This window comes from Lentilactobacillus sp. SPB1-3 (genome assembly GCF_026913205.2).
GTDB lineage: Bacteria > Bacillota > Bacilli > Lactobacillales > Lactobacillaceae > Lentilactobacillus > Lentilactobacillus terminaliae.
Window position 1 is genome coordinate 1,326,000 of the sequence record NZ_CP168151.1, and the last position, 227,688, is coordinate 1,553,687.

Here is a 227,688-nt window from a genome sequence, read left to right on the forward strand (position 1 = left end):
GATATTTACTATACAAATACCAGCTACCAGATTGATTATATTGAACGCCAAGTTCATGAAGTTTCTTGTTTAATTGATTTGGTGTCATACCATAATTCTTAGCGATTGCAGTAACTGAAACTAATCCTTTATTTGCCAAAATACGGTCATAATAATTTGCTTTAGGCTGCAATTCTTTTATCTGTTGTTCTGCAATCAAACGACCAGAACGTTCTGTTTTTAATTGCATTGCCAACTCGATAATCGTATCTGGGTTTAGTAGAGCTTCTTCAATCTTTTGATCTGTCATATAAGCGCCATGCTTACGGATAGATGGTAGGACTTCGTTTGTGACCCAATCTTGAAAACGTTCTGCCGTTTTGTTATTTGCTTTAATTGCTAAACGATACATTTGTGGTTCAGTGATGAAATCACCAGCGCCAAAAGTGGCGCCATTACCTAAATATTTATTAACTCGATTCCAACGGACTTTATTAGTTCCTTTTGAGTTATCTACCAACCCTACGCTCTTTGCCACTGTTTCTGCATCAAACATTAATTTGTCATTAACTAGCTTGACTGGAACTTCTTGCCCCTCAAACTTAAATGTTTCTGTCTTATCTAAAGTAGAAACTGTGTTCATAATTAATACCTTCCTTTCAAATAATTTACGTTTGTTGTAAACTTGTACTATAAAATATTTTTCTTAAGCCAATTTCTGACCAAATTGGCTGTTTTATTACTTACTTCTACAGAAGAGTCTGCATCTAAAACCTTGCGCAAGGTAAATTCTGAAATTCCCACTTCTTTTGATAATTGAAGTCTGGATTTCTTTTGCAAAGCGCTATTTACGATTAGTGTTTTTCGCTCCTCTTCAGTTATTGATTCCATAAATTCTCCTTCTTTAAATTTACACATCTCGTAAATTATTTATATTATAATTTACATTTTGCGTAAATTCAAGCTTTTTATTTTATTTGAGGTGCATAATGACAAACAATATTAAAAATGAGCGTAAACAACTCGGTTTAACTCAAAAGGAATTGGCAAATGAATTTAACCAATACTTAGCTGAAAATCGCCCCAAAGCAAACCCTGTTTCCTATGCTGCAATTTCAAGATGGGAAAATGGTGAAAATGATCCTAATTCCGATACATGGTTTTCGCTTGCATCATTTTTCAAAGTATCTGTTACATATTTGCAAGGATATTCTTCCGAAAGAGTCACTGATGAAATGACCATAATGAATGAATTGGACGAAATTACGTTTTCTGAAGATGCAAATATAAACGAATCAATTCATGAAGGACTTGGAAATATTTTTTTAGCTCTTATCGATAAGGTCGAATACTTAGAACGACAATTAGACGAACATAAGAACCCGGAAAAATATGAAGACTATGATTAACTTTTTTATTTTAGAAAGGTCGGATTTCATTGACTTCAAAGTTACCAATGTTTGGACTAAGAATCCCTAGAGAACTCTTAGACAAGATTAAATATGTTGCTTCTTACAACGGTCGGTCTGCTAACAAAGAAATTGAACAATTAATTCAACATCATGTTGAAAATTTTGAAAAAGAACACGGTGAAATTAAATAGTTATCAAGTCGCCTGCCGGGGTGGTATTTTTATTGACAAATGTTTATTTCGTATTACAATGTATTACGTAAGGAGATGATTATTTTGGCAATGATTACAGTTCGTGTTTCAGAATCTGAAAAAGAATGGTTACAATATATGGCTGACTTTTACGGTGTAACTTTATCCGACCTAATGAAGAACTATTCTATGGAACAACTCGAGGATGAGTACGATAAGCAAACAGCTGAAATAGCACATAAACGATTCATTGAAGATGGTAAGCAAACCGTGTCTATGAAGGATATCCTTGATGAATTTGGTGATTTAGATTGAGTTATTCACTAGAATTTACCAGGGAAGCTCAACGATCATTACGTAAAATGGATAAACACCAAGCAACGTTAATAACTCGCTGGTTGTATCAGCATGTAGATGGTATTGATGATCCGCGATCTATTGGCAAAGGATTAACTGCCAATCGTTCGGGTCAATGGCGATATCGAGTCGGTAACTATCGAGTCATCTGTGAAATTGAGGATGACGAATTAATTGTCACGGCCATAAATATTGGCCATCGCAGAAACATCTACGATTAAGTCCACAGTAATGTGGGCTTTTTATTTATCTTCTTTTTCAGTAACTTCTAAAATCACAACTTCACGCTTGCCCTCCATGAATGAAGGATCTTCAACCAGTCGATACTCTTGGCCACCAATCGTGATAATGTGGTTTTTGCGATACTTAGCTAAACTATTCATTCGTCCGCCTCCATTAGTCGTTGCAGAACGTGTACAGTAGCAGTATCGATTCCGTCCTGCTCAGATACGCTGGCGATACTGCCATACTTCGCTTCTAGCGGTATCAGTAACTCATACATAACTCTTGTACTTTTCCGCATCGTAATCACTTCCTAGCGTATCGTGCGTCCCAGTAATCCATTTGTTTTTTCGTCATGATGCGCAAATTAATCAAATCGTCTTCGCCTAACGTGATTGGTTTAACGTGGAAATAATCTAGAAACGATTGCCCACCCATGCTGTGGATCAACTCGTGATGTTTCCGACAGAGGCATATAAACGATAATTTTCGATGATCGACTTGCTTTCGGCTCCGATTGCCCACTGCTTGATAGTGGTGGATGTCCGCATGCTCTTGCCCACAGATACAACACACACGGTGGCGCAAACATTCATACAAGTAATATTGTTCGTCCTTAGGCAATAGCTCATAACCCTTCTTGAACGGCACATGCCACTCGAACATGAAGTCGATAACTAGATCTAGTAACTGATTAACATCGCTCACGGAAGATTCTGAATCGTTTGACAGGCTGATCTCTTTTCCAGCTGTGTAAAAGTAAAACTGGTTGTAGAACATGGCCTTTAGAAAGTCCGCTCCTACCCACCAAAAGTGTCTCGTGATGTCATTTAATAATGCAAAGAACAACCGCCGTTGTTGTGGCCTGCTCCGTCTCGGGTCAGCAATCTCAAAGTCAACAAACAACTGGCCATTACCTCTAGTTACTGTCTCGATATGATCGGCGTTCAATTCGTGTGGCAAATCGATAATCAACTTGCCGTCTTCAATTTTGGCGGGGGCTCTTTGCATTTAATCACTTCCCAACAAGTAATATAATTATGAAAAAAAGGAGAATTATCATGTACTTAAATCTAAATGAAATTACCGTACTTAAATTCATCGCCCAAAGCTTTAACAACAATCCAACTAGCCACCCAGAGACAGCTATTAGCATGCAAACATCAATTTCTGAAAATAATGCTAGAGAGATTTTAGAAAATCTAATTGATCAAAAGTTAGTTAGACAGTTATTTAAAAACGATGATAATAACAGCAGGTATGAGATTACTAATCGTGGCACAAATTTATTAAATGACATCGAAACCTCTGACAGAAAAGAAAAGATTAGAGAATTCCGTGATTGGGTTTGGCCGATTGTTACAGCAACGATTGCTGGAATTATTTCAGTTTTAGTTAAATAAAACATGGAATAACCAGATAATTACTGCACTAACGATTACTGGATATAACCACCTCATGATTGGACCTTGTTTCATTTGTCATGCCTCCTCGTGTGATCTGATTTGCTTTTAAACTCTTCGATTTCGACGGGTTTAGGATGGCTAACCTAAATCTTTGGCTTGCTTCCAAAATCCTTTATTACCCATGTTTTCCTGTTTACGATGATCCATAGCATGTTGGTAGCCGTATAAACCTAACTCCAGCAATCGTTGTGACCTTATTTGCAGAATCCTGATACATAAATTATTTAAATCATCTGGTTTTAAATCGTAAAATTCACGTCTCCAGCTATATTCTGTCGCCACGTATTTTGGCCCTTCGTAATGCATAATTACATTAAATCTGTAATTCAGATGTTCTTTTCCTTGGTGATCACTTAACCGAATACTGTAGAGCAAGCCATAATCCAGCTTCAAATAGATGCTATTTGTTGAATAAGCGTCATATCTCATGACTTTAATTCCTTGGCTTTGAAAGAAGTTGATTAAAGTTTGAGTCACCTTTCGTAATTTCATAAAATTCACATCTTCTCATGTTTCTTAATCTCGACTTCAACTCTTGGGTTGTCTTTATCCACCGAGAATTCGTCATAATAATTGCCAATCTCTTTCCAGCCATCATTTTTAATCAAACCAGCCTGCTTCATGCCATCTTGGATAAACTTAATGGCAAACCGGATATTATCTTTGTCTTTACGTTTGTCCTTCATGTACCAGTGACAATAGATATCAATCTTGCCAGTCACTTTAAGTCCCTCGTGCATGGCTTTTTTGGTGTACATCGAACAGATAGTGGTGTAGTAGCGTTTTAAATTGCTACCGTGATACCGATTGCCCCGTTCGGCGTCGGAGTATTGGTTCAAAGCTAGGAGTTCACCTGGAATAACTATTTTGACCATTAGCGCCAGTCACCTTCGCTTTGTCGCTTTTCCATAGTTTCCAGTAGTTCAGCTAACTCCAGGCGTTTGCTTTCTTCGGGTAGCGCTTGGCTTAAATCGCCTTGGTATTTAGCAATCAGCGATTCTACATAGGCATCACCATCTTCTAATAATCGCCACCCCTGCCGTTTCTCCAGTCTGGCAGTTTCGATAGCTGACCACACCATTTCAGCTCGCTTGGTATCTTCTTGCTTAACTAACTTATACAGAGTGTCGTTCATGCCCATTCTCGCAAATGATTTTTTCATCAGCTTAACGTGATTGGCAAACCGTTTGGCACGTGATAGATAAGCATTCACTGCTCGGCTTTCCTCTAGTAATTCATCTTGCATGATTGCTTGATAATCTCGATAATTTAATTTTTCCGCCACTGCATTCGTCATCTAATTGCCTCCTTAGGGATTTCTTTGAAGCGCATTTTTTCTCGGTTGAAGTTCAGGTCAATATCTGCTAACCCACCCTCACGGTTCTTTTGAATTGAAAGACACTCGATGTTGCGAATCTCTTCATCTGGGCAGTACAGAAAGCCCACAGCTGAACTGTCTTGCTCAATGGACCCTGACTCTCTTAGGTCAGATAGTGTTGGACGTTTATCCTGCCGATTTTCAATTTGGCGACTAAGCTGGGCTAAAGCAATGATTGGGATATCAAATTCATTAGCAGTTTGCTTAAGTTGGCGAGTAACTTCCCCAACCTGCAAGTAGCGCTCTTGATTGCCCGGCACATTAACTAAACCGATGTAATCAATAATAGCAACATATTCGTTAGGCTTAGACTTAGCAGCATTTTTACGAATGATTCGTAGAATATCTGGCAAGTTAAATTCGGTATCATACACTCGAATGAACTTTTTGCGGTAATTATCAAGGCTTAATCGAATAAATTCCTTTTGCTTATCGTTTAGAAAATATGGATTTTTTAATGCTCCGGAATTAATCCCTGTCTCGATACTGACCATACGGTTAACCATTTCTCGCTTCGTCATTTCTAGCGTGAAAAAGTCCACATGAACATTAGGTTTTTGACTAGTAATTTCATAAGCAAGATTAGCTGAAAAGGCTGTCTTACCAACCGAAGGTCTAGCACCAATCGTAAACAGCATGCCTCCGTATAAGCCTCCGTTAAACACCTTGTCTAACTGCGATAAGGTTTTAATGCCAGTTGGCCGCTCGTGGTCAATATCTTGCTCCAGTTGCTCAATGGTTTGCTGTAAATCGCCGTCATCATTGATTTGCTTCACGTTTTCTAGCAAGCCAATCACGTTTTTCAGCTCTTCTAGATTTGCTGATACTGGGGCATTGATGTACTGGTTAGACTTATTTTGTAAGTCCTTAACCAAGTACCGATAACGCATCTGCATCACATACATCTCTAGCTGGCTGTCAGTGATGAACTGGTTTTTAAGCTCATTGAGCTTGCTTGAAGATACGTCAGCGTTTGGGTGATTGTACTTAACCTGACCCATAATCGTCAGCGAGTTAACCTGCTCTGGGTCTAGCTGCATAATGGCTTCGTAAACAAAGCGCAAAGTGGGTTGTTCAAACCACTCGGCATTTATCTTGGTCACCAGTCGGTTAGCTGGGCGGTTAAGCAAGATGCTGATTACTCGCTCTTCGTTATTCATTTAGGCTCACCTCATGACTATTAACTAATTCATTTAATTTTCTAGCCCGTTCACGTTCAGCTGAAACGGTTTCGGTTGAGCGCTCGTTGCTATATTTAGGCTTGGATTCTTTGTCGTTCTCTAAAGCTTGCATCTTCATTTGGTCATAGTGTTTTCTAAGCTTGGTTGGTGACAGGATCACCTTATGCCAGAACTCATCTTGCTGTGACCAATCGATCATATTTCTTATCTGATTAGGCTTATGCTCATCACGTTCAGCCATTAGTCGAATGGTATTAGCCCACTTTTGTTCTTGGCTATCGGTCAGCGATTTGCGCTTCTCGTCATTGGTTTTGATTTGCTCAAACAGATACTTAGCCAATTTCAGGTAAGGGGAATCAGCACCGTATTGGGGTGCATTCTTTTTATCTTTTTCTTTTTTAGTTTTGTTTAGTTTATTTAATGTGCTACCATTCCGACTCTTTTGCGACTCTTTTACGACTCTAACTTGTGCACTATCTTGTACACTATCTTGTGTACTATCTGACGTGTAGAGCTGGCAAACGCTGTAGGCAGTGGCTTTTGATCCGTGGCTTTTAAAGTCGATTAATCCGTATTGTTTTAACGCATTTCTCGCTTTATTAACTCCTGATCGGGATAATCCGCTCATCGATTCAAGGGTAAGATTTGCTGCTGTAAACCACTTAGCCCAACCGGTTTTGTTATTGATCCACATAAGTGCGTACCATAAACTAATTTGACCGCTTGAGAGCTTTTGATTATACGTGAGAAAATCATTAAACCCTCGAATCTGTTGTAGATAATTCATGTTGAACCCCCTAAGAATTCCGACCTACCTCCACTTGTTTAATAATTAGAAGGGTAATTCGTCATCACTAATTTCAAGCTCATCATCTGCTTGATTCACCACCGGCTTAGCATCAGGTAAATCAAAGTCATTAACGTTGATGTTTAACTGTGGCTTGCCCTCATACTCGGTTAACTCGAAAGTACCAGTAACTGTTACGTGACTGCCTTTCTTGTAAAACTGCTCAATGGTATTTGCTCGCTTGCCCCAAACGGAACATCTGAACCAATCGGTACCATAGTTGTTTGTGCCTTTATCAGGACGGTTCTTGCGAACAGCTACGCTAAAGTTTGCTACTGGGGTGCCACTAGTGGTATTAAGTAAGGGATCACTCCCTAAGTTTCCTGAAATTGTTATCTGTCGCATTATTTGACCTCCTCTAAATCTAGTGCGTTACTGGTATCCATTAACTTTGTGGATTCTGCTTTGATTAAGTTCTTCATATCTACGGCTTGACTAGCACTCATCTTTTCCCAATTTTTAATTTTCAGGTTATCCATTAGTCGTTTTAGATTAGTTTTGTTATCTTGGTTGTTTAGCAACGATAGTGATTTAATCTCACTGATTAATTCATTCCTGTCTTTATCACTTGCTAAAGTTGGCTGTGGCTTTGGTTTAGCTTGGTTATGTTCTCGTTCAGGCAAATCTTCACCGGCGTAAACATAAAGTCCTAATCCATGTAAGGCAGCAGCTTTAACGAAGCAACGTTGCTTAGCCTTGTTAATTTGGTCTTGAGTTGGTTCAAGAACTGCTTTGTTTTTGAAATCCATTACATACAGCGTTTCAGTTTCAGACTGACCCTTAATTGTCAGCGTGCATTCTACATATGTTCCAGTATCAGTCTTGCAGTAATCAACATCACGACCAGTTAATTGACCAGTTTTAAAGTCATATTCTTTGAATTTGGTATACTCACGTTTAGCATCTGGATCTATTTCTTTAATTTTCTGCCATGCCCAGACCCATGATAGATACTTCAGATTCATGTTGCCTTTATTTTCTAGATGGTCTGACACGTTGATTTTACTTAATTGTTCAAACAAGCTTTCTTTCTTTTTTGCTTCGGTCATAACTACACCTCCTATAGGATTTTCAGTTTGCGGTTGCCTTCTAGGCTTGCACCAGTGATTTCTTTACCCGCTTTAATGTCAGCTTGTATCTTGGCTTTATTGGCCGTGTATACGGTCTTTGAGTTGATATAATCGACTGGTAGTTTAGTCAAATCAGGTACTTCAACGTGGTAGGATAAACGCCCGAACCCTAACTTGTGATTATCGGTCTGTAGGTTGCTAATACCTGCGTCAGTCATCACATCAGATACATAACGTTTGAGACTATCAATCTTGTTTTGCTTATGTTTTTTATCATCTTGGTATTCTTTGGCTTTCTTGATATCCCAGTCGACATCCTTTTGTAGGTCATCTATCCAGTTGCTAATGTTATCTAGCTTCTGGTCTCTGGTATCTTGCAGACTGTCGAGAGTATCCTTAATTATTTCAAGTTCTAGATCGTCTCTACTTTTCAAATCGTTAATCGCTTGAGTTAAATCATATAAACTGGTTTGCATATTAATTCCTCCAGATAATTAGTTGTCCCATGAATCTTCACAATCTTTTGTGTACTTTTCTTCACGCTCATCAGCTGTCATGCTTGGCTCTTCATACTCATCAGCTAAGCGGTCATAGAATCTATCTTCGTCCATGGATTAAGCCTCCTAACCATTGAAAACTGCGTTTTTTGGGAATATAATCAAAGGCATAAGATGTTTTGATAAGTTTTTTACTCGTTGAGTTGGACAGTGGCGGCTGTTCAGCTCTTTTTTTATGCTTATTTTGTTCCGAAAAAGTCATTAGTTAGTTCCTCCCATACGTCTTTGAACTTTGGAAAATCAAACAATTCTTTACGATGCTCAATGACTAGTGTGATGCCACCGAAGATTGCTAAATAGATGATGAATGTAATGCCTTTACTAATTAACTCTTGTAAGATGTCTAACATGCGATAGCTCCCTTTCATTGTGTTTAATGATTTCTTGATTTCTTAGTTGCAGTAAGCCAGCGATTTGTTTTTCGTCACCATTTTGTTTAGCTTGGTAAATTCGACGATTTAAGACGCTGATTCTTTGATCGAAGTTATTAATCATACATATGCCTCCTAATCCCAATTAATTTCTGACCAATGCTTATCGATAAACTTGTTAAACTCTCTAGCTTTAAACCACCATGGATTACCGTTACCAGTTGATCTATGCAAATATTTATCAAGTTCCATTTGGTCAAGTTCTTTTTTAAACTTTGGATTGAACAAGATATTTCGCTTAATCCAACTAATACTCTTGTTTCCTAAATGCTTGCGTAAGTCATTCATTGTCCATCGCAATCCGGCTAATGAGTCAGCTTGCATCTCTTGATACTCTGATTTATTAACTAGTACATATTGATCAGGTATTTGAATTGTTACCTTTGCACTTAAAGCTTGTGGCATAAGTTAACCTCCAATCTTGTCGTTAACCTTTTCAAAAATCTTCATTGGGTCTCGCCGGTTGTAATCGCACTCGATAAAAAAGTTAGTAAGTTCTGCTGACATCTCTTCGGCGTATTCGTCAAAGTAGTTATCAATGATTTGTTCATCTTTAGATGTTCGATATCCATCCGACTTAATCATGCTTTGATAAGCTATTTGTTGCTTTGCAATTCGTTCACTTTCTTGTTGCTGTTGATCAATAACACTGGCAAACAAATCCGCTTTATGTCGTTTGTCATCTTTAAAAGATAACGTTCCGTAATCAGCTCTTGAGGCCGAGTAAGTGAAGAATGCGTCTTTTAATAATTTAGCGATAGGATGCATTACATCATGGCTCATTTTGCGATCGCCTTTTGACCACCTTGATAAGGCTCCTCTAGTAGCTGGTACACTCTCAGCAACATCGCCTTTATTCACCCCCTTAGGTAATCTTCCTAATGCCAAACTTAATTGTTTGGCTTCTTTTCTTTCCCGCATTTAAATCACGCTTTCGTCAAAATATTTAGTTCTATTTGTCGAGCTATAATCGCATAATTAATTTATGCAAAGGTTAGTTCCGTTAATTCTTGCTCGATTTGTTGATTAATAATTTGAACAGCTCTGCTTAACCCTTCGTCACTTAGCAAGTTCAAATCATCTGTCGTATTACTTGTGTGACGAATTAAATAGTTAATCATTTCTTTACGTGTCATGCGATCACCTCCTTTAGTTCTTTGACAACTAAATAACACCTTTTAACTCTTCAAATACTTTGCGAGCATCATCAATGTTGCTTTGGTTAATTGATGAAACATTAGAAATTCCTAAACTGAATCTGATAATGGTATAAATTGCTGTTTGTAGGCTGTAAGCTTTGACATTATTTATGTCTGAATCATCTTTGGATAAGCAATAAATCCTGATTTCATCTTTAAGGCCTGGCCAAACTGAAACGTTTTTTGTCCGTTCAATTTGAGCCTTAAGTTCCTTGTTTTCTTGCTCCAACTTATCTAGCCGCTCTTCGTTAGTCATTACTTAGTCACCTCTTTAACTGCTCCATTAAGTATTATGTTAAATGCGCTTCTTCCTTCGGGAGTTATAAGCGTTTGCGGATAGCCTTGCTTATTATCCTTAATAGTGAAATAAGTGTTTGCATAAGCTGCTCTAGGCTTAATCACATGATGAGAGTTTCGGTAAATGTACTTATGGTCCAAAAGCCAATTAATAAATTCTTTTTGTCGTTTCCCAAGCATTTTGGCAGTGTCTCTAAAGTTAGTTAATGTACTTCTTTCCACCAAATCATCGAAATACGCTGCTTTAGGAGACATGAGTTCATTTTTTGCAGTTAACTTACGGTTTTCTGCTTTTAAATCATAATTTTCATCTTTTAAATACTCATACCCTCGCTTAATCACTTCGGCAGGATCATTCCACTTACGCTCAACTTCAATAAAGTAAGCTCTATATTTAGCTCCCATCTTAGTTTTACTCATGAGTGCTAAGTTTTTAGCCATATCAATGGTAATAGCGTAGTCTTGAATATTCTGTTGCTGTCCGCTTGGATGGTTAGGATTGTAGGGCGTAGTTACAACTACACCCTCAAAATCATTGCCTTCAATAAAGGAAGAGAAGTTTTGTGTTACCCACTGGCTAAATCTAGTTTTTACTTTCAACCCTTTGTATAAATCTCGAGCAGATACGACCTGTTCATAATTTTCATTAACATCAACTTTGATTAATTCCATTACTTAGTCACCTCTTCTGCTAATAGGTCATCTGTTTTAATTCCCAAAGCTTTAGCCAACTTGTGAGCCGTCGTTAGTGTTGGAACAGTACCTCTTTCGATTGAACTAATCGTGGTCTGCTTGACGTCACTCTTTAGCGATAAATCCGTTTGGGACATCTTTTGTTTTTCTCTGTAAAAACGTAATCGGTTAGACATTACATCACCTCCTTTGTTAGCAAAGTTTTGCTAACTGAATGATTTAATTATAACAAAGTTTTGCTGAATGTCAACAAAGTTTTGCTATAAATTAAATTTCATCATGTCTTGTTGTTACAATTGGTGTTAGCAATAAAATGTTAGGAGTGAACACTGGTGAAAACTGATTCTGAATTAATTGCGAGCCGTTTAATGGATATCATTAATGAACGAAACTTAACCATTAACAGGGTTGCAACTTTATCTGGCATGCAACAATCCTCAGTAAACGCAATTTTTCGAGGGGCTAGTGCAAGCCCAAAAGTTAAAACGCTCAGGAAAATTGCCGCTGGGTTGGACATGTCTTTCATTGAATTAATGAACTTCCCGCCCTACAACGAGGTGGAAAAGTAATGGCTGCTTGGATTGTTCCTACAGTTACCATTATTTCTACCTATGTGATTGGACGTCTCCAAGCTTCTCAAAGGCAAAGTGTAGCTGCTGCTAAAGAGAGATATGAGAAGCTGTACCTGCCATTTATGATGGTTCTTATTAACGGAAGATATTTTTGGAAAGATGAATACACGCGACTTTATTTGAAAAATAAAGAAAAGCTGTTACCTATCTTGGATAAAAACGTTTCTATGATGGGTATTAACATGATGAATTCCTACTTGGATTTTCAAAGATATAATTTTAATTTTGAATATTCCCAAAAGTACGGAAAAAATAGTAGCGAATATGTTGAAGCGGAATTTGTATATAATGCAAGTTTTGAAAAACTTGTTGATGTCCTTCTCAAAGAAGCGGAAGAATTATCAAAAAAATTAAAATATCCAAACCTGCCAGGAGAACTTTTGCATAAGTTTTCGGCACGTAAGCATGTATTAGAATCAATATGAAAGCAAAATACCAACCATATAAACCGGGATCTGCAAAAGAACTTAGCTGATTTATAATATCCTTCACTGGCTATCTCCTTTCGTTCTTTGAAACCTTAATATTCGTTCCTCCTTATGAGATAATTAATCTCGAAGGAGGTGATAACAATGGTTGATGATTTTGATCGGTTGTCTGGTATGATCGACAAGATGAAAGATATGGAAAGAAACGGAAAGCAAGACGTTCCATTTGAAGTTATTTTTCCTTCCGAATTTATGCTTGAACACACAAACAATAAGTTCGATAACGTCTATGAATTCCTCGATTCTGGTAAATTTAACACAGACGATTTTGACTCAATTAACGAAGATCAGTTAAATGTGTTTATCAGTGAAAATACTGATTTCGAAAACTGGGAAGACTTTAAAGGTACTGGAACTGAAGAATATGTTTTCCGTCAATTAGGATTTGATAACTAATTCAAATTCTTTAATTTCATCAAGATATTTTTGCAGTTGTTTGGCTTGCTTGTCGGCTTGTTCAAGCAACTGTATTAATTTACTTAAATTAGGAACTTCTATCTCTATGCCTTTATTCTTCATTTCCTCACCTCCCTTCTAGCTGGGTTGTTTCTCTTTACCCACATTTTCAATAACGGAATCCGTTAGTTTGTCATCGAAAAAAATATTAATATCTACTCCTAAAAATAAGGCAATATTATTTAAATCATCAGTAGATATTGTCTTATTTATTTTCTCAATACGATAATATTTTTGACTATTGTAACCAAGAAAAGAAGCAACTGCACTTTGTTTAACGCCTTTAGCTTCTCTAATCTTGGCGATATTTCTTTGAACTTGCAACCGATCACCTCCTACTTGATTACAAATATAAGTATACTAACGGATTACGTTATTGTCAATAAAAAATTCCATAATTCCGTTATTTTTATCACGAAATCCGTTGTTTAGTTTATAATACAGATACATAAGGGGTACTAAACATGAATAATTTAGGAAACAAAATAAAACAATTAAGAAAAAATAAACACCTTACTCAAAAACAATTAGGTGATTTAGTTCATTTAACGCCTCAAGTGATTTCTAACATCGAACGAGGATACACATCTGCAAGTGCAGAAGATTTAGCCAACTTTAGTAGAGTATTTAACGTAAGTATTGATGAATTAAGTAAAAATGATATTAATTCATATGACCCATCCACACCTAGTTGGGCAACAGATAAAGATATTAATGATCTACATAACTTCTTAGCCGAAAACGGGAAAATGACTTATAAAGGTATGGATTTGACCAAAGAACAGCGTGAACGTGTGGATCAAATCATCACCCAAGTGTTTTGGGAAGAACTGGAAAAGGATAAACGAAAGAATGAACGATAGACAACTTAAAAAATTAATTAGTTTTCTCGGTCAACGTTACGGTACTTTCGACCCGTTCACTATTGCTGAGAAGTTGAATATTGATGTTCAATACCGTCCTTTTTCAAAAAAGCCATTAGGCGATACCATTAACTTCTTTGGGCGCCCTATTATTTTATTGGCAGAAAGTTTAAAGGAGTCTAATCAACGCTACTTTGTATGCGCTCATGAATTGGGTCATGCAATCGAGCATGCCAATATGCAGGCCTACTATGTATCAAATGACTTCGCTAAAACACACTATGAAGTACAGGCTGATAAATTTGCAGTTAGTCTACTAGGACAACTATATGTAGAAGAAAATGGTCATATTCCCGATAATTGGATGGATCTAGTTCATGAATATGGATATCCAAGTTTATAAACATCAATAACACAGACCGTTAATTCGGTTTTTTATTTAATTAAACATGTGAATTAATATACTATATCCGATTAATTATATTTACGAGCAATATTACTGATCCTCGTTAAAAGCTGTATATTGGGAGGAATTTATTTTGAAATTAAAATTGAATATGTGGACCGCTATTGATGACATCATCAATGTAATCCTATTTTTCTTTTCATGGTTTTTAATTATCGGAGCTGCTTTCAGTGATGGCGGTGGTAACCAGGCCGACAATATGGCTAACTTTTTACTTATTATGGCTTTAATTGGTTTAGCACTAAATATTATTTCATTGATTCGTAGCCATAAAGTAAACATTTCTATCGTTGGCCCTATTCTAGGAATTATCGGTAATGTAGTTTATCTGTTTGGAGCTTGGGCAGCATTTCCAGCTATCGTTTTGCTTATCATCGCTAGTGTATTTAGTTTCATGCAACATCCTGTAAAAAATAACAACGAATCAAATAATCCAGTAGTACATTAACATAATTATTACCCGCGTCTGGCGACTAAAACATGGTTCAATTCCACGTGCGGGATTAACGTCCAAATACTGAAGACTATAAAAGCTGTACATATCTGGGGAGATAAATTATGAAAATATTTAAATCAATAATCGTTGGCGCTATTGCACTTGTTAGTGGTCTTACTATTGCTAATAACAAGCCTGCAGAAGCAAAAACATATACAACTGTACCTACTTCATTAAGAGGACACTGGTATTCATACAATGGTGGATATAGTTCGATAACTGCCAATAAATATACTTTTAGGACGTATTCAACGGGATATGGAAGTATTACCTTACATGGTAACAAATTCCCCCGATATGCTCGGGGACATAGTCAAATGTTCGTAGATAGAAATTCAAAAGGATACTATAACATTGGAAAGTACGCGTCAGATGAATGGCCATATTATAAACGTGTTAAACATTTGGGACATACCGCTATTAGAATATTGTCATACGCCGGATATGGTGATTACAACGTTGGATACTATTACAAAACTAAATCAATTGCTAAACATCCTAAGTTAGGTAAGGCATACAAGTTTAGAACAGCCGACTCTACAGACTTTTTCTATAATACTTGGCGTAGTGCATATCTGGATCAAAGCTCTGAAAGTGCCGATTTATATAACTCTAAAGATGCTGCTGCAGATGGAACCGATGAGCCAGATTACACATTAAAAAATCACACTACTAAGGTATACGTAAAGTGGCCAGCAAAATATGTAAAAGATGACGTAGTCCAAGTAAAGTTTAACGGCAAGATGTTCTATATGGACAATGAATTACATGACTTAAGACCATATAATGCTAGTAAAGATAGCACTGGATTTAGTTCTAACTTCAGTCCTAATAGTAAAAATATAATTTTGCAACATGGTACTCATGTTTACAAAGGAACATATTGGTTTTGGTTTAAATCATTTTCATCTAACGACTCTATTATGTACATTTTCAACGGTAAGCACTGGGTGAAACAATAATTTTTAACTCTCTATGGTTCTTGCAGCGATTCGACTCCGCTGGGAAGTATTAAAAATTTTGCAAGGAGATATTAAATGAGTAAATTAAAAGATAACGGTAAAAGTCCAAGGGAATACATCTATTTGGATACAGTAGAGATGAATTCATTATTAGCTCAGTTTGAAGATGGAATTCCTCAACTAATAAAGAACGTTCAACAAACCACAACATCTACATTGGAATCAAGTACTAAGCAAAAACATCACGAAGAAAGTGCTGGATTAAATTCAAATAAGGCATCAATGGGCAGATCTGCTATGGAAACAGGATCAGAAACTAATGGGAAAATGAATCAATTAGCAATTGATACAGTATACAACGATTTCGCTGTTGATTTAGTAGAGAAAGAGCTTGAAGACGCTGAATTGTTAAAAGTAACTTCCAAACAGTCAGAAGGTTCTATTGTTAAGTTAAAGCAGCCTTTCTCGTTGTTAGATTTCAAATCATTGTCAGAAATAACTAGAAATAAATCTGCGATCCATTTAATGAAATTGGCTGACGATTTTGATGATTCCTGGGTTGAAGGATTTGACAGCTTTAAAAAATCAACAGACTTTTTAAACTCATTATTTCCAGATACAGTTATGTTCAAATTAAAAAGCTCTTTAGTGTTCGCTGAAACGTCAAATTTAAGAATGAACCTGACACAATTGCAAATGTTGGCTCTTAGTACTAGAAAAATAACTGTTCTCGGAGAAGTCGAGTCTATAATTGAGTCCGATGATTCTGCCGCTTATCAGCATTCCGATGAAAATAATATAACTGATGCCATGCAATATTTATTACCAGGACTTTCAGTGAATATACTATCAACTTTTACAGGTATAAAAAAAGACGATCGGCTAATAAAGCCAATCGCTATCTATTTTGAATAAATTTTATTCTTTTACTAACAGCACTCTCTAGTCGTTCATTTTCCATTTGTAATTGTTGACTCTTCTTATGGACCCGATGTATGTTATCAGATACTTTTCTTTCGAAGTAATCATATTCCTTTAGAGTGTTTTTTCTTCGCTTAGGTCTCATAAACATCACCATCTTCTTCAAAATAAATTATTGAACAATATGGACTTTTTGTCAATAAATAATGAGTATTGTCCAAAAACTGACGACATTTCTGGGGAGATAAAAATGAAGATAAGTAAATATGTATTAACGGGTGTTGCTGCTATGTTATTAGGAATCACCGCAATAGCAAATACTCCCACAAACACACAGGCTAGCAGTGCTGTACCTGCTAGAATGCAACACAGATGGAAAGCAAATAAATGGGGAATCAATTATCACCTCAATTGCTATAAGTACCATGCAAATTTTTATGATGGCCGTTGGCATAAACTTTATTACACTAGGATTAATACCAATACATTTACTGCTAATCCTAAAGGAAACGCATATAACGGGATCACAATCAAATACAAAGGACATCACAATATGACCGTTCTTTATGATGTAGCCCACTTGCACTTTTACAGATAATTTTCTAGATTCGTCCAAATACTGATGACGCTAAAAGCTGGACATTTTAAGCGGAGGAAGTCGATGAAAAAACATTGGAAAAGTATTTTAATTTTATTGTCATTTACCTTAATTATCACACCTTTATTAACAGCGTGTGGAACTTATAGCACCAAAAACGCCCAGGGGTACGAAATAGCAACGGTTAATTCTATAAATGGACAAATTTTTGCCGATGATAATCTCCATGACCCAAATGGACATAAATTCGCATACTACTATGACCAGAATATAGATAAAAACAACGTCTATATAACTAGGGACGGACAATGGTATCGGTATAATTTACACTCTAATAAAAAGATAACTAAACCATTCCAAGGAAATATCCCTAATAAACAAGAATTACTTAAAAATCGTATATTGCTATCCGACAACTCTAGAAATGATTTTATTATCCAAGGCAATGTTAAAAAGCTAATGAACATGTTAAAACAAAAATAATATTAATAGAATGGTATTCACGATGGTTCGATTCCATCGATGAGTATTGACCCCTATTTGGGGTTTTATTTTTAAGTTCAAAAGAACATACGTGCCCCATAAAAGTAAAATGCAATACTTGAATTTGACAAAAGGAGATATAACTATGGCATCCATAACCAAACGCGGTAAAAAATGGCAAGTACGGATTGCTTATAAAGATGCTGCGGGTAATAAGAAATTTAAATCCAAAGGCGGATTCAACACAAAACGAGAAGCTGAATTATATGGTAATCAACTAGAGATTGATGTTAATAACGGTAACTTAATTAATGGCAAGACAGATTTTCCGGAGTATTTTTGGCACTGGTTTAAACTATATAAAGAACCATCAGTCGGTCCAAGAACCTATCAGACTTATAGCCACTTTCATAAAGTGTTACAACGGTATTTTTCAAATATTTTTATAAGTGATATGACTCGTAAAAGATACCAAGAATTTATTAATGATTTCGGGAATAGTCATGCTAAGTCAACTATTTTTAAGATGAATAGTTTAATCAAAGCCTGTGTCCAAAGTGCTGTTTATGAAAATGATTTAAAGAAAGATTTTACAGTCGGTGTTAAGTTAGTCTTTGATAAAACTCGCACGCAAAAAATTGAATACTTGAATATTAATGAAATGACTGACTTAGTTTCATATATCATCACGCATCCTGACTATAAGTACACATCTAATTATATGATTCTAACTGCTGTATACACAGGTATGCGATTAGGTGAAATCCAAGCATTACAATGGGGTGCTATCAATTGGAATTTTAAGACAATCTCTGTTAAACAATCATGGAATAGCGAATCTGGCAAGTTTATTAGCACCAAGAATGAATCATCAGTGAGAGTTATTCGTGTAAACAATACACTGCTAAATGAACTAAAACAGTTGAAAGAAGCACACAACCCTAGCGACAATCAACAAGTGTTTGCCAATAATACCGGTAATATACCCAGTTCTGGCGCTGTGAATAAAGCATTGCGTAATTTAATGAAGAAAAATGATATTCAAAGAACTGGTTTTCACTTTCATTCGTTGCGGCATACTCATGTTGCCTACCTACTTGCTAATCACGTTGATTTGTATGTGATCGCAAAACGATTAGGTCATGCTGACGTGTCCACCACCAGCCGAATTTATTCTTATTTGATCGATGAGTATAAAACTCAAGCTGATAATCAAATTGAATCAATCCTTGATAACATAAAAGGCGACAATTTATCAGTGAGAGAAATGTGACACAATTTATCGAGTTGCACAAAAAAGTTGCACAAATCGAAAATGTGCAACTTTTGTGCAACTCGATATTACTTTCTTATACTTTCTAGTCCCTTTTAAAAACAACAAAAAAGCTCAAAACCTTGGTTTGATAGGCTTTGAGCTTTTTCTTATTGGTTCTAGTATATTCAAAACTGGAGTCGGCGGGAGTCGAACCCGCGTCCGAGCATATCGGCACCTAGATATCTACGCTCATAGATCTACTATTTAAAATTCGCCATTGAAAACGCCGCAAATCAAGGCACCCATCAATGACTAACCTGATTAATCTCTTCTATCTACTTCAGGTGGGAGCGAATAGCGTGAGTCCACTAAATTTAGGACCCAGATCTAACCCGTGGACGAAGTTAGGAGGATCTACGTTAAGCGCTTATTAGGCAGCTAAAGCGTAAGAATTGTTATTATTTTTTGCAGTTATAATTTAAACTGGACGGATTAACGTGACGCCGCACGAAGCGCAATCCAGGCTCGACCTATACCCGTCGAATCCTTAACGACCCCGAAAAATACTGCACTAATACTTTATCATATTAGCCAACTTTAGGAAAGCACAACGTTTTTTAGGAACGGCATCAATAAGTTTCCTCAATCAACTCCAACACGTGACTTAGAATCTCAGCTGGAGCTTGTTCAATTAACTCAATATTCCTATTCTCTGGATCAATTGCCCGCTCTTGATCCGTAAGAATAAATCCCTTAGTTTTAGTCCCTGTTAAAGGAACATTTAACGGAAAACTAGCTTGCCGTTCTGAAGAAGAAATGGCGACGATCTTAACCATTTTAGTGTACTTATAATATTCAGCATTTGATACGACTAACACCGGCCGTCTGCCATGCTGTTCATGACCCAAAGTTGGATTTAAGTCAGACCAACAGATTGATCCCTGCTTAATTTCATCCCATCCCTGAGCATGATGAATATCTCCTTTAGACTCAGCCATTTAAAATCCCCCATTCAGAATAACTATTGCAATAGAATTGCTTAAAGCTCTTCTCTGCCAATTGCATCACCTAAATCAATTTCTCTAGTTTCTTGGCCATTGAAGTATTGTTCAACATCAAAACCGTCAAATCTCTTATCCAAAGGTGAGCGATTATCAGCTTTCCTAATAACAATTTCATTATTTCTAACATCAATTTCAATTTCTTCGCCAACTGGATCGTCCAAACCAATTTGTTGTAACAAATTTTTTGGCAATCTAACACCCTGAGAATTACCCCATCTATCAACGGTTTTTCTAACCATGTTAACCCCTCCAATCACCTAATTTCGTTTTACGCCGAAAGTATACACCATGTATATCCGCCATACAATTAACTTGTCTTGTAAATGTGCTTACATAATTAGCCAAAGAATCTAAAAAATAAAACTGATCTGTTAAACAAACAGACCAGTTCTTTTTTCATATTAAATTACTTTTTTGCTATCTTCTTAACATTCTTTTTGAACCCTTTCATACCACCAACTGATTTAAACATTCGCTCAGTCTTAGCCTGTTCAATTTGCCGACCAGACATTCCAGAATATTGCAGTTCATGTTGAAGCTTCTGATAACTTGCTAACCTATCAGCTGACAATTCACCAGTTGCGACTGCTCGTTTAACGGCACAACCAGGTTCTGACTCATGCTGACAATCACTAAATTTACATTCTTTAGCTAACTCAACAATATCACTAAAAGTTTGTTCAGCAGCGGACTGACTGACACCAACTATTCCAACGGTTCTGATTCCGGGAGTATCTATAAGGCGAGCTCCATTAATCAGTAAATGCATCCTACTAGTAGTCGTAGTATGACGACCTTTGCCATCGTCCTCACGAATATCTTTAGTCTTTTCGACGACTTGATTCATCAGCCGATTAATCAAAGTTGACTTACCTACACCTGAAGATCCGATGAATGCCACGTTGATTCCAGGAGTGAGATACTGACCAAACTGTTCAAGAGATGAAAGTTCATCCTTATTAGTAGTAACGATTGGAATCCCATAAGCATTGACTTCAATCTCAGCTTTATAATCTGCAAGTTGTTCATCACTAATTAAATCTGTTTTAGTTAATACTATGACTGGATTTGCCCCGCTATCCCAAACCAACGTTGTATAGCGGTCAAGTCTAGCCAAGTTAAAATCTTGGTTGACAGACATAGTAATAAATACATAATCCAAATTTGCTGCGATGATTTGCTCGCGTTGATGTGAGCCTTCATTTTGGCGTTTCAACACACTTTTTCTCGGTAAAACATCCTTGATTATGACAAAATCGGTCTGAGATTCACCAATTATTTCATCGCCGACTACTGGACGTTTACCGTCATTCATAAGTTGCCCAGTGAGTTTAGCCACAAATTCATTATTTTGATCATCAATTACTTTATAATTGTCCTGAGCCTGTAAACTTACTTGATATTTATTTTCTGTACGCATTGTGTTCCTCCTAAATTTTTTTAAATTGGGAGGCTGCCTGCTAGCCTCTAAGCTAGCACAATGCCCTTATTATTTAATTTATTCATACAAATCTCCTTTATCTAATCTACGGTAATTGTAACAAATCAATGGTTACAATTACTACTTATTCGCATCAACAGATAAAAAACACCTCATCTCTGAGGTGTTTTCATTATTTATAAATTAAAACTTAGATTCGCCTAAAGCATGTTGAGCAGCTAAGTTCATCAAACTCCATTGACGGTCAAAACCAGGTTGGAAGAAGAAGTCAGCTTCAGCAAGATCTTCAACCTTCATTTCATTTTGAATAGCTAAGGCCAAAACGTTTCCTTCAGCTGTAATATCATAAGTCGATAGCACGCCGCCACCTAAAAGTCGGTGAGTTTGTGGATCGAACAAAATTTTAACATAAACTTTTGGATTATCTTCGCCTTCAGGAACATAACTTGGGCGCAATGTGTCTTCATAGAAGCTAGAAGCAACTGTCACGCCATTACGCTTAGCAGAAGCTTCGTTCAAACCACTAGTTGCAAAATGGTAATCAAAGACGCTAAGTGCACTAGAACCAACTAATCCCTTGAATGGAACAGATGGTTGTTTTTCAAATAAGTGTTGAGTGACATAACGAGCTTGACGACGAGCAACAGTAGCCAAAGCTATTGGCATCTTAGCTTGAGCAGCAATTGAGTAGGTCAATGTTGCATCCCCAACAGCATATACATCTGGTAAGTTAGTTTGTAAGTATTCGTTAGTTTCAATAAAACCACGATCAGTTAGATTAACGATTCCCTTCAACCAATCAGTATTAGGTTTAACCCCAGCAGCTTGGATGACGAAGTCTGAATCAAATGTACCTTTATCAGTAGTAACAGCCTTAACTGCACCATCTCCATCAAATGACTTGATAGTAGCACCCATAACGACGTTGATACCTTTATCTTCCAAGTGTTTATTCAAGATATCAGTCATTTCAGAATCAAGATAAGCACCTAGTGGACGATCTAGCATGTCTAGCAATGTCACATTTTTGCCTGCTTTACGGCTAGCTTCAGCAGCTTCGATACCAATGTATCCAGCCCCGATAATTGTGATATTTTTAACGCTGCTATCTTCCAACTTGCTCTTAATTGTGGTTGCCCAATCATAACCACGCATCAATGCAACGTTTTCTAAATCAGTTCCTGGAATTGGTAAATTATTAGGTGTAACACCTGAACTTAAGATCAATTTGTCGTAATCGTAGTCGGCAAGTTCCCCACTCTTAGCGTCCTTAACTGTGACAGTCTTTTTATCAGCATTAATCTTGGTAACTTCGTGATTGTTTAAGACATGAACACCTTGATCAGTAAATTGCTTAGGTTCAAAGTTACGAACATCATTAACGTCCGTAACACTGTTTTCTAAGTATAGTTCCATTCCACAAGACATGAATGAAACAAAGTCACCTGCTTCAAACATTGTAATATCAAGATTATCGTATCGGTGAAGTAATTCTAGTATCGCCTGATGACCTCCGTGTGAAGCACCTACTACAACAACTTTAGTTTTTGGCATATGAAACTCCTCCTAAATATTAATAAATGTAAAGAGCAAACTCTATAACAATTACTATCTTAGAATTGTTCTAAGCAAGAGTCAAGGCGGACAGAAATTTTTTGCTTCAAATTCGTCCAGACCCCTTCAATTCCATTATAGAAGTTTGTTACGAATTTTCATGTTTTATTATCTAAAAAAATCTTTGAGATTGGTAAAAGGCAGTTTAAAATGGTATATGGCCGTTAACACTGGTTTCACATTAGAAAAAACAAATAATAATTTGATGGAGGAAAATAATTTGTACATAAAAGACAATAAGCATCATTTAAAATTGACCAGAATGACGACGTTACTGGTTACCATCCTGATGATTGGTGGTTTATTGACTGCTTGTGGATCGAGCAGTGATGCCACAAGCACTTCTGACTCAACAACAAGAACTGAGTCAGTTTCCAAAGAGAACACTAGCAATTCACATAAAAAGGCTAAAGTAACCAAATCAGTTAAGCAAAGACATACACCTGCTAGCACTAAAATTAATTCGCAGCGAAAAATAATTTTAACTAAACTTGTTAATTATACGAATAGTGAATCTGCGGGTCCCACTGGTAATTATTATTGGCAAAACGGTAAAGCCAGATTAAGTGGATTTAGTAACTTACACGCTGGTGGTTATCGTTTCACTAGTGATAGTCAAGGCCGATCTGCTACCGCTCGCGCAGTCTTAACATATTCAGAATATCAATCTTCTGAAGGATCCCGCCAAGGTAGTCCACTTGATCCGCCCGCATGGCCCACTCCTAATCCTAAAGTCGCCATTTACTTTCATCTAACAGGTCGAACTTATCATGGGTACCTTTATAATCGTAGTCACTCCATCGCTGACAGCTTATTAGGAAGCAAGTCATACACTTCTGAATACAACTTCACCACTGGAACCAGACCGCAAAACACCGGGGCTAATCAAAATGGTGGTATGAGATTTGCAGAAGAAACAGCCGAGAATTATTGGAAGAGTCATCCCCAGACGAACAACACTATTGATTATGAAACGACACCTGTATATGTAGGCAACGAAACCATTCCTAGAGGCTCTATCGTAGACATCCATTCTTCTGATAATAAAATCAATACAGAAGTCGTAGTAATAAATTCAGTTGAAGGTATTAAGATCAATTACAATACTGGTAGCAACAATGCCAAACCAATTGTCAGCTCATCAAACAATTACAGAACACAAACACACAGATCAACCAGTCCAACTCATACTACTGCCCCGTCATCCATTAACCAATCGAACTCATCAATCACAAAACAAGGTCAATGGTCAGTGGCAGCCACCAACATGGTATTTTTATCTGATTCAAACAAATTTTATTCTCGCGTAACTAATCCGAACAATTACCGTTATCTGAGCATTTCTCAAGCTCAAGCTGCCGGCGGTCAGCGTGCAGCTCGCGGAAATGAATATGCTCGACCATAGCAAAAAAGCTTACTCCGTTTTTGTCGAAGTAAGCTTTTTTATTGTTAGCAGATCATTTGACTCATTTTAACCATTTCTTGCTTACTCAATGGTTTTTGTTCATTAGCAATCGAGAATCGAACTGCGCTATCAAGGATTCCAGTATCATCTTTTAAAACAAAATTGCTTCCCTTGTAGTCTAAAGTTAAGCCGTTTTTCCAAAAAGTCAGCTCATCTTTAGAACTAAAGAAAATGAAATCTGTGTTGCTTTCAAGTAAATTACTGAAATCTTCATCAGTCTCAGAAGATGCGACAATTTGAAAACTATCTCCAATGGCGCAACTTCCTCCAAGATTAGAATACTTATTTGAGCCGTCATCCAAAATCAAATTAAGGATTGGATATCCAGCAGCTCTTTCAGATAAAACTTTAGCGGCAGCGTCTTTTACAAATAACTTCATAAAAAATGATCCCCTTTCTCTCTCGTTCGGCACATATCAATTGTGCACAATTTAGTTTACATCAGCTCAGTTTGGAATGCAAACCACGGATCGATTAGCTTCAAGGTCAATTGGTTGCATCAGTGATGATAACAGGGTTTAATATACTAAAACATAAAAAGAAATGGGTTGATTATAATGACTGAAAATACTAAGTCGACATTATCGTTTACCGATATTAATGAGGTTCGCCCATTGATAGTTGATTTATTTGAATCGCTGTGGGGATCAGATGAAATGATTCTTTCTTCAGGTGTTTATAACATTAATAAACTTGATGGATTGGTTGCTCATGAAGGCGACGACATCGTAGGCATCGTAACTTATGAAATTAAACCAGATTTAGTGGAAATCGTTTCGTTGAACAGTTTTAGTGATGAAACAGGTATCGGAACCAGTTTGTTAGATCAAGTCAAATTGATTGCTAAAGATCATCATCTAGACACGATTAACATCATCACAACTAATGACAACGTTCAAGCACAGCAGCTTTATGAATATCTTGGCTTTTCAGCAATTGATGTTATCGAAGGTGCGGTAGATGAAGCTCGAAAAATCAAACCAGATATTCCCATAATTGCCGATAACGCTTTAGAAATCCATGACGAAATTCTGTATGAATTAAAACTAAATCGGTAAACAAAAATGGAATTAATTTCATACTGAAATTAATTCCATTTTTTATTTAATAACAATCTTCGTACCATAAGGAATGGTTTGATACATCCACTTTGCATCTGCAACTGATAAGCGGATACAACCGTGAGAATGAGGCTTCTTACCAAGCAATTTGGCTTCAGAAGGTATGTATTTACCATTTCTATCTACTGGTACTGAATGGAATAAATAGACGCCATGGCCCTTCCATGATACCCAGTAGTTAGCCCCTTCTTTTGAAAATGGATTATAAAATGATAATCCCCTTTCGCGTTGAATGTGGTAAGTTCCCTTAGGGGTTGGTGATGATTTGGTTCCCGTTGAGCAGTACATAGTGTACATCACCTTGTTATTACCATGAATGTAGACTTTTTGATTTTTAGTGCTGACGTACACCCATGGATTAGTCATGTTTGACCATTTAGGATAAGCAATTTTTTGAGATGGTTGCATCCATGTGGGTGTCGTAGTCTGAGCACTTGCTGCTTGAGCATCTTTCATACCGGATAATCCCATAAAAGAAAATACAGTCATTGAAAGTAATGCCAGTTTAATTATATTTCGTTTCAAAATTCTCTCCTCCTACTCATTTAATTCTACAACGTCTGGAAATGAAAGCAACTTGATAAATATTTATCATTTTCAATGCCAGTTTTCGACAATTCTGAAAACGTTTACAATATTGTGTTGATAGCTTTTGCTTAAAATTGTACACTAGGATTGAAAACAATTTATCACATAGTTTTAAATTTAGGGGGAGTTTTACATGAAAACTAAGCATCGTTTTAAATTACGAATGCCAGGGGCATTCGTAATCTTATTTATTTTAACCATTGTTGCCGTCGCTGCTACCTGGGTAATTCCAGCCGGTAGTTACTCCAAATTAGCTTATAGTAATTCGCAATTACAAATTACTAATCCATCTGGGAAAGTGGAACACGTTTCTGCAACTCAAAAAGAATTGGATAAATTAGGCGTTAAGATCGATATTAAACAATTTACTTCTGGTGGCATTAATCAAGCCGTTTCGATTCCTAATACATACCAACGATTGAAGCAACATCCAGCCGGTCCAGGAGCCATCACTAACGATATGGTTCGTGGAACGATCGAAGCAGTTGACATTATGGTCTTTATCTTAGTTCTTGGAGGTTTGATTGGGGTCGTCAAAGCCAGTGGTGCATTTGAATCTGGTTTAATGGCGCTGACTAAAAAGACCAAGGGTCATGAATTTATGCTAATTTTCTTTGTCGCAATTTTAATGGTTTTGGGTGGAACTCTTTGTGGAATTGAAGAGGAAGCCGTCGCCTTTTACCCAATTTTAGTTCCGGTATTTATTGCGATGGGCTATGATTCAATTGTCTCTGTCGGAGCGATATTCTTGGCCAGTTCGGTCGGAACCTGTTTTTCGACCATTAATCCTTTCTCTGTTGTGATTGCTTCCAACTCTGCCGGAATCGATTTCACCCAAGGAATTGGTTTTCGGATTTTCGGTTGTGCAGTAGCAGCCGTCTTCGTTATCGGTTATCTTTACTGGTACAGCAAGAAAGTTAAGGCTGATCCTGCTTTTTCCTACTCATATGATGATCATGAAGCCTTTGATAAGATGTGGTCAGTTAGTTCAGGCAGTTCCAAAAACAACAACAGTTTTACCATTCGTAAAAAATTAATTCTAGTCCTCTTCGTCATTACATTTCCTATCATGGTTTGGGGAGTTATGACCCAAGGATGGTGGTTCCCTACCATGGCATCCTCATTCTTGACCTTTGCAATTATTATTATGATCATCACAGCTACTGGTCAAAATGGACTTGGTGAAAAAGGAGTCGTTGATGCATTCGTTAATGGAGCTTCAAGTTTAGTCGGTGTATCCTTAATCATTGGCTTGGCTAGAGGAATCAACATTGTCTTGAACGAAGGAATGATTTCAGACACGATTTTAAATTATTCTTCAAATCTGGTATCGCAAATGAGCGGTCCAGTGTTTATCTTAGTGATGTTAATTATTTTCTTCTTTCTTGGATTCATCGTTCCGTCTTCATCTGGATTGGCCGTACTTTCGATGCCAATCATGGCACCCTTGGCAGATACGGTGCACATTCCTCGTTTCGCAGTTGTGACTGCCTATCAATTTGGCCAATATGCGATGTTATTCTTAGCCCCAACAGGATTGGTAATGGCCACCCTGCAGATGCTTAACATGCGCTACTCCCACTGGCTTAGATTCGTCTGGCCAGTTGTGGCTTTCGTTTTAATTTTTGGAGGTGGCCTGTTAGTTGCTGAAGTATTGATTTATTAATTTTCTAAATAATAAAGGGATACAAACCATATGGTTTGTATCCCTTTTAATTACTGACTTTCCAATACTTGACGTCGTTCCTCAATGAAGATTATTAAAGCTAAAAATACGTTAATAATCGTCAAAATAGATATTTCTGATAAATACCTGCCAATGATAAATACCGTAATACCCATTATAAAAGCCAACATCAATGAGACTTTGCCCTCTCTGCGAGCATAGATTTTTATACAAAAAATAACCACGATCGATGCCAGCAAACTCAATATATACAGGATTAAAGTTAACTCACTTGGATCTTCTAAAACTTCATATAGAAACAATGCCATCAGTGCCAAAACTGTGATTAGTAACTCATGAAAAGAGTGAAGAATTTCTACCCAGATATAATGGCTAGGTCGAAGAACGATACTATCCATGAACGCATAGTATATCCACCAAATTCCAATCACATTTAAGACCACCAATATAAAAACGACGATGTGAGTTAAATCAGATTTACCAGTCAAATATTCGGTAGCAATTGCCGTAGCTTCACCCAGAACAATCATCGCAAATTCACCGTAACGTTCCTCAATGGCTTCCGACTCTTCGATTTCTATTTTGCGCCGTTTCATTTCATTATTCATGAACGGACTATTAAACAACATCACAGAGTATTTAATAATTGTCACTAATACTAGCAATGTAATTTGCGCTTGATGACCAAAAAACAAGCATCCTATCAACATGAAGAGAGCCAACCAAGCACAAATCAGGTAAAGTCTGGCGGACTCCCAATGCTCTGGATCAATTCTTAACACTAATGTCCAAAGATAGATCATTACAACCTGAACAAAAATATATATATAAATAAATGACCTCAGTTGTCCAGCAAAGATTAACGGAAATCTGGTAGAAATTGCTAAAACACTGATCATTTGAATTAACGTAATAATCGTCGTTCTTGCACTATGACTTCCGTGAAGATCAAAGAATAATGTAAAATCAGTCCAAATATAAAATGTTAACAGAAAGAACAAAATGAAATACCACACACTGTAATGGTGTTCTGCCCTTAAAAAACTGGTGATCAAAGTATGTAGCATCACAACATAAGCCAAATCTGAAAACAATTCCAACCACGATATTTTTCGATTAACTACTCTATTAACTAATTTAAGTGGTGTCCCCCACCATTGTTGGAAACGATTCAAGAATATCAGTCCCTCAATTAATTTAATTACCTTGATTATATAATAAACTTTCCCAAAGTAGACAATTCTCCATGCTTCAAACACAATTAAACCATCAAAAAAATACTGTTGATAAATATTAATTAATTTATCAACAGTATTTTTTAATTAGTGTTTTGAGAAACACCATTCAATTTAAACAACATTCTACTTATTCTTTTTGCGAGATCTAAACAAATACATCATCGCAGGCAATATGGTTAAGGCACAGATTAATGAGTAGGCAGTATCTAACACAGTAATTAAACCAAATGAACGTAATACTGGGAAAGAAATGAACATTAATGTGGAGAAGCCACCAATAACAGTTAATCCAGAAACCGTTATGGCTTGGCCAACCGAACCGATAGCAGTTTGAATGGCTGTTAATGTATCACCATTCTTCTTTTCTTCTTCCATAAATCGCTCAAGAATTAGAATTGTGAACTCAGTTCCGATTCCTAACACTAATGAACTTAGTGCAATAGTAACTGGATTATAACTAGTGTTCATTAGTTTAAGGGTCAATGGTGACAGACCAAGCACGATAACAATTGGCATCAATGGATAGAATGCATCCCGAATATTTCGATAAACCAATAGCAAGACGATAAAGATAATTGCTAATCCAGCAATTATGATCAGTCCATGGTTAGCCGTCATATTTTTAACACCTTGTAATGCCATTGATTGGTCTCCAGCTGTGACAATTTTGATTCCTTTAGGTTCATTTTTAATGTCGTGATTAATATCTTTCATCAAATCATATGACTCATTAGAACCTAAACCAGGATCAATCTTGAATGCAATGGAAGTGTACTTTTGGTCATTAGTGATTAATGTGTCCTTCATTACTTTTGGCATATTCTTAATACCGGTATTAACCGCTGCATTATTGGTTGGTAATGTTGAATTACCACTAGTATCTTTTAAGGTTGTCGCTAAACTAGTAACTGATTGAATATGGTGATACTTATTGGCTTCTTTGCGACCAAAGCTATCAAGATATTTAACATCAGCGGTAGTTAATTTATGATCACTTTTAACCAAATAAGTTAAGTTAGTGGTTGATCCAGCAACCTTTTGAACTGCATCTGTATCTTTTACGGCTGGCATGCTTTGTGGAATCATCTTCATCATGTTGGTTTCAACAGGAATCGAACTCTCATAGAAGAAACCGATGCCACCTAAAACAATACCAACAAGTAAAACGATAACTGCATGATGAGCAACCCAAGTTGCATATTTTGAAAGTGCTTTTGATAACCATGAGTTTTCAGTTTTAATTTTGCTTAACTTACTTACGTCAGCCTTGCGATCACGAAGTGCTAATACACTAAACATGAAGACAAGCTCCACGATATAACAAGCAGCAACACCAATAGCTAAAGTTAATCCAAAGTAGTGCATCATTGGAGCCTTAGCAATATACATAGTTAAGAAACTAAAGATCATAACTGTAACTGCGGTTCCGACTGCTGGACCAGTATGGGTAATCGTTTCAGTCGTGGCCCACATGACATCATGATCTCTACGGAATTCTTCTTCATAACGATTTAAGAATTGAACTCCAAAGTCCGTTCCAAGACCAATGATAATCGGTAAGGTAGCCATGGTGGCCATGGTTAAACTAATATGAGCCCATCCCATGATACCAAATGTCCAAATTAATCCTGGTAACACGAAGATCAATGGAAGCAAACGACGGCGAACTGGGAAAATCAACGCTAGAATAACAATCATTAAGACAACTGCCAACACGAGCATAATCATCATACTGTGAGTCATTTCATCACCGACAGTTCCACTAACGGCTGGCATACCACCAATTCTGGTCTTAATACCGTCAGATTTGAGATGATTGTCTTTTAAAGCAGTGTTGATTTTCTTATACATCGCTTTTTGTGAATTCATTGAACCACCAGCAGCCATAGTGACAGTTACCAGTGCATATTTACCATTCTTAGGTAAAATCTGATTCATGCTTTTAGAAACTTTACCATCGTTACTGTAAATAAATTGATGGATCAAGTTGTTGTCCATATTCTGAACTTTAGGCAACATCTTCAATGTTTCGGCTGCCATCATAGTTTTCTGCTTTTGGGTTAAAATGCTCATTGAATAAGCTTGAATTTGAGCAGTTTGACGCTTACTCATTTTAATAGCTTGCATCATTGTGTCAGGATTTGCCTGAAGTTGCGCAGGATTGGCGCCCTTAGCAACTGCAGCCTGCATTGCTTGTTGAGCGGCCATCTTTTGCTGAGTGGTCAAAATACCTTGAGTGTATTGTTGAATCTTTTGTTTTTGTGAACTGGTAAATGACTTTTGAATATCAGCTTGTAATTGTTTTTGCTGCTTAGCAGTCATTTGTTCATTAATTGCTTTTTGCAATTTTGGATTATTAGTCCCAAAACCACTTCCAGAACCTTTTGTAGTTTTGGCCTTATCCAACTGTTCATTCAAAATGTTCACAATACTTGTGGTTGAATGAATCGAGTTGTTCTTATCAATTTGTTCGGTGAAACCATTAAGTTTCTTAAATGTATCAGAATTAACTACATCACCGGATTTGTTTTTAACGGAAATGACAAATGTTTGTCCGCCAAAATGTTTTTGGTACTCATTAGTATTTTTATATAATGACGAATTCTTATTGACGAACATAGCATTACTCATGTCCATTTTAATTTGTGGCAAGCCTAATCCAATCAACACCGTTAGTATCAATGTGACGATGATACTTAACAATGCGTGGTCGTGAATGGCCTGCCCGATCTTACTGAAAAATTTCTGCAAAAAAATCACTCCCTTACTGTATTTACGAATTGTAAGTATATAACAGTAAAAAAGTGATTATAAGAATTAAAATGAACTGTTTATATCATTTTGCGACAAATGTCTGAATTTGTCTCATTTTTAATTATGCCACTTGGAAATCGCATATTAAATCGTCAATCATTTCATTCAAAGTTTCTTCTGATGCATCCGGAGTCTTCAACCATTCTATGAAAACCGTTAATAATGCGCCACTGAATATCCGGACAGATAAAGAAACATTCTTAGACTTGGCAATATTATTAAACATAGGAAAATTGCTCAAATCACGATTATTTGGACCGCTAGTGGGTGCTAATAACCCCTCGACGATAATATCACTGACAATCTTGACCAATTGACTGTAGGAATCAAAAAATTCATTGTTAATGGTTATGTTTCTAAATAATTGTGCATCAGATGCCACAATCTTGATTAGGTATTTAATCACTTGAACATCTGATGTCGGTTCGCCATTTTCGTGAAAGTAGAGACCAACAATGTATTCAAGAGCATTTTGCAGAAGTTCATACTTATTGTGATAATATCGATAAAAAGTGCTTCTATGAACCATGGCATCTTCACAGATATCATCAATGGTAATTTTTTCAAATGACATTTTTTTCAATAAATGACTCAAACTATCAATTAAATCGCGTTGAGTTCGTTTAACCTCATATAAACTACCCATCATATAAATACTCCTCGGAATAATAAATAATACCGATTATAGTCTATTGTTTAAAAAATGCCACTAATACTCATAACAAGCGTTCATATTTTACATGTGCTTAATCTTTAATTACCAAACCAGTATCCGTTTTCGATAACGTCCAACATCTTCACCAATTGAACCGTCTCATCAATATCGTGGACCCGCAGAATTCTACCACCATGAAGATACATATATGATTCTGCAACCAAGGTAACCGGCAAGCGATCATCTTTGTTTAAACCAAATAGTTTGGCACCGAATCCCTTTCTAGAAATGGCAACCATCATGGGTCTTCTTAAGTAATTAAATTGATCTATATTATGCATCATTGCATAATCTTGATAACCATCAGCAACTTTTGCATAACCAATTCCTTGGTCTAAAGCAATTCGTTCCCGATCAATACCGGCACTCATCAACGCTTGTAGATTATCTTCAAAGAAGTGCTTCATTTCCATTGTCAGATTATCATAATCCTTTGCCCTTGCACTATGCATCGTCAATAGACCAACGTTAGTATCCTTAAGTAAGGCTAGTTTACGCTCGTCATCAGTAAAAGCATTAACATCATTAATAATATCAATCTGATCAATAATTTTTCGCAGAACATCGAACTTATAAGTATCCACTGCAATAGCCACATCATCGCTAAGAGACTTGATCATCTGAATCACTGGTAAAATTCGCTCCAACTCTTCAGCAGCAGAAATTTCCTTAAAACCTGGTCGAGTAGTCTGCCCACCAACTTCGATCACATCAACCCCACTGTTGATCATTTCCTGAATACGATTTTTAATCGCGGATTCGTCTTGATACCGGCCACCATCATAAAATGAATCTGGAGTGATGTTTAAAATACCATAAATCAATGGTTTTTCAGATAAATTGAATCGATGTCTACCAGCCTGCCAGTAGATAGTTTGTTCAGCAACAATTTCACTCATTTGCTGGTTGATCTCATCATTAGGAAATGTTTTTTGTAGCTGATCCTGCAATGTCCGCAGACTAACCACTTTAATTTTAAACAATAATTCATTTTGGTTAACCTGCTGAACCAGGTCCATTTGTTCAATCAATTGTTGAACTTGTGCTAGTTGCTGTGAATCATTGGAGATGATTTTTAAAAATAAGTTCTGACTCTTGGATTGCACATCGGCTAAGACATCATTTACAAATAAATTTTCGGTATTAATTTGTTGTTCACTAATTTGCATCATTCTGACTCCTTAGTTGTTGTAACAAATTTTCGATTGCTTTTGTTCGGTGCAGTAATGGCATTTTTTCACTGTCGGATAATTCAGCTAGGGTTTTTACATAGCCATCTGGTTCAAGAATTTTGTCGAAGCCACCACCATTATCACCTGTTGGAACTTCACTGATGTGACCATTAAATTCTCCCTCAGCGAATACTTTAGTCCGGCCATGAATTGCCACCAAATAAGAACGCATCTGCACTTTTCTAGTCTTGTTAGCCACCAGATCAATAATCAGGTTGTTCAAATCATCGTCAGTCTTATATCTGCCGTTAAGTTGTCTAGCCGTGACGACTCCAAGTTGATTAGGATATGCCTGTAAAATCATCCCTGAATCATCACCAACTACCCACTCGCCTGGCAATTGATTAGCGACGAACTGAGCCTTACCCGTGGCATTATCTACATAGCTTGTCGTTCCCTCGTCTGGAAAATTAAGTTTACCTAATAGTTGCTGATAAGAAATAGCTTCCTGCCCTAACCACTGGAAACACTTAATTAATTCTTGTGTCTTGGCCTGATTATTTGACGCAATTACAAATCTACTTGGAATTTTCATGCCATCCATTCTCCAATTCCTTCACTAAGTAAAATGACCCGGTAACTACAATGATCGTTTTCTCATCCGCTAGCTGTCTTGCCTGTCTGAGCGCCACTTGCGCATTAACAGCTTGCTGAGTTGGTTTGGTAAATAATTTTTCTATTTCATTTGTCGTTAATGCTCGTTGATGATTATCAGGAGATACAGCGATAATCTCAGTAGCCATTTGATCGTATATACGAGCCATCTTTTGATATTCTTTATCTTTTAGAAATCCCAAAATAAAAATAAACTTGCCATTTGGTCTTAGGTTAATTAACGTTTCGGTCAGTCTGCTAGCACCATCAACGTTGTGGGCCCCATCTAAAATTACTAATGGTTGACGTTCTAAAATTTGAAATCTTCCTGGAATTTGGATATCTCTCATCATTTTGATCAGCGAATCATTGCCAACAACCATTTCATGTTTTAACAACCAATTATAAACAGCGACGACTGTGGCTAGATTATCTAACTGAGCATCCCCAATCAAGTTAAAGTATACGTCTCGGACAACTGTCTCGCCCAACTTAATGTCAACACGGGTGCCATTGAATAATGTTTCCTGATTGGCTGCCAATTTGGATGTCAGTATCAGTTCACTACCATGGTGTTTTTGATAAGTATCATCAATCCTCTTTATGGCCTCATCATGTTGATTAGGGGCTACAAACACAGTGGTGTCGGACTTGATGATCTGTGCTTTGTTAGTGGCGATCTCTGCGATGGTTTTTCCAAGGATGTTCATATGATCATAATCGATATGGGTAAAAATGGTAATCAAAGGTGCACTTATCGCGTTAGTTGCATCATTTAAGCCACCTAGACCTGCCTCAATAATTGCCCAATCAACCTGTTGGTCAGCAAAATATTGCAACATTATCAGAACAAACCACTCAAAAACAGAAATATCATTAGGGGTAATATCTGATGGTAATTGCGAAACGATTCTTTTATATGTATCAACAAATTCATCACCATTAATCATTTTATTGTTGATGACAATTTGTTCTTTAGCATCATTTAATGCGGGACTGGCAAAATGTCCAATTTGGTAACCAGCATTGATTAAAGTTTGTGCTAGCATCGTTCCAGTTGATCCTTTACCATTCGTACCGGCCAAGTGCATAACTCGATAGTGTTGCTCCGGATGCCCAAGATTATCTAGAACGCGGCGCAGCAATGCTACGCGATCCGTATTAGCTGCCAACATTTGTTGATTAAGTTGTTCGATTAACTTTTCGTACGTTAATTTAGCCACGCTGATTCTCCGTTTGCCGTAAAAATTCATTTTTTAAATCACGATCGTCTTTAAATACACCTGTGAATTTGGAAGTATAAGTTGACAATCCATCACGATTGATGCCACGCATTTCCATACACATGTGTCGGGCAGACAAGGAAACAGCGATTCCTTGGGGATGCAAAATTTCCTCTAATTCATCAACGATTTGGGTAGTCACCTTTTCCTGCATGCCAGGACGCTTAGATACAAATTCCACTAAACGAGGAATTTTACTGATGCCGATCACCTTGCCGTCTTCTGGAACGTAAGCCACATTGGCCACGCCAAAAAAAGGTAGTAAATGATGTTCACACATCGAATAAAATGGAATTTGTTGTACCAAAATCATTTCTGGGTCTTCATCCACATGAAAGATTTTGTAGTCAGTAAATTCTTCTGGTCGATGATTTAAGCCGGCAAAGATTTCTGCATATGCTTTAGCAACTCGTTTGGGAGTCTCTATTAATCCTTCACGATTCGGATCTTCTCCTATCGCTTCTAATAAGCTAGTTATTGATTCTTCAATTTTTTCTTCATTCAAATTATTCACTCCCGGATTTATATACTCGAACGTTCATTTTGTCAGTAGTTTCTTTAAGTAATCTATCATTGATCGCATATAATTTAGAATCCGGTGATAGGACTTCTAGTAATGGCACTAAAACAAACTTGCGGTTAGGAATTTCTGGATGAGGAATCTTCAAGCTATCAGTATTGATGTGATCATCATTGAAGTACAAAATATCCAAATCGATTGTTCTGGGACCCCAATGAATCAATCGCTTACGATGCAGGTCAGTCTCAATCGAGTGAATCACTTGCAACAACTCTTCGGGATTGAGATCAGTATCAACTGCAACCGCAATGTTCAAAAAATCGTCCTGGGGTACACCACCAACTGGTTCTGTTTCATAAATTTTAGAAACCCTTTGGACATCGACATCAGCATTCCGCAATAATTCCAAAGCATCTTTGAGATTTTGTTCCCGGTCACCCAAGTTAGTACCAATACTCAAATATGCTTTATTTTTCATCTTGTCCGCCACTCACTTCAATTTCCACGTTATCAAAGATACCAGCAATTGGCACACTATATTTTCTAATTCTTAATTTAACCCCTTCCAAACTAGGAAATTGGGTCAAAATTTGGTGGAGCAAGTTATTTGCCAAGCTCTCGATTAAATCATAATTATGATTTAATACAAATGCTTCGATTGCTTTGTAGACATCAGAGTAACTAACAGTTTCCTCTAAGCGATCATTTTGAACTTTGGTTTCAATTGGATATGTTAATTCAGCATCAATTTCTAACCGTTGGCCTAATTTCTTTTCTTCAGCATGCACACCGTTATAGGTATGAAAACTCATATTATTAATTCGAATTTTTCCCATTGGTGAATTCTCCTAACACAATTTTAATAATTACAATGATAGCATTAAACTACCACATAAAAAACGATATTACCGGTTTGAATTTTCTAAAATTAGCACTAGCAGTATTGATATTTGAAGATGATGATTGGTACGAATTCAAATTATTAAAGCGATAATCCTTCAAGGTAAAGGATTACCGCTTTAATTTACTTAACATACATCTCAAACATACGATTTTCGAAATCTTTATCAAGTTGTAAAGTCGTATGAAGATAATCTTCGAAGCTTCCAGCATGATTATTAACTGTTTCAAAAAAATGTGCTAAATAATCTGTATTGACCTTTAGGGCTTGGCTTACGGCCAGCAATTCTTCATCCGTTGCCTGGTTCTTGATTGAATCTAGAATTTGCTGATTTGCTGTCTTTCTTAACTCATTAGTTTTTAAATAATCATCAAAAATTTCACTATCATCTACTCCCAGAGTTTTTAAAATCAGTGCTGCTCCAACCCCAGTCCTATCCTTACCAGCAAAACAATGAAAAATCAGTGGCTCATCGTTAGTTGAAACATCTTTTAAAAATTTTTGATAGCCAGTAATTGCGGAGTTACTATCTGCCAATTGCTCATATGTCATCATCATATTGTCATACACATTACCGCCATTAGTAATCATCCGACTAAGGCTAGCATTATTTTTAGTCGCATCTTTTAATATATCAATAGCTTGATAGTTGACATCTGCCCATGTGGAATCTGGAAATTGTTCTCGTTCCTCGGCACCACGCATATCAACAATTCGGGAAATCTTCAATTGATTAGCCAAATAGTCAATTTGCTGTGAAGAGAGTCCGTTCAACTGCCCACTTCTAAAAAGTTTGTCTTCTCTTACCGTTCCAGATTGGGCTTGGTAGCCGCCTAACGACCGAAAATTAGTAATTTCTTGTGTCATCCTTGTCACCTATCCTTAGTCAGTTTCCGTATGGTGTAATTTTAACATGACTTATTTAACATAACAGTTTGTTTAACACTAGTTTTTAAAAGAAAGGCTTTGTCTTTTCCAAAATCTATAAAATGCGGTATTATTTTTGTGATCAAATTAATTAAAGAGGTGTGCCAAATGAAAGTAATTAACGTTGAATTATCAGTTATTCCTGGTAAGCAATCTGAGTACGAAGCTTTTATTAATGAATTAGTATCTAAATCTCGTCAAGAGGAAGGAAATATCAGTTATGATCATTTTAAGGCTACTGACTCCGATGTAAATTACGAGATTATTGAACATTGGCAGGACGAAGCCGCCATTGCTTCGCATAATGATACCGAACATTTCCAAAAATTTTTAAATGGTATTGGAGATTTTTTGACATCTGATCCAGTAATCATTCGCATGGATGCTGAGTAAAAAATATCTATGAATTTAATCACGAAAGAGAAATAAAATGTCATTTTCAATTGTTCACCTAAATAGTCTAACAATTTCAGGAACACAATCACACCTATCTGATCCTGTTGATACTGATCTTAGCGTAATCAGCCAAGAGAAACAGACAGCATTAAACAATTTCGATTATTCAGATATTGATCAACCTTTGTTCGCAGTTAATTACAGTGAAGCCGGTGACTCGGTTTATATATTGGGAACATCTAACAACGATAGTAATATCACCTTTGATGTGCCCGAAGGTGATTATGCAGAATTCACTATCACGACTTCAAATCGGGAGGCAGCTGATCAAGAAATCAGCGTCATGTACAGCGAAGTTGGCATGTCCAAACAATACGCCATCAGTGATAATTTTTCATTAGAACAACTTTCCCCACAAGGAATTATAGAAAAATTCTTCATTCCCATTGTAAGTAAAGAAGCTTAGCCGATATTATCCGGCTAAGCTCTTTTTAGTTTAATGTATCTGATAATGATGTGATCTTTGCTCCGTACATATTTTGAACATAGTTAAGCGCATATTCATAATCGTCATCATTTAAAGCTTCAGTAGTTTCTTTGGGAATTGTTATTTCATACCCTCTAAAGCACGCATCGGCAGCCGAATGTTGAATACAAATGTTAGTTACCACTCCTGTCAAAATTACATTATCAACTTGTAAATCTCTAAGAAGTGAATCTAATCCCGTCTGAAAAAAGGCGCTATAAGTCCGTTTTTCAAATGTATAGTCGTCCGCTTTAGGAGCTAGCTCTTCTGTAATTTGGCCGCCCCACGTCCCTTTCATACTGTGTTGACCCCAAATTTCGAATTCATGATCTTCTTTGTAATGGGCATCTGAAACATAAATTACCGGTACCGCCTGTTGATGAGCTCTGCCTAACAATTCTTTAATTGGTTGAATCGTTTTCAATGCCCGATCATTTTTCAGTGAGCCAGTTAAAAAATCATTTGTCACATCAATTACTAATACAGCTGATTTCATTAGAATCTCCTCAATTATCAGAAAATAATTTTTATTTTCAATAAAGATATCATAGAACCATCGTTAAAAATAATATATGGCACTGAGTATTAGAAAATTAAGTTAATTTCACAATCTTCATGTATGATAAACCGCTATCGATTCAGAAATTTGAAATAATTTTCACAAGTTTGTGAAATAAGGATTGCATTTTCAATTCGATCGTAGTACATTTACATACGGACTTACAAAAAGTAAGCCAATCCGAATTTAGGAGTGAATCATTATGACAAAAATGACAGCTGGTCAAGCCTTAGCAAAAGTATTAGAGAGCTGGGATGTTGATCATATTTATGGTATTACAGCCGATTCAATTAATAATACAGTTGATGGTCTATATCAAGAAAGAGACCATATCAAATATATTCAAGTTCGTCATGAAGAAGTCGGTGCTCTTGCGGCTACTGCTGATGCCAAATTAACAGGTAAAGTTGGTGTTAGTTTTGGTTCTGCCGGCCCTGGCGCCACCCACCTATTCAATGGTTTGTACGATGCCAAGATGGATCACGCTCCAGTGGTTGCCATCATTGGTCAGTCAGCCACTCCAATCATGAACACCTATTTCTTCCAGGAAATGGATCAAGATCCAATGTTTGCTGACCTAACTGATTTTCATAAACAAGCTACCAACCCAGAGCAAATTCCTTACATAATGGATCAAGCGATTCGTTATGCTTATCAGCATAAGGCACCTGCAGTGGTAATTATTCCGGACAATCTGTCTGCTGAAGAAATTGAGTATGTTCCATATAAATCTGCTAATGTGATTAATGGCGTTGCCAAGCAAGTGATCGATTCACAGGCTGTTAACGACGTTTACAGTATGATTAAAGAAGCCAAACACCCAGTACTTTGGGCAGGACTAGGTATGAAAGACGCTCAAGAAGAGGTCGTTACCTTTTCTGAAAAGTTCAGCATTCCTGTTTTGACTACTGCTCCAGCAACTGGTGTCATCCCTACTGATCACCCTAACTTCATGGGTTCAAGAGGACGACTAGGCACTAAACCAGCTTTTGAAGTTTCACAAGCCGCTGATTTGATTATCCTCGCTGGAACCAATTATCCATTTAGTCGATTCTTACCTCAAGGAATCAAATTCGTTCAAATCAATAATTCACTGGAAGACCTGGGCAAGCAAAGAGATGTTGATCTAGCTATTCTGGCGGATGGCAAACAATTTTTCCAAGCTCTTAATAAAATTGGCGAACCAATTCCAACTACCCCATTCCTAAAAGCCGCCCAAGCTGATAAACGAAACTGGGACAAGTGGTTAGATAAAATTGCTGATGATGAAAGTGAAGGCTTAGCACCCGAAGCTGTTATCCGAGCTATCAAAGATAATTCTGCAGACGATGCAGTCTTTGGCCTAGACGTTGGTAACAACCTCATGTGGGCTATTCGCCAATTACCATTCAATAAGCAACAAAAAATGACTATGTCATCTTGGTTTGGAACAATGGGTTATGGTCTCCCAGCAGCGATTGCTGGCAAACTAAGCTATCCTGATCGCCAAGTATTCAACATTGCCGGTGATGGTGGTTTTTCAATGGTGATGCAAGATCTATTAACCCAAGTTCAATATGAAATGCCAATCATTAATGTGGTCTTAGAAAACAAGGCTTTTGGTTTTATTCAACACGAAAAGATCTCGGCAAATCAAGATCCTTATGGTATTAACTTTATTGGTGCTGATTGGGCTGGATTTGCTGATAGCATGGGCGCAATCGGCTTAAAAGTCACTGATATTGCGTCATTAAATAATGCTTTCACGGAAATCGATCAGTTGCAAAAGTCAGGTAATACCAAACCAATCGTGATTGATGCCAAGATCAAGAATGTGGACCCAGCTGATACTAGTTTTATGCCAATAGATCCAACTCAATTTGACCAAGAAACTATCGATAACTTTAATCGGACAGCTAATCTATTTGATCAGCCTGCCCTCCAAGATTTACTAGAAGAATAACTGTTAAATAAAATCTGTTCTAAAACATAACAAACAATAAGCAATGTCTTCGGTTAAATCGATCTCATTGCTTATTTTATATAAAAGAACGTTAATTTCTATGGAATCAATATTCTTGTAATCATTTATTCCTTACCATACAATTTATTAAGTAACTTAGACAGGGGGATTTTTAATATGCAAGCTTTTGGATACGATCATAACGGTGGCCCAGACGTATTTACCGAATACGACGTGCCCACCCCAACTTTAAAAGATACCGATATTTTAATTCAAACTGAAGTTTTTGGTTTAAATAATTTTGAGCGTTCTCAACGTGCCGGTGTGTTTGGTGAAACCAATAAACAAATCATCCCAGGTCGCGATGTAGCTGGTGTGGTGAAATCAGTTGGTTCTGAAGTTTCTAAATTCAAACCTGGTGACCGCGTTGTTGCGCATGGCCATCATGCCTATGCTGAATTTGCTACAAGTAGCGAAGCAAACACTGTTAGACTTCCTGAAAACGTCTCATTTGAAGATGCTGCAGCAGTCGTTACGGCTGGGATAACAGCTTACAAAACTCTTCACTTCTTTGGTAATGTTCAATCAGGTCAAACAGTTATTGTCAAAGGAGCTTCTGGTGGTGTTGGATCAGTTGCTGCTCAACTTGCGGAAGGCCTTGGCGCCCACGTCATCGGTATTGGCTCAAGTAAAAATGCCGATTACGTAAAATCACTGGGGGTTAGCGAATATGTTGCTTACGATCAAGATTCTCCAGCTGAAGTACTAAAGGATAAAGCTGATGTAGTCATCAATTCAGCAATGAATGGTGCTGGTGGCGACGAAGACGTTGCCATGGTTAAACCTAATGGTGTCATCGCAAGTGTCGCGATGGATGAGCCAGAAACAACCAAACCTATAACCTTCAAACACGTCTCTCCTACCAGCGAAATATCAGATGCAACCGCATTGCAAGATATTGTGGACTTAATGGCTGATAATAAACTATCTATTAAAATCGGCAATGTATTACCATTTAGCTTAAGTGGCGTCCAAAAGGGACATCAAATTCTTGAAGAACCACATGATGGTCGTGTGATTATTTCCAAGAATGCCTAGTTAAAACAAAAAAAGGATTAACTCTCATTAAATTGAAAGTTAATCCTTTTTCTATTAAAACGTAACTCTTTTCTTTATTTTATCCGTTGGAGAAGCAATTACTAATCCAAAATCGCGCATTGAAACCTTTTGCTCAACCCTAACACCGTTTTGAACCAGAATTGTAAATTGATAATTTTCGGCAATCGCCAGTTTCATGTATTGGTTAATCATCGAATCAGCCATCTTACCATTAAGATACATCCGATACTCTGGATAACCTCTGAGAATGCCAACGACCATTTCAGGTGTTTTAGAATTATTTAGCTCAGCAATTGTTAATGCTAAAGCAACTCGTTCTCGAAAATTGCCTAAAAATGCCCGTTTTTCATCAGGCTTTAATTGAGGGTTACCAAATGCATGCTGGCGAATAAAATCTTCAGTATTTTCAGCCATTTTTTACCTTCCTAACCTTTTGTTAATTCAACTTACCAAGTTCTTGACGAATATTTGGTGCATCGTCTTTAGAGCTAGTAAAGATGATTCTATCATTTTTCTTCAAAGATGTCCCACCAGTTGGCCGAATAAATCTTTTATCCCGAAAAATTTGAGTAATTGTAACCCGATCAATAAATGGTAAGTTTCTGACTTGAATATCGGTATATTTGCGGTTTCGTAATGTAACTTCATAAACACTGGTATCAGTTGAATTCAGTAGTTGCATTGTCGCTGGGGTTTCAATTAGCGAACGCAGCACGCTGATATTAACATCTGGCGTGTTGTAAAGTTCAATCCCCAACGAAGCCAAATTATCCTGTCGCTGATTTAAAATATCACGATCCTCAAATCTAACAATCACTCGACGAACACCGTAAGCTTTTGCGGCCTTAGCGATTTCGTAATTTTTATTCGAGTTTATTTTGCTAATAACTAACACATCAGTATCAAATACACCGCTCTTCATTAAATAACCAGTCTCTAAATTATCCAATAATTTCACCGAAACTTCACTGTTAAAAGCTCGATAATTCAGTGGCGTTTCCGTAAACATCATCACATCATACCATCCCTTAGAAAGTTGCTGAGCGACTGGGACAGTGGTTAAATTAGTGCCAATAATGTGAACCCTAGTTTTACGCAAATCTTCTTGCTCTGCAGAATAAAGTTTATTAAAAATAAAAGGTCCCAGTACACAAGTGATTATGGCAGCCAGCAAAAAAGCGCCCGACTGTTGCGCCGTAATTCTTCTAAGATGAGTTGCCACCTGCAAAACTGCCAAAACCACAGTAATTGTGGTAACTGACATCGAAGTACCAGCGACTGCATTGGCTGTCTTGAATCTTAGCTTAAGCACCAGCACTAGTAGACTTTTACTCAATACATACCCGATGAACAAGACAGGAATCATCATTAATATTTGGGGATTTTGTAGTAACGACCGCAAATTTAATCCGACGCCACTCATAATGAAGAAAATCGGAATAAAGAAACCGTAGCCAATTGAATCAAGTCTGACCTTGGTCTCCTCATGGGGATCCAATAATTTGATTACGATTCCAGCTAAAAAAGCGCCTAAAATTCCTTCTGCGCCAACAGATTCAGCAACCGTGACTAAGGTAACAATCATGAAGAAAGCAAGCCTAACGTCCAATTGAGTGGTTGACTTATTGATTCGATCAAACATTCTAAAGAAACTTTTGAACCGCCAAAACAATCCTGCCGCTACCAACAAAATTAATAACAACAACCACAATGATTTTGTATTATCGCCATATGTTGCAGCGTAAAATGTCAAACCGACCATCGGCACAACTTCACCAAGTGCGGCAATCAGCAAAATAGTTTGTCCAAATGGCTTGCTTAATAATTCATTTTCTTTGAGGGCAGCGATAACAATTCCTAACGAAACCGTCATAAAGAGAATCGAGGTTAAATAAACATCTTTAAACAATCCCAACTGACTAATGATTATCGCTAGAATAACGGACATTAAAACAATCGATGCATAACTAAGAACTGCCAAAAACACTACAGAGTACTTAGATTCTGATTGCTTATCTCGTTGTTCCAATACTGATAAATTATTCCGGCGTTTTTTAAATAGACTAAAATCGATTTCCATCCCACTTAAGAATAACAGAACGATGACTCCAACGTTTTGCAGCAAGTTCAACGTTGAATTACTGTGAATTAAGTTAAGTAAGCTGGGGCCTAAAATAATTCCAACAATAATTTCCACTACCGCTGTAGGTAAAAATGTCACCCGATACTTGGCCATTACCAAAGGAATGATCAAAGCAGCCAACAATATTAACACTAATGATAACTGATTCATAACGAACCCCCGCGACACACTGATTATAGTAAACTAATTATTTTCAATTTGGCTCGTAGCTAATTCCTGGTCTTCAGTATTGATCGTACTCAATTCCTCTAATTGATGTAATTGAAGTGCTTGAGCTTGATTGATCTCACTATATAAAGCACTAATTAATGTTCTAGGTAATCTGCCAGTTGAACTAGCTTGTTGGACAAAGTTGTATTCAAATTGAAAAGCCTGAATGTAAAGGTCACTATCAACATTCACAGACTTTTGCTTATATTCGTGACTAATTCGGTTAAGGTATTCATTGACCGCCTGACGAACATCATACACATAGGTATTGTCACTTTGAAATGCTTCTAATCGAGACTTCAAAATACCATCTAAGTACGTATCCGTTTGCTCCAACACTTCATTATTCAAGGCAATCACAGCACCACGAATATTTTTCCACTTCGCCCATTCTTCTGGCGATTTGGTAGCCTTAAATTGTTCACGTGAACGCTGACGTTGTTTAGGAGTCACTACTCCATTAACAATATGCCATTTAGCATGTTTGTATTGCTTTTTCAAAACATGCAATTCATGTTTAAAGGTGCGCTTATTTTTCAAACCTGAGTTCCAATGATTAATCGCATTATCATAGATATTGATCACTTCTGTACCATACTTATCACCCACAGCGTCGCTGTGAATATAATTACGAATATAGTCTTTAGTATCATCTAAAAGCGTCTGAAATTTATCATCCGTGACAGAACTAATAGTCCAGCCCTTTTGTGTCTGTAATTGAGACGTTAGCTCCTCACGGACCGCATGATCACTAATCTGTGATCTGATTTGCAAGGTTGCATAATCGACCATCTTACTTCTGACGTGAGCAATATCATCTGCAGAATAAGCAGCCGTCCCTTTTGGCATAACTCGAGGTAGCATAATGGCACTAGATAACATACTGATTAAAATGACTAGTGTTGCAACCAAAATTAATTCTTCACGAAATGGGAAAACTTTACCATCGATTAAATGAGGCAATGAAAAAGCCATTGCTAAGGTCATAGTTCCATGAACACCACCTAATGCAAATATTCTTGCATTCTGTCGATGAGGTGCGTTTCCAGCAGTGCCAAATAATGATCTGATGTCCCCTTGACCCTCTCGAATTGCCCAGATAAATCGAATCGCTAGCATTGCTAGGTAAATCAAAATGGATAATCCCAACAACTGCATAGATCCAGGAACACCGATCTTCACAAAATCTTTCCACACTTCGGGCAAAGATAAACCTAAAATGACAAACACCAGACTATTCAATACGTTTGAAATCGTTGTCCAAATTGTACTAGAAGTCAGTTGAACCCTAGTAGATGTCAGTCGTAATCGTGATGCTTCCCAATTATGCACAATTCCCGTCGCCACTACGGCTAAAATTCCAGAAGTGCCTAACTGTTCTGCAACAATATATACCAAGAATGGAGTCATGATACTAATGGGGATAATTGAAGTTTCTGCATTGTTAATATGCACATTCAACCATACTCGAACTCCAACTATGATGAGCCCCAAAACGATTCCTAGTACCACACCACCTATAGAAACGAAAAGGAAATGGCTTAGTCCGGTAAATAGCGAAAACGAGCCTTTTTGTAAAACCGATAGCGCTAAATCTAACATTACCAAACCAGTGGCATCATTAAATAATGATTCTAATTCCAATACGTCACCGACGCCACCAGGCATTTCACGACCATTATCACTTGTCAATGATTTAACAGCCACGGCATCCGTTGGCGTTACAACGGCAACCAAGGCAATTGCTAAAGGTAATGTCCATTGCGTTTCAACTAAATTTGTCAAAATTCCGACGATTAATATTGTACCTATGATTAAAACAACAGATAACAGAAAAATCGTACTAAACTTTTGTCTGATTTTTCTAAATGACTGCCTTTGTCCATCCACAAACATTAATGGTGCGATAATAACTAACATGAAAAATTCGGGTTCCAATTCAAAACCATTAAAAGCTGGTGTAAAGGACAACAATAATCCCATGGTAATAAAAATAAATGCGTCCGGAACTCTAGGAATAAATTGCTTAACCACGTTAGCAGCAATCACACCTAGAAGTAACAATCCTATTAAGTATAACGATTCCATAATATTCCCTCTCAATCACCGATTAATTACTATGAAGTTGCTAATACATAATTCATCGATATTTTATTGCGAACTCTTTTTTAAATTCATTGAATACTCTCAATTTGATTCTATAACAAATTGAAGATGGCAATCCAAATCAAGACTTAAATTCTATGCTTTGCTAGCTATTATTTCAACTATTTCATGATAATTATTGCGATAAAAATAGCTTAACTTGTAAATCACAAATACCACTGGTACGATTATGTTGGTTCACATATCAATTAGGAGGTGTTTAAATGTCAGCAGTTAACAGAATTACCATTAAGGAATGGGCAAAAAAGGAATTAAATCAACATTTCAGATTTTATGTGATTTTGATTATTTGTGCTTTGTTAGCCTTAATCCTAAGTCAAGGAATCAGCAGTTGGTACCAATTCAGTAATGTAGGTGATCCGGATCCGGTAGTATCAACTTGGTTGGGCATTGCATTTTTAATTTCAGTAATTGCTTCCATGTTTAAGACCAGTGCCATGTTCACCATGATAGATATTACCCGTGGTGAAACTGATCAAACAGAACCAATGCAAAAAACTTTTTCTATCTTTGATAATGGCCAATATTTCATTGGCTGGGTCGTAATTAATATTTTAATTGCCATTTTTGTTTTTCTTTGGAGTTTATTGCTAATCTTCCCTGGTATCATTAAAGGATATTCTTATTCTCAAGCTGTGTTCATTTATCGTGATGCTATCAAACGTGGTGAAAAAATGGGTTACTTGGAAGCCATCACTGAAAGTCGTCACAGAATGAATGGTAAAAAATGGTTCTTATTCGTTTTTGATTTCAGCTTTTTTGGATGGATCATCTTAACCAGTATCACGGCTGGAATTCTAGGTATCTGGGTTTATCCTTACTACTGGCTTGCAAAAGCTAAGTTTTACTCAGAATTTATCGATAATCCTGCTCAAGCTCAAGAAGAGCCAGTAACACCAATTGATCCACCAATCGAATAATCAACAAAAAAGAGCTTAGTTATTTCAAGTTAGAAATAACTAAGCTCTTTTATTATGCAAAGTATTTTGTCGCAATAGTTTTATACGTCTTAATCGTTTCAAAAAAACTAGTCAACGTTGTGTATTCATCAATTTGGTGAGCTTCACTCCATGCATCTGGTCCTAAAATTGCCACTGGCATATCAGAATTAGATTGAATGAACACACTGGCATCAGTGGCACCATTAATAATTGATAGCTTAGGTTGACGATCAAGATAATTTGATTTGGCAGAATCCATAACTAATCTGATGAAATCATTATCCGGATCAGTTTCAACCGGATAAAAATTATGAATTATTGAAAACTCTAATTGATACTGGGTGTCTTTATTAATTCGTTCAACGACCTGATTGATTCGATCAATGACATGAGCATTATCGAATTTCAGCGTGGGGCGAATGTTTCCGTAGATTTCCGCGTAATCAGGAATAATGTTCACTTGATCTCCACCCTTGATCAAGGTCACACTGTGCTTGACTGGTCCCAAATATTTATCTTCTTCGACTTCATCAAATAACGAGTTTTCCCGGTTGATATATTGAACAATACCGTTAATTGCATTAATTCCCTTTTCTGGGGCAGAACTATGCACAGCCTTACCATAACTTTTGACCTGATAATTCAAACTCCCCGAATGAGCAAAGATCACTTCACCGCCAGTTGGCTCCCCAACCAACATGGCCGAAACGTCTTTAGCAATTCCCTGTTCGTTTAAACGATTTGCCCCAGGAGTACCATATTCTTCTCCTGCTGTAGCAATTAGACGAACTTTGCCACTGATGGGCACATTCTCTTCAACAAGTTCAATAATGGCAATCACTTGAGCAGCCAAACCACTTTTCATATCAGCAGTCCCGCGGCCAAATGCCTTATCACCATCTACAGTGAATTTTAAAGGTTCGTGCGTCCATTTATCTTCATCACCTAAAGCCACTGTATCTTGATGACCCTCAAATGCCAAAACTCGCGTGTCTTGAGCATCCCCAATTTCAGCCACCAAGTTAGCTCGATGTTCTCCAAAAGCATCGATCGTACTATCAATATGATGTTCGGCTAATTTATCAGCAATGAATTTGGACACTGTGAGTTCATTACCATTAACCGAATTAATTTCGACTAACTGTTTTAAAATATCAATTTTTTCTGCCTGTTTCAAATAAACTATCTCCCATCAAAATATCTTAGCGACTTTGATGATCCAACTTTTTGGCAAGAAAATCGCCAACTAGTTGAACTACTAAAACAAATAGTAAAACTAGTAAGGTCGCGATCCAGGTCACATCATTTGAAAATCGGTTGTAACCATATGCAATCGCTGTATTTCCTAGTCCACCGGCACCGATAGCTCCTGCCATGGCGGTCAAGCCAATCAAACTGATTAGAGTTACAGTAGTTACTCGAACTAGTTCTGAACGAGCCTCTTGTAAATAAACGTCAAATACAAGATCCCAAAAACTAGCACCTACTGATTGAGCAGCCTCAATCTTACCATGGTCAACTCCAGACAAGGCAACTTGCACCTGACGAGCATAGAAAGGAAATACCCCAAGCGAAAGTGGCACTAATGCGGCTGTAGTCCCAATTTGAGTACCCACGATTTCTTGTGTAACTGGGGCAATAAATGCCAACAGAATAATGAAAGGAATAGCTCTAAAAATTGAAACAATTTTATCAAAAATATTAAACCAGACGCGGTTAGCTTTAATACCGTGTTCGTCAGTTAATACTAGGCCAATCCCAAATATCAAACCTAAGATACCGCCAAAAATAGCGGACCAAAATGTCATAAATAGCGTCTGACCAATTGAAGTTAACCAACCGTCATCTCCTGACCATCCCAAACTAACAACGTTTGGTAAAACGTGTGCGATCCAATCCATTATTTGTCACTTCCTTCAGATAACGATATTTCTGTTGCTTGAACTCCAGCAGTGTGTAAGTAATCGATAGCTTTTCTTCTACTATCATCATCCCCTGAAACCACCACATACAACGTGCCGACAGGAGTATCTCTTAATAACTCCACATTGCCATAGATAATACTAGCTTGAACACCAAATTCTGAATATAACTTAGTAACGATTGGATCACTAGTTGAATTACCCTCGTAAGTTAGTTTCAAGATCGTTGTGTTTTTAGCATCGGTGTTTTGAGACTTTCTTAAAATAGATAGAGCATCCTGTGAATTTTGTTCTGTTCCGACTAGTTCCTTAGTTAACTCAGATTGAGAATTTGTGAAGATATCCAACAAACTGCCTCGTTCGATAATTTGGCCAGCACTCATCACAGCAACTTTGTTGGCCACTTTCTTCACTGCGTCCATCTCATGGGTAATCAGGACAATAGTTAATCCTAATTCTTTATTAAGACGAGCAAGTAATTCCAAAATTTGTGTAGTGTTCTTTGGATCCAAAGCAGAAGTAGCCTCATCAGAAATTAGAATATCAGGCTTATTAGCAAGTGCCCGAGCAATTGCGACTCTTTGCTGTTGGCCACCTGATAATTGTGCAGGATATGCGTCTCCACGATCACCAAGATCCACTAAGTCTAATAGCTCTTGCGCTCGCTCATCAATTTCTTTTTCTTTTAAATGGCTGTGACGTAAAGCGAACTTAACGTTTTCAATGACGGTTCTTTCCTCTAATAAATTAAAGTGTTGAAAAATCATTCCAATTCCGCGACGTTCTTCTCGTAATTCTTTGGCACTCAACATTGTTTGTTTGCCAGCCTGATTGGAGAAGATAACTTTACCATTTATCGTGATGGTTCCATTGGTTGGAATCTGCAGTAAATTGATTACTCGAACCAATGTCGACTTTCCGGCTCCAGAATAACCAACAACTCCGTAAATATCGCCCTTTTCTACTTCTAAAGAAACATTTTGAACTGCTTTGATTTGATCAGCCTCTTTGCCTTTATCAAAGAAGACATCAATATTATCTAACTTAATTACTGTCTCACTCATTAACTCACCTCAAGCTACTTTCTAACCAGTATTATTTGTTAACGTTCAAGTCCCAAGCAGGAATTTCAGATGTTCCATATTGCTTTTCAATTTCTTTTTTAACTTCTGGAGTTTGGTATGATTTCACAACATCTTTATATGCTTGCTTGTCTTTATCAGATTTTCTAGCAGCAATAATGTTGATCCATCTCTTAGAATCTTTGTTGATTGGTTCAACATAAATGGCGCTCTTGTAATTTAAACCAGCTGATTGTGCAAAGTTAGTGTTAATAACAGCAGCATCAACATCAGCAAGTGAACGAGCAACTTGACTAGCATCTAACTCTTTGATCTTAATTTGTTTAGGATTTTTTGCAATAGAACTCAATGTTGCTTGTTTAGTCCCTGGTTTAAATGTAATCAATCCAGCATTTTTCAATACAAATAATGAACGTGATTCATTAGTAGCATCATTAGGAACTGCGATAGTTGCACCCTTCTTAAGGTCTTTAATGTTCTTAACTTTTTGTGAATATACTCGAATTGGTGTAATGAAGGTTTTTCCAATTGAAACTACCTTGTTACCGTTACTCTTATTCCAGTTATTCAAGAAATCGTAATGTTGGAATGAGTTCAAATCAATATTGTCGTTTACCAATGCTTTGTTGGGTTGGTTATAATCTGTAAACTTCTTGAACTGCAATGTGATCTTATACTTATCCTTTGCAACCTTAGCAACTTTGTTCCAGATTGCGTCATCTTGCTTAGTACCAGACATAACCCCAATGGTAACTGTCTTGGCATTGTTACTTGCACTACGACCAAAACTTAAATAACCAATTCCTAAAATAACGATAACTACGATTGCCCAAATAGTAATATTTCTTCCTCTACGACTCATCTTGAATTCCTCATTTCTATTTTTTAAATAAATTTAGTTTAGCGATGCGCTGACACGCTTCAGTGTATCTTGGTTCATCAATCAATAATCCGATCCGAACATATCCTTCGCCATTTTCACCAAATCCCGTTCCTGGAGCCACTGCAACGGCGGCTTTCTCCAGTAGCAAATCAGCAAATTTTTCACTGGTATAACCTTCTGGAACCGGCATCCAAGCATAAAAGGTTCCTTCAGATTTGTATGGCTCCCATCCAATTGATCTAGCGGCATTGAAAAACTGATCCCGTCGCTGTTCATATCGCGATACCAACTTAGTGACACTTTCCTGACTTTCATTTAATGCGGCTGTGGCGGCATCCTGGATGGCTGGAAAAACACTAACGAATAAATGATCCTGAATTAAATTAATTGCTTCTATAATATCTGAATTTCCAACTGCGAATCCAACCCGCCAGCCTGCCATATTATAAGTCTTTGAGAATGTGTACGTCTCTATACCAACGTCTTTAGCACCAGGAGTTTGGAGAAAACTGACTGGTCGATTACCATCAAAACCAATTGCTCCATATGCAAAATCTTGAACGATACTAACATTATTTTGTTTAGCAAAGTCCACAACATCTTGATAAAATTCTGGAGTTGCAATCGCCCCAGTAGGATTATTGGGATAATTTAGGTAAATCAGATTCCGCTTATCATGATCCACATCAATTTCCGTCAAATCTGGTAAATAATCATTTTCTGCATTGATTGCATAGAGATTTAACTTGGCGTTAGCCAAAGGTACTCCGGATAAATAATCTGGATAGCCTGGATCGGGTAAAAAGACATTATCTCCGGGATTTAATAACGCTAATGGTAATTCGACCAAAGCTGTTTTTGAACCACCAATAATTGCTACTTCAGTCTGAGGGTCTAATTGCACTCCGTATTCACGTTGATAAAAATCAGCAGCGGCTTGCTTTAATTCTTCTTTACCACGAAAAGGAGAATACTTGTGACTATTAGGATCAGCCGTCGCCTTTTGCATTGCTTCAACAATGTTTTTTGGGGTTGGCTGATCCGGATTTCCTTGACCCAGATTTATAACGTCAGCTCCAGAAGCAATCTTTTGATTGACCTTTTGTACCAAGCTAGCAAAAAATTGTTTCGGTAAATTATCTAACACTTGCGATTTTTGAATCTTCATCTAATTCCCCCTTTCTCTAATTCAAATCATAAAAAAAGTCCCTTTAGTTGCATAACAACTAAAGGGACGACGAAATCGTGGTACCACCCTGATTCACAGCTTGATTAAGTCAACCTGCCTCAACAGCACAATAATGCTAGGGATGGTAACGGATCCTGCCGTGACTACCGCGTTAACAATAATCCATTTATCAGAGCTCATCTTCATTTCACAGTGAACATTGGTTTGCACCTAATCCCAACTCTCTACAGAACACCATCGAAATTACTCTTCTCTTCATGACTTGTTTATTGAATTACTATAAATAATAACATTGTTTTCTAATAAATCAAGCGATTTTTTAATATTCATCCCACAATTGGTCGTGAACCGTTCGTGGAAGAAAAAAATTCATTAAATAATGTTCAAAACTTGAAAGACCCTCCCTATGAGTTTCTTTGCTATAATGAAGTTATTAAAGCTAAAGGAGAGTGACATTATGACAAAAACAATCACATTGAGAAACTTGCCGAAGACACTGACTCCAGATAAAGATGTTATCACCCTAAGCATCAACCTAAATAAATTGAAATATCAACAAGATGAGCGATTACACCTGAAGAGTGCTTTGACTGAAGTTAAGAAGTATGCTGAAGATAATTCAGATTTGAATTATTCAGATCTAGAAAAACAAATTTTTGATTTAATTGATGAAGATCTTCCTTATCAAGGCGTAACTTTATTTATTCAAGACACAAACTCTGAAATCTTGCTTCTACCAAGAACCACCGTTGATGATATTCACATTACTATCAGTAAATCGCCTGATTTACTTTCAATCCTACGGGAACAACCAAACAAGGTATATTATCTATTAGCTTTAGAGGGTTCTACATTCAGATTATTTAATGTTATCGACCAAACCATTTCACCAATCAAACTAAGCAAAGACGCCCCTACTGACTTAGTTGCAACGCTAGGATCAGAAAAACGTGGTGGTGAAATTAACTTTAGTGGCCAAGGTGGCTCAACTACTTATCATGGTCACAACGAAACCAGTAAAGAAAAACAAATTGATTTGGAACGTTACTATCGTGAAATCAATAAATACCTTAACCGAATCGTTGATTTAAAGACTCCTGTTATCTTGATGGGACTACCAAAGAACATCGCTTTGTTTAAGAAAATTGCAGACAAGTTATCAATTTCTGACATCAAAATCAGTAAAGCTCCAACTGACTTAACTGATACTCAAGTAGAAAAAGCCGCTCAAGGAGACATTGCTTCTCAAGAAATTGAATTAGTAAACAATAGTATTGCAGAATTAAGCAACAAACGTGTATTAACTGACACTGCTGAAATTAATGACGCAATCGATACTAATCAATTGAACCGCTTAATCATTAACGTCGGTAACTTGTCAGACTCAGTCGATACCAAGTTGTACAACGAGATCAATCAGATCATTATTCGTGCTTTGAAGATTGACAGTCAAGTTATGGTTCTTAAACAAGATGAACCTCAATCACCATCATTGATTGAAGGAACTACGTACTAGTTAATTAATCAAATAAAAACCATCTCTCATGTAAATTCTAACAACATGAAAGATGGTTTTTATTTATCTTTGTAAATCAGAATTGGTCAGAACCTTAACTGATGGTCGTTGATAATAGTAAAATTGCTTCATTGTTGAATCATATAGACACTGTTGTCCATAAACATCAAAAGCCCTTTTAATCGTAATGGTTTTTCCGGATTTAACCACAACCGCTTTATGTGGTAAAGCAACTGGTGCCATGCTTTTGGGATAGTGTGGACGATAATACTTGATTTTAGAAAAAGTGAACTTGATTGTTTTATTCGTTCCATTCTTAATTTTCATATTACGATACACGCGAACATAAACACTGGGCGAATTTTTTGCATCATAATGCCAATTACCAGAGAATTTTACCTTCCGCCTATCTTTACTTGATAGTTGATCATAATTAACTTGTGATACCTTTTTAGTGGCATAAATCGGTTGGATGGTCGTTAACGTTAAAGCTACTGTCATAACTGACATAGCAATGGCCTTTAAAATTTTCATGATATTATATTAACAAGTGAAACATTGGCATTCAATAGATTTAACTAAATTGTAAGGATGGTGTTACCATTTCTTAAGTTTAGTATTTGGAATAAAAAGGATATAATTATATTGAGGTGATTTAAATGAGAATCAAACAAATCCTAGTATCTGCTGGGGTAATTGTCGGCACACTAATGGCCGGTTCAACTTTTGCATCAGCTGCATCAAATTCTGTCTCAGCAAGCAAATCAAGTACTGTAGACACCACTCCTGCAGCCACGGTGACAAATCCCTATGCCTATTTCAAGGCACAAAAAACAGTTAAAGTTCCACTATCTGGAACTGATCAAACTGTTAAGATTAAGAAAAATACCATCGTCCCTGGTTACGTTTTTCAAGATGCTTTCAGAACACAACTTAGCATCAGGCTCAATCTAAGTTCATTGAGCTATCAAACTAGAAAATCATGGGGTAAAATTAGCAATAACACTAACTGGCAGCAAAGTGGAGCTACGGAACAAGCATCGTCATTTGTCGCTGTTGCTGCTCCTCAACAGATGCTTTTTACAAAAGTTAATGACTTACCGTTGACTGGGATGTTTTACGTTGGAACAAAAGCCAATGCGAACGGAACTACTAAATTAAAAAGCCGCTTAGTAATAACGACCGATGGTTATATTGAGCGTTACTATGACGCTTACCCACGAATGAGCTTTAAGCCGATGGCGACTGCAAAAATTAATAAAGTTGTCAGCAAAGGTTCAGTCGAATATCTTTATTATGCAAAACATATTAAGGGCGTAAAAGATAAGCATGTAGCAAAAAGTGGTAAGACGCAATATCAGTTAACAATTAAAAATCTAAATAAATCAACAAGTACAAAAGTGACGATTGATAACGATACATTTAATCAAACCTACTCAGTATTCACATTTGGTACTCAAAAATACTTTACTTTAGCTAATCAAGTAATTCTGTAAGACAACATAAATTGACTATTACGTGATTATCAGTTATATTCTAAAGACAAATTAAACACACAGTGCGCCACCGGGTGCAATCAACACAAACACATTACTAAACTTCGTTAGGTCAAAGAAGAAGTTTAGCGATGTGTTTTTTATTGGAGGAATTCATAATGGCATGGATTGATTTATTAATTGCAGGATTATTTGAAGTACTTTGGGCAACTACTCTGAAACTAAGTCACGGATTTACAAAATTAGGATTTTCAGTTGCAACCATCATCGGCCTAATACTGAGCTTTTACTTTTTAGCCAAGGCAACTAAAACATTGCCAATCAGTTTATCCTATCCAATCTGGACTGGAATTGGAGCTGTTGGTTCAATCTTGGCGGGTGTTTTCTTGTTTAAAGATAATCTGTCAATCACCACATGGTTATTCGTTGGCATGTTAATTATTGGAATCATCGGAATTAAAGTCACAAGTGGCCATTAATGATATAATGACAATATCATTTTTTAAAGGAGCGACAAAATGTCACTAAGCATCAAAAAATGTAACCTGAATGACCTCGATCAATTAACCGAGATTGCGATTGAAACATTCATCGATACGTTTTTACCAAATAATCGCCAAAGAGATATTGATCAATATGTGATGAACGCCTTTAATAGTTCTAAAATTACAGACGAAATGCATAATCCTAATTCGGCATTTTACTTTGTCTTTAAGGATAATGAACTCGCTGGATACTTAAAGATTAATTTTGATAACGCGCAAACAGAATCAATGGGATCCGAATATATGGAAGTTCAAAGAATTTATGTTCGTGAGAAATTCAAAGGTATGGGAGTCGGCACAGCAATGATGGAACGTGCCATTAAATTAGCTCGCCATAATAAAAAAGAAATGATCTGGCTTGGTGTTTGGGAGAAGAACATCAACGCCCAAAAATTTTATACTAAATGGGGATTTAAGAAAACTGGCACTCATGTTTTCTTAATGGGATCCACTCCTAATAATGACTGGATCATGACAAAAGTATTGGTCTAGTTAACATTAAACTAGCATTTACAGTATTAAAAAAGTTCCTTGAAATCAGTTGATTTCAAGGAACTTTTTGTTTTATTAATAATAAATAATTACTTGTTCATTGACATAAGTATTGGCAAATACTTTTCCCATAATCGATGGTGGATTATTCAAGCATCCGTGTGAATGATATTGGCTTCGATAATTTGGCTTACCATAAACATATGCTGGTTGCCAAGGTGAATCATGCAGCCCAACACCATCAGAAGTGATTGGCACCCAGTAATTTACTGGTGACGCGTACTTAGAGCCATCGTTGTTATTGCCTCGCAATGTGGCATGACGTTGCTTATAAAGCACGTAAAATGTCCCTTGTGGCGTCTTATTGCCACCAGTCACTGTCCCGGACATCACTGGTGTTTTTACCTTAAGCTTGCCATTAACATAGACATATTCCATCAAGTTCTTTAAATCTACTTCAACATGAGTTCGATTTACCTTCGATCGACCATACCCCATACCACTAACATAATTCTTTAAGTTGATAGTAGAATCAGACTTATGCTCAAGATTATCAAGAATGACTTTAGTCAATTTGGCACGGTTGATTTGCCAACCATATGTTCCTCCCTGGACGGTCATCACTGCACCAGAATGAACTTTCATTTTGTAAGGTTTACCTAGAGTGTCAACTTTGTTAGCGAGTTGATTAATCTTAGTGGTTAATTTATTTGAATCAAAATAATATTTTCCACGTTTAACCTGTGTAATCGTGTCAAGATAATTATTGGCTTTGAAATTTAAAGTTTTGTTATAAGTTTTTAAAGTAACTTCGTGATTAAGAATGCTTTGAAGCTTCTGCTTTTGTCCACGAATAAATTTACCATTGGGATTATCTATTTTTAAAACCTTTTTAGGCACCGCGATAACCAGATTGTGGCTAGCTTGATACTTAAATTGCTTAATCATCCATTTAGTATCTAATTTAGTTCCTTGAACTCCCCTATTCACAGTGACTTTGCCGTTAACCACGTTAACCTTCGTGTTTCTGGTGGGCTTGCGATTAAGGTTGATTTGAGCGATTTTTGCCTTAAATTCTGGTAACAAAGTTTGCCGACGCTTCTTTTCTTGATTAGAAATTGCAACTTTTGTAGTTAACTGTGGTTTAGAAAACATACTCATTGAACTTCGCTTGTTAAATAAACCGACCACTTCAGATTTATTGACATTAACAGAAGAGCCTTTGACCACCAAATCGTTCTTTCGATCTAATCCTGTGGTATTTAATTTTTTCGTTGCTTGAGCAACCGTCATTCCTGAAACATCAATTCCGTTGATGCTAGTCATCTTAAAATGATTGCGATAGTATCCCCAGATTCCTACGCCACCAATAATTGCAATGATCAATAAGCCAATATAAAAAACTTTAAATGAACGGCGCTTATTTGTCTTGCTATACTTATGTTGTCGCTTTTCCAATTTATCTACCTGCCTTATCTCTCCAAAGTGCACTGTTATATTCTAAACACAAATCCCATCATATGCTACTCATATAGACACTTTTACACATCTTTAATTAAATCTTCATGTTTACTGTAGTAAAATAAAGCTAAACTAATGGAGGATATTATGAAAGTCGAAATTAATCATGGTAAAGTAATTCGTGCTGCAGCTAGTTATGTCAGAATGAGTGTTTTTGTTATTGAAAGAAACATTGATATTCAAGATGAATTCGACGACAAAGATAACGATTCACTGACTTATGCAGTTATCTTTGATGGCAACCTTCCTGTCGCGACGGGCCGTTTTGAAAAAAATGATGACCACACTCTTCGTGTTGGCAGAGTTGCTACCCTTAAAAAATACCGTGGCCAACATTTAGGTGCGCAGATATTAACTGCTTTGGAAGACCATGCCAGAGATCTTGGAATGACCGGTTCGATTATTCATAGTGAACTCACCGCACAAAAATTCTATGAGCGAAATGGATATTCGGTAGCATCTGATATTTTCATTGAAGATGGCGTCGAGTGTGTAATTGTAAAAAAAGAATTATAAATTACTAGATAATATAATATATGCGAACCGCTAGTATCCTATATTGGATTATTAGCGGTTTTTTTAATAATCAACTTGTCGTATCACTTCGTTTTGAATTTACCGGTTTCAAAAGAAAAATGAGAATTTTTCAAATAATATGTACATATTTTTAAAACTTTGTTATGCTAACCTATGTTATATTTTATCACATGACATAGGAGGCGCACCATGAAACATAAAATCATCACTTTGCTTAGTATATTAACCCTTTTCACAACTTTTAGTATATTGTCATCGCAGAAAGATATTGATGCACATGCTGAAAGAACGTATCAAATTGGAACTGATGTTACATTTCCTCCCTTTGAATTTGCAAACAATCAAAATAAATATGTCGGAATCGATATGCACTTGATGAAAGCAATCGCAAAAGACCAAGGATTTAATGTTAAGATTAAGCCACTAGGATTCAATGCTGCTGTACAGGCATTGGAGTCAAATCAAATTGATGGTGTAATCGCTGGTATGTCTATTACTCCAGAACGACAAGCCAAATTCGATTTTTCTCATCCTTATTTTAAATCTGGTGTTGTTATGGCAACTAAACCAGGTAGAAACATCAAAAATTTGAAAGATCTAAGGGGACAAAAGGTTGCGGTAAAAACCGGAACGGCAGGAGCTGACTATGCCAATGGTCTTAAGAACAGATACGGTTTCAAAATCGTCACGTTTGATGATTCAAATAATATGTATGAAGATGTTTTAACAGGTAATTCTGCGGCTTGTTTTGAAGATTCTCCAGTTATGAAATACGCTATAAAGCAAGGAACTAACTTAGCAATCGTCACTAAACCAGCATTATCAGGAAGCTACGGTTTTGCCGTAGACCATGGTAAAAATAAAGCATTGTTAACCGCTTTTAATAAGGGATTAAATGATCTGAAGAAAAATGGTAAATATGATGATATCGTGAATAAGTATCTAGGAACCAAAGATCATCCTGTTAAAGCGCAAACGAACTCTTCTAGTAGAACATTTTTGGGATTATTAAAACAAAATCGTGGTGCCCTATTTAGCGGACTGATGGAGACACTTTGGTTAACGGTCGTCTCAATATTCTTCGCTACTATCTTTGGGATTATAATTGGATTGCTAGGAGTTGTTCCAAGCAAATTTAGCACTGGCTTCTCAACCACCATGATTTATATTTTTAGAGGATTACCATTATTAGTACTCGCCCTATTTATATATACAGGAATTCCTAGTTTGACCGGGACTAAAATACCAGCTTTTGTTGCTGGAGTTATCACTCTAACGTTTAATGAAGGTGCCTACATCGCTGCATTTGTTAAAGGTGGTATTCTGGCAGTTGATTCTGGACAGATGGAAGCCTCCCGTAGTTTAGGATTACCTTTTGGTAAATCAATGCGAAAAATTATTCTTCCACAAGGAATTCGGATCATGATTCCTTCCTTCATTAATCAATTTATCATCACACTGAAAGATACCTCAATCTTATCGATCATTGGATTACTAGAACTTACCCAAACCGGAAAAATTATTATCGCGCGAAACTTAGAAGGATTCAAAGTTTGGACAATTATCGCATTAATTTATCTAATTATAATCACTTTACTAACGTGGTTATCTAATTGGGTTCAAAGGAGAACAAATCTATGAAGAATTTAGATGAAGATATTAAATTACAAGTCACTAACTTAACTAAGGACTACGGTAGTAACCACGTATTAAAGGGTATTAATTTAACTGTAAAGAACAATGAAGTCGTCGTGATTATCGGGCCATCTGGTTCGGGTAAAAGTACATTTTTAAGGACACTGAACAAACTTGAAAGCCCCACTTCTGGATCTATAATCATCGACAAGGTTGATATTGCAAAAAAAGATACGGACATTAATGCTGTTAGAGAAAATATCGGTATGGTATTTCAGCATTTTAACCTTTTCAATAATCTGACAGTCGGCGAAAATATCATGTTAGCTCCTGTTGAGTTAAAAAAGGAAAACGCCAAAGAGGCTACTGAGCACGCCACCAAGTTATTAAAAATGGTTGGTCTTGAAGAAAAATTTGATGCTAAGATTCAATCACTATCAGGTGGTCAACAACAACGTGTAGCCATTGCAAGAGCCTTAGCGATGAACCCTAATATTATGTTATTCGATGAGCCAACCTCTGCTCTAGATCCTGAAATGGTTGGAGATGTTTTGGGTGTAATGAAAAATTTAGCTAAACAAGGTATGACAATGGTCGTCGTTACTCATGAGATGGGCTTTGCTAAGGAAGTTGCTGATCGCGTCGTTTTCGTTGATGATGGTCAGATTCTTGAAGAAGGAACCCCGGAACAAATATTCAATCATCCACAAAATGGTCGTTTGCAAAGTTTCTTAGATAAAATCATAAACGTTTAATGCCACTTTAATCACTAAATCTGTTATTCAGTAAAGGTTCCCCCTTTTGCTGGTAACGGATTTTTTATTCTATGAGCTTAAGTGAATCAAGAGCCAGAGACAATAACGTCTAGGAACCAGCAGCCTTCACTCAATAATCACCACAATCAAAGGACAACAAAACCATTGATACACTTATTAAGCTAATTGATTAATAAGAATCATAGGCAGTGTATTTACCATATTTATAGACAAGTGGGACGGAGAATTAATAGCCAAATAACCAAACAAGCTATGTATTGTATCTCCTTTTAAAAGCATAAGAAAAGGAACGTTGATATATATCAACGTTCCTTATTTCATAACAAACTCTGTATTGTAGCTGTATACCGGAGGTGGGTACTCTTGTTTGTTTATATAACTGGGATACAGACCAAAAGTGTCAAAAAAGTGTCAACAAAACTTTTGTTTTATATTTTTTCGCAGTTTTTTCAATGAATTTCACAAACTTTCACGTAATTAATAATGTACCTAAAACAGAAGGAGAATTTAATTTATGGATAATAATCAACAGTATTTAGAAAACATGGCAAATATGATTAATTCACTCTTAACCTCAGATTATAAATTTGAAGATTCAAAAGTGTCTATTTGGTTATCAAGAACAAACGAATTACATTTTATGAGCGCTGGATATCATAAGTGGATCGACAATCAAAATGAAGATGATTTTAAGTCTGCCGTTAACAATTATTTAACTGTCTAAATGTTATGTAATAAAAGTAAGGTTTTAACGTTGATATGACGGCGTTAATCCCTTGCTTTTTTAGTTTAAAACCAAACTTTTTGAACAAAAAGCTTCTATTATATATGTCTGTTACGTACATTGGAAGATTTCACATCTCATCCTTAGCTTTTTCCTTTTGGATTGGCTCGCCATTGGATGGCCACAAGTCTCCTACGAATCCACGATAAACCCGGGTGAAGTGATAATACTTGTCGAAAGCGTTAAGCATATCTTCGAGTTCTTTTAAGTTTGAGTCAAGCATATGGAGTACGGGACTGATCAATTGACTGCCAACTTTAAAAAAACGGCATTTTTTCAAATCCTGATTTAAGTTAGAACCATATACTTGAAAATTACTTTAATATTAAAAAAGATAAAAAAAGCGCCCACCTCCGAAGAGATGAGCGCCTTTAAGTCTTTTTTCCTGTTTTACATCTTTTGATCGTTTTTGTAAACTTTGTGATTTATGCACATAATATAAAAAGGCGCCCACCTCGTAATGAGATGAGTGCCTTTAGCAATTACTATAAGATATTATTTGTTAAAAAGAGTACCACCAATGATACCTGTTTGTTTTCCTATAAGGCCATAATCAGGTTTATTAACTGCTTCTTGAATCATTTCAAGCGACTTCTTTCCTGATTTTGAAAGTTTGACCGGTTTTTGTAAATCTCCATTTTTCCAAGCGATGTAAGGACCGTAACTCACATTTTTGTTGGCAGTGAAATACCAAGGACCATTTTCTGAACGTTGATCAAGATATCCACCAAAGAAACCGCCAATAATTACTTCAATATGTTTCATTCCACTATGGCTGTCATAATCGCCTAATTTAACTGTCATATCTAAGTCCATTATTGTGCACCACCCTTTCGATTTATAACCTACTCCAGCGTAACACATAATCACGTTAAGCGTTTACATTCCTATAATTAAAAATGCGCCCACCTCCGAAGAAGTGAGCGCATTTTTGTGTAGAACAGAAATTATTCCTGATATTTATTTTGTTATTGTACTACTATTTCACTGCTTTAATAAACTTTACGTATGATTTGTTTGCCGTGATGTAACCCACTGCAGTTTTGAAGCGATAAATCTTACCATACTTCTTAGGCTTAGCATAGAAACGACTTCCTTTAGTAAGCCGAACAGAACGTTTTTGTTGGGCCTTGATATCTTTGTACGCATTGACTTGCTTAACGGTTACTTCGTACAAACCTTTTGTCTTATAGTACTCAGGCTTATTAGAAGTTGTTGGTGTGCTAACACCATCTAAACCATTCTTTAAGTCTTTAGCAAATTGAGCTTTAGAGATACCCCATTTTGATAGGTATCCATACGGGTCAACGTGATCACCACCAAAATTCTTAGTAACCCATTTATGCGACTTAATCCCTGGTGTACCTTGACCGCCAGCATCTAGCGTCAAAGGAATATTATATTTGTTCGCATAATATCTCAATAGCCAGATATATCTCTTATAAGATTCGTTGAACCGTGCTTGTGAGTCAACATGCGCTAGTTCGACCTGCATTGGTGCGTAAGGGTTAGCATCAAGTGCACCCCAGGCAACGTAACCAGGTTCACCAACTTGGTAGATGGCTTGGTCATCAACGATGAAATGCGTATAAGCAGCTTCGAAGTGTGACTTCATATAACTCGCCTCGTTATGAGCCGAACCCTTACCTTTGTTATTGTCGTTACCGGTATCATGAGCAATAATAAATCGCTTAACAGCAGTTCTTCCGTCACCTTCATTACCTGAGAGAGCAAACGTCTTGTTAATTGAGTATCCCATTACTTAGTACCTCCAATTTGCTTGAAACCCTTGAAACCGTCAAATAATCCACAGGTGAAACCACCGACTAGTAAGCCCATAACTCCACTGGCTACGTAGTTACTATCACCAGTAGCAGCAACTGCAACGATACCTGCAATCACGCCGACAAACATGGCAATCCAAGGCAGGTAATGATTGCCTAATGAAGTCGTCTTAAATGCCTGCGTGATACAAAAAACGACCAAAACTGTAATCATCAGTTCGGCCGTTGATCCTAAGTTTAATTCTTGGATTAAATCCATTATCGTTCCTTCTTTCTTAATTCATCTAATTCTTTCTGTAATTTGTCCGCTCTCTTGTCAGCATGCTCAGCACGATCCTTCATCTCAAAATATAAAGTCATCCAAGAGTTAACATCATCTTGTTCGATTTGATGGATGGATTTTTTACGGGATAAATAAAATGTATATGCTCCTGCTAATATGGTTGGAATGATTGTCAAAAGCTGTTTGATAAGATCATTGCTCACTGGAATCACTCCGATCTGCCGTAGTGAAAATCATTGCAGTTAGAGCTAAATTTGAAATCCATGGCATATAATCGCTTCCCGCAAAAATAAAATTCAGGAATTGATAAACTGACAAGAATGCCATGAGCAAAGTAGCAATTGTGAGTAGAACAGAATTTAAATGTGGCGAGTGATGCTTTGACATAACCCACCAGGCAATTGCTAACCCACAGATTAAATATAGTCCGCCAAATAAATCATCATTAGCTAACGGTGTAGCCATTGGTGGCCACTGAAAGTAATGATCATGAGCAATCAAGTAGATACCGATGCCAATCAGTGCGGTACCAATTATGAGGTGGTCAGCGTATTTTTTTAGTCTACAAAGCAACGTCATTCCACCCCCTTTCTATTATTTTTGTGTAAAAATAAATTCACTTAATTCTGTTTCTTAATAAATGAAATATTTTAAGATTTATATAGTTCAATGATGAACAATTAAAATAGGTTGTACTAAATGCCAGCAATTCAATAGAAATTCATATAAATAAGCACTTATCATTCATCAGGCGTTAAATTTGAACGTTATAAAAGTGAATGATAAATTTATATTGTTCCAAATTACACAAGGAGGCTTCACTTATGAAAAAATCATTTAATATTGTATTAGGTACAGCTGCTATTTTAGGTGGTCTTGCATTTGGAAGCGCAATCCCAGTAAATGCTGCGACTACAGATATATCATCCGTGGTTAAGCATGAGATAAAAACATCAACCGTTAATGAATCAGAAGATAATTTGATGCAAAATGGTGATTTTAGTCAAGGCCTTGATTCATGGATATCAGGAGGCTTTGGTGGTGGTGCCGTTTCAGTAAAAACTGATGAAAACGGTAATTACGCGGAACTTACCAATCCTGTACCTGATTCTGGAGCCGCTCTAGGACAAGATATATCAACTGCTCCATTAAAAAAATATCAAATGAGTTTCGAATATAAAGGTACTAGCTCAAGCCAATTATTATTTGAACCAATTGTTCATACTCCAATTGGGGACATACCAGGTGAAGGCACTTTTATTAAACTTACAAACCAATCCGGCAAATGGGTTAAACACACTCAATCATATTCTGTTCCTGCAAATGGTGCCATCGGTAGCTGGAATGTTTTAGAGACAGGATTTGTTACAGGTAGCAAAGGAACTCCCGCAAGTGAAACTCCTATGGCAGTTAGAAACGTTAAATTAACCGAAGTAAAATAATCAAGCCAAAAATAGTTTATGTAAAAAGCCGCTTTGTTTTATCTAGGCGGCTTTTTATTATTCTATTCAACTGGCTTGTAATCTTGTCCGGTAATTTCTTTATATTGTTCTGGTGTAATTGACCAAGGCACCATGAATGAAATATCCATACCCCATGATGCATAAATTTTAGCGTCATCAATGTTTGGCGAAGTGAATAATGTGTTTTCCATAATTATGCACCTTCCTTTTCTGTAGTATCAGTAGTAGCAGTTGTTTGAGAAGCTCCAGTGATAGCCTTTTGTAATTCTAGAATTTGTTTCTGCAGTGATAAAAATTGTACTTGGAATTGCTTATTAGTATTTGTGAACTGAGTTTTTGCATCATTTTGGGCGTCAATAGCATATTTCAATGATGATTGTAGGCCATTAATATTGCTCGTTTGTTGAGTAATTTGATCTTGTTGCTGATTAATTGTATTAACCAACGTGTCTATTGAGATATCTGGCAAGTTTCCTGGTGCTTGTAGTCTGCCGTCATCATCTACCCGATACTTGTCGTAGTAGCGTAAGAAATATTCCTTATCCGTTTCTGCTACTTCGACCTTTGTATACCCGTCTTTGGGTTCCAGTTCTGGTAAAACATCGACGAAACCTTTGTCGTCTTTTGTAATGTAATAATCCATTGTGTTTCCTCCTTGTTTATAGCCTAGTAGGCTGTAATTGAATCAATAACAAATCCTGCATATTCACCTGCATATCCACCAGCTGCAATTGAGTTGGTGTATGTACCATTACTTTGCCCACCTTTGAAAGTAAAAATAAGGTTTCCACTAGACAATTTAACCGACAGATTGACATCTGCATAAGAAGCACCAATCATTTGGCCACTAAATATTTCGATGTCCATACCGGATTGCAATTGTTCTTTAGTTAGGTAGAAAGGCGAATACTTGTTCAAAGTGAAATTACTAGAGTTAAGTGGTGTTTCAGTATAATTGTAAAATGCCGTTGATGATCCCTGTACTGCCCAAATCCATTTGCTAATTTCAATACAAATGCCATTTTTTAACTTTTTAATATCAACTATCGGAATACCATTGTTAGTTTTCCAGTTGTAAATACCTACACCTGTCCAACCGGTGCCGTAACCATTAATAACAAACGGATAATGTTCAACTACCATTTTGCCCACTGGTAACTTGCCGTCCCAAATTGACGTTTGATGAAATCTTGCTCCCATGACTACACCTCCACAATCTTGTCAACGATTGGATAAGCGTTGTACTTATCTGTACTGTTAGCATAATCGGTGTGCAACATGGTTTTATCAGCATTGATTCCATTTATGACTGTTCTAAATTTAATGGTTGTATCATTTACATAGTCAACGAAAACTTGGTAAATATCTTTAGTGGTCGAAGTTTTAGCTGGTAAAAATTGTACTGATTTGTTGGAGATTAATAACGCAGCATTGATAGTAACTTCTAGGGGATAATCAGTATCGATAACGTTTTTATCACTTGTTACTTGCGTATAATCTGTTGAAGAAGCCATATAGTTTTTATTGGGTAAATAAACGGCCTTAACCCCACCATCATCTCCCCGTGAACTAACAAATTTCAGACCTGTTTTCAAAGTTGAAATAGGTTTAGTTAGTGGAATTGTTACGGAGTTCAGTGCTAATGGCACATTGGTCTCGACATTGATAAATGCATTCGGTCCCTGCCATAGTGGTATTGGTTGATTATCATAGATCATCGTGCCACCTTGCTTAACTCCAGTAACAAGTTGTTTTTCAATATGAGCTCCCATTATGATTCACCCCATTCATGTTGTGTGTTAGGATGAGTTGCTTCACGACTTGTTGCAGTAGCTTCATCAGCAACCTTAACGATAGGCACAACCGGGTCAGTATCGACTGTTAAATCGCCGTAGTTAAAGTTCATCTTAATCTTGGCCTGACCGGTGTTAGGGTCGACAATCTTAGCCATGATTGAATCAGTAATTGTTTTAGCAAATGTTGCTAAACGATTTTCAAGGTCGACTCCAGAAATACGTTTAGCCCAATCACTCCAAACGCCATTGCGACAAGTGCGTTCCCAGAACATATCAAAGTTGTCTCCGTGGGCACTTTGATGGATTACAATTGTACCAGCATCTGGGCTAACTTTAACGTCAACGAACCACCAAGCACCAGAGTCAGGCACGTGAGATGGATTTTTAACGAAATATTGACCCGCTGTCTTTAGATCATTAACATCTCCGGTATAGTTAATAGCTTTTCCATCATCAGAAGTTAGCTTATATTTCTGCCAATTTTTAGTATCTTCAGTAGTCACAAGGTCGTCAGGTAAAGTCACTTTGTTGTTTTTAATTGCATCGTCAACATATGTCTGTGTAGCAAAACCACTATTAGAAAGTAGTCCTGCTAAATCAGCTTGTGTAATGTAAACATCATCATTCACTTGCATATGAACATCTTGTGATGCTGAATAACCCACGGAAATAGTGGCCACAAATCTAAAAGGCACACCGCTTTCTGGTGGCAAAATAAATGGATCATTACCAATCATTACAGCCACCAAATGTTGTTCAGTAGTGTTAGCTAAATGAGCTATTAAACCAACTAACGAGATACTAAAATTAGCAGTTAAACCATCGTTAGCCATAACTGATGTCGCACTAAACGTACTACTAGATTGAGTAACGTTATTCACGTCGAATTGTTTACTATTAGTAAAATCTGCAACCGTCAATGCTGAAATATCAGTACCTTCGGTAATAACTTTGTCAGAAACAATCATTTTATCGAAGATAATTGCTTGTTTTTGTTGGTCGGCCTGAGCAAAGAGTGTTGCTCCATCTCGAGTCAAACTTTTTGAATTATATTCCAATGGTTACGTCCCTCCTTAATTTTGGGTATAAAAAATACGCAACCCATAGATTGCGTAACTAAATTTGTACATAATAATCAAATTTTATTCCAACACCTATATAAGTGTTGGCTTTAATATTTTTCTTAACTTCAACGTACGGTGGAATGTCAAAAGTAGCTTCTGCATGTCCTGACATGCCAACACCAACATAAGTTTGTACGCTAGCACTAGCAGCAAAGCCAAGCTGTTTGATTGTATATCCAGCCGTCATTGATTTCTGCAATTCGTCAGCAATCTTAGTTAGTAAATTGCCGTGAGTGATTTTAGTTACATCAATATCAACAATTTCAATCGTATTCGGGTCGCCTTGTAAGACACCGTCTTTTAATTGGCGACTTCGGACAATATCGACATCTTCTGGATCACATCCCAGTAAAGCAGCCGCATTTTGTTTAATAGTTCGCCAAGTACCGTCCGAATTAACGCTTAAACTGTGCGATTTTAGTAAAAAACGATAGTTCTCATCATCTAATCCATTACGTTCAATATCAAAGTCATCGCCGATGTCATCTAGTTCTAAACCACTAGCATAGTCGATATCGTAAGCCCTATCTCGTTCATCTAAGTTTTGATGTTCTGTGAATACTAGACTATCAATAAATTTATGGAATTTATCAAATTCGGTACCTTGAATATTTGAACGAAAACCAACAAATTTAGTGATATTTTCACGATGAAAGTCATTAAAAGTTTGACCATTTTGTAAATCGTCATTACTCATTGACTATCACCTCAATCGCATCGTCTGAAGTAGAACCAAGTTGATTTTGTTTCAGCTGGATGTTGCTAGTTGAATAGTTAACACCATCGGTACTAGCCTCAATATCCGTAATCTCTTCAACCCCGATTAAATCATAAATGTATTGATAAAGGCGGTTTAGAATAATCGTCTTACCCATATCAAAATCATCTAAAAAGTCTCCGACAGCTTGTTTAATAGCATCTTCGTTATATCCACCTGATGCAGTTAAAGTAATTTTGAATTTAATCGGTACTGTCTCGGCTGAATCAAAGTGAATTTCCACATCAGATCCTAAAATATCATAGTGATATTCTTGTGAACCAACCGTCATCGCCCCACCAGCTAAGTTATCAGCAATCGCCTGACCTACTTCTTGTGGATTTCCTCCGGAAACAAAAAAATGCATACTAAAAGCTGGATTACCATATTGATCAACTTGGTTAGTGCGATTGTCTTGCAAGCTAACTCCGGTAACTCCAGGAACATTTAAAATGGCCGTCTGTAATCCTTCATCAGTTGGGCCTGGCCTTGACTTGTTATTGGCTTTAATTCTTTGTCTAAAATCAAAGTCAGTCTCCAGATCTACACCACCATACGCAGCTTCCGGATTATTAATGCTAGTAATTTCATCTACAGGATTAGATTGATTGACAATCGTATTCGCATCAACATTTGTGTAACTAGCTGCATCATCACTATAAGCAATTACATCAACAGTACCGTCATCACCAATTTGGACATCTTCGCTGGTTTTAAAACTGTCACCATTATCGGTTAAGAATTCAGTGCCCTCATCAACTAAATACCCTGATTGTCCGATAATATGCATATTTACTTGCGCTGGTTGCGCTAAGTTTCTTTGTATACCAACGTTACTACCCTTTCGATCTAATGAAATCCCTGTAGCCAAATCAGTAAAAGCTGAATCATATACATCTTGTGCGTGTAATTCCACGTCATAAAGCATACTGGCCCAAGCAGTGATCATTTGGCCTAAGGGGCTACCAGCCGATGTATCGATATCAGTGCCCATGTTTCCTTGAGCAACTTTTACAATTGAGGCTCTAACATCAGCTTCATCTGGTACAAAATAACCATCATCACTAGTTAATGGCATCAATATTCACCTCCTTTGTAAAATCAAGTTCACCTAATGTGCTTTGGCATTTGATTGCAAAGATCACTGTTCGTTGATTAGCTTGATACTCTGGTTCCACGTAAGTGACTTCGGTGACACGTTTATCCTGTAATAGCGTATCTTCAACAGCTTTTTTGGCTCCAGCTTCATCATAACCATTTAAAATCCACTCGAAATCCATGCCAACATCTTCATCGATCCAGTAACCTTTAGGTGTTTGTAAAATGAAGGATAACGCTTGCTTTAATTCTTCTAAACCAGAAATAAACATTGGTGAACCATTGTTCATTAACAAGTCCCCATTTTGATCGTATGCGAAATCTACGGCCACAACATCACCTCCTTTAAGTAATTTAAACTATTTAAAATCATCAGCGTCAGCGACTTTACCAACTACGATTGAAAAATCCGAAGCATGCATTCTGTCAGAATCTACTTTAAAAGTACCTTTGTTAGTGAAGTACATATCATCTTTATCTAAAACAACTACCAAAACATTATCGCCATCTTTGTAGTTTAGATGCGCATTCTGAGATTTATCGCCACGATCATCGGTATACTCTAACGGCAGTGTGATAAAACGGGCCTTAGGAACAATATTCTGCTTCTTGCCACTGATGACAGCCAATGGCTGGATACTTGCTGTAGGTGGTGTTAATTTAGTTATTTTGCCAATGTAGGCTACTTGAATACTCTTGTTAGCCATTGATAAGATATTTTTTACAACTAACGTAATCCAATCTGGTTCCTTTTTGGCCACAATTGTCACTTGCCTTTCTTTTTATTCTTATCGGAATTCTTATCCTTATTTTTATCCTTTTCCTTGTCTTTTTCTTTTTGAGCATCTTGTTGATCTAACTTATGAGAATTACGACGAATAGCCCGCTTAGATTTAGCGTCTTTCGTTTTTTCTTTGTCTTTTTTTGCTTTCTCTTTCTTTTTCTGTTCGGCGATTTTTTTAGCAGTGCTGGCATCTTTATTCTTCGCATTTTTAACTTTTTTGGCTTGTTGCGCTTTGTAATCGTCGTATAGCATCACCGTCACATCGCTAGTTGGGGTGCTTCCGGAACTGATTGTATTAGTGCCAGTTAAAACAATGACCCAGCCCTTTAAGTCTGATAATGGATGTTTAACTTTAAAAACTACCCCAGTTGTCATATCTGGGTTATACAACAAAGATAACTCCCAAGACTGTCCGTTCTCACTATCCTCTTGATATTCAGGTGGTTGCAATAATCCAGTTTCCGGAGTGGCCACATAGCTTAGTTTGGTTTGCTTAGCAAAGTCCTTAATCATCAAATATCCATGTTGCCAATAACAATTAGTATTACAATCACCGGCGACCTCTCGGATCACATTCATTGGTTTCTTCTTGGCAACATAACCTTTTAAGTAAACATGATCGTAAACTACATCGACTTTACCAATTGAAATACCGGCTTCTTTAGCAACCTTTTTTATGATTGCCGAACCCTTAGTACCAGCTTTAAAAGAAAGTGCCTGATAAATAGTTTTTTTCTGATACTTTTTATGAGCGTTCAAATATTTGCGCTTCTTATTCCAACTTGAGGAAAGCTCTGTTCGAGCCGCTTTCTTTAAATTAGTGTAGTGTCGACGCTTATCTTTAACCTGCTTATCAGTTGCGTGCGGATTTTTGTCACGCCATAAATTAAATTGTTTATTATAGCTAGAATTAAATTCTCTGATTTTAGACTCTAAACTTTTTTGTGAGGCCACTAATCTCACGTTTTTACTCTGTTTAACTTTGATTGGCTTTAAATTGTCATACTTCTCTCCATCTTGCATTGTAAAAGTTAATTGCCAATCACCAGAATCGTTTTTACGAGGTTGTATTGTGGTAATTGTTCCGTGTACTTGATGCTTGATGAGATGCACGGTTTTATCTGAATTAAAAAAGCCGGCATAAATGTCGACTTGACTACCTTTTATGAATTTATCGGAATTGCTTTTGATCAATCCGTGTAGCGTTACATCAGTGGTTGACGGTGTATCATCATTGGAATAATTAATCGTGACATCAACAGCTGCATTGTATGGCTTCGCCTGCATCGATTTTAAGGTGTACACTAGCTTGCCCTTATTGCGTAATTCAATTCGTGTATAAAAGTGAACCAATTGCATTATTCCTCACCGCTTCCAATATATGGATCATTACCATATGGGTTAACATCTACATCAATGTCATCTTCAGTATCGGCATCGTCTGCCAATTCATCGTCATCAATTAGCGATTGTGATTCATCGTTTAATGCAATGTCATCAGTCGCTTCTTCTCCAACGAAGCTTAGTTTAACTTTCTTTGGAAAATTCAAAGCACTAATTGTATCTTCAACCCCATCTGGATCAATTGGCACGATTAGCTTTACAGGCAATCGTTGATCATTAATATCTCCCCAAAGGGGCATGCCATACACTAACTTTTCACCACGGACTAGTTCGACATCATTTTCATCAAACAGATCAACATAAAACGAGTCACTATAACGATTGTAGTAAATCCGCATATTATACACAGTGTTGTCTAATGTGACTGTGAATTTCTGCGGTAGGTCATTAAAGGCAAACTCTAAATCGTCAAATGAATTCATGATATTCCTCCTTATGAGTAGTAAACTTTAGCGCCAATGGGAATTTCTCGATCCGGATATTTATTAAGCTTTTGAACAACGCTTAACTTAACACCCGTTTTTTGAGATACATACCAGTACGTATAACCACGTTTAGCAACGATATACTTATGCGTATTATTGCCATTGCCTTTGCTGTTATTATTCTTGTCGTCTTTATTGGTACCTTTACCATTATTATTACCTTTGTTAACCGGCTTAGTACCTACATCGCTAGTAGTACCCTTTTTCTTTTTGACAGTAGATTCGAAATAATTACCAATTTGTAGCGAAAATGTGACGTTTGAAGAATTAATCCCTGTTCCAGCACCTTCAAAATTAAAATCAGAGGTAAAATCTGATAGTTGAACATGAGCAAATATTCTTCTGCCATGCCATTTCATATCAATACCGTTATCGGCCCATTTCTCAATCTTTTCTAAGTCTTTCTCAATAGACGAAATAGTATCTTTCTGACGACCTCCAATAATTCCCGTGATGCTTACAGTTGCCGGATTCATTTGAGAAGTTGTGGACATATTCATCCCTTTTTCTACTGCCTGAGAAGCAATTGAGCTACCATGATCAGTTGATTGATCCTGCACGAAAATAAATACATACGAGCTATTAGTTCCAGGATTATTCGGCATGATATACGCATGTGTTTTAAATCTTGGATCTTTTTTTATCTTTGCTGAAATTGTATCTCGAGTCTTTTGAATCTTACTTTGTTCCTTAGCAATAGCATAATTATTTTTGGCACTGTTGTATTGCTTGTTCAACTTGCTTAGCTGTTTAGTAAAGGCTGCCTTTCTTTTCTTAGCATCTTTACTTTTAGGATTAACGTTTTTAATTTGCTTCTTTTTACTAGTGATTTGTTTTTTTAAATCATTCATCAAATCTTTGTATTTAGTCGTTGCCGGAACATTCTTTTTGGTAGCTGGTTTAGTCTTTGGCTTTGCTTTGGTAGTTGTCTTAGTTGTTTTAGTCGTCGTCGCCATAATAATCTACCTTTCTAAATAATTTTATGTATGAAAAAAGAGCTGATAATTCAGCCCTTTTAATTTGTGCTATATGTTAAGCGTCTCCCATTTCCATTTTGTCGTAAACCTGTCTGAATAATTTATTCATGACATTCTCAATAGACTTCTCATTACGAGTACTGATTGCATCTAAAGCATCATCATCAACCTTGCCTTGAATGTTAAAGGTATTGTGTACCTCAACTTTAGGCATGAATGATGATAATTGACTAGACTTATCACTCGACAGTTTTGACAACTTAGATCTAAGAGATTTACGTTGCTTTTTAGCTTTTAATGAATCCATGACACCAGCAAATGGCGATGAACTAGATTCTTTTGCTCTCGCTTGGATAGTTTCGGCGATCAAGTGATCAGCGGAAGGCTTTTTAGGGTTAATAGCTACCTCTGGTTGTCCTGGAACTTCACCAAAGACATTAACCTTACCTTTTTCTGCCCAACCTCCGTTAGCATGCAATGCAGCAATGATACTTCTTGCTCCATTAACATGTTGTTGTGTGTATCCACCACGTTCCCAATCGGTTGAGAATTTAGCTGCCAAAGAAGCAACTGAACCCTTACCACGTAAAACGCTTCGTAATACGTTACTATCGCTACCGTCATGAGACAAAGCAAATTCTAGTTGAACGCCAGCATTACGCCAGCTCTTGCCTTGTTTTTGAGCAAAACGAATCAAGTTAGCTTTACGACCACCTAGCCATTGTCCTAACCCAGAAGCTCCACCGCCTGAATTAACCGCACCTGGATTCAATTGTGATTCAAATTTCCAGTTACCAAGAACCGCAGCGATACCAGCATTAGTTGCAGAGGGATAAGCCTTTTTAATTGCAGCGGCTAATTGACGAGCTCTAGTTCCAATGTCACCAGCTAAGTTCATACTTCCTAAATCGCCTATGCTGTCATCACTAAATTTAGACTCAAGTTTTCCTAAAGCTTTCTTTCCAAATTGATGTTTAAACAACTTTTCAAGACGTTTAGACGGTTTAGACCCGTTTGATTTTTTCTTAGCTGCATCATGCAATCCTTTGACTCTAAAGTATTCATATCCCATGCCTTTATCAGCAGCAATTGAAGTAACTCTAGCTCTTGGTGGAGTTTCGTTGAACATAGAACCTGTTTTAGGATTCTTAATGATACCAACGTGCCCTGCGGCGCCTCCACCATGACCAAAGACAACAATATCTCCTGGGACAGTATTCTTTAAATCATGTCCACGTGATTGGACACCAGCACTAGTTTGCATATCAACGGTTGTTCGACCTATGTCTACACCAAAATGTTTCAAAGCTGATGCTACCATGGCAGAACAATCATAATATGTGGGTCCCATTGATCCCATGTTATAAGGTTTTCCCGTGTAATGCTCTTCAGCATACTTTAGAAATGCTTCACGAGTTCCACCTGCTCCACCAGAGCCTTGACTGACAATATCATTAATAACATTCCACGCAGCCAAATAGTATGGTTTCCCAGACTTGCCACCGCCGGCTTTAACACCCTTAGCAACGTTATTAGCAAACTTAGTTCCAATAGAACCAATTTTACCGGCAAAGTCATTTCCCCATGCCTTCGCAGGGTCAGCGGCTTTACTTGCAGCAATCTTTTCAAGTGCACTCTTAGAAACGCCGGAACCCTTTGCGTAGTGCTGAATAACACCCCTGTCAGCTAACTCTTTGGTTTGATAACCGTTAAGAACGGCATCCCCTCTTTGTAGCATTTGGACAGTGTTATCGCCTTGCGGCAATTCAATTTGACCGTTATTTCTAACAATCGCCTCTTGCCTAGGTCCGACCGGCGAATCATTCAGCATGGCAATTTGGTTATTTGGAATCTTACCATTAGATCCCTTAGCGTACTTGATAGGTGTAAGCACTGAACCATTTCCGAATTGACCAAATGCCGAATTAATACCTCTAAAACCAGCATTAATTTGCTTTATAGCATTGGCCATACCAGCATGAGCGTAGTTATCTAACTTACCAAATATTTTAGCAAAATCACTAACTATATCACTGGCACCATTGTGCATATCTTTCTGCATCTGATCCATTTGTTTTTTGGCACCTTTTTGCATATCATCATAATCGCCAACCGTATTGGTTTGAGTTTTTTGAGAATACTTTTTGGTACCATTCATAATGGACTTCATCGTGCTATTACTATTTTTCTGCATCGACTTCATCTGTTTAGATGAACCCTTGTTACTAGTAGTATAGCCACCAACAATGGACTTACTAATTTGTTTCATCGACTTTTTAGTCATCTTAGAAGCATTAGTAATACCTTTATTGCTGATGTTATAGGTATAAGTCTCAGCTTTGCCTTTAGATTGACGTTGAGTTTGCTTCTTAAGTGAAGCAGTCCCTTTAGCATAGCCAGGTAACGTCATGCCTTTACCTAAACCACCAGATTTAACTTTGGCAGTGTCTCTTGCATTGAGAATGTGTTCTCCTGCTTTAACAACTGCCATCATTGGTCCATTAGCACCAAGCAAACGGAACTTACCGGTACGCTTATCAATAGCTAACTCTTCGCCACCTTCACCAACCATGGCAACATGGGTCTTACGAATTGCTCCACCAGAAGCATGACCAAAACCACCAGCAACTTTTAAGCTACCGTTATAAGGGCCAACAGATGATGGCTTAGATTTAGGTTTGGATTTACCACCCTTACCATTTCCAAAGTTATTCAAAAACTTAGCATTATCAGTTGCGCCTTTAGTTGTTGTACCAACTATATGATCCATCTGCTTTTTGCTAGGTGTTTTTAAATGACTCATCATGACATCCCAAGCATGGCCAATACCTGAGAAGACACCGCTAATTGCGTTGCCCATCTTTTCGAATGCGCTGATAGATTCGCCAGTTTCTTTATTGACTTGCTTTAAATGCCCTTTAGTTTGCTTAGTAGCTTCACTAACAACTTGTTGATGTTCAGTTTTGGCTTTATCAATGGTTTTGTTCTTACGGTCATTAGCTGCTGAAACGGCTTTATCACGAGTCTTTTCGGCTTTACTCTTAATACTATTGTATTGTTTCTTAGAAATCGTACCCGTTACATAGTATTCATGATCCGCCGCATTCATCGTTGCCTTATATTTCTTATCAGCACTGCTTTTGGCACTCTTATAAGTCTTATTGGCATAGCTAATTTGTTTGTTCATCGTCTTGTAAGAGTCTTGAACAACAGCTTGGCCTTGCTTAGCAGACAACTTTTTGGTGGAATCGTTAAGCTTGCCAAGAATAATCTTCTGTTTAGCAGCGTATTTAGAAGTTCCGTTGTTATTGTGAGATAACAATTTAGCAATCTTCTGATTAGCAGTGGCAATAGCTTTTTCTCGGCCTTCACCACCATTTTTTTCAGCTTTAACAATTGCTTTAACTGCTTTTTGGGCATCTTCTAAGCGACCTTTATCACCTATCTTCTGCGTTGCTAATGCTGTTTTAGCTTGCTTCCTAGTCAAATCGCCATTTTTAACTAACAAATTAAGATTATTCTTCGAAGTTTTACTTCTATTGCTAGTATATGAGGCCAGTTGCTTATTTAATGTGGCAAAAGTGCCAGCATCTTGTTTAGCAACTTTACGGTTAGCTGTATACAAATCTGTACTAGAATTAGCAACAATGCGCTTGTTACTTGCTGAAAATACCGACTCAACTTGTGACATGGCCTGTTTAGCATCTTTAGGCAACTTGTCAAAAGGCTTAGCTTTTTTACCTGACTTAGAAGTATTAGTTGCTTGAGAATCAGGTGTAACTAAACCAGTTGAATAAACGTCAGCGGTACCACGTTTAGATTTAGTGTGTGTAACTGTTCCAGTCGTAACAGGATTGTTAACTTTACCATTCTTAGCAATATTAGCCTTTTCACTAGCGTTAATATCTCTAACCAGTTTGCTACCAGCAACTACATCAGCAATCTTTCCACCGATAGCAGTACCAGCGGCGGCACCAACTGGCCCACCTAAAGCTAAACCGATTGAACCGCCGACGGCTTTACCACCAGCATCCCAGATTTCGGCGCCACCTTTTTTACTGTCAAGACCATCTCTAAAAGCTTTAAAAGCTGAGAAACCAGCATCGGCAAAGATAGCACCCTTAGCAACCTTACTCATTACAGAAGTGGTTCGACTTGCAGTTAAACTGGTTCGAGTGGCTTCGCCACCTGATGTATTAGCGACATCTTCTGTAAGTGCTGTGGTACCTTTGCTAGCACCAGCGAGTCCACCCATTGCACCTTTTATCGTACTGATCGCTGAAAGCAATTTACCAGCACCAATCAGTGCAGGGCCAAACAAACCAGCCAAAATAGATCCATACGCTACTGTTTTCTTTAACGGAGCCGGCATTGAATTAAACTTAACTAGAATCCCAGCGACTTTATCTAAAATTTTAGTTGCAGCCGGAAGAATTGTTTTAGCTAGTTCAGTACCAACCGCCACACTAGAAGTCTTTAAACGTTCTAATTGCGACTTGAAATCTTTCATGTTCTTTTGAGCTAATTGCTCAACATATCCATGGCCATGTGCTTGGTCTTGTGCATGTTGAACTTCACCATCAAGCTGTTTTAATTGCTTGTAAGAACTACCTAAAGCTTGAGCAGCACTAGATGCATTCGCACCGAATAAGGCAGCATAAATACCACCTTTATCAGTGTGTGACATACCTTTCATGTGCGCATCAAGTTTAGCAAAGATATCTTGAATTGGTAACAATTCGTTTTTTGCATCACGGAAATCTTTGTAATCCAATCCCATTGATTTCATCGCATTTGGCGCTTTACCTTTTGAAGGTGGATTAATCAATCTTTGATAGATTTGACGTAACGAAGTACCGGCTTGCGATCCATCAATACCAAAGTTTGATAATTGACCGATTGCAGCAACGGTTTCATGGAATGATTGATGAGCCGCATGAGCATCAGGTCCAGCGAACTTCATTGCTTCCCCTAAATCACTAAAAGAAGTAGCTGTTTTATCAGCTGAGTAAGCCATTTGGTTAACCGCAAGCTTAGTAGCTTTAGCCATACCGGTAACTGATTTGCTCTTCATGTTGAATTGTTCAAGGGCACTAGCGGCGTTATTAACAACGTCGGTATAACTATCTCCAGAAGCTTTCGCACCTTCTAGATAAGTCTTTTGTGACCCTAATGCTTGGTTAGTTGTATAACCACGACGAACAAGTTCTTCATAACCTTTAGCAATCTCAGTTTGTGAGACACCATACTTTTCAGACAACTTAACGCCGTCTCGTTGCATGGCATTCACATTCTTTTGTGCCTCAGCTTGTTTTTCACCAGATGTAACCGCTAAGTTCTTGATAACATTGAATTCATGTTGAAGCCTGCTAGCTTCTTTAGCTGAATATAAAAAACCGGCTCCGATGCCTAAAGAGACAACGGAGGCGGCTTTACCAACACTGGCCATCTTATCGCCAATACTTTTCATTGCTGAACCAGAAGCTTTGACGTGACGAGTAGACTGTTGAACACGGCGACCTAAACGACTTTGAGAAGCTTCAACTTCATTCGTACTGCGTTTGACAACTTCGTTGTTCTTTTCAACTGATGAGCTACGATCATCAACCGCTTTACTTGTCTTAGCAACCGACTTATTTAAGTCTTTAGTAGCGGTAGTAGCTTGCTTGATGTCACGTTGATACTTTTCCGAGAATTCTTTTGAGTTCTTGGACAAAGAATCAAACTGTTTGGACACATTTTCAAGTGGCTTGATCAGCTTATCTGCGTTACTGTTGATCTTTTGAATCAGCTTGTTAGCTGCACGTAAATCTCTTAGGTTAACCCTAACAGGTAGCTTAATTGTATTTTGAAGAGTGCCTTCTAGTGCCAATTGACTAACCTCCTAAGATTGCTTCAAAGATTGACGATTTACTCTTATTACGTTCGTTCATCGCATATCTCAAAACTGATAATTCTGGAGCCGTCATTTCTGAAATCTCTGTAGTCGAGAGTGTGGCAGCTCCTTCAATAAAAGCTCCCCATTTGAAACTAGCATCCGGAAAGTCTTTTAAGTACTGCTTTACTGCCCGATCGCTTAATGGTTTAAGACTTTGACGCAAGAAACGTGTCTGCCTGATCCATTAACCAGTCATACGTCTCTCTTTCTAAAGTGTCTGCCAAATCCCAGTCAAGATTTCCTTTAGGCTTGTTATCAATCAATACAGCACTAAACAATGAGAATAGCGCTTCGTGGAACCGAGCAGTAGTAGTACGTAATACTCCAGTATCCCCACTAATTGGCCGAATTTCTGTTCGGCAATCATCGATCGATTCGGCGGTTCTCAAATTTGGTTGAGTAATATTAACTTCTAAAACGGAACCATCTTTTTGAGTAATCGTTAATTGACGGTTTTTGTCGTCAAGATCCTTAACTTGTACTCGCTCGTTCAATGGGAGCAAAGAGAAGTCTTTATTTTTGGAACTAGTTTCTGTAACTGCCTCTGTATCTGTGTTAGTTAAAGTTTCATCATTAGTTAAATTTTGTTCTTCTTCATTCATATTAAAACTCCTCTAATTAATTATTTTTGGTCTTCGTTAGGATCTACACTGGCACGAACACAGTGGAATTGAAGTCCAACAGTAGGCGCTTCGTTATTCCCGTTCAAGTCAGGAATCTTAGCGATTGATGCAGATGAAGTTGAGATAATTTCTACTGGAGTGTAGATAACGATCTTATGTGCTTCTTCCTTGAATGCTTGTTCTTCCAGAACCTTTTTCCAAATTGGATCGAGTCGTGAAAGGTTAATAGTTAAATCAGCTTGTCCATTGTGGTTGATAACAGTAATACCATTACCATAAACATCAGAACTGATAGTAATGTTGTCTTCGTTAAATGAAAGAGTGAAAACGTCACCGGAAGTATAAATTTTAGGCTTGATACCGTCGATAGAAACGACCATATCGGCAACGTCCCAGCGACCATCGGTAAATTCATTAATTGATTGCATAAATATTGGTCTCCTTTTCTATTCCTAAACTGGTTGTGGAAGTGTAATTGATTGAGCGAACTTAGTGTCGTCAATGCTGAATACTGGTTGATACTTCCAGCCCATGCCGGTAAGCTTTCCACTAGCTTTTTTGTTATCACTAATGTCATCAGAATTAATCGTATTGATGTCATAGCCTGGTTCGATTAGTCCAAGGTTCTTGTATTTATCCAGAACCAACTTGATTTGGCCTTTGAATAAGTCGATTCCAATTTGGTTGTAAGGAATACGATCGTTTTGAACGAACAAGTTAGTGATGTTAGCTACAATTTCATTAGTAATAGCGTCACGAATGAGCATCACAGAGAATTGGTCACCAGATTGCGATTTGTTCGATGTGAACATTGGAATGCCGTTTCGATATGCGTAAGTCAAGGCATGATAAGGTGTGTAGAATGCATCTAATGCTTGTTTAGTAAAATCGTATTGGTCTTGAGGAGTTACACCACCCAGTTGATTGATGAACTCTGGATCAGTTCCAACAGAACTGTTAGCGTATGAAGCTAAGAATGTTGAAGCTAATTGATAGTCAGCATCAGTAGCACCATACTTAGGTAATGAAAGAACCAAAGTAGCTTTGTTACCTTTCAACACGGATAAGAATGACAAGTCAGGTTCGGCATTGTCAGTCGGAACATCAACGATAAGGACTTTGTTGTCTTGAGCTTCAACAAAGTTGGATACCGCTTTAACAACGTCGATGTTGTCTTTTGAACCTTTGATAACAAAGTATTCAGCACCTGCGTTGTAGTACTTAGTAAGTGCTGCAATCATATTGTCAGCATCAGTTGGTGTAACAGCTGGAGTTGATGAACCTGAACCGTCGCCAGTTGAAGCTGGTTGAGTCACAGCAGTTTCTGGGCCCGATGTGATTACTTGGAACAAAGGACTTTCGTCGTTTGCAAAGTAATTATCAGCGGCGTTATAAATTTCAGTGCCTAAGTCGTAATCCTTTTCAACTTCTGCAAGGAAGTGATAAGACTGCAAAGCAATCTTGGTACCTTTAACAAGGTATGCGACGCCTGCTAAACCGGCCGCTTTGACTGGTCGGTCGTAAGTAGTAATGATGTTAATTGGAGATAGAGTTTCAATCTTTTCTACGTCTGCCAAATTAATGACCTCCTATATTCGTGTCTGTAATGTTTGGAAAATCTGCAATATATCCACGCATGAGCCGTAACTTGAGTACGACAACTTGGGTGGATATTTGAAACATTTGGGCAAAGTCAGCCGAGCTTTCGCCTTCTGGGTCAGCACTGACCACGACGATGCCACTTCTTTTAAGTTGTTCGTGATAATTTGGGTCAAATAAAAACGTCACAATGTCATCAGCGATCATCACTGATTCTTGTGGCGTTTCGGCATAGCAATTTAAGACAACATTCACGGTGAACATCTCTTCTTCATGAGTGTTGCCCCATGTTTCGGCTTTATATGCATCAGGCGGTGTGTAAGTAATGTATGGATAAGGCGGTAGATTCTTATTGGTCGTAGGAACTACCTGCAATCCAGTAATGGAAGTGATAATGCCTCGTAAAGCACCAATCATCTTGCCAAAATCAAAAGTTCTACTTTTGTACATGTTTGTCACCTCGCCCTCTCAAGAAGTAAATAAAGATACCGGTTTGGTCTTGATAAGGGCCAATCTTGATAATCTCTAGTTCTTGTTCGTGATACATAACCTTAGTAGTAGTTGGTAAGTCCAATTTAGACAGCCACTCATACGCATAGGTATCAGTTTGGCCACCTGGCAGTTGAACTACTTGGTTAGCAATATTGGCTTGAGCTGAATTACCAACAGCAATCAACGGCTCATACACGTCTTGCCACTCGGGTTGTTCTGATTGGGAATCATCGCCCCACTCGTCGTCTTGAATGGACTTTGTTGGTAAAGCGTATTGAAATGAAACTGAAAACATTCGGAATATCTGATTGATTTCTCGAATAAATATCCTTTTAGCTTTAGCATCCATTAAACAACCCTCCAATATATCGACCGTTGCATTGCCCCCGTATCAACTAACGGATTATTGAATCCTTTGTTAACCGATGTGATAGTGGCATTCTTCGGTCGAGATTTAGTAGCAATCGTCCGTTTGACTTCACGAGCCACATACTGACCAATTGCGTTATAAACTTCCTTCCACGTTCCATGTCCGTGCAGTAATTGAGTTACTCCAGCAACTGCTAAACGTCTAACTCTCTGTCTAGTCTTTACTTCAGTAGTTCTAAGAAATGAACGGGCAGGAATTCTAACTTCTTTAGCCAATAAAAAATAAACCACTAGTTGTCCGCCTTCATTGCGAGCAAGTGATGGTTTACCGTTTTTGGTCATGTAAAAAAATAAGCCGTCAATTTGACCGGCTTTTCTTTTGCCTGCAATCGGCATCGGAATAGTTAGATATTGGCTAGTAGTTGGATGAATAGTTGCTCCATATTCGTTCACATGAACGATCATTTGCATGTATTCAACCGTTCTATCGCCAACTTGTTTTAGCGCACCAACATAAACGCTGTGCTGATTAAGTTTTCTGATCTCGTTAATTGCTTTCGGCAAAAAGTTGTAATCAGGGCCAGTGACTTCCACGGTCATAGGAACTGCACACCCCAGTCATTTGCACCTAAGATTTGTAGCACATCCATGAACTGTGGAAGATAAATATCTCCATTGGCCGTATTGTCAGACATATTGATTTGGAACACATCCGCCTTGATGCTAGTAGCTGTGCCACCAGCAGACTGATTGGTATACAACAAATGAGCGGTGTATAAACGCACTAGAGTGCTGAGTTCATCGTCATTGTCCGTATACTGTTGGCAAACCATGTATGCTTGCGTGATTAAACTATCAACGATTGCCGAAGCATTAGGATCATCGAACAACTCTGGATACATAATTGGCAATTGCTTGGCAACTGCTTCTCGCATCTCATCATTCATAAAATGCCCTCCTTACCGAGGGATAAAGATTTTTCGTCCCACTTTAAAATATGGTGCTGGAAATTTAACGTTAGCCTTACGCAACGCGCCAACAGATAGTCCGAATTTTTGAGCTACTGTATATTCGTTGTCCGTTGGCTTCACTTCATAACGATTAGTATCTGTACGTTTTACTTCGTTATGCTTATTTTTTGTTGCCATTGTTTACCTCCTACTGTAGATAAGCTAATAGTTGAGCCTTTGTATCAGTCGTCTTATAAGCGATGTTATTAGCATCTAAATAAGATTTAATCTGATCATTAGTCCAACTCTCGTCAGGAACGTCAGCCTTTTCAGCTGACGAATCTATTTTTTTACTGAACTGTCTGAAGTAGTTGAACTTGCAGTTTGTCCGCTTGGTTGAGTAGTTTTAGCACCAACGTGCATAACTAACACGTTACGAACCTTGTCGAACGTAGGTAGAATGTTTTGAGAAACATGTACCAAGGTAGCCACAGGGTCTTTAATGCGGTCAGTGTAAACAGTGATACCGTCCGTAGTGCGTGATAGTTGAACACTTGGTTCGCCAATCAATCCTAAATCCTCGTTAGTATCAGTCCAAACCATACGACCTAATGGGCCTTGAGGTGCAAGCACAACAGTGTCATCAGGGATAAATCTATCTGAACCAATACCTTTGTTGTAGATAACTACTTGTACGCCAAGAGTTTCTTGAACAAGTGCAGTTACAGCTGATTGAGCTAAAGCAACACCTGCTGAGGTACGACCATCAGTTAAAGTAGTTACAACTTCACCAGAAGCAGCTAATTTACGGAAAGTACGACCGTTCATTAAAACAACTCCAATTGAAGTACCATTGTCATCGGCAATTTGATCCATTTGCTTTTGGATATCTTCCAAAGGTTTTGAATCAGGAGTGCCCCATTCAGTAGCAACATCAACTTGATGTTCTTCTGGCATATGGAAGTCAACTTGGTAAGGTAAGTTATTGCTTCCACTACCATCGGAGCCAACAACAGCGATTTTACCGGTAGTCAAAGCTTGCATTGCCATAATCTCACGAGTTCCATAAGAGACAGTCATCAATTCATCTAATTCTTTGTATTGAGTTCTAGTAATGGCAGTAACACCGGCAGGATCATTGTTATTTGCCAAGGCACGATTGATACCACGACGGCGCTTTTCATTCATCGCTTTGTAGTTTTTGAATGGAATAAGTGAATATGTTTCACTTTCAAAGCCATGATTATCGAGCTTAACTGATGAAACATCATCCGTTGTGGCTGTCATCATACGAAGCTTTGATTCTTCACCAAAGTAAAGTTTTGTTGTATCTGTTGGACTGTATGACAAGTCAAACAAGCTACTGTACAAGTATGGTTGGCGTTCATTGTCACGTTCGTTCCAGTAACCAATGATTGAAGCTGGGTTTTCAATGTCGCTCATTGTTAACATATGTGTTCCTCCTAATTACGATTTACGATCACTAATTTAGGTAGTGATGTTTTAAGTGCAGTAATTACGTCATCTGTGTAGATAGCTTTAGTTTTGTCGTCCATACGAGCTAAGTTAATAGTTCCTGATACGATTACTGAGGCTGGTACAGCACCTTCGGCGATGTTGTAGTCTTGGCGTAAGATACCTTGAGCTTTAGTAGCGTCAGTTGTGGGTTTAAGTACCACTGAACCATCGTTACTTGTCAAAAAGTTCTTGTCAGCAGTTAATAAAGTGCCACCAAGTAGATATTTTTGACCGTCAGCATCAGCTGTGGCGGTTGTATCATCTACCATGTTGGCAATTGCAGTAGCGTTGTAGTCATCTAACAAGATGTCACGGCTACCAAAATACTTCTTCTTCATGTGTGAATCCTCCTAATTAATTTGAGTAATTGGACTGCAATGGAATACGATCATTACCTGATTTAGCAACTTGAGTACCAAAGTTACCGGCATTATTGATGTGTTTAGTAGACTTGGGAACTTTACCACCGGCATATTCGCTTCTTACGCTAGCTTCGGTATCTTTTTTGATAGAAGTAACGTAATTAAGCAATTTTCCGGCGTTATCAATGGTCTGGTCACGATCATCGCTGATAAATAGCTCAACAATGTCCTTAGGCACATCGATTTTGCTTTCTTTGAAAACATCTAGAGTTGAATCTAAGATGTCACGACGCTCTAATTGCATGCGTAACTTCTCAACTTCAATCTGTTCAGGCGTTTTATCAGGTTCCTTAGCGTCCTTACCACCACGCAACTTCTTCAACTCGGCTTGTGCTTTGTCTAATTGTTGCTGTAACTCATTTTTTTTGCCTTGTTCTTTGCCAATACGTCCCTGAAGCTTTTCAATAACCTTGCTTGGGTCATCATCGTTTTCTTCATGGTCGTCATCGTCCTTGGCATCATCTGAATTGTTTTCAGAACCAGCATTATCTAATGGTTCATTAACGTTGTCGTTAGCATCATCTGTGCCTTGGTCATTTTCAGCAAAGTACTGCAATTGCATTGGCATTAAGTTGTCAAATCTTTTCATAATCAAACTCCTTTCACGCATTTAAAGTCATGGGAGACTATTAGCACAGATTGTTCTTTAAGCTCTGCAACACACGGAAAAAGAGCATAATAAAAAGCCCTCTGAAAACAGATAGGCTTAGTTTTAATACATATTATTGATTTAATGTGGGCGTCTTATGACACCGGCAATTAGGATGGCTATCATCTGGAATCATCGGCGCTTCTTCAATTGGATAAGGTCCACCTAAGGCGATACCAATACATTTGATACATGCACTTGGTTCAGTTACCCAAGCCACGTATTTAACACCTTCCATGCGATAAGTAGCCATATTAACTTCGTCAACTAATCGAGCTGATTCAGTTCTAACCAAACGTTGAGCATTGTATTCCATTTGTCTAACTCTATCGGCAACTGATTGATTAGGCTTGAACTGTTTTAAATTAGCATGGTCGGCTAAGATGTCATCCATATCTTGTAACGACATCCCATGTTTGAGATGTTTGTTAACTAGATTTTCAACATCATTAGCTAAACTATCGCTATCAATCCAAAGATTAGATGACCAAGTACTTCTGGTCTCAGCTTTAGTGATCACACTTGATACTTGTTTAACTTTATTCTGTGATAAATCAAAGGCATCAGCCATGCGTTTGGCTTCTGTTTGAGCATCCAAAACTAATCGATGAGCAACGTTTTGTTGATTCTTAACGGTCATTTGGATAATTCCTAAAGCCAGCACAGCCATCATCACATGTTTCTTATCAATGTGAATCTGAGCATTATAAGCTTTAACTCTAGCAAAGGCTTCATCAGGCCAATCACTCATATCCATTTGCTTCACAGCGTTTTCCCACTGCTGTAAATCCCAGCGACTAACCTTACGACTAACCTCAGAGACGGTTAAACCATTCTCAGTAGCATACTGTGAATAGAATTGTGACAAATGGTTGCGAATAAACATCAAGCAATCGTTGTAATACTGCCTACTCTGAATATCTGTTTGATTGTCTAAATCAACTAATTGTTGAATCCTTTGGCGTTCCTGCTGGATCGTCAGAGATACCATGAGTTACACCGGCTTTCTTTTGTTGGTCTGTCATGTACTCATCAACTTGGTTCTTAGCTTCCTTAGCATCTTCTTCGTTCTGTTCTTTCAATCGTTCAACTTCGGCAGCTGGATCATCAATCCGTGATAAGTAACCTAACTTAGTTACATCACTAACTTGTCCATTTAACGTTGAAATAGTCTGAGCTTCTTCGAGAACGTTATGCGGAATACTTTGCTTATGGTCAAATGCTAAGTTACTGGGATCAGCGTTAATACCATCCCATTGCTTAAACAGAATTGCAAACAATTGACGCAACGCTTTATCCATCTTTTGTGACTTAACCTTAGCTCTAGCTTGCATTGGTTGATAGCGTTGCAACAGTGCAACACCGCTAATTGCTGTGGCTGACATCCCGAAACTAGAATCGTTTAAGTTAACAACCTGTGATGCTTGATAAACCATATCAATAGCACGATTCAATGAGTTCTCTTTGGCTTCATCATGTGGGTCAGGACTTAAGAAGAATGCAGTAGGCTTTTCTTGGTTGTCATTGCCACCTAATGGATTGTTTTTCTTTGGATATAAGTTAATTAGATGACTGTTTTGCAGTGCTTCATATTGCTTTTCATCTAACTTATTACCAGTAATAACTAGATAAGACTCACTAAACGCATCGTTATCGTTTCCTTTACTAGACATCATGTTATCAATGGAATCAATCAGGTTAATCGAGTCATCAAACAGTCCTGAACGGTCATCATCTTCCAACAATTCAATAACTGGTAGCATTGGAAAGTTAAGGATATCTGACTTAACCACTTGATTAGGATTATCTGGATCAGTATTCATAATCGTTAACGGTTGGCCATCCCCTTGGCTATCAAATGAATAGATAGCATCTTTAGTAATTAAGTCACCATACTTTCTTGAAGCGCCCGTTGAATAACGAATAGCAAATAAAGGATTGTTTTCAACTGAATCATCGTAAACAACGATTGTGTCACGTGGTGAACAGACAGTCATCTTTAATTCAGTTTTATCTGAATCAGTGGCAGGTGTTTCATACAAGTAAATGTATGACCGGCCATAGATATCGGCTTGCTTGGACCACTCAGTAAACACATCTTCATAATTATTATTGTTTAACCAAGTCTGAATCTGGTCATCGATTGCTGTATCATCTGTATTGCCATCATTCGATTTATGTTTAATCGATACTGGTTCACCACTAAAGTAACCGTTAAACGTACTAACAAGCTTCTTAGGTAAGTTAAATATCAATCGATTATCTGGCTTGCTCAATGGCTTTTCAGGTCGTCCAATAATCTTATGATGTCGACCAACATAATAATCATGCTTGATTTCATATTTTGGTGCTAAATATCGTTCATGATAATTCATGATTTGATAGACATCATCAAGATGTTCTGTGATATCAGCATTAACATCGTATAAGAATACATCTTCATCAGTAATTGTTATCCGACTAGATAATGCTGATTGGCCGTTATTACTGTAATTGCTTTTAAGTAACGGCTTACCACTTAGAATGGCATCTTGAATATTATTTGGTTCATGTTCTAACAATTCAGCTACCTCCTAATCTACTAATGTAATTATCTCCTAAACCACTAAAACACTAATCTACTAGTGCACTGGTGTATTAAGAGATTAATAATTGCTAAACATTTGAATACCTGAGTCATCGTCTTGTTCAGGTGGTAAGACAGTCATGCAGAAATATCGCATGGCATCAGCACAATTGTGTACAATAAAACCACCATTAACTGAAAAGTTATGGTGGTTTTCTACTTCCATGTTGTATACATCTTCATGGCCTATATATTTAATGCTTTTTACTTTTACCCCAACGGGTTCTGTATTGTAACTCGATTGAGCAATCGTGGCTGCATGTCTTTTTGGTGGAATACTTATTGGCTTTAAACTCTTTTCCACAAATTACGCACTTCCTATCTACATCATCTAAGTGTTGATCTCTTCTCCATTGAGACTTGCACTTGTTTGAACAGAACTTATTATTTCCATGATCAATAGTAGAGTATTCTTTACCACATTGTTGACATATACGGATTGAATCTTTGTAAAGCGCATCTTTCATCTGTTCATAATGCTTTTTATGCCACTCACGCCCTTTTTCAGAAGCGTGCCAAACTTTAGCTTGTTCAATCCCTTCATGTTGAAATCGTTCAAACCACTCCGGATTGCTTTTGACATGCTCTTCTGAATGAAAATGTTCATGTTGGAATGGTGTAAGTAGCGCAAGATTATCAATATCGTTATTGTCTTTGTTCTCATCAATGTGATGAATGTGCATACCTTTTGGTATTGGGCCTCTTTCATTTTCCCAAACGTAACGATGTAATCTAATACGCTTTCCATTTACATTTTTGGAGCTTAGATAATAACCAGTCTTACTATCTTTATTAAATTTTATACCGTTATATATAATAGTTTTCATACCCTAATTATATCATACGCAAGTATCTTACTGCATTACCCAATGTAAATAACTTCATCCTTAGAAGTTAACTCTCCCAACGGTTTCCAACCTGCTTTGGTTAAAACAGGATGATCAATGGTCGCCTTGATTGTTGACCCATCTTCTAATTCAAGTTCATATATTTCGGCATCAGTTCTGGTTTTTCTGACTTGATCAAAATGTCCTGTGGTTGGCTGACTTTCATAGTCAACACAATAAACTTCTCCAGACTTTCCGACTAAATCTTTAATCATCTTTTGACCATCAACAGTATCAACTAAAGTATCTCCAGTTAAACAATGATCATGGTCTTTGACGACTCTATCTTCGCCACGTTGTGATGCTTTGTCATCCCATACATAACTGCCAAGTTCTTTAAAAAGGTTTGATAGAAATGGTGTGAATTTAATCTCACCCGAATTCATTAAGTTTTGAGTTAATCGAATGCCATTGATAACATCGTTGTTACCAGGCAACACATTGAAGCCATGCTCTTGAAGCACAACCGCAAAGTGAACGGCTGACGGGTCTAAGATAACGGTTGGCTTTAGATTACCTAAGAATGCAACTAAATCATTGGCATACTCTTCATCTGATTTCTGGCGTCCTGAACTATCGTGTCGGCCATCGTAGTAATATTCCTTAAGACAGTACCAAACGCCACTAGAAAAACCCCACAGCAAGAATACTGTCGGGTTCATGGCACCGTAATCACACGATACAAAGTATTTAGTTATATGGCTCAACGCTGGCGCATCAACGACCATTGTTTCTCGATCAAAGTTATCGTAAACAACTCCGTCAGATAACACCCATTGGCCTAATATGTAACGCTGATAGAACACGCCACTATACTGCGTCTCGTAACGTCTCTTAACTGAATCAGACAATGATGGGTTATCAGTCATCATGAAATGAATATGCATAGCACGATGCTCTGATAGCTTATCCAGCCATTCAGTTTTGAACCAATGATAAGGACTAGCAGGGTTACAGTTAAACCAGAACTTACTACCATCAACAGATGCACGAGCCGTTGCTTGGTTAACAAATGACTGCGGCATCAACGCAACTTCATCAAAAAAGAACCCAGCCACAGTGATACCTTGGACTAAGTCCTGACTAGATTCATCTTTACCACCAAACAGGTAATAATAGTTAGTATTTGAGCCGTATGAGATTTCTAATAGGTTGTCTGCCCGTTTATCCTTAACGACATAATGACGTGATTCTAGCATCCTTTTAAGCGGTTTAATGACGTTCCGTCTTAATGAACCAATCGTCTTACCAGCGATACCAAATGTTTCTTCCTGATAGTTTGTCATTGACCATAAAATGTAACTCATCGACATAATCAATGTCTTACCAGCACGAACAGAACCATCACAAATCAAAGCGTCGTAATCAGTACGATTCAACCATTCAGGATGTTCAGCAATGTTTTTATCGAAGTCGCCTTCATATGCTCGTGGGTCAATCCACCAGCTCAATACCTGCAATTGCTTAGGGCTAAATGGCGTATATTCGAATTGTACGGTCATTTATCTTTGTCCCCTTCCAATTGCTTGGCAGCTTCTTTAATTGCCTGAATAAAGCCGTCATTTGCTTCATTCTCGTTTGTAGGTTCAGGCAAGCGCTCAAGCAACTCTTTCATTGCCTTTTGCTTGTCATATGATTTAACAACTAAACCATCACGGCCAACGTGAATATCTTGAATAACGCTCCAATCAATCTCGTCACTTGGATTCAAATAAACGTCCGTTAGATGCTTAGTCATTGGTTTACCATGCACATCAACAGCTACATCGCCCTCTTGGTCAATCATTGGAACCTCAACGCTCTTATAATTGATAACTTGATCTAGAGATGTGAAAGCTTGCTTAACATATTCTTTTAGAATGTCATTGGCATCTAAAAACAAATCCTGTTGTTGCTGTTTTTTAAGAGATTCAATTTCTTCTCGGACCTTAACATTCCTTAACATCTTGCTACCTAGAGCTTCGGCTGCTTTTCGTTTAACGTCATAAGCTTTTTGATATGCCCACGTAGCGTTAAACCTTTGTAGATAGTACAAACAGAACAACTTTTGTTTGTCGTTTAAGTCTGAATCATGTAATTGTGCAACAGCATTTTGTGTTGCAACAGTGTTGCGTTGCGTTGCAACATCGTTGCTTTTTAATTCATTGGAAGTGCCTCGTTGCCACTTATCACGGTTTTTACGTGAACGCAACGTGCCTGGCTTTATGTCATATTTCTTAGCAAGATCAGACAAGGTAATATCGGTTACCTCGTATTCAGCTCGTACCTTGTCCCAGTCCATATCACATAACTCACCTCCCTAATCAATTATTGTTTATGCCATACAGGCACTTCATCATGTTTCGCACCGTTATCGAAATGAACATCTGGTTCAGCTTGTTCAATTGGTTCATTAATCAGCGGTTGTAAATCAAACCACTCATTAACGTTCTTCTTAAAATCTTTGCCTTTATCGCTTAATAGTTCGTCCGGCATGTTTTGGATAAACTCTTGAAATTCCATATATTTCTCCCTAGTTTTTATACTTATTCAATTGTTATAATGTATCTATATTTTGCCAAGAAAAGAGATAAACAATGATTATTAGTGATGATAATTTTAAAGACATATTAAACACACGTTCATCCTATTGGCCAAAGAAAGCAGATTTTGAAGAAAGCCAATTCACTTGTCCAATATGTAAAGCAAATCATGCGGCCAACACTATTAAACTACTACCAGAAATTCAAGAATCAGACAAATCAAGTGAGCTAATTAGAAAAGACCTACTATTCGCTGTAGAATGTCACTCTTGCCATAAGGAATCTATAGTGATGCTTACTTATTCAACTGATTTATCTATAGACGATTTATTATCACTAGACGATGTTTCGTCTATAGACAATTATTCCATCAAAGAACAAGTGATTTTCCCTAAAGTTTATAATTCGACTATTCCTTCACCTAGCAATGACATGCCTGAAGATGCTAAAGATACTTATAACGAAGCAGTGTCAATAATTGACCTATCGCCTAGAGCGTCTGCAGCTCTTGCTAGGTTAGCTACTCAACAATTAATAGATAACATCGTTCCTGGAAACGGCAACTTAAACGATAAAATTGGTAAATTAGTACAAAATGGTTTACCAGAAGAGGTTCAAAGAATGCTCGATTCATTAAGGGTCATCGGTAATAATTCTGTTCATCCTGGACAAATTGATTTCACTGATAAAGAAGATGCCTTAAACATAGCTAAAAGCTTACTAATTATGTTGAACACAATAACTAGCAGACTAATAACCGAGCAAAAAGAATTAGATAAAATCTACGATATGATTCCTGATGGAGCCAAGAAATCCATTGTACACAGAGATAACAAGTAAATAATCGTAATTAACTATCTTGATTGGCCGATGGCAAATGCTTACGGCTTTTTTCTTTACGCTTTTTTTCTAATTCTTTATCTATCTTCTCTAACAGTCTTAATTCGGCACGGCAACTGACTAATCCATAATCAGATTTAAACATCAATCCCACCAGCCTTCATGGCGACCTAGCCACCGAATAGCTGGTTCACTCAAAATAATAATTATTACTGCAATTACGGTCTGCATAGGCCACCTCCTTTAAATATGTCGTTTAAATTACTTAGAATTTTTTATTCTGGCGTTCATAGTGCTTTTGATCAGTTTGCTAAAAGCCCGTTGTCTTAGTTTCATTTCATATTCAGCGGTTGGACGAAAATGAGACTTCTGCAAATAATGATTCAAATCTTCAATTATAAGTAAAGTTTGCGACATGCTATTACTCCTTTGCTAGATATCCATTGGATCGTCGTATAGACTTTCGTAATGGTAACTTTCCATAAGCGGGTCTTCTTGTCGATTTAACTTTTTAGGGTTAAGAGGGATTTTCTTAATACTTAAATCCATTTCAGATTCATCAACGAATGCTTGAGCTAATTTCAAGTCCGTAAATGAACCATAAACAGTAACCCAGTCAGTCCACTGTTCTTCCCATCCATCAGCATCTGAACCGTTGATATAAACTAAATAAATATGATCATCCATTGATAATCCCTCCTTATATGAAATGGCAGGGAATTGCACCCTACATAATCCTCTTGGCATTCCACCTAGCAGTGTCTATTGATGGTTTCCGAGATAGACTTCTAGCCGACAGCGTTACATGTCAGTCCTCTTTCGTTGCCACCTTTTCGCGCAACTGCTAATCACGTAATGGCAACACCCAATTTTGGACACAAAAAAAGACCTACGCTGAAACTGTGCGTAAGTCTTATTAAGATGCCCGCTAAAACGTTAATTAATGTAAATTCAACAAATGAGAGGCGTTTCACATCCTCTATATTGTATTTTTTGTTGGGCAAAGGCTAAGTACGGAGTTGCACCATCATCATCTGCTCTTAGCCGGACCAGTTAGCTGTAATAAAATCAATCTGACTGTATTTGATTGGGGAATCAATCGTTAAGGTAAAGAACATAGTTTCGTGAGAGATAAATCATGAATTATATTGGATTGGTACGAAGGAGTTGCTAACTGGTAATGTTGTCAGTCGGAATCGAACCAACCCAAGGCTCCAAGCGACAACGAACGCTACATCGAATTACAGTACTCCTATAAATCATCCACAATAACATAATAAGACGTTTTTTAATGCTGTAACTCCGATATAAAACGGATTTAGCCGAAATCAGCCGGATTTACTCCGAACTTTTTTGGACAAGTAATTTCCCGCCATTGTAGATGTTAGCAAAGACTAATAATGCTTCGTTTTTATGGTCATGGAACGTTGACTCTGGTAAGAATCCATTGCTAGCGTATTCAGGAAATTTTTCAGCCAACTTATCGCAACACTTTGGTACTGACCACTCTTTTAAGTAACGATATGTAAGAATGTGGGCGTAATAATTTTGTCGATCTGTGATATTCATGGACTCAATCGTTTTTTCAATCATTACTAACTTATAGTGTAATTGGATACTGTCCTTAAGCTCTTTGACCATCTTACTTTCTTCGTGGTTAGCATTATCCTGGCTGGATGGCATACCATCATACTGCTGTGCAGAAATCGACGTAAAGCTTTCCTTAGCTGTAATTCCCATTTGGTCCATTAACTTATCCATGGGATACCTTTTTAATAAAGCCCGTGCCTGTTTAATAGTTTCTTTGTGATCGATATTACTAAAAATACTGTTAATCATTGATATAGCGCCTCTTTCCCCTTCTAATCAATTTTCGTGAATGATATAATTAGATAGACATCTTGTATAAGAAACGCTAAAGCTACCTGTCGGGGTAGCTTTTTTATTGACATACACTCGCTTAGTATTACAATGTATTACGTAAGGAGATGATCATTTTGGCAATGATTACAGTTCGTGTTTCAGAATCTGAAAAAGAATGGTTACAATACATGGCTGACTTTTACGGTGTAACTTTATCCGACCTAATGAAGAACTATTCTATGGAACAACTCGAGGATGAGTACGATAAGCAAACAGCTGAAATAGCACATAAACGATTCATTGAAGATGGTAAGCAAACCGTGTCTATGAAGGATATCCTTGATGAATTTGGTGATTTAGATTGAGTTATTCACTAGAATTTACCAGGGAAGCTCAACGATCATTACGTAAAATGGATAAACACCAAGCAACGTTAATAACTCGCTGGTTGTATCAGCATGTAGATGGTATTGATGATCCGCGATCTATTGGCAAAGGATTAACTGCCAATCGTTCGGGTCAATGGCGATATCGAGTCGGTAACTATCGAATCATCTGTGAAATTGAAGATGACGAATTAATTGTCACAGCTATAAATATTGGCCACCGCAGAAACATCTATGATTAAGTCCACAGTAATGTGGGCTTTTTTTACTGAAGAATATTTAACCCTAATTTAGGTTTTTCCTTCCTGTAAATATCGAGTTCATACGTATTCACGTACAATGTACCTAACCTTTCTAAATCCCAATGTTGAAAACGAATCCATAACGAGATCACAATCACCACATTGTGGACAAATTTCTTCAATGCTCTCAATTTGTTCTTCTGTTCCATCTGATTCAACAAAATAATCGTCATACAAATGGCCCTCAACGTATAGATATATCAACAACATATAGTCCCCCAAACAAAGTTCCTATTGCTATGCCAGTTGCATCAAGCCAATCTCCATGACTTATATCGACTAACATTTGATAAATGTATACTATCAACACAAGAATGACTAAAATAATTATTATAATTTTATCCATTCCTATTCCTCTAGCAATTCTGGGTTTTCGTGAATGTTGCCAATAACTTTCATTGATCCCTCTAGGTTACACAGGGGAACGAACAAGGGGTCATCCTTTGTCTCAAGCCCAAAACAGCCTTCCCTAAATACCACCGTATTAAGAGATCCTCGAAAAACTTCCACAATATCGCCTGCATAGACATCCACGAGATTTACGTCTTTCACCCCGGTGTATTGCTCAACAATGTAATCATCTGGAGACATTTCTGAAAAAGCTAAAATTTTGCTAGCCTTACCGTGTACCATCTCTTGCATGGGGCCACCAGAACCAAATGGCATATACCACGCCCTGAATTTAATTTCTCTCATCGTTTTTCTCCTCAGATTTTTCGTATTGTTTAATGAACTCCTCGATCATTTTCGATATCCTCCTTCTCGGCAACTTCCAAAATGATGACTTCTCGTTTACCCTCGATAAATGACGGGTCTTCTATGAGGAGATATTCTTTATTTCCGATAGCAATAATATTGTTCTTACGATACTTAGCTAAACTAGTCATCATCTTCCTCCTAACTGGAATCTCTTTCTCGACTCGCGTGTGCTTTTTTCAACTTCACTCCTATAACCACATTTATCTACAAAGAATTAGTGGCAGTATTTGTTATTAGTAAATTAGGTCGTCTAAAGAAACATGCAACTTTTTAGCGATTTTTGCTATTAAAAATACACTGGGGTTTTTACTACTTCCATTTTTTATGTTAAATAAACTCACTGTTGGAACCCCGATGCTTTTAGCTAACGCATAAACTGATATATTTTGTTCATTCAGAAGTTCCGATATTTTCTTCCACAATTGAATATTATTCATACTTATTTTCCTTTCTTGATACTATATATAGACACGATAAAAATTTTGGCATACTATATATAGATGCAATAGACGTTTAAGCCCTTTGCATTAATATTAAAGAAGGTGAATATATGGCAAAAAATGGTGTACCTGGTAAAGGACGTGTTGGTGCGGTTAAAAGTCGTTCTCAATCTTTCAATCCTAAAACTGGGTTATGGACCAAAAGCAACTCTAAAACGGGCCGCTTTATGGATACGAAAACATCCGGCGGTAAGTTCAAGGGAGTTTCGCACAAAAAATAGTATTTAAATACTAAACAAGAAATTAACTACCATTTAATTTCTTGTTATACATATTTGATTCCATCCTCAACTTAACAATGTGGTAAAACTGCGACTTCAACTCGTGGATTATCCTTGTCCACTGAGAATTCATCGTAGTAGTTACCAATCTCACTCCAACCGTCATTCTTGATCAGGCCAGCTTGCATCATGCCATCTTGGATAAACTTAATTGTAGGTTCAAATTCAATCCATTCATATTCATCCAGATAGATACTGGCTACATATTTTCCGTCCTGTAGCTTAAAACCTTTGGCGGTGTGAATTGCCGTGTCATAGTTCTCCTCAATCCATGCCGTAGTGTTGGATTTGAGAGGTGGATTATCATCACCCCAGACAACTCGTCCCAGCTACTCAGCATATTCTTTTGGCACTTTTACTTTTTCAGTCATTAGTTTTCTCCTTTGCTTCTAACTCTTATCCTAAATCCTGCGCTAATTCCCAAAAACCCTTAGCGTGCAAATTTTGGTGCCGATATTCTTCCATCTTTTGCTGATAACCGTAGACACCCAGGCTATCAATCCTACCAGCACGTAACTTTATGATTGAAACGCAAAGTTGATTCAGCTCATCTGGCTTCAATGAATAAAACTCCCTTGACCAACCCCAATCAGTCTTAACGTATTTTGGACCACGATACCTATCAATGGCGTTGAAACGATATGTTAAATGTTGTTTTCCAGCATGGTCACTAATCCGAACTGAATAGCACAATCCATAATCTAGTTTTAAGTAAATGCTGTTGGTCGAAAACGCATCGTACCGCATCACTTTGATACCTTGAGCTTGCAAGAAATTAATCATGATCTTGGCAACTTTGCGAATCCGTCTGGATTTCCTGGGATTATTCTTAACTTTATGTTTCATCTTGAACATCCCTTGCTTCCAACTCAATAATCGTCCGCTCTTTCTTGTCTTCCATGATGATTGGATCCTCAATCAATACATAATCCTGACCATCAACAGTAACGGTGTCTCCCTTACGCTTCTTAACCGTTTTCCAAGCCATTAATCCTTGATTCATTTAGATTCCCCCTATTCGTCTAAATCCATTAATCTTTGCAATACATGAACTGTTGAAGTATCAATCTCATCTGAAGCAGGCACATTAACCACGCTGCCATATTTAGCTTCAATCGGAATCAGCAGTTGATACATAACTCTTGTACTTTTCTGCATCGTAATCACTTCCTGAAAAATAATTACCACTTCTGAACTTTGATATCAGTACATACATCAGCCTTTAAGGGCACATTTGTATATATGTTTGCCATGCTTAATATCATATCGATTGTTTCTTCCGGTATCTCGTGTTCTTCACTTAACTCGTATCTTTCTTCGTCAGATATATCCACCATGCAGTACTTACGAACGTTGTTACCAGATAAAAATAAGTTATAAATTGGAATTCTGACAACATCGTCATTTTCTGGTTCAATTAACATATTCTTTCCTCCTAATCACTAATTAGCATTATCTTTATTCTGTTCTGCGTTGCTTTGATTAAATATTTCTTTTCTAATCTCGTTAGTTTCGATACCATCACTTTGTAAAATGTCTAAAACTAAGATGATTAATCTTCCAATAGCTTCCTCGTCTGTTGAATAATCGTTTCTGAAAAGTTCAGCCTGGTAACTATCGTCTTGCTCCTTAAAATCAAGGTATATTCGTTTAATGCCTGGTTTTCTTTGATTTGACTTCCAAAGTACTTTTGCATTTAAACGATTTTGTTGACGATTGCTAAAAATGGTGTAAATCAGTACAAATACACTTGATACTAATGCGAAAATGGATATCCACATATTCATTTCTCCTCAATTTTTATCTATTTCAATCTCACGAACTATTACTTCAATTCTTGGTGTGTCTGAGTAAAACTTGTAAGCGTCGATATGACAGATGATGTTGTCATCAGCCCAGATAACTCCTGTCAGCGCATCTAGTACGCTTTTAACATAATTATCCGTATCGGGTTTCCTTAGCGGTAAAGACTGCTTACGCTCACGTCTAGTACGCTCGATTTTACTGATCTGCTTTTGGTTCTCTCGGTAAGCAGCGATATAAACTTCTATCGGTTTATCTTTAAGCAATGGGCCGCGATATTGCTTCTTAGCCTCGATAGCGACCAACTGTTTGTACGCTCGACTTTTCGGTGGATCATACGCATGCCCGTTCCTGGTAAATCGAGGACGACCAGCGGGGACAGGATTTCCGTGAATTGTTAAGCTAATCATCTATGTTTACCGCCAACAATACTTTTTAAGCCGTTTAAGCGCATTAAATCATTACGATATAAGTTTTCATGTACAAACGTGAGAGGTTCTGGATATAAATCGTTAGTAAATCCTGATCCGGGTTGGTACGGGTAATCCCTGTTTAGTTGTGCCATGCACTCCGCTTTAGTTGGAGCTTGTGCATACACGGTTTGGGTTCTAATTCCTACTGCTTTCACTGGTCATGCTCCTTATGTTATTTAATTTTATTTGGGTGCTAAACCGCACCTTTGATTCGATAATCAGCAAGTTCATCAAACTTCATCACATATCCTTGGCTATGAGCCATCATCCGACTAACAATTCGTTCGCCGTATATATTGATCAGGTCATTACTAGTCAAATTAGTACTAATAACTGTCGATTTATTCATACGAGCTTGAAGCAGTTCAGTGACGATTTCTAGGTTAAATCGACTAGCTTCATCACCTGAATTAGTTCCAGTAGTTTCGGATCCTAAATCATCAATGATAACTAAGTCAGCTTGTTTAGCCTTGTCCAAAACTCGGTCATAATGCCGGGCAATGTTTTGGTCTTTGAATCCTCGTTTGATTTGTGTGATTAACTCTCGAATATCGATAAACGCAATCTTTTGCTTGTAGTGCGTTGCTTCTAAGACTTGATACACGATTGCCATCGATAAATGACTTTTACCAGTCCCAGTTGCTCCAGAAAAGATACCGTGAACAACATCTCCGCTGGCTGCTTTATCGGCAATTCGTTCAGCTAATGCTTTAGCTTGTGCTTGCTTGTCGTTAACTACTTGGTAATTACTGAATTTCTTGTTGAGCACATCAGTATCCCCAATGGCACTAGAATTGACCAAGTAGTTATAAGCATCGTTCTTAAGGGCATTAACGCTCAAGTCCTCATGATGTTGTTTAGTGCCGTTAGATTCTTTGTAACCGCAACTTGGACAAGCTGGCAAACTACGATCATCACCAGTCTGAGTGTTAACAAACACCATCATGGGTTGCTGACACATCGGACACGGGCCACAGTCGCGCATGAGTCCTTTAGCTTTATAATTAACAAATAAATCGTTAATCGCCTCAGCAATTGTTTGAGTCATTTTTTCATCTCCTACCTAGAACGGAAGATCATAAGTATCAAAGCTCGGTGTATGAGCATCTAGCGTCACTCGACCACCTTTAGCATTTGAACTACGTTGCTCATGTTTTTTGTTAGCTTCTTGAGCTTGCTTAAGAGTTTTAATGCCTTGTTCTTCCCACTGGGTAAGTACTCGCTCAATGAATTTAAAGGCGTTTCGAGGTGGCACATTGCCTTTACCTGCAAGCTGTAAAGCGTAATAAACAACGTCAGCATTACTAGCATCAATCCAGTTAGGAATCTCTTGCTGAGCAATCGAATTAGGGAATCCCCAAAGCTCTTGCCACAAATCAACAATGTTTTCCTGAGTGTGCGTGCTAGCTAGCTTGCTAGCTTTACTTTCCTTTACTTCTCTTTTCTTTTCTTTACTTTCCTTAGCATCGTTTTGCAATGCATTTGCATTGCTTTTGCTATGCAAATGCATTGCATTTGCATCAGAATCCTTTTCCCATCTAGTCTTTGCAGCTTTTCGACGCTTATCGGATAATGTTTTACTTCGTTCGTCTTTCAACGCCATTCGTTTCTTGAATCCTTCGGAGTAGAAGTACTTACCGTCATCGGTAAAGACAAATAACCCAAAATCTTCAATCACGGACTTAATAACAGAAGCATCTACACGAAGGTCAAAGGCTATCATGTTGTAATCTTTGACACTCATGTAATCTTCTTCGTCCCTAAGGCGTTCTAAGATCATAAAGTAAACTCCATAACCTTCTGCACCGTATTTCATGCGTACTCGTAATAACTCTTCTGAGTTACGAGCATTACTATCGTGGGAGAAATAACCGTTCATCTCGTCACTCCCTTAGAATGGTAAGTCGTTATCATCAACCTCGATTGAGCTGCCATTGTTGGCAAATGGGTCAGCTTTACCAGTCGATACATTACCTTGATAATTATTTGAACCTGCACCAGATTGCGTTTGAGAGGCGTTATTATCTGGTAAATCAAAGTCATTGACGAATACATTGAACTGAGTGCTACCGTTGTACTCGCTGAACTCAAGTGAACCAGATACGACTACGTGACTACCCTTGTGGTAATAGGTTTGAATCGTTGAAGCGCGATTGCCCCATACAGAACAACGGAACCAATCAGCCCCGTATTGACCATTTTCATCTGGTCTAGTTTGTCGAACGGCAACACTAAAGTTAGCGACGGTTGAACCGTTTTGTGTTGTGCGAACCTCTGGATCACTTCCAAGGTTTCCTGAAATTGTAATTTGTCTCATAATTAAGCCTCCTGTTTAACTTTGTCTTGTTGCTTGATTAGCTGTGAGCTAACGATTTCAATTAACTTATTAGCTACGTGGTTATTTAATACATCAACGCTATCAGCACCGACTAGACTTAAATATCCTTGTTTAACTTCGATAATTGGTTTACTCGTAATTTGTGCCATTGAATCAAAGAGTTCATCTAAACTAGCTTTTTGATTAGCATTGATTGGTGCAGGTGTGCTTTGTGTTCTTGGTTTTGATTGTTTAACGAACGTGGTATCTGAGTTATCAGCATCGGGGTCTTCTTCTTTATCAGTGATGTTGAACAGTTGCTTGTAGAAATACTTCTGAGCACTGGTGCAGGCCTTAGCCATTGCTTTCTCACCAGTATCTTGACCACTTCCAGGCATAGTTCCTTTTAACTGGTCAACGCCGTCAGTAATAGTGAATGTTCCCATGACATCAACGTAGTGATTAAGATTGTTCTTACCTGGCTTGTCGTATTGATTAATGACTTCATAGTCAGGAATGATTCTGATACCTACTGTTTCAATTGCTGCTTCCACAGCTGACTTGATAGCTGTTTCTGATTGAAAACGATACTTCTGAAAACTGTTGTTACCATCTTTTTTAACTGCGCCAATGTTCTTAGCAGCTTCGTTTAATTTCTCAACGATGTTTTTTGATTCATCCATGATCATTACCTCCTAATGAGCTAAGACTTTTACATTTACTTTTTCTGGTTTAAGTTCTCCAAAGACTCCAGGAATAATCTCGCCATTCTCATCAACGACTTTGCCATTGTCAGCAATCTGGAACGAACCGTCGGCCAGTAGTTCCCTGATTGGCTTGTTGTTGACCTTCTCTTGCTCTTCAATGAGTTGTGGGTGGTTCGCTTTCAACCAAGCAATTTGACGTTCCTGTTCTTCCTTACGGACAGCACTTGATACCTTATAAGCACTTTGCTTACTTGGATTAGGAATACTTCTTTTGAAGTGATAATTATCAGTATCGGCTTCAGTGGCGTGCCCCATCTCAACGACTAACTCACGATTTAACGTGTTTAAGTGTTCCTTGCGATTATCTAATGCTCGTTGTAAGTCACCAATCTCTAATTCAGCTTTGGTAATTTCACCTGCAATTTCTTCTAAACGTTCCATGATTCAACCTCCCAATATTCTGGTGCGACCGTCTCAATGCGGTCATCGTTGTAATAAGTTACTAATCGTGCTTTTGGAAACTCTTTGATCAAGTCCTGTACAGCTTCTTTGTAAGTGTGATGATCATATCCACCTAAGCGGTCATTCAGATAATCATCAATATCAACTATGCCAGCCGGTACATAATCGGGTTCTGTGAACCATAATTCGTTGGGTGCGGGTATCTCAAAGTAATCTGAGTCATATTCCAATGGATCATTGTTAACATCAGTCAGGTATTGATCGGTATACATGTTTCTTACCTCCTAACTTGTGTTGCAACCTGCTTAGATTCGGGATAGAATAAAAGCAGTTAGAGTTTTTTATTAAATTCGCAATCACTGAGTTGGACAGTTGCAGCTGTTCAGCTCTTTTTTTGTGCTCATTTGGTTCCAAAGAAGTCATCAGTTAATTCCTCCCAGATATCTTTAAATTTTGGAAAATCAAACAATTCCTTACGATGTTCAACTACTAGTGCAAGTCCACCAAAAATCATGAAGCAGACAAAGAATATAAATCCTCTATAAAGTAATTCGCTTAAAATTTCTAACATGGTTGTTCCTCTCTTCCCTATGGTTAATAAGTTCTCGATTTCTGAGTGTTAATAATCCGCCTAACATCTTGTCATCACCGTCTTGCTTTGCTCGTTCGATACGACGATTGATAACTGTCATACGTTGATTGAAATCTGTGATCATATAAGTGCACCTCTTTTTTGTGCTCGAATGATTGAACTAGGTAAGCGTCTAGAAGCATCTAATCCGTGGTGATTGATATAAGCATTCCATGCATCAGCCACTTTATCGGCTTGCCACAATCTTTTAGAACCTAAATCAACTTCAATACTGATAAATTCAGGCGTGTCGATTGCTTGCTGTCTTAGCCAGCTCTCACTCATGCCAGTCATTTTGACTAATCCTTTAACGGAAACGGTAACTGGTTCTAAATTTGATAACCGTTTATCAACGACTTCTTTTATATAATCAGTAACCAATGCATCAGTTATCCGACTCAATTCATTTGATAATTCGCTCATTTTTTAACCTCCTATTTCTTCATTAACTTTGTTAAAGATATCCATTGCATCCCTGCCGGTGTAATCACATTCAATGAAAAAGTTAGTCAGCTCAGATGACATTTCCTCAGCATATTCATTCAGGTAGTTATCAATGATTCGTTCATCCTTAGATGTTCGATATTGGTCTGACTTGATCATGCTTTGATATGCAATTTGCTGTTTCTCAATTCGCTCATGCTCTTGCTGTTGTTGGTCAACTATGCTGGCGAACAAATCCGGCTTCAATCGTTTATCATCCTTGAAAGATAACGTCCCGTAATCAGCTCTTGAAGCTGAATAAGTGAAGAATGTATCTCTTAAGAACTTCGCTATTGGCTTCATCACATCGTGATTCATTCTTCGCTGGCCTTTCGACCATCGTGAAATCGCCGCACGGTCAGCTGGTATGCTATTCGCAACATCACCTCTTTTGATACCCTTAGGTAATCTACCTAAAGCCAAATCTAATTGTTTGGCTTCTTTTCTTTCCTGCATTGCAATCACTCTTTCGTCAAAATATTCAATTTTATTTGCCACGCTACAATCACATAATTAAGTTATGCAAAGGTTAGTTCAGTTAATTCCTGTTCGATTTGTTGATTGATAATTTGAACAGCCTTGTTTAATCCTTCATCACTGAGCAAAACCAAATCATCTTTCGTATTACTCGTGTGACGGACTAAATAGTTAATCATTTCTGAACGAGTCATGTGATTACCCCCTTTCGTTCTTTGAAAACTAAACATCAAAATCGCTCTTAAATTGTTCAAAAGCTCGTTGTGCTTCAGGAAGTAAATCATCAGTTAATGAATTCATTGATTTAATTCCAATCTTTAAACGAATGGCACCGTACAGTCCGTTTTGAATTGCTGTCTTTGAAACCGCTGACGTTTCCTTAAGTCCAGTCCAGTTAGTAACATCCTGTCTAAACTGTTTAATAGCACCACTGTCACGTGATTTTCGTACATTTTGACAAATACTTTCAATTTCCAGCCGTATTGATTCATCCTTCAGTGATTCAATAATCATTTGATTAAAATCTTTTTGATCCATTACTTAGTCACCTCCTTATCTCTTAAAAGATCTTCAACAGTAGTTCCTAAGGCATTTGCAACTTGCTGTAATATCTGTGCATTAGGATGTTTCGTTCGAATCTCCAGAGTACTGATTGTGGATTGAGCTAAATCAGATCTTTGAGCTAACGTTCCTTGAGACCAGCCTTTACTCTCACGTAAGCTTTTAATATTCTTACCAAAATTCATAATTTCATCTCCTTTATATACGCATCTGCGTAACTATGATTTTAGTATAACGCACACGCGTAGATTGTCAATGCATGTGCGTAACTTTTTTGAATTTGTTTACCTTACGATTAACGCAGTAACGTTTGGAGGTGCTTCCATGACAGAAGCAGAATTAATAATTGATCGCCTTTACTATTTAATGAGAGAGCGAAATTTAACCGTTAATCGTCTAGCAACGCTCGCTAATATCACACCATCTAGCTTGAGTTCATTAATTTATCGAAAAAGTGTCCCGCGAGTCGACATGCTTCATGCACTTTGTTCTGCCCTTGGCATCACCGTACACGACTTCTTCGACTTTCCGCCATACAACGAGGTGGAGGAATGATTAAGCTAATTGTTCAAGTCGAATACCTAAAACTCTTGCAATCTTCACGTAGACGCTAAACATTGTGTCTTTACCGCTCTCAATCCGCTGATATTGCCTCAAGGAGATTCCAGCTCGCTTGGCAACTTCTGATTGGGTAAGCTTTAACTCGATACGACGAGTCCTTAAATTCAAATTATCACCTTCCTTAGAGACATATATGTCATATCAATGATTTCACTATACAAGACATATATGTCATAGTCAATACTTTTAGGAGCATTCTATGAAAAATATTTCTGAACAAATATCCGCAACCTTGCCACATGAATTATTAGACGCTCGTAAACGTGCTGGGTTATCGCAAAAGGCAGTTGCCAAATCAATCGGTAAAACTTTACGCCAATACCAACGGTATGAACGTGGCGAAATCATTCCACCAATAGATGTTGCATATATGTTGGCCGATGCCTTACAGACACCGCTGAGCACTCTCACGGGCATTGAAGACTTTCCGCCATACAACGAGGTGGAAAAGTAATGGCTGCTTGGATTGTTCCTACAGTTACCATTATTTCTACCTATGTGATTGGACGTCTCCAAGCTTCTCAAAGGCAAAGTGTAGCTGCTGCTAAAGAGAGATATGAGAAGCTGTACCTGCCATTTATGATGGTTCTTATTAACGGAAGATATTTTTGGAAAGATGAATACACGCGACTTTATTTGAAAAATAAAGAAAAGCTGTTACCTATCTTGGATAAAAACGTTTCTATGATGGGTATTAACATGATGAATTCCTACTTGGATTTTCAAAGATATAATTTTAATTTTGAATATTCCCAAAAGTACGGAAAAAATAGTAGCGAATATGTTGAAGCGGAATTTGTATATAATGCAAGTTTTGAAAAACTTGTTGATGTCCTTCTCAAAGAAGCGGAAGAATTATCAAAAAAATTAAAATATCCAAACCTGCCAGGAGAACTTTTGCATAAGTTTTCGGCACGTAAGCATGTATTAGAATCAATATGAAAGCAAAATACCAACCATATAAACCGGGATCTGCAAAAGAACTTAGCTGATTTATAATATCCTTCACTGGCTATCTCCTTTCGTTCTTTGAAACCTTAATATTCGTTCCTCCTTATGAGATAATTAATCTCGAAGGAGGTGATAACTATGACGAATACTTTTGTGATTACATTTGCTGATTTATCTGATCCAAATGACACATTAGCTGTGAAGATTAGATCAAAACTGGAACGGTTAGCCAATGGCAGTAATTGGACGCAAGTTTTCCCATTTCAAGTTGTACTTCAATCAAGTTTTTCAATTGAAGATATCATGAAGGCCCTAGAACCAGAAATTTTTAAAACTCGCATATCAATCTTTAAAGCCACTGATTGGGCTTCTAATGAAGCTCGCTCTCAGGAACTGCTTCAAAATCTTTTCTAGTATTGCTGCATCTTTGTACGTATTCTTCGTAATGATCTAAATATTCTTTCTTACTAACGGCTGGACCGTTAAAAGTAAGGCCCGGAAAAATGTATTGTTTAGTGCCGTCAGCATTGAATGATACATTTTTAATTTCTTCATTCATTTCCTCACCTCCTTTCAAGCTGGGTTGTTTCTCTTGCTACCTTTTGTATCAAAATCGAGCAAAAAAATATCAGGAAACAAATATTCAAGTGGCTTTTTAAAGAAATTAGCCATTTTGACAGCTAATTCATTGCTTAATCCTGAACCATTCTCAATTTTTCTTAAAGTAACAGTCGCAATATCTAACTTAGTAGACAACTGATCTTGTGTTAAGTGCATTTCTTTTCTTTCATTGACCAAATTACTTCTTTTTGCCAATATTATTTCACCTCGCGTTCCGATACCTTTTGTATCAATAACTATACTATACACGATACTTTTTGTATCGTCAATACCTTTTTGATACATTTTTTATCATTCGTTGTTTGCGATACTTTTTATATCTATAATGATACATATAATATCTTTTAATTATTTGAAGGAAGGTGTTCAGATTGTCTGAAAAAACAGATTTTGGATATCGATTGAAGAGTTTGAGGAACAGAACTGGTAAAACTCAAGAAAGTGTTGCTGCTGATTTGAAGATTACTAGGGCTTCTTATTCTCATTTAGAAAATGGAAGAAATGAGCCGGATAATGAAATGCTCAAGAAATTAGCAACGTATTATGAAGTCACTACTGATTATCTTTTAGGCCACAAAACAGACTTAGGAGATATTCCAGTCGCCGCTCATTTAACAACTGACTGGGACGAGTTAACTGAAGAGCAACAAAAAGATATCCAGGAATATATTGAGTTTAAAAAAGCTCAGTACAAAAAAGAGCATGAAAAGGGTTGATAATTTTGGACAGTATTGAAACAGTAATGTCTCAATACCCTGAGTTATCATTTGAATTTGAGCCTATGCCTTATGGCATGGGAGGCCTTGACCAAGGAGACAAAGTTACTATTAATTCTAATTTGTCTAAAGAAGAACAAGTTCAATGGATTTATGAAGAAATTGGTCATTCTAAGACCTCCACCGGAGATATTAGCGACTATAAATTATCATCAAATATGGTCCAAGAATATCGGGCTCGAACTTGGGGTATGACACACCACGTTCCTCTGGGCAGACTAAAAGAGCTGGCTACAGAACGCGTTGATGACGACTACGAGATAGCTGATGAACTTGGTGTCAGAGTCGATTACCTGCATGACGTTGGTACTATGTATGGATTTAAATTTAAAAGTATTTAAGTATATGTCCAAAAACTGACGACACTAAAAGCTGTACATATCTGGGGAGATAAAAATGAAAAAACGAACGATAAGTATCGCTACTGCATTGTTGATTGGTACAAATATTCTTAGTGGGTGTTCTACAAAGCAATCCAAGACGAACAAACCAACAGCTCAAATCAATACTACACAAAATAGATATGAGCCAACGGGATTCAATACTAAAATCAAAGGAACTGCAACTAAAGGTTCTGTCCTTAAATACTCAGTTAATGATGGTGCTACTAAAAAAATTACGCAAAAAAATAAGCAGCACTTCTCGTTGAGCATCCCAAATGATTCAGTTACTCAAAATGTCCGCTTTTCTGTCAGCAAATCTGGTTACAAAAGCAACACCAAGGAAGTCGTTATCGCTAAGTCACCAAGAATTGCCAGTTATAATACGTTCCAACAACGTTATAATAGTGTGATCAAAAAAGTTGGTGGTAACCAGAAAATACCAACGACTTACAATGCGGGCAATAAGGTGTTATTAAACGGCAAAGTACGGATGGTTGCGAATATCAATTCAGCTGGTGACTTGATCGGACTATCATTATCGCGAAACGGTGATTCTAAAGCTAGTTTTAACCAAACTAGTAGTGCTGCTGTAGCGTCAACGTATGCTTTAAATATTAGTTCTAAAAACACTGAGAATGCCATTATCAATACATTAAAAAATAAAGACAAAGTGGAGCCGGCAACCTTCTCACAAAAAGGTGTAAAGGTACAGGCAATCTATCTTGATCCAGTATTGTCAATTTCCTTTGTTTCGACTTCAGATAAATTGCTATAACATGTAGACATTATATTCTAGGGGGGAAGTAATCATGAAGATATCCACATTACTAGTAGCCGGGTCTTCTGTCTTTTTACTATCCGGAGCTAAACATAGATCCTGAAGAAATTACGGAAGGTTTTGCAAAATTGTCTGATAGAACAATTAGAGTTGGTGATACAGTAGAACAAGATTTAGGCTAAACAAGTTTTGAATGGATAGACTTGTCCAAAAGATCAATCATTTTATTTCGATCTAAAACAATAGTTAACGCTTCACTATAAGCATCTTCTGCATTCTTATGATTAGGAATTAGTAAAACTGTTGCTAAATTTAATGATTCCCAATAATCAAGGGAGTTTAAGAATTTTATCTGATTTTTCTTGTTATTTTTAGTTTTAAACATAATACTGACCTTTCTTTTTTTATTATATTACTACTATATTAAGGAACATGTCCAAACACTGATGACGCTAAAAGCTGTACACATCTGGGGAGAGATAATCATGAAACTTAAAAATTATGTATTAACGGGTGTAGCCGCTATGTTATTAGGAATCACAGCAATAGCAAATACTCCCATAAACACACAGGCTAGCAGTGCTGTACCCGCTAGAATACAACACAGATGGAAAGCAAATAAATGGGGAATCAATTACCACCTCAATTGCTATAAGTACCATGCAAATTTTTATGATGGCCGTTGGCATAAACTTTATTACACTAGGATTAATACCAATACATTTGCTGCTAATCCTAAAGGAAACGCATATAACGGGATCACAATCAAATACAAAGGACATCACAATATGACCGTTCTTTATGATGTAGCCCACTTGCACTTTTACAGATAATTTTCTAGATTCGTCCAAATACTGATGACGTTAAAAGCTGTACATAACTCTGGGGAGATAATCATGAAAAAAATTAACTCAATAATCGTTGGAGCTCTTGCCATTTTCGGCGGTATCACAATCGCTAATAGCAATCATGCAGAAGCGAAAACATATACTACAGTACCTACTTCATTAAGAGGACATTGGTATTCAGTAGACAGCAGTTACTACGCTTACGACAGAATGACCAATAGCAAATATCATTTTAGAACTTATTATCCAGGTAACGGCTGGGAAACAATCTATGGCAACAAATTTCCAAGTTATGGTCGTGGACATTCTCAACTTTCAGTCAATCGAAATAGTAAAGGATATTATTTGATTGGTAAGTATGCTACAGATGATTATGCTTACTATAAACACGTTACTCACAAAGGGCATTCAGCTGTTCGTGTATTAGTACCACGGCTAGACTATGGTGGCGGATATATTGTTTCGTATTATTACAGATCAAAAAGCATTGCTAAACATCCTTCTGAAAAAGCAGTCAAAAAGTCAATTTCGAAAACAAAACCATACTATGGATATAGAGTAGCTACTAATTCCTTAGTCAGTGATAATACTTTTTATGATACAGAAGAACATGACATTCTTTCAGACTATTTACCTACCCAATATTCAAAGGTGATTTTTCAATATAAATCCACAGTAGTTCCTACTAAACACACATGGGTATGGTTTCATGGATCAAAACAGCATTTATTAACAGATTATAAGTATAAAAATGGTAGTTGGGTAAAAGTACAGGAATATAACGCAAATACTGACAAACATAAATACTATTAAAATTAGCTCACTATGGTATTCGCAGCGGTTCGATTCCGCTGGTGAGTATTCCCCGATTGGGGTTTTATTTTTAAGGCAAAAAGAACATACGTTCAAAGGAGATGGATAACATGAAGAGAGAAATATTTATTGCCGATGTATACAAGGATACAGAATACATGACTTTGAAAGAGTTTTATACATCATTACGGCATGACTTAGGTCTAGATAACGACTTTTTTATGTATGACTACCCTGTTCCAGAAAACAAGGAAGAATATGATAAAGCGATTGAAGTTGCCAAACTCTTCACTTCGAAAGCGGAAGAACGCAAAAAGCATCCAGTTGATAGAGAAACAGAGATTAACAATCTTCTGAATGCTTTGCACGAGAACAACAATAAATGATTGGAGGTTATTTAAATGGCAAGCTTTAACAAACAGCCAAATGGTAAATGGCGAACAAGAATTTTGTACACCAATAATCAAGGCGAAAAAAAATGGTTAACAAAATCTGGGTTTGCGACAAAAAAATCCGCCCAAGAATATGCTAACCAAATGGAGTATGAATATAACCGTGGTGGTGATTTAGACAATAAGAATATAAGCTTCGTAGATTACGTTGTCAAATGGTATCAGACTTTTAGAGAACCAAAAATAATGGAAGCAACTAAATCAAAGTATATGTATACCATCAAAGTCACACAAAGCTATTTTGGCACAACCCCTATTTCCGACATTAGTACGTCAATGTATCAAGATTTTTTGAATTTTTTTGGAAAAGGTGACAGCACACGTGCTAATCCTCCTCACGCCAAAGCAACGGTAGAGAAAATAAATGGTCATCTTGTAGCAGCCGTTCAGAATGCAATCAATGATGGAATCATCACGAAAGACTTTACTTTGAACACACACATCGTCTATGACAAGTCCCACACTCGTGAACATAAGTATCTATCATATACAGACACACAGAAATTGGTTACTTATATCAAAACAAAATTGCGAAGCACAAATACTGATAATGTAATCTATTATATGATCCTAACTGCGTTAATGACTGGTATGCGTATTTCTGAAATTGAAGGATTAGCATGGGATAATGTTGATTTAAAAAATGATGATCTCCGAGTTGTACAAACTTGGAACGTTAAATACCGTGGCATAGGCCCGACTAAAAATGAATCTTCAAATCGTTTGATCAGAACTAACAAAGAATTTAGTGCCCTACTTGCACGACGTAAATTTGAGCAAAATACTGAATTTACATTGGCAAAACAAACTAATCAGTTCAATTTGGTATTTGTTAATCATCGGAATAAGTTACCTGATTATGGAGCAATTAACCGTGCTTTGGATAGAACCGTTAAAGAAGCTGGCATCGATCAGCCAATTAATTTTCATGGTTTACGACATACCCATGCATCAATTTTATTATATAAAGGTATCTCAATCGCATATATCTCAAAAAGATTAGGTCACCAGAATATTGATACCACAACTAAGGTTTATTTGCACATTATTCAAGAATTGCAATCTGAGGAAGAGGTCAAAACCGCTGATGCGCTTGACGCCCTACTATCTTAAAAAGTGTCAACTGAGTGTCAACAAAGTGTCAATAAAGTGTCAACTTTGAAGTGTCAACTTTTGACACTTTTTAGGCTTAATTTTTAGGCGATTGTCAACAAAGTGTCAACAAAAATAAAGAACCTATGTGAATTTATACTATGTAATTTAGGGCAAAAGAAAAGGAACGTTGATATATCAACGTTCCTACATTCACAAACATGCTTATATTATGCTCAACTACCGGAGGTGGGGTTCGAACCCACACGTCCTAACGGACACTAGATTTTGAGTCTAGCGCGTCTGCCAGTTCCGCCACTCCGGCATAATGTCTTAAAAATAAAAGATTGGAAAAGGCGGTAATCGGATTCGAACCGACGATAAAGGTTTTGCAGACCTCTGCCTTACCACTTGGCTATACCGCCAGGACAACTTCGTTAATCACTTATAAACTAACAAAGTAGAATCTGTTGCCTTACCACTTGGCTACAACCAATCTAAAGGGCGGTATGTGGGAATCGAACCCACGCGTGTCGGATCCACAAACCGATGTGTTAACCACTTCACCAATACCGCCATAACATTATTAACAGGGATAGTAGGAGTTGAACCCACACCGACGGTTTTGGAGACCGTAGTTCTACCATTAAACTATATCCCTAAGATGGAGGGGAGTGGATTCGAACCACCGAACCCGAAGGAGCGGATTTACAGTCCGCCGCGTTTAGCCAGACTTCGCTACCCCTCCATAAATGGCGCGGGACAGAATCGAACTGCCGACACATGGAGCTTCAATCCATTGCTCTACCAACTGAGCTACCGAGCCAAATACCAGAGTATAATGTTATATAATGTTGTGTATTCAATTGTAATACATAACAACGGTCCGTACGAGACTCGAACTCGTGATCTCCTGCGTGACAGGCAGGCGTCCTAAACCAACTAGACCAACGGACCAACTGCTGCTATGAATAATGGAGGATACAGGGATCGAACCTGTGACCTCCTGCTTGTAAGGCAGATGCTCTCCCAGCTGAGCTAATCCTCCATGAAAGTGACCCGTACGGGATTCGAACCCATGTTACCGCCGTGAAAGGGCGGTGTCTTAACCACTTGACCAACGGGTCATATCTTTATTATTAACGGAGAGTAAGGGATTCGAACCCTTGAAACAGGCGTTTACCCGTTTACATCATTTCCAATGATGCTCCTTCGGCCAACTCGGACAACTCTCCATTTAAATAATAACTCCGGCAGGCGGGCTCGAACCGTCGACAACCTGATTAACAGTCAGGTGCTCTACCAACTGAGCTATGCCGGAATAATCGTGTGGCAACGTCCTACCCTCGCAGGGGGCGATCCCCCAACTACTCTCGGCGTGCTGAAGCTTAACTTCTGTGTTCGGCATGGGAACAGGTGTATCCTTCAGGCTATCGCCACCACACTATGTTACTTAGAGAACTTTGTTCTCTCAAAACTAGCTAATATTAATTTTCTGTACCGGTACTTACCACCATTTTTTGGTTAAGTCCTCGACCGATTAGTATTGGTCCGCTCCGTACATCACTGCACTTCCACTTCCAACCTATCTACCTCATCATCTCTGAGGGGTCTTACTTCCATATAGGAATGGGAAATCTCATCTTGAGGCGAGTTTCACACTTAGATGCTTTCAGCGTTTATCTCATCCATACATAGCTACCCAGCGATGCGCCTGGCGGCACAACTGGTACACCAGCGGTATGTCCATCCCGGTCCTCTCGTACTAAGGACAGCTCCTCTCAAATTTCCTACGCCCGCGACGGATAGGGACCGAACTGTCTCACGACGTTCTGAACCCAGCTCGCGTACCGCTTTAATGGGCGAACAGCCCAACCCTTGGGACCGACTACAGCCCCAGGATGCGATGAGCCGACATCGAGGTGCCAAACCTCCCCGTCGATGTGGACTCTTGGGGGAGATAAGCCTGTTATCCCCAGGGTAGCTTTTATCCGTTGAGCGATGGCCCTTCCATACGGTACCACCGGATCACTAAGCCCGACTTTCGTCCCTGCTCGACCTGTCTGTCTCGCAGTCAAGCTCCCTTCTGCCTTTACACTCTATGAATGATTTCCAACCATTCTGAGGGAACCTTTGGGCGCCTCCGTTACTGTTTGGGAGGCGACCGCCCCAGTCAAACTGCCCACCTGACACTGTCTCCCGCCACGCTAAGTGGCGCGGGTTAGAGTGTTCACACAGCGAGGGTAGTATCCCACCAACGCCTCTGTCGAAACTAGCGTTCCGACTTCATCGGCTCCTACCTATCCTGTACAAGCTGTGTCAACACCCAATATCAAGCTACAGTAAAGCTCCATGGGGTCTTTCCGTCCTGTCGCGGGTAACCTGCTTCTTCACAGGTATCTTAATTTCACCGAGTCTCTCGTTGAGACAGTGCCCAGATCGTTACGCCTTTCGTGCGGGTCGGAACTTACCCGACAAGGAATTTCGCTACCTTAGGACCGTTATAGTTACGGCCGCCGTTTACTGGGGCTTCATTTCTGGGCTTCGCCGAAGCTAACTCATCCACTTAACCTTCCAGCACCGGGCAGGCGTCAGCCCCTATACGTCATCTTACGATTTTGCAGAAACCTGTGTTTTTGATAAACAGTCGCCTGGGCCTTTTCACTGCGGCTGACCTTGCGGTCAGCACCCCTTCTCCCGAAGTTACGGGGTCATTTTGCCGAGTTCCTTAACGAGAGTTCACTCGCTCACCTTAGGATTCTCTCCTCGACTACCTGTGTCGGTTTGCGGTACGGGTAGTTGATTACTCACTAGAAGCTTTTCTCGGCAGTGTGACGTCAGTTGCTTCCCTACTTAAATTTCGGTCCTCATCACTACTTGTCAACCCGCTGAGAAGCATTTGACTCCTCAACTGACTCATAGCTTGAACGCACATTTCCAATCGTGCGCACAACTTAGCCTCCTGCGTCCCTCCATCGCTCAAACATAATCAACTAGTACAGGAATCTCAACCTGTTATCCATCGCCTACGCCTCTCGGCCTCGGCTTAGGTCCCGACTAACCCTGGGAGGACGAGCCTTCCCCAGGAAACCTTAGTCATTCGGTGGATCAGATTCTCACTGATCTTTCGCTACTCATACCGGCATTCTCACTTCTAAGCGCTCCACCAGTCCTTACGGTCTGACTTCATTGCCCTTAGAACGCTCTCCTATCACATGACCGAATGGTCATGTCCACAGTCTCGGTAGTATGCTTAGCCCCGGTAAATTTTCGGCGCGGAATCACTCGACTAGTGAGCTATTACGCACTCTTTAAATGAGTGGCTGCTTCTAAGCCAACATCCTAGTTGTCTATGCAACTCCACATCCTTTTCCACTTAGCATACATTTAGGGACCTTAACTGGTGGTCTGGGCTGTTCCCCTTTCGACGATGGATCTTATCACTCACCGTCTGACTCCCGGATATAAATCAATGGTATTCGGAGTTTATCTGAACTCAGTAACCCATGACGGGCCCCTCGTCCAAACAGTGCTCTACCTCCATGATTCTAAGTCCGAGGCTAGCCCTAAAGCTATTTCGGAGAGAACCAGCTATCTCCAAGTTCGTTTGGAATTTCACCGCTACCCACACCTCATCCCAGCACTTTTCAACGTACACGGGTTCGGCCCTCCAGTAAGTTTTACCTCACCTTCAGCCTGGACATGGGTAGATCACCTGGTTTCGGGTCTACAGCAACATACTTAAACGCCCATTTCAGACTCGCTTTCGCTGCGGCTCCGGCTTTTCACCTTAACCTTGCATGTTACCGTAACTCGCCGGTTCATTCTACAAAAGGCACGCTATCACCCATTAACGGGCTCTAACTGCTTGTAGGCACATGGTTTCAGGAACTATTTCACTCCCCTTCCGGGGTGCTTTTCACCTTTCCCTCACGGTACTGGTTCACTATCGGTCACTAGGGAGTATTTAGCCTTGGGAGATGGTCCTCCCGGATTCCGACGACGTTTCACGTGTGTCGCCGTACTCAGGATCCTGAACTGAGGGTCATTGATTTCATCTACGGGGCTATCACCCTGTTTCGCCAATCTTCCCAGATTGTTCGATTATCAACAACTTTGGTAACTCAAATGTTCAGTCCTACAACCCCAAAGAGCAAGCTCTTTGGTTTGGGCTGTTCCCCGTTCGCTCGCCGCTACTTAGGGAATCGATTTTTCTTTCTCTTCCTGTGGGTAATTAGATGTTTCAGTTCCCCACGTCTACCTCTGATCAGCTATGTATTCACTGACCAGTAACAGTCGATTAAAACTGCTGGGTTTCCCCATTCGGAAATCTCCGGATCAAAGCTTACGTACAGCTCCCCGAAGCATATCGGTGTTAGTCCCGTCCTTCATCGGCTCCTAGTGCCAAGGCATTCACCATGCGCCCTTAATAACTTAACCTAGTATCACTTCGTGATACTGATTAATTGAGTTTATGCGATTAAACTTATTCGTTAATTTTATTGACTCAATACGCGGTGTTCTCGGTTGAAATTATATTCTAAATATAATTCACTACAGAAAATTAATATTATCTAGTTTTCAAAGAACAAAATTCCAGACACTCTCGTGTCAATGGAGAATAGCGGGATCGAACCGCTGACCCCCTGCTTGCAAAGCAGGTGCTCTCCCATCTGAGCTAATTCCCCATACTTCTCCGGTCATAAGGCCGGTGGATGGGCCTAAATGGACTCGAACCATCGACCTCACGCTTATCAGGCGTGCGCTCTAACCAGCTGAGCTATAGGCCCAAAAAAGCGTTAACCAAATATGAGAGTAGACCTCTCAAAACTAAACAAAACTTTCGACGATGTGTAGGTTTCCGTATTATTCCTTAGAAAGGAGGTGATCCAGCCGCAGGTTCTCCTACGGCTACCTTGTTACGACTTCACCCTAATCATCTGTCCCACCTTAGGCGGCTGGCTCCAAAAGGTTACCTCACCGACTTTGGGTGTTACAAACTCTCATGGTGTGACGGGCGGTGTGTACAAGGCCCGGGAACGTATTCACCGTGGCATGCTGATCCACGATTACTAGCGATTCCAACTTCATGCAGGCGAGTTGCAGCCTGCAATCCGAACTGAGAACGGCTTTAAGAGATTAGCTTGACCTCGCGGTTTCGCGACTCGTTGTACCGTCCATTGTAGCACGTGTGTAGCCCAGGTCATAAGGGGCATGATGATTTGACGTCGTCCCCACCTTCCTCCGGTTTGTCACCGGCAGTCTTGCTAGAGTGCCCAACTAAATGCTGGCAACTAACAATAAGGGTTGCGCTCGTTGCGGGACTTAACCCAACATCTCACGACACGAGCTGACGACAACCATGCACCACCTGTCATTCCGTCCCCGAAGGGAACGCCCAATCTCTTGGGTTAGCAGAAGATGTCAAGACCTGGTAAGGTTCTTCGCGTAGCATCGAATTAAACCACATGCTCCACCGCTTGTGCGGGCCCCCGTCAATTCCTTTGAGTTTCAACCTTGCGGTCGTACTCCCCAGGCGGAGTGCTTAATGCGTTAGCTGCAGCACTGAAGGGCGGAAACCCTCCAACACTTAGCACTCATCGTTTACGGCATGGACTACCAGGGTATCTAATCCTGTTCGCTACCCATGCTTTCGAGCCTCAGCGTCAGTTACAGACCAGACAGCCGCCTTCGCCACTGGTGTTCTTCCATATATCTACGCATTTCACCGCTACACATGGAGTTCCACTGTCCTCTTCTGCACTCAAGTCTCCCAGTTTCCGATGCACTTCTCCGGTTAAGCCGAAGGCTTTCACATCAGACTTAAAAGACCGCCTGCGCTCGCTTTACGCCCAATAAATCCGGACAACGCTTGCCACCTACGTATTACCGCGGCTGCTGGCACGTAGTTAGCCGTGGCTTTCTGGTTAAATACCGTCACGGTGTAAACAGTTACTCTTACACCTGTTCTTCTTTAACAACAGAGTTTTACGAGCCGAAACCCTTCTTCACTCACGCGGCGTTGCTCCATCAGACTTTCGTCCATTGTGGAAGATTCCCTACTGCTGCCTCCCGTAGGAGTTTGGGCCGTGTCTCAGTCCCAATGTGGCCGATTACCCTCTCAGGTCGGCTACGTATCATTGCCTTGGTGAGCCATTACCTCACCAACTAGCTAATACGCCGCGGGTCCATCCTCAAGTGATAGCCGAAACCATCTTTCAAACAAAAACCATGCGGTTTTTGTTGTTATACGGTATTAGCACCTGTTTCCAAGTGTTATCCCCTGCTTGAGGGCAGGTTACCCACGTGTTACTCACCAGTTCGCCACTCGTCTAATGTTAAATCCATCGCCGTGCAAGCACATTGATTTCATTAACGTAGACGCGTTCGACTTGCATGTATTAGGCACGCCGCCAGCGTTCGTCCTGAGCCAGGATCAAACTCTCATTTTAAAATGATAAGCTTGTAAGCTCATGATTATTTTTTGTTACTAGCGAATTGACTTCGCAAATTGTTTGTCTTTGATCTAACGATCAAAGAACCCTACACATTTGTTTGTCGAAAATTTTGTTCAGTTTTCAAAGGTCTACTTTTGTTAAATAATGTCGTCCAATGACTGATGTCATCGCTTTTGACAACTATTATAATATATCAGGTTTTGAATTTAAAATCAAGAAGAATTTCTAATTAATTTGAAACTCAAACTGAAATGTTTTGCGTTACTAATTAAGCAACAAAAATAAGTTTACCAAGTATCAGCGCGTCGGTCAAGACTATTTTGAAAAATTATTCAAATTTCTTTCTAGCTTCTTTCAACCACGATTCACGGTTAGCATCTAAAGGTGAAAATCCCGAGTTGATATGATAGTTCGTCCAATAGTGTTGTAACTGTCGATTTGGATGTAGATGTTGGTTTAGCACGCTTAGATCTACACTTTTAGTCCTTGTCGATAGACTTATTCTACCAGTATATTCATCTATATCTATGATAATAGCGTCGACCACATCGCCAACCGAAAAATAATCACTAATGTTAGCTACATACCCTTCTTTACATTCGGAGATGTGAATCAGGCCTCGATATTCACCCATAATGTCAACAAAAACACCATAACTTTGGATACCAGTAACTTTAACTTTTAACTTCATTCCGACTTTTGGTTTCATTAACAAACCTCCCAACTTAAAACATTCTACTTGCTTTAACTAACAGTGTCCAATCTCAAAAGTTTGCTTTTTTCTAAACACTATCGAATTTTGAATTAATTCATATATTTTTTGTTATCATAATAATTAAACATTAAAAGGACTGATTTTTTGAGTACAATCATCGATTTTATTCTCCATATTGATAATCACCTCGTAAACATAGTAGGAACCTTTGGAAATTGGACGTATTTAATTCTGTTTGCTGTGATCTTCATTGAAACTGGAGCGGTAATCTTACCCTTCCTACCTGGAGATTCATTGTTGTTTGCAGCTTCTGCTTTAGCTGCCAACCCTAGTTACGGACTTCATCCCTGGCTATTTGTAATACTATTTCTAGTTGCTTCGATAAGTGGAGATTCACTTAACTTCTATTTAGGTAGAAAATTTGGTGAATTGATTCCTAAGCATAGAGTCCTCGGAAGGTTCATAAAAGAAAAAGATCTTAACAGTGCCAAAAGCTTCTTCGATAAATACGGTGCATGGGCAATCTTTCTTGCAAGGTTCATGCCAATCATCAGAACACTAGTGCCATTCGTAGCTGCGACATCTGATTTTAGCTATCGACGTTTTGCTAAATACAATATCTCAGCCTGTATCACATGGGTAATTCTTTGCTGTGGCGGTGGCCATTTCTTCGGTAACATTCCATTTGTTAAAGAACACTTCTCCATGGTAGTGATCGGAATAATCCTAATTTCCTTACTTCCAGCAGTATTTGGCTTTGCAAAAAGTAAGCTATCCAAATCATAAAATTAACATATAACGATTTACAACCATATTACCAATTGATATAATTATGGTTGTTGTGGTGAGTTGGCAGAGTGGTAATGCACCGGACTCGAAATCCGGCGAACCCGTGTTGAGCGGGCGCGCAGGTTCAATTCCTGTACTCACCTTAAATTAAAAATGGACTAGTCACTGACTAGTCCATTTTTTTGTCTACTACTTTATTTACTATGATTTTTTTCATAATCTAAAATGGCCTGTGTACCCTTATCCGTTAGACCATTTATAAATCGATCGGCGTTGATGTAGCCTTCTGTAATCAGTGGCCGAGGATCACCACCGATTTCATTATCACAATAATCAACGAAGTGACTTGGACTAGTACCCGACTCCACTCGACCAGATTGAATTGCTTTTAAAATATTGTAATCCGTTTCCGTAAGCTCCACGATTTACGCCTCCCTAATATTTATAACCAAATAATACCACATCACTTAATTTTAAATAATAAAAAAGCACTCAAATGAGTGCTCGTGATTTTTAGTATTTAACTAAGCTTAAAATGTCGTAATCAGCGATTTTGTCGCGACCATTTAGCTCTTCTAATTCAATAATGAATGCCGTTCCAACAACGATTCCACCGAGTTCTTCCACCATTCTGATGGTAGCGTCTATAGTTCCTCCAGTGGCTAGTAAATCATCAGTAACCAACACCCGTTGGCCTTTTTTAATAGCATCTTTGCGTAAGCATAGACTTGCTTTGCCATATTCGAGATCATAACTTGCAGAAATAATCTCACCAGGAAGCTTATCCTGCTTACGAGCAGGTGAAAAGCCAACCCCTAGTTCATTAGCAACAGGACAACCTACAATAAATCCCCGTGCTTCTGGTCCAACAACCATGTCTACGTCACGTTCACGTGCAAACTTGACGATTTCATTAGTAGCAGCTTTATAAGCATCCCCATTTTCAAGTAATGGAGAAATATCTCTAAAGAGTACTCCAGGTTCAGGATAGTTTTCATAAGAAGCTATATACTGTGTAAAATCAATTGCCATTTAATTTCTTCCTTTCATCAGTCTCAAAATAATTCGATACGAAACTGACTAATTCACTTGTGTTTGCTAACAATAGGTGTTGTTCTGCATCAATCTGTTTTTCTCGAAGTTGATAACTAGGTGCCGTTTGCAACTGTTTGCTTTCAGGTGCCGGATTTAATCTGATGACATTTCCCGACCTTGAAACAAATCCGAGTTCTAAGAACACCTTAATCATAAAGGCCAATGAACGTTGATCGATTTTTAATCCATCAGCGGCTTGGCTCAATTGGTTTACGATATCAAAATCTTGATGATTTGAAACGAACTTAAATAGTTTAGCATAAGATTGTCTTTCTGGCATCCCTATTTTTGAAACCAATTGTTTTTTATACAAATAAAAAATTGTTTTATTAGGAGTGGTATTTTTTAGAACAGCCTTTAAGTCTTCAATATCATCAGGACAATCAACAATAAATACTGTATCCAAATGCACTTGTCTTTCAACTAAATCGGTAAATAAATAAGCATGTCCATCCTCTGGAATGACAGAAGCTAGTTGTTGCTTAATAGATTGGTGAAAAAATACATACGTTCCAGAATTATTAAACATCTTAGTATGCAATCTATTAGTGCGCATATCGATAACAGGCTGTTCCACCTGGCGCATATCTTCGACCATGATCTGCAGATTCGTTTGATTGCGCCACGTATTGGTGCCAATAACACCAATTATCTTTGTAGTGCTGCTTTTATCAACTAGGTCATCAGCACAATATCCCAGTTTGAATGCAATGACACCGATCTGGTTCTTACGTCCTTTGATTGAAAACTTAAGATGAGATGAATCTTGACCAATTCTTTTAACATCAGCTATCTCACTGAATTTAAACTCAAAAACTGGTTCCGGATTATCCTCACCAAATGGAGCTAATTTTCGTAGGTCTTCATAAAAATCATAGTTCACATCATCAATATTTATATCGCTGGTAATCATCTTGGTTGATTTAGTTGTTAAATCTAATCCTTGCTCTTGAGCAGATTTGGCCAATTGGGACTTTAATGTATCCAACTGGTCAGCAGGCATCGTTAATCCAACCGCAGAATGATGTCCACCAAAGCCGACCATCTTATCACGAATTGGATCGATTGCGTTAAATAAATCAAAACTGGGAATACTTCTACCAGACCCTTTTATTTCATCAGAGTCGGCTAGCGTTGTTAACACTATCGCTGGTCGTTGAAATTGATCCACCAAACGACTAGCAACAATCCCTAAAACTCCTTGATGCCATTCTTTACCGACCACCACTGTCACAGGGGCATCCTTTGACTTATCGTCTGCAGCAATGATTTTCAGTGATTCAGCAAAAAAATTATCAACATATTCTTTTCGCTCATCATTCTGCTTATCCGCAAACTTAGCGATTTCTTGGGCTTCTTCTTCATCAAAAGTATGCAAAAGATCTACACCAACTTTGGCATCCCCCATTCGACCAAGTGAATTAAGCCGAGGAGCCAACGCAAAACCAATATCTTGTTCATTAAACGTACCCAAGTTGACCTTGGCTTGCTTTAACAGTGCTAATAATCCAGGACGTTGGGTGTTTTGAATCGCCTGAATACCAAATGATACGATCACCCGGTTTTCACCAGTTAATGAAACTACGTCGGCAACCGTTCCGATTGAAGCAATATCTAACAAATCATAAGGAACCTCATCTAACAACGCAGTGGCTACCTTGAAAGCTACGCCGGCGCCAGAAAGCATTCCAAAAGGATATAAATTACCATCACTCGTCTTGACACGCGGATGCACGATCGCGTATGCATTTGGCAAGACATCTGGTAAATCATGGTGATCAGTAACAATAACGTCGCATCCAAGCTTATTGGCTTCTTCAATCGCCTTGTTACCAGCAACACCATTATCGACCGTAATAATTAAAGTGGTACCGTCATTAATGATATTTTTAAATGCTTTAACATTTGGACCATATCCATCAGAAAAACGGTTAGGAACATAAATATCGACATTACCGCCCAAATCTTCAATAGCTTCAAACATGATGGTTGTACTGGTAATTCCATCTGCGTCGTAATCACCATAAACAGTAATTTGTTCACCACTAGCAATTGCCGTTTGAATTCTTTCGACTGTTTTCTGCATATCTGGCAATAAAAATGGATCATTCAAATCAGTAATATCAGGGGTCAAAAAATGCTTAGCATCATCTAAATTATCGATACCTCTGTTTATTAAAATATTGGCAATAAACTCACTGATTCCAAGCTGGCTAGTAAACTGTTCAGCAAGTTCAGGGTTAGATGGTACATCCATCTTTTTCCAATCGTACTTAGACTTAATCATTAATTACCTACCCTAACTTATCATTACAAATTCTTGTTTAATTTTTCGATTTGTTTTTCAAGTTCAACAATCTGCTGATCCTTCTCACCAAGAACTTGTTTACCAGCAGAATTTTTCAATCGATTTTCCATCTTCGTCAAATTATCTTTTAAATCTTGGATCTGAGTCGATAATTCTAATTGTTTGGCATTACTTAATTTTTCAAATCGTTTCATTTCTCGATTTTTCTTGAGATTCTGCGTTGATGAGAACATAAAGATTATTAGCGCCCCTAACAATAGTGAAACCAAAATCAAGATTATTAATGGGGCTTGAATTCTGGTAAATCCAAAATTGATTTCGACGGCATTTAGATTCATCAATGAAAAGGATGCCACCAAAATAATCAAAATGATTCCAATAATTGTTCCAACTTGTTTTTTCATTTATATCCCCTCAATATAATTTAGTAATGTTATTTATTAAACGGCACATCAATCACATCGAAATCACGAACGACTTTTGTATCAGGAAATATTGATTGGGCTTGTTTTTCGAGCTCATGGGCCATCTTGCCGGTATAACGAGCAGAAATATGGTTCAATAATAGTTTTTTTGCACCGGCACTTTTAGCAACTTTAGCAGCCTGGATATTAGTAGAATGATAATAGTTTCTTGCTAATTTGTTTTCACCTTTACCAAAAGTACTTTCGTGAACTAACACATCAGCAGATTCGGCTAGTTTGACTGCGTTATCTGTCTGACGGGTATCTCCCAGTATGGCAACTACTCTTCCTGGTTGGGCTGGGCCAATCATCTTGCTACCATCAATAACTCGACCATCATTTAAAGTAACTGTCTCACCATTCTTGATTCGACCATAAACAGGGCCTGAAGGTATATCTAATTCCTTAAGCTTATCAACCATTAGCTCACCTGGGTGATCATGCTCTACGATTCTATAACCAAAACTTTCAATTCTATGATCTAGAGGAGCCACATATACTGAGAATTTGTCATCCTCAAATATTAGTCCTTCCGCCTTGCTTTCTAATTCATGATACTTCAATTTGTATGAAAGTCGGGTTCCAGACACTCGTAAACTCACATCAACGAACTGTTTGATTCCCTTTGGGCCATATATTTCAAGGTCGCTTTCGCCGCCCTGATTCGAACGACTGCTCAACAAGCCGGGCAATCCGAAGATATGGTCACCATGTAAATGAGTTAGAAATATCTTGTCAATTTTACGAGGCCTGATGGTTGATCTTAAGATTTGGTGCTGGGTGCCTTCACCCACATCAAATAACCACACTGAATTGATTTCATCCAACAATCTGAGTGCTAAACTTGAAACATTTCGAAACTTACCTGGAGAACCTGCTCCAGTCCCTAAAAATTCAATTTGCATAATTTATTTCCCTTGTTTAAGTCGATTTATTAATCTAATTTTAAAAAAACACTATATAATTGTATCATAATTTGAGGTTAAGTATTCACAAACGGAGGTGTGACTTTGAACCTAAATGAATTCATAAGAGCAAGCAACATGCTTAACACTAACTTAGTCTTACTAATGGTTAAAAACCAACATTTTGAACCAATTACTCAGGTTATCTGGGAAGATTCAACTATTTTTCTCCAAACTAAAACTGATAGTCAAAGCTCAAATTCAACCTTGAGTTTAAGCCAATTCATGACGATAGTTAAGAAAATACCAAATTCTTATGATATTCGGTTCTTTAATACTAAAAAATTGACATTTGGGTTTAGAATTATTGATAAGACATTAGTTTTTTATTAAGGGGAGAGAGATATGAAAAGAATCGGTTACTTATTAGGAATTTCCGGCCTAATTCTAGGTTTGGCTGCTTGTGGAAACAATGCTTCCGACAAAGACACTTCTAATAATCAAAATCGCGATGCGTCATCCGCTAAAATGCAGAATAGTTCATCTACTAAATCAACTTCTTCGTCATCAAAAGATCCACAAAAGAAGCCTCACAAAGATTTAACAAACTATCGCTATCGGGTGCCTGCAGCTGATAGGCACTCAAGTAACTACACTAAAAATGGAAACTTAACTAAGACAAGTCAATATACATTTGATAACTTTGGTACCAAACAACAACTATCAAAAATCAATGAGCAACCTACAACACTGACAGATGACAATGTTGTTTACAAAATCGTTAAAGCTAAAGTAATTAAGAACACACCTAAAACTGCCGAAGCCAAGCAAGCTGTCGCCCAAACTTTAAATTTACAAAGTGTGCCGAACCAGTACTATACTTTCGTCATCAACTACACCGTAACAAATAAACAAAACGCAACGATCGCACTCAATGGAATCAACAGCGTTCAAACTGATCAAGGAAACACACTTGCAGTTAACAACCAGTTAACAGATTCCTCTGCAGGTCATCACCTTACAGCTAATGAAACTGAAACATTCACCACCGTCGGCTATCTTCAAGATTACAGGACTAAGCCAACCAATAAAGTAACTATCAATTTCGGCGCGATTTATGATTTACAAGGCACTCAAATTAGTCCTGCTCCCGCTCAAGGATTAAATGTTAGTTTGCAATAATAAAAAAGTTTGATCTCGTGAGAGGTCAAACTTTTTTATTTTATCTTCAATACTTTACTCATGTCAGTAGCAACTAACTGAACGAATTTGGTATTTCCAGTTGGATTAGGATGAACATTGTCCTGCCAGAACCAATTAGAATTGCCTTGGCTATAACTGTGCCAATCAATCATATAAACGTTCGAATACTTCTTAGCTGCTAGTGCAATAGTTCTGTTAACTTCAGTCTCCCAATTCCTCGTAGGAACATGACAATTAATCCAAAAAACCTTTCTTTTAGGACCAATTTCCTTGATAACTGAATCGATTTGAGAGGCAGTCATTGGCGAATTGGTGCCGAGATTAATAACCACATTATTGGCCAGTTCACCCTTATTCTTCAATTGCTTAATAACGGATGAAGCCTGCCAAATTTGTCTACCCACGGCAGCTGAAACATATGCCTGTTGGAAGACAGTCTGCAAATCATGACTAGTATCAGCCATAATCGAATCTCCAATTGCAGTGACTGGTTGCTGGTGCACTGTTAAATACTGAAGCTTAGTCAATCCATAATTATTTGCGATACGCTTTTGTGACGGTGTAAGTTTTTTCTTTAAAAGCTCACGTTGTCGCTTCACACTTTTAGCAGCGGCCTCAGCCTGCTTTTGCTTGGCCAAAGCTAATTTATTCTTACGGGCTGATTTAGCTTGATTCTTTACAATATCCTTTTGCAAAGCAGTTTTAGCTTCTTTGCTAGGAGCAATCGCACTTCCATAAGCGCAAATTCCTACTAACAATACGACTGGAATTACCCACAATCTCTTTAGTCCAAACGTTGATTGTTGACTGAAAAAATTTTTTACTGCGCTAGGAAGTTCAGAATAATGATATCTTCTAAGTGGATTTTCAATATATCTATATGACAACTCACTGATAACACAAATAATAGCAATTTCAATCAATGCATTCCAAAGCGGATGTGCCGCGATGTTTGTAACGCGCATTTCATAAAAAATCATTACTGGGAATTGATAAAGATATATACCGTAGCTTCTTGTACCAACCCAAGCAAACACTGGGTTAGTTAACCAGCGATTAACATCTGATCCCGGATGGGCACACGCAGCAATCAGCGCAACAGATGCCAAGGACATCAAGAACATACCACCACGGTAAGCTAATACACTTTGACCAGAAAGGACAAAATACAACCATCCCATGATTACAAATGCGCCGATTCCCATCCAATTCAAAGTCCAACGACCCCGATTGGAAATCGAAGCTTTTAAATGAGTGGCCGGCCAAATTATTGCCAACGTAACTCCAAGAACAATTGAAAACATTCTGGTATCTGTTCCGTAGTAAACTCGATTCAAATTATCCGGTCCAGTGTACAAGAGACCCATCAAGACCGCAGAAAGAACTGCAAAAGCTAGCATGATCCAAGCAATAATCTGCTTTCGTTTAATCAAAATGATCATTGCTGTTAATAGCAGAGGCCAAATCAGATAATATTGACCTTCTATCGACAATGACCACAAATGAGTAAAGGGTGATTCGCCGTTGAAACGATCGAAATAACTTTGTCCATGCCCAACTTCCCACCAATTATATAAGTAGACTAAGTTGGTACCGATGATTGATCTCAAATTAGCTAATAAAGATCGTTGAAATAACGTTATGTATGCCCCAGTTCCGATAAGCATCGCAACTAAGGCAGGATATAGTCGTTTCAGTCTGCGAACATAAAAACCAATAAAATCAATTCGGCCGTTTTGTTCCCATTCCTGTAATAGCAGATCCGTGATCAAATAACCAGAAACAGCAAAGAATATGGGTACCCCCATGTAACCGCCTTGCAGATTGTACGGCAACAAATGATAAATAATCACTCCAGCCACTGCCAAGGCTCTAATTCCATCAAAGCCAGTAATATAACGACTTTTCTTTAATCGTTTACCCCTACTTTTATTACTTTTTTGTGCTTGTTGCATGCCGAATTCCTACCTTGTTTTACTTTTTAATTAATCAACATAAGTAAAGGAGAAATCAAGGATTGTCACGGTGTCCCCATCTTTAGCTCCAGCATCTCTAAGAGCTTTGTCAATCCCCATTCCCCTCATTTGACGAGCAAATCGTAACATGCTTTGTTCATGCATGGTGTCAGTCATTTTGAATAATCGTTCAATTTCAGCACCCTTAATGACCCATGAATCGATCTCATCGTCAAAGCTAATGTTAAGATCATCACTTGTCTTATGATACTCGTATTCAGCGGTTTCTTCTAGAGGCTTTGTAGGAATTATAGTTGTTTGTTCCAATAAGTCAGCAGTTTTTTGAACTAACTCTTGAAGTCCATCATGAGTAACTGAAGAAATTGGTAAAACTTCGAAATCTTTGCCACGATCATCTTCAGCAATTTGTTGCTTAAATTCAGCTAAATTATCATTAGATTCTGGAAGATCCATCTTGGTAGCCACAATAATTTGTGGTCGATCTAAAATAGATTCATCATAGGCTTCTAACTCTTTGTTGATAGCTAAATAATCTTCAAACGGGTTACGGCCTTCTTCACCTGACATATCAACTAAATGAAGGATTACTCGAGTTCTTTCGACGTGTCGTAAGAATTGAATACCTAAACCAACCCCTTCAGAGGCACCCTCAACAAGTCCAGGCAAATCGGCTACAGCAAAATCACGGCCATCATTTAATCTGACCATACCAAGGTTAGGTACCAACGTGGTGAAATGATAGCCTGCAATCTTAGGTTTGGCACTAGTAATAACAGATAGCAAAGTACTTTTACCAGCGGAAGGAAAACCAACTAGCCCGACATCAGCCAGAACCTTAAGCTCTAATTTTAGAGAAACTTCCTCACCTGGCTCACCGTTTTCAGCAATTTCTGGAGCAGGATTTTTCGCACTGGCAAAATGAATATTACCACGACCACCGCGACCACCTCTTGCCACTACTAATTCTTGGTCAGGTTCAGTTAAATCACCAACTACTTCACCCGTTAATTCATTAATAACAGTTGTTCCCTCTGGTACAGGAACAATTAAATTTTCAGCGCTGCGTCCAGTCATAGATTTGTTGGCACCATTTCCACCAGCGGGCGCTTTGAACTTACGATGATATCTAAAGTCCATCAACGTATTCATTCCGGAATCTACTTTAAAGATAATGTCGGCTCCGTGACCGCCATCACCACCAGCAGGACCGCCGTTAGGAACATACTTTTCGCGACGAAAAGCAACCATTCCGTTACCGCCATTTCCTGCCTTGACATCAATTTTTACTTGATCAACGAACATATATTTTCACCATTTTTACCTTAATCTATTAAGTTCAGTACAGATGTACCCAAGATGCAGTATACAGACAATGCAAATCAACGTCAAAGTAATTCTTATTATTACCAAAAACAAATGGACTATTCCTTAGCTTCATCTGGTTTAGTGATTTTACCCAGGGAAAATTTAATTGTTTTGGCAACAGTTTCGCTAATTCCCAAATCCCGTATATCTTGTTCTGATGCATCTGAAATTTTTTTCAATGATCCAAATTTTCTTAATAATTTATTTCTAGTTTTGGGGCCAACACCAGAAATTGCATCCAAACGTGAAGTCAGTGTATTTTTTGTATGCACCTTGCGATGGAAAGTTATCGCAAACCTATGAACTTCATCTTGAATTCGCTGAAGCAGATAAAATCCCTGACTCTTAGGGTCAAGATGTAGTGGAGTATCCGCATTACCAAACAACAAATCAGCAGTTTGGTGATGGTCATTCTTTACCATTCCGCCTACCGGAATATTCAATCCTAACTCGTTAACTAAAACATCTTTGGCCGCATTCATCTGAATCTCGCCACCATCCATCAAAATCAAATCAGGCATGTCACCATGCTCCTTCAATACTCTAGTATATCTTCGTCGGATTACTTCCCTTGTGCTGGCAGCTTCATCAGCATGATCAACCGTCTTAGACTTATATTTTCTGTATAAATTTTTGTTTGGCTGACCATCATCAAAGACAACCATTGCTGAAACAATATCTGCACCTTGAATGTGAGAATGATCGAATGCTTCGATACGATGGCCTGGGGCGATGCCCATTGCATCTGTAAGTTCATTCATGGCACCAGTGGTTTTTGATTCATCCAATTCCAACAAACGGAATTTTTCCTCCAAAACTAACTTGGCATTGGTTCCAGCCATATCTAACAAGTCACGTTTCTGACCTCTTTGAGGCGTGCGGACAGGAACATTTTCCACAACGTTACTGATCACATCAGTCGGCAAACTTGAAGGAACTAAGATTTCCTTAGGCAAAATCTGGTTCTTTTGTTGATAAAATTGGGCAATAAAACTAACCATTTCTTCATCAGGATCATTGATAATTGGAAATAGCCGTTTTTCACGCTTCATTAATCGTGATTGACGGATGAAGAATACTTGAATCGATAACCATCCCTTGTCCATGTAATAGTTGAAAATATCACGAGGGGTATTATCGTTACTAATAATTTTTTGCTTTTCTACAGTGATTTCGATGTACTTAATTTGGTCTCTAATTTCAGCTGCCCGTTCATATTCCATTTGTTCCGCAGCAGTTTGCATGCGTTGAGTTAACAATTTCTTTGCGCTATCAACATTTCCACTCAAGAATGACTTAATCTTTTTGATTTGCTTGTCATATTCTTCTTTAGGAACATCCCTAAAACACGGGCCTAGACACTGACCCATATGGTAATACAAACATGGTCGTCCTTGATATCCATTACAACGTCTTAATGGATAAACCTTTTGTAAAAAGTTCACTGTTTCATCAGCTGCGTAAACATTTGGATAAGGCCCATAATAATACGCACCATCTTTTGATAATGAATTTACTATTTTGATTTGTGGATCACGTTCATTAGTAATTTTAATGTACGGATAGCCACCGTTTCCCTGCTTTAATTTGATATTGAAGTATGGTCGGTGCTTTTGAATCAACGTAATTTCTAATAGGAAGGCTTCCTTATCGGTAGAAGTGACAATGGTTTCAAAGTCAACGATTTCCGACACCAGCTTAGCCGTCTTACCTTCATGGCTACTTTTGAAATAAGAACGAACTCGGTTCTTGAGGTTTTTAGCTTTTCCGACATAAATAATCTTACCGTTGATGTTTTTCATTAGGTAACATCCCGGCATGTCAGGTAATAAAGCTAATTTATGTTCTAAATATTCACTCGCCAAGTTGTTCACTTCCCTTTAAAAGTCTAGTCAAAATTATAACGCGAATACATGTTTGCTTCAATCAATCTGAATTATCTACTAATAAAAAGAGAGCCCGTGAGATTTGCTCAGCGAACTCTCTTTTTATTATTTAATGTGTGATTAATCACCAATGATTTTTGAAATAAAATCTTTGGTCCGTGCATTCTGTGGATTATTAAACAGCTTATTTGGTTGATTCTTTTCCAAAATATAACCGTCTGCCATGAACCATACTTCATCGGCAACTTCCTTAGCAAATCCCATCTCATGAGTCACTACAACCATCGTCATCCCGTCTTGGGCCAATTCTTTCATAACTGAAAGAACTTCACCGACCATCTCTGGGTCAAGCGCTGAGGTTGGTTCATCAAACAACATAACTTCTGGATTCATCGCTAATGCTCTAGCAATCGCTACCCGTTGCTTTTGACCACCGGACAAACTCTCAGGGTATGCATCAGCCTTTTCGGCAAGTCCGACACGATCAAGAAGCTTCATTGAAATATTGGTGGCTTCCTGATCACTGATGTTTTTCACTCGTTTAGGAGCTAATTTCAAGTTTTCAAGGACAGACATATTAGGGAATAGATTGAAATTTTGAAAAACCATTCCCATTTTTTCACGAACAGCTACCAAATCTCGTTCTGGTAAATCGATGAGATTCTGATTATCGAAAATCACCGTTCCTTCAGATGGTCGCTCAAGTAAATTTAAGCAACGAAGAAAAGTACTCTTACCTGCACCAGACGGTCCAATAATACAGATCACCTCACCAGATTTCACCGTTCCTTCAATATCTTTTAAGATTACATTATCGCTGAACTTCTTTTGTAACCCGTTCACTTCAATCATCGATTTATCCAGCATGTTTCATCTTCCCTTCGTAGTAATTCAATATTCTAGTTAATGCAAAAGTAATGACAAAGTAAATTATCATAGCTACAAATATCGGCATGACACCACGATATGTGTCCGCCCTAACGATATTTGCTTGATAAATCAGGTCAGTCACACCAATGATAGAAACAATCGAGCTTTCTTTGATCAAAGAAATAAATTCGTTTCCTAATGCTGGCCAAATGTTTTTAAATGCTTGGGGTAAGACCATGAATCTCATCAGGTCTGCTTTTGATAATCCTAAACTAGAAGCAGCTTCAGATTGTCCTTTGGCTACCGAATTAATTCCCCCACGAATAATTTCTGCCACATAGGCACCACTGTTTAACGAAACGGCGATAATTCCTGATAATAAAGCTGGAATGTTAACCACCATCCCGATACCAAAGTATACAAACATGACTTGTACCATCAAAGGTGTGCCACGAACAAACTCTGTGTAACTAATTGATAAGCCTCTAAGAAGTTTGATTTTGCTGAACCTCATCAAAGCTAATGAAACCCCAATAATTACCCCGAACAACGATGCAACTACTGAGATCAAAGCTGTGTACTCGACCCCTTTAATGAAGTATGGGAAGTAGTGAACCATTGATGTATTAACAGTATTAACTTTCATATACTTACCAGCATCTGCCAGATATTTATCAGTTAACTTTTGCTTCTTGATTTGATCAATGCTCTTATTGGCGGCATTCACTAAACTAGTTGATCCTTTTTTCATAGCAATAGCTGCGCCAACCTCATTTACATTTAAGTTATATCCAGAAGGTATCATGGCCAAAGACTTATCATTTTTAACATAGGCCTCGGCTGATGGTGTTTCGATCCCTAATGCATCGACCTTATGAGTTTTTAAGGCAAGAATCAAATCAGTTGTCTTATCCATCCCCTTAACGCTGACTCCAGGGATTTTTTGCTTTGCTAAATCATATTGTAGCGTTCCCGTCTGGGCACCAATATTAGTATGGCTTAGGTTCTTACGACTCCGATACTTACCGGCGTCCACTTTGTTAATTAAAAAGCTCTGGCCACCATTGTAATAAATTTTAGAAAAAGCCACGCTTTGACGTCTTTCTTGGGTAGGATTAATGCCCCCGATTGCCATATCCGCTTTACCAGTTTCAATCGCAACTAATAGTGAATCAAAGCTCATACTCTTAACCACTAACTTAACATGCAGATCCTTAGCTATTTTTTGAGCTACGTCCATATCCATTCCCTTGATCTGTTCCTTGCCATTTTGATTCACTTGAAATTCATAAGGAGGATAATCGGGGCTGGTAACAACAATTAATTCTTTTCGTTGTTCAACTCTCTTTAACGAATTGTCGGCTGCGTATGTATTGATGGTAAATAAAGCGATAATGCTAATTGCTGCCACTAGAAGTAAAATTCCAGTTTTTATGCATTTTTTGATAATATCATTCATAAATATGCCCTCTTTTAAATTTAATATTAACAAGGTTACACTATTATCTTTTTTTATGCAATATTATTTTGAAAACAATTGATTTTATTCATTAATTATCCATCCAGATGCATAATATTTAACTTTATCTGTACCTTCAGTGACAACTTATAAAATTTCTGCTATGATTCAAACTAAAGGAGTGATACTGACCTATGGGATTAAAAGTAAACCGTCAAGATAACTTAGATGCAATGTTTGGTAAGTTTGCTGAACTTGACCTTGATGATGAAAAACGAGACAAGTTTTTAAAGCATGATCGTAAAGACGATAAAAAGCATAAAAATGAAAAGCGTCCAGAAAACAAGCATCATGGCGAGGATTACGATAAAAAGTAAACACAACAAAAGGTCTGACAAAGATTAATTTATCTTTGTCAGGCCTTTTTAATTTGTTGATAATTCTGTCTTAGCAGTTTTAATTTGCAATCTAACTTGATCAAACCCCGTACCACCTAAAGAATGCCGCCTTTCAACCGCTACCTCGGACTGTAAGTCCTTATATACATCATCTTCAATTTTACTAGATGATGCTTTTAATTCTTCTATCGACATATCCTGCAGGTTTTTACCTTCTTCAATACCTTGCAGTACAAGTTTACCAACAATGGCGTGTGCTTCCCTAAAAGGCACTCCCTTAGCAGCTAAGTAATCAGCGAGTTCAGTTGCATTTGAAAAATCATTTTCAGTAGCTGATTTCATCCTATCCACATTAGGTGTTGCTGTTTTAATCATCCCATTAAACACTTTTAGACATGGCAAGATAGTTTTAACTGTGTCAAAGACACCTTCTTTATCTTCTTGGAGGTCTTTATTATATGCAAGTGGTAATGACTTCATAGTGGTTAGTAAACCCATCAAATGACCATAAACTCGGCCACTTTTACCCCGAATCAATTCAGCCATATCCGGATTCTTTTTTTGTGGCATGATTGAGCTTCCAGTCGTGTAGGCATCACTCAATTCTAAATAATTGAACTCATGTGAAACCCACAAACTGATTTCCTCGCAAAATCTGCTTAAATGCAGCATTAATATCGATGCATTACTTAAAAACTCTAAGGCAAAGTCTCGGTCAGAAACCGCATCTAGTGAATTTAAATAGATTTGAGAAAATCCTAATTCATTAGCAGTATATTCTCTGTCCGTGGGAAAAGTGGTTCCAGCAAGTGCTGCGGCACCAATTGGTGAAATATCCGTATGCACCTGGTTAAACTCGAAACGCTCTTTATCTCTTTTAAACATCTGATAATACGCCATCAAATAGTGACCATACGAAATAGGTTGGGCATGTTGCAAATGAGTATACCCCGGCATGATCGTTTCAACATTTTCTTCGGCTAATTCCACCAGTGTTTTTTGCAACGTAGTAATTGCATCAATAACTTGTGGCAAACGATTACGAACATACAAATGAAAATCCAAAGCAACCTGATCATTCCTCGAACGAGCAGTGTGCAATTTCCCTGCGACTGGGCCTATTTTCTCAGTTAAGAGTGCTTCGATGTTCATATGAATATCTTCATTTTCGGTGGTAAATTCCAATTTTCCAGCATGCAGTTCATTTCTGAGTGCTTCTAACCCTTCTATGATTTTGTCACAATCGCCTGCTGGCAAAATTTTAGTGTGTTTCAGCATTTTAATATGTGCTAGCGACCCCTCAATATCTTCGTCAGCCATTAGTTGATCAAATGAAATTGATGCGCCAAAGTCATCAACCCAAGACTCAGCTTGATCAGTAAACCGACCACCCCATAATTTATTTGTACTCATTAATGCAACGCTCCCTTGGAATTATTATCCACAGCGACTTTTTCTTTATTTTCAGCGTGAGTTACTGCATCCACAAATTGGGCTTGCTTATTCTTTAATTGAACTTGTGAGTATACCTGAGTTGGTAGGCCCCATAACTTAATGAAACCTTTAGCAGCTTCTTGATCAAATGAATCAGATGAGGTATAAGTTGCTAAATCTTTGTCATACAACGATGAATCAGATTTACGACCCAATATCATCACGTTACCTTTGAATAGTTGGAGCTTAATTACCCCATTTACGACTTCTTGTGTCTGATCAATAAAGGCCTGCATAGCATTCATTAGTGGTGAAAACCATAGGGCATTATAAATCATTTCGCTTAGTTGTTTTTCAATAACTGGTTTAAAGTGTGCCAGATCACGTTCAAATGTTAAGTCTTCCAGCTCTTTATGTGCCTTAAGTAAGACAGTTGCAGCGGGCGCTTCGTAAACTTCCCGAGATTTAATACCAACGAGTCGATTTTCAATATGGTCAATTCTGCCAACGCCGTGTTCGCCAGCGACTTCATTTAGTTGGGTAATAATTTCTGCAAAGCTCATTTTTTGATTATTTAATGCAACGGGAATCCCCTTTGAAAACGTAATTTCAATTTGGACTAGTTTGTCAGGAGTAGCTTCAATTGGATTTGTAATTGCGAAAGCATCTTCAGGAGCACTTTCCCAAGGATCTTCTAGAATGCCAGCCTCATTTGCACGCCCCCAAATATTGGCATCGATAGAATATGGTGAATCCAAATCAATTGGAATTGGAATGTTATGTTCCTTAGCATATTCGATTTCTTGTTCACGAGACCAGTGCCAGTCACGAACTGGACTTAACACGTTCAATTGTGGATCAAGTCCATGGATAGCCACTTCAAATCTAACTTGATCGTTTCCTTTACCTGTACAGCCATGTGCAACAGCTTCTGCATGTTCTTGGTGAGCAACTTCGACTAGTTTTTTTGAAATAAGAGGGCGAGATAATGCGGAAATCAAAGGGTAACTACCTTCGTAGAATGCGTTTGCCTTAAGTGCCACTGCAGCATAGTCATCTGCAAATTCGTCAAGTGAATCCAAGACATACGCTTTAACGGCGCCGACTTTAAGAGCTTTAGATTTCACGAAATCCAAATCCTTACCTTCACCAACATTGATACAGCAAGCAATCACGTCATATCCTTTATCTTTTAACCATGCGATGGCTACGGACGTATCGAGTCCTCCTGAATATGCTAAAACTACTTTTTTCTCTGACATAAACATCCCTCTTTCATGAATTTGTTATACAAGAGATTAACACTAATATTCATTCATGGCAACGAAAATCTGTATTTATTCATAAATTGCTTAAAAATGGTTAAAATTATACATTTACTCACAAAAAAGCACTCAACGATATACTCGTTGAGTGCTTTAATAAAACGGTTAATTTAGTTGTTTAATGCAGATGGATAGCGTTGTTTTAATCGATTGATGTTGTCACTAGCAACTTCATCGAATGGAATATCTGCCCATTCAGCAATTTGAGATAGATACCATAATACATCGCCCATTTCTTTAACGATTTCATCATGGTCCAACTTTTCACTATTAAATGTGTATTTCCGAATCAAATCGGCAACTTCGCCAGATTCTCCAGTCAAACCTAATGCACAATTGGTTAATACTTGTTCCTTGCCCATTAAAGTTCGATTAGCAGCTTTTTGATATTCATTAAAATCCATCTTACATTCTCTCCTCTATCCAGTTCCAGACTTCGTCTTTTCCTTTTTTACTGACCGCAGAAAACAGTACTAAATCATCTGACTGTGACATTGATAGGGTTTTTCTAATCAAGGATTCTTGCTTGTTCCATTTTCCTGGAACGATTTTATCCATTTTAGTGGCAACTGTCAAAACGTCAATATTATAATAATTCAACCATTCACGCATTGAAACATCGTCAACACTGGGTTCATGACGACCATCAACTAAAGTAATTACTCCCTTAAGTTGATCACGCTGACTCAAATAAGTTTCAATCATACGTCCCCATTTTTCCCTGCTAGACTTTGAAGCCTTAGCGTAGCCATATCCAGGCACATCCACGAAAAATAACTTATCTTCAACATTATAAAAATTCAATGTTTGAGTTTTTCCCGGTTGACCAGATGTATGCGCTAAACTTTTACGATTGATCAAAGTATTAGTTAATGATGACTTACCAACATTTGAGCGCCCAACCAGCGCAATTTCTGGATAATTCGTCTTGGGATATTGTTTTTCTTCTACAGCACTAATCGTCAATTCGACATTATGAACGTCCAAAAGTAACCCTCCAATTTTATGTAAAAAACTGATGTAAACCATTTGTAGTTTACACCAGTTTACTCAAAATTACGATGCTTGTTTTAATACTAATTCCGGATCCTTATGATCAGTAACGGTTTCTGGCGTAATAATTACTTTTTCAATATCAGTCCGACTAGGAATATCAAACATGATATCTCTCATTACACCTTCAATGATTGACCTTAATCCACGGGCACCGGTGTTCCGTGAAATGGCTAGTTGTGCCATACTTCTAAGTGCTTCAGGTTGGAATTCTAATTGAACACCATCCAATGAAATCAACTTAGTATATTGCTTAACTAAAGCATTTCTTGGCTCAGTCAAAATTCTAACTAAGTCAGCTTCAGTTAATTTATCAAGTGCAGTTAAAATTGGTAAACGACCAATAAATTCAGGAATCAATCCGAATTTAAGCAGATCTTCAGGAATAACTGATTGCATGATATTGTTATCATCCAAATCAGGAGCTGAGTCGGAATCAGTTCCAAAACCAATTGTCTTGTCACCTAAACGACTCTTGACAATTCCTTCGATTCCATCAAAAGCACCACCAACGATGAACAAAATGTTCGTCGTATCAACCTGAATAAACTCTTGTTGTGGATGCTTACGACCGCCCTGAGGCGGAACATTGGCAATGGTTCCTTCCAAAATCTTCAATAATGCTTGTTGTACACCTTCACCAGAAACATCACGAGTAATCGAAACATTTTCTGACTTCTTTGCAATCTTGTCGATTTCATCAATGTAAATAATTCCCTTTTGTGCTCTTTCAACGTCGTAATCAGCGCTTTGAAGCAATTTAAGAAGAATATTTTCCACATCTTCACCAACATATCCTGCTTCAGTTAATGTGGTTGCATCAGCAATAGCAAATGGTACATTAAGAGTTTTGGCAAGAGTTTGAGCAAGATAAGTTTTACCTGAACCAGTAGGTCCAATTATACAAATATTACTCTTTTGTAGTTCTAAGTCTTCATCAGGATGTTCGATCATGTCATTGACCCGCTTGTAATGGTTGTACACAGCAACGGATAATGTCCGTTTAGCATTATTTTGGCCAATAACAAAATCATTTAATTTATCAAGGATTTGTTGTGGAGTAAGCACCTTTAATAAATCATCTGGAGTACTTTCTGGAGCAAGTTCTTCATCAATAATTTGTTTACACAAATCAATACATTCATTACAGATATATACTCCAGGACCTGCAACAATCTTTTTTACTTGGTCTTGTGACTTGCCACAAAATGAACAGGTCACAGTACCACTAGTTTCAGTATCATCAAACAATATATTCACTCCTCCTACATATCGGAAGCTTTATTACTTATAAACAACAAGGGTAACTTTATCACATCACTACTAAAAATCAAACAATATTGACTAACTCCCTAATAAGGGAAAAAAAGACCCGTCATTGAATAACGGATCTTTTTTCGACACAACAGCTAAGTAGTTAATTAGTCGTTTTCTTTAGTATCTTTTGCTTTGGCATCTTGCTTAGATGAATCAACAATTAAGTCGATTGCTTTCTTAATAGCAATATCATGCTTCAACATGTCATCAGTCAATGCATTACGAACTGCATCTTCCTTCATGCCGTATTGGTCAGCCAAGTTTTTAACTTCAGCATCAACGTCTTTAGCATCTGGTTCGATGTTTTCAGCACTTACGATTGCTTCAAGAACTAAGTTAGTTTTAACTCGTTTTTCAGCACCGTCAGCAAATTGTTTCTTCAAATCATCTTCAGTAGTTCCAGTTAATTGGAAGTACATTTGGGCGTTAATACCTTGTTGTTGCATTCCTGCAAGGTATTGGTCCATTTGACGTTGAATGTCGTCATCCATCATTGCTTGAGGAATGTCTTTAACTTCAGCGTTATCAACAGCTTCGCTAATTGCAGCGTCTTCGATAGCGTCACGAGCTTCGCTCTTCTTTTGTTCCTTAAGTTCTTCTTTGATCTTATCCTTCAATTCGTCAAGGCTGTCAACATCTTCGTCAACATCCTTAGCAAAATCGTCATCAAGCGCAGGTAATTCCTTAGCCTTCACTTCATGGATAGTGGTCTTGAAGATTGCTTCTTTACCAGCAAGATCTTGTGCTTGGTAATCTTCTGGGAAAGTAACCTTAACATCAACATCGTCGCCAGCTTTGTGACCAACTAATTGGTCTTCAAAACCAGGGATGAATGAGTTTGATCCCAATTCAAGTGAGTAGTTGTCAGCTTTGCCACCGTCAAATGCTTCACCATCAACTGAACCGTCAAAGTCAATAACAACAGTGTCGCCGTTTTCAGCAGTCTTGCCTTCTTTAAGAACAAGTTCAGCTTGGCTTTCACGACGCTTTTCAAGTTCTGCATCGATATCCTTTTGGTATACACGAGTGTTTTGCTTAGGAACACTAAGTCCTTCATATTCACCAAGTTTAACCTCAGGCTTAACTGAAACAGTTGCCTTGATTACCCATGGTTTACCTTTTTCCATTGATTCAACACTGATTTGTGGTTGATCAACTGGTTCGATATCAGAATCTTTAACCGCATTTTCGTATGATTCAGGTAAGAGGATGTTCAAGGCATCTTCATAAAGTGCTTCTTCACCATACATTTGGTTAAATACTTGGCGTGGAACCTTTCCTTTACGGAAGCCAGGTACACTGATACTATTTTTGTTTTTTTTGAATGCTCGTTCCAAACCATCTTGGATTGAGTCAGTACTAATTTCAAAAGTTAATTCTCCATCATTAGTACCCTTTTTTTCCCATTTTGCAGACATCTTGTTTCCTCCGAGACAAAAGATTATTTGTACAATTTCTCATTGCATAACATTGTTATTTTAACGTATTAGCCGGTAAAAGTAAAATACATTTGAAATTTAAACAAAAAAAGCCATGGGAAAAATCCCATGACTTTTTGGTAATGCTAGATAAGAAAAGGAAATTAGTCCTTAACTTCACCAACAACACCGGCACCAACAGTATGTCCACCTTCACGAATAGTGAACTTAGTACCTTTTTCAATGGCAACTGGCTTAGTTAATTCAACGTTGAATGTAACGTTATCACCAGGCATAACCATTTCAACACCGTCATCTAATTCGATAACACCGGTAACATCGGTAGTATGGAAGTAGAATTGTGGACGATAGTTTGAGAAGAATGGAGTATGACGTCCACCTTCTTCTTTGCTCAAGATATAAACTTGACCAGAGAATTTTTCGTGGGTTTGAATTGAGCCAGGGGCTGCAAGTACTTGTCCACGAACAACTTGTTCACGATCAACACCACGAAGAAGTACACCAACGTTATCGCCGGCTTGACCTTCGTCAAGTGTCTTACGGAACATTTCAAGACCAGTAACAGTTGATTTCATTACATCTTCATGAAGACCAACGATTTCAACTTCGTCACCGACTTTAACGATACCACGATCGATACGACCTGATGCAACAGTACCACGACCTGTGATAGTGAAGACATCTTCAACTGGCATCAAGAATGGTTTGCTATCATCACGTTCTGGAGTTGGGATGTATTCATCAACAACGTCCATTAAGTGTAAGATAACTTCTTCTTGTTCCTTATCGCCTTCAAGGGCTTTAAGAGCTGAACCACGGATAACAGGAATGTCATCTCCAGGGTAATCGTATTCTGAAAGTAATTCACGGACTTCCATCTCAACCAAGTCAACTAATTCGTCATCATCAACTAAATCAGTCTTGTTTAAGAATACTACGATGTAGTCAACACCAACTTGGTGAGCAAGCAAGATATGTTCACGAGTTTGTGGCATAGGACCATCAGTAGCAGCAACAACCAAGATAGCACCGTCCATTTGGGCAGCACCAGTGATCATGTTCTTGATGTAATCAGCATGTCCTGGGGCGTCAATATGAGCATAGTGACGCTTTTCAGTTTCGTATTCAACGTGGGCAGTGTTGATCGTTATACCACGTTCACGTTCTTCTGGAGCTGCATCGATATCAGCGTAATCTTCAGCCTTTGCAAGACCTTTAGATGCCAATACCTTTGTGATTGCAGCAGTTAAAGTAGTTTTCCCATGGTCAATATGGCCGATAGTACCGATATTAACATGGGGCTTTGTTCTTTCATAATGTTCTTTAGCCATTAATGAAACCTCCTGTTGTTTTCAAGAATTACATTGATTTTTTCTCAATGCATTTCTGATAGATATTATACTACATCTTCTCTAAAAGACAAAGCCGTCAATTTTTCGAAGAATCCTTAAGTATTATATCCATTGTTAATTTGTTTGTAAACAGATTAATATTATTTTTTTACTTTTTATTTGTATTACATATATTTTATCCGTTGTTCTTGCTTCAAAATAACCTTTAACCAACTGATTATTTTATCATCTACATCACTGCTAGGCACCAATTGTTGTTCTAAAACATATCGACTTATTATTTTTACCCATGCAGTCGCATCTGCAATGACTTCATCCGTGTAAGGAAATAAATAATTTCCAAATTGAAAAACTTGTGCACTCAGTAACTGTGCAGTGATCGGGTCATCATTTCCATATTCAGTTGTAATTATTTTCTCAGACTCAACTAAGGGTCGCATAGTTTTGTTTAAATTAATTTGACTTGGAATCAATTTATGAATTTGATCATCCAGCCATAAGAAGTTTACTTCATCGTCAATTTGCAAATTAATTAATTCAAATAAAAATTGTGTTTTGATAACTTGCCAACCCGCTTTATCTACTAAAACTGCAGCTACGCCTTCTAAATATTCAGTCAGTGGTAAATGCGTAGCATCCCTGACAATTTTTGCTTGTACATCCGCACTATGGTTTCCGATATAAAACAACTTTCGTTGCAGTTTAACTAATTCATGTCTATGGTTTTTTCGGTAATTGTTTTCAGCCAGAACAATGCTATCAAATAATTTCTCACTATGAGGACCGCTTAGTTGCAAACTAACTTTTCGAGCAGAAATAAATTGGGTATCACTTAAATACATATTTATTATAAATGTAATATCGCCTGACTTAGTTTCACTATCATCTAGCTCGTTAATGATATTAATAGCCATTTCTTGATTGCCTAATTTTGAGTATGCTCTAGCCTGCAGAATCAATAACTCATAATTATCGCCAACAATCGGGCGTAAGTTATCCATTTTTCTGATAGTTTGTTGATAGTTACCATTTAAAAAATCTTCTTCCGCGCTTTTAATAATGACTCTATCATTATCAGTCAATGCCATTAAAGCCCCTCCCTTCTGAAAATTATTTTCTCTTACATATAAATAAGGTACAAATATATCTTTAAAGATAGATATTTGCACCTTATTTGGTTTATGCGTCTATGTTTTCTTTAGAATCAGCCTTGGCTGGTTTTTCAGATTTGTTTTTTGAGCGTTTTTTGTTTGTCCGCTTATGGTGTTGGTTAACTTCCATAATAACTGGCAAGATGACCGGATGACGCTTAGTTTGATGATATAAATAATCACTAAGGTCATCACGAACATCTTGTTTTAGATTACTCCAGTCGAACTCTTTGTTCTCCAAGTTGTTTTGAACGGTTTTTTTAATTATCTCTGCAGCTTCGTTCATTAAATCTTTATTAGCTTTAACGTATACGAATCCTCTAGAAGTTAACTTAGGTGATGAAATTACTCGTTTCTTCTTTCGATCAATTGTGATAACTGCAACAAATATTCCATCCTCTGATAATACCTTACGATCTCTAAGAACAATATTCCCGATATCACCAATGCCGCTACCATCAATCATAGTATCAGCAATATCTAAATCACCTGATACCCAAATTTCGTCTTCAGTGATTGAAATGATATCACCCTTGCTAGGAATAATGATTTTATCATCAGTATATCCAAGCTGTTTAGCTAAGCGTGCATGTGCTGATAATAAACGGTATTCTCCTTGAACCGGAATGAAAAATTTAGGCTTAAGGATATTCAAAATTAATTGTAGATCATTTTGACTAGCATCCCCGGCTGAATTCATTTCATCTGAAATCATTTTAACTTCAGCATCCGCACGGTAAATCATATCCCTAGTCTTCGCAACAGTAGTTTCCATTGCAGTTGAAGGGGTCGTGGTGATGAATACCAAGTCTCCTGGCTCAATATTGATATCTTTTTCTTCTTTATTGGCCATTCGTTGTAATGCCTTAATTGGTTCACCCATCTTACCAGTTTGAACAATAACTGTTTGAGCAGCATCGATTTTTTCTAAATCACTTACATTGTCAATTAACAAATCAGGAGCTGGTAGTTTTAACATTGAAAGCTTCAAAGCGGTTCTAACAATTTTATCTAAGTCCTTACCGCTTAAGAATACTTTTCTACCAGATTGAGCGGCTGCATCAAAAACTTGTTGCATTCTAATAATATTTGATGCAACACTAGCAACGATGATTCGGCCTTGATGGTCATTAAAGACTCCTTTGATATAATCGCTGATTTGGTTTTCAGATGCAGAAGGCGCAGGATTTTCAGCATTACTTGAATCACTCAACAGTGCTAACACACCTTGGTCTCCAAGTTTAGTCAGTTGTGAATAATCTGTACGATACAAATGTGTAGCAGTTTGATCGAACTTAAAGTCACCTGTATAAACGATGGCCCCTGCTTCAGTATGAACTGCAATTCCTAGGGAACCTGGAATTGAGTGAGTTGTTCTGAAGAATGTAATTCTAACATCTTCAAAATCAATTTCACTGCGATCACTGACAACGTGGAAATCGTCGAATTCTGAAGCTTCACTAGATTCATTAACACTAATTTTAGCTAATTCAATTGTCATCTTTGATCCAAATACTGGCACATTAAACTCACTTAGAAAGTATGGTAAGGCGCCAATTGCGTCTGCATGACCGTGGGTTAAGAAAACTCCAACGATACGTTCGCGATTTTCTTTTAAATATGAAAAATCAGGAATCACAACATCGATTCCGAGCAATTCATTTTCAGGGTACTTAAGCCCACAGTCTAAAATATATATTCCATCATTAATTTCAACGGCATACATATTTTTGCCGTTTTCACGTACCCCACCAAGTGGGATAACTTTAATCTTACTATCCATGTTTCACCTCAAAAATTTTTCTTTTTTTACGTCCATAATTCAGCTTCCTTTAGTTTACCATATTTAAGCGAGTTAAGAAATTTTGTACAAAAAAAGGAGTCGAATATTTCGACTCCCAAATTATTTTTAAATTTAATATTAACGACGAAGACCTAAGCTTTGGATAAGGTCACGGTAACGAGCAACATCGTTGTTACGTAAGTATGCAAGAAGATTACGACGGTGACCAATCTTCTTCATAAGACCACGTTGTGAATGGAAATCTTTACGGTGATCTCTCATGTGAGCATTGATTTCGTCAATGTCAGCAGTTAAAACAGCGATTTGTACTTCAGCTGAACCAGTGTCGCCTTCGTGACGAGCATATTTCTTGATAATTTCGTTCTTTGCAGTTTGTGTTAAAGCCATGATATATTTACCACCTTAGTATTTTAGTCCAACAACTGAGTACCCGGTAAGTGGCCCCGCAGCACTAAGTTGAAGGTTGTGTTTAAGACACAAAGAATATTATAAGTGATTTATCTTGATTAAACAAGTGTTTTCTGACTTTTCACTTTCAGCTACCCTTGCAAACACATTCTGGATTCTGTATAATGATGCTTGTTGAAAATTTACTTATAATAGTTATCGACTCGGAGGTGAAACCAATGCCAATTATTAAATCAGCCATCGAACGTGTGAAGACTAATGAAAAAGCACAAGAAAGAAATGCTTCACAACTCAGTAAAATGAGAACAGCAGTTAAGAAGTTTGAAAAAGCTCAAGCTGCTGGTTCAGATGATGCCAAAGATCTTTACATCAACGCCATCAGCGCCGTTGATCACGCAAAGTCAAAGGGATTAATCAAAGCAAACAAAGCTGCTCGTGACAAGTCACGTTTAACTAAGTTAGCTAAATAATTCAAAAAGCCCGGTCATGCATTTACATGACTGGGCTTTTTTTATGCTGTTTTTTTCATAAAATTAACTATAAACAGTTCAAAAAGTAGTTCAGCTGACCGTGAAGATGACTTCATCTCTCTCTCGATATCGACTAATCCTAAATATGCGAGCCGCAATTCATCATATGAAAACTTGCGAATAGATTGCAGTGCCAACTTGATTCGATATGGATGGACTTTTAATGATGATGCAATGTTTCCTTGTGAAAATCCGTGTTGTTTGAGAATCATCACCTGAATCAGCAACCTAAACTGTTGGATCAAAACCGCATTGATTTGGATTGGATTACCACTTTCCAAAACTAGCTGATGATAAATTTCTAAAGACTTGGTGGGTTGCTTATCAAGAACTGTATTAACTAGGTCAAACACATTTTGCTCCATTGACTTTGGCACCAAATCAACAACTGATTGTGATTCAATTCTTTTGGTATTGTAATTATATGTCGTTAACTTAGGAATTTCATTCATCATTTTGGTCAAATCCCCTGACGTTAACTCGACTAATTTATCAATCGCTGCATCGTCAATCATACAACCTGACTTAGCGACCTCATTTTTAATGATGGCCTTGGTTTCTCTTTCAGATGGCTGACCGATGCTCACAGTTGTAGCCAGCTTCTTTAATTGTTTAGTAATCTTTTTCCTAGAATCTAGCTTGTCATAGGCGGCAAATATCACCATGATTGTGGATTCTTGCGGATGTTGAAGGTATTCAATTAACTCATCGACGTCGTGATCAATTTTACTTTTCTTCTTAGAACCAGTTAAAAAGTACGGATGATTAATCATCACTAACCGTTTATCACCAAAAAAAGGCATTGAAACAGCATCTTCGATAGCGTTGCTTAAGGATGTCTCTTCCATGTCAAAAACCGACAAATTCATCGATCGTTCATCTTCTGGAATTAACTTTATAAAAGAATTCTTGACCTTATCTGAAAGGTAATCTTGAAAACCGTCAATCAGGTACACACCTGCTGGCGAATTATTTTTAATTTGGCGCATAAACTCTGAATAATTCATTGATTTCACAATTTCCCTTCATTTTTTTAGAACGCTATTGATTTATTACCAATTCAAACGACTATTTATTCTATCATTAAAATAAACATCACAAAAGTATATAAATTTTGGTGTAAAAAACACATTATTTCGAAGAAATACTATTTATCAAATTGACAGTGTGCATGAATTTACCAGAATTATGGCGGTATTGGTATCTCACCATCCCTAAATTTTGCGAATTAAGAATTAATACTCGTTCTGCTTTTAAAATTTGCATCGTCTCGTCATTTGGATGATGATAACGATTTTGACGACCAGCAGAAATCAAGGCCACTTTAGGCTGGATTGATCTAATGAATTCTGAATTAGATGACGTTTTGCTTCCATGATGTCCTACCTTCAAAATATCGGCTTTTAAGGATGGGTATCTATGAATAACATCTAATTCCCCTTGCTGATCTAAATCGCCCGTAAACAGCCAACGCTGGCCACCAAATGTACCGAGGATAACCATCGAATCATGATTTTCACCGTTTCCTGACACGAACGGATGTAATACATGCAAATCATCAAAGATCTCATTATCTTGATGATCAGAAACTGCTACTAATCTACTCAATGGATAATTTGCTTCAGCCAAACGTTTAATAAAACTAGGATTATTATTCATCCCTAACGGAACGATCACTCTGCCAACACCAAGTTGATTCAGGTACGCTGTTAAGTCCCCGCAATGATCGGCATCCTGATGACTAACGCATATTTCATCGATTTTATTAATGCCAATGCTTTTTAAATAATTTATTCCTAATCGATCAGCCTGATACTTTTTACAGCCTCGTTGCCAACTTTGCTGATTAAAATGAATTTTTCCACCAGTGTCAATTAAGGTAATATGCCGATTAAATGGCTGACGAATCAAAAAGCTGTCACCTTGACCGACATCAATCATCGTTACTTCACCGCTCACAGGGAAATGAATCAATCAAAAAATTCCTATATACATACTCGCAAGTAAAACCACATTTCTTTTTAAGTGAGGCAGCCCATTAATTGCAATGTAATATGTCAAAGTCAAAGCAAAAATAGTAAACCATAGCGGTGGCTTACCAACGTTAATCATACCAGGCATTTCACCCACATAATTTATCAAGTGATTAAATGAAGAAACAAACCATTCAAAAAGCGAAGTAATAATTTTCACATTACCAACAATACATATAATTACTACTAACGGAAAAATAACGCTAGTGAATACAGGCAAAAATACTAGTGAAGCTACAATAGATAACCAATGCCATTCATAAAAGTTATAAAGAATAATCGGCAATGATATTGCATTAAGTATGATGGTTTGAAACATTAAACCACGCTTAGCGGTAATGATAATGCCTAGTGATAAAGAATAACTAAGTTGAACGCTTAACAAGAATATTGCTTCAGGTAACATTAGTAATTGCATAATCAGAGTTAAGCTCCAACAGTCAATACCAGAAATTTCAATGTCGAGCAATTGACTCAGCAACCTAATGATCGCCATAACAATCGCTCTAAGTAATCCAGGACTGCCACCAGCAAATTGAAAATACACCAACAGGCAACAGACCTCTAACATCATCTTAAGTCTATTAGGTAATTTAATGATCGTTAATAGTTTGTCGATCAATGCTAAAAAATAGTAAACGTGCATCCCCGAAACTGAAAAGACATGCAAAAGCCCTAATTTTGAGCTACCTGACATCTGTTGATAAAAATCATTATCTCGAAAACCGATTACTAAGGCCTGACAATACCGCTTTAATTCCACAGGTAAGTTATCAGTATGTCGCAATAATCCCGTTCTGAGTATATGAGGGACGTCAGTAACTTTACTTGAACTATGGTCATGCATAATTTCCAGCTTAGAAATATTGATTAATTGCTTAATACCTTGATGGTGATAATATTTTTCTACATCAAATTCATTTATGTTAGTTGGTGGCTTAAATTTATCGGTTTTAGCAGTGATAGAAAGACTAAGAGCCTCAGATGATTTTAAAATCATCTCTTTTTGACTGCTATTGGCTAATCTGCCAAAGTATATGGACTTACGATTATTAACACTTGCTTCACTAACAAAGCTAATCAAATCGCCATCTACTTTGATCCCATCTGGATATATTCGAATCCGCTCAGTATATTCTTCATCCCTGCAATGATTCGGTACGGTTCGATTATTAAGTATTATCAATCCAAATAAGAATGCCGTGATAACCGCTACGATCATTAACTTCTTAGACCTACAAAACCAAACTCTAATTACCCACACGCAAAAAATAAACAAACCTATGAACGGATGTGTGCTCATTAACACAATAATCACTAATAATAGGGCAATGAAAAACCATAAATCTTTAATCGTTAATCTGACAGATAGGAATCAAAAGGAACCTTATCAAGATCATCATGAGTGAGTTGAATTTTATTTAATTCAATGTTTTTTAATCGGATTAGTTTTTGGGCATATTCATCATTATGGTAATTACGCAAATAGTTGATTTTGGTAATCCCTGCTTGAAGTAGCATCTTGGTGCATTGTAGACATGGAAAGTCAGTTACATAAACTTCGGCCCCATCGGTCCGTTCTCCAAACTTAGCACACTGTAAAATTGCATTCATTTCAGCATGAATCGTTCGAACACAATGACCATCAACGACATAACATCCTTCATCAATACAATGAGTATCGCCTGCAACGGAACCATTATATCCACCAGCAATTATGCGCTTGTCCCTTACCAAAACAGCGCCAACTGACAATCGCTCGCATGTGCTTCTTGATGCTAACAACACTGCCTGAGTCATGAAATATTGATCCCATTTAATCCGATTATCCATTATCCTAACCTCCAAGAAATTTATATCGCTTCAAATTATCTCACGTTATACACAGATTGACGACTTTAAATTAACAAATGTTTTATCGCCAAATCCAGGCACATTTTTTATTTCATCAATACTTTTGAATTTACCATGAGATTGGCGATATGCGAGGATTTGGTCAGCTTTTTTCTCACCAATACCGTTGAGATCTTGCAGTTTACTTTTATCAGCTGTATTGAGGTTAACCTGATTGCTGTCAGAATTATCGTTTTCAGCGACATCACTCTGTTCATCCTCATCTGAATTATCCGTTGTAACTGTTTTGCCATCACCAATTTTAAACTGATTACCCTTAATCTCACCACGAATGGGGATGTATACTACTTGTTGATCGACCAATCTTTTTGCTAAATTAACCTGTTTACGATCAGCAGAACTATTAAATCCACCCGCTAAGTCAACAGCGTCACACATCCTCATATTTGACTTGACCTGATACACTCCAGGATTTTTAACGGCTCCTTTGACATCCACATAAATCTGTTTATGATCTCCATGGTTAACATTGGTGGTCTGATCAGATTCTGAACTGGTTTCAACAATCTGATTTTGATCAGGCTCTGAAGGCGTTGAACTTGATTGACTATTAAGATCTGTAGTTAGTGAATTATGTTCTGCACTTTGATGATTATCCGAATGCAAAGCTAAGAAAAGTCCAATCATTAATCCAACACAAACGATTATCATACCGCCAATCACTTGATATAAGTATTCTTCAATCAATTCCTTGATCCTATCCATCATTCTCACCCCTTTCAATAATTAAATACGAAAAAAAGAGTTGGATTTCTCCAACTCTAATTATTTTTCAAATATGAAATGGCCTGTTTAAAAGTTGAAATTGGAACAACTTTCATATCAGGTGCATATTTTTTTGCGGTCTCTTTAGCAAGTTCGTAGTTTGTTTTATGGTCTGGCTCTAACTTCAGAATTTCTTTATTCGGTTTAATATAAGGAGCTAAGAAGATTTTAGCTCCTGCACGCTTAGCAGTAATCACTTTTTTATCAATACCACCAATTTCACCAACATAGCCGCCATTATTAATGGTTCCGGTACCAGCTACCTTTTGGCCATGCCGTAAGTCCTGATTAGTCAACTGTGAATAAATTTGCAACGAAAACATTAATCCACCTGATGGACCACCAACATCCCCAGGGTTAACTTTGATTGGAATTTGACTTTTAACGGTAATATCGTCCGTTAGCGTAATTCCAATCCCTGGATGGTTCTTAGCAATCTTGATCAATGGTTCCGTTACATTTTGCTGCTTACCATTTCGAATGTATGTGACCGTAACTTTTTGTCCAACTCGCTGATGTTTGACGTAATTAACAAATCCATTCGAAGTTTTAAACTGCCGATTATTAATCTTAGAAATAACATCACCAACTCTTAGAACATGGCGGAATTGGGATTTTTTGGAAATATTTAACACATAAATGCCTTTGTATTTCCTTGTGACTTGTTTATCGGCAGCTTTGTAAGCTGTATAGATGGCTTCATTAATCGAGCTCTGCATATAAAAATTCTGGACTTTATTGTATTCAGCCGTATTTTGGCCATCAGTGACATTCGTATCCGATTCAATCGAATAATGTGGATTCAATTTAGCATACAAATAAGTAAATGGTCTGGCTTGAGCTATGCCAACTGATGTTAGCAAAAACTCACCCGAGTGTTTATCCGGATGGTTTTTAATGGCCACTACTTTACCAAGATCAAACGCTGCCCCTGGTCCTTCTATGTACTGAGGTAGTGGTGCTAAAAAGCCTAAAACCACTACTACCATTACCAATAGACCAATTAAGAATCGCTTTGTAGATGGTTTTTTCATAAAAGAAGAAATCTCCCTAATTGAATTTAGTGCTTAAAGCTTTCGCAACGTTACTAGGCACCATTTTAGTGACATCACCATGAAACTTAGCAATCTCTTTAATCATGGATGATGACAGTGATCGATACTGTGAACTGGTTGGCAAAAATACAGTTTGTACACCTTCTGCCAATTGTTGATTCAAATCAGCAATTGCCATCTCACTTTCGATATCTCCGCTTCCCCGAACTCCCCGCACCAGAAAACTGGCGTCATGATTTTGAGCAAATCTAACCGTCAGCTCGTCAGACTGTAAAACTTCGACATTTGGAATAGTCTCCAAGGCTTCTTCAATCATGGCTCTACGGTCATCAGATGAAAACATCGCTTGCTTACTAGTATTAATGCCAACTACCACTAAAACCTTATCAAATAATTTAGCTGCTCTTTCAATTACATCCACATGTCCTAAAGTAATTGGGTCAAAACTGCCAGCATACACCGCTGTCTTCATGTTAGGATTCCTCCTCAAACTTATATATCACTAAATTTGTCAAACCATAATTTTTCTGTTTAATCGCTTCAAACGGTCCATACTCCCCGGGTAGTTCTACGGTATTATCCGTTTCAGAAATCACTGTTGCACCAGTATTTAGTAACTGTAAAGAATTCAGTTTATCCAAAACTGTCAAAATTTTCTGCTGCTTATATGGTGGGTCGATGAATACCATATCAAATTTATTATTATCTGCAGCCAATTCAGATAATATGGTAAATGAGTTACCCTTGATTACTTTAACAGAATCATCATGTAATTTAGCTAAATTTTCATTAATAGTATCAATAGCCTGACGGGAACGATCAATCAAAACCGCACTATCCATTCCCCTTGAAACTGCCTCTAAACCAACTGCTCCTGAGCCTGCAAATAAATCCAAAAAGGTACCACCATCAAAATATGGTCCAGTCATGCTGAAGATTGCTTCCTTTAATTTATCCGTAGTTGGCCGGGTCTTGTCGCCCTTAACTGGGTTTAGTCTGATTCCCCCATATTTACCAGCAATAATTCTCATTCTTCTGTATCATCCTTTACTTCGGTTTCGCCGGAAAGTGAACGCAATGCACTATCTCTTAATTTATATTGTCTAGATTCAATGACCTCTTTAACATAATGTTTAGCTTCCAGTTTAGCGATTATTTCATCCTTAGCCTCTGCATCAACATACATTAAGGCATATCTCAGGCGCTTTGAAAAATAGATAACTTTACCAAATGTGTTCAAACTTCTCACTTGGCGTGGTGAATGAAGATACACAATCAATTCGACTCTATTCGTTAGTGAAAAGTTCATAATAGTCCTCCTACTCACGACCAGCTTGTAGTCGTTCTTCTTTTTGTCGCCCACTGATGTTCAAAATTAAGCCTATACATAACGATAGGGTCAAAATACTAGAACCACCATAACTAATGAATGGGAAGGTAACCCCGGTGATTGGTAGTAAGCCAATCACACCACCAATATTAAACAACGTTTGGATGGTTAAATAGGTGGCAACACCATAGCAAATCAAACTATTAAAAGTATTGGTACTCCGAATACCGATAAGTACTGTTCTGGCAACGATTAGAGTTAATAACCCCATAATTATTAATGCAGTACTTACCCCAAGTTCCTCAGTTAAAACTGACATTATAAAGTCCGTATTTGGCTCCGGAAGATAACCTGTTTTTTGAATACTGTTTCCTAAACCTACCCCAAACAATCCGCCATTACTAATGGCATAATATGAATTAACCAGTTGTTGGCCTGTTCCCTGAGCATGCCCAAAAGGATCTGTGAAGGCAACGATTCGTTGAATTTGATATGAATGTGTCGCAAAACTTGTATGAGAAAGTGGAATTAAAACAAAATTAACGCCCACAAAAACTAAGGCGATAAATCCTCCCAATACTTCCGTGGCCCGCTTAAAGGAAATTCCACTTGTCAGCATCAAGACAAAGAAAATCATGAAGTTGATTGCGGCACCCCCAGAATCCGGCTGAGCTAATATCAAAAGGATACTGAGCATAACTCTGATGATTGTTCCACGCATTGCGACCCACCAATCACTGGCTGACAAAATTATTTGATCTTCAAGTGTGTCAACACTATTAGCAACACGTATAATCAGAAAGAACTTAAAAAATTCAGCAGGCTGAATATTGATAAATCCTAAATTGATCCACCCTGCAGCACCATTGACCTTGCTACCGAAGAACAGCAGGCAAACAAATACAACCCAAAAACCGATTTCAATAATTGACAAAGCTCTCTTATTTTTAAATTTGTTTAAGTTCATGGCCGTTACGACAGCAACAAGTACCAGACTGATCACTACGAACAAACTTTGCTTAATTAAATAACTCATTGGTGAACCACCATTTTGTGAGCCAATATTTGCACTGGCCGAATACACCATGATGACTCCAATTGTACACATGATTATGTAAGGTAAAAATATATAATAGTCTAAGTTCCTTAACCTTTTCATACCTGTTCCCACACTTTACTTATTTATTAAACCTCAATACCGCTAATTATATCACAACCATATAATCATAATTTCTAAACTTATATTAATCCGTGAAGATAGTTTATACAGAAAAAAGGCTTTGAGAATTATCATTCTCAAAGCCTTTTTAAACACCGAAAATCAGTGATTTTTGTTTAAATATTAGTTATGCTTACGACGCTTAGCATCCTTTTCACGTTCGCTAGTGTTCAATAAACGTTTACGAAGACGAACGAAGTTAGGAGTGATTTCACACAATTCATCCTCATTGATGAATTCCAATGATTCTTCAAGTGAGAAGTGAGTAGGTGTCTTGATACGAGCCATGTCATCAGAACCAGCGGCACGAACGTTAGTCAAGTTCTTACCCTTAGTGATGTTAACCGTAATATCATTTTCACGGTTGTTTTCACCAACGATCATTCCTTCGTATACTTCAGTACCTGGATCGATAACTAAAGTACCACGACTTTCAATTCCCATCATTGCGTAAGTAGTAGCCTTACCAGCATTCATAGAAACTAAGGTACCCTTTTGACGTCCAGGGTTCCAGTTCTTAATAACTGGCATGTACTTTTCGAATGTATGGTTCATGATACCGTAACCACGAGTCATTGAAAGGAATTCAGTTGAATAACCAATCAAACCTCTAGAAGGTGCAAGGAATGTCAAACGAGTTTGGCCATTACCAACACTTTCCATGTTTTGCATTTCAGCCTTACGTTTTGAAAGACTGTCAATGATTGATCCAGTATATTCATCAGGAGTATCGATTTGAACAGATTCGAATGGTTCGCTCAATACACCTTCAACATCCTTATAAATAACTTGTGGACGTGAAGCTTGTAATTCAAATCCTTCACGACGTAAGTTTTCAATTAAGATAGAAAGATGAAGTTCACCACGTCCTGAAACAGTCCATGCACCAGGATTATCAGTGTCATCAACACGAAGAGAAACATCGGTATGCAACTCACGTTTCAAACGATCTTCAAGTTGACGAGCAGTAACGAACTTACCGTCTTGTCCGGCAAATGGTGAAGTGTTAGTACCAAATGTCATTTGAAGAGTTGGTTCATCAATTCGTAACACCGGAAGTGCTTCTTGATGGGCTGCATCAACGACTGTTTCACCAACACTGATTTCATCCATACCAGAGATGGCAATCAAATCACCGGCTTTGGCTTCATCGATATCAAGTCTCTTAAGACCAAAGAATCCCATAAGTTTAGTAACACGGAAGTTTTGAGTTGAGCCATCAAGCTTCATAACAGTAACACTGTCACCAACTTTGATAGTTCCACGGAATACTCTACCAATACCAACACGACCAACGAAATCGTTGTAATCCAATAAGGCAACTTGGAATTGTAATGGTTCGTCTGAGTTGTCGATTGGAGCAGGAATGTCTTTAACGATGGTGTCAAAGATTGGCTTCATAGTATGTTCTTGAGTGCTTAGATCAGAATCAAAACTTGAAGTACCGTTCATAGCTGAAGCGTAAACAACTGGGAAGTCCAATTGTTCTTCGTCGGCACCAAGTTCGATAAATAGATCAAGAACTTCGTCAACAACTTCTTCAGGACGAGCACCGTCACGGTCGATCTTGTTGATAACAACGATTGGAGTTAAATGTTGATCGAGGGCTTTCTTAAGCACAAAACGAGTTTGTGGCATAGTTCCTTCGTAAGCATCCACAACAAGTAAAACACCATCAACCATTCGCATGATACGTTCTACTTCACCACCGAAATCGGCATGTCCTGGGGTATCCAAGATATTGATTTGCTTACCGTCATAACGAACAGCAGTGTTCTTTGAAAGAATCGTGATACCACGTTCCTTTTCAATATCATTAGTATCCATGGCACGGTCTTCGATTTGAACGTGTTCATCAAGTGTATCTGATTGTTTAAGTAATTCGTTAACTAAAGTGGTCTTACCGTGGTCAACGTGGGCAATAATGGCAATGTTACGAATGTCGTCTCTTGTTTTCAAATTCAGTTGCTCCCCTTCATCTTTTAAATCATAAAGTTAGTTTCTACAAATATTAGCATAAAAAAACTGTGACGCGTGTCACAGTATGACTACTTCTTCACTATAGTAAGAATGTCGTGATGTGCATTTTCTGTCGCTAATAATACCGGTTCTGATGATAACACACCTAATTGACGTCCGTCAATAGTAGTAATCTTTAATCCGATAGTTTCAGCAAGAATTCTGCCGGCGCCAAAATCCCAAGGCTTTAGATATGAAATATAGCCAACTAATTCGCCCTTTAGAACGGCGATCATATCGATACCGGCACTCCCATATACTCTCATACCTAAAGAGGTATTAGCAATTTCTTGCATGTTGAAATCATCATGGACGACCATCGGACCACTCAAGCCGATCAATCCGTCTTGCAGCTTTGAATCATTCACAGTAACCATCTGACGAGTATTTATAAATACGCCAAGGTCAGGACCACCGTACACTAATTCATTGTTCATGACATCCATTATAAATCCCAAAACGCCTTGACCATTAATGTATAAACTAAGCATCATGGCGAAATGGTTTCGTTGTTTAACAAAATTCATTGTTCCGTCGATTGGGTCAACAATCCAAATTCGTCCTTTTGTATCTGTAACTTTATCACCAAAACCTTCTTCGCCCAAAATTTTGGCGTCAGGATCAAATTCGCGAATCTTATTAACAATAAACTTCTCGTTTGATCGATCAATATTAGTCACTAAGTCACTTCGACTACTTTTAGTATCGACCTTTAATCTAGAATCGATCTGTCTTAGCACATCATCCCTAGCCTCTAAAAGCCAACCTTTAACAGCCTTGACAGTTTTACTCTGTTCATCATTATCCATTACCATCACCAACTTTAATAAGGCTTGCATCAGTCTGTTCAAGTTGCTTAATAGCTTGATATGAATCAAAACCAGATTCGTCAGCAAACCGTTTTTCTAATTGTTTTTGTTCCGATTTAGCCGGAATCACTGAGCGAAATTTATCGTATGCCATTTTGAATTGGCTACGGTCAATTCCCCGCGGATTTTCGTAAGCCTGCTCAACCGCATTGTAAAAACCGATTAAATCAGAGATTTCTGTCACACTTAAGCCTTCAACCAAAGGATACTCATAATTTTCTGCCATTAATATTCTCCATTACTTTATTAATTTAATTATAATCTAAGCGCATATCAGTGAAAAGGCATTTACCAAAGTTTTGAAAATATCAATATGAAATTTTAATCACAAAAAAAACTCGTACTACGAATACTAATACGAGTTTTTTTACTATTAAACTGTATAACAAGTCTAGATGTGGGTTGGGAAACCAAGTGCAATATCTGCAGCTTCTTGAACTGGTTCACTCAACGTTGGATGTGGATGAATGGTCAAAGCGATATCTTCGACGTTCATTCTGCCATTAACAGCTAAACTCAATTCAGCGATCAAATCGCTGGCCCCAGGTCCAACGACTTCTCCACCAAGAACTGTTCCTTCATCTTTTGTGAAGATCAAACGAACAAATCCGTCAGCTTCGTAAAGAGAAACAGCTCGTGCATTTCCAGCGAATGGGAATTTAGCAGTTTTGACATCAAGTCCTTGATCCTTAGCTTGAGCTTCAGTCAGACCAACAACGGCTAACTCAGGATCAGCGAAACATACGGCAGGGACACCGATGTAGTCGTTTGCAGTATTCTTACCTGAGATTGCACCAGCAGCTACTTTTCCTTGGAAGAATGCTTTATGGGCCAATGCAGGACCAGAAGCAATATCACCAATGGCAAAGATGTGTTCAGAAGCAGTACGACCCTGGGCATCAGTCTTTACCAAACCATGATCATCAAGTTCAACTTTAGTGTATTCCAAACCTAATTCATCAGTATTTGGTCTACGTCCAACTGTAACCATGCAGTAATCTGCAGTAACAGTTGATTCTTTACCGTCAACTTCGTATGTCACAGTGACACTCTTATCATCTTGAGTAGATGATTTAGCCTTAGCACCTGTGATAACATCAACGCCCTTAGCCTTAAGTTGTTTCAAGACAACTGCAACCATGTCTTTAGTGAAACCAGCCAAAATTGAATCAGTACCTTCAATAATAGTTACATGAGAACCTAAATTAGCATATGCTCCTGCTAGTTCAGTACCGACATAACCACCACCGATAACAACGAATTCTTTTGGAATCTCAGGTAAGTTAAGTCCACCGGTTGAATCGATTACTCGACCATCAAACTTAAATCCTGGAATTTCAATTGGGTGAGAACCGCTAGCAATAATCAAGTTATCAAAATCAAGTACTTGACCATTGTTGTTATCCATAAATTGACGTGGGCCAACAGGCATTACACGTAGTCTGGTATCACTGTCTAAGACAGCTTCGCCTTGGATAACTTCAACTTTATGCTTCTTTAAAAGCATTGAGACACCATTAGTCATTCGATCAACGACATCATGCTGTTTCCAGTCTTGAGTCTTTGAAAAATCAATTGTTGCGCCTTTACTAGTAACACCATATTCATCAGAGTTATTAGCCTCTTGTAAACGGTGACCAGCTGCAATTAGTGCCTTTGATGGCACACAGCCAACGTTTAAACAAACTCCACCAAGGGTATCTGATTTTTCAATCAAAGTAACCTTTTGGCCAAGTTCGGAAGCACGAATGGCAGCCACATAGCCACCAGGGCCTGCTCCGATAATTACTGTTTCTTTCTTTTCAGCATCAGCCATTATTCAATCATCCTTCCATCAAAAGCATATCTGGATCATGTAACAATTTGTTTAACATATTAAGCGCGTTTTGAGCTAAGGCACCATCAATCAAACGGTGATCATAACTTAATGATAACTTCAACATGTTACCAACTTTAATTTCACCATTTTCATCAACGTATGGTTCTTTGGCAATTTTACCTACCCCAAGAATGGCAACTTCAGGGTAATTGATAACTGGTGTGAACCAGCCACCACCGATAGAACCAACATTACTGATTGTGATTGAACCACCACTCATCTTGTCAGCAGATAATTTGTTATCGTATGCTGCCTGACTGTTTTCGGTGATTTCCTTAGCAATTTCAAACATACCTTTAGAATCAGCATTCTTAACATTTGGCACGTAAAGTCCGTGTTCAGTGTTAGTAGCAATTCCAATGTTGTAGTAATGCTTGTAAACAATTTCTTGAGTTGTGTCGTCAATTGATGCATTTAATTCAGGGTATGCCTTCATAACTGCAACTAATGCCTTCACAATGTATGGCAAGAATGTCAAATGAATATCGCGATCCTTGGCAAGTTCCTTGTAACGCTTACGGTTTTCCATCAAAGCGGTAACTTCAACGTCATCAAATGAGGTAACATGTGGAGCGATGTCTTTAGACAAACGCATTTGCTTAGCAATTGCTTTACGAGTTAATGACATCTTTTCACGTGTTTCCAACTCTGGTGTTGCTGATGTGTATGCTTGGATTGGAGTTGCAGCTGGCTTATCAGCGGTTGCTGTTGTAGCAGCTTCTGAAGAACTTGCAGCAGGAGCAGCTTGAGTAGCACTCCCACCATTGAATGCATCTACATCAGCCTTTGTAACTTGGCCATGATTTCCAGTTGCTGTAACAACTGAAATATCGATACCTTTGTCACGTGCATATTGACGAACAGATGGCATTGCTAATACCAATTTATTTGGATCAGCAGCTACCGGAATAGTACTGCTTTGTTCAGGAGCAGCTGGCTCAGCAGGAGCTGAACTAGTAGCTGGCTCTTCAGCAGGTTTTTCTTCGGCAGGAGCTGCTGGAGCATCATCGTCTGCAGAATCGGCTGAACCGTCATCGATGACAACTAACACGTCACCAATTTCAGCAGTCTCTCCTTCTTGTTTTTGAATTTCTTTGATAGTACCAGCAACAGGTGAAGGTAATTCAGAAACTGATTTATCATTTTGAATTTCAACTAATGGATCGTCTTCTTTGACTTCATCGCCAGGTTTGACTAGCCAAGTGGCAACTTCACCTTCGGCCATTCCTTCTCCTAGCTCTGGGAGTTTAAACTTGTAAGCCATAGGGTCAAACTTCCTTTCTTAATTAGAATTAGTAATTCAAGATTTCCCGTACTTTTTCTTCGATATCATCGGCGTTTGGAAGCCAGTCGTTTTCAGCCATTGCAAATGGGAAGATGCTATCAGGTGCAGCCACTCTACCGATTGGGGCATCTAATGACATGATCTTGTTTTCTGCAATTTCAGAAGCAACATGGGCACCAACTCCAGCCATCTTTTGGGCTTCTTGAACTAACACGACCTTATGAGTTTTTTCAACTGATGCAAAAATTGTGTCAGTATCGATTGGTGAAAGTGACCGAAGATCAATTACTTCAACCGAAATATTTTCTTTTTCTAATTTATCAGCAACTTTAAGAGCCTCATTAACTTCAGCACTGTAAGCCACGATAGTAATATCATTTCCTTCACGAACAACGTTGGCCTTATCCAAAGGAACTGTGTACTTGCCTTCAGGAATTTCATCCTTCATTGAACGGTAAAGTTTCAAGTTTTCCATGAATAATACTGGATCGTTGTTTTCTACAGCGGAAATAATCAAACCTTTAGCATCATATGGATTAGAAGGAGTAACCACTCTAAGTCCAGGTACGCCTGTGAAGATGTTTTCCATTGAATCACCGTGAAGTTCAGCGGTATGAGTACCACCACCAAATGGAGTTCTGATGGTAATTGGCATTGACATCTTACCGTTAAATCTGAAACGGTTACGAGACATTTGACCAACGATAGAATCGACTGCTTCAAAAGTGAATCCCATGAATTGAATTTCTGGAATTGGACGCCAGCCAGTTGCTGCTAATCCAATTGAAAGTCCTAAAATTCCTGATTCAGCAAGTGGTGTATCGAATACTCGATCTTCACCAAATTTTGCTTGTAGTCCATCGGTAGTTCTAAATACTCCACCATTCTTACCAACGTCTTCACCGAAAATAAGAGTCTTTGGGTCGTCTTGTAACACTTGATCTAATCCTTCGGTAATTGCTTTAATATAAGTTAGTTTAGCCATAATTACTTCGACTCCTTTGCTTCATATTTTTCAATGTCACGTTGAACATTAGGGGTTGGAGTTTCAAAAGTAGTTTTCAAGAAATCAGTAACCTTTTGTGCAGGTGCTGCTTCAGCTTTCTTCATAGCATCCTTGAATTCACCCTTGTATTGTTCAACTAATTCGTCTTCCTTAGCTTGATCCCAAAGTTTCTTATCAGTAAGAACTTTTCTCAAACGAATCAATGGGTCACGATCAAACCATGGTTGTTCTTCTTCTTTAGTACGATAACGACTTGGATCATCACCAGCAGAACTGTGGGCACCGAAACGGTAAGTCAAAGTTTCAACTAATACTGGGCCATTACCGGCAGCTGCAAATTCACGTGCTTCTTTAGCAACTAAGTAAGTTGCTAAGATATCCATTCCATCTACTTGAGTTGAAGGAACACCTGAAGCAACACCTTTTTGGGCTAAAGTTTCAGCTGCAGTTTGTTTGTAACGTGGAACTGAAATAGCATAACCATTGTTTTGTACAAAGAATACTGCGGGTGCTTGGAAGGCACTAGCAAAGTTAATTCCTTCGTAGAAGTCACCTTGAGAGGTACCACCATCACCTGTGAAGGCATATGAAACAGTATTTTCTTCCCCATTCTTCTTGATTCCAAGTGCTGCCCCTGCGGCTTGGACGTATTGAGCACCAATAATAATTTGCGGGAACATTGAACGAGTTCCTTCTGGATTATATTGGTTTGCTAAATAGTGTCCCTTGGACCATAAGTATCCTTGTTCAACTGTTGCACCATGTTGAATTAATTGTGGTAAGTCACGGTATGCTGGGAACAAGAAGTCTTGTTTTTGCATTGCGTGTGCAATTCCCATTTCCGAAGCTTCTTCCCCGTAGGTAGGAGCGTAAAAACCAAGGCGACCTTGACGTGAAAAGTTCATTGTTTGTTCGTGGAGTGTTCGTTCCCAAACCATCTTTTCCATCAAAGTAACTAATTCATCATCGCTGAATGTATCAAATAGTTCTTGATTAACTATTTTTCCATTCTCATCGATTACTTGAACCGGTTTTTTGTATGGATCGCTCATTGTTGATTTGATTTTTGCAAAGTCAACAATATGCTTGTTATTTGCTGCCATATATAACACTTTCCTTTCCTAAAAAGCTAGACTTGTGATACACAGTAATCTGTTTCAACCACAACTAAAATTTAGCATTGTTTCAGAAAATTTGCAAGCCCTTTCAATCGCATAATATCAACTTTTTCATAAATGATTTCTAAAATTGATGTATGGGTTTCACTAAATTTTCATCAATTATCATTTGTGAAAAAAATATCAATCCCATTACATAAAGGCTGATAGTATTTTTTATAAAATTAAGATAGAATAGTCTGTAGATAATTTTATATTTTGGAGGTTTTAATCTTGTTTCTTATGAAAGATATTGTCCGTGATGGTGATCCAGTATTACGGAAACAAGCTCAAAAAGTTAACTTTCCCCTTTCAGATGAAGATCGCCAATTAGCACATGATTTGATGGAGTATCTTGAAGTTAGTCAAGATCCAGAGCTATGTGAAAAATATGGGCTTCGTGCAGGAGTTGGCCTAGCCGCTCCCCAAGTAGGAGAATCAAAAATGATGGCCTCAGTAATGGTGCCTGCAGAAGATGAAAATGAAGAACCAGTTTTCAAAGATGTCATTATTAATCCAGTAATCGTTTCTAATTCTGTTCAACGTGGCGCTTTAACTGAAGGCGAGGGATGTTTATCAGTTGATGAAGACATCCCCGGTTATGTCCCTCGTTCCGCTAGAATCACTTTGGAATATACTGATGTTGAAGGAAACGATCATCATATTCGCTTAAAAAATTACCCAGCAATCGTATGTCAGCATGAAATCGATCATTTACACGGTGTGCTCTTCTATGATCACATCGATAAACAAAATCCTTATTCGAAATCTGATGACGAGATCTTTATTTATTAATTTAATTTACAAAAAAAAGCTGTCTTTCTGTTATTCCAGAAAGACAGCTTTTATATTATTTTCATTTATTTTAAGCGATTCAAATCTTCTACATATTCGATAGTAGTTTGGTTGATTAAAAATGCAACGTCAAAATGAAGATTGCCATCTAATTCCCAAATATCAGTAACCCTAAAGATTGATTGAATTTCGGGTGTACTACTCGCATCAAAATGATGATCCGCACTATATTCGTGAAGTTCTTTTATCAAAAGTTGTTTGAACTCAGATATAGATAACTGCATTATGTTTTGAGGGAGTTCATATTCAAAGGCCATAACGCCCCTCCCCCAAACATTAGCAATCGCTTGAGATTTAAGTTGCTCTGAAGATTCATCAGGCATTATTTTTTGCAAAGCATACTTGATTGCTTGATCTACGATTGCTTGACTTATCTTTAATCGTTTTTGAGTTGGCCTGGTAACAAAAAAATAATGGATCAGGTTGTAAAGGACCACAGCCAAAATTAAACCAATAATCACTTGAAACAAAAGTATCATTACTATTCCACCTCAATTCATACGTTTATTTTACCACGTTCGATTTAGAGCTCACTTGGATTAACGCTCGAAATCCAGATTTATATACTTATTTTTACAGTTATGGTAAACTACTTATTATTAGTTGTGCAAAAACAACCACCTGTGCGAAAAGGAATCACTGATTTCTTAAAAAAACAGAATAAATTTTAAAGGAGCTTTTTTAATGATTTTTAAAGTATTATACCAACCTCAGGAAAACGAAAACCCTAGTCGAGAAAACACTCAAAGTCTTTACCTTGAAGCTGATACTGAAGTAACAGCCCGTCAATTAGTTGAAGACAACACTAATTACAACATCGAATTCATCGAACCATTGACAGGTAAACACTTAGAATACGAACAAGAAAATCCCGAATTTAAATTAACGGAGTTCAATAAATAATGAAAAAACTAAACGTCAAAAATAACGAAGCAGCTATTTACGGCGTTGGTGGTTTAGGAGAAATTGGTAAAAACACATATGGAATTCAATTTCAAGATGAAATCATCTTGATTGATGCTGGGATCAAGTTTCCGGAAGATGAACTCTTAGGTGTCGATTATGTAATTCCTGACTACCAATATATCGTAGATAACAAAGATAAGATCAAGGCTTTGGTAATTACCCATGGTCACGAAGATCATATTGGTGGAGTACCTTATTTATTGAAGGCACTGAATGTTCCAATATATGCTGGTCCATTGGCTATGGCTCTTATCAAAAATAAACTAGATGAACATGGCTTATTAAGTAGCGCTGAACTTCACGAAATCACTGAAAGTACTGTTCTTAAATTTAGAAAAACTAGCGTATCATTTTTTAGAACAACCCACTCAATTCCTGACACTTTGGGAATCGCAGTTCATACTCCAGTTGGGGTAATCGTAGAAACTGGTGATTTTAAGTTTGACTTAACTCCAGTGACTAACCAAGCTCCAAATTTACAAGAAATGGCTAGACTTGGTGAAGAAGGCGTTTTGTGCTTGATGTCAGATAGTACAAATGCTGAACGCCCTGTCTGGACCAAGTCAGAAAAATGGGTGGCCAACTCGGTTGCACATATTTTTGATCAAATGGAAGATCGCATTATCTTTGCAACTTTCGCTTCTAACATCTCCCGAATTAAAACTGCCTGTGACAATGCACTTGCTCATGGCAGAAAAATAGCTGTTTTTGGTCGTAGTATGGAAGCTGCCATTGTCAACGGTCGTGAATTAGGATATTTGGATATTCCTGATGATGCTTTCGTTGATGCCAACGAACTACAATCTTTACCAGCCAATAAAACCATGATTCTTTGTACTGGATCACAGGGTGAACCCATGGCTGCTCTTTCAAGAATTGCTAACGGAACTCACCGCCAAATATCAATTCAACCTGGTGACACCGTAATCTTTTCAAGTAACCCAATTCCTGGTAACACAACTAGCGTTAACAGTGTAATTAACAAGCTTGAAGAAGCCGGCGCCAATGTAATTCATGGAAAAGTTAATAACATTCATACTTCTGGACATGGTGGTCAAGAAGAACAAAAGTTAATGCTTCGGCTAATGAAACCTAAGTTCTTCATGCCTATCCATGGTGAATACAGAATGCTTAAAATCCATACAGAATTAGCTGAGCAATGTGGTGTCCCACTAGATCATAGTTTTATCATGGAAAATGGTGATGTTTTAGCACTATCCAAAGATAACGCCAGATTAGCTGGTCACTTTCAGGCCGGTGATGTTTACATCGACGGTAGCGGAATTGGTGACATTGGTAATATTGTCTTGCGTGATCGCCAACTACTTTCTGAAGAAGGAATTGTGGTTGTCGTCTCAACAATTAATTTAAAGAATCAAGAAATTCAATCAGGTCCTGATATCTTGTCTCGTGGGTTCGTGTACATGAGAGAATCAGGTGAACTACTAGATGAAGGTCGCCGACTAGTTTTCAAAACCATTCGGAAGGCCATGCGTTCGAAGAAAGCTACTGAATCAACTATTAGAAACGCAGTGATTGATGAGCTTCAGGAATTTCTTTATGAAAAAACTGAACGTCGTCCAATGATTCTGCCAATGCTAATTACGAGCGATAAATAATAGGTAACATGTGGCTTGAATCTAACAAAGATTCAGGCTATTTTAATACATATAATTAATTATTAGGAGATAAGTAATGCCTAAACATTTCGTCTTCATCGTGAACGAAGCTGCTGGCGGAGGTAATGTCCGCAAACTCTGGCCAAAAATTGTTGAGCAATTGAACCAGTTAAACATTGAATATCGCTGTACCAAAACAAACTTTGTTGGGGATGCTATTCAAATCACGAAACGCATTTTAAGTGCAGCTAACGATAGATTAAATAATGAACTAGTAATTGTTGCTACTGGTGGCGATGGTACGTTACACGAAGTTTTAAACGGATGCAAAGAGTTTTATGAATCTCATCCATCCCCAACTCAAGTGCCCATTGCTTTTCTTCCCATTGGATCAGGGAATGATTTTGCTCGCGCATTAAAAATATCTGACAATTGGAAAACTGCTATTCAACAGATTCTTTCTGTAAAATCACCGAAGCCATTAGTCGTTGGAAAGTACAACAATCTAAACGAAGGCAGCACTGGCTATTTCATCAACAATTTCGGAATCGGTTTGGATGCAACTATAGTGCACAATGCTAACCACTCAATCATCAAACGCAACCCTATTTTAGGCAAATTTAGCTATATTTTTGCCGCACTTAATGTAATTCGAACTTTCAAACCAGTTAAAACAGAGGTATATTATGGCGAAAACAACCAATTTGTGAGAGAATTCACTAAAGGGTTCTTAATAACTGTAACTAATATCCCTTATTTTGGTGGCGGAGTTAATATTGTCCCCACCGCCTCTCCAAGCAAAAATTCGCTGGATCTGGTCTTAATTGAAAAGCCTTCTGTGCGTCAAATTATTATATTCATTATTAACTTATTAGCAAAGCGACACCTGAAACTAAAATTTGTTACCCATTTATCCAAAAAAAGCTTTACAATTATCACTGACGGGAACCGATTTGGTCAAATTGATGGTGAAGAATCATCCAGTCAGTCATTTAACATTAAGTTTGAGACCTCTACCTACTCATTTTGGGTTAACTAACCAAATTCCAATAACATCGAGGTATTCATATATGTACTCAACCAGTTACCTATTACTTCAGGCCACCATTGCCGTCGCAATCGGTGATGCTCTTGGCGTACCCGTACAATTTTCTGATCGACAAACATTATTAAAAAATCCCATAACCCAAATGACTGGGTATGGGGATTTTAATGTGCCAAAGGGAACTTGGTCCGATGACACTTCGTTAACCTTAGCCACGCTGGCCAGTTTATCAAACGGTTTTAACTTAAATGATATGATGATGCGATATCGTCAATGGTATGACTTTGGTGACTATACTCCATTTGGCGAATCTTTTGATATTGGCGAAACAACTAAGAATGCCATTGAACGATACAAACACGGAGTACCACCCGAAAAATGTGGTGGTGATCAAGAATACGATAATGGCAATGGCACACTAATGCGGGTCATGCCATTAGCATTTTATTTGTTGTCTCAATTTCCCACATACAAATTCAATCAACAAGTAGCGAAAATTTGCGAACAGTTTTCGTCACTCACTCATCGCCATCCCAGATCTATAATCGCAACCGCAGTCTTAGTTAACGTCACTACTACAGTTATCTTAAGTCCTAACAAATATGCGATGTTAAAGTCCATTCGTGAAGTCTTAGACTACTATGAAAATATTCCTGTATTTAATGAAGAAATTAAATACTTTGACCAGATGGATAATCCTACACACTACAGGAAACAAAGTGCCGAGGTGCAAAGCTCAGGTTACATAATAGACACACTTAATTCAGTCTTTTGGTGTTTGATGAATTCAGAAAAATATGTATCAGCCGTCAAAAAGGCCGTTAATCTCGGGAATGATGCCGATACTATCGCTTCAATAACTTCGATGTTAGGATCACTGTTATACGCCCCAGTTTCATTTCCTCCTGAGTGGATAGAACCATTAAGAGGAAGAATTCATATCAATTGGAATGTCGCAATGGCTTTACAAACTCCTTACTTTTAAACACTTAATTTATTACACACAAAAAGGTCTCAATCAGAATGATTGAGACCTTTTTGTTAACGATTCGTCTACTTTGTACCAGCAAACTAATCTTCAGAAGCATTCATTGCTTCGATAACCATGCTCAAATGTGCACACTTATCATTTAATACTTTCATTTCTTCGCCGAACTTTGGTTGAATCACGACAGTATCATCTGAAGGATTACTTGTAGTAGTCGTTTCACTGCTTTTTAATTGATTTAACTTTAATTCCGCTTGTTTAAACTCTTCAAGAATTTCTAACTTGTTACTCATAGCTAAAACCCCTTTAAGTGATTAAAATATCAACCCAAGTTGAATATAACACTTAAACCTTTTTTTGTTAATCTAATATTTACCAACGAAAGGTATCATAGCAAATCCGAATCAACAAATCAATCGTTTATTTGTATTCTGCATCGATTTCTTTACTTGTAGGAATTGAAGGCAATGCCCCAGCCCTTTGAACAGTGATGGAAGAAGCCTTTTGGGCATAAATCAAAGCTTGCTCAATATTTGATAGATCCTTATTGATTTGGGAACTAAATGCACCAATAAATGTGTCACCAGCAGCTGTAGTGTCCACTGCTTTGACTTTAAAGGCCTTAACGAAGCCACTATCGTCTTTAGTATGATAGTATGCCCCACGATCACCAACAGTGATAATTAAGTTATCAATTCCCATTTCAGCAAAGCGAGTAGCGTTCTTGTCCATAGAATCAACGTCGGTTACTGGAATGTCGGTCAAAGTAGCACTCTCTGTCTCATTAGGAACAATTAAGTCAGTCACTGCCAATAATCCATCAATTATCTTAGTGGCAGGTGCAGGATTTAAAATCGTGGTAACACCGTGCTCCTTGGCAATTTCAAAAGCATGCAGAGTTACATCTTGAGGAGTTTCAAATTGGGCAATCAAGATATCCGCACTAGCAATCAATTCTTCTGCTTTATCAATTTTGCTTGGCTTAATGGCTTGGTTAGCACCACCATAAACCATGATACAATTTTGACCATTCTTATCTAGAAGAATAACGGCAGAACCCGTCCCCTCTTCAGAAATTTTATCGATCTCTTTGGTATCAATTTTATTACCAGATAAAGCATCGACCATAAAACTACCTAGGTCATCATCACCAACTTGACCAATAAAACTGGTTTCAGCACCTGAACGGACAGCAGCAACCGCTTGATTAGCACCCTTACCGCCAGCTGAATTGGTCTTTGAACTAGCACTAATGGTTTCTCCAGGCTTTGGCATTTGAACAATATGTAAAGTCGTATCAACGTTTAAACTTCCCAGTACAACTACTTTGTTTGTCATTTTTGACAACTCCTCGATAATATTTTAATTAATGAAACTTCTTCATATTAAAAATATCTTACAGCTACAAAGTCCCATCAACTAATTAATGTTTCTAACGCTATCACGATCAATCAGTGAAATTGGTAAAGCAATTTTTTGGTTATCAATTCCCTCGTTCTCAATTCGATTAATGATCAATTGAGTAGCGGTAGTTCCCATTTCAAAAGCTGGTTGATGAACCGTAGTTAACTTAGGAGTGAAGTACTCACTTAAGTCAATATCATCGTAACCAACGATTGAAATATCATCCGGAATAGATAACCCAGACTCACCAAGTCCACGATATAATCCTAACGCTAACTCATCGTTAATTGCAAAGATTGCTGTTGGCTTTTTAGCTAGAACTGCTTCAGTAGTGTCATAACCACCTTTTTTAGTTAACTCAGTAGTAATTATCTGTTCAGGGTCAATTATTATTTGATGCTTCTGATACGTATCTAAGAAGCCTTGTAGACGTTCTTTCATGTTTCTAGTGGGATTATTAGCGGATACGATTACAATCCTCTGATGGCCGTTTTTAATCAAATGCTCGGCTAACATCTCACCACCATGATAATTATTCACATCGACCATATCACTTTCATGAACAGGGGCTTGATCAATCAACATGTAAGGAATTTGGTTTTGACTTAGAACTTTATCAATATAATTCAAATCAGAAACAGCAGAAGCGATGATGATTCCATCTGCAGCTCTTCTGATTGCTTCAAATAAATGACGTGATTCAAGTTGAGCATTGTTATCGGACCCAAAGATCAAAGGTACATAGTCCGCTTTAATTGCCTCTTCTTCGACACCCCTTAAGAAGCGACTAAAAAATGGATTACCAAGATTCGGCACTAAAACACCGATGGTTTTTCCTGATTTTCTAATTAGGCTCTGCGCATTAAAATCAGGCACATATCCTAATTGTTTTTGAAGCGAATTAACTTTATCGATTGTTTTCTTACTGAACCGTTCCTCTTTACCATTTAAAATTTGCGAGACCGTCGTTACAGATACTCCTGCAAGTTTGGCCAGATCAGTAATTGTCACCTTTTTTGCCATCGCTTATATCCATCCAATCATTCTTAATTACCTCGATTATAACAAATAAAAGCACTAAACGGAGAGAATCCATTTAATGCTTTTATTTAGCAATTAATTATTTAACTATTGAATCAATTTTATCTAACTCATCTTGAGTGAAATCAAGATTATCTAAAGCTTTTAAGTTGTCCAATAAATGTTCAACCTTAGAAGCTCCAGTCACAATGCTAGCAACAACTTGATCGTGAAGTAACCAAGCAACACTCATTTGTGCTAAAGTCTGATTTCTATTTTGAGCCAGTTCATTTAACTCATTAAGTTTTGCAACAACTTCATCTTTACCCTTATCAACTACGAAATTATTACTCCAATGAAGTTTAACATCGTCAGGAATACCCTTTAGATATTTGTCAGTCAATAATCCTTCAGCTAATGGTCCGTATGCAACCAACGCATTGTCATTATCCTTTAAAACATTTAATAGTCCATCATCTTCAACTGTCCGGTTCAACATATTATAAGATGCTTGGTTAACAACAAATGGTGTATGAAGTTCCTTGAAATACTTAATGATTTCTTCAGTCTGTTTGTGATCGTAATTGGAAATTCCAACATACAAAGCCTTACCCGATCTGACAATATCATTCAACGCATCAGCAGTTTCAGCAAGATTTGTATCAGGATCAAATCGATGACTGTAAAAAATATCAACGTAGTCCAATCCCATTCTTTGCAAACTACCGTCAATTGCGTTAATTAATGTTTTCCGTGAAGAAAAATTACCGTATGGTCCAGGCCACATATTGAAACCAGCCTTAGTAGTGATGACTAATTCATCACGGTATGGCTTCAAATTTGCCTTATAAACATCACCAAACATTCTTTCAGCGGCACCTGATCCAGGACCATAGTTGTAAGCTAAGTCATAACTAAAAATTCCCTTATCAAATGCTTCAAGCATAACTTTCTCACTATCACCAAAGTTGGCATCGTCACCAAAACTGTGCCACATACCAAATGACAATGCTGGCAGTTGTAAACCAGAATTACCAGCTCTTCTAACTACCATTTTATCGTATCTGTCTTCACTTGCTTTGTACATATACATTACATATCACCTTTCAAGTTAAGATTTATCTACCAAACAATTTGCCTACTGACTGTTGGTTATGAATTAATTTAATGGCTTCTCCAAACAATTGGTCAACAGAAACCACTTCAAGTTTATCAAACTTTCGGTCATCTTTAAGCTTAATTGAATCAGTAACGATCACTTTTTCGATTGGTGCTTCCTCTAATCTCTTAACAGCATCCCCAGAGAAAATAGCATGCGTAGCTAATGCATAAATTTCTTTGGCACCATTGTTCTTTAATGTTTCAGATGCAATTTGAGTTTTAATGGCAGTATCGATCATATCGTCAACAATAATTGCCCGCTTGCCTTCAACGTCCCCAATAACTGCTTCAGGAATTGTAGTAGCATCTTCTGGAGAACGATTATCGATAATAGCGATTGGTGCATTCAATAGCTCAGCAATGGTTCTTGCTCTAGACACACTGGCATGATCAGGAGAAATAATCACCAAGTCATTTTTACCATGATTTGCTTCAAAGAAGCTAGCTAAAAGTCTGGCGGCTCTTAAATGGTCAACCGGTATATCGAAGAATCCCTGAATTTGATCAGCATGTAGATCTAATGTAATGACCCGATCTACCCCATCCATTTCTAAAAATGATGACAATAATTTAGCAGTAATTGGTTCACGTGAACGCGCCTTACGGTCAGCACGTGAATAACCATAATATGGAATTACCACGTTGATTGATCCAGCTGAGGCTCTTCGAAGAGCGTCAACCATAATTAATAATTCCATCAAATTAGTATTTACTGGATCTGAAATAGATTGAATAACATACACTTCAGTTCCACGAATACTTTCATCGACACTAATTTTAATTTCATCATCACTAAATTTTTTAACTGTTGATTTGCTTAAAGGAACTCCAACTGCTTTACTGATTTTTTCAGCTAGCTCACGATTGGAGTTAAGAGAAAATAATTTGATTTTTGGTCGCGCGTTGTCTGCCGTCATAATTGCCTCCAGAGTTGTTGTTTATAAAAATCATAACATAAAAATTAATAAAATTTGAGTTTTTAATTACCTATCCGCTGGTAAAAAATCAGCTGGTTTTAAATTTTTCATACCGATCATAGGATCCACTGCATTTTCTTGAATCAGTTTCATAGTTAAAATACCATCATTTACTGGTTCAGTTGGTTGGTTGCTTTGGACGTCTTCGTGATCATTAACATCTGTTTGACTCACTGATTCGCCATCAGCTGTACTAGGACCGGATTGGCCGAGAATCACACTTCGCAATCGTTCAACTAAGCATGTCTTACGGTTTGCCGAGATTGTATTTACACACTGTTGATATGCTGATTGTTCGCCAACTAAAATCAGAAAGTCACTAGCTCTTGTAACAGCCGTGTACAACAGATTTCGTTGTAACATGCGACTAAATTGATGAACTAATGGCAAGATTACCATTTGAAATTCACTACCCTGAGCCTTATGAATTGAAGTACAGTAGGCCAACGTAAATTGCAGCCATTCGTTTCTTTGATACGTCACTTCAATATCATCGTAGTCGATGGTGATTTGGGAAGGCGAATCTTCGTCCTTAGCCTGCTTCATGGAAACAATCATTCCAATATCACCATTGAAAACATTTTTTTCAGGGTTGTTTTCTAGTTGTAACACTTTATCGCCAATTCGATAAGTATGCTGACGAATAGTTACCGATTTAGTTGAGCCATCATTTTGCCAAACCTCTTGAATCATGTCATTTAACTTGTCGATTCCTGCTCGGCCTCGATACATTGGTGCCAAAACTTGAACATCCATCTTACTAAATCCTTTGCCCTTAGCTCGTTGTGTTACTTGTTGCACAACTGAGGCAATTTGATTTTCATCACAAGGAATAAATGATCTGTCTCTTTGATTATCTGTAAAATCATCTGGTAATTGTCCCTGATGAATTTCATGAGCTAAAGAAATAATCGATGAGTTAGCATCCTGTCGGTAAATCGTATCTAGTTTCATGTATGGAACGGCCTTAGCCTCTAATAAATCATGAAAGACTTGGCCCGGTCCAACTGAAGGCAATTGATCTTGATCACCCACTAAAATAATTTTCATGTGATTAGGGACTGCACTAACTAGCATTTTGAATAGATAAGTATCAACCATCGACATTTCATCAATAATCAAAAGCTCACCATCAATATCTTTGGTGGCTGAGGCTTGCTCATTATCTGATCGGTTCAAGCCCAGTAGTCGATGAATCGTGCTGGCAGGTAATCCTGTACTATCGGTCATGTGCTTGGCCGCTCTTCCAGTAGGAGCCGCCAAAATAACGGGAAATGGTTTGTCTTTGTATTGATTAATGTCCATTGAATAATCATTTAATGCACAGAATGTATTAACAATTCCATTGATGATAGTTGTTTTACCAGTACCTGGCCCACCAGTAAGCACAAACACAGGCGATTTGATGGCATCAGTAATCGCATCCGTTTGGGATTGATCATAGTTAATATCGTATTTTCGCTCTACTTTTCGTAATTCTTTTTCGATTTGTGCATCAGTAAAAGCCACTTCATCATTATTTTCAATGACTCTTTGCAGATGTTCAGCAATTTGGAACTCAGCTTTATATAGATTAGCAGGGAAGATTCTATCTGCCTCACCGATTATCTGGTTACTCTTAGCTAGTTCCACCAAACCATTAGCAATTTTATCTGCTTCAATTTTTCCTTGGCCACTAGATTCTAACAATCTTGATGTTTCATTTAATAACGGTCCAGTTGTCGTGTACGTATCACCATTTTTAACACATAATTGATCGATTGCATACATTAAACCAGCAACAATTCTTTCCGCTGAATCAATCTTGAAGCCATTTTCTAAAGCAATCCCGTCTGCTCGTTTGAAACCAATTGAGGGAATGTCACTAACCAATCGATATGGGTTCTCAGCAATAATAGACAGAGCATCTCCACGATACTTTTCATAAATAGCTGAGCTCAACTGATTGGAAAATCCATAACTATTTAAGCCGATAATGATATTTTCAAGATTATCACTCAATTCGAGATTTTCTGAAATGACTTTTTTGAGTTTATTGCTCAGCCCGACCTCATCCAATATTGAAGGATCGCGATCAATCTTAGTTAAAGCATCGGAACCTAAAATATCCACGATTTTTTCGGCGGTCTTCTCACCAACTCCTGGAAATTTATCGCCAGACAAATACTTAACCACTCCAGTTCGAGTTGTTTTAGCAAGATTAGTATAGTTGGCAGCCTGAAACTGTTGACCATATTTGGGATGATTAACTACTCGACCAGTGAAATGATATGGATTGTCTTCAATTAAATCGCCAAAGTTACCAGTGACTACCACCTCGTCATCTGGTAGTGAAACATTCGTATTAGTCACGTGAACTAAGATAACTTTATAAAAACTATCATCACTAGCGAAAAAGACGGCCTTTAATTGCCCGTCAACGAATTTTTCTTCATTTGGATTGTCAAATAAGTCTAATGATTCAGCCACCGGAACTCTCCTATTTATTCTTGATCATTCTTTTTAGAATCAGAGTTTTTGTTCAACTGGATAAATTTCTCAATATCCTGTAATCTCTGTTGACCCTTTTCATAGTAATCAGGATCAAATTTTTTTGCTTTTTCAAAATATTCTTGATAATTTTCATCATTTACCAAAGCTACTATTCCACGATCAAAATTAATTTGGCCATTATTGGCATCAACTTTTAATGCCAAATCATAGAATTCGCCAGCTTGTTGAAAATTACCTAATGATAATAAATTATCACCGATTAATTTGTTCACTTCTGGATCATCCCTAGATTCACTTTGAGCAGTGAGGGCAAACACCATGGCTCGCTTATTGTCTCCCTTAGCCATATAGCTTTGTGCCAGCATGACATATGCCTTGACTTTTAGCTGTGGATCGACAATTGTTTGAAAAATTTCGATTGCTTTATCGTATTCTTCGGCAGCGTAATAAACGTTACCCAAACCGTATTTCAACAAATCAGTCACAGATTGATCAGACTCTGAAAACAGTCCAAGAGCTTTCATCAGTAACTCTTCAGCCTGCTGATAGTCCTTACCTTCAACTAAAACTGTGGCCAGTTCATAGTAGTTATGATAATCATCTGGATTTTTATCAATTTTGACGACTAATTCGTGAACTAGCTGCTTGGCCTTAGCCTCTTCTTGGTCTCTAGTCTTCATGTACTTACGTTGATTTTCTTGGTTCTTTTTTTGTAAGTCATTTATTTTTTTATCATCATTTTCCATCATTTTCACCTACACAATATCAGTCTTATCAATCTGTCGATTCAAATAACTTGTGTCATTCCAACTAATTAATTCAAATGACTGACCATCATTTACAGTTTCAATTATCGTAGTACTTGTATTCGCTAACCCGCCACGTTTTTTAAGATCAGGTAAGTTCGCTCCTAACAGATGGTTCATTTCAGCATTCAGGGCGGCACCGTGACTAACTATCATGACATTCTCCGTTGGATAGTCCTTCACAATTTGCATGATTGCGGGAGTCATCCGGTTAATTACATCTTGGTACGATTCACCACCGATTTTAGTAGGATCATATTTATCTGGATGATTTCTAAAATTTATGAATTCTTCTGGATATTGTGATTCAACATCCACGAATTTCATTCCTTCCATTTTACCCAGATTAAATTCTGCCAACCTTGATAATAAACTAATCTGTGGTTGCTTTTTTAAGTGCGCAGCAATCGTTTCAGCTGTGATCCGTGCTCTTTTGATTGGGCTAGCAAAGATATGTGCAAAATCAGTATCATAAAAATGATTTGCTAACTGCTTCATCTCTTCATAGCTTTGCGCTAAGAGTGGTGAATCGCCACCGGATCCTTGATATCTACTCTCTAGATTCCATTCAGTTTTTCCGTGGCGCACAAAATATAGTCTTGTCAAAACGTTGCCTCCAAATTTATCTCCTTACCATTATGACAGGACTTGATTATATTTTCAAAAGAATCCTCAAAGTTAATTTTTAGGTAAATAAAAAGTGAGCCTGACAAATCGTCATGGCTCACTAATTAGTTATTAAACGTATTGAAGTTCCTTTTGATCCTTGTATGCAGCATCAATGATAGCTGAGCCTAAACACTCTTGACCATCGTAGAAGACAACTGCTTGACCAGGAGTAATTGCACGAACTGGCTCGTCAAAGTCAACTCGAACCGTCTTACCATCATCACTGATGTGAACAGTAACTCCCTGATCCTTTTGGCGATAACGGAACTTAGCTGTACAGTGGAAATCTTGACCTCGATCAAGGGTATTAACCCAATGAATATCTGAGGCATCCAGGTAATCCGCATATAACAACTCGTTCTCGTATCCCTTACCAACATAAAGAATATTCTTCTTTAAGTCTTTACCAACGACGAACCAAGGTTGATTATCAATCCCATCGCCACCGATTCCTAGACCCTTACGTTGACCAATAGTGTAATACATCAGGCCAGCATGCTCGCCCTTCACTTCACCATCAACTGTAACCATCTTCCCTGGTGTAGCAGGTAGATAGTTGCCTAAGAACTCTCTAAAGTTCTTCTCACCGATAAAACAAATTCCAACGGAATCCTTTTTCTCAGCAGTTGCTAATCCAGCTTCCTTAGCAATCTTACGAACCTCAGGCTTAGTCATGTTACCAATTGGGAACATAACGCGATCAAGTTGATCAGCAGACAATTGACTTAGGAAGTAAGTTTGGTCCTTGTTCATATCAGTTGAACGAAGCAAATGATTATGACCATCCTCATCCCGAGTTAATTGAGCATAGTGTCCAGTTGCAATGTAATCGGCACCTAATTCAATGGCATAATCTAAGAATGCCTTGAACTTGATCTCCTTATTACAGATAACATCTGGATCTGGAGTTCTGCCTTTCTTGTATTCGTCGAGGAAGTATGTGAACACACGGTCCCAATACTCCTTTTCGAAGTTAACAGAATAGTATGGGATGCCGATTTCATTGGCAACTTTAGCTACATCTTTATAATCTTCAGTAGCCGTACAGAAACCATTTTCGTCAGTATCGTCCCAGTTCTTCATGAAAACGCCAATCACGTCGTATCCTTGTTGTTTTAACTGATGAGCGACGACTGAAGAGTCGACGCCACCACTCATTCCAACAACGACTCGAGTTTGACTGTTGTCTTGCATTAAAACCACCATCATTTCAATATAGATTCTGGAGAATCCACGAGTTGAAGGTCGTAATTTCCAGTAACGTTTATAATAACTCAAATTGAAAGTAAATTCCACACTTTTAGTAAGTAACTCTGAATAACCTCTCAAATTCGGAAAATATTGTATTGAAACTGTGCTGATTAAACCTCAACTTCTTGAATCCAACCTTCAGGAGCTTCAACATCCCCAAACTGAATGCCGGTCAATTCATCATATAATTTCTTAGTTAATGGTCCCACCTCTGTCTCACTGTAGAAGACATGTTTTTCACCATTGTGAGTTAAACTGCCAATTGGTGAAATAACGGCAGCCGTACCGCAGGCCCCTGCTTCTTTAAACTTATCTAAGTCGTCGACGTCAACGACTCCTTGTGATGCTTTCAGGCCAAGACGATGTTCTGCAAGCCAGAGAAGAGAAAATTTGGTAATACTTGGCAAAATCGATGGTGATTTTGGTGTAATAAATTCATCATCTTTAGTGATTCCAAAGAAGTTGGCTGAACCGACTTCTTCAATTGTTTGATGATTAATTGGATCGAGATAAATCACGTCAGAATAACCAGCTTTATGAGCCTCAGCCCCTGGAAGCAAGCTGGCAGCGTAATTGCCACCGACTTTTGATTGACCAGTACCGTGATGAGCAGCCCGATCATAATTTGAAGTAACGTACTTCGTTGGTACCATACCACCCTTGTAATAAGCACCCACTGGCATGGCAAAGATAGTAAAGAAATATTCATCGGCAGCATGTACGCCGATGTTACCACCAACTCCGATCATCAATGGTCGCAAATACAAAGTACCACCAGTACCGTATGGAGGAACGTAGTCAGCATTAGCTTTCACTACTTGTTTGGCTGCATCAACAAACTTATCTTCAGGAAACGCAGGCATTAACAGTCTTTCACAGCTATTTTGCATTCTCTTAGCATTTTGATCCGGACGAAATAGTTGGATTGAACCAGTTTTCGTTCGATATGCTTTCAAACCTTCAAAATCGGCTTGGCCATAGTGTAAGGCAGTTGAGCCTTCACTGATATGTAAGGTGCTATCTTCAGTTAACTTACCATCATCCCACTTGCCATCCTTAAAATGTGCAAGGTAACGATATGGTAAGTCCATATAATCAAATCCAAGATTGGTCCAGTCGATTTCTGACGCTGGTTGTGCCTTAGCCATAAAAATACCTCCAAATAAAGCTTCCTCTAATTATTTTTTAATATGATTCTAATGTGAAACGCTAATGCTGTCAATAGGACAGAAAAAAATACAGTTTTACGTATCAAAAAAACGGGTTGTTGCTTTTGGCAACAGCTCGTTTTTTCTTAGTTATTTAACTTTAAAAACGCCGCGATCAATCAAATTTTTCATAACAAATCTAAATTGTTCGACGCTATCTTTAGTATCATCGCTTTTAAAAATATTGACCTTTGCCAACCCATTACCTGTAGTAGTAGACATCTTGAAACCGGTAAGGTCTTTATCGATCATGATTTTTAACTTATACGATGCGTTATATGGAGATGTTGGATCTAGTGACCGTTCCAATGAATAATTACCATTTTTTGTTTCTACAAACCCCATATCTTTAAGGGTAAACTTTTTAATCGTTGATGCGATCTCATAAGTAGTAGAATCGCCCTGAACCGTAACTTCATTTACGAATGCCATTATTTCTTCACTCCTCTTGCTTCTAGTCGACTGATTACACTTGCGATCGTATCGACTAATTTTGTTAAATCTTCTTTGGTTGTATAGCGGCCAAAACTAATTCTGATTGATTCACCAATTCTAGGACTGTCTTCACCAAACATTGCTACTAGAACATGCGAAGGCTCAATACTACCAGCAGTACATGCAGATCCACCTGAGACAGCAATCCCTGCAAGGTCGAGGTTAGTCTGCATAACGTAAGTTGAGACTCCCTCAAGCCAGATGTTCAACACATGGTTTAAATTATCTGGTTTAACTTCACCATTAACCTTAAATTGAACACCCTTGTCCTTAAGCTGATCAAGAATGTACTGCTTGAATCCGTAGTACTTTTCTTGACGATGTTGCTTTTCAGCTGCGGTAATCGTCTCAACGGCCTTTGCAAAACCAGCGATGGCAGGAACATTTTCAGTTCCAGCTCTACGTTTATCTTCTTGTTGGCCACCCTTTACAAAACTTGGGAAGTTAACACCTGAATTTTTGTAGAGGAATCCAATCATCTTAGGACCATTAATTTTGTGAGCAGATGTAGATAACAAATCAATATGATCTCGTTTGACATCAATATCTAAAAGTCCATAAGCTTGAACCGCATCAGTGTGGAACCATGCTTGATGATCCTTCAATATTTCACCGATTTCATGAATCGGCATCACAGAACCAACTTCATTATTACCCATCATGATTGAAACTAAAATCGTATCATCAGTCAAAGCAGCCTTAAAATCATCCAATGAAATATTGCCGTTCTCATCAACTGGCAAATAAGTTACTTCGAAACCTTGTTCCTCCAAAGCGTGCATAGGTTGCAACACGGCTTCATGCTCGATAGCAGTGGTAATGATGTGATTACCGTCTTTTTTTCGTGCGAGAGCTGTTTGTGTAATTGCAGTATTATCACTTTCAGAACCACCACTAGTAAAGATGATTTCATCAGGTGCTGCATTAATACTATTAGCAATTGTTTCCCGAGATGTTTCCATAACTGACTTAGCCTCACGACCTAATCCGTAAAGTGTGGAGGCATTGCCATAGACGTTCTTATACTTGTCCATCATCTCAGCATAGACTTCATCTGACAACTTAGTAGTTGCAGCATTATCTAAATATATTTCTTCCATCTTTTTTCACTTCCTCGATGCTTGATCCTCAAATAAATTAATCAACATTTGGCCTGAACGTTTTCCGGCGTCGATGATAAATTCATCAAACGATTGGTCCGCGTTTTCATCACCAACGTCAGACATTGCACGAATAACTGCGTAAGGAATGTTATTTTCATAAGCCACTTGTCCAATCGCAGCACCTTCCATTTCGCAACAAAGCGCGTCAGGAAAGTTCTTTTTAATGGTAGCAATTTTTTGTGAATCGGCGATGAATTGATCTCCAGACACAATCAAACCACGTTGAGACTTCATGCCGCTTTCTTTGGCAGCAGCCATGATTTCATCAACTAGTTCTTCATCAGCGTCGAAACGTGCAGGTAGTCCTGGTAATTGACCAACTTCATAGTTTGAAGCAGTCACGTCAACATCATGGTATGCCGTTTGAGAAGAAACAACTACTTCTCCAACTGATAATCCCTCGCCAATGCCACCGGCAGAGCCAGAATTAATCAATGCATCGACATTAAAATCGTTGATTAAGATAGACGCGGTAATTGCGGCTTGAACTTTTCCAATTCCTGATTGAACGATCACAACAGGTTGGTCAGCGATAGTTCCTTCGAAGAATTCAGTGTGGCCAACCTTTTTGCTTGCTTCATTTTCAAGTTTGCCTTGTAGTATGGCCAGTTCTTCACCCATTGCACAAATAATTCCGTATGTCATGATAATCTCCTAGTTTATAAAAATTAAAATTAAATAGACGATAATAATCAAAGCCACTAAAACAGCCATTGAAATATTCAATCGACGGTTGATTCGATGCCAACGCGGAGTTTTGTAATCTGCGTCAGCAGACTTTTCATTACTATCTTTTTTTAATCGTCCAGTCTTTGGTTCATCAATTACCTGATTGTCCTCAGTGCCTGAATCATCTTGACTTGGACGCTTGCCGTCTTTTAATTTCCGATATTGTTCTCTGGTTAATTTTTCTGGTTCATCTGGTTCATTGTTCACGTTGATCACCTACTTTTGTTTAAGCATCTGCCAATAAAGAATAGCCGTGATGGTTTTGGCATCTTCAATTTCGCCAGTTTTGATCATCGCTAATGCAGTTTCTAAAGACACGGTGGATAATTCTAAGAATTCTCCCTTGTCTCGTGGTAATTCGTCATCAACTGGTTTTAACCCAGATGCAAGATATAATTCCATGAATTCATCACTAAAGCCAACTGATGAATAAAATCCACATAACTTTTCTACGTGATCTGGAACTAAGCGAATTTCTTCGTTCAATTCTCGATAAACAGCGTGTTTTAAGTCAGCTTCGTCACGTTCATCAACCTTACCAGCTGGAATTTCAAGAACTGTTTTAGCTACCGGTGCCCGCCACTGCTTTTCAAGAATCATTTCATCTTGATCATTAATGGCTAGAATCCCTACTGCTTTAGCATGCCGTACAATTTCTCGATGGCTAGTTTGACCATCAGGCAATTCAACAGTTTGACGTTCCACGTTTATGATGGCTCCATCATATATTTCTTCAGTTGAAAGTACTTTTTCTTCAAAATTCACAAAAATCACCTATTTTCATCGTTAAAACCATTCTACATAGAATGAACGTTTAATGCAATTCCAGACTAAGCTTCGTCTTCAACGATGCTAATTTTAGCACCTTGAGGGCCTTTTTTACCTGGAGCAGTCACAAACTCTACTCGTTTTCCTGGAGCGATTTCATTAATTTGTTCTGGTCGAACCGCGTCCTTGAAAAAGAATAAATCGGCGTCATCGTCATCCTGATCAATAAATCCAAATGCATTTTTTTCACTATAACTTTTAATAGTTCCTTTTAACATTATGATTCCTCCTTAAATAAATAACTCCCACAGACTTAATCTACGGGAGTTATCAAGTAAAAGCAATTATTTCTCTTCGAATCCTTCGGTAGCAGTTTCTGGGAATTCGCTACGAACGATTTCAGCACATGAGGCACATAAAGTAGGATAATCATTATCACTACCAATATCATTCTTAGTCAAACGACAACGTTCACACACTTCACCTTCAGCATGTTCAACAACTAATGCCAAACCATCTGAATCAAATTTCTGTGCATCAGCGCTAGCGTCAGCAAAATCAGCCACTGATAATTCTGAAACCATTAAAACGGTTTGCAAATCAGTATTTAATTTTGCAAATAAGTCTTTAACTTCACTAGTAGCATAAATGGTTAAGTGTGCTTCAGATGACTTACCGATCAATTTATTGTCACGGGCTTCTTCAAGCACCTTCAAAACATCGCCACGAACGTCCATGAATTTATGCCAGTTAGTTAGTAATTCTTCAGAGCCAGAATATTCAACAACTTCAGGCATCTCTGCAAGTTGAACATATTCTTCTGGTTCTTTAAGGAATTCCCAAACTTCTTCAGCAGTATGTGGCAATACAGGAGTCATCAACTTAGTTAATGCGACTGCAGCGGCATACATAACTGTTTGCATTGAGCGACGTTTGTGACCATCTTCACGGTCAATGTACACAACATCTTTAGCAAAGTCCAAGTAGAATGCGGACAAGTCATTAATTACGAAGTTAGATAATTTCTTGTTTAAATCAAGGAAGTCATAACTGTCATAATCAGCTTTGATGTTCTTAACAAACTCGTTTAATGTAACCATCATATACTTGTCAGCTGGTTCCAAATCATCGAAATCGACCCCGTTTTCTTTTGGATCAAAGTCTGAAGTGTTAGCTAATAAGTAACGAACAGTATTTCTGATTTTTTTGTATGAATCAGAGATTTTAACAAAATTATCAATCGATACTCGCACATCAGCAGAAGTATCAACTGAAGTTACCCACAAACGAATGATTTCAGCACCCATTTTTTTAATAACTTCATCAGGTGAGATGGTATTTCCAAGTGACTTACTCATCTTGTGACCTTCGTTATCCAAGGTGAAACCTTGTGACATGACTTGCTTGTATGGAGCGTGTCCAGATACGGCTACGCTAGTAATCAAACTTGAATTAAACCAACCACGATATTGGTCAGAGCCTTCAAGATACAAATCAGCAGGGTAAGTTAAATCATCACGTTCAGCTAAAACGCCTTGATGAGATGAACCGGAATCAAACCAAACATCCATGATGTCGTTTTCCTTGGTAAACTTACCATTTGGTGAATGCTCACTTGTAAATCCATCAGGTAATAGATCTTTAGCTTCTCTTTCGAACCAAACATCAGAACCGTATTCAGCGAACAAATCAGCCACATGGTTAACTGTTTCTTCAGTGATAATGGCTTCACCATCTTCAGCATAAAAGATTGGTAGTGGAACTCCCCATACACGTTGACGAGAAATTACCCAGTCACCACGATTTTTAATCATGTTGGCTAAACGAACTTTACCCCATTCAGGGAAGAAGTCAACATCATCAATGGCAGCCAAAATTTCGTCCTTAATCTTATCAACTGATGCAAACCATTGTGGTGTTGCACGGAAGATAATTGGCTTCTTAGTTCTCCAGTCAAATGGATAACTATGAACGATTGGCATGTAATGAAGCAGTAGATTTTGCTCTTTTAATTTGTTTAAGGCAATTTCGTTAGCATCATCGTAGAATACGCCTGCAAAATCTTCACCGGCCTCTTCGGTTAAGTAACCTTTGGCATCGACTGGTGCAAAAATATCAAGATCGTATTGGCGACCAATGTTAAAGTCATCATCCCCATAACCTGGAGCAGTATGCACAAGACCAGTACCTGCATCAAGTGTAACGAAGTTACCTAACATGGTAACTAACTTTTTGTTGTGGTCAAAAGGATGTTCAGCTAAAACATATTCTAGTTCACTACCCTTAACGACCTTTAATTCTTTAACATTTTTCCAGCCAAATAATTCAGCATCTTTATTTAGTAGTTCACTGGCGATCACAAACTTGCGATCATCGCCTTCTGGTTGAACAACTGAGTAATCAAAATTAGCATCGATCGTAATTCCTTCAGATGCGGGAATTGTCCATGGAGTAGTGGTCCAAACGATCATGTAAGTATTGTCATCATCCAAGACACCTTTACCATCAATAACCTTCTCAGCGAAGAATGCTGATGGTGAAGTAATATCATGGTATTCAACTTCAGCTTCTGCCAATGCAGATTCTGATGACCATGACCAGTAAACTGGTTTCTTACCTCTGTAAATCAATCCACGCTTAGCAAATGCTGCAAATACACGAATTTCTTGAGCTTCAAATTCTGGCTTCAAAGTCAGATATGGGTTATCCCAATCACCAGCAACACCTAAACGCTTGAAACCAGCTTTTTGACGAGCCACTTGTTCTAACGCGTATTCACGACAAAGTTTACGGAATTCATTAGTGCTCATTTTCTTTCGATCATGACCAGCTTTGGTAAGTTGTTGCTCGATTGGCAATCCATGAGTATCCCATCCGGGAACATATGGTGCTCTATATCCGTTCATTGATTTGTATCGAACAATAATATCCTTAGAAATCTTGTTCAACGCATGGCCCATGTGAATATCACCATTAGCATATGGAGGACCATCATGAAGTACAAATGATGGTTTACCCTCATTTAATTTTTGTCTGAGTTGATAAACTTTGTTTTCATCCCAGGCTTGTTCGCGTTCTGCTTCCTTAACTGGAAGATTACCACGCATCTTAAACTTGGTTTTACCAAGGTTCAAAGTATCTTTAATACGCATATAGCCGACATCCTTTCTTTTTGTAATTTAGGTAATAAAAAAAGACTTCATCGCAAGGGACGAAATCTTCGTGGTACCACCCAAATTTAGAATTATATATTCTCTCATTAAACTTCGACATATGTAGAGGTGATCTGTGATTAACGTTGAATACTAACTCCCACCTACGTTAGCTCTCTGAAATTATCGTTAATTACTTTCTATTCTCTTATCGAAAACTATTCAGTTTGGCCGTCTGGAAAAATAACAACGGTTTCTCCAGCATCGTCAGTTGCAGGACTGTCTTCCACTAATTCAGCCGAATTTTCCTGCTGTGGGTTTGATTTTACGCTCTTACGTGAATTACTGTCAAGCTCTGAAACAACCTTTTCAATGTCCTCGTAAGTAGTAGAACCCGAATCATCGAGCAATTGATCCCAATCACGACTTTTAATTACTTCAAGTTGACTCTCTAACATAACTTGTAATCGTTGACGGAATACCCGCGTATCTTTTTTCAAATCATCGGTTTCAATTGCCAACTTCTTAGCGCGTTTAGAAGCTTCTTCCAAAATCCGGTTAGCTTTGTCAGTAGCTTCGTTAACTGTATCGTCAGCTTGCTTCTGTGCTTCACGGTTAATAATTTCGGATTCTTTCTTAGCGTTTGTCTTAACCTTGTCGGCAGCCTCCTGTGCAACAATTATCGATTGATTCAAAGAATCTTTCAAATCATTAAAATAGGTTAACTTATCCTGGTTTTCATCTAATTGAGATTTTAAATCCTTATTTTCTTGTAAAACAGTTTGATAATCTTTGATAATTTGGTCTAAAAAATCATTAACTTCGTCAACATTATAACCCCGTAATTTTGACGAAAATTCTTTATTATGAATATCTTGTGGACTTAATACCATGTTAACACCCCTCCTATTTATTACGTCTTAATAAATTAATAACGATTCTAATTTTACCTTTTTTGGTAACACCAGAAATCTCTTTTATTTTAATTCTGCCAAAATGGCGAACTGAAATAACATCTAGAACTGAAATTTCAGCATCTGGTCGTTCAACGGTTTCCCAATTCAGGCGTACTGCCTTACCCTCAACTAATTCCTTAGCATGATGGCGAGAAACATTAAATCCTTCAGCGATAACTGTATCTAATCGCAATGACGAAACAGTCGCACCAGTCTCTTCAGATTCATCGATTGGAAAGATTATTTGGTCAACTGCAATTGGCTTTAATTTGACTTTGATTTTACCGATCTTCTCGATTTGAGATTGCAAAAAGTCACTCATTTCGCTCTCACAAATAAATTGCCAAGTGTCCCCATCAGTAATGATATCACCAATGACATTGCGATTAATGCCGCTTCCCATTATGGTTCCAAGAATCTGACCATGTGACAAAGTTGCAAATTTTTTGGGATAATCAATCAAGAAAGCCGCGATACCAAAGTCGCTTACTGAAGGTTCAAAATAATCTGGATATACCAGTGCGCGTTTCATTTCAGCATTATCATATCCTCCAAAGAAACGATAAGAAATGGCATCAAATCGATTAGCAATCGTCTCAAAGATATACATTTCCCGAGGATTCAAAAAATCGGTTTGAATTGGCCGATACTCATTTTCAACTCGAGAACAAACATCCGCCACTGACTCTACAAACGCTTGCTCATCAGGACGAAAATGTTGTGTCACATTTACATCAACCATTGTTTACTCCCCCAAGTATCATTAAATGCCAATCAATAATTGGCCAAGATAAACGACTCCCATTTGAATGAAATACAGAACTAAAATCGCAACAACTGGTGCGAAACTAATCATTCCAAACGACGCAAAATTAAACAAACTCTGGTATGGCTCAATGATTCTACCAAGCCAACGGCCAAGTGTTGAATCATAGGCACCTGGAAGCCAGCTTAGCAAAGCATATACCATGATTAGAATCATGTATAAATTAATTAGTTTTGACAGAATCGTGACCGCATAAGCTATGAATGTTACCAATTAATTTCTCCTTAAAAATCCTCATTACTTGGAAACTTTAAAATTGGCTGGTGTACAGATAAAAATATCTTGTTCCAGCCGAGTAATTGAACCATTAATGGCAAAGACGATTCCATTTAAGAAATCAACCATCCTTGCCGCAGATTTAGCATCTAGTTTATTAAACTTAACAATTACCGCGACGCCATTCATTAACTTCTCAGCAATTTCGTCAGTTTCGGAATAATTCACTGGCGTACTTACGACCAGTTCACTTTTCATTGGTTCTTTAGGTGCCATAGGCACTACGTTATTTCTGCTTTGCTGAATTTTTTGAGGCTCATCATCAACTCCAAAAAAGTTAGCAAAATTGAATTTCTGTGGCATAGCGGCTCCTTTCAAACACAACTTCCTAGTGAGACATTAATTAATGATTACGACGATGCTTCAAGAATGGTGGAACATCATCATCACTATCACCATTGTCGCTAGTTGAATCATCAGATTGAATGTCAGCTTGGAATGGATCAAAATCTTGCTTTTCAACATTACTAAATTGGTTATTATCTTGAACATCTGAACGTGAACTGGATGGTTGGTTACGAATGTCCCAATTGCCTAAAGGATCATCATTTGTTTGACGATCACTGTTGGCATTAACATCTCGATCACTGTTGGCGTTTGGTTGATTGCTAGACTGTTGTGGACTAGTAAATCTGCTAGTCGTCCGAGGACGGCCACCGCGTTGTTGTTGATCACGACGACGATCAATTCCAGTAGCAATAACTGTTACTCGAACTTCATCACCTAAGTTTTCGTCAATTGAAGTACCAAAGATGATATTAACATCACTAGTTGCAGCTTGTGAGACGATATCTGAAGCATCTTGAGCTTCAAACAATGATAAGTCAGGACCACCGGTGATATTCAATAAGACTTGTTCAGCACCATCGATTGAAACCTCGAGTAATGGTGAAGAAATAGCTTTCTTAGTGGCTTCTGCAGTACGGTTTTCGCCGTTGGCAGTACCAACACCCATCAAAGCTGAACCTTGATTAGACATGGTTGTTTTAACATCAGCAAAATCCAAGTTAACGTATCCTGGGCTAGTAATTAAATCAGAGATACCTTGAACACCTTGACGTAACACATTATCAGCTTCTTTAAAAGCTTCCATCATTGGTGTCTTCTTATCCACCATTTCTAACAAACGGTTGTTAGAAATAACAATCAATGTATCAACATTTTCTTTTAATTGAGCTACACCATCGTCAGCATATTTAGAACGCTTTGGACCTTCAAAGCTAAATGGTCTAGTAACAACACCAACAGTTAATGCGCCAGAATCTTTAGCAATCTTAGCAACAACTGGAGCGGCACCATTACCAGTACCACCACCCATTCCGGCAGTAACGAAGACCATATCAGCTCCTTCAAGAGCCTCGGTGATTGCTTCTTCACTTTCTTCTGCTGCCTTTTGTCCAATTTCAGGATTTGATCCTGCACCAAGACCTCTGGTTAATTTAGGTCCTAATTGAATCCGTGTTTCTGCCTTAGATGTTTCCAAAGCTTGAACGTCAGTGTTGGCAACGATAAATTCAACACCCTTAACATCTTGACTGATCATCTGGTTAACGGCATTGCTACCACCGCCACCGACTCCAAATACTTTAATTTTCGCACCATGGCTTTGTGCGGAATCAAGTGAATATTCCATACTTTTATTACCTCCGTTTGTTGATATTCCTAATCGAAGAATTCGCTGAAGAAGTTTCGAATGCCTTCTCCACGTTTCTTTTTACTGGCTTTTTGACGTTTTGAATCGTTTTGAGTAGCAGTCTTACTTACTGTTTGATTATTATTGTTACTGTGTTCAACAACCTTTGGTGCAGCGGTCATTGTGGCACTCACAGCAGATCTAACAGTCAATTGAATATCTGATAAGTCTGAATAATATGAAACTAGTGATAATACTGATGAGAAAGATGGATGTCTAAGACCCATCTGATCAGGAATATAAACCCGAACATTCGTATTAAACTGATCAGCAGCTAAATCGGCAATACCTGGTAAGGCTGCTACACCACCAGTTAGAACAATTCCACCTGGTAACTCTAATGCAGAAACCTGTTCTAATTGATCCTTAATGCGATCAAAGACTTGGCTTAATCGAGCTTCAATAATTTCAGCTAAATATTTTTCATCAACATATGTTGGTTCAGATTGACCAACCACTTCAACTGGAAATTCGTTATCAGCAGATGCTTGGAACGAATCAGCATAACCATAATCTCGTTTTAGCTTTTCAGCATTACTCATAGATGAATTCAATACAATTGAAATATCTTTGGTAATATATTCGCCACCCTCAGGATCAGTTGTAGCGAACTTTAATTGATGATCATGGAATACGGTTGCTGTAGTTTGGCCCCCGCCTAAATCAATGATAATGGTACCAAAATCTTGCTCACCATCATTTAGAATCTGATGGCTTTCAGCCAATGGAGTTAAAATCATTGATTGAATATTTAATCCGGCTTTCTCAACAGCCTTTTGCAAGTTATGCATAATGCCCTTAGAACCGGTGATTAATTTGCCACGCATTTCGAGACGCACACCAACCATTCCACGAGGATCCTTGATGCCATCAAAACCATCAACGATAAACTCTTCTGGTTGAATATCAACTACTTCTCTTTCTTGTGGTAAGCTCGTTCCCAAAGCTGAAGAAGCAACGTTTCTAACATCTTCTGCCGTAATCTCTCTAGAACGATCATCAATAGTTATCAAGCCATTACATGGTTCAATTTTTAACATATTTGCTGGTACGCTAACAATCACATCTTTTATTTCAATACTTGCTTTTTCCTGAGCTTGATTTACTGCGCCCCTAATTGCTTCTGCCGCCTGGTCGATATCGACAATAACACCACGGCTTAAACCATTAGATGGTTCATTCCCCACACCAATAACGTTCAATTGTCCCTTTACTTTTTCTGCAACAATCACTTTTATTGAGGTGGTTCCTATATCAAGTCCCACATATAAACCTGAATTATCCATAATTATGTAAGGAACCTCCACACGATTAATAAATTTTAATACATTCCAATTCTACCACATACCGTTTCAATTAGAACAGGTAATTAGCCTGCAAAATCCTTATCTATCAGTACCGGAACGGGTGTTCTTCTTTTTAGTTTGGCTCTGAGACACATTTTTGTTGGAAGCGGTGCCATCGGTGGAACTCTTTTTCTTTGCTATCGGGTATGAATAAGCCCCTACCTGCATGTCAATAACACTTTTGGCAGTAAGGCTTTGCGCCATACTTGGATAATAATTCATTTTATTTCCAAAAGTCTTAATTGTACCTAACACCATGTTCTTATCATGCATTTTCAAGACGACTCGATCGTTATTCAATTTAGTTGGCGAATAATTCACGGTAATAATGTTTGCACGAACATTGGGTTGTATCTTCTTATATTGAGCAATGCATCGTTTGAGAATTTTTGGATTCTTGAAATTTTTAACGATTGGATAATCAGCAGTAGGATTTAAAACTTTATTATTCAAAATCACACCACTTTTTAAAATCGGTTGATAACCATGATTGACGTACAAATATCCAATTGTTGGGTATTCCTTAACCCGAATATTGACATCATTAAAGTTGCTCGTCGAAACCTTAACAGATGCCAAACGCTGACTTTTGTCCTTAATTTCACGAGCCAATGATTGTTTATGGCCCCAAACTTTGAGTAAGGAGTTATTAGGTTGAATCGTGGTGTACTTTTTAATATTTGTCGCCGAAATCATTTCATTCCCTGTAATTGTAACTCTGCTGACGCGACTGTAAGGTGTGATGAAAAATACACACACTAGGAGCACTACCACTAGCAGTCCAATCAAAGGTGAGAAACGTTTTAAATTACGTATCTGAAATTTCTTAAGTTGGACTTTAGGAATTTTGATATTTCGCCCACTAATTTTTTTCTTATCACGCTTGTTTTTAGCCTGAGCTTCGTTATTTAAACGCTCCCAAGGCGTTAATTCTTCTTCATCTTTTTTCTTCTTTGCCATTGTATTTTCCCCTTAAATGGCTATTTATTAATTGACCTCGCTAAGTTAAGTACCCGATCAGCGGAATCAACTACCCCCATTTTTTTTGATTGTGCAGCCATTTGATTTCTTTGGTCATCATCTAGCATCAATTGATCAATATGTTTTAATAAACTTTCTCCGTTTAAATCCGACTCTTTGATCATTAAAGCGGCCTTATTATCAACCAAACTAAGAGTATTTTTAGTCTGGTGATCTGCAGTTACGTACGGACTGGGAATTAAAATAGATGGAATTCCTAACGCAGTAATCTCTGCAATACTGGTTGCTCCAGAACGACCAACGATTAAATCAACCTTTGGCAAAACGGATGGCATATTGTCAATATATGGTAAGATTTTAACATTTTCAGCAACCTGAACATTTTCAAGTTGTTGCATAATGCCATCATACCTTTTTTGTCCGGTCACGAAGACAACTTGATAATCTCTTTGACTAAATTTAGTAATTGCACTAACAACTGCTGAATTGATTTTTGGAGCTCCTTGACTACCACCAAAAATCAGCACTGTTTTTTTGTCATCTGCTAAGCCAATATCAGACCATTTAAAAGTAGAGTGCATATTAGCAACTTGTTGCGCCCGTGGATTACCCACAAACTCAACTTTTTTGGCAGAAAATTGGCTTTTAGCAGCTTCAAAACCAACACCAATTTTGTCGACGAACCTACTCAAGAATTTATTTGTCAGTCCAACCACACTATTTTGTTCGTGAATCAGGGTTGGTACCTTCATTCTGGCGGCGGCATACACAACTGCCCCGGAAACGTATCCACCAGTTCCAATGACTACGTCTGGTTTAAAGTCTTTAATAATCTTTTTTGATTTTCTGACACTTTTTAAAAACAAAGATACTGTTTTAAAGTTTTCTAGAGACAACGATCTTTTAAAGCCTTGAATTTCAAGCGGGACAAATTTAATTCCTTGTTTCTTAACAATGCCACCTTCTAGGCCTCGCTCAGAGCCAACGTACAATACTTCTGAATCCGGCTCTTGCTTCATTAGGTCTTCAATAACCGCCAATGCAGGATAAATGTGACCACCGGTACCACCACCGGAAATAATTAATCTCATTATTCTTCCTCCTGTTTGTGAGTCAGTTGCTCAACTTCTTTAACGAATTGATCTCCACGTTCTTCAAACGTTTTAAACTGATCCCAACTTGCGTTCGCTGGTGAAAGTAAAATAATGTCACCATCATCACTATATGAGTATGCCTTTGGCACTGCCTCTGATAAATTATCAACCACAGTTACATTTTCAATACCTGCTTGTTGAACGGCATCTAGTAGCAATTCTTTGGTTTCACCATACAAAACTGCTGCCTTAACGTGTTCCCGTAATTGAGGCACTAACTTATCAAACTTATATCCTCTATCTAACCCACCAGCAATCAAAACGATTGGTCGATCAAAACCTTCAAGTGCGATTTGAGTTGCTTCAATGTCGGTGGCTTTTGAATCATTGTAGAAACGGCGACCGTCAGATTCCAAAACAAATTGTAGTCGGTGACGGACCCCTCTAAATGTTTCTAAGACCGTGGTAATAGCAAAGTTAGATTTGCCCAACGCCTTAGCTGTTGCAATAGCTGCAAGAGCGTTTTCGATGTTTTGCTTACCAGGTACCTTTATATCATCTGCATCCATGATGAATTCATCATTATAATAAAGCTTACCATCACGTTCATAAGCACCTTTGTCAGTCATTGATTCTCTTGCAAATGGTACAACGGTAGCTTTTGAGCGTTCACTTAGTTGTTTCCATTCTTCATTATCGAAGTTGACCACAAAAAAGTCATCAGAAGTTTGGTTCATTGTGATTCGCATTTTGGCATTGACATAGTTTTCTCTGGTCTTGTGATAATCTAAATGATTTGAAAAAATGTTCGTCAAAACAGCTACGTGTGGATGAAGTGTCTTGATTCCCAATAACATGAAGCTAGAAAGTTCCATGACGATGGTATCGTCTTTGGTGGCTTTTTGAGCAATCTCAGTGGCTGGAATACCAATATTTCCCGCGGCGTAAGCAGTCCCTTTCTTACGATCCTGGTTAAGAATATCTGTGATCATAGTGACCGTAGTAGTTTTACCATTGCTTCCCGTAACACCGATAATTTCTGCATCGGTTATTTGAGCGGCAAGTTCAACTTCTGCAATGATAGGAATATTTCTTTCCTGTGCAGCTACTACGACTGGATTATCATAGTTGATGCCTGGATTTTTAACTAATACATCAAATTCTCTAGCAATCAGATCAGCTGGATGTCCACCAGTCACAGTTTCTATGCCCAACTCTTCGATTTCATCTAGTTCAGGCAATTCTTCTCTTGGTTTTGAGTCATTAATAGTGACGATTGCACCTAACTCTTTTAAAACCTTTGCGGCGTTGGTTCCGCTTTTGCCAGCCCCTAGTACTAATATGTGTTTTCGTTTATAATCTTCAATCATTTTCATGGCTTTATCCCTTCACAATAACCTTAATTTATATATAACAAAAAACTGGATAAAATCCAGTTTAGTTAGACAATCGTAATAATTGCGAGAACAGCCATAATGAGACCAATTCCCCAAAAAGTTAAATCAACTCTCCATTCAGACCAACCTAACATTTCAAAATGATGATGGATTGGCGTCATTTTGAATACTCGTTTTCCAGTCAATCTAAAGGAAGTCACTTGGATGATAACGCTAAGGGTTTCAAGAACGAATACCAACCCAATAGCTAGTAGTGAAAATTCATGGTGTAAGAGAATTGAAACGGCAGCAATTGCACCACCTAAAGCTAATGATCCCATATCACCCATGAAAATTTTGGCAGGCTTGTGATTGAAAATAAAGAATCCAATCAACGATCCAACTACCGTAATACAAAATACCATCACATCTGTCTGATGCTGAACATTCGCAATAATCGCATATGTGCTAAATGCGATTATGCCGAGTCCAGAAACTAATCCATCTAATCCATCAGTCAAGTTAACGGCGTTAGAAAAACCAACTAACCAAAAAATAACGAACAAAATGTAGAAGTAGCCAATATTCCAGTCTCCTGCGAACGGAATTTTAATTGCCATTGGAAAACCTTCAGCAATGTAAACCCACGCAAAGATCACTGAAATAATGATTTGACCCAGCATTTTTTGCCAAGCCTTTAGTCCTTCGTTTTGACGCTTAAATATCTTGATACTATCGTCAAACATGCCTAGTAAGCCAAAGCCAACTAACACAAATAATAAGATCAATAAAGATGGACTAAGTAAATGACTAACACCACCGTAAATCAGATCAACCAATGTAATCGCAATAATAAACATAATGCCACCCATGGTTGGTGTTCCAGATTTTTTTTCGTGCCAAGTTGGGCCCTCTTCACGAATCATTTGACCCTCTTTTTTGCTTCTAAAATACTTAATTAAACTTGGCATCCCTAATGCTGTAATTAAAAATCCAAGAATTGGTGGTATTAACCAATTATTCATTATTTATTCCATCCTTTTAATTATTCAAAATTTACTTTTAATACTTGATTTTGCTTAATTGAACCGTTCGTCTTAATACTTTGACTATCAGCATAACCTGAGCCGGTAGCTTCTAACTTCAAACCGGTTAATTTACATAGTTGTTCAACATCATCTTTTTGCCAACCAATAATTCTTGGCATCTTTAAGTCACCATTAGTGATCAAAATCACTCTTTGGTCACCTTTAATCTTAGTACCAGCTACAATAGATTGCTTAGAAATTAGATTTCCATTACCAATGACCGAAACCTCAAAGCCTTTATTAGTTAACATCTTTTTAGCCTCTGAAACTGATTTGAATTCAGTCTCAGGCACAGTTCTGACAAACACATTATTTCCGCCATCAGAACTTTGAAGAGCACGTTTTAAGACTGGTTTAAATATTTCTGCCATTAACTGAGTAGCAGTTTTAGTTCCAGTAAGCTTAGGCTGTTTCATAGTGATATACATGACATATTTAGGGTTATTGGCAGGCACCATTCCAGCAACGGAATATAGATAACTATCATCTCCAGATGCATAACCACTGGCACCATTACTTACTTGTGCCGTACCAGTCTTCGCAGCCACCCGATAACCTTTCATCTTATAATCGCCACCAATTCCGTAGCTCTTATAGACAACATCTTCCATGTGACCACGAACTTTCTTAGCAGTGCTTGCTGAGATTGGATGACCAACGACCTTAGGACCATAGCTCTTAATTACACGCTTGTTGTTAGCACTTGTCACTTTTGACACAAAGTATGGCTTCATCATTTTACCATTGTTAGCAACTCCTGATAAGGCCCTCATCATTTGCATAGCGGTTACTTCGATCCCTTGTCCAAACGCAGTATCAGCTTGTTCAATAGGATACTTAAATTGAACTCTCCCCTTGGTTTCTCCGTCTAAACCGCTATCCGTGTTTTCTACAAATTCAAATCGTTTAATGTAGTTTCGCCAAGTATTGGCACCCATTTGTTGTTCCAAATGAGCCATGGCAACGTTACTAGATAATGCGAATCCCTTATTATAGGTAATGTAGCCCCATCCAGCAGGATCCCAGTCAGGAACAATTTTACCATCAATAGCATATCGTCCGGATTCGTACAAGGCGTTACCATCATAATTTCCTGAGTCAATAGAAGCTGACATGGTAAAGATCTTCATTGTAGAACCAGGTTCAAATGAATCTTGAACTAGATTATTGGTCCAAGCAGTATTTAATCCCTTTAACGTCTCGGAATTAAATGATGGTCTTTGTGACACTGCCACAATTTTTCCTGTCTTAGCTTCCATCAAAATGGCATTCATTGAAACGGGATGAGCTTCAGCCTGAACAGCACTCATCTCAGTTTCCATCAAATTTTGTAGATGGTCATCGATCGTAGTATAAACATTGTCACCGTTTTGAGCTGGTATTTCTTTTTGCTTTCTTCCAGGCAATCGATAGCCATAGATGTCATATTGTCCATCCCGGTAACCATCTTTACCAGAAAGCTCACTATTAAATGCCTTTTCAATTCCCATCTGACCAGTCAGACTGTTCGTCCCATTGCCTTTAGCGGTCGCCAAACCAATTAGGTTCGATGCAAACATACCGTTAGGATACGAGCGAGCCTGTTGCTGGATAAAATTAATTCCAGGTAATTTTAAAGCTTCGATTTTTTCTTTAGTCAATACAGAAATATTAGTTCCGGCACTACCAAATTCAACTTGGAAAACGTCCTTGTCTTTCGGATTCAGTGCCTTGTAAATCTGCTTTTGAGACATTGGTATGTACTTCGACAATTTCTTAGCCGTTTTTTGTTTATTTACAACATACATAGGCTTGTTATCAGTACCGACCTGGTTTTTACTCAGAACCGCATACATTGAGTATGTGCTGGTATCTTCTGCGATCGGTTGACCATTCGCATCATAAATTGTTCCACGCTTAGCTTTTAAAGTACGCGTTTGCGTGTATAACTGTTCAGAACGTTTTGATAAATTAACATTTTTAACATTTTTACTGACAGCGATAACTAGCATTCTCGAGCCAAGGGTAAAAAAAACCAAAATAAAACAGAAAAATAGGGTCATTCCCACCTTTTTCCGGTTTTGTTTGGCTTTTAACTCTGCTTCGGTTTCATTAGATGAATCATTCATTTTGTGACATTCCTTATATTCGCGTTAGAAAGTGACATTCCGCTATCATGAGCAATTTTTTCTAAACGATTGCTACTTTGAAGCGCCCCAATTTGTTGTTTGTAATTTGTATTTTGACTTTGAACCTTTGATATCCGGTTGTCAACCTGTTGTAAATTGTGTTGGGCATTGGTCAAAGCAATTTTTGAGGACACTAGAACAATCATCAGTGCTACGCAAATTAACGAACCAGTAAGTCCCAACGCCTTTTCAAAAGTTGAAAAGCCTACTCTAGCCTTTGCTTTAACCTTTGGCTCAGCCGGTTTAACTGGTGCGACTGGTTGAGCTGGAGTATATGTTGGTTCCGCTTGTTGAAAAATTTCCTTTGCTAAATTACTTTGTGCCATTATATGTATCCTCCCCTAATAATATTAATCCTTAATTTTTTCAATAACTCTTAACTTTGCACTGTGTGAGCGATGATTATTTTCTTGTTCATCATCTGTCGGCAAAATTGGTTTTCTAGTAATTAATTTAAATTTCGGTTTAATCCCCTCTGGAATCATTGGTAAGTTAGCGGGCAAATCGTCCGGTAAAGAACTTTTTTCTTTAAACATCGTCTTCACTAATTTATCTTCTAGCGACTGAAATGTAATCACGCCGATTCGTCCACCAATGTCTAACAATCCAAATGCAGCTTCCAATGAATCCTCTAACGCAGATAGTTCATCGTTAACAGCAATTCTGATCGCTTGAAATACTTTTTTAGCCGGGTGTCCCCCATGCCTCCGAGCAGCTGCCGGAATTGCATCTTTTATAATCTCGACTAACTGGCCTGTGGTATCGATTGGTTGCTGTTCTCTTTGTTCTTCAATCTTTCGAGCAATTTGTTTTGAGAATTTTTCTTCACCGTATCTAAAAAAGATTCTTACTAATTGTTCATATGGCCATTCATTGACCACTTTCCATGCGTCCAAATCCTGTTCTTGATTCATCCGCATATCCAGGCGTGCATCATAACGATAGCTAAATCCTCGACTTGCATCGTCGAATTGTGGAGATGAAACTCCCAGATCATATAGAATTCCATCAACCTTAGAAATTTCCAATTGATTCATCTCTGAAGTTAAGTTCCTAAAATTACTGTGAATCAGCGTCAATTGATTCTTTTTTATGTAATCATCAAGCTTGTCATTATTGTATTGAATCGCGGTTTCATCTTGGTCAAACGAATAAAGATGACCGGTGGTTAAATGTTTAAGTATATTGCTGGTATGACCGCCACCGCCTAAGGTAGCGTCAATATAATTGCCATCAGGTTTAATATCCAATTCATTCACCGCTTCATTCAATAACACGGTGACATGAGAAAAATCTGACATTCTATAATCCTCCCTTCTCATTCATAATCAACTATCTAAAAATCAATCATATTTTCAGCAATTTCATTAAAGTTTTCTTCGGCTTCCTGACTAGCATTTGTCCAAAGTTCATCACTCCAGATTTCAAATCTATTAGAAACACCAACGACAACACATTTTTTTATAATACTGGCGTATTCCCGAAGGTTGCTGGGAAGATTAATTCTTCCCTGTTTATCAAATTCACATTCAACTGCTGCAGAAAAGAAAAATCTAGTAAATGATCTAGCATCCTTTTTGCTAACTGGTAATTCATTAATTTTATTTTGGAAGCTTTCCCACTCTTCCATGGTATAACCAAATAAACAGCCGTCCATTCCCCGAGTCACAACAAATTTGTTTCCCAGTTCTTGCCGAAATTTGGCTGGGATGATGATCCTGCCCTTGGCATCAATATTGTGTTTATATTCACCCATGAACAATCGCATCACCCCCTAAAATGTTTCACAATCACATTCTACCACAATTACCCACAATCAACCACACAGGTCAAAAAAAATCAACTTTTTTTCCAAAACACCCACCACTTCCAAACATTCCGACCTCTAAATTAATCCTTAAGATTTATAAACGAACAAAAAACAGAGCAAAAATTTACCGATTAGATAAACTTTGCTCTGCTGGATCGTCCTTTAAAAATTGCTGTGAATTTTATCACTTGTGCAAAATTTTCATAGACTGATTGTTTAGATTTATTTGAAAATTATGATGAGGATCCATGCTAGTGGAAACCAAAGATCAGCAATTCGCCACAACATAAGTAATGACTTTTTGTATGTGAACTGCTGATCAGTGAAGATTCGCCGCCCTAAAACCACCAACGCGACGATGATCCATCCACATATAACGTACGGAAGTATAGCAACCTTTTCATAATGAACAGTTAATTGATAAATCGTCAGAATAAAAAAAGGAGGCCATAAATCTAAGGGGATTAATTTAACATGTTTTCTTACCGGCTTGATTCGACTAATAATTCTAGTCAAAATTGTTAAAATAACGAGAGCTATTACTTGATAAATAATCAGGCCCCCATCATTCACGATAGTTGCTGCAATCAAAAATTCATCTCCCTATCAAAATTCTCATATTGCAATGATTAACAAACAACGTTACACTACAAGAAGGTAAATTATTGAGAAAGTGGTGCACATATTGGCTCGCAAAAAAAGAACTAGATTCCAAAAAATAACCCTTGTTTTCGTTTGGTTAATGATTATTGCAACTGTCGCTTCATTAGTTTTATCAGCTGTAATTACTTTAATGAATCAAGCATAACCGATAACAACTAATTATCATTAACAGCAGAGAGAGTGGCGGATTTATTCCGTCACTCTCTTTTTTGTGTTTATTTAGCATTTGTCATTGTGACTTCTGCTTATAAACTTGCCGAGGTCTACTTCCATCTTGTGGACCGATATAGCCTCTTTGTTCCAAATCGTCAATTAATCTAGCGGCGCGATTATAACCAATTCTAAAGTGGCGTTGAAGCAGTGACGTACTTGCCTTTTGCTGATCCACAACGAATTCTAATGCTTCATCAAACAATTCGTCGTCCGAATCAGCCTGCTCTTCTTCCTTCACCTCATCATCACTGACCATCATTGATTCGTCATACTCAGCAGAAGCTTGGTTGGTAATGAAATCAACCACTTTAGAAACGTCTTTATCTGGTATGAACGCTCCTTGAATACGAATTGGAGTATTGGAGTCAATTGGTAAGAATAACATATCACCCCGACCAAGTAATTTTTCGGCTCCATTTGTATCAATGATTGTTCTCGAATCAATTCCCGAAGAAACGGCGAATGCCATTCTAGAAGGAACATTTGCCTTGATCAATCCGGTAATGACATCTACTGAAGGACGCTGAGTTGCCAAAATCATGTGAATACCGGCGGCACGACCCATTTGAGCCAATCTGATGATGGCCGCCTCAACATCATTGGATACCGTCATCATCAAATCCGCCAATTCATCAACGATTACCACAATGTACGGCATTGGTTGAAGCTTAACATCATTTTCCTGATTGTTCTTAGCGACGAACTCATTATACGTGCTAATTTTTCTTTGGCCGAATTTAGCAAACAATTCGTACCGGTTTTCCATTTCAGTAACAACCTTCTGTAAAGCACGGGCTGCTTTTTTCGGTTCTGAAACCACTGGACTAAGTAAATGTGGGATCCCATTATAGACACCCAATTCAACTTTTTTAGGATCGATTAACATGAGTTTAACTTGGCTTGGTTTAGCATTTAACAAAATGCTAGTGATAATACCGTTAATAGCAACTGATTTACCACTTCCAGTTGAACCAGCGATCAATAAATGTGGCATCTTAGTTAAATCAGCCGTAATTACCTTACCATTAACATCTTTCCCAAGTGGTACTTGTAACAAGTGCCCTTTATTATCTGGTGAAGACTCAATAACATCCCTGAAGGAAACCGTCGCGATTTGGCGATTTGGCACCTCAATACCTATTAGTGACTTCCCAGGAATTGGAGCTTCAATTCGGATGTCCCGAGCAGCTAATGCTAATGCGATATCATCTGATAAATTAACGATACGGCTTACTTTCACCCCAGTGTCTGGATGCAATTCATACTTAGTAACTGAAGGCCCTAAACTGACGTGCTTAATTTGGGCCTTAACGCCAAAACTGTTAAGAGTTTCTTGCAAGATCTTAGCATTTTTATCAATCGACTTAAGTTCCGCTGACTGATCATCCTGCTTAAACTCAGTTAATAAATTCGATGTTGGCAGTTGATAATCATTATCTTCTTGAACATTAACCAGCTGAACCTCATCATGTTTTGGCTCGTCGATTTCAGGACTGTTAGTAGACTTCTTCTTAGAAGATCTCACTGGTTCATCAAGTTGCTTTTCTCGGTCCACTGGCATACCAGAAACTGTGATATCAGCAGGTGAAAACGGTTCATCTAAGACGGTGTCATTAACTTTCTCATTTGGACTATTAACATCGTTTGAATCAGGTGATGCTTCAGCTACTACTGGTTGTTTATCCGTTTTTACTGCCCTATTCTTAGCTTTTTCACGAATATCTGTTAACTTCGATACTGTCGTTTTAATCGCCGATGAACAGACGGTCATTGCGCTCTTGACGCCTACAAACACCTTTGATACCGAAATGTTAAACAAGCTCATCACACCTGCAACTAAAAATCCAGCCGCTACGATACCAGCCCCCACAACACCAATCAAAAATTTAATTCCAGAGAATAACGCAGCTGCAATGATTCCCCCACCAATATTTGAGTTGGTATTAGACGATTGGATATCATCTACTAACTTACCTAAATTGGTAGAAACAAAATCAATTGGTTGTGGTGCAGCCACGTATTGAATCAAGGTCAGCCATAATACCAATCCGATTATTATTAACAATGTCCCAGACCAATATCGGACAGGTATTTTAGGTACTCTGGCGAAGCCTGCTAGCGTAACACCAACTATTAGTAACGCTACTAAACCAACAACATAGATGCTCCCAACAAAAAAACGAATACAGTTAACAACGAATGCACCAATGACACCTGCGGAGAATAATCCCGCGATTGCCAATAACGCAATCACGACACCAGTGATGTTAATCCAATAACGGGACAAAAAACTAGTCTGTTGCTTGCGACTTTTTTTCTTACTAGTTGATTTTCGCCGTGATTTCTTTTTAGCCATCACTTATCCTCCTCCATTTTTTATTTTAATTTATCGTTTTCATACATATGAGTTTTCTCTAATTGGTTGAAGTTTTGTTGTCTTAAAACTTCATAAATAACGATGGCACAACTATTTGATAGATTAAGTGCTCTAATATGACTATCGTCTTGGGGAATTCGAATTGCCTTTTCAGGGTTTTTGCGCATGAATGGCTCAGGTAATCCGGTAGTTTCCTTACCAAACAATAAATAATAGTCCTGATCGCTATCAGAATAATCTGGCTCTGTATAATCTTGCTCAGCAAACTTGGATACTAAAAACAACTTAGTTGGATCTTTAACTGTTTCCAAAAATGCCTGCAGATTTTTGTGGTAGTGAATGTCCACCTTATCCCAGTAGTCTAAACCAGCACGCTTTAAGTGCTTGTCATCCACACTAAATCCGAGAGGTTCGATTAAATCAAGCACGGTGTCAGTACCGGCACATGTTCTAGCAATGTTACCAGTATTAGCTGGCATTAAAGGTTCAAATAATACGATATGATTTGCCATTGTTATTCTCCATTTACTTATAATCTTGAATGTTAAACGAATTCAATTATATCACAGTCCTAGCGCTCTTTTAAAACCAATCAAAATAAAAAACCATCCACAAACGTGAACAGTCCTAAAATTCTCGTGATGCCAAATAATTTGCCATATCCTCAGCAAGATTGGCGTATGCCGTAATCTGTTGCTGGCTAAACGGATCAAAAAAACTAATCTTTTGGCAGTGGAGTGCTTGCCGCGACATTCGATGATCATTTTCGTTGTATAACCAGTCACCGATCAATGGGTGGCCTAATGCGGATAAATGAACTCTAATTTGATGAGTTCTACCGGTATGCAGTACCACTCTGATCAAAGTACTATCATCCATCATCTTTAACGGATAAACGCTGGTGTACGCCTGTTTACCATCACTTCGAATCGTGCGTTTCACGAATGAATCCTCTGCCCTACCAATTGGTAAATGAATCTCAATCTGATCTGATATCAAAGGCGCATCAACAATTGCTTGATATTCCTTATAGATTGTGTGAGTTTTTAAAGCTTTATCCAACACCGAATGGGCAAAATGGTGTTTCGCAAAAATTACCAATCCAGACGTGTCTCTATCTAAGCGGGTAACAATATGGATTCTCTGGTCTGCTTTACCATTAGCGGTAAAGTATCCTTTAACCCGATTGACCAAGGAATCCTTCGCATATATATGCGAAGGCACAGAAGCAACTCCCGCAGTTTTATTCACGATCAAATAATTGTCATCCTCATAAACAACATCAATTGGTTCATAAGAAGGAATCACATGATCATTACCTTCTTCTGGAGGTAAAACAACTGTGACATCATCACCATCATAAATCATAGTATTCGTAAATACCGATTTCCCATTAACCAGGGTATCGCCACCATGAAATTTGATTTTCTTAAGTAATGTCCGTGTTACTCCGTGACCCATAACGAAGGTCCGCAGTTTCATTGGTGCAGTTCCAGAATACCGATAATTAAATTTAATCACCTGTGCCAACCTCACCAATAAATGAATTTGTGACTCGCTTCCAAAATTGAGTATGACGATACTGAGCAAAAGCCACTTTACGTTTAGAAATCCGGTATTCGATCGAAGAAACCACCTTGGTTGAAATCACTTGCTGATCACAAGTCAAAATCGTTCTGGCAGTAGTATTAGGGATAATCTTGATCCATTCATCAGGAGAAATAATCAATGGCGAACCAAGGGTTCTAAACACACGGTTATTGATTGAAGAAATTTCAGCCATTTGGATAGCACTAAGTGTTGGATTAATAATAGCCCCACCAACAGACTTATTATAGGCGGTCGAACCACTAGGCGTTGAGATACAGAGCCCGTCACCTCTAAAACTTTCAAATAACTGTTCTTTAATGAACACATCAGCAACCATTGAGCCGCTGATTTGCTTTAGAGTTGATTCATTCAATGCCATACCATAATCACTAGGCGACTGATCAGCATAATTAACCTTAATATCCAACAATGGATAAGTAACACTTTGGCCATCGTCGTTTTCCAAACTATCAATTAATTCTTGTACTTCATAATCTCGCCAATCAGTGTAAAAGCCTAGGTGGCCGGTGTGGATACCAACTAATCTAATTTTTTCGATCATATCTTGATAATGATGGAATGCAGAAAGTAATGTTCCATCCCCACCCACGGATATAACGATTTCTGGATTCAATCCATCTATGACCAGTGTGTCAGACTTTTCAATTTTTTCTTTTAATAATGATGCCACTCGATTTGAAGCAGGATTTAAATTACTATAAATTGCTATTCTCATTTGAAGAATCTCCCACATTATGTGCGTTTTCGACTTGATCAGTTTCCTTCAACTCGCCACGAATTTCAGACATTTCTTCATCTAATCTAAAAGCCGCTTCCGAAGCACTTTGCAATCTTGATTTGAGTTGTGTTGGAAACTCACCTTGATATTTGTAATTTAATGAGTGTTCAACTGTTGCCCAGAAATTCATAGCTAATGTTCTAACTTGAATCTCTGCCAAAATTTTCTTTTCGCCAGTTAGGGTTTGTACGGGGTACTCGAAAACAATGTGATAAGAACGGTAGCCACTTGGCTTCTTGTTATGCACATAATCTCTTTCCTCAAGAATCGTAATGTCAGTTCGTTTTCTTAACAAATCAACTACTTGATAAATATCTTCTACAAATTGACACATAATTCTTAATCCGGCAATATCTTCCATATCTTCTTCTAAACGATCTTCATTGATATGACGCCGAACCATTTTTTCCTTAATACTATCAATTGGCTTAACTCTCCCAGTAACAAATTCAATTGGTGAGCGGCCATCAACTCGGAGATACTCTCCCCGAATTCCCCGAAGCTTAACCTTTAATTCATCGACAGCTTGCTTGTACGGCACCAAAAAATTTCCCCAATCTTCAACCAAGCTAACACTTCCCATCTAAAATTAGTTTTTATATTCGATTATTTAAGCATCATCAATTTTAACACATTAACCAATGCTGCTACACGTTATCCATTATCTTCGAACAAATATATTGAGTTTTGTTCAGAATTTGTTATTCTGTTACTAGCGCACAAAAAGAAAACACACTTAATAAAAATTAATCAATGGAGGAGTACTATGCTTTTAGAAATTTACTTGTTTGTCGATCCACTTGATAAACAATGTTATGAAGCCGAAAAAGCAGTTGAAAAAGTTGCTCGCACTCTAAAAAGCCAGCTTGTGATTCACTTCATCCCGCTTCTAAGCATTAATGTACTGAACGATTTCAAGAATCCGTTAAAGAAACGATTCCACAGATCAGTTCCTTACGATATGGTGATTAACTACAAAGCTGCCTCCTTTCAAGGACAACGTTGTGGTCGCAACTTCCTTATGAGTTTGCAAGAACAACTATTTGATGAAGAAGAAGCTTATTGTCATGAAATAATTATGCAAACGGCTGCAAAGCAACAATTAGATTTGGAAATGTTCGATGAAGATCGACAATCAAAATTAGTAGCTGAAACTTATCATTCTGATCAAGTTGCTGCAATCAACATGAATATCACTGAACCGGCTAGTGCAGTACTATTTAATACTCGCTTGGAAGATAGTGGCATTATTATTCGCGATTTTAATTATGAATCTTTACTTAAATACTGCCAAGATAGTATTAAAGAGTCTAGTTATCTGGAAGAAGTTGATTCAGAAAATGCTAACGATCCGGTTGAACACAAAATTATCAAGTATGCAGATTTAAAAAGTTTATAGTTAAGAAAAAACGGTTAATAGTTATGTTAAGCATATCTATTAACCGTTTTTTTGTTTACTTAGTAACTAATTTTTCAAACTCATTCAATCTTTCTTCAAAGATTGCAAATGCCTTTTCCAAATACTCTGGCTTAGTCATGTCTACCCCTGCCTTCTTCATTACGTTAGTGGGAATATCAGAGCTTCCAGACTTTAAAAATCCAAGGTACGCATCAACATCTCTCTGATCACCGTTAACCACCTTATCAGCAAGTGTTGAGGCAGCTGCAAATCCAGTAGCATATTGGTAAACATAAAAATTGTAGTAAAAATGTGGAATCCGTGACCATTCTAATCCAATTTCATCATCAGAGATTACCGCATCCCCATAATACTTTTGGTTCAACTTCAAATAATTTTCATTCAAGAAGCTAGCGGTCAATGGTTGACCAGCAGCATCCTGTTCATGAATAAACTGTTCAAATTCAGCAAACTGTGTCTGACGGAAAACTGTTCCTTTAAATCCATCAAGATAATAATTTAAAATGTGTTTCTTTAGATTACTATCAATGTTTGGGTCAGCAAGTAATTGGTCTGTCAGCAAGTTTTCATTTGTAGTTGAAGCAATTTCTGCAACAAAAATCGAGTAATCACCATATTGGAATGGTTGATTATTTTTAGCATAGTAGCTGTGCATACTATGACCGGTTTCGTGAATCAGTGTATACAAGTTATCCAAATTATCTTGCCAATTCAACAAAATAAACGGGTTAGTATCATATGTGCCTGAGGAATATCCCCCACTTCGTTTATAGCGATTTTCCACCACATCGATCCATCGTTGGTTGAATTCTTCATCAACGTGACTAACATAGTCGTCGCCTAAAACTTGAAGTGCATCACGTGCAATTCGTTTGGATTCATCAAATGTGTACCGAGGAGACTGTTCTCCAACCAAGGATGTATACATATCATACATATGCAACTCATCTACACCTAAAATCTGCTTACGCAACTGAACGTATCGATGGAGTAATGGCAAATGCTCATTTACCACATCAATCAAGTTCTGGTAAACATTAGTTGGAATTTCATTCACAGTTAACGCTGCCTGAAGGGCATTATCGTAATGTTTCAAGTTGGCCTTTAAATTATGTTGTTTAACATTAGTAGTTAAAGTTGCACTTAATGTATGTTGAAATTGGCTATAAACTTCATATAATTTTTTAAATGCCTGTCGGCGAACTGAAGGATCAGCCGATTCTAGCAAAACACCATATACACCATCAGACAGTTTGACCTTGTTTCCTTCCTCATCAGTTACAGTTGGAAATGAAAGGTCGGTATTATTTAAAATCCCAAATGTCTTTTCTCCTGAATCAAACACATCACTAGACAATGCAAGTGCATGTTCAACATCATCACTTAGAATATGGTCTCTAAGGCTAAATGTCTGGTTGAAAAAGCGACGATAATCTTTTAGCTTTGGTTCAGCTTCGTAGTATTGATCCATCTTTTGACTGTCTAAACGAAGTAATTCAGGGTCAAACCAAGCAGTGGCCGCAGAAAATTGTGATGCTAAGTCAGATACCTGGGCAAGCATCGACTGATACTTGTCTACGCTTGTATCCTGATCATTTTTTAATTGAGCATATACATAAACTTTGTCTAACAATCTAGCACCAGCCAAAATTGCTGTTGTTGCTTTCAAAAGGCTTTGAGCATCATTTGCTAATGTGCCAGTTAATTTAGAATAACTATCAATTTGTTTTTTAACGTTTTCAAAATCCGTTTGGAATTCAGAATCATCATGATAGATCGTAGTTAAATCCCATGTTAATTCTGGATCGACATCTTTTCTCAGTGGTAACTCTGTTACTTCTGCCATAGTACTCCTCCTAAATTGTCGTTATGAATAAAGATTACCATAAATCATTCAATTTGCTCAATGGCAAGCCTTTTGTGCTCATAATCTGAATACCAATCAGGTGAAGCAATCAATTTAATCCCATTATTACTGTATTTGATGACACTTGCTTCTCTAAGATCACGAATGAATCTTCTAAATTCAATCAGGTAAAATTGGGAAACTCCACGGACTTGAACAAAATTTATTTGGTATTGTCTAAGTATTTCTTGGTACAACTGCCACAATTCTTCATTATTTAGAAACTCGCCACGATAGTCAGTAATTGTAAATAACATTCGCAGCCTAAAATCAAATCCACCTTTCAGAAAGAGTGGATAAAATCTACCGTTAAGTGAATGACAAACATTCGGCGCGCCTGCTAGTAGCTTTCCACGCTGATAACACAGTTCTGCCAATTCAGCACACGAACTATTCTTCTTCAGAATGCCGATTTGAATTCGTTTGCTCTCTTTTAAAATTTCCAACTTTCTCTGATGTCTAGTTGGTACTTTATAAGTAATTTGATTCCGACTTAACCAACATTCATGCAAACTATAGAAGCCGATAGATTGATATGTATATTGGCCATTAGCTTCTTGAATATGGCTCCAAATTACATACTTTCTTTGGATCACCGAATAAAAGATTAAGTAAAATCCACATTCGACCTTAAACCTAGCAAATTTTTGGATAGTCGCAATGGTTAGTCTCCTCTTCAAGTAATTGTCACCTAAGATCCACCACACATCTATTTCTGAATCTTTGTATTCACTGGTTCGTTTGGCAACATTGCTCACAGATATTGAACTACATTGATATTCCAAAACTATTTTAGCATCGGGGACGTACACATCCGCACGTTGTTCATGATTGCTCATCACTACCTCTGTCTGAGCGTTTAATCTTTGTTTCAACATATCTTCTAATAACTGCTGTTTGCCATCCTTATGTTGGGCGCTCTCAGCCTCAATTGAACCTAACTTTTGTAAATGAGCAAAATATGGCTGTCGATTCATCCCAATTTTTAACTTAACAGAACTACCACATTTGGGACAAAAATAATGATGCTTCTTATTAGCATCTCTGGCCAAAACCAGTTGTTCATTTCTCAAAGCCATCAACATACAATCACCTTCCAATCAGTAAATACGCTTTTATTGTGATTTTTGTTTATAATTGATTTAACTAATGGACTGGAGGATGGAAATATGTTGCAAAATATCCTAGAAAATATTCAAAAGTTAGGACTTGTCGACGAACTTAAAAAGAGTTCAATTGGCGTTGAAATTGAGGAACATCGGGCAATGAAAAATGGTCGTTTAAGTAACCATCCATATCCGAGCGAATTAGGTTCCCGTGAATTTCACCCTTACTTACAATCAGATTTCGCCGAAAGTCAATCAGAAATAATTACTGATCCACATACAAACATTCAAGATACTATCAATCAGCTCGACACCTTACAAACTGTTCTTCATGATCATCTTCGCGATGACGAATTGATCTGGCCACTCAGTATGCCACCAGTTTTAACTAGTAAGGAAATCGAGTTCGTAAAAAATAATTTTGACAGACCAGCATATGCTGAATATCACGATTACCTAACTGAAAAATATGGTGTTCAACCTAAAATTGTGACTGGAATCCACATTAATTTCAGTTTGCCTAATACCTTATTAAAAAAATTGTATTCGCAATATGAGTCGGAGTATAAATCATTTATTCAGTTTAAAAATGATGTTTACTTTGGACTTGCACAACAGTTTGTTTTGCATCGCTTCTTTTTAACATACTTTCTAGGCGCCAGTCCGGTAGCTGAAAAAGGATTCTTCGAGAAGACCCCAACCGAGTTACAACAACCTGTCAGAAGTATTCGCAATAGTCATTTTGGTTATGTCAATCGACCACAAGACGAGGTTAGTGTGACTGTCTACTCAAGTTTGAAGCACTATGTCAAAATGATTTCTAATGGAATTGCGAAAAAGCATCTTTATTCACCATCTGAATTTTATGGTCCTGTTAGGCTTCGTGGTCAAGAATCATATCTAGACTACCCTAGCCAAGGAATCGATTATCTAGAATTTCGTGTTTTTGATAATAATCCGTTCGAGGAAAACGGGATTAGTGCTGAGACATTAACTTTTTTAAAGACATACTTTTTATCCCTCTTCGTTGACTCAGAAGAACCCGAAAATATGCGTGAGGCATTAAAAACCTCATTCGATGATAATGATCGAGTAGCATTAGAGGCACCAGATAAAAAATCATGTATGGAAGAAGAAATGCGCCAATTAATTACGAAACTTAACAAGACTGCGACAACTCTTGAAGCAAATGAACAGGTATTTGAAGTTCTTCAGCGTGTCGCTCGAATGATTGATCATCCTGAATTAACACCTAGTGGTCGGCTATCACAATTAACCAGCAATGGCAGTCTGCAAAAATTTGGTAGTCAGCAGGGATTAAAGTTCAAGCAGGCCCGGACAGATCGAACAGAAGTCTTGCCTGCTTTGGATAAATTCTCTTCAGCAGTACAAATGCTGGTGAAATTACTGATTGAATTAGGCGTCAAATATAAATTCATTTCGAGTGACCGTCTACAAGTTAGTTTCGAAGATCATAAATATGAAATTGAATTAGCTTCTGTAACAGAAGACAATTTTGAAAATCAAACTAGAACATTGTTCCCACAACTATTTTAAAAGAAAAAGCTACATTGCAGATTAACTGCAATGTAGCTTTTTAATATTTTGATGATTTATTTAAAATAGTAACGACTTAATTCTAATGCACTATTCTCCATTACCAAATCACCATATTCAGTTAATACATCATTGGTAACACGAGTTTTATTTCCATACTCATAAGCAATCGCAATTTCATCAGCAACTACGATATCTACAGGATCATTGCTGAACAATTGTAATCTCAGGTAATAGTTACCCTTATAGAGATACAAGTCAGATGTTCCATTTTCTAAACGCAGAGCTTTTGCTAACTCGATGAAATTTTCAAAATCATTAAATTCAACAATTACCGTTCTCTTTTGATGGCCAAATTCATCAGCTTCACTAGTGTCAGACTTTTTCAACTCAGCAGCTTCTCGCTGTTCATCAATGAATTTTGAGACACTGTCTTTATGTTCATCATCAGGTCCAAGGATTAAATCATCCTTGTCAAGATCAACATCTTTGCTAATAAATAGTTCCAAACCGTTCTGATTTGGTAAGACCTGGAACGTAACGGCATCATTATTTTGAAATTGGTGATCTTTATCGACCTCTTCTAAGATGCTGTAGAAGAAGCTTTCAATCTGTTTATGATTACCAAGTAAATCAAGCACAGTAATCCCGCGCTTGTCTAAATCTTCGGTTCCAATAAGTACTCGAATCGTGTTCTCATTAATCCGTTCCATTTCCATGCTTGTCCACCCCATTCCATAACCAAGGGTCATTTAGTATTCATTTATTGTAACACTAATACCATTCATGTAAATGATACGGCTTAAATTGATGAAAAACAAGTAATATCACGCAATTACTGCGCCTTTGCAATCATTCTAGCAAGATCTTTTTTACGGATATGTCTAGGCAAAAATCTTCTAATTTCGTCATCGTTAAAGCCAATTTGTAATCGATTTTCATCCATAATAATTGGTCTTCTGATCATTTCTGGATGAGCAGCCAATAAGTTTAATAATTCATTTAAGTTCATTGAATCGAGTCTATGCCGATATTCCTGAACCGCAAATGATCTAGTTGAAATCAAAGCTTCTGTACCTTCTTCAGAAAGCATAAGAATTTTCTTTAATTCTGCTTTACTCAATGGATTTGCGAAAATATTTCTTTCTTTATAAGCGACTTCATTCGCTTGTAACCAAGCCTTAGCTTTTCTACAAGAAGTACAACTTGGAGTTGATAAAAATTCGATTGTCATAGTTAAACATCCCCTTAACTTTAATTTATAATCAAAGTATATAAGAGATGACTACTAGAATCCAGAAGTTCACAGTTATTTCTATTTTATATGCTTTTGTTCACAGAAGCTTCATATTTCGACTGACACCCTAGTACTGGCAGTTTCAACCTGAATTGAGTCGGATAAAGCATCTGTAGTCTCGGTTACTAGTCTTTCAACATCATCTGACTCAGGTAGATGACTTAATAACAAACGTTTAACGTTAGCTTGGCTAGCAAGTCTCCCAGTTTCTTCAGTAGTCATATGCCATTTTTTCCCTTGCTTATCAGCATAGAAGTTAGTGTCAGTAAGTAATAAGTCAGCATCTTGGCAAAATGATATCAAACCACCGAAATATGCGCTATCTGCAGTAAATACTAATACCTTTCCAGTTTGGCTTTCTTCAATTCTTAGTGCATAAGCAACAACTGGATGATGAGTTTTCATGAATGTTATCTTGTATGGTCCTATGTTTAACTCTTTTTCTGGATCATAAGCTCTTTTTTCTGTTGAACCTGGCCAATCCAAACTTTCAAAATGCTGTTTATCTGCTGTATGACCATAAATTGGCAAGACTTTTGCATTTGGTCGATCATTATGTAACTGCCAATAATATTGCATAACACCAACGTCAGCAATATGGTCATTGTGATAATGAGTTAAAATCATTGCATCAATAGTCAAAGGATCTGCCACCTTCTCTAAACTAAGCAATGCCCCACTACCAAAATCAATCAATAACTTATAATCATTTGATTCTAATAAGTACGCACTTGTACCATCTCCGTGACTTGGGTAGCCACCTAGGTATCCTAATACTGTTAATTTCACGGCAATTTCCTCCCTTTGACTAAGTATAGAAAGATATTTTGGGATTGTAAATGTTTGGTTACCGTTTACAAAAAAAGTATAATTAAGTTGAAATAGGAGGCGGGATCATGATTAGAAATATTTCAATGACATTTGGTAGTGAGCCAATCTTAAGCAAGATTAAAAAAGACAATCCTGATCGAGATCTAATATTATATGATGCGTTAAATAATCGTAATGAATTAATGCTATTAGACGTTTCCGGTAAAGATTCTATCTTTAAATCTCTCGTTCAGTATGATGTCCTCAGTCATGGTGGCACAGATGACTGGCACGGGTTCATTAGCTTTATCGCTACTAAATTAGATATTGATCAGCAAAAAGTTTTCGATGCCAGGATTAACCAGTTAATGAGCAATCCACTCCCTTCAGGAATGCATTCAATATACTCATTACACAGTTATAAGAACATCAATGAGCGAGTTCTGTTAACCACGTGGAACTCACCAACACAATTCGAAATGTGGAAGAAAGCTAATCCATTATTGATGCCAGAGACATACAATAATGATCCTAGTTTTTATAGCCATGAATCAAATTTCAAGTTTGTCCATTAAAAAAGATCTGAGATGTGTTCATCTCAGATCTTTTTATTTATGCAAATTCAATTGTCATAGGAATAGAACCTACTAATGAAGCATGAACTGTACATTTCCTGACCACTTCATTCATGAAAAACTGATGGTCTTCTGCTGAAAGATTTGTTTCCGCGGTTAACTTAATCTTCATATCAGTTACCTTGGAGCTTCCATCAGGATACTGTGTTGTTTCGCCATAAACGTCAACTTTAAACTTCTTAATTGTTAGATTGTCTTCTTCATTCTCAATATTTCTTGCTGTCACACTCATGCAGCTACCAACAGCTCCCAGCAAATACTGAACTGGATTTGGTCCTGCATCCGTTCCTTGGGCAACTGCAGGCTCATCAGATAAATATGAATGTCCACCCGTTTGATTCATTACCTGCGTTCCTAAAGGTCTTAAAGTTGAATGTACTATATATTGTCCCATAGCTAATCTCCCATCATAAAATTAAGTAATTGTATTTTATAATGTTTATTCGGGAATTACCATAATTTAAATCTAAGCAAGAAGTTTCGGTCCAAAGAATGACCAATACAGGCTTGCCGATTATGAATTTATTACGATTAAATTGTATACCGGAGGTGGGCTTCAAATCTACACGCCCTACTGGACACTAGATTTTTAATCTATCACGCTGCTAGAAAAGACCCAAGGGTATTAAAAAAGGAGAAAGCAGATATCTGCTTTCTCCTTTACGACCGGTCCGTACGAGACTCGAACTCGTGATCTCCTGCGTGACAGGCAGGCGTCCTAAACCAACTAGACCAACGGACCAAAATTGCGGGAGCTGGATTTGAACCAACGACCTTCGGGTTATGAGCCCGACGAGCTACCAGACTGCTCCATCCCGCGATAATTATATTATGATGTTTATTGAATGACCCGTACGGGATTCGAACCCATGTTACCGCCGTGAAAGGGCGGTGTCTTAACCACTTGACCAACGGGTCATATATTATCTAATAAAAAACCAAAACGGAGAAGGAGAGATTCGAACTCTCGCGCCGCTTACGCGACCTACACCCTTAGCAGGGGCGCCTCTTCAGCCACTTGAGTACTTCTCCAATATGGGCCTAAATGGACTCGAACCATCGACCTCACGCTTATCAGGCGTGCGCTCTAACCAGCTGAGCTATAGGCCCATTGAATATAAAAAAGCGGGTGACGAGAATCGAACTCGCGACAACAGCTTGGAAGGCTGTGGTTTTACCACTAAACTACACCCGCATGATAAATATTTAATTAAAGTGGCGCGGGACAGAATCGAACTGCCGACACATGGAGCTTCAATCCATTGCTCTACCGACTGAGCTACCGAGCCATAACCGGTCCGTACGAGACTCGAACTCGTGATCTCCTGCGTGACAGGCAGGCGTCCTAAACCAACTAGACCAACGGACCAAAATTGCGGGAGCTGGATTTGAACCAACGACCTTCGGGTTATGAGCCCGACGAGCTACCAGACTGCTCCATCCCGCGATAATTAAAAGGAGGATGAGAGATTCGAACTCTCGCGTGGTTTGACCCACCTGACGGTTTTCAAGACCGTTCCCTTCAGCCAGACTTGGGTAATCCTCCATAATAAAACACAAACAATATTATACTACATAATACAAACACTAACAATAGTGAGTCAATGGACCTTGTAGGACTCGAACCTACGACCGGACGGTTATGAGCCGTCTGCTCTAACCAACTGAGCTAAAGGTCCAAGACCTATATCGCGGCAGAGGGGATCGAACCCCCGACCTCCCGGGTATGAACCGGACGCTCTAGCCAGCTGAGCTACACCGCGATCGATGATAGTCATACTATTAAAATAATTCCTACCAATCGGGAAGACAGGATTCGAACCTGCGACCCCCTGGTCCCAAACCAGGTGCTCTACCAAGCTGAGCTACTTCCCGAAAAACTATGCACCCAGTAGGAGTCGAACCTACAACCTTCTGATTCGTAGTCAGACACTCTATCCAGTTGCGCTATGGGTGCATTATATGCCGAGGACCGGGATCGAACCGGTACGGTCATCACTGACCGCAGGATTTTAAGTCCTGTGCGTCTGCCAATTCCGCCACCCCGGCATAACAAGCGGAAGACGGGATTCGAACCCGCGACCCCCACCATGGCAAGGTGATGTTCTACCACTGAACTACTTCCGCAAAAATGCCGACTAGAAGATTCGAACTTCCGACCCCCTGTTTACAAGACAGGTGCTCTGCCAGCTGAGCTAAGTCGGCAATTTTTACATTAAATATTGCTATGCGCTAAGATATATTCAATTGTAATGAGCCGTGGCAGTCTCGAACTGCCGACCCTCTGATTAAAAGTCAGATGCTCTACCAACTGAGCTAACGGCTCAATATGGAGGATACAGGGATCGAACCTGTGACCTCCTGCTTGTAAGGCAGATGCTCTCCCAGCTGAGCTAATCCTCCATAAATCGCGTGGCAACGTCCTACCCTTGCAGGGGGCGATCCCCCAACTACTCTCGGCGTGCTGAAGCTTAACTTCTGTGTTCGGCATGGGAACAGGTGTATCCTTCAGGCTATCGCCACCACACTATGTTACTTAGAGAACTTTGTTCTCTCAAAACTAGCTAATATTAATTTTCTGTACCGGTACTTACCACCATTTTTTGGTTAAGTCCTCGACCGATTAGTATTGGTCCGCTCCGTACATCACTGCACTTCCACTTCCAACCTATCTACCTCATCATCTCTGAGGGGTCTTACTTCCATATAGGAATGGGAAATCTCATCTTGAGGCGAGTTTCACACTTAGATGCTTTCAGCGTTTATCTCATCCATACATAGCTACCCAGCGATGCGCCTGGCGGCACAACTGGTACACCAGCGGTATGTCCATCCCGGTCCTCTCGTACTAAGGACAGCTCCTCTCAAATTTCCTACGCCCGCGACGGATAGGGACCGAACTGTCTCACGACGTTCTGAACCCAGCTCGCGTACCGCTTTAATGGGCGAACAGCCCAACCCTTGGGACCGACTACAGCCCCAGGATGCGATGAGCCGACATCGAGGTGCCAAACCTCCCCGTCGATGTGGACTCTTGGGGGAGATAAGCCTGTTATCCCCAGGGTAGCTTTTATCCGTTGAGCGATGGCCCTTCCATACGGTACCACCGGATCACTAAGCCCGACTTTCGTCCCTGCTCGACCTGTCTGTCTCGCAGTCAAGCTCCCTTCTGCCTTTACACTCTATGAATGATTTCCAACCATTCTGAGGGAACCTTTGGGCGCCTCCGTTACTGTTTGGGAGGCGACCGCCCCAGTCAAACTGCCCACCTGACACTGTCTCCCGCCACGCTAAGTGGCGCGGGTTAGAGTGTTCACACAGCGAGGGTAGTATCCCACCAACGCCTCTGTCGAAACTAGCGTTCCGACTTCATCGGCTCCTACCTATCCTGTACAAGCTGTGTCAACACCCAATATCAAGCTACAGTAAAGCTCCATGGGGTCTTTCCGTCCTGTCGCGGGTAACCTGCTTCTTCACAGGTATCTTAATTTCACCGAGTCTCTCGTTGAGACAGTGCCCAGATCGTTACGCCTTTCGTGCGGGTCGGAACTTACCCGACAAGGAATTTCGCTACCTTAGGACCGTTATAGTTACGGCCGCCGTTTACTGGGGCTTCATTTCTGGGCTTCGCCGAAGCTAACTCATCCACTTAACCTTCCAGCACCGGGCAGGCGTCAGCCCCTATACGTCATCTTACGATTTTGCAGAAACCTGTGTTTTTGATAAACAGTCGCCTGGGCCTTTTCACTGCGGCTGACCTTGCGGTCAGCACCCCTTCTCCCGAAGTTACGGGGTCATTTTGCCGAGTTCCTTAACGAGAGTTCACTCGCTCACCTTAGGATTCTCTCCTCGACTACCTGTGTCGGTTTGCGGTACGGGTAGTTGATTACTCACTAGAAGCTTTTCTCGGCAGTGTGACGTCAGTTGCTTCCCTACTTAAATTTCGGTCCTCATCACTACTTGTCAACCCGCTGAGAAGCATTTGACTCCTCAACTGACTCATAGCTTGAACGCACATTTCCAATCGTGCGCACAACTTAGCCTCCTGCGTCCCTCCATCGCTCAAACATAATCAACTAGTACAGGAATCTCAACCTGTTATCCATCGCCTACGCCTCTCGGCCTCGGCTTAGGTCCCGACTAACCCTGGGAGGACGAGCCTTCCCCAGGAAACCTTAGTCATTCGGTGGATCAGATTCTCACTGATCTTTCGCTACTCATACCGGCATTCTCACTTCTAAGCGCTCCACCAGTCCTTACGGTCTGACTTCATTGCCCTTAGAACGCTCTCCTATCACATGACCGAATGGTCATGTCCACAGTCTCGGTAGTATGCTTAGCCCCGGTAAATTTTCGGCGCGGAATCACTCGACTAGTGAGCTATTACGCACTCTTTAAATGAGTGGCTGCTTCTAAGCCAACATCCTAGTTGTCTATGCAACTCCACATCCTTTTCCACTTAGCATACATTTAGGGACCTTAACTGGTGGTCTGGGCTGTTCCCCTTTCGACGATGGATCTTATCACTCACCGTCTGACTCCCGGATATAAATCAATGGTATTCGGAGTTTATCTGAACTCAGTAACCCATGACGGGCCCCTCGTCCAAACAGTGCTCTACCTCCATGATTCTAAGTCCGAGGCTAGCCCTAAAGCTATTTCGGAGAGAACCAGCTATCTCCAAGTTCGTTTGGAATTTCACCGCTACCCACACCTCATCCCAGCACTTTTCAACGTACACGGGTTCGGCCCTCCAGTAAGTTTTACCTCACCTTCAGCCTGGACATGGGTAGATCACCTGGTTTCGGGTCTACAGCAACATACTTAAACGCCCATTTCAGACTCGCTTTCGCTGCGGCTCCGGCTTTTCACCTTAACCTTGCATGTTACCGTAACTCGCCGGTTCATTCTACAAAAGGCACGCTATCACCCATTAACGGGCTCTAACTGCTTGTAGGCACATGGTTTCAGGAACTATTTCACTCCCCTTCCGGGGTGCTTTTCACCTTTCCCTCACGGTACTGGTTCACTATCGGTCACTAGGGAGTATTTAGCCTTGGGAGATGGTCCTCCCGGATTCCGACGACGTTTCACGTGTGTCGCCGTACTCAGGATCCTGAACTGAGGGTCATTGATTTCATCTACGGGGCTATCACCCTGTTTCGCCAATCTTCCCAGATTGTTCGATTATCAACAACTTTGGTAACTCAAATGTTCAGTCCTACAACCCCAAAGAGCAAGCTCTTTGGTTTGGGCTGTTCCCCGTTCGCTCGCCGCTACTTAGGGAATCGATTTTTCTTTCTCTTCCTGTGGGTAATTAGATGTTTCAGTTCCCCACGTCTACCTCTGATCAGCTATGTATTCACTGACCAGTAACAGTCGATTAAAACTGCTGGGTTTCCCCATTCGGAAATCTCCGGATCAAAGCTTACGTACAGCTCCCCGAAGCATATCGGTGTTAGTCCCGTCCTTCATCGGCTCCTAGTGCCAAGGCATTCACCATGCGCCCTTAATAACTTAACCTAGTATCACTTCGTGATACTGATTAATTGAGTTTATGCGATTAAACTTATTCGTTAATTTTATTGACTCAATACGCGGTGTTCTCGGTTGAAATTATATTCTAAATATAATTCACTACAGAAAATTAATATTATCTAGTTTTCAAAGAACAAAATTCCAGACACTCTCGTGTCAATGGAGAATAGCGGGATCGAACCGCTGACCCCCTGCTTGCAAAGCAGGTGCTCTCCCATCTGAGCTAATTCCCCATACTTCTCCGGTCATAAGGCCGGTGGATGGGCCTAAATGGACTCGAACCATCGACCTCACGCTTATCAGGCGTGCGCTCTAACCAGCTGAGCTATAGGCCCAAAAAAGCGTTAACCAAATATGAGAGTAGACCTCTCAAAACTAAACAAAACTTTCGACGATGTGTAGGTTTCCGTATTATTCCTTAGAAAGGAGGTGATCCAGCCGCAGGTTCTCCTACGGCTACCTTGTTACGACTTCACCCTAATCATCTGTCCCACCTTAGGCGGCTGGCTCCAAAAGGTTACCTCACCGACTTTGGGTGTTACAAACTCTCATGGTGTGACGGGCGGTGTGTACAAGGCCCGGGAACGTATTCACCGTGGCATGCTGATCCACGATTACTAGCGATTCCAACTTCATGCAGGCGAGTTGCAGCCTGCAATCCGAACTGAGAACGGCTTTAAGAGATTAGCTTGACCTCGCGGTTTCGCGACTCGTTGTACCGTCCATTGTAGCACGTGTGTAGCCCAGGTCATAAGGGGCATGATGATTTGACGTCGTCCCCACCTTCCTCCGGTTTGTCACCGGCAGTCTTGCTAGAGTGCCCAACTAAATGCTGGCAACTAACAATAAGGGTTGCGCTCGTTGCGGGACTTAACCCAACATCTCACGACACGAGCTGACGACAACCATGCACCACCTGTCATTCCGTCCCCGAAGGGAACGCCCAATCTCTTGGGTTAGCAGAAGATGTCAAGACCTGGTAAGGTTCTTCGCGTAGCATCGAATTAAACCACATGCTCCACCGCTTGTGCGGGCCCCCGTCAATTCCTTTGAGTTTCAACCTTGCGGTCGTACTCCCCAGGCGGAGTGCTTAATGCGTTAGCTGCAGCACTGAAGGGCGGAAACCCTCCAACACTTAGCACTCATCGTTTACGGCATGGACTACCAGGGTATCTAATCCTGTTCGCTACCCATGCTTTCGAGCCTCAGCGTCAGTTACAGACCAGACAGCCGCCTTCGCCACTGGTGTTCTTCCATATATCTACGCATTTCACCGCTACACATGGAGTTCCACTGTCCTCTTCTGCACTCAAGTCTCCCAGTTTCCGATGCACTTCTCCGGTTAAGCCGAAGGCTTTCACATCAGACTTAAAAGACCGCCTGCGCTCGCTTTACGCCCAATAAATCCGGACAACGCTTGCCACCTACGTATTACCGCGGCTGCTGGCACGTAGTTAGCCGTGGCTTTCTGGTTAAATACCGTCACGGTGTAAACAGTTACTCTTACACCTGTTCTTCTTTAACAACAGAGTTTTACGAGCCGAAACCCTTCTTCACTCACGCGGCGTTGCTCCATCAGACTTTCGTCCATTGTGGAAGATTCCCTACTGCTGCCTCCCGTAGGAGTTTGGGCCGTGTCTCAGTCCCAATGTGGCCGATTACCCTCTCAGGTCGGCTACGTATCATTGCCTTGGTGAGCCATTACCTCACCAACTAGCTAATACGCCGCGGGTCCATCCTCAAGTGATAGCCGAAACCATCTTTCAAACAAAAACCATGCGGTTTTTGTTGTTATACGGTATTAGCACCTGTTTCCAAGTGTTATCCCCTGCTTGAGGGCAGGTTACCCACGTGTTACTCACCAGTTCGCCACTCGTCTAATGTTAAATCCATCGCCGTGCAAGCACATTGATTTCATTAACGTAGACGCGTTCGACTTGCATGTATTAGGCACGCCGCCAGCGTTCGTCCTGAGCCAGGATCAAACTCTCATTTTAAAATGATAAGCTTGTAAGCTCATGATTATTTTTTTGTTACTAGCGAATTGACTTCGCAAATTGTTTGTCTTTGATCTAACGATCAAAGAACCCTACACATTTGTTTGTCGAAAATTTTGTTCAGTTTTCAAAGGTCTACCTAACTGATTGTAACTTCATGTTGAGATCCAAATCTCATCAACAAGCTTCAAAACTCAGTCGTATGTTGCAATTAAGCAACGAAGATAAGTATATAATAATCAGAAAATAATGTCAACAACTAATTTATTTTCAAATTGGTATATGTCGTTCGCTCTCAATCAGCAACATGTAATATCTTATCAAGAATTAACTTTCCGGTCAATACTTTTTTTAAAATATTATCTAGCGACTAAGAAACAAATATCTCAAAGCCGCAAGTAATAATATACTCACTTTTGTAATAATTGTCAATAAAAAAAGCAAATCAAATCGATTTGCTTGACAATCTATTTTACTTTAGCAAGGAAGTAACGTTTCTTACCACGTCTAACGATCACAAACTTACCATCGAACTTAGATGAAGGATCAATCTCACTATCAACATCAGTGATCTTGTCTCCATTAATTCTGATTGCACCGTTAGTAATATCTTCACGTGCTTGACGACGAGAAGGTTCAATAGCTGTTACGTCTACCAGCCACTCAACAATGTTGCGCTTTTCTGATGACACTTCAACTGTAGGCATGTTTTTAAATCCTTGCTCAATTTCTGATGACGTCAATTTAGCGACATCCCCAGAGAACAATGCAGCTGAAATATGTTCTGCTTCAACAACAGCTTGCTTACCATGAACAAACTCTGTGACTTCTTCTGCCAAACGTCTCTGTGCTTCACGCTTCTCTGGTTGTGTCTTAACCTTCTCAGATAATGTCTCAATTTCTTCTTGGCTTAAGAAAGTAAAGTACTTCAAATATTTAACAACGTCACGATCATCTTGATTAATCCAGAATTGGTAAAATTCATAAGGGGTGGTCTTTTCTGGATCCAACCAAACTGCTCCACCAGCCGTCTTACCGAATTTAGTGCCGTCAGCTTTAAGCATCAATGGAATAGTTAAACCGTATACCCGAGTATCTGATCCTTCTACCTTATGTATCAAATCAATACCTGATGTAATGTTACCCCATTGATCTGCTCCACCTAATTGAAGTTGCACATCATTATTCTTATATAGATGAAGGAAATCTACAGATTGCAAAATTTGGTAAGTAAATTCAGTGAATGAAATACCGACTTCTAGACGACTAGCCACGATTTCTTTATTCAACATTGTATTAACATTGAATAGCTTCCCATAGTCACGTAGGAAATCTAGTAGACTAATTTTTGATAGCCAATCGTAATTATTAACAATTTCGAACTGTCCGTCATCACCAAAAAGGTTTTGCATCTGAGCTGTTAAAGCTTGTTCATTGTGATGCACTTGATCCATTGACTGAAGAACTCGTTCTGACTTCTTACCACTTGGATCACCAATTGAACCTGTACCGCCACCGATAACAGCAACCGGTTTATGGCCAGCTAATTGGAACCTTTTTAAAATCATGAATGGAATCAAGTGACCAATATGCATACTGTCTCCAGTTGGGTCAACTCCAACGTAAATACCAATCTTTTTATCGTTAACTAAGTCATATAGACCATCATGATCTGTTTCTTGGTTAACTGCACCACGCCATTGTAATTCATCAATAATGTTCATAAGTTTTCCTCCTAAAAATAAAAAATCCCTAGCAAATTAATGCTAGGGACGAATTTTTCCGCGTTACCACCCAAGTTTATCAATAATTTATTGATCTCTCTTGCTCATTGGTAACGTAATGACCCGTCTATTAATATAGATAACTCCACAAGTGTAATTTCGTATGCGTACCCGTTTGACTCGCATTACCGTCAAATTTCTGATTACTCAAGTACCATATTACTATTCTTGTTTCACTGTATTATGCGTTTAATGATAAATTACCCAATACTCATTGTCAATATAACTTAAAGTTAACTGACATACTTCTGAAAGTATAGGTTAGGTAAAGCCCTGTAAATTAGAAGTTGTTTCTCACTGAGCGAGTTAGTCTTGTTCAACGACCATTTTGCTAAATCAGCATCGAATCTTTTAATAGTTGTTGAGTAATTACCACCCATAATTGCTCCGCGCTCAAACTGCTTTCTCAAGCCTGCATTAGGATAAAGATACAAATCTTTAGTGCCTAGCGTATGACCAAGTTCGTGAATTAGAACTGCTTATGGCTTGAGTAATGTTGCATAACTGACCGATTACGCCACTATTGACTTCAGCAACCCCCGCTAAACCAGGAGTGATATTAGAATTGGTAATAACCAGCCTAAAATCATTAGCGGACTTAGAAGCCGCAAACACCCGCTTACCTAGCGCCTTGTTCCATTTATTAGTTGCCGTCTTAACGGTCCCATTATATTTCTTTGCAGGAGAAGCAAAATTATATTTAATAACGCCATGAGATGTCAGGTTCTTTGAAGTGATCATATTATTATCAAATTTGACCGTGGTGGCCTGCTCACTATCAGTCGTCAAACTTTCAACTGTGAATAACCCCATCAATAAAGTAACCATAAATAAGCCTCAACGCTTCATTGAATATCCCCCATATGCATCATGCATTATCGACTCTCTTCATTTGTATCTTTTCTTTTATTAATCGTTTAATTTAACATGAATTTGAATTCGGCAACACTAAATTGCACGCAATTAGAAAATAAGCTAACTAAATTTAAACGACCTTGTTAATTGCATTACGCATTCATTATTCCTACAATAATAACAGAAAGGACAGTGTTTAAAATGCTAGAAATTACTTATAAAAACGGGAACTCATCAAGTAAAATTTCCTATAACAGTGTCGAAGACTTCGTAGCTAATCAAAGACTAGAAACCCCGGATTTGGAAGACTATTACGAAATCGAATCAGTAACTGTTGACGGTAAATCTCTCGAATTATCGGATAAAACCATCTTAGGATTATATAAACAATTAACCAAATAGTCGGCAATAAAAAAGCAAGGTAGATATTAGTCTGCCTTGCTTTTATTACATTATACCTCATCAATAATTTCAAAAGAGGTCTTGCCATGATCAATAACTCCAAGCACCCGTTGCTTATGGCTGTCATCTAAAAATCCAAAGTCAATGGTTGCTCGATCGTCTGACTCAATGTTGACACCATTCATCCGTGACAAAACAAAGTCTCTGATTAATGGAGCTTCTCGTCCCACCTTAATAGCCTTTTCCACAGCCACTGACAATGTAAACCCTTGGCTTAAGAAGCGCTGAATATTAGCGATTTTTAGCAATGTATGCATATCATACTGACGAGAAGTTCCCTTTTTTTGTTGGATCGGTGAAATATAATTTTGTTGTTCCCAATATCTTAATTGACGTGAAGAAACGCCAGTTATTTGAGTCACTTGTCGAATACCAAATATTAACTTTTCAGTATTAAACAAACCACCCTTTGAAGTTTCTACCAATACTATTCACCTACTAATAATTAATCCTATCAATACAACATTGGAAATTATAGTTGTTATTTTTTCGTCCGTCAATATTAAAGAATCGATTATTGTTGTCAGATTTGTTGACAATCGTTCTCGCCGGTAGTATTCTAACTTTTGTCATTATTTATGAAACAAGAAAAGAAAGAAGGAATTTCGCCTTGTCCGAAAAAGCTTTAGACATTCACGGCAAACCTTATAGCCGTGTATTAATGGTCGCAACTATTGTTTTTGGAACATTCATCACCATCCTAAGTAGTACTATGTTAGCTACTGCTTATCCTGCCCTTATGAAGGCATTTGATGCTAGTACGTCAACTGTCCAGTGGTTAACCACTGGTTTCATGATGGTAAATGGGGTTATGATTCCAATTACTGCTTGGTTGTTGAATCGATTTAGTTCAAGAACCTTGTATATGACTGCTATGTCACTATTTTTGGTTGGTACGATACTCGCATTCGTTGCCTCCGACTTTAGTACTATATTTATTGGTCGCTTGATTCAAGGTATTGCCGTTGGTATTACTATGCCACTTGCTCAAACAGTCAACCTTTCAATCTTCCCTCCTGAAAAACGTGGAACCATCATGGGTATCCTTGGATTAGCTATTGGAATGGCTCCAGCTATTGGACCAACTCTTTCAGGATTTATCATTGATAGTTACTCATGGAGAATGTTATTTGGAATGTTGATTCCATTCATCATTGTCGTTATTATCATTTCGTTCTTCACAGTTAAAACTGTTATCCCAACTTCTAAATCATCATTGGACTGGTGGTCAGCTGCATTATCAACAGCCGGTTTTGGTTCAATGTTGTATGGATTCTCAGAAGTTGGTGACAAAGGCTGGACTGACCCACTTGTTATCTCAACGATTATCATAGGTATCATCATCGTTGCATTCTTTGTAATTCGTCAATTGAAGTCAGCACATCCATTCCTCAATCTAACTGTTTTCAAGACTAGAACATTTAGTTTAACCACTACTCTATCAGCCATCGTCAACATCGCCATGGTTGGTGTTGAAATGGTATTACCAATCTACTTGCAAACAATCAGAGGCGACTCAGCTTTGCAATCAGGATTAACACTACTTCCTGGCGCTTTGATGATTGGTGTAATGAGCCCAATTACTGGTCGGATCTTCGATAAAATTGGTGCCAAGCGTTTAGCTATCACTGGTTTAACACTTCTTACACTAGGAACAATTCCTTTCTTATTCTTAACTAAGGAAACACCATTACTATTCTTAATCATTACGTACGCTATTCGAATGGTCGGAGTTGCCATGGCCTTGATGCCTATCACCACTTCTGGTATGAACTCCCTTCCACTTAACTTGGTCAGTCACGCCACTGCTGTTAACAACACTGTTCGCCAGGTTGCTAGTTCAATGGGTACTGCCATCTTAGTCAGTGTTTTATCTAATGTTACTAAGAACTCAATGCCCGGTAAGTCTTTATTAGCTTCAATGCCATTACTATATAAAGAACATGCTACTAACGCCGTATTAACTGGTTATGCTGCAGCCTTCTCAATCGCTGTTGTATTCTCAGTTGCTGGTCTAATCATTGCGTTCTTCTTGAATGACAAAAACACCGTAAATCCATTAGCCGGAGGTGAAAAATAATGGGAATCGCGTTAATTATAATCTTCGTGATAATATTTGCTTCATCATTCATTGGCATGAAGCAAGGCTGGCTTCGAAACATTACATGGATCATTTCAATTGTTGGCTTAATGGCTTCCTTAGCTACTATTACCTTAGGTGATTCACAACATTTAGGAATGAAAAAAGAAACAGTCACTTCTATCAAACAAATCGATCCAGCATTTGCAATTAAAAACATGGATATGAACGTAGCTATTAAGAGTCCTGTAGGTACTAAGGATGAAAGTGTTGTTGTTTACAAAAACAAAGAAGCTAAGAAAACTACTCATACTCAAGCAGATGCTAATACTGTTAATAAATTCTCACGTAATCGTGAACAATCAGCTCAATTATTAACAACTACTAAACGTTACACTTACAAGAATAATTTCTTTAAAATATTCTATGCAGGTTTAGGTACTAATCATCAGTACATTTCTCGAGTTAACAAATTCGAAATTACTAACGATTGGATCGTTTTAACTCCTAAACAAGTTAAAACCCTTCAGGCACAAATGAAATCTCAACAAGCTAACTCTAAAAAGATGCTTGCTGCAGTTATCAAGAAACAAGTTATGGCTGCTAGAATGCAAGACCCAGCTATGACACCTGCCCAACAAGCTGCACTTGTTAAGAAGATTCAAGCCGCTGCTGTTGCGAAAGCAAACAGTGAAGCTAAGGCTAAATTAAAGGCAATGTCCATCGAGTAACTTTGGTATAATGATTTTGAAAGGAATGATTTGATT

The 227,688-nt window shown here is 38.2% G+C and carries 268 protein-coding genes, 35 tRNA genes, 6 rRNA genes, 1 other RNA gene and 1 other annotated feature (1 of these 311 cut by a window edge); of the genes, 66 read left to right on the top strand and 244 right to left on the bottom strand.

Annotated elements, in window-relative coordinates; translation table 11 throughout:
- Positions 1-622, bottom strand: the 5' portion of a protein-coding gene (locus tag O0236_RS06725) for a phage antirepressor KilAC domain-containing protein (protein ID WP_268914087.1). Its footprint begins 173 nt before the window's first position; 622 of the gene's 795 nt are visible here — the first part of the coding sequence; its start codon is at positions 620-622; its stop codon lies beyond the left edge, outside the window.
- Between the two features lie 47 nt (positions 623-669).
- Positions 670-870 (bottom strand): hypothetical protein, encoded by a 201-nt coding sequence (locus O0236_RS06730; protein ID WP_268914085.1) that lies wholly within the window; start codon positions 868-870, stop codon positions 670-672.
- Between the two features lie 98 nt (positions 871-968).
- Here O0236_RS06730 and O0236_RS06735 point away from each other — a divergent pair, with 98 nt between their 5' ends.
- From O0236_RS06735 to O0236_RS06750, 4 genes are all read left to right on the top strand, one after another.
- The gene (locus tag O0236_RS06735) at positions 969-1,388 is read left to right on the top strand and encodes a helix-turn-helix domain-containing protein (protein WP_268914083.1); all 420 of its coding nucleotides are present in this window, start codon (positions 969-971) and stop codon (positions 1,386-1,388) included.
- Between the two features lie 29 nt (positions 1,389-1,417).
- Entirely contained in the window at positions 1,418-1,582 is a 165-nt protein-coding gene (locus O0236_RS06740; RefSeq protein ID WP_268914082.1) for an Arc family DNA-binding protein, read from the top strand.
- Between the two features lie 84 nt (positions 1,583-1,666).
- Positions 1,667-1,897, top strand: a complete 231-nt coding sequence (gene relB, locus O0236_RS06745; RefSeq protein ID WP_329608930.1) for a type II toxin-antitoxin system RelB family antitoxin — start codon at positions 1,667-1,669, stop codon at positions 1,895-1,897.
- Positions 1,894-2,160: a type II toxin-antitoxin system RelE family toxin gene (locus O0236_RS06750; protein WP_268914080.1), complete on the top strand. Its 267-nt coding sequence runs from the start codon at positions 1,894-1,896 to the stop codon at positions 2,158-2,160. Before relB (O0236_RS06745) ends, O0236_RS06750 begins: the two co-directional genes overlap by 4 nt.
- 21 nt (positions 2,161-2,181) lie before the next feature.
- Here O0236_RS06750 and O0236_RS06755 read toward each other — a convergent pair whose 3' ends face one another.
- From O0236_RS06755 to O0236_RS06765, 3 genes are read right to left on the bottom strand one after another with little or no spacing between them, the layout of a single operon-like run.
- On the bottom strand, positions 2,182-2,322 hold the full coding sequence (locus O0236_RS06755; RefSeq protein ID WP_268914078.1) for a hypothetical protein: 141 nt from the start codon (positions 2,320-2,322) through the stop codon (positions 2,182-2,184).
- Positions 2,319-2,462 (bottom strand): hypothetical protein, encoded by a 144-nt coding sequence (locus O0236_RS06760; RefSeq protein WP_268914076.1) that lies wholly within the window; start codon positions 2,460-2,462, stop codon positions 2,319-2,321. Before O0236_RS06760 ends, O0236_RS06755 begins: the two co-directional genes overlap by 4 nt.
- A 5-nt stretch (positions 2,463-2,467) precedes the next feature.
- Positions 2,468-3,172 (bottom strand): putative HNHc nuclease, encoded by a 705-nt coding sequence (locus O0236_RS06765; RefSeq protein ID WP_268914074.1) that lies wholly within the window; start codon positions 3,170-3,172, stop codon positions 2,468-2,470.
- A 50-nt stretch (positions 3,173-3,222) separates the two neighbouring features.
- On the opposite strand from O0236_RS06765, the gene O0236_RS06770 reads away from it, so the two are divergent.
- A complete protein-coding gene (locus tag O0236_RS06770; protein WP_268914072.1) occupies positions 3,223-3,564 on the top strand; it encodes a winged helix-turn-helix domain-containing protein in 342 nt (113 codons plus the stop codon).
- 141 nt (positions 3,565-3,705) lie between these two features.
- Here O0236_RS06770 and O0236_RS06775 read toward each other — a convergent pair whose 3' ends face one another.
- The 16 genes from O0236_RS06775 to O0236_RS06850 all read right to left on the bottom strand — a co-directional run bounded on the left by O0236_RS06775 (position 3,706) and on the right by O0236_RS06850 (position 11,456).
- Entirely contained in the window at positions 3,706-4,119 is a 414-nt protein-coding gene (locus O0236_RS06775; RefSeq protein ID WP_268914071.1) for a hypothetical protein, read from the bottom strand.
- A gap of 5 nt (positions 4,120-4,124) precedes the next feature.
- Positions 4,125-4,502: a RusA family crossover junction endodeoxyribonuclease gene (locus O0236_RS06780; protein ID WP_268914069.1), complete on the bottom strand. Its 378-nt coding sequence runs from the start codon at positions 4,500-4,502 to the stop codon at positions 4,125-4,127.
- Complete coding sequence (locus O0236_RS06785; RefSeq protein ID WP_268914067.1) at positions 4,502-4,924, bottom strand: hypothetical protein; 423 nt, start codon at positions 4,922-4,924, stop codon at positions 4,502-4,504. The genes O0236_RS06780 and O0236_RS06785 overlap by 1 nt, the downstream gene beginning before the upstream one ends.
- Positions 4,921-6,165: a replicative DNA helicase gene (locus tag O0236_RS06790; RefSeq protein WP_268914065.1), complete on the bottom strand. Its 1,245-nt coding sequence runs from the start codon at positions 6,163-6,165 to the stop codon at positions 4,921-4,923. Before O0236_RS06790 ends, O0236_RS06785 begins: the two co-directional genes overlap by 4 nt.
- Positions 6,158-6,973: a hypothetical protein gene (locus O0236_RS06795; RefSeq protein WP_268914063.1), complete on the bottom strand. Its 816-nt coding sequence runs from the start codon at positions 6,971-6,973 to the stop codon at positions 6,158-6,160. Before O0236_RS06795 ends, O0236_RS06790 begins: the two co-directional genes overlap by 8 nt.
- 45 nt (positions 6,974-7,018) lie before the next feature.
- Positions 7,019-7,378, bottom strand: coding sequence for a single-stranded DNA-binding protein (locus O0236_RS06800; protein WP_268914061.1), 360 nt, complete (start codon positions 7,376-7,378; stop codon positions 7,019-7,021).
- A complete protein-coding gene (locus tag O0236_RS06805) occupies positions 7,378-8,082 on the bottom strand; it encodes a DUF1071 domain-containing protein (protein ID WP_268914060.1) in 705 nt (234 codons plus the stop codon). The genes O0236_RS06800 and O0236_RS06805 overlap by 1 nt, the downstream gene beginning before the upstream one ends.
- 11 nt (positions 8,083-8,093) lie before the next feature.
- Positions 8,094-8,579, bottom strand: coding sequence for a siphovirus Gp157 family protein (locus tag O0236_RS06810; protein ID WP_268914059.1), 486 nt, complete (start codon positions 8,577-8,579; stop codon positions 8,094-8,096).
- Between the two features lie 260 nt (positions 8,580-8,839).
- A complete protein-coding gene (locus O0236_RS06815) occupies positions 8,840-9,010 on the bottom strand; it encodes a hypothetical protein (RefSeq protein ID WP_268914058.1) in 171 nt (56 codons plus the stop codon).
- Positions 8,982-9,155 carry a hypothetical protein gene (locus tag O0236_RS06820; protein ID WP_268914057.1) on the bottom strand — a complete coding sequence of 58 codons (174 nt, stop codon included), beginning with the start codon at positions 9,153-9,155 and terminating at the stop codon, positions 8,982-8,984. The genes O0236_RS06815 and O0236_RS06820 overlap by 29 nt, the downstream gene beginning before the upstream one ends.
- An 11-nt stretch (positions 9,156-9,166) precedes the next feature.
- A complete protein-coding gene (locus O0236_RS06825) occupies positions 9,167-9,496 on the bottom strand; it encodes a DUF771 domain-containing protein (protein ID WP_268914055.1) in 330 nt (109 codons plus the stop codon).
- A gap of 3 nt (positions 9,497-9,499) precedes the next feature.
- On the bottom strand, positions 9,500-10,012 hold the full coding sequence (locus O0236_RS06830; RefSeq protein ID WP_268914053.1) for a hypothetical protein: 513 nt from the start codon (positions 10,010-10,012) through the stop codon (positions 9,500-9,502).
- A gap of 62 nt (positions 10,013-10,074) precedes the next feature.
- Positions 10,075-10,227 carry a hypothetical protein gene (locus tag O0236_RS06835; protein ID WP_268914051.1) on the bottom strand — a complete coding sequence of 51 codons (153 nt, stop codon included), beginning with the start codon at positions 10,225-10,227 and terminating at the stop codon, positions 10,075-10,077.
- A 28-nt stretch (positions 10,228-10,255) separates the two neighbouring features.
- Positions 10,256-10,546 carry a hypothetical protein gene (locus tag O0236_RS06840; protein ID WP_268914049.1) on the bottom strand — a complete coding sequence of 97 codons (291 nt, stop codon included), beginning with the start codon at positions 10,544-10,546 and terminating at the stop codon, positions 10,256-10,258.
- A complete protein-coding gene (locus tag O0236_RS06845) occupies positions 10,546-11,259 on the bottom strand; it encodes an antA/AntB antirepressor family protein (RefSeq protein WP_268914047.1) in 714 nt (237 codons plus the stop codon). The genes O0236_RS06840 and O0236_RS06845 overlap by 1 nt, the downstream gene beginning before the upstream one ends.
- Positions 11,259-11,456 carry a helix-turn-helix transcriptional regulator gene (locus tag O0236_RS06850; protein WP_268914044.1) on the bottom strand — a complete coding sequence of 66 codons (198 nt, stop codon included), beginning with the start codon at positions 11,454-11,456 and terminating at the stop codon, positions 11,259-11,261. Before O0236_RS06850 ends, O0236_RS06845 begins: the two co-directional genes overlap by 1 nt.
- Positions 11,457-11,612: 156 nt before the next feature.
- On the opposite strand from O0236_RS06850, the gene O0236_RS06855 reads away from it, so the two are divergent.
- The 3 genes from O0236_RS06855 (at position 11,613) to O0236_RS06865 (ending at position 12,796) form a co-directional block, all read left to right on the top strand.
- The gene (locus tag O0236_RS06855; RefSeq protein WP_372791136.1) at positions 11,613-11,849 is read left to right on the top strand and encodes a helix-turn-helix domain-containing protein; all 237 of its coding nucleotides are present in this window, start codon (positions 11,613-11,615) and stop codon (positions 11,847-11,849) included.
- A complete protein-coding gene (locus tag O0236_RS06860) occupies positions 11,849-12,337 on the top strand; it encodes a hypothetical protein (RefSeq protein WP_372791138.1) in 489 nt (162 codons plus the stop codon). Before O0236_RS06855 ends, O0236_RS06860 begins: the two co-directional genes overlap by 1 nt.
- Before the next feature lie 147 nt (positions 12,338-12,484).
- Positions 12,485-12,796 carry a hypothetical protein gene (locus O0236_RS06865; RefSeq protein WP_268914166.1) on the top strand — a complete coding sequence of 104 codons (312 nt, stop codon included), beginning with the start codon at positions 12,485-12,487 and terminating at the stop codon, positions 12,794-12,796.
- On the opposite strand, the gene O0236_RS06870 is transcribed toward O0236_RS06865, so the two are convergent.
- Positions 12,779-12,919, bottom strand: a complete 141-nt coding sequence (locus O0236_RS06870) for a hypothetical protein (protein WP_268914167.1) — start codon at positions 12,917-12,919, stop codon at positions 12,779-12,781. The two genes, O0236_RS06865 and O0236_RS06870, sit on opposite strands and share 18 nt — an antisense overlap.
- A gap of 15 nt (positions 12,920-12,934) precedes the next feature.
- Positions 12,935-13,180 carry a helix-turn-helix domain-containing protein gene (locus O0236_RS06875; protein WP_268914168.1) on the bottom strand — a complete coding sequence of 82 codons (246 nt, stop codon included), beginning with the start codon at positions 13,178-13,180 and terminating at the stop codon, positions 12,935-12,937.
- A gap of 140 nt (positions 13,181-13,320) precedes the next feature.
- Between O0236_RS06875 and O0236_RS06880 the strand changes: the two genes are divergently transcribed.
- The 8 genes from O0236_RS06880 to O0236_RS06915 all read left to right on the top strand — a co-directional run bounded on the left by O0236_RS06880 (position 13,321) and on the right by O0236_RS06915 (position 18,918).
- Positions 13,321-13,719, top strand: a complete 399-nt coding sequence (locus O0236_RS06880; RefSeq protein ID WP_268914169.1) for a helix-turn-helix domain-containing protein — start codon at positions 13,321-13,323, stop codon at positions 13,717-13,719.
- Complete coding sequence (locus O0236_RS06885) at positions 13,709-14,122, top strand: ImmA/IrrE family metallo-endopeptidase (RefSeq protein WP_268914170.1); 414 nt, start codon at positions 13,709-13,711, stop codon at positions 14,120-14,122. Before O0236_RS06880 ends, O0236_RS06885 begins: the two co-directional genes overlap by 11 nt.
- Before the next feature lie 136 nt (positions 14,123-14,258).
- Positions 14,259-14,633: a transporter gene (locus O0236_RS06890; RefSeq protein ID WP_268914171.1), complete on the top strand. Its 375-nt coding sequence runs from the start codon at positions 14,259-14,261 to the stop codon at positions 14,631-14,633.
- 110 nt (positions 14,634-14,743) lie between these two features.
- The gene (locus tag O0236_RS06895) at positions 14,744-15,643 is read left to right on the top strand and encodes a hypothetical protein (protein WP_268914172.1); all 900 of its coding nucleotides are present in this window, start codon (positions 14,744-14,746) and stop codon (positions 15,641-15,643) included.
- Between the two features lie 75 nt (positions 15,644-15,718).
- Positions 15,719-16,558: a hypothetical protein gene (locus O0236_RS06900; RefSeq protein WP_268914173.1), complete on the top strand. Its 840-nt coding sequence runs from the start codon at positions 15,719-15,721 to the stop codon at positions 16,556-16,558.
- Between the two features lie 256 nt (positions 16,559-16,814).
- The gene (locus O0236_RS06905; RefSeq protein WP_372791143.1) at positions 16,815-17,162 is read left to right on the top strand and encodes a complement inhibitor SCIN family protein; all 348 of its coding nucleotides are present in this window, start codon (positions 16,815-16,817) and stop codon (positions 17,160-17,162) included.
- Between the two features lie 63 nt (positions 17,163-17,225).
- Positions 17,226-17,645: a hypothetical protein gene (locus tag O0236_RS06910; RefSeq protein WP_372791145.1), complete on the top strand. Its 420-nt coding sequence runs from the start codon at positions 17,226-17,228 to the stop codon at positions 17,643-17,645.
- A gap of 145 nt (positions 17,646-17,790) precedes the next feature.
- On the top strand, positions 17,791-18,918 hold the full coding sequence (locus O0236_RS06915; RefSeq protein WP_268914187.1) for a site-specific integrase: 1,128 nt from the start codon (positions 17,791-17,793) through the stop codon (positions 18,916-18,918).
- Between the two features lie 171 nt (positions 18,919-19,089).
- On the opposite strand, the gene ssrA is transcribed toward O0236_RS06915, so the two are convergent.
- The 5 genes from ssrA to O0236_RS06940 all read right to left on the bottom strand — a co-directional run bounded on the left by ssrA (position 19,090) and on the right by O0236_RS06940 (position 22,959).
- Positions 19,090-19,458: a transfer-messenger RNA gene (ssrA, locus tag O0236_RS06920) on the bottom strand.
- Positions 19,459-19,529: 71 nt separating this feature from the next.
- Positions 19,530-19,898, bottom strand: a complete 369-nt coding sequence (locus tag O0236_RS06925; protein WP_268913957.1) for a type II toxin-antitoxin system PemK/MazF family toxin — start codon at positions 19,896-19,898, stop codon at positions 19,530-19,532.
- 41 nt (positions 19,899-19,939) lie between these two features.
- Positions 19,940-20,203 carry an AbrB/MazE/SpoVT family DNA-binding domain-containing protein gene (locus O0236_RS06930; RefSeq protein ID WP_268913956.1) on the bottom strand — a complete coding sequence of 88 codons (264 nt, stop codon included), beginning with the start codon at positions 20,201-20,203 and terminating at the stop codon, positions 19,940-19,942.
- Positions 20,204-20,370: 167 nt separating this feature from the next.
- Positions 20,371-21,384 (bottom strand): ribosome small subunit-dependent GTPase A, encoded by a 1,014-nt coding sequence (gene rsgA, locus O0236_RS06935; protein ID WP_268913955.1) that lies wholly within the window; start codon positions 21,382-21,384, stop codon positions 20,371-20,373.
- A 204-nt stretch (positions 21,385-21,588) separates the two neighbouring features.
- Positions 21,589-22,959 (bottom strand): FAD-dependent oxidoreductase, encoded by a 1,371-nt coding sequence (locus tag O0236_RS06940; protein ID WP_268913954.1) that lies wholly within the window; start codon positions 22,957-22,959, stop codon positions 21,589-21,591.
- 265 nt (positions 22,960-23,224) lie between these two features.
- Between O0236_RS06940 and O0236_RS06945 the strand changes: the two genes are divergently transcribed.
- Positions 23,225-24,424 (top strand): DNA/RNA non-specific endonuclease, encoded by a 1,200-nt coding sequence (locus O0236_RS06945; protein WP_372791802.1) that lies wholly within the window; start codon positions 23,225-23,227, stop codon positions 24,422-24,424.
- A gap of 44 nt (positions 24,425-24,468) precedes the next feature.
- Here the strand turns inward: O0236_RS06945 and O0236_RS06950 are convergent, their stop codons facing one another.
- Complete coding sequence (locus O0236_RS06950; protein WP_268913953.1) at positions 24,469-24,864, bottom strand: iron-sulfur cluster biosynthesis family protein; 396 nt, start codon at positions 24,862-24,864, stop codon at positions 24,469-24,471.
- A 177-nt stretch (positions 24,865-25,041) separates the two neighbouring features.
- Between O0236_RS06950 and O0236_RS06955 the strand changes: the two genes are divergently transcribed.
- Positions 25,042-25,542: a GNAT family N-acetyltransferase gene (locus tag O0236_RS06955; RefSeq protein WP_268913952.1), complete on the top strand. Its 501-nt coding sequence runs from the start codon at positions 25,042-25,044 to the stop codon at positions 25,540-25,542.
- Between the two features lie 42 nt (positions 25,543-25,584).
- Here the strand turns inward: O0236_RS06955 and O0236_RS06960 are convergent, their stop codons facing one another.
- Positions 25,585-26,076 carry a L,D-transpeptidase gene (locus O0236_RS06960; protein WP_268913958.1) on the bottom strand — a complete coding sequence of 164 codons (492 nt, stop codon included), beginning with the start codon at positions 26,074-26,076 and terminating at the stop codon, positions 25,585-25,587.
- Between the two features lie 250 nt (positions 26,077-26,326).
- Here O0236_RS06960 and O0236_RS06965 point away from each other — a divergent pair, with 250 nt between their 5' ends.
- Entirely contained in the window at positions 26,327-27,859 is a 1,533-nt protein-coding gene (locus O0236_RS06965) for a YfcC family protein (protein ID WP_268913951.1), read from the top strand.
- Between the two features lie 50 nt (positions 27,860-27,909).
- Here the strand turns inward: O0236_RS06965 and O0236_RS06970 are convergent, their stop codons facing one another.
- The 10 genes from O0236_RS06970 to O0236_RS07015 form a co-directional block, all read right to left on the bottom strand.
- Positions 27,910-29,139, bottom strand: a complete 1,230-nt coding sequence (locus tag O0236_RS06970) for a low temperature requirement protein A (RefSeq protein WP_372791151.1) — start codon at positions 29,137-29,139, stop codon at positions 27,910-27,912.
- Between the two features lie 102 nt (positions 29,140-29,241).
- Positions 29,242-31,878 carry an efflux RND transporter permease subunit gene (locus O0236_RS06975; protein WP_268913949.1) on the bottom strand — a complete coding sequence of 879 codons (2,637 nt, stop codon included), beginning with the start codon at positions 31,876-31,878 and terminating at the stop codon, positions 29,242-29,244.
- Positions 31,879-31,993: 115 nt separating this feature from the next.
- A complete protein-coding gene (locus tag O0236_RS06980; RefSeq protein ID WP_268913948.1) occupies positions 31,994-32,581 on the bottom strand; it encodes a TetR/AcrR family transcriptional regulator in 588 nt (195 codons plus the stop codon).
- A 104-nt stretch (positions 32,582-32,685) separates the two neighbouring features.
- The gene (gene folP, locus O0236_RS06985; RefSeq protein WP_268913947.1) at positions 32,686-33,816 is read right to left on the bottom strand and encodes a dihydropteroate synthase; all 1,131 of its coding nucleotides are present in this window, start codon (positions 33,814-33,816) and stop codon (positions 32,686-32,688) included.
- Positions 33,806-34,414, bottom strand: coding sequence for a non-canonical purine NTP pyrophosphatase (locus O0236_RS06990; RefSeq protein ID WP_268913946.1), 609 nt, complete (start codon positions 34,412-34,414; stop codon positions 33,806-33,808). Before O0236_RS06990 ends, folP begins: the two co-directional genes overlap by 11 nt.
- Complete coding sequence (locus tag O0236_RS06995) at positions 34,398-35,696, bottom strand: bifunctional folylpolyglutamate synthase/dihydrofolate synthase (protein WP_268913945.1); 1,299 nt, start codon at positions 35,694-35,696, stop codon at positions 34,398-34,400. Before O0236_RS06995 ends, O0236_RS06990 begins: the two co-directional genes overlap by 17 nt.
- Positions 35,689-36,261 (bottom strand): GTP cyclohydrolase I FolE, encoded by a 573-nt coding sequence (folE, locus tag O0236_RS07000; RefSeq protein ID WP_268913944.1) that lies wholly within the window; start codon positions 36,259-36,261, stop codon positions 35,689-35,691. The genes O0236_RS06995 and folE overlap by 8 nt, the downstream gene beginning before the upstream one ends.
- 1 nt (position 36,262) lies before the next feature.
- Positions 36,263-36,754, bottom strand: coding sequence for a 2-amino-4-hydroxy-6-hydroxymethyldihydropteridine diphosphokinase (gene folK, locus O0236_RS07005; protein ID WP_268913943.1), 492 nt, complete (start codon positions 36,752-36,754; stop codon positions 36,263-36,265).
- Positions 36,744-37,112, bottom strand: a complete 369-nt coding sequence (gene folB, locus O0236_RS07010; protein WP_268913942.1) for a dihydroneopterin aldolase — start codon at positions 37,110-37,112, stop codon at positions 36,744-36,746. The genes folK and folB overlap by 11 nt, the downstream gene beginning before the upstream one ends.
- A 188-nt stretch (positions 37,113-37,300) precedes the next feature.
- Entirely contained in the window at positions 37,301-38,044 is a 744-nt protein-coding gene (locus tag O0236_RS07015) for a tyrosine-protein phosphatase (protein ID WP_268913941.1), read from the bottom strand.
- 168 nt (positions 38,045-38,212) lie between these two features.
- Between O0236_RS07015 and O0236_RS07020 the strand changes: the two genes are divergently transcribed.
- Positions 38,213-38,497: a putative quinol monooxygenase gene (locus O0236_RS07020; RefSeq protein ID WP_268913940.1), complete on the top strand. Its 285-nt coding sequence runs from the start codon at positions 38,213-38,215 to the stop codon at positions 38,495-38,497.
- A 37-nt stretch (positions 38,498-38,534) separates the two neighbouring features.
- Positions 38,535-38,966, top strand: coding sequence for a hypothetical protein (locus tag O0236_RS07025; protein WP_268913939.1), 432 nt, complete (start codon positions 38,535-38,537; stop codon positions 38,964-38,966).
- Between the two features lie 25 nt (positions 38,967-38,991).
- Here O0236_RS07025 and O0236_RS07030 read toward each other — a convergent pair whose 3' ends face one another.
- Positions 38,992-39,522 (bottom strand): cysteine hydrolase family protein, encoded by a 531-nt coding sequence (locus tag O0236_RS07030; RefSeq protein WP_268913938.1) that lies wholly within the window; start codon positions 39,520-39,522, stop codon positions 38,992-38,994.
- A gap of 265 nt (positions 39,523-39,787) precedes the next feature.
- Between O0236_RS07030 and O0236_RS07035 the strand changes: the two genes are divergently transcribed.
- Together O0236_RS07035 and O0236_RS07040 are read left to right on the top strand one after the other, a co-directional pair.
- Positions 39,788-41,527, top strand: a complete 1,740-nt coding sequence (locus O0236_RS07035; protein WP_268913937.1) for a thiamine pyrophosphate-dependent enzyme — start codon at positions 39,788-39,790, stop codon at positions 41,525-41,527.
- 177 nt (positions 41,528-41,704) lie between these two features.
- Positions 41,705-42,625 carry an NADP-dependent oxidoreductase gene (locus O0236_RS07040; RefSeq protein WP_268913936.1) on the top strand — a complete coding sequence of 307 codons (921 nt, stop codon included), beginning with the start codon at positions 41,705-41,707 and terminating at the stop codon, positions 42,623-42,625.
- Between the two features lie 54 nt (positions 42,626-42,679).
- Here the strand turns inward: O0236_RS07040 and O0236_RS07045 are convergent, their stop codons facing one another.
- The 3 genes from O0236_RS07045 to O0236_RS07055 are packed head-to-tail and all read right to left on the bottom strand — an operon-like array spanning position 42,680 to position 47,087.
- Positions 42,680-43,060 carry a DUF1694 domain-containing protein gene (locus tag O0236_RS07045; protein WP_268913935.1) on the bottom strand — a complete coding sequence of 127 codons (381 nt, stop codon included), beginning with the start codon at positions 43,058-43,060 and terminating at the stop codon, positions 42,680-42,682.
- A gap of 22 nt (positions 43,061-43,082) precedes the next feature.
- On the bottom strand, positions 43,083-44,939 hold the full coding sequence (locus O0236_RS07050) for a cation:proton antiporter family protein (RefSeq protein WP_268913934.1): 1,857 nt from the start codon (positions 44,937-44,939) through the stop codon (positions 43,083-43,085).
- Between the two features lie 33 nt (positions 44,940-44,972).
- Complete coding sequence (locus O0236_RS07055) at positions 44,973-47,087, bottom strand: cation:proton antiporter (protein WP_268913933.1); 2,115 nt, start codon at positions 47,085-47,087, stop codon at positions 44,973-44,975.
- A 281-nt stretch (positions 47,088-47,368) separates the two neighbouring features.
- Here O0236_RS07055 and O0236_RS07060 point away from each other — a divergent pair, with 281 nt between their 5' ends.
- Positions 47,369-48,085 (top strand): DUF975 family protein, encoded by a 717-nt coding sequence (locus O0236_RS07060; RefSeq protein ID WP_268913932.1) that lies wholly within the window; start codon positions 47,369-47,371, stop codon positions 48,083-48,085.
- 52 nt (positions 48,086-48,137) lie between these two features.
- Here the strand turns inward: O0236_RS07060 and O0236_RS07065 are convergent, their stop codons facing one another.
- Genes O0236_RS07065 through O0236_RS07085 form a run of 5 tightly spaced genes read right to left on the bottom strand, consistent with a single transcriptional unit; the run spans position 48,138 to position 53,161 of the window.
- The gene (locus O0236_RS07065; RefSeq protein WP_268913931.1) at positions 48,138-49,283 is read right to left on the bottom strand and encodes an ArgE/DapE family deacylase; all 1,146 of its coding nucleotides are present in this window, start codon (positions 49,281-49,283) and stop codon (positions 48,138-48,140) included.
- Between the two features lie 25 nt (positions 49,284-49,308).
- The gene (locus tag O0236_RS07070) at positions 49,309-50,007 is read right to left on the bottom strand and encodes a methionine ABC transporter permease (protein WP_268913930.1); all 699 of its coding nucleotides are present in this window, start codon (positions 50,005-50,007) and stop codon (positions 49,309-49,311) included.
- A complete protein-coding gene (locus O0236_RS07075) occupies positions 50,007-51,092 on the bottom strand; it encodes a methionine ABC transporter ATP-binding protein (RefSeq protein WP_268913929.1) in 1,086 nt (361 codons plus the stop codon). Before O0236_RS07075 ends, O0236_RS07070 begins: the two co-directional genes overlap by 1 nt.
- Positions 51,093-51,123: 31 nt before the next feature.
- The gene (locus O0236_RS07080; RefSeq protein ID WP_268913928.1) at positions 51,124-51,972 is read right to left on the bottom strand and encodes a MetQ/NlpA family ABC transporter substrate-binding protein; all 849 of its coding nucleotides are present in this window, start codon (positions 51,970-51,972) and stop codon (positions 51,124-51,126) included.
- Between the two features lie 16 nt (positions 51,973-51,988).
- Entirely contained in the window at positions 51,989-53,161 is a 1,173-nt protein-coding gene (locus O0236_RS07085) for a pyridoxal phosphate-dependent aminotransferase (RefSeq protein WP_268913927.1), read from the bottom strand.
- A 478-nt stretch (positions 53,162-53,639) separates the two neighbouring features.
- Between O0236_RS07085 and O0236_RS07090 the strand changes: the two genes are divergently transcribed.
- Entirely contained in the window at positions 53,640-54,698 is a 1,059-nt protein-coding gene (locus O0236_RS07090) for a hypothetical protein (protein ID WP_268913926.1), read from the top strand.
- A gap of 63 nt (positions 54,699-54,761) precedes the next feature.
- On the opposite strand, the gene O0236_RS07095 is transcribed toward O0236_RS07090, so the two are convergent.
- Positions 54,762-55,208 (bottom strand): hypothetical protein, encoded by a 447-nt coding sequence (locus O0236_RS07095; RefSeq protein ID WP_268913925.1) that lies wholly within the window; start codon positions 55,206-55,208, stop codon positions 54,762-54,764.
- A 149-nt stretch (positions 55,209-55,357) separates the two neighbouring features.
- Here O0236_RS07095 and O0236_RS07100 point away from each other — a divergent pair, with 149 nt between their 5' ends.
- The 3 genes from O0236_RS07100 to O0236_RS07110 all read left to right on the top strand — a co-directional run bounded on the left by O0236_RS07100 (position 55,358) and on the right by O0236_RS07110 (position 57,231).
- Complete coding sequence (locus O0236_RS07100) at positions 55,358-56,194, top strand: hypothetical protein (protein WP_268913924.1); 837 nt, start codon at positions 55,358-55,360, stop codon at positions 56,192-56,194.
- Positions 56,195-56,352: 158 nt separating this feature from the next.
- Positions 56,353-56,673, top strand: a complete 321-nt coding sequence (locus O0236_RS07105) for a DMT family transporter (protein ID WP_268913923.1) — start codon at positions 56,353-56,355, stop codon at positions 56,671-56,673.
- A 39-nt stretch (positions 56,674-56,712) separates the two neighbouring features.
- Positions 56,713-57,231 (top strand): GNAT family N-acetyltransferase, encoded by a 519-nt coding sequence (locus O0236_RS07110; RefSeq protein ID WP_268913922.1) that lies wholly within the window; start codon positions 56,713-56,715, stop codon positions 57,229-57,231.
- 75 nt (positions 57,232-57,306) lie between these two features.
- On the opposite strand, the gene O0236_RS07115 is transcribed toward O0236_RS07110, so the two are convergent.
- Positions 57,307-58,689, bottom strand: a complete 1,383-nt coding sequence (locus tag O0236_RS07115; RefSeq protein ID WP_268913921.1) for a L,D-transpeptidase family protein — start codon at positions 58,687-58,689, stop codon at positions 57,307-57,309.
- A 150-nt stretch (positions 58,690-58,839) separates the two neighbouring features.
- Here O0236_RS07115 and O0236_RS07120 point away from each other — a divergent pair, with 150 nt between their 5' ends.
- The 4 genes from O0236_RS07120 to O0236_RS07135 all read left to right on the top strand — a co-directional run bounded on the left by O0236_RS07120 (position 58,840) and on the right by O0236_RS07135 (position 62,424).
- Positions 58,840-59,268, top strand: coding sequence for a GNAT family N-acetyltransferase (locus O0236_RS07120; protein WP_268913920.1), 429 nt, complete (start codon positions 58,840-58,842; stop codon positions 59,266-59,268).
- Positions 59,269-59,478: 210 nt separating this feature from the next.
- A complete protein-coding gene (locus tag O0236_RS07125) occupies positions 59,479-60,930 on the top strand; it encodes an amino acid ABC transporter substrate-binding protein/permease (protein WP_268913919.1) in 1,452 nt (483 codons plus the stop codon).
- A complete protein-coding gene (locus O0236_RS07130) occupies positions 60,927-61,679 on the top strand; it encodes an amino acid ABC transporter ATP-binding protein (RefSeq protein ID WP_268913918.1) in 753 nt (250 codons plus the stop codon). Before O0236_RS07125 ends, O0236_RS07130 begins: the two co-directional genes overlap by 4 nt.
- 535 nt (positions 61,680-62,214) lie before the next feature.
- Positions 62,215-62,424, top strand: coding sequence for a hypothetical protein (locus O0236_RS07135; protein ID WP_268914165.1), 210 nt, complete (start codon positions 62,215-62,217; stop codon positions 62,422-62,424).
- A gap of 555 nt (positions 62,425-62,979) precedes the next feature.
- On the opposite strand, the gene O0236_RS07140 is transcribed toward O0236_RS07135, so the two are convergent.
- The 5 genes from O0236_RS07140 to O0236_RS07160 form a co-directional block, all read right to left on the bottom strand.
- Positions 62,980-63,300, bottom strand: coding sequence for a hypothetical protein (locus O0236_RS07140; RefSeq protein ID WP_268914164.1), 321 nt, complete (start codon positions 63,298-63,300; stop codon positions 62,980-62,982).
- Positions 63,301-63,463: 163 nt separating this feature from the next.
- Positions 63,464-64,243 (bottom strand): N-acetylmuramoyl-L-alanine amidase, encoded by a 780-nt coding sequence (locus O0236_RS07145; RefSeq protein WP_268914162.1) that lies wholly within the window; start codon positions 64,241-64,243, stop codon positions 63,464-63,466.
- Positions 64,243-64,527 (bottom strand): holin, encoded by a 285-nt coding sequence (locus O0236_RS07150; RefSeq protein WP_268914161.1) that lies wholly within the window; start codon positions 64,525-64,527, stop codon positions 64,243-64,245. Before O0236_RS07150 ends, O0236_RS07145 begins: the two co-directional genes overlap by 1 nt.
- On the bottom strand, positions 64,527-64,754 hold the full coding sequence (locus O0236_RS07155; RefSeq protein WP_268914160.1) for a hypothetical protein: 228 nt from the start codon (positions 64,752-64,754) through the stop codon (positions 64,527-64,529). The genes O0236_RS07150 and O0236_RS07155 overlap by 1 nt, the downstream gene beginning before the upstream one ends.
- Positions 64,744-65,130, bottom strand: coding sequence for a hypothetical protein (locus O0236_RS07160; RefSeq protein ID WP_372791168.1), 387 nt, complete (start codon positions 65,128-65,130; stop codon positions 64,744-64,746). The genes O0236_RS07155 and O0236_RS07160 overlap by 11 nt, the downstream gene beginning before the upstream one ends.
- Positions 65,131-65,375: 245 nt before the next feature.
- Here O0236_RS07160 and O0236_RS07165 point away from each other — a divergent pair, with 245 nt between their 5' ends.
- The gene (locus O0236_RS07165; RefSeq protein WP_268914157.1) at positions 65,376-65,993 is read left to right on the top strand and encodes a carbohydrate binding domain-containing protein; all 618 of its coding nucleotides are present in this window, start codon (positions 65,376-65,378) and stop codon (positions 65,991-65,993) included.
- Positions 65,994-66,055: 62 nt separating this feature from the next.
- On the opposite strand, the gene O0236_RS07170 is transcribed toward O0236_RS07165, so the two are convergent.
- The 33 genes from O0236_RS07170 to O0236_RS07330 form a co-directional block, all read right to left on the bottom strand.
- Complete coding sequence (locus tag O0236_RS07170; RefSeq protein WP_268914156.1) at positions 66,056-66,205, bottom strand: XkdX family protein; 150 nt, start codon at positions 66,203-66,205, stop codon at positions 66,056-66,058.
- A 2-nt stretch (positions 66,206-66,207) separates the two neighbouring features.
- Positions 66,208-66,657, bottom strand: coding sequence for a hypothetical protein (locus O0236_RS07175; protein ID WP_268914155.1), 450 nt, complete (start codon positions 66,655-66,657; stop codon positions 66,208-66,210).
- Between the two features lie 23 nt (positions 66,658-66,680).
- A complete protein-coding gene (locus O0236_RS07180) occupies positions 66,681-67,214 on the bottom strand; it encodes a hypothetical protein (RefSeq protein WP_268914154.1) in 534 nt (177 codons plus the stop codon).
- Positions 67,215-67,216: 2 nt separating this feature from the next.
- Positions 67,217-67,786 (bottom strand): hypothetical protein, encoded by a 570-nt coding sequence (locus tag O0236_RS07185; protein ID WP_268914153.1) that lies wholly within the window; start codon positions 67,784-67,786, stop codon positions 67,217-67,219.
- Positions 67,786-68,868: a pyocin knob domain-containing protein gene (locus O0236_RS07190; protein ID WP_268914152.1), complete on the bottom strand. Its 1,083-nt coding sequence runs from the start codon at positions 68,866-68,868 to the stop codon at positions 67,786-67,788. Before O0236_RS07190 ends, O0236_RS07185 begins: the two co-directional genes overlap by 1 nt.
- 58 nt (positions 68,869-68,926) lie before the next feature.
- Entirely contained in the window at positions 68,927-69,631 is a 705-nt protein-coding gene (locus tag O0236_RS07195) for a hypothetical protein (RefSeq protein WP_268914151.1), read from the bottom strand.
- Entirely contained in the window at positions 69,624-70,769 is a 1,146-nt protein-coding gene (locus O0236_RS07200; protein ID WP_268914150.1) for a baseplate J/gp47 family protein, read from the bottom strand. The genes O0236_RS07195 and O0236_RS07200 overlap by 8 nt, the downstream gene beginning before the upstream one ends.
- Positions 70,756-71,121 carry a DUF2634 domain-containing protein gene (locus O0236_RS07205; RefSeq protein WP_268914149.1) on the bottom strand — a complete coding sequence of 122 codons (366 nt, stop codon included), beginning with the start codon at positions 71,119-71,121 and terminating at the stop codon, positions 70,756-70,758. The genes O0236_RS07200 and O0236_RS07205 overlap by 14 nt, the downstream gene beginning before the upstream one ends.
- 27 nt (positions 71,122-71,148) lie before the next feature.
- Positions 71,149-71,550, bottom strand: coding sequence for a hypothetical protein (locus tag O0236_RS07210; RefSeq protein ID WP_268914148.1), 402 nt, complete (start codon positions 71,548-71,550; stop codon positions 71,149-71,151).
- Positions 71,551-71,555: 5 nt separating this feature from the next.
- Complete coding sequence (locus O0236_RS07215) at positions 71,556-72,932, bottom strand: hypothetical protein (RefSeq protein ID WP_268914147.1); 1,377 nt, start codon at positions 72,930-72,932, stop codon at positions 71,556-71,558.
- Positions 72,932-73,399 (bottom strand): phage baseplate plug protein, encoded by a 468-nt coding sequence (locus O0236_RS07220; RefSeq protein ID WP_268914146.1) that lies wholly within the window; start codon positions 73,397-73,399, stop codon positions 72,932-72,934. Before O0236_RS07220 ends, O0236_RS07215 begins: the two co-directional genes overlap by 1 nt.
- Positions 73,400-73,410: 11 nt before the next feature.
- The gene (locus O0236_RS07225) at positions 73,411-74,418 is read right to left on the bottom strand and encodes a phage baseplate protein (protein ID WP_268914145.1); all 1,008 of its coding nucleotides are present in this window, start codon (positions 74,416-74,418) and stop codon (positions 73,411-73,413) included.
- A 76-nt stretch (positions 74,419-74,494) separates the two neighbouring features.
- On the bottom strand, positions 74,495-80,311 hold the full coding sequence (locus tag O0236_RS07230) for a phage tail tape measure protein (protein ID WP_372791175.1): 5,817 nt from the start codon (positions 80,309-80,311) through the stop codon (positions 74,495-74,497).
- Positions 80,312-80,315: 4 nt separating this feature from the next.
- On the bottom strand, positions 80,316-80,540 hold the full coding sequence (locus O0236_RS07235; RefSeq protein ID WP_268914036.1) for a hypothetical protein: 225 nt from the start codon (positions 80,538-80,540) through the stop codon (positions 80,316-80,318).
- On the bottom strand, positions 80,524-80,979 hold the full coding sequence (locus tag O0236_RS07240) for a hypothetical protein (RefSeq protein WP_268914034.1): 456 nt from the start codon (positions 80,977-80,979) through the stop codon (positions 80,524-80,526). Before O0236_RS07240 ends, O0236_RS07235 begins: the two co-directional genes overlap by 17 nt.
- 20 nt (positions 80,980-80,999) lie before the next feature.
- Positions 81,000-81,428 carry a hypothetical protein gene (locus O0236_RS07245; protein ID WP_268914033.1) on the bottom strand — a complete coding sequence of 143 codons (429 nt, stop codon included), beginning with the start codon at positions 81,426-81,428 and terminating at the stop codon, positions 81,000-81,002.
- Positions 81,429-81,452: 24 nt separating this feature from the next.
- Entirely contained in the window at positions 81,453-82,577 is a 1,125-nt protein-coding gene (locus O0236_RS07250) for a DUF3383 family protein (protein WP_268914032.1), read from the bottom strand.
- A gap of 1 nt (position 82,578) precedes the next feature.
- Positions 82,579-83,049, bottom strand: a complete 471-nt coding sequence (locus O0236_RS07255) for an LIC_12616 family protein (protein WP_268914030.1) — start codon at positions 83,047-83,049, stop codon at positions 82,579-82,581.
- Positions 83,036-83,440 (bottom strand): hypothetical protein, encoded by a 405-nt coding sequence (locus O0236_RS07260; RefSeq protein ID WP_268914028.1) that lies wholly within the window; start codon positions 83,438-83,440, stop codon positions 83,036-83,038. Before O0236_RS07260 ends, O0236_RS07255 begins: the two co-directional genes overlap by 14 nt.
- A complete protein-coding gene (locus tag O0236_RS07265) occupies positions 83,440-84,060 on the bottom strand; it encodes a hypothetical protein (protein ID WP_268914026.1) in 621 nt (206 codons plus the stop codon). Before O0236_RS07265 ends, O0236_RS07260 begins: the two co-directional genes overlap by 1 nt.
- On the bottom strand, positions 84,057-84,407 hold the full coding sequence (locus O0236_RS07270; RefSeq protein ID WP_268914024.1) for a hypothetical protein: 351 nt from the start codon (positions 84,405-84,407) through the stop codon (positions 84,057-84,059). The genes O0236_RS07265 and O0236_RS07270 overlap by 4 nt, the downstream gene beginning before the upstream one ends.
- Before the next feature lie 12 nt (positions 84,408-84,419).
- Positions 84,420-84,608 (bottom strand): LysM peptidoglycan-binding domain-containing protein, encoded by a 189-nt coding sequence (locus tag O0236_RS07275; protein ID WP_268914022.1) that lies wholly within the window; start codon positions 84,606-84,608, stop codon positions 84,420-84,422.
- Positions 84,609-84,618: 10 nt separating this feature from the next.
- Complete coding sequence (locus O0236_RS07280; protein ID WP_372791804.1) at positions 84,619-84,756, bottom strand: hypothetical protein; 138 nt, start codon at positions 84,754-84,756, stop codon at positions 84,619-84,621.
- Positions 84,753-85,862, bottom strand: a complete 1,110-nt coding sequence (locus O0236_RS07285; RefSeq protein WP_268914020.1) for a major capsid protein — start codon at positions 85,860-85,862, stop codon at positions 84,753-84,755. The genes O0236_RS07280 and O0236_RS07285 overlap by 4 nt, the downstream gene beginning before the upstream one ends.
- An 11-nt stretch (positions 85,863-85,873) precedes the next feature.
- On the bottom strand, positions 85,874-86,266 hold the full coding sequence (locus tag O0236_RS07290; RefSeq protein WP_268914018.1) for a hypothetical protein: 393 nt from the start codon (positions 86,264-86,266) through the stop codon (positions 85,874-85,876).
- A gap of 16 nt (positions 86,267-86,282) precedes the next feature.
- Positions 86,283-86,939 carry a DUF4355 domain-containing protein gene (locus O0236_RS07295; RefSeq protein ID WP_268914016.1) on the bottom strand — a complete coding sequence of 219 codons (657 nt, stop codon included), beginning with the start codon at positions 86,937-86,939 and terminating at the stop codon, positions 86,283-86,285.
- A gap of 133 nt (positions 86,940-87,072) precedes the next feature.
- Positions 87,073-87,990: a hypothetical protein gene (locus O0236_RS07300; RefSeq protein ID WP_268914015.1), complete on the bottom strand. Its 918-nt coding sequence runs from the start codon at positions 87,988-87,990 to the stop codon at positions 87,073-87,075.
- Positions 87,938-89,560, bottom strand: coding sequence for a phage portal protein (locus O0236_RS07305; RefSeq protein WP_268914013.1), 1,623 nt, complete (start codon positions 89,558-89,560; stop codon positions 87,938-87,940). The genes O0236_RS07300 and O0236_RS07305 overlap by 53 nt, the downstream gene beginning before the upstream one ends.
- A gap of 84 nt (positions 89,561-89,644) precedes the next feature.
- Positions 89,645-89,929 (bottom strand): hypothetical protein, encoded by a 285-nt coding sequence (locus O0236_RS07310; RefSeq protein WP_268914011.1) that lies wholly within the window; start codon positions 89,927-89,929, stop codon positions 89,645-89,647.
- Complete coding sequence (locus O0236_RS07315; protein ID WP_268914009.1) at positions 89,820-90,452, bottom strand: HNH endonuclease signature motif containing protein; 633 nt, start codon at positions 90,450-90,452, stop codon at positions 89,820-89,822. The genes O0236_RS07310 and O0236_RS07315 overlap by 110 nt, the downstream gene beginning before the upstream one ends.
- A 35-nt stretch (positions 90,453-90,487) precedes the next feature.
- A complete protein-coding gene (locus tag O0236_RS07320; protein WP_268914007.1) occupies positions 90,488-92,014 on the bottom strand; it encodes a PBSX family phage terminase large subunit in 1,527 nt (508 codons plus the stop codon).
- A complete protein-coding gene (locus O0236_RS07325; protein ID WP_268914006.1) occupies positions 92,011-92,793 on the bottom strand; it encodes a terminase small subunit in 783 nt (260 codons plus the stop codon). The genes O0236_RS07320 and O0236_RS07325 overlap by 4 nt, the downstream gene beginning before the upstream one ends.
- Before the next feature lie 26 nt (positions 92,794-92,819).
- A complete protein-coding gene (locus O0236_RS07330; RefSeq protein WP_268914005.1) occupies positions 92,820-93,014 on the bottom strand; it encodes a hypothetical protein in 195 nt (64 codons plus the stop codon).
- Positions 93,015-93,325: 311 nt separating this feature from the next.
- On the opposite strand from O0236_RS07330, the gene O0236_RS07335 reads away from it, so the two are divergent.
- Positions 93,326-93,874, top strand: a complete 549-nt coding sequence (locus O0236_RS07335; RefSeq protein ID WP_268914004.1) for a DUF4145 domain-containing protein — start codon at positions 93,326-93,328, stop codon at positions 93,872-93,874.
- Between the two features lie 10 nt (positions 93,875-93,884).
- Here the strand turns inward: O0236_RS07335 and O0236_RS07340 are convergent, their stop codons facing one another.
- The 3 genes from O0236_RS07340 to O0236_RS07350 form a co-directional block, all read right to left on the bottom strand.
- Positions 93,885-94,019 (bottom strand): hypothetical protein, encoded by a 135-nt coding sequence (locus O0236_RS07340; protein WP_268914003.1) that lies wholly within the window; start codon positions 94,017-94,019, stop codon positions 93,885-93,887.
- A gap of 287 nt (positions 94,020-94,306) precedes the next feature.
- Positions 94,307-94,561, bottom strand: a complete 255-nt coding sequence (locus O0236_RS07345) for a hypothetical protein (protein WP_268914000.1) — start codon at positions 94,559-94,561, stop codon at positions 94,307-94,309.
- A 651-nt stretch (positions 94,562-95,212) separates the two neighbouring features.
- Entirely contained in the window at positions 95,213-95,713 is a 501-nt protein-coding gene (locus tag O0236_RS07350) for a hypothetical protein (protein ID WP_268913998.1), read from the bottom strand.
- 158 nt (positions 95,714-95,871) lie between these two features.
- Between O0236_RS07350 and relB (O0236_RS07355) the strand changes: the two genes are divergently transcribed.
- On the top strand, positions 95,872-96,102 hold the full coding sequence (relB, locus tag O0236_RS07355) for a type II toxin-antitoxin system RelB family antitoxin (protein ID WP_329608930.1): 231 nt from the start codon (positions 95,872-95,874) through the stop codon (positions 96,100-96,102).
- Positions 96,099-96,365 (top strand): type II toxin-antitoxin system RelE family toxin, encoded by a 267-nt coding sequence (locus tag O0236_RS07360; RefSeq protein WP_268913996.1) that lies wholly within the window; start codon positions 96,099-96,101, stop codon positions 96,363-96,365. The genes relB (O0236_RS07355) and O0236_RS07360 overlap by 4 nt, the downstream gene beginning before the upstream one ends.
- Before the next feature lie 244 nt (positions 96,366-96,609).
- On the opposite strand, the gene O0236_RS07365 is transcribed toward O0236_RS07360, so the two are convergent.
- The 4 genes from O0236_RS07365 to O0236_RS07380 form a co-directional block, all read right to left on the bottom strand.
- On the bottom strand, positions 96,610-96,771 hold the full coding sequence (locus O0236_RS07365; RefSeq protein ID WP_372791187.1) for a hypothetical protein: 162 nt from the start codon (positions 96,769-96,771) through the stop codon (positions 96,610-96,612).
- A gap of 2 nt (positions 96,772-96,773) precedes the next feature.
- The gene (locus O0236_RS07370) at positions 96,774-97,121 is read right to left on the bottom strand and encodes a YopX family protein (RefSeq protein ID WP_268913994.1); all 348 of its coding nucleotides are present in this window, start codon (positions 97,119-97,121) and stop codon (positions 96,774-96,776) included.
- Between the two features lie 29 nt (positions 97,122-97,150).
- Complete coding sequence (locus tag O0236_RS07375) at positions 97,151-97,312, bottom strand: hypothetical protein (protein WP_268913992.1); 162 nt, start codon at positions 97,310-97,312, stop codon at positions 97,151-97,153.
- Positions 97,313-97,417: 105 nt separating this feature from the next.
- Entirely contained in the window at positions 97,418-97,621 is a 204-nt protein-coding gene (locus O0236_RS07380; RefSeq protein ID WP_372791190.1) for a helix-turn-helix domain-containing protein, read from the bottom strand.
- 113 nt (positions 97,622-97,734) lie between these two features.
- Between O0236_RS07380 and O0236_RS07385 the strand changes: the two genes are divergently transcribed.
- Positions 97,735-97,905: a hypothetical protein gene (locus tag O0236_RS07385; protein WP_268913990.1), complete on the top strand. Its 171-nt coding sequence runs from the start codon at positions 97,735-97,737 to the stop codon at positions 97,903-97,905.
- A gap of 456 nt (positions 97,906-98,361) precedes the next feature.
- Here O0236_RS07385 and O0236_RS07390 read toward each other — a convergent pair whose 3' ends face one another.
- The 19 genes from O0236_RS07390 to O0236_RS07480 all read right to left on the bottom strand — a co-directional run bounded on the left by O0236_RS07390 (position 98,362) and on the right by O0236_RS07480 (position 106,064).
- A complete protein-coding gene (locus O0236_RS07390; protein WP_268913988.1) occupies positions 98,362-98,811 on the bottom strand; it encodes a hypothetical protein in 450 nt (149 codons plus the stop codon).
- Positions 98,801-98,968, bottom strand: a complete 168-nt coding sequence (locus tag O0236_RS07395) for a hypothetical protein (protein ID WP_268913987.1) — start codon at positions 98,966-98,968, stop codon at positions 98,801-98,803. Before O0236_RS07395 ends, O0236_RS07390 begins: the two co-directional genes overlap by 11 nt.
- A gap of 11 nt (positions 98,969-98,979) precedes the next feature.
- A complete protein-coding gene (locus O0236_RS07400; protein ID WP_268913985.1) occupies positions 98,980-99,123 on the bottom strand; it encodes a hypothetical protein in 144 nt (47 codons plus the stop codon).
- A 23-nt stretch (positions 99,124-99,146) separates the two neighbouring features.
- A complete protein-coding gene (locus O0236_RS07405) occupies positions 99,147-99,389 on the bottom strand; it encodes a hypothetical protein (RefSeq protein ID WP_268913983.1) in 243 nt (80 codons plus the stop codon).
- A gap of 18 nt (positions 99,390-99,407) precedes the next feature.
- A complete protein-coding gene (locus O0236_RS07410) occupies positions 99,408-99,746 on the bottom strand; it encodes a hypothetical protein (RefSeq protein WP_268913981.1) in 339 nt (112 codons plus the stop codon).
- A 12-nt stretch (positions 99,747-99,758) separates the two neighbouring features.
- The gene (locus O0236_RS07415) at positions 99,759-100,178 is read right to left on the bottom strand and encodes a RusA family crossover junction endodeoxyribonuclease (RefSeq protein ID WP_268913979.1); all 420 of its coding nucleotides are present in this window, start codon (positions 100,176-100,178) and stop codon (positions 99,759-99,761) included.
- A gap of 256 nt (positions 100,179-100,434) precedes the next feature.
- Positions 100,435-101,289, bottom strand: coding sequence for an ATP-binding protein (locus tag O0236_RS07420; protein WP_268913977.1), 855 nt, complete (start codon positions 101,287-101,289; stop codon positions 100,435-100,437).
- A 15-nt stretch (positions 101,290-101,304) separates the two neighbouring features.
- The gene (locus O0236_RS07425) at positions 101,305-102,120 is read right to left on the bottom strand and encodes a Lin1244/Lin1753 domain-containing protein (RefSeq protein ID WP_268913976.1); all 816 of its coding nucleotides are present in this window, start codon (positions 102,118-102,120) and stop codon (positions 101,305-101,307) included.
- Positions 102,121-102,132: 12 nt separating this feature from the next.
- Positions 102,133-102,558, bottom strand: coding sequence for a single-stranded DNA-binding protein (locus tag O0236_RS07430; protein ID WP_268913975.1), 426 nt, complete (start codon positions 102,556-102,558; stop codon positions 102,133-102,135).
- A 2-nt stretch (positions 102,559-102,560) separates the two neighbouring features.
- Positions 102,561-103,241, bottom strand: coding sequence for an ERF family protein (locus O0236_RS07435; protein WP_268913974.1), 681 nt, complete (start codon positions 103,239-103,241; stop codon positions 102,561-102,563).
- A 12-nt stretch (positions 103,242-103,253) separates the two neighbouring features.
- Positions 103,254-103,706 (bottom strand): hypothetical protein, encoded by a 453-nt coding sequence (locus tag O0236_RS07440; RefSeq protein WP_268913972.1) that lies wholly within the window; start codon positions 103,704-103,706, stop codon positions 103,254-103,256.
- Positions 103,694-103,999 (bottom strand): hypothetical protein, encoded by a 306-nt coding sequence (locus O0236_RS07445; RefSeq protein WP_268913971.1) that lies wholly within the window; start codon positions 103,997-103,999, stop codon positions 103,694-103,696. Before O0236_RS07445 ends, O0236_RS07440 begins: the two co-directional genes overlap by 13 nt.
- A 128-nt stretch (positions 104,000-104,127) precedes the next feature.
- The gene (locus O0236_RS07450) at positions 104,128-104,298 is read right to left on the bottom strand and encodes a hypothetical protein (protein WP_268913970.1); all 171 of its coding nucleotides are present in this window, start codon (positions 104,296-104,298) and stop codon (positions 104,128-104,130) included.
- Positions 104,267-104,443 carry a hypothetical protein gene (locus O0236_RS07455; protein WP_268913969.1) on the bottom strand — a complete coding sequence of 59 codons (177 nt, stop codon included), beginning with the start codon at positions 104,441-104,443 and terminating at the stop codon, positions 104,267-104,269. Before O0236_RS07455 ends, O0236_RS07450 begins: the two co-directional genes overlap by 32 nt.
- Complete coding sequence (locus tag O0236_RS07460; RefSeq protein WP_268913968.1) at positions 104,440-104,781, bottom strand: hypothetical protein; 342 nt, start codon at positions 104,779-104,781, stop codon at positions 104,440-104,442. Before O0236_RS07460 ends, O0236_RS07455 begins: the two co-directional genes overlap by 4 nt.
- Positions 104,782-104,784: 3 nt before the next feature.
- Positions 104,785-105,339, bottom strand: a complete 555-nt coding sequence (locus tag O0236_RS07465) for a hypothetical protein (protein WP_268913967.1) — start codon at positions 105,337-105,339, stop codon at positions 104,785-104,787.
- 20 nt (positions 105,340-105,359) lie between these two features.
- On the bottom strand, positions 105,360-105,512 hold the full coding sequence (locus tag O0236_RS07470) for a hypothetical protein (RefSeq protein WP_268913966.1): 153 nt from the start codon (positions 105,510-105,512) through the stop codon (positions 105,360-105,362).
- 28 nt (positions 105,513-105,540) lie between these two features.
- Complete coding sequence (locus tag O0236_RS07475) at positions 105,541-105,855, bottom strand: hypothetical protein (protein ID WP_268913965.1); 315 nt, start codon at positions 105,853-105,855, stop codon at positions 105,541-105,543.
- Positions 105,855-106,064, bottom strand: coding sequence for a helix-turn-helix domain-containing protein (locus tag O0236_RS07480; protein ID WP_268913964.1), 210 nt, complete (start codon positions 106,062-106,064; stop codon positions 105,855-105,857). The genes O0236_RS07475 and O0236_RS07480 overlap by 1 nt, the downstream gene beginning before the upstream one ends.
- Before the next feature lie 139 nt (positions 106,065-106,203).
- On the opposite strand from O0236_RS07480, the gene O0236_RS07485 reads away from it, so the two are divergent.
- Complete coding sequence (locus tag O0236_RS07485) at positions 106,204-106,434, top strand: helix-turn-helix domain-containing protein (RefSeq protein ID WP_268913963.1); 231 nt, start codon at positions 106,204-106,206, stop codon at positions 106,432-106,434.
- On the opposite strand, the gene O0236_RS07490 is transcribed toward O0236_RS07485, so the two are convergent.
- Positions 106,435-106,608 carry a helix-turn-helix domain-containing protein gene (locus O0236_RS07490; protein WP_268913962.1) on the bottom strand — a complete coding sequence of 58 codons (174 nt, stop codon included), beginning with the start codon at positions 106,606-106,608 and terminating at the stop codon, positions 106,435-106,437. It lies immediately after the preceding gene.
- Positions 106,609-106,699: 91 nt separating this feature from the next.
- Between O0236_RS07490 and O0236_RS07495 the strand changes: the two genes are divergently transcribed.
- From O0236_RS07495 to O0236_RS07505, 3 genes are all read left to right on the top strand, one after another.
- Entirely contained in the window at positions 106,700-106,954 is a 255-nt protein-coding gene (locus O0236_RS07495) for a helix-turn-helix domain-containing protein (RefSeq protein ID WP_372791200.1), read from the top strand.
- On the top strand, positions 106,954-107,442 hold the full coding sequence (locus tag O0236_RS07500) for a hypothetical protein (protein ID WP_372791138.1): 489 nt from the start codon (positions 106,954-106,956) through the stop codon (positions 107,440-107,442). Before O0236_RS07495 ends, O0236_RS07500 begins: the two co-directional genes overlap by 1 nt.
- A 147-nt stretch (positions 107,443-107,589) precedes the next feature.
- Positions 107,590-107,865: a hypothetical protein gene (locus tag O0236_RS07505; RefSeq protein WP_268914182.1), complete on the top strand. Its 276-nt coding sequence runs from the start codon at positions 107,590-107,592 to the stop codon at positions 107,863-107,865.
- Here O0236_RS07505 and O0236_RS07510 read toward each other — a convergent pair.
- Both O0236_RS07510 and O0236_RS07515 read right to left on the bottom strand, forming a co-directional pair.
- Complete coding sequence (locus O0236_RS07510) at positions 107,822-108,010, bottom strand: hypothetical protein (RefSeq protein WP_268914181.1); 189 nt, start codon at positions 108,008-108,010, stop codon at positions 107,822-107,824. The two genes, O0236_RS07505 and O0236_RS07510, sit on opposite strands and share 44 nt — an antisense overlap.
- Before the next feature lie 14 nt (positions 108,011-108,024).
- On the bottom strand, positions 108,025-108,267 hold the full coding sequence (locus O0236_RS07515; protein ID WP_268914180.1) for a helix-turn-helix transcriptional regulator: 243 nt from the start codon (positions 108,265-108,267) through the stop codon (positions 108,025-108,027).
- Positions 108,268-108,443: 176 nt separating this feature from the next.
- On the opposite strand from O0236_RS07515, the gene O0236_RS07520 reads away from it, so the two are divergent.
- The 3 genes from O0236_RS07520 to O0236_RS07530 are packed head-to-tail and all read left to right on the top strand — an operon-like array spanning position 108,444 to position 110,006.
- Entirely contained in the window at positions 108,444-108,788 is a 345-nt protein-coding gene (locus O0236_RS07520) for a helix-turn-helix domain-containing protein (protein WP_268914179.1), read from the top strand.
- 5 nt (positions 108,789-108,793) lie between these two features.
- Positions 108,794-109,189 carry an ImmA/IrrE family metallo-endopeptidase gene (locus O0236_RS07525; protein WP_268914178.1) on the top strand — a complete coding sequence of 132 codons (396 nt, stop codon included), beginning with the start codon at positions 108,794-108,796 and terminating at the stop codon, positions 109,187-109,189.
- Positions 109,190-109,244: 55 nt separating this feature from the next.
- Positions 109,245-110,006, top strand: coding sequence for a hypothetical protein (locus O0236_RS07530; RefSeq protein WP_268914177.1), 762 nt, complete (start codon positions 109,245-109,247; stop codon positions 110,004-110,006).
- Positions 110,007-110,187: 181 nt separating this feature from the next.
- Here O0236_RS07530 and O0236_RS07535 read toward each other — a convergent pair whose 3' ends face one another.
- Complete coding sequence (locus tag O0236_RS07535) at positions 110,188-110,394, bottom strand: hypothetical protein (protein WP_268914176.1); 207 nt, start codon at positions 110,392-110,394, stop codon at positions 110,188-110,190.
- Between the two features lie 100 nt (positions 110,395-110,494).
- On the opposite strand from O0236_RS07535, the gene O0236_RS07540 reads away from it, so the two are divergent.
- The 4 genes from O0236_RS07540 to O0236_RS07555 all read left to right on the top strand — a co-directional run bounded on the left by O0236_RS07540 (position 110,495) and on the right by O0236_RS07555 (position 113,235).
- Positions 110,495-110,842, top strand: a complete 348-nt coding sequence (locus O0236_RS07540) for a hypothetical protein (RefSeq protein ID WP_372791204.1) — start codon at positions 110,495-110,497, stop codon at positions 110,840-110,842.
- A gap of 63 nt (positions 110,843-110,905) precedes the next feature.
- Positions 110,906-111,670, top strand: a complete 765-nt coding sequence (locus O0236_RS07545; RefSeq protein WP_372791206.1) for a hypothetical protein — start codon at positions 110,906-110,908, stop codon at positions 111,668-111,670.
- Positions 111,671-111,780: 110 nt separating this feature from the next.
- Positions 111,781-112,056, top strand: a complete 276-nt coding sequence (locus O0236_RS07550; protein WP_268914184.1) for a hypothetical protein — start codon at positions 111,781-111,783, stop codon at positions 112,054-112,056.
- Positions 112,057-112,071: 15 nt separating this feature from the next.
- Complete coding sequence (locus O0236_RS07555; RefSeq protein WP_268914183.1) at positions 112,072-113,235, top strand: tyrosine-type recombinase/integrase; 1,164 nt, start codon at positions 112,072-112,074, stop codon at positions 113,233-113,235.
- Between the two features lie 220 nt (positions 113,236-113,455).
- Here O0236_RS07555 and O0236_RS07560 read toward each other — a convergent pair.
- From O0236_RS07560 to O0236_RS07640, 17 genes are all read right to left on the bottom strand, one after another.
- Positions 113,456-113,539 (bottom strand) — tRNA-Leu (locus O0236_RS07560).
- Positions 113,540-113,568: 29 nt separating this feature from the next.
- Positions 113,569-113,639 (bottom strand) — tRNA-Cys (locus tag O0236_RS07565).
- Positions 113,640-113,717: 78 nt separating this feature from the next.
- Positions 113,718-113,790 (bottom strand) — tRNA-His (locus tag O0236_RS07570).
- 14 nt (positions 113,791-113,804) lie between these two features.
- Positions 113,805-113,875, bottom strand: a tRNA-Trp gene (locus O0236_RS07575).
- Between the two features lie 4 nt (positions 113,876-113,879).
- Positions 113,880-113,962 (bottom strand) — tRNA-Tyr (locus O0236_RS07580).
- 5 nt (positions 113,963-113,967) lie between these two features.
- A tRNA-Phe gene (locus tag O0236_RS07585) sits at positions 113,968-114,040 on the bottom strand.
- 56 nt (positions 114,041-114,096) lie between these two features.
- Positions 114,097-114,171: transfer RNA gene (locus O0236_RS07590), tRNA-Asp, on the bottom strand.
- Positions 114,172-114,189: 18 nt separating this feature from the next.
- Positions 114,190-114,262: transfer RNA gene (locus O0236_RS07595), tRNA-Val, on the bottom strand.
- A gap of 7 nt (positions 114,263-114,269) precedes the next feature.
- Positions 114,270-114,341, bottom strand: a tRNA-Glu gene (locus O0236_RS07600).
- 16 nt (positions 114,342-114,357) lie between these two features.
- Positions 114,358-114,449, bottom strand: a tRNA-Ser gene (locus tag O0236_RS07605).
- A gap of 13 nt (positions 114,450-114,462) precedes the next feature.
- A tRNA-Asn gene (locus O0236_RS07610) sits at positions 114,463-114,535 on the bottom strand.
- 6 nt (positions 114,536-114,541) lie between these two features.
- Positions 114,542-114,658: ribosomal RNA gene (gene rrf / locus O0236_RS07615) — 5S ribosomal RNA — on the bottom strand.
- Positions 114,659-114,734: 76 nt separating this feature from the next.
- A 23S ribosomal RNA gene (locus tag O0236_RS07620) occupies positions 114,735-117,654 on the bottom strand.
- 175 nt (positions 117,655-117,829) lie between these two features.
- Positions 117,830-117,902: transfer RNA gene (locus tag O0236_RS07625), tRNA-Ala, on the bottom strand.
- 28 nt (positions 117,903-117,930) lie between these two features.
- Positions 117,931-118,004, bottom strand: a tRNA-Ile gene (locus O0236_RS07630).
- 87 nt (positions 118,005-118,091) lie between these two features.
- Positions 118,092-119,666: ribosomal RNA gene (locus O0236_RS07635) — 16S ribosomal RNA — on the bottom strand.
- The 16S, 23S and 5S rRNA genes sit together here with 13 tRNA genes alongside, the layout of an rRNA operon.
- A 334-nt stretch (positions 119,667-120,000) precedes the next feature.
- Complete coding sequence (locus O0236_RS07640) at positions 120,001-120,381, bottom strand: CvfD/Ygs/GSP13 family RNA-binding post-transcriptional regulator (protein WP_268913859.1); 381 nt, start codon at positions 120,379-120,381, stop codon at positions 120,001-120,003.
- A gap of 150 nt (positions 120,382-120,531) precedes the next feature.
- Between O0236_RS07640 and O0236_RS07645 the strand changes: the two genes are divergently transcribed.
- Positions 120,532-121,173 carry a VTT domain-containing protein gene (locus O0236_RS07645; protein WP_268913858.1) on the top strand — a complete coding sequence of 214 codons (642 nt, stop codon included), beginning with the start codon at positions 120,532-120,534 and terminating at the stop codon, positions 121,171-121,173.
- Between the two features lie 57 nt (positions 121,174-121,230).
- Positions 121,231-121,319: transfer RNA gene (locus tag O0236_RS07650), tRNA-Ser, on the top strand.
- Positions 121,320-121,370: 51 nt separating this feature from the next.
- Here O0236_RS07650 and O0236_RS07655 read toward each other — a convergent pair.
- The 5 genes from O0236_RS07655 to rnz form a co-directional block, all read right to left on the bottom strand.
- Positions 121,371-121,598 carry a hypothetical protein gene (locus tag O0236_RS07655; RefSeq protein ID WP_268913857.1) on the bottom strand — a complete coding sequence of 76 codons (228 nt, stop codon included), beginning with the start codon at positions 121,596-121,598 and terminating at the stop codon, positions 121,371-121,373.
- Between the two features lie 91 nt (positions 121,599-121,689).
- Positions 121,690-122,208, bottom strand: a complete 519-nt coding sequence (locus O0236_RS07660) for an adenine phosphoribosyltransferase (RefSeq protein ID WP_268913856.1) — start codon at positions 122,206-122,208, stop codon at positions 121,690-121,692.
- The gene (gene recJ / locus O0236_RS07665; RefSeq protein WP_268913854.1) at positions 122,198-124,558 is read right to left on the bottom strand and encodes a single-stranded-DNA-specific exonuclease RecJ; all 2,361 of its coding nucleotides are present in this window, start codon (positions 124,556-124,558) and stop codon (positions 122,198-122,200) included. The genes O0236_RS07660 and recJ overlap by 11 nt, the downstream gene beginning before the upstream one ends.
- A gap of 23 nt (positions 124,559-124,581) precedes the next feature.
- On the bottom strand, positions 124,582-124,983 hold the full coding sequence (locus O0236_RS07670; protein WP_268913853.1) for a lipopolysaccharide assembly protein LapA domain-containing protein: 402 nt from the start codon (positions 124,981-124,983) through the stop codon (positions 124,582-124,584).
- Between the two features lie 29 nt (positions 124,984-125,012).
- Positions 125,013-125,948: a ribonuclease Z gene (gene rnz, locus O0236_RS07675; RefSeq protein WP_268913852.1), complete on the bottom strand. Its 936-nt coding sequence runs from the start codon at positions 125,946-125,948 to the stop codon at positions 125,013-125,015.
- 105 nt (positions 125,949-126,053) lie between these two features.
- Here rnz and O0236_RS07680 point away from each other — a divergent pair, with 105 nt between their 5' ends.
- Entirely contained in the window at positions 126,054-126,341 is a 288-nt protein-coding gene (locus tag O0236_RS07680) for a hypothetical protein (RefSeq protein ID WP_268913851.1), read from the top strand.
- Between the two features lie 12 nt (positions 126,342-126,353).
- The gene (locus O0236_RS07685) at positions 126,354-127,130 is read left to right on the top strand and encodes a hypothetical protein (protein WP_268913850.1); all 777 of its coding nucleotides are present in this window, start codon (positions 126,354-126,356) and stop codon (positions 127,128-127,130) included.
- A 35-nt stretch (positions 127,131-127,165) separates the two neighbouring features.
- On the opposite strand, the gene O0236_RS07690 is transcribed toward O0236_RS07685, so the two are convergent.
- From O0236_RS07690 to O0236_RS07710, 5 genes are all read right to left on the bottom strand, one after another.
- The gene (locus tag O0236_RS07690; protein WP_268913849.1) at positions 127,166-129,106 is read right to left on the bottom strand and encodes an acyltransferase family protein; all 1,941 of its coding nucleotides are present in this window, start codon (positions 129,104-129,106) and stop codon (positions 127,166-127,168) included.
- 30 nt (positions 129,107-129,136) lie between these two features.
- Positions 129,137-130,429, bottom strand: a complete 1,293-nt coding sequence (gene obgE / locus O0236_RS07695) for a GTPase ObgE (RefSeq protein ID WP_268913847.1) — start codon at positions 130,427-130,429, stop codon at positions 129,137-129,139.
- Between the two features lie 119 nt (positions 130,430-130,548).
- A complete protein-coding gene (uvrC, locus tag O0236_RS07700) occupies positions 130,549-132,357 on the bottom strand; it encodes an excinuclease ABC subunit UvrC (protein ID WP_268913846.1) in 1,809 nt (602 codons plus the stop codon).
- A 141-nt stretch (positions 132,358-132,498) separates the two neighbouring features.
- The gene (locus tag O0236_RS07705) at positions 132,499-133,245 is read right to left on the bottom strand and encodes an amino acid ABC transporter ATP-binding protein (protein WP_329608929.1); all 747 of its coding nucleotides are present in this window, start codon (positions 133,243-133,245) and stop codon (positions 132,499-132,501) included.
- Positions 133,235-134,707, bottom strand: a complete 1,473-nt coding sequence (locus O0236_RS07710) for an ABC transporter substrate-binding protein/permease (protein WP_268913845.1) — start codon at positions 134,705-134,707, stop codon at positions 133,235-133,237. Before O0236_RS07710 ends, O0236_RS07705 begins: the two co-directional genes overlap by 11 nt.
- 194 nt (positions 134,708-134,901) lie before the next feature.
- Between O0236_RS07710 and O0236_RS07715 the strand changes: the two genes are divergently transcribed.
- Positions 134,902-135,084: an SPJ_0845 family protein gene (locus O0236_RS07715; protein ID WP_268913844.1), complete on the top strand. Its 183-nt coding sequence runs from the start codon at positions 134,902-134,904 to the stop codon at positions 135,082-135,084.
- A gap of 48 nt (positions 135,085-135,132) precedes the next feature.
- Here the strand turns inward: O0236_RS07715 and argH are convergent, their stop codons facing one another.
- The 10 genes from argH to rpsO all read right to left on the bottom strand — a co-directional run bounded on the left by argH (position 135,133) and on the right by rpsO (position 146,367).
- Positions 135,133-136,518: an argininosuccinate lyase gene (gene argH / locus O0236_RS07720; RefSeq protein ID WP_268913843.1), complete on the bottom strand. Its 1,386-nt coding sequence runs from the start codon at positions 136,516-136,518 to the stop codon at positions 135,133-135,135.
- On the bottom strand, positions 136,518-137,801 hold the full coding sequence (locus tag O0236_RS07725) for an argininosuccinate synthase (protein WP_268913842.1): 1,284 nt from the start codon (positions 137,799-137,801) through the stop codon (positions 136,518-136,520). The genes argH and O0236_RS07725 overlap by 1 nt, the downstream gene beginning before the upstream one ends.
- Before the next feature lie 173 nt (positions 137,802-137,974).
- Entirely contained in the window at positions 137,975-138,268 is a 294-nt protein-coding gene (locus O0236_RS07730; RefSeq protein ID WP_268913841.1) for a nucleoside triphosphate pyrophosphohydrolase family protein, read from the bottom strand.
- A gap of 1 nt (position 138,269) precedes the next feature.
- On the bottom strand, positions 138,270-138,851 hold the full coding sequence (gene yihA / locus O0236_RS07735; protein ID WP_268913840.1) for a ribosome biogenesis GTP-binding protein YihA/YsxC: 582 nt from the start codon (positions 138,849-138,851) through the stop codon (positions 138,270-138,272).
- Positions 138,852-138,920: 69 nt separating this feature from the next.
- Positions 138,921-140,168, bottom strand: coding sequence for an ATP-dependent Clp protease ATP-binding subunit ClpX (gene clpX / locus O0236_RS07740; protein WP_268913839.1), 1,248 nt, complete (start codon positions 140,166-140,168; stop codon positions 138,921-138,923).
- 170 nt (positions 140,169-140,338) lie between these two features.
- Positions 140,339-141,652 carry a trigger factor gene (gene tig / locus O0236_RS07745; protein ID WP_268913838.1) on the bottom strand — a complete coding sequence of 438 codons (1,314 nt, stop codon included), beginning with the start codon at positions 141,650-141,652 and terminating at the stop codon, positions 140,339-140,341.
- A gap of 164 nt (positions 141,653-141,816) precedes the next feature.
- Entirely contained in the window at positions 141,817-143,004 is a 1,188-nt protein-coding gene (gene tuf / locus O0236_RS07750; protein WP_268913837.1) for an elongation factor Tu, read from the bottom strand.
- 185 nt (positions 143,005-143,189) lie between these two features.
- Positions 143,190-144,113, bottom strand: coding sequence for a hypothetical protein (locus O0236_RS07755; protein WP_268913836.1), 924 nt, complete (start codon positions 144,111-144,113; stop codon positions 143,190-143,192).
- 91 nt (positions 144,114-144,204) lie between these two features.
- Entirely contained in the window at positions 144,205-145,959 is a 1,755-nt protein-coding gene (locus tag O0236_RS07760; protein WP_268913835.1) for a ribonuclease J, read from the bottom strand.
- A gap of 138 nt (positions 145,960-146,097) precedes the next feature.
- Positions 146,098-146,367, bottom strand: a complete 270-nt coding sequence (gene rpsO, locus O0236_RS07765; RefSeq protein WP_268913834.1) for a 30S ribosomal protein S15 — start codon at positions 146,365-146,367, stop codon at positions 146,098-146,100.
- Between the two features lie 239 nt (positions 146,368-146,606).
- Between rpsO and rpsT the strand changes: the two genes are divergently transcribed.
- Entirely contained in the window at positions 146,607-146,858 is a 252-nt protein-coding gene (rpsT, locus tag O0236_RS07770; RefSeq protein WP_125008851.1) for a 30S ribosomal protein S20, read from the top strand.
- A 41-nt stretch (positions 146,859-146,899) separates the two neighbouring features.
- Here the strand turns inward: rpsT and holA are convergent, their stop codons facing one another.
- The 17 genes from holA to pdhA all read right to left on the bottom strand — a co-directional run bounded on the left by holA (position 146,900) and on the right by pdhA (position 163,395).
- Complete coding sequence (holA, locus tag O0236_RS07775; RefSeq protein ID WP_268913862.1) at positions 146,900-147,925, bottom strand: DNA polymerase III subunit delta; 1,026 nt, start codon at positions 147,923-147,925, stop codon at positions 146,900-146,902.
- 124 nt (positions 147,926-148,049) lie between these two features.
- Positions 148,050-148,892 carry a ComEC/Rec2 family competence protein gene (locus O0236_RS07780; protein WP_268913833.1) on the bottom strand — a complete coding sequence of 281 codons (843 nt, stop codon included), beginning with the start codon at positions 148,890-148,892 and terminating at the stop codon, positions 148,050-148,052.
- Positions 148,893-150,173: a ComEC/Rec2 family competence protein gene (locus tag O0236_RS07785; protein ID WP_268913832.1), complete on the bottom strand. Its 1,281-nt coding sequence runs from the start codon at positions 150,171-150,173 to the stop codon at positions 148,893-148,895.
- 134 nt (positions 150,174-150,307) lie between these two features.
- Complete coding sequence (locus tag O0236_RS07790; protein ID WP_268913831.1) at positions 150,308-150,784, bottom strand: ComE operon protein 2; 477 nt, start codon at positions 150,782-150,784, stop codon at positions 150,308-150,310.
- A gap of 45 nt (positions 150,785-150,829) precedes the next feature.
- Positions 150,830-151,570, bottom strand: a complete 741-nt coding sequence (locus O0236_RS07795) for a helix-hairpin-helix domain-containing protein (protein ID WP_268913830.1) — start codon at positions 151,568-151,570, stop codon at positions 150,830-150,832.
- Positions 151,571-151,626: 56 nt separating this feature from the next.
- On the bottom strand, positions 151,627-152,664 hold the full coding sequence (locus tag O0236_RS07800) for a SepM family pheromone-processing serine protease (protein WP_268913828.1): 1,038 nt from the start codon (positions 152,662-152,664) through the stop codon (positions 151,627-151,629).
- 16 nt (positions 152,665-152,680) lie between these two features.
- On the bottom strand, positions 152,681-153,157 hold the full coding sequence (gene coaD / locus O0236_RS07805) for a pantetheine-phosphate adenylyltransferase (protein WP_268913827.1): 477 nt from the start codon (positions 153,155-153,157) through the stop codon (positions 152,681-152,683).
- A 1-nt stretch (position 153,158) separates the two neighbouring features.
- Positions 153,159-153,716, bottom strand: a complete 558-nt coding sequence (gene rsmD / locus O0236_RS07810) for a 16S rRNA (guanine(966)-N(2))-methyltransferase RsmD (protein ID WP_268913826.1) — start codon at positions 153,714-153,716, stop codon at positions 153,159-153,161.
- Entirely contained in the window at positions 153,713-153,994 is a 282-nt protein-coding gene (locus tag O0236_RS07815; RefSeq protein ID WP_268913824.1) for a YlbG family protein, read from the bottom strand. The genes rsmD and O0236_RS07815 overlap by 4 nt, the downstream gene beginning before the upstream one ends.
- A gap of 10 nt (positions 153,995-154,004) precedes the next feature.
- Positions 154,005-155,174, bottom strand: coding sequence for an FtsW/RodA/SpoVE family cell cycle protein (locus O0236_RS07820; protein ID WP_268913822.1), 1,170 nt, complete (start codon positions 155,172-155,174; stop codon positions 154,005-154,007).
- Positions 155,175-155,357: 183 nt separating this feature from the next.
- Positions 155,358-157,193 (bottom strand): translational GTPase TypA, encoded by a 1,836-nt coding sequence (gene typA / locus O0236_RS07825; RefSeq protein WP_268913821.1) that lies wholly within the window; start codon positions 157,191-157,193, stop codon positions 155,358-155,360.
- An 89-nt stretch (positions 157,194-157,282) separates the two neighbouring features.
- A complete protein-coding gene (locus O0236_RS07830; protein WP_268913820.1) occupies positions 157,283-158,062 on the bottom strand; it encodes an inositol monophosphatase family protein in 780 nt (259 codons plus the stop codon).
- A complete protein-coding gene (locus O0236_RS07835; RefSeq protein ID WP_268913819.1) occupies positions 158,055-158,348 on the bottom strand; it encodes a UPF0223 family protein in 294 nt (97 codons plus the stop codon). Before O0236_RS07835 ends, O0236_RS07830 begins: the two co-directional genes overlap by 8 nt.
- Positions 158,349-158,513: 165 nt before the next feature.
- A complete protein-coding gene (lpdA, locus tag O0236_RS07840; protein ID WP_268913818.1) occupies positions 158,514-159,938 on the bottom strand; it encodes a dihydrolipoyl dehydrogenase in 1,425 nt (474 codons plus the stop codon).
- A 7-nt stretch (positions 159,939-159,945) separates the two neighbouring features.
- On the bottom strand, positions 159,946-161,265 hold the full coding sequence (locus O0236_RS07845; protein ID WP_268913817.1) for a 2-oxo acid dehydrogenase subunit E2: 1,320 nt from the start codon (positions 161,263-161,265) through the stop codon (positions 159,946-159,948).
- A 28-nt stretch (positions 161,266-161,293) separates the two neighbouring features.
- The gene (locus tag O0236_RS07850) at positions 161,294-162,271 is read right to left on the bottom strand and encodes an alpha-ketoacid dehydrogenase subunit beta (RefSeq protein WP_268913816.1); all 978 of its coding nucleotides are present in this window, start codon (positions 162,269-162,271) and stop codon (positions 161,294-161,296) included.
- A 2-nt stretch (positions 162,272-162,273) separates the two neighbouring features.
- Complete coding sequence (gene pdhA, locus O0236_RS07855) at positions 162,274-163,395, bottom strand: pyruvate dehydrogenase (acetyl-transferring) E1 component subunit alpha (protein ID WP_268913815.1); 1,122 nt, start codon at positions 163,393-163,395, stop codon at positions 162,274-162,276.
- Positions 163,396-163,683: 288 nt separating this feature from the next.
- Here pdhA and def point away from each other — a divergent pair, with 288 nt between their 5' ends.
- A complete protein-coding gene (gene def, locus O0236_RS07860) occupies positions 163,684-164,244 on the top strand; it encodes a peptide deformylase (RefSeq protein WP_268913814.1) in 561 nt (186 codons plus the stop codon).
- Positions 164,245-164,309: 65 nt separating this feature from the next.
- On the opposite strand, the gene O0236_RS07865 is transcribed toward def, so the two are convergent.
- Positions 164,310-164,783: a hypothetical protein gene (locus O0236_RS07865; RefSeq protein WP_268913813.1), complete on the bottom strand. Its 474-nt coding sequence runs from the start codon at positions 164,781-164,783 to the stop codon at positions 164,310-164,312.
- Positions 164,784-164,988: 205 nt separating this feature from the next.
- On the opposite strand from O0236_RS07865, the gene O0236_RS07870 reads away from it, so the two are divergent.
- The 4 genes from O0236_RS07870 to O0236_RS07885 all read left to right on the top strand — a co-directional run bounded on the left by O0236_RS07870 (position 164,989) and on the right by O0236_RS07885 (position 168,919).
- Entirely contained in the window at positions 164,989-165,207 is a 219-nt protein-coding gene (locus tag O0236_RS07870; RefSeq protein WP_268913812.1) for a DNA-directed RNA polymerase subunit epsilon, read from the top strand.
- The gene (gene rnjA, locus O0236_RS07875; protein ID WP_268913811.1) at positions 165,207-166,889 is read left to right on the top strand and encodes a ribonuclease J1; all 1,683 of its coding nucleotides are present in this window, start codon (positions 165,207-165,209) and stop codon (positions 166,887-166,889) included. Before O0236_RS07870 ends, rnjA begins: the two co-directional genes overlap by 1 nt.
- Positions 166,890-166,965: 76 nt before the next feature.
- On the top strand, positions 166,966-167,928 hold the full coding sequence (locus O0236_RS07880) for a diacylglycerol/lipid kinase family protein (RefSeq protein ID WP_268913810.1): 963 nt from the start codon (positions 166,966-166,968) through the stop codon (positions 167,926-167,928).
- Positions 167,929-167,959: 31 nt separating this feature from the next.
- Positions 167,960-168,919, top strand: coding sequence for an ADP-ribosylglycohydrolase family protein (locus tag O0236_RS07885; protein ID WP_268913809.1), 960 nt, complete (start codon positions 167,960-167,962; stop codon positions 168,917-168,919).
- An 86-nt stretch (positions 168,920-169,005) separates the two neighbouring features.
- On the opposite strand, the gene O0236_RS07890 is transcribed toward O0236_RS07885, so the two are convergent.
- The 32 genes from O0236_RS07890 to O0236_RS08045 all read right to left on the bottom strand — a co-directional run bounded on the left by O0236_RS07890 (position 169,006) and on the right by O0236_RS08045 (position 200,405).
- Complete coding sequence (locus tag O0236_RS07890) at positions 169,006-169,215, bottom strand: hypothetical protein (protein ID WP_268913808.1); 210 nt, start codon at positions 169,213-169,215, stop codon at positions 169,006-169,008.
- A gap of 127 nt (positions 169,216-169,342) precedes the next feature.
- Positions 169,343-170,260, bottom strand: coding sequence for a ribokinase (gene rbsK / locus O0236_RS07895; RefSeq protein ID WP_268913807.1), 918 nt, complete (start codon positions 170,258-170,260; stop codon positions 169,343-169,345).
- A gap of 81 nt (positions 170,261-170,341) precedes the next feature.
- Positions 170,342-171,349, bottom strand: coding sequence for a ribose utilization transcriptional repressor RbsR (gene rbsR, locus O0236_RS07900; RefSeq protein ID WP_268913806.1), 1,008 nt, complete (start codon positions 171,347-171,349; stop codon positions 170,342-170,344).
- Between the two features lie 97 nt (positions 171,350-171,446).
- Complete coding sequence (locus O0236_RS07905; protein WP_268913861.1) at positions 171,447-172,433, bottom strand: aldo/keto reductase; 987 nt, start codon at positions 172,431-172,433, stop codon at positions 171,447-171,449.
- 31 nt (positions 172,434-172,464) lie between these two features.
- A complete protein-coding gene (locus tag O0236_RS07910; protein ID WP_268913805.1) occupies positions 172,465-173,424 on the bottom strand; it encodes a ribose-phosphate diphosphokinase in 960 nt (319 codons plus the stop codon).
- 66 nt (positions 173,425-173,490) lie between these two features.
- Positions 173,491-175,953, bottom strand: coding sequence for an ATP-dependent RecD-like DNA helicase (locus O0236_RS07915; protein WP_268913803.1), 2,463 nt, complete (start codon positions 175,951-175,953; stop codon positions 173,491-173,493).
- Between the two features lie 14 nt (positions 175,954-175,967).
- Positions 175,968-176,723, bottom strand: a complete 756-nt coding sequence (locus O0236_RS07920; RefSeq protein ID WP_268913802.1) for a tetratricopeptide repeat protein — start codon at positions 176,721-176,723, stop codon at positions 175,968-175,970.
- A 9-nt stretch (positions 176,724-176,732) separates the two neighbouring features.
- Positions 176,733-177,389 (bottom strand): histidine phosphatase family protein, encoded by a 657-nt coding sequence (locus tag O0236_RS07925; protein ID WP_268913801.1) that lies wholly within the window; start codon positions 177,387-177,389, stop codon positions 176,733-176,735.
- A 132-nt stretch (positions 177,390-177,521) separates the two neighbouring features.
- Positions 177,522-178,646 (bottom strand): tRNA 2-thiouridine(34) synthase MnmA, encoded by a 1,125-nt coding sequence (mnmA, locus tag O0236_RS07930; protein WP_268913799.1) that lies wholly within the window; start codon positions 178,644-178,646, stop codon positions 177,522-177,524.
- Positions 178,647-178,813: 167 nt separating this feature from the next.
- A complete protein-coding gene (locus O0236_RS07935) occupies positions 178,814-179,851 on the bottom strand; it encodes a branched-chain amino acid aminotransferase (protein ID WP_268913798.1) in 1,038 nt (345 codons plus the stop codon).
- A gap of 150 nt (positions 179,852-180,001) precedes the next feature.
- Positions 180,002-180,343 carry a DUF1831 domain-containing protein gene (locus O0236_RS07940; protein WP_268913797.1) on the bottom strand — a complete coding sequence of 114 codons (342 nt, stop codon included), beginning with the start codon at positions 180,341-180,343 and terminating at the stop codon, positions 180,002-180,004.
- The gene (locus O0236_RS07945; RefSeq protein WP_268913796.1) at positions 180,343-181,506 is read right to left on the bottom strand and encodes a cysteine desulfurase family protein; all 1,164 of its coding nucleotides are present in this window, start codon (positions 181,504-181,506) and stop codon (positions 180,343-180,345) included. The genes O0236_RS07940 and O0236_RS07945 overlap by 1 nt, the downstream gene beginning before the upstream one ends.
- A 6-nt stretch (positions 181,507-181,512) precedes the next feature.
- Positions 181,513-182,214, bottom strand: a complete 702-nt coding sequence (locus O0236_RS07950; RefSeq protein ID WP_268913795.1) for a 5'-methylthioadenosine/adenosylhomocysteine nucleosidase — start codon at positions 182,212-182,214, stop codon at positions 181,513-181,515.
- 9 nt (positions 182,215-182,223) lie between these two features.
- Entirely contained in the window at positions 182,224-182,505 is a 282-nt protein-coding gene (locus O0236_RS07955) for a hypothetical protein (protein WP_268913794.1), read from the bottom strand.
- A gap of 9 nt (positions 182,506-182,514) precedes the next feature.
- Positions 182,515-183,063, bottom strand: a complete 549-nt coding sequence (locus O0236_RS07960) for an NUDIX domain-containing protein (RefSeq protein WP_268913793.1) — start codon at positions 183,061-183,063, stop codon at positions 182,515-182,517.
- Between the two features lie 65 nt (positions 183,064-183,128).
- The gene (locus tag O0236_RS07965) at positions 183,129-183,344 is read right to left on the bottom strand and encodes a cold shock domain-containing protein (RefSeq protein ID WP_268913792.1); all 216 of its coding nucleotides are present in this window, start codon (positions 183,342-183,344) and stop codon (positions 183,129-183,131) included.
- A 66-nt stretch (positions 183,345-183,410) separates the two neighbouring features.
- Positions 183,411-186,218, bottom strand: a complete 2,808-nt coding sequence (gene ileS / locus O0236_RS07970) for an isoleucine--tRNA ligase (RefSeq protein WP_268913791.1) — start codon at positions 186,216-186,218, stop codon at positions 183,411-183,413.
- A gap of 218 nt (positions 186,219-186,436) precedes the next feature.
- Positions 186,437-187,111, bottom strand: a complete 675-nt coding sequence (locus tag O0236_RS07975) for a DivIVA domain-containing protein (protein WP_268913790.1) — start codon at positions 187,109-187,111, stop codon at positions 186,437-186,439.
- 13 nt (positions 187,112-187,124) lie between these two features.
- Complete coding sequence (locus tag O0236_RS07980; protein ID WP_268913788.1) at positions 187,125-187,916, bottom strand: RNA-binding protein; 792 nt, start codon at positions 187,914-187,916, stop codon at positions 187,125-187,127.
- Positions 187,917-187,937: 21 nt separating this feature from the next.
- A complete protein-coding gene (locus O0236_RS07985) occupies positions 187,938-188,213 on the bottom strand; it encodes a YggT family protein (RefSeq protein ID WP_268913786.1) in 276 nt (91 codons plus the stop codon).
- Positions 188,214-188,237: 24 nt separating this feature from the next.
- Positions 188,238-188,579, bottom strand: a complete 342-nt coding sequence (locus O0236_RS07990) for a cell division protein SepF (RefSeq protein WP_268913784.1) — start codon at positions 188,577-188,579, stop codon at positions 188,238-188,240.
- Between the two features lie 40 nt (positions 188,580-188,619).
- On the bottom strand, positions 188,620-189,909 hold the full coding sequence (ftsZ, locus tag O0236_RS07995; RefSeq protein WP_268913781.1) for a cell division protein FtsZ: 1,290 nt from the start codon (positions 189,907-189,909) through the stop codon (positions 188,620-188,622).
- Positions 189,910-189,938: 29 nt separating this feature from the next.
- Positions 189,939-191,255, bottom strand: coding sequence for a cell division protein FtsA (gene ftsA, locus O0236_RS08000; RefSeq protein ID WP_268913779.1), 1,317 nt, complete (start codon positions 191,253-191,255; stop codon positions 189,939-189,941).
- Positions 191,256-191,354: 99 nt separating this feature from the next.
- On the bottom strand, positions 191,355-192,275 hold the full coding sequence (locus O0236_RS08005; RefSeq protein WP_268913778.1) for a cell division protein FtsQ/DivIB: 921 nt from the start codon (positions 192,273-192,275) through the stop codon (positions 191,355-191,357).
- A gap of 20 nt (positions 192,276-192,295) precedes the next feature.
- On the bottom strand, positions 192,296-193,387 hold the full coding sequence (murG, locus tag O0236_RS08010) for an undecaprenyldiphospho-muramoylpentapeptide beta-N-acetylglucosaminyltransferase (protein WP_268913776.1): 1,092 nt from the start codon (positions 193,385-193,387) through the stop codon (positions 192,296-192,298).
- Complete coding sequence (murD, locus tag O0236_RS08015) at positions 193,387-194,766, bottom strand: UDP-N-acetylmuramoyl-L-alanine--D-glutamate ligase (protein WP_268913774.1); 1,380 nt, start codon at positions 194,764-194,766, stop codon at positions 193,387-193,389. Before murD ends, murG begins: the two co-directional genes overlap by 1 nt.
- 65 nt (positions 194,767-194,831) lie before the next feature.
- Positions 194,832-195,791, bottom strand: a complete 960-nt coding sequence (gene mraY, locus O0236_RS08020; RefSeq protein WP_268913772.1) for a phospho-N-acetylmuramoyl-pentapeptide-transferase — start codon at positions 195,789-195,791, stop codon at positions 194,832-194,834.
- A 20-nt stretch (positions 195,792-195,811) separates the two neighbouring features.
- Entirely contained in the window at positions 195,812-197,962 is a 2,151-nt protein-coding gene (locus O0236_RS08025; RefSeq protein ID WP_268913771.1) for a penicillin-binding protein, read from the bottom strand.
- Positions 197,959-198,348, bottom strand: a complete 390-nt coding sequence (gene ftsL / locus O0236_RS08030) for a cell division protein FtsL (RefSeq protein ID WP_268913769.1) — start codon at positions 198,346-198,348, stop codon at positions 197,959-197,961. The genes O0236_RS08025 and ftsL overlap by 4 nt, the downstream gene beginning before the upstream one ends.
- A 24-nt stretch (positions 198,349-198,372) precedes the next feature.
- Complete coding sequence (rsmH, locus tag O0236_RS08035; protein WP_268913767.1) at positions 198,373-199,323, bottom strand: 16S rRNA (cytosine(1402)-N(4))-methyltransferase RsmH; 951 nt, start codon at positions 199,321-199,323, stop codon at positions 198,373-198,375.
- 35 nt (positions 199,324-199,358) lie between these two features.
- Positions 199,359-199,784, bottom strand: coding sequence for a division/cell wall cluster transcriptional repressor MraZ (gene mraZ, locus O0236_RS08040; protein ID WP_268913765.1), 426 nt, complete (start codon positions 199,782-199,784; stop codon positions 199,359-199,361).
- Between the two features lie 270 nt (positions 199,785-200,054).
- The gene (locus O0236_RS08045) at positions 200,055-200,405 is read right to left on the bottom strand and encodes a DUF3397 family protein (RefSeq protein ID WP_372791807.1); all 351 of its coding nucleotides are present in this window, start codon (positions 200,403-200,405) and stop codon (positions 200,055-200,057) included.
- A gap of 112 nt (positions 200,406-200,517) precedes the next feature.
- Between O0236_RS08045 and O0236_RS08050 the strand changes: the two genes are divergently transcribed.
- A complete protein-coding gene (locus O0236_RS08050; RefSeq protein ID WP_268913761.1) occupies positions 200,518-200,640 on the top strand; it encodes a DUF4044 domain-containing protein in 123 nt (40 codons plus the stop codon).
- Between the two features lie 84 nt (positions 200,641-200,724).
- On the opposite strand, the gene O0236_RS08055 is transcribed toward O0236_RS08050, so the two are convergent.
- The 5 genes from O0236_RS08055 to O0236_RS08075 form a co-directional block, all read right to left on the bottom strand.
- Complete coding sequence (locus O0236_RS08055) at positions 200,725-203,064, bottom strand: DNA translocase FtsK (RefSeq protein ID WP_268913759.1); 2,340 nt, start codon at positions 203,062-203,064, stop codon at positions 200,725-200,727.
- 20 nt (positions 203,065-203,084) lie between these two features.
- Complete coding sequence (locus O0236_RS08060) at positions 203,085-203,597, bottom strand: tRNA (cytidine(34)-2'-O)-methyltransferase (protein ID WP_268913757.1); 513 nt, start codon at positions 203,595-203,597, stop codon at positions 203,085-203,087.
- 115 nt (positions 203,598-203,712) lie between these two features.
- Positions 203,713-204,606 (bottom strand): RluA family pseudouridine synthase, encoded by an 894-nt coding sequence (locus tag O0236_RS08065; protein WP_268913756.1) that lies wholly within the window; start codon positions 204,604-204,606, stop codon positions 203,713-203,715.
- Positions 204,599-205,411, bottom strand: coding sequence for an NAD kinase (locus O0236_RS08070; RefSeq protein ID WP_268913754.1), 813 nt, complete (start codon positions 205,409-205,411; stop codon positions 204,599-204,601). Before O0236_RS08070 ends, O0236_RS08065 begins: the two co-directional genes overlap by 8 nt.
- Positions 205,392-206,042, bottom strand: a complete 651-nt coding sequence (locus tag O0236_RS08075) for a GTP pyrophosphokinase family protein (RefSeq protein WP_329608928.1) — start codon at positions 206,040-206,042, stop codon at positions 205,392-205,394. The genes O0236_RS08070 and O0236_RS08075 overlap by 20 nt, the downstream gene beginning before the upstream one ends.
- Positions 206,043-206,240: 198 nt before the next feature.
- Here O0236_RS08075 and O0236_RS08080 point away from each other — a divergent pair, with 198 nt between their 5' ends.
- Positions 206,241-206,873 (top strand): DsbA family protein, encoded by a 633-nt coding sequence (locus O0236_RS08080; protein ID WP_268913750.1) that lies wholly within the window; start codon positions 206,241-206,243, stop codon positions 206,871-206,873.
- Positions 206,874-206,928: 55 nt separating this feature from the next.
- Here O0236_RS08080 and pepF read toward each other — a convergent pair whose 3' ends face one another.
- On the bottom strand, positions 206,929-208,740 hold the full coding sequence (pepF, locus tag O0236_RS08085) for an oligoendopeptidase F (RefSeq protein ID WP_268913748.1): 1,812 nt from the start codon (positions 208,738-208,740) through the stop codon (positions 206,929-206,931).
- A gap of 44 nt (positions 208,741-208,784) precedes the next feature.
- Entirely contained in the window at positions 208,785-209,885 is a 1,101-nt protein-coding gene (locus O0236_RS08090) for a competence protein CoiA (protein WP_268913747.1), read from the bottom strand.
- Between the two features lie 84 nt (positions 209,886-209,969).
- Here O0236_RS08090 and O0236_RS08095 point away from each other — a divergent pair, with 84 nt between their 5' ends.
- Positions 209,970-211,463, top strand: coding sequence for a gamma-glutamylcysteine synthetase (locus O0236_RS08095; protein WP_268913745.1), 1,494 nt, complete (start codon positions 209,970-209,972; stop codon positions 211,461-211,463).
- 56 nt (positions 211,464-211,519) lie between these two features.
- On the opposite strand, the gene O0236_RS08100 is transcribed toward O0236_RS08095, so the two are convergent.
- The 3 genes from O0236_RS08100 to O0236_RS08110 form a co-directional block, all read right to left on the bottom strand.
- Positions 211,520-212,182: an adaptor protein MecA gene (locus O0236_RS08100; RefSeq protein ID WP_268913743.1), complete on the bottom strand. Its 663-nt coding sequence runs from the start codon at positions 212,180-212,182 to the stop codon at positions 211,520-211,522.
- 116 nt (positions 212,183-212,298) lie between these two features.
- On the bottom strand, positions 212,299-212,697 hold the full coding sequence (spx, locus tag O0236_RS08105) for a transcriptional regulator Spx (RefSeq protein WP_268913742.1): 399 nt from the start codon (positions 212,695-212,697) through the stop codon (positions 212,299-212,301).
- A 111-nt stretch (positions 212,698-212,808) separates the two neighbouring features.
- Entirely contained in the window at positions 212,809-213,549 is a 741-nt protein-coding gene (locus tag O0236_RS08110; protein WP_268913740.1) for an MBL fold metallo-hydrolase, read from the bottom strand.
- Positions 213,550-213,656: 107 nt separating this feature from the next.
- On the opposite strand from O0236_RS08110, the gene O0236_RS08115 reads away from it, so the two are divergent.
- Positions 213,657-214,145 (top strand): monooxygenase, encoded by a 489-nt coding sequence (locus O0236_RS08115; RefSeq protein ID WP_268913738.1) that lies wholly within the window; start codon positions 213,657-213,659, stop codon positions 214,143-214,145.
- Between the two features lie 37 nt (positions 214,146-214,182).
- On the opposite strand, the gene O0236_RS08120 is transcribed toward O0236_RS08115, so the two are convergent.
- The 27 genes from O0236_RS08120 to O0236_RS08250 form a co-directional block, all read right to left on the bottom strand.
- Positions 214,183-214,599 carry an OsmC family protein gene (locus tag O0236_RS08120; protein ID WP_268913736.1) on the bottom strand — a complete coding sequence of 139 codons (417 nt, stop codon included), beginning with the start codon at positions 214,597-214,599 and terminating at the stop codon, positions 214,183-214,185.
- 273 nt (positions 214,600-214,872) lie between these two features.
- Positions 214,873-214,947 (bottom strand) — tRNA-Asp (locus O0236_RS08125).
- Between the two features lie 4 nt (positions 214,948-214,951).
- Positions 214,952-215,025: transfer RNA gene (locus tag O0236_RS08130), tRNA-Met, on the bottom strand.
- Between the two features lie 26 nt (positions 215,026-215,051).
- Positions 215,052-215,123, bottom strand: a tRNA-Glu gene (locus O0236_RS08135).
- A gap of 26 nt (positions 215,124-215,149) precedes the next feature.
- Positions 215,150-215,237, bottom strand: a tRNA-Ser gene (locus tag O0236_RS08140).
- 4 nt (positions 215,238-215,241) lie between these two features.
- Positions 215,242-215,315, bottom strand: a tRNA-Ile gene (locus tag O0236_RS08145).
- Positions 215,316-215,329: 14 nt separating this feature from the next.
- A tRNA-Gly gene (locus O0236_RS08150) sits at positions 215,330-215,400 on the bottom strand.
- A 21-nt stretch (positions 215,401-215,421) separates the two neighbouring features.
- A tRNA-Phe gene (locus tag O0236_RS08155) sits at positions 215,422-215,494 on the bottom strand.
- 5 nt (positions 215,495-215,499) lie between these two features.
- Positions 215,500-215,574 (bottom strand) — tRNA-Asp (locus O0236_RS08160).
- A gap of 4 nt (positions 215,575-215,578) precedes the next feature.
- Positions 215,579-215,652 (bottom strand) — tRNA-Met (locus O0236_RS08165).
- 9 nt (positions 215,653-215,661) lie between these two features.
- Positions 215,662-215,751 (bottom strand) — tRNA-Ser (locus tag O0236_RS08170).
- Positions 215,752-215,810: 59 nt separating this feature from the next.
- Positions 215,811-215,884: transfer RNA gene (locus tag O0236_RS08175), tRNA-Ile, on the bottom strand.
- Positions 215,885-215,894: 10 nt separating this feature from the next.
- Positions 215,895-215,968 (bottom strand) — tRNA-Met (locus tag O0236_RS08180).
- Between the two features lie 38 nt (positions 215,969-216,006).
- A tRNA-Pro gene (locus O0236_RS08185) sits at positions 216,007-216,080 on the bottom strand.
- Between the two features lie 8 nt (positions 216,081-216,088).
- A tRNA-Arg gene (locus O0236_RS08190) sits at positions 216,089-216,162 on the bottom strand.
- A 6-nt stretch (positions 216,163-216,168) separates the two neighbouring features.
- Positions 216,169-216,254: transfer RNA gene (locus O0236_RS08195), tRNA-Leu, on the bottom strand.
- A gap of 6 nt (positions 216,255-216,260) precedes the next feature.
- Positions 216,261-216,332 (bottom strand) — tRNA-Gly (locus O0236_RS08200).
- A 5-nt stretch (positions 216,333-216,337) separates the two neighbouring features.
- Positions 216,338-216,410: transfer RNA gene (locus O0236_RS08205), tRNA-Thr, on the bottom strand.
- Between the two features lie 48 nt (positions 216,411-216,458).
- Positions 216,459-216,531: transfer RNA gene (locus tag O0236_RS08210), tRNA-Lys, on the bottom strand.
- A gap of 4 nt (positions 216,532-216,535) precedes the next feature.
- Positions 216,536-216,608 (bottom strand) — tRNA-Val (locus tag O0236_RS08215).
- Between the two features lie 7 nt (positions 216,609-216,615).
- Positions 216,616-216,732: ribosomal RNA gene (gene rrf, locus O0236_RS08220) — 5S ribosomal RNA — on the bottom strand.
- 76 nt (positions 216,733-216,808) lie between these two features.
- Positions 216,809-219,728 (bottom strand): 23S ribosomal RNA (locus O0236_RS08225).
- Positions 219,729-219,903: 175 nt separating this feature from the next.
- Positions 219,904-219,976 (bottom strand) — tRNA-Ala (locus O0236_RS08230).
- A 28-nt stretch (positions 219,977-220,004) separates the two neighbouring features.
- Positions 220,005-220,078 (bottom strand) — tRNA-Ile (locus O0236_RS08235).
- Between the two features lie 87 nt (positions 220,079-220,165).
- Positions 220,166-221,740 (bottom strand): 16S ribosomal RNA (locus tag O0236_RS08240).
- Positions 221,741-222,207: 467 nt separating this feature from the next.
- Positions 222,208-223,464, bottom strand: a complete 1,257-nt coding sequence (gene tyrS, locus O0236_RS08245; RefSeq protein ID WP_268913721.1) for a tyrosine--tRNA ligase — start codon at positions 223,462-223,464, stop codon at positions 222,208-222,210.
- Positions 223,465-223,505: 41 nt separating this feature from the next.
- Positions 223,506-223,710: a binding site (T-box leader), on the bottom strand.
- Positions 223,711-223,962: 252 nt separating this feature from the next.
- Positions 223,963-224,352 (bottom strand): hypothetical protein, encoded by a 390-nt coding sequence (locus O0236_RS08250; RefSeq protein ID WP_268913717.1) that lies wholly within the window; start codon positions 224,350-224,352, stop codon positions 223,963-223,965.
- A 228-nt stretch (positions 224,353-224,580) separates the two neighbouring features.
- On the opposite strand from O0236_RS08250, the gene O0236_RS08255 reads away from it, so the two are divergent.
- Entirely contained in the window at positions 224,581-224,781 is a 201-nt protein-coding gene (locus O0236_RS08255) for a hypothetical protein (RefSeq protein WP_268913716.1), read from the top strand.
- A 50-nt stretch (positions 224,782-224,831) separates the two neighbouring features.
- Here the strand turns inward: O0236_RS08255 and O0236_RS08260 are convergent, their stop codons facing one another.
- Entirely contained in the window at positions 224,832-225,266 is a 435-nt protein-coding gene (locus O0236_RS08260; RefSeq protein ID WP_268913714.1) for a MerR family transcriptional regulator, read from the bottom strand.
- Positions 225,267-225,502: 236 nt separating this feature from the next.
- On the opposite strand from O0236_RS08260, the gene O0236_RS08265 reads away from it, so the two are divergent.
- Complete coding sequence (locus O0236_RS08265; protein ID WP_329608927.1) at positions 225,503-226,921, top strand: MDR family MFS transporter; 1,419 nt, start codon at positions 225,503-225,505, stop codon at positions 226,919-226,921.
- Positions 226,921-227,652 (top strand): DUF4811 domain-containing protein, encoded by a 732-nt coding sequence (locus O0236_RS08270; RefSeq protein ID WP_268913712.1) that lies wholly within the window; start codon positions 226,921-226,923, stop codon positions 227,650-227,652. The genes O0236_RS08265 and O0236_RS08270 overlap by 1 nt, the downstream gene beginning before the upstream one ends.
- Positions 227,653-227,688 lie beyond the last annotated feature (36 nt).

Coding starts and splice junctions, on each gene's coding strand:
- O0236_RS07165 (WP_268914157.1), top strand. CDS start 65,376: ATGAAAAAATCATTTAATATTGTATTAGGTACAGCTGCTATTTTAGGT.
- O0236_RS07820 (WP_268913822.1), bottom strand. CDS start 155,174: ATGAAAAGGTTAAGGAACTTAGACTATTATATATTTTTACCTTACATA.
- ftsL (WP_268913769.1), bottom strand. CDS start 198,348: ATGGCACAAAGTAATTTAGCAAAGGAAATTTTTCAACAAGCGGAACCA.
- O0236_RS08025 (WP_268913771.1), bottom strand. CDS start 197,962: ATGAATGATTCATCTAATGAAACCGAAGCAGAGTTAAAAGCCAAACAA.
- O0236_RS06785 (WP_268914067.1), bottom strand. CDS start 4,924: ATGACGAATGCAGTGGCGGAAAAATTAAATTATCGAGATTATCAAGCA.
- O0236_RS07265 (WP_268914026.1), bottom strand. CDS start 84,060: ATGACCGTGGAAGTCACTGGCCCTGATTACAACTTTTTGCCGAAAGCA.
- O0236_RS08095 (WP_268913745.1), top strand. CDS start 209,970: ATGTTGCAAAATATCCTAGAAAATATTCAAAAGTTAGGACTTGTCGAC.
- O0236_RS07380 (WP_372791190.1), bottom strand. CDS start 97,621: ATGAATAATATTCAATTGTGGAAGAAAATATCGGAACTTCTGAATGAA.
- O0236_RS07535 (WP_268914176.1), bottom strand. CDS start 110,394: ATGTTTAAAACTAAAAATAACAAGAAAAATCAGATAAAATTCTTAAAC.
- spx (WP_268913742.1), bottom strand. CDS start 212,697: ATGACAATCGAATTTTTATCAACTCCAAGTTGTACTTCTTGTAGAAAA.
- O0236_RS07030 (WP_268913938.1), bottom strand. CDS start 39,522: ATGAAATCAGCTGTATTAGTAATTGATGTGACAAATGATTTTTTAACT.
- rnjA (WP_268913811.1), top strand. CDS start 165,207: ATGAAAAAACTAAACGTCAAAAATAACGAAGCAGCTATTTACGGCGTT.
- O0236_RS07055 (WP_268913933.1), bottom strand. CDS start 47,087: ATGGAATCGTTATACTTAATAGGATTGTTACTTCTAGGTGTGATTGCT.
- O0236_RS06765 (WP_268914074.1), bottom strand. CDS start 3,172: ATGCAAAGAGCCCCCGCCAAAATTGAAGACGGCAAGTTGATTATCGAT.
- pdhA (WP_268913815.1), bottom strand. CDS start 163,395: ATGGCAGCAAATAACAAGCATATTGTTGACTTTGCAAAAATCAAATCA.
- O0236_RS07905 (WP_268913861.1), bottom strand. CDS start 172,433: ATGTACAAAGCAAGTGAAGACAGATACGATAAAATGGTAGTTAGAAGA.
- O0236_RS06805 (WP_268914060.1), bottom strand. CDS start 8,082: ATGACCGAAGCAAAAAAGAAAGAAAGCTTGTTTGAACAATTAAGTAAA.
- O0236_RS07335 (WP_268914004.1), top strand. CDS start 93,326: ATGCTTACTTATTCAACTGATTTATCTATAGACGATTTATTATCACTA.
- O0236_RS07350 (WP_268913998.1), bottom strand. CDS start 95,713: ATGATTAACAGTATTTTTAGTAATATCGATCACAAAGAAACTATTAAA.
- O0236_RS06760 (WP_268914076.1), bottom strand. CDS start 2,462: ATGCGGAAAAGTACAAGAGTTATGTATGAGTTACTGATACCGCTAGAA.
- O0236_RS07670 (WP_268913853.1), bottom strand. CDS start 124,983: ATGAAAAAACAAGTTGGAACAATTATTGGAATCATTTTGATTATTTTG.
- O0236_RS07870 (WP_268913812.1), top strand. CDS start 164,989: ATGATTTTTAAAGTATTATACCAACCTCAGGAAAACGAAAACCCTAGT.
- ftsA (WP_268913779.1), bottom strand. CDS start 191,255: ATGGATAATTCAGGTTTATATGTGGGACTTGATATAGGAACCACCTCA.
- O0236_RS06960 (WP_268913958.1), bottom strand. CDS start 26,076: ATGGGATTATCCGGTATGAAAGATGCTCAAGCAGCAAGTGCTCAGACT.
- O0236_RS07090 (WP_268913926.1), top strand. CDS start 53,640: ATGACAAAAACAATCACATTGAGAAACTTGCCGAAGACACTGACTCCA.
- O0236_RS07785 (WP_268913832.1), bottom strand. CDS start 150,173: ATGATCGTAGCGGTTATCACGGCATTCTTATTTGGATTGATAATACTT.
- O0236_RS07760 (WP_268913835.1), bottom strand. CDS start 145,959: ATGGATAGTAAGATTAAAGTTATCCCACTTGGTGGGGTACGTGAAAAC.
- O0236_RS07240 (WP_268914034.1), bottom strand. CDS start 80,979: ATGAATGAAGAAGAACAAAATTTAACTAATGATGAAACTTTAACTAAC.
- O0236_RS06870 (WP_268914167.1), bottom strand. CDS start 12,919: ATGAAGAATAAAGGCATAGAGATAGAAGTTCCTAATTTAAGTAAATTA.
- O0236_RS06905 (WP_372791143.1), top strand. CDS start 16,815: ATGAAGATAAGTAAATATGTATTAACGGGTGTTGCTGCTATGTTATTA.
- ileS (WP_268913791.1), bottom strand. CDS start 186,218: ATGCGTATTAAAGATACTTTGAACCTTGGTAAAACCAAGTTTAAGATG.
- O0236_RS07920 (WP_268913802.1), bottom strand. CDS start 176,723: ATGGAAAATGATGATAAAAAAATAAATGACTTACAAAAAAAGAACCAA.
- O0236_RS07160 (WP_372791168.1), bottom strand. CDS start 65,130: ATGACGTTGCTTTGTAGACTAAAAAAATACGCTGACCACCTCATAATT.
- folB (WP_268913942.1), bottom strand. CDS start 37,112: ATGGGAAAAATTCGAATTAATAATATGAGTTTTCATACCTATAACGGT.
- obgE (WP_268913847.1), bottom strand. CDS start 130,429: ATGTTCGTTGATCAAGTAAAAATTGATGTCAAGGCAGGAAATGGCGGT.
- O0236_RS07365 (WP_372791187.1), bottom strand. CDS start 96,771: ATGGATAAAATTATAATAATTATTTTAGTCATTCTTGTGTTGATAGTA.
- O0236_RS06980 (WP_268913948.1), bottom strand. CDS start 32,581: ATGATGGGTAGTTTATATGAGGTTAAACGAACTCAACGCGATTTAATT.
- mraY (WP_268913772.1), bottom strand. CDS start 195,791: ATGAATAATTGGTTAATACCACCAATTCTTGGATTTTTAATTACAGCA.
- O0236_RS07320 (WP_268914007.1), bottom strand. CDS start 92,014: ATGACCGTACAATTCGAATATACGCCATTTAGCCCTAAGCAATTGCAG.
- O0236_RS07755 (WP_268913836.1), bottom strand. CDS start 144,113: ATGGCATTGACTGATAATGATAGAGTCATTATTAAAAGCGCGGAAGAA.
- O0236_RS07180 (WP_268914154.1), bottom strand. CDS start 67,214: ATGGGAGCAAGATTTCATCAAACGTCAATTTGGGACGGCAAGTTACCA.
- O0236_RS07715 (WP_268913844.1), top strand. CDS start 134,902: ATGGGATTAAAAGTAAACCGTCAAGATAACTTAGATGCAATGTTTGGT.
- O0236_RS07395 (WP_268913987.1), bottom strand. CDS start 98,968: ATGAATCAAGGATTAATGGCTTGGAAAACGGTTAAGAAGCGTAAGGGA.
- O0236_RS07020 (WP_268913940.1), top strand. CDS start 38,213: ATGAAAGTAATTAACGTTGAATTATCAGTTATTCCTGGTAAGCAATCT.
- O0236_RS07215 (WP_268914147.1), bottom strand. CDS start 72,932: ATGCAATTGGTTCACTTTTATACACGAATTGAATTACGCAATAAGGGC.
- O0236_RS06955 (WP_268913952.1), top strand. CDS start 25,042: ATGACTGAAAATACTAAGTCGACATTATCGTTTACCGATATTAATGAG.
- O0236_RS07425 (WP_268913976.1), bottom strand. CDS start 102,120: ATGAACGGTTATTTCTCCCACGATAGTAATGCTCGTAACTCAGAAGAG.
- O0236_RS07455 (WP_268913969.1), bottom strand. CDS start 104,443: ATGATCACAGATTTCAATCAACGTATGACAGTTATCAATCGTCGTATC.
- O0236_RS06755 (WP_268914078.1), bottom strand. CDS start 2,322: ATGAATAGTTTAGCTAAGTATCGCAAAAACCACATTATCACGATTGGT.
- O0236_RS06895 (WP_268914172.1), top strand. CDS start 14,744: ATGAAAATATTTAAATCAATAATCGTTGGCGCTATTGCACTTGTTAGT.
- O0236_RS07550 (WP_268914184.1), top strand. CDS start 111,781: ATGAAGAGAGAAATATTTATTGCCGATGTATACAAGGATACAGAATAC.
- O0236_RS06915 (WP_268914187.1), top strand. CDS start 17,791: ATGGCATCCATAACCAAACGCGGTAAAAAATGGCAAGTACGGATTGCT.
- O0236_RS06790 (WP_268914065.1), bottom strand. CDS start 6,165: ATGAATAACGAAGAGCGAGTAATCAGCATCTTGCTTAACCGCCCAGCT.
- O0236_RS06925 (WP_268913957.1), bottom strand. CDS start 19,898: ATGGCTGAGTCTAAAGGAGATATTCATCATGCTCAGGGATGGGATGAA.
- rsgA (WP_268913955.1), bottom strand. CDS start 21,384: ATGCGTACAGAAAATAAATATCAAGTAAGTTTACAGGCTCAGGACAAT.
- O0236_RS07140 (WP_268914164.1), bottom strand. CDS start 63,300: ATGGACTTAGATATGACAGTTAAATTAGGCGATTATGACAGCCATAGT.
- O0236_RS07940 (WP_268913797.1), bottom strand. CDS start 180,343: ATGGCATTCGTAAATGAAGTTACGGTTCAGGGCGATTCTACTACTTAT.
- O0236_RS07175 (WP_268914155.1), bottom strand. CDS start 66,657: ATGGATTATTACATTACAAAAGACGACAAAGGTTTCGTCGATGTTTTA.
- O0236_RS08100 (WP_268913743.1), bottom strand. CDS start 212,182: ATGGAAATGGAACGGATTAATGAGAACACGATTCGAGTACTTATTGGA.
- O0236_RS07470 (WP_268913966.1), bottom strand. CDS start 105,512: ATGACTCGTTCAGAAATGATTAACTATTTAGTCCGTCACACGAGTAAT.
- O0236_RS07545 (WP_372791206.1), top strand. CDS start 110,906: ATGAAAAAAATTAACTCAATAATCGTTGGAGCTCTTGCCATTTTCGGC.
- O0236_RS07440 (WP_268913972.1), bottom strand. CDS start 103,706: ATGGAACGTTTAGAAGAAATTGCAGGTGAAATTACCAAAGCTGAATTA.
- O0236_RS06880 (WP_268914169.1), top strand. CDS start 13,321: ATGAATAATTTAGGAAACAAAATAAAACAATTAAGAAAAAATAAACAC.
- O0236_RS07485 (WP_268913963.1), top strand. CDS start 106,204: ATGACAGAAGCAGAATTAATAATTGATCGCCTTTACTATTTAATGAGA.
- O0236_RS07385 (WP_268913990.1), top strand. CDS start 97,735: ATGGCAAAAAATGGTGTACCTGGTAAAGGACGTGTTGGTGCGGTTAAA.
- O0236_RS07100 (WP_268913924.1), top strand. CDS start 55,358: ATGAGAATCAAACAAATCCTAGTATCTGCTGGGGTAATTGTCGGCACA.
- O0236_RS07975 (WP_268913790.1), bottom strand. CDS start 187,111: ATGGTATTAAGTCCACAAGATATTCATAATAAAGAATTTTCGTCAAAA.
- O0236_RS07080 (WP_268913928.1), bottom strand. CDS start 51,972: ATGAGTCGTAGAGGAAGAAATATTACTATTTGGGCAATCGTAGTTATC.
- O0236_RS08070 (WP_268913754.1), bottom strand. CDS start 205,411: ATGAGAATAGCAATTTATAGTAATTTAAATCCTGCTTCAAATCGAGTG.
- O0236_RS06940 (WP_268913954.1), bottom strand. CDS start 22,959: ATGCCAAAAACTAAAGTTGTTGTAGTAGGTGCTTCACACGGAGGTCAT.
- O0236_RS07505 (WP_268914182.1), top strand. CDS start 107,590: ATGACGAATACTTTTGTGATTACATTTGCTGATTTATCTGATCCAAAT.
- O0236_RS07495 (WP_372791200.1), top strand. CDS start 106,700: ATGAAAAATATTTCTGAACAAATATCCGCAACCTTGCCACATGAATTA.
- rsmD (WP_268913826.1), bottom strand. CDS start 153,716: ATGAGAATTATTGCTGGTAAATATGGGGGAATCAGACTAAACCCAGTT.
- O0236_RS07850 (WP_268913816.1), bottom strand. CDS start 162,271: ATGGCTAAACTAACTTATATTAAAGCAATTACCGAAGGATTAGATCAA.
- O0236_RS07060 (WP_268913932.1), top strand. CDS start 47,369: ATGTCAGCAGTTAACAGAATTACCATTAAGGAATGGGCAAAAAAGGAA.
- O0236_RS08120 (WP_268913736.1), bottom strand. CDS start 214,599: ATGGGACAATATATAGTACATTCAACTTTAAGACCTTTAGGAACGCAG.
- holA (WP_268913862.1), bottom strand. CDS start 147,925: ATGAATTATTCAGAGTTTATGCGCCAAATTAAAAATAATTCGCCAGCA.
- O0236_RS08055 (WP_268913759.1), bottom strand. CDS start 203,064: ATGGCTAAAAAGAAATCACGGCGAAAATCAACTAGTAAGAAAAAAAGT.
- O0236_RS07435 (WP_268913974.1), bottom strand. CDS start 103,241: ATGGATGAATCAAAAAACATCGTTGAGAAATTAAACGAAGCTGCTAAG.
- O0236_RS07025 (WP_268913939.1), top strand. CDS start 38,535: ATGTCATTTTCAATTGTTCACCTAAATAGTCTAACAATTTCAGGAACA.
- O0236_RS07935 (WP_268913798.1), bottom strand. CDS start 179,851: ATGGCTAAGGCACAACCAGCGTCAGAAATCGACTGGACCAATCTTGGA.
- O0236_RS06830 (WP_268914053.1), bottom strand. CDS start 10,012: ATGCGGGAAAGAAAAGAAGCCAAACAATTAAGTTTGGCATTAGGAAGA.
- O0236_RS07200 (WP_268914150.1), bottom strand. CDS start 70,769: ATGCCATTAACTAGTGATGATGGTTATTTTGTACCAGATGAAGCTGAT.
- O0236_RS07690 (WP_268913849.1), bottom strand. CDS start 129,106: ATGCAACAAGCACAAAAAAGTAATAAAAGTAGGGGTAAACGATTAAAG.
- rnz (WP_268913852.1), bottom strand. CDS start 125,948: ATGCAAATTGAATTTTTAGGGACTGGAGCAGGTTCTCCAGGTAAGTTT.
- tig (WP_268913838.1), bottom strand. CDS start 141,652: ATGTCTGCAAAATGGGAAAAAAAGGGTACTAATGATGGAGAATTAACT.
- O0236_RS07125 (WP_268913919.1), top strand. CDS start 59,479: ATGAAACATAAAATCATCACTTTGCTTAGTATATTAACCCTTTTCACA.
- O0236_RS07145 (WP_268914162.1), bottom strand. CDS start 64,243: ATGGGATACTCAATTAACAAGACGTTTGCTCTCTCAGGTAATGAAGGT.
- O0236_RS07390 (WP_268913988.1), bottom strand. CDS start 98,811: ATGAAACATAAAGTTAAGAATAATCCCAGGAAATCCAGACGGATTCGC.
- mnmA (WP_268913799.1), bottom strand. CDS start 178,646: ATGCAAGACAACAGTCAAACTCGAGTCGTTGTTGGAATGAGTGGTGGC.
- murG (WP_268913776.1), bottom strand. CDS start 193,387: ATGAGATTAATTATTTCCGGTGGTGGTACCGGTGGTCACATTTATCCT.
- O0236_RS07945 (WP_268913796.1), bottom strand. CDS start 181,506: ATGGAAGAAATATATTTAGATAATGCTGCAACTACTAAGTTGTCAGAT.
- O0236_RS07255 (WP_268914030.1), bottom strand. CDS start 83,049: ATGTACAAAAGTAGAACTTTTGATTTTGGCAAGATGATTGGTGCTTTA.
- O0236_RS07275 (WP_268914022.1), bottom strand. CDS start 84,608: ATGGCAACAAAAAATAAGCATAACGAAGTAAAACGTACAGATACTAAT.
- O0236_RS07800 (WP_268913828.1), bottom strand. CDS start 152,664: ATGAAAAAACCATCTACAAAGCGATTCTTAATTGGTCTATTGGTAATG.
- O0236_RS06885 (WP_268914170.1), top strand. CDS start 13,709: ATGAACGATAGACAACTTAAAAAATTAATTAGTTTTCTCGGTCAACGT.
- O0236_RS07910 (WP_268913805.1), bottom strand. CDS start 173,424: ATGACGGCAGACAACGCGCGACCAAAAATCAAATTATTTTCTCTTAAC.
- O0236_RS07730 (WP_268913841.1), bottom strand. CDS start 138,268: ATGGATTTTAATGAATATCAAAAAGCTGCTAATCGAACTTTAATGGGC.
- O0236_RS07095 (WP_268913925.1), bottom strand. CDS start 55,208: ATGTCAGTTATGACAGTAGCTTTAACGTTAACGACCATCCAACCGATT.
- O0236_RS07415 (WP_268913979.1), bottom strand. CDS start 100,178: ATGATTAGCTTAACAATTCACGGAAATCCTGTCCCCGCTGGTCGTCCT.
- O0236_RS08265 (WP_329608927.1), top strand. CDS start 225,503: ATGGTCGCAACTATTGTTTTTGGAACATTCATCACCATCCTAAGTAGT.
- coaD (WP_268913827.1), bottom strand. CDS start 153,157: ATGAAGACAGCGGTGTATGCTGGCAGTTTTGACCCAATTACTTTAGGA.
- O0236_RS07300 (WP_268914015.1), bottom strand. CDS start 87,990: ATGGTATCTCTGACGATCCAGCAGGAACGCCAAAGGATTCAACAATTA.
- O0236_RS07170 (WP_268914156.1), bottom strand. CDS start 66,205: ATGGAAAACACATTATTCACTTCGCCAAACATTGATGACGCTAAAATT.
- O0236_RS07480 (WP_268913964.1), bottom strand. CDS start 106,064: ATGAATTTTGGTAAGAATATTAAAAGCTTACGTGAGAGTAAAGGCTGG.
- O0236_RS07725 (WP_268913842.1), bottom strand. CDS start 137,801: ATGTCAGAGAAAAAAGTAGTTTTAGCATATTCAGGAGGACTCGATACG.
- O0236_RS06945 (WP_372791802.1), top strand. CDS start 23,225: ATGGAGGAAAATAATTTGTACATAAAAGACAATAAGCATCATTTAAAA.
- O0236_RS07040 (WP_268913936.1), top strand. CDS start 41,705: ATGCAAGCTTTTGGATACGATCATAACGGTGGCCCAGACGTATTTACC.
- O0236_RS06735 (WP_268914083.1), top strand. CDS start 969: ATGACAAACAATATTAAAAATGAGCGTAAACAACTCGGTTTAACTCAA.
- O0236_RS08115 (WP_268913738.1), top strand. CDS start 213,657: ATGATTAGAAATATTTCAATGACATTTGGTAGTGAGCCAATCTTAAGC.
- O0236_RS06930 (WP_268913956.1), bottom strand. CDS start 20,203: ATGGTTAGAAAAACCGTTGATAGATGGGGTAATTCTCAGGGTGTTAGA.
- O0236_RS08090 (WP_268913747.1), bottom strand. CDS start 209,885: ATGTTGATGGCTTTGAGAAATGAACAACTGGTTTTGGCCAGAGATGCT.
- tuf (WP_268913837.1), bottom strand. CDS start 143,004: ATGGCTAAAGAACATTATGAAAGAACAAAGCCCCATGTTAATATCGGT.
- pepF (WP_268913748.1), bottom strand. CDS start 208,740: ATGGCAGAAGTAACAGAGTTACCACTGAGAAAAGATGTCGATCCAGAA.
- O0236_RS07290 (WP_268914018.1), bottom strand. CDS start 86,266: ATGAAGAAGAAGTATTTTGGTAGCCGTGACATCTTGTTAGATGACTAC.
- O0236_RS08060 (WP_268913757.1), bottom strand. CDS start 203,597: ATGGCAAATCATATCGTATTATTTGAACCTTTAATGCCAGCTAATACT.
- O0236_RS07325 (WP_268914006.1), bottom strand. CDS start 92,793: ATGGACTGGGACAAGGTACGAGCTGAATACGAGGTAACCGATATTACC.
- O0236_RS07540 (WP_372791204.1), top strand. CDS start 110,495: ATGAAACTTAAAAATTATGTATTAACGGGTGTAGCCGCTATGTTATTA.
- O0236_RS07830 (WP_268913820.1), bottom strand. CDS start 158,062: ATGGATAATGATGAACAGAGTAAAACTGTCAAGGCTGTTAAAGGTTGG.
- O0236_RS07345 (WP_268914000.1), bottom strand. CDS start 94,561: ATGGATGATCATATTTATTTAGTTTATATCAACGGTTCAGATGCTGAT.
- O0236_RS06910 (WP_372791145.1), top strand. CDS start 17,226: ATGAAAAAACATTGGAAAAGTATTTTAATTTTATTGTCATTTACCTTA.
- O0236_RS07790 (WP_268913831.1), bottom strand. CDS start 150,784: ATGGATAATCGGATTAAATGGGATCAATATTTCATGACTCAGGCAGTG.
- tyrS (WP_268913721.1), bottom strand. CDS start 223,464: ATGAACATTATTGATGAATTACAATGGCGTGGTGCAGTTAACCAAGAA.
- O0236_RS07120 (WP_268913920.1), top strand. CDS start 58,840: ATGAAAGTCGAAATTAATCATGGTAAAGTAATTCGTGCTGCAGCTAGT.
- O0236_RS07555 (WP_268914183.1), top strand. CDS start 112,072: ATGGCAAGCTTTAACAAACAGCCAAATGGTAAATGGCGAACAAGAATT.
- O0236_RS06810 (WP_268914059.1), bottom strand. CDS start 8,579: ATGCAAACCAGTTTATATGATTTAACTCAAGCGATTAACGATTTGAAA.
- O0236_RS07795 (WP_268913830.1), bottom strand. CDS start 151,570: ATGGATAGGATCAAGGAATTGATTGAAGAATACTTATATCAAGTGATT.
- O0236_RS07110 (WP_268913922.1), top strand. CDS start 56,713: ATGTCACTAAGCATCAAAAAATGTAACCTGAATGACCTCGATCAATTA.
- O0236_RS06965 (WP_268913951.1), top strand. CDS start 26,327: ATGAAAACTAAGCATCGTTTTAAATTACGAATGCCAGGGGCATTCGTA.
- O0236_RS07865 (WP_268913813.1), bottom strand. CDS start 164,783: ATGATACTTTTGTTTCAAGTGATTATTGGTTTAATTTTGGCTGTGGTC.
- O0236_RS07460 (WP_268913968.1), bottom strand. CDS start 104,781: ATGAGCGAATTATCAAATGAATTGAGTCGGATAACTGATGCATTGGTT.
- rpsO (WP_268913834.1), bottom strand. CDS start 146,367: ATGGCTTTAACACAAACTGCAAAGAACGAAATTATCAAGAAATATGCT.
- O0236_RS06815 (WP_268914058.1), bottom strand. CDS start 9,010: ATGTTAGACATCTTACAAGAGTTAATTAGTAAAGGCATTACATTCATC.
- O0236_RS07880 (WP_268913810.1), top strand. CDS start 166,966: ATGCCTAAACATTTCGTCTTCATCGTGAACGAAGCTGCTGGCGGAGGT.
- O0236_RS07420 (WP_268913977.1), bottom strand. CDS start 101,289: ATGACTCAAACAATTGCTGAGGCGATTAACGATTTATTTGTTAATTAT.
- O0236_RS06825 (WP_268914055.1), bottom strand. CDS start 9,496: ATGCCACAAGCTTTAAGTGCAAAGGTAACAATTCAAATACCTGATCAA.
- O0236_RS06840 (WP_268914049.1), bottom strand. CDS start 10,546: ATGACTAACGAAGAGCGGCTAGATAAGTTGGAGCAAGAAAACAAGGAA.
- O0236_RS07050 (WP_268913934.1), bottom strand. CDS start 44,939: ATGAATCAGTTATCATTAGTGTTAATATTGTTGGCTGCTTTGATCATT.
- O0236_RS07685 (WP_268913850.1), top strand. CDS start 126,354: ATGAAAAGAATCGGTTACTTATTAGGAATTTCCGGCCTAATTCTAGGT.
- O0236_RS07150 (WP_268914161.1), bottom strand. CDS start 64,527: ATGGATTTAATCCAAGAATTAAACTTAGGATCAACGGCCGAACTGATG.
- O0236_RS07375 (WP_268913992.1), bottom strand. CDS start 97,312: ATGACTAGTTTAGCTAAGTATCGTAAGAACAATATTATTGCTATCGGA.
- O0236_RS07295 (WP_268914016.1), bottom strand. CDS start 86,939: ATGAAAAGATTTGACAACTTAATGCCAATGCAATTGCAGTACTTTGCT.
- O0236_RS07475 (WP_268913965.1), bottom strand. CDS start 105,855: ATGGATCAAAAAGATTTTAATCAAATGATTATTGAATCACTGAAGGAT.
- O0236_RS07370 (WP_268913994.1), bottom strand. CDS start 97,121: ATGAGAGAAATTAAATTCAGGGCGTGGTATATGCCATTTGGTTCTGGT.
- O0236_RS06770 (WP_268914072.1), top strand. CDS start 3,223: ATGTACTTAAATCTAAATGAAATTACCGTACTTAAATTCATCGCCCAA.
- O0236_RS07015 (WP_268913941.1), bottom strand. CDS start 38,044: ATGACACAAGAAATTACTAATTTTCGGTCGTTAGGCGGCTACCAAGCC.
- O0236_RS07835 (WP_268913819.1), bottom strand. CDS start 158,348: ATGGCAGAAAATTATGAGTATCCTTTGGTTGAAGGCTTAAGTGTGACA.
- O0236_RS07220 (WP_268914146.1), bottom strand. CDS start 73,399: ATGAATTCATTTGACGATTTAGAGTTTGCCTTTAATGACCTACCGCAG.
- O0236_RS06860 (WP_372791138.1), top strand. CDS start 11,849: ATGGCTGCTTGGATTGTTCCTACAGTTACCATTATTTCTACCTATGTG.
- O0236_RS07315 (WP_268914009.1), bottom strand. CDS start 90,452: ATGAAAACTATTATATATAACGGTATAAAATTTAATAAAGATAGTAAG.
- O0236_RS06865 (WP_268914166.1), top strand. CDS start 12,485: ATGGTTGATGATTTTGATCGGTTGTCTGGTATGATCGACAAGATGAAA.
- O0236_RS06850 (WP_268914044.1), bottom strand. CDS start 11,456: ATGTCTAACCGATTACGTTTTTACAGAGAAAAACAAAAGATGTCCCAA.
- murD (WP_268913774.1), bottom strand. CDS start 194,766: ATGAAAATGATTGAAGATTATAAACGAAAACACATATTAGTACTAGGG.
- rbsR (WP_268913806.1), bottom strand. CDS start 171,349: ATGGCAAAAAAGGTGACAATTACTGATCTGGCCAAACTTGCAGGAGTA.
- O0236_RS07400 (WP_268913985.1), bottom strand. CDS start 99,123: ATGCAGAAAAGTACAAGAGTTATGTATCAACTGCTGATTCCGATTGAA.
- O0236_RS07705 (WP_329608929.1), bottom strand. CDS start 133,245: ATGCTGGATAAATCGATGATTGAAGTGAACGGGTTACAAAAGAAGTTC.
- O0236_RS07965 (WP_268913792.1), bottom strand. CDS start 183,344: ATGTTAAAAGGAACTATTAAAAGTTATAGTGAAAAAAATGCATTTGGA.
- O0236_RS06775 (WP_268914071.1), bottom strand. CDS start 4,119: ATGAAATTACGAAAGGTGACTCAAACTTTAATCAACTTCTTTCAAAGC.
- O0236_RS07195 (WP_268914151.1), bottom strand. CDS start 69,631: ATGAGTAATGACGATTTACAAAATGGTCAAACTTTTAATGACTTTCAT.
- O0236_RS06730 (WP_268914085.1), bottom strand. CDS start 870: ATGGAATCAATAACTGAAGAGGAGCGAAAAACACTAATCGTAAATAGC.
- O0236_RS07445 (WP_268913971.1), bottom strand. CDS start 103,999: ATGTATACCGATCAATACCTGACTGATGTTAACAATGATCCATTGGAA.
- folK (WP_268913943.1), bottom strand. CDS start 36,754: ATGAAAAATAAAGCATATTTGAGTATTGGTACTAACTTGGGTGACCGG.
- O0236_RS08255 (WP_268913716.1), top strand. CDS start 224,581: ATGCTAGAAATTACTTATAAAAACGGGAACTCATCAAGTAAAATTTCC.
- O0236_RS07225 (WP_268914145.1), bottom strand. CDS start 74,418: ATGGCGACGACGACTAAAACAACTAAGACAACTACCAAAGCAAAGCCA.
- O0236_RS07980 (WP_268913788.1), bottom strand. CDS start 187,916: ATGGTTGATGTAAATGTGACACAACATTTTCGTCCTGATGAGCAAGCG.
- O0236_RS07815 (WP_268913824.1), bottom strand. CDS start 153,994: ATGAACTTTTCACTAACGAATAGAGTCGAATTGATTGTGTATCTTCAT.
- O0236_RS06780 (WP_268914069.1), bottom strand. CDS start 4,502: ATGGTCAAAATAGTTATTCCAGGTGAACTCCTAGCTTTGAACCAATAC.
- O0236_RS06820 (WP_268914057.1), bottom strand. CDS start 9,155: ATGATTAATAACTTCGATCAAAGAATCAGCGTCTTAAATCGTCGAATT.
- O0236_RS07885 (WP_268913809.1), top strand. CDS start 167,960: ATGTACTCAACCAGTTACCTATTACTTCAGGCCACCATTGCCGTCGCA.
- O0236_RS07845 (WP_268913817.1), bottom strand. CDS start 161,265: ATGGCTTACAAGTTTAAACTCCCAGAGCTAGGAGAAGGAATGGCCGAA.
- O0236_RS07500 (WP_372791138.1), top strand. CDS start 106,954: ATGGCTGCTTGGATTGTTCCTACAGTTACCATTATTTCTACCTATGTG.
- O0236_RS07245 (WP_268914033.1), bottom strand. CDS start 81,428: ATGCAATCAATTAATGAATTTACCGATGGTCGCTGGGACGTTGCCGAT.
- O0236_RS06800 (WP_268914061.1), bottom strand. CDS start 7,378: ATGCGACAGATAACAATTTCAGGAAACTTAGGGAGTGATCCCTTACTT.
- O0236_RS06845 (WP_268914047.1), bottom strand. CDS start 11,259: ATGGAATTAATCAAAGTTGATGTTAATGAAAATTATGAACAGGTCGTA.
- O0236_RS07450 (WP_268913970.1), bottom strand. CDS start 104,298: ATGTTAGAAATTTTAAGCGAATTACTTTATAGAGGATTTATATTCTTT.
- O0236_RS07640 (WP_268913859.1), bottom strand. CDS start 120,381: ATGAAACCAAAAGTCGGAATGAAGTTAAAAGTTAAAGTTACTGGTATC.
- O0236_RS07185 (WP_268914153.1), bottom strand. CDS start 67,786: ATGGGAGCTCATATTGAAAAACAACTTGTTACTGGAGTTAAGCAAGGT.
- O0236_RS07270 (WP_268914024.1), bottom strand. CDS start 84,407: ATGAATGATGAGATGCGAGAAGCAGTTGCCAAGCAATTGCCAATTATG.
- rbsK (WP_268913807.1), bottom strand. CDS start 170,260: ATGACAAACAAAGTAGTTGTACTGGGAAGTTTAAACGTTGATACGACT.
- ftsZ (WP_268913781.1), bottom strand. CDS start 189,909: ATGGAATATTCACTTGATTCCGCACAAAGCCATGGTGCGAAAATTAAA.
- O0236_RS07405 (WP_268913983.1), bottom strand. CDS start 99,389: ATGTTAATTGAACCAGAAAATGACGATGTTGTCAGAATTCCAATTTAT.
- O0236_RS07430 (WP_268913975.1), bottom strand. CDS start 102,558: ATGAGACAAATTACAATTTCAGGAAACCTTGGAAGTGATCCAGAGGTT.
- O0236_RS07130 (WP_268913918.1), top strand. CDS start 60,927: ATGAAGAATTTAGATGAAGATATTAAATTACAAGTCACTAACTTAACT.
- O0236_RS06795 (WP_268914063.1), bottom strand. CDS start 6,973: ATGAATTATCTACAACAGATTCGAGGGTTTAATGATTTTCTCACGTAT.
- O0236_RS06900 (WP_268914173.1), top strand. CDS start 15,719: ATGAGTAAATTAAAAGATAACGGTAAAAGTCCAAGGGAATACATCTAT.
- O0236_RS06835 (WP_268914051.1), bottom strand. CDS start 10,227: ATGACACGTAAAGAAATGATTAACTATTTAATTCGTCACACAAGTAAT.
- O0236_RS07075 (WP_268913929.1), bottom strand. CDS start 51,092: ATGAGTGAGACAGTAATTAAGTTAGATAATATTGATGTCTTCTTTGAT.
- rsmH (WP_268913767.1), bottom strand. CDS start 199,323: ATGTCAGATTTTTCTCATGTCACCGTGTTATTGAATGAAGCGGTGAAT.
- O0236_RS07085 (WP_268913927.1), bottom strand. CDS start 53,161: ATGAAGATTCAAAAATCGCAAGTGTTAGATAATTTACCGAAACAATTT.
- O0236_RS07330 (WP_268914005.1), bottom strand. CDS start 93,014: ATGGAATTTCAAGAGTTTATCCAAAACATGCCGGACGAACTATTAAGC.
- O0236_RS06990 (WP_268913946.1), bottom strand. CDS start 34,414: ATGAAAATTCCAAGTAGATTTGTAATTGCGTCAAATAATCAGGCCAAG.
- recJ (WP_268913854.1), bottom strand. CDS start 124,558: ATGATTAAGTCTAAGTACGATTGGAAAAAGATGGATGTACCATCTAAC.
- O0236_RS07510 (WP_268914181.1), bottom strand. CDS start 108,010: ATGAATGAAGAAATTAAAAATGTATCATTCAATGCTGACGGCACTAAA.
- O0236_RS07135 (WP_268914165.1), top strand. CDS start 62,215: ATGGATAATAATCAACAGTATTTAGAAAACATGGCAAATATGATTAAT.
- rpsT (WP_125008851.1), top strand. CDS start 146,607: ATGCCAATTATTAAATCAGCCATCGAACGTGTGAAGACTAATGAAAAA.
- O0236_RS07340 (WP_268914003.1), bottom strand. CDS start 94,019: ATGTTTAAATCTGATTATGGATTAGTCAGTTGCCGTGCCGAATTAAGA.
- O0236_RS07045 (WP_268913935.1), bottom strand. CDS start 43,060: ATGGCTGAAAATACTGAAGATTTTATTCGCCAGCATGCATTTGGTAAC.
- O0236_RS07950 (WP_268913795.1), bottom strand. CDS start 182,214: ATGACATACGGAATTATTTGTGCAATGGGTGAAGAACTGGCCATACTA.
- O0236_RS06950 (WP_268913953.1), bottom strand. CDS start 24,864: ATGAAGTTATTTGTAAAAGACGCTGCCGCTAAAGTTTTATCTGAAAGA.
- O0236_RS07105 (WP_268913923.1), top strand. CDS start 56,353: ATGGCATGGATTGATTTATTAATTGCAGGATTATTTGAAGTACTTTGG.
- O0236_RS07990 (WP_268913784.1), bottom strand. CDS start 188,579: ATGCCACAGAAATTCAATTTTGCTAACTTTTTTGGAGTTGATGATGAG.
- O0236_RS08250 (WP_268913717.1), bottom strand. CDS start 224,352: ATGGTTACTTTATTGATGGGGTTATTCACAGTTGAAAGTTTGACGACT.
- O0236_RS07070 (WP_268913930.1), bottom strand. CDS start 50,007: ATGGATTGGATCGCACACGTTTTACCAAACGTTGTTAGTTTGGGATGG.
- O0236_RS07660 (WP_268913856.1), bottom strand. CDS start 122,208: ATGGCAATTGATTTTACACAGTATATAGCTTCTTATGAAAACTATCCT.
- O0236_RS07890 (WP_268913808.1), bottom strand. CDS start 169,215: ATGAGTAACAAGTTAGAAATTCTTGAAGAGTTTAAACAAGCGGAATTA.
- O0236_RS07710 (WP_268913845.1), bottom strand. CDS start 134,707: ATGAATGATATTATCAAAAAATGCATAAAAACTGGAATTTTACTTCTA.
- argH (WP_268913843.1), bottom strand. CDS start 136,518: ATGAGTACAAATAAATTATGGGGTGGTCGGTTTACTGATCAAGCTGAG.
- O0236_RS07260 (WP_268914028.1), bottom strand. CDS start 83,440: ATGGATGCTAAAGCTAAAAGGATATTTATTCGAGAAATCAATCAGATA.
- O0236_RS07530 (WP_268914177.1), top strand. CDS start 109,245: ATGAAAAAACGAACGATAAGTATCGCTACTGCATTGTTGATTGGTACA.
- O0236_RS07035 (WP_268913937.1), top strand. CDS start 39,788: ATGACAAAAATGACAGCTGGTCAAGCCTTAGCAAAAGTATTAGAGAGC.
- O0236_RS07285 (WP_268914020.1), bottom strand. CDS start 85,862: ATGTTAACAATGAGCGACATTGAAAACCCAGCTTCAATCATTGGTTAC.
- O0236_RS08005 (WP_268913778.1), bottom strand. CDS start 192,275: ATGGCAAAGAAGAAAAAAGATGAAGAAGAATTAACGCCTTGGGAGCGT.
- O0236_RS07410 (WP_268913981.1), bottom strand. CDS start 99,746: ATGTGGATATCCATTTTCGCATTAGTATCAAGTGTATTTGTACTGATT.
- O0236_RS08080 (WP_268913750.1), top strand. CDS start 206,241: ATGCTTTTAGAAATTTACTTGTTTGTCGATCCACTTGATAAACAATGT.
- O0236_RS08270 (WP_268913712.1), top strand. CDS start 226,921: ATGGGAATCGCGTTAATTATAATCTTCGTGATAATATTTGCTTCATCA.
- lpdA (WP_268913818.1), bottom strand. CDS start 159,938: ATGGCTGATGCTGAAAAGAAAGAAACAGTAATTATCGGAGCAGGCCCT.
- folP (WP_268913947.1), bottom strand. CDS start 33,816: ATGCAAATTAGTGAACAACAAATTAATACCGAAAATTTATTTGTAAAT.